General features: G+C 69.3%; 182 protein-coding genes, 2 tRNA genes and 4 pseudogenes (1 of these 188 running past the window's edge). 72 read left to right on the forward strand and 116 right to left on the reverse strand.

Features of this window, described 5'->3' with window-relative positions; translation table 11 throughout:
• Positions 1-1026: 1026 nt before the first annotated feature.
• A complete protein-coding gene (locus ABD901_RS00500; protein ID WP_345119966.1) occupies positions 1027-1917 on the forward strand; it encodes a replication-relaxation family protein in 891 nt (296 codons plus the stop codon).
• A 133-nt stretch (positions 1918-2050) separates the two neighbouring features.
• On the opposite strand, the gene ABD901_RS00505 is transcribed toward ABD901_RS00500, so the two are convergent.
• From ABD901_RS00505 to ABD901_RS00525, 5 genes are all read right to left on the reverse strand, one after another.
• On the reverse strand, positions 2051-2344 hold the full coding sequence (locus tag ABD901_RS00505; RefSeq protein ID WP_345119968.1) for a hypothetical protein: 294 nt from the start codon (positions 2342-2344) through the stop codon (positions 2051-2053).
• Positions 2341-3666: a class I adenylate-forming enzyme family protein gene (locus tag ABD901_RS00510; RefSeq protein ID WP_345119970.1), complete on the reverse strand. Its 1326-nt coding sequence runs from the start codon at positions 3664-3666 to the stop codon at positions 2341-2343. The genes ABD901_RS00505 and ABD901_RS00510 overlap by 4 nt, the downstream gene beginning before the upstream one ends.
• Positions 3667-4213: 547 nt before the next feature.
• Positions 4214-4825 (reverse strand): GNAT family N-acetyltransferase, encoded by a 612-nt coding sequence (locus ABD901_RS00515; RefSeq protein ID WP_345119972.1) that lies wholly within the window; start codon positions 4823-4825, stop codon positions 4214-4216.
• Positions 4822-6399, reverse strand: a complete 1578-nt coding sequence (locus tag ABD901_RS00520) for an APC family permease (RefSeq protein ID WP_345119974.1) — start codon at positions 6397-6399, stop codon at positions 4822-4824. The genes ABD901_RS00515 and ABD901_RS00520 overlap by 4 nt, the downstream gene beginning before the upstream one ends.
• Before the next feature lie 46 nt (positions 6400-6445).
• Positions 6446-7096 carry a GOLPH3/VPS74 family protein gene (locus ABD901_RS00525; protein WP_345119976.1) on the reverse strand — a complete coding sequence of 217 codons (651 nt, stop codon included), beginning with the start codon at positions 7094-7096 and terminating at the stop codon, positions 6446-6448.
• A 340-nt stretch (positions 7097-7436) separates the two neighbouring features.
• On the opposite strand from ABD901_RS00525, the gene ABD901_RS00530 reads away from it, so the two are divergent.
• A complete protein-coding gene (locus ABD901_RS00530) occupies positions 7437-8510 on the forward strand; it encodes an NAD-dependent epimerase/dehydratase family protein (protein WP_345119979.1) in 1074 nt (357 codons plus the stop codon).
• On the opposite strand, the gene ABD901_RS00535 is transcribed toward ABD901_RS00530, so the two are convergent.
• Together ABD901_RS00535 and ABD901_RS00540 are read right to left on the reverse strand one after the other, a co-directional pair.
• Positions 8437-8988 carry a GNAT family N-acetyltransferase gene (locus ABD901_RS00535; RefSeq protein ID WP_345119981.1) on the reverse strand — a complete coding sequence of 184 codons (552 nt, stop codon included), beginning with the start codon at positions 8986-8988 and terminating at the stop codon, positions 8437-8439. The two genes, ABD901_RS00530 and ABD901_RS00535, sit on opposite strands and share 74 nt — an antisense overlap.
• A complete protein-coding gene (locus ABD901_RS00540; protein WP_345119983.1) occupies positions 8985-10400 on the reverse strand; it encodes an NsdA family TPR-like regulatory protein in 1416 nt (471 codons plus the stop codon). Before ABD901_RS00540 ends, ABD901_RS00535 begins: the two co-directional genes overlap by 4 nt.
• Positions 10401-10578: 178 nt before the next feature.
• On the opposite strand from ABD901_RS00540, the gene ABD901_RS00545 reads away from it, so the two are divergent.
• The 5 genes from ABD901_RS00545 to ABD901_RS00565 are packed head-to-tail and all read left to right on the forward strand — an operon-like array spanning position 10579 to position 14812.
• Positions 10579-11409 (forward strand): class I SAM-dependent methyltransferase, encoded by an 831-nt coding sequence (locus ABD901_RS00545; RefSeq protein WP_345119985.1) that lies wholly within the window; start codon positions 10579-10581, stop codon positions 11407-11409.
• Positions 11406-12383, forward strand: a complete 978-nt coding sequence (locus tag ABD901_RS00550; protein ID WP_345119987.1) for a hypothetical protein — start codon at positions 11406-11408, stop codon at positions 12381-12383. Before ABD901_RS00545 ends, ABD901_RS00550 begins: the two co-directional genes overlap by 4 nt.
• Positions 12380-12925: a hypothetical protein gene (locus tag ABD901_RS00555; RefSeq protein ID WP_345119989.1), complete on the forward strand. Its 546-nt coding sequence runs from the start codon at positions 12380-12382 to the stop codon at positions 12923-12925. Before ABD901_RS00550 ends, ABD901_RS00555 begins: the two co-directional genes overlap by 4 nt.
• A gap of 4 nt (positions 12926-12929) precedes the next feature.
• Entirely contained in the window at positions 12930-14123 is a 1194-nt protein-coding gene (locus tag ABD901_RS00560) for an NUDIX domain-containing protein (RefSeq protein WP_345119991.1), read from the forward strand.
• 8 nt (positions 14124-14131) lie between these two features.
• The gene (locus tag ABD901_RS00565; protein WP_345119993.1) at positions 14132-14812 is read left to right on the forward strand and encodes a hypothetical protein; all 681 of its coding nucleotides are present in this window, start codon (positions 14132-14134) and stop codon (positions 14810-14812) included.
• A gap of 9 nt (positions 14813-14821) precedes the next feature.
• Here ABD901_RS00565 and ABD901_RS00570 read toward each other — a convergent pair.
• A protein-coding gene (locus tag ABD901_RS00570) for an IS3 family transposase (RefSeq protein ID WP_345121074.1) occupies positions 14822-15990 on the reverse strand; the annotation gives its coding sequence in 2 pieces (ribosomal slippage) (positions 14822-15703 and positions 15706-15990; 1167 coding nt in all).
• Positions 15991-16209: 219 nt separating this feature from the next.
• Positions 16210-17112 carry an HNH endonuclease gene (locus tag ABD901_RS00575; protein WP_345121076.1) on the reverse strand — a complete coding sequence of 301 codons (903 nt, stop codon included), beginning with the start codon at positions 17110-17112 and terminating at the stop codon, positions 16210-16212.
• A 1188-nt stretch (positions 17113-18300) separates the two neighbouring features.
• Here ABD901_RS00575 and ABD901_RS00580 point away from each other — a divergent pair.
• Positions 18301-20439 (forward strand): HelD family protein, encoded by a 2139-nt coding sequence (locus ABD901_RS00580; protein WP_345119995.1) that lies wholly within the window; start codon positions 18301-18303, stop codon positions 20437-20439.
• Positions 20440-20444: 5 nt separating this feature from the next.
• Here the strand turns inward: ABD901_RS00580 and ABD901_RS00585 are convergent, their stop codons facing one another.
• The 10 genes from ABD901_RS00585 to queC all read right to left on the reverse strand — a co-directional run bounded on the left by ABD901_RS00585 (position 20445) and on the right by queC (position 29209).
• The gene (locus tag ABD901_RS00585; protein ID WP_345119998.1) at positions 20445-20852 is read right to left on the reverse strand and encodes a hypothetical protein; all 408 of its coding nucleotides are present in this window, start codon (positions 20850-20852) and stop codon (positions 20445-20447) included.
• Between the two features lie 10 nt (positions 20853-20862).
• A complete protein-coding gene (locus ABD901_RS00590; protein WP_345120001.1) occupies positions 20863-21759 on the reverse strand; it encodes a ParA family protein in 897 nt (298 codons plus the stop codon).
• Positions 21760-22220: 461 nt separating this feature from the next.
• Positions 22221-23384, reverse strand: coding sequence for a DGQHR domain-containing protein DpdB (dbpB, locus tag ABD901_RS00595; RefSeq protein ID WP_345120003.1), 1164 nt, complete (start codon positions 23382-23384; stop codon positions 22221-22223).
• On the reverse strand, positions 23365-24615 hold the full coding sequence (gene dpdA / locus ABD901_RS00600) for a tRNA-guanine transglycosylase DpdA (RefSeq protein ID WP_345120005.1): 1251 nt from the start codon (positions 24613-24615) through the stop codon (positions 23365-23367). Before dpdA ends, dbpB (ABD901_RS00595) begins: the two co-directional genes overlap by 20 nt.
• Complete coding sequence (dbpB, locus tag ABD901_RS00605) at positions 24612-25754, reverse strand: DGQHR domain-containing protein DpdB (protein WP_345120007.1); 1143 nt, start codon at positions 25752-25754, stop codon at positions 24612-24614. The genes dpdA and dbpB (ABD901_RS00605) overlap by 4 nt, the downstream gene beginning before the upstream one ends.
• Complete coding sequence (locus ABD901_RS00610; protein WP_345120009.1) at positions 25754-26707, reverse strand: hypothetical protein; 954 nt, start codon at positions 26705-26707, stop codon at positions 25754-25756. Before ABD901_RS00610 ends, dbpB (ABD901_RS00605) begins: the two co-directional genes overlap by 1 nt.
• Positions 26707-27507, reverse strand: coding sequence for a GTP cyclohydrolase FolE2 (gene folE2 / locus ABD901_RS00615; RefSeq protein WP_345120011.1), 801 nt, complete (start codon positions 27505-27507; stop codon positions 26707-26709). The genes ABD901_RS00610 and folE2 overlap by 1 nt, the downstream gene beginning before the upstream one ends.
• A complete protein-coding gene (gene queD / locus ABD901_RS00620) occupies positions 27507-27863 on the reverse strand; it encodes a 6-carboxytetrahydropterin synthase QueD (RefSeq protein WP_345120013.1) in 357 nt (118 codons plus the stop codon). Before queD ends, folE2 begins: the two co-directional genes overlap by 1 nt.
• Positions 27863-28501, reverse strand: a complete 639-nt coding sequence (queE, locus tag ABD901_RS00625; RefSeq protein WP_345120015.1) for a 7-carboxy-7-deazaguanine synthase — start codon at positions 28499-28501, stop codon at positions 27863-27865. Before queE ends, queD begins: the two co-directional genes overlap by 1 nt.
• A gap of 6 nt (positions 28502-28507) precedes the next feature.
• Positions 28508-29209 (reverse strand): 7-cyano-7-deazaguanine synthase QueC, encoded by a 702-nt coding sequence (gene queC, locus ABD901_RS00630; RefSeq protein ID WP_345120017.1) that lies wholly within the window; start codon positions 29207-29209, stop codon positions 28508-28510.
• A 773-nt stretch (positions 29210-29982) separates the two neighbouring features.
• Here queC and dpdE point away from each other — a divergent pair.
• From dpdE to ABD901_RS00710, 15 genes are all read left to right on the forward strand, one after another.
• Complete coding sequence (dpdE, locus tag ABD901_RS00635; RefSeq protein ID WP_345120019.1) at positions 29983-33279, forward strand: protein DpdE; 3297 nt, start codon at positions 29983-29985, stop codon at positions 33277-33279.
• On the forward strand, positions 33266-35815 hold the full coding sequence (dpdF, locus tag ABD901_RS00640; RefSeq protein WP_345120021.1) for a protein DpdF: 2550 nt from the start codon (positions 33266-33268) through the stop codon (positions 35813-35815). The genes dpdE and dpdF overlap by 14 nt, the downstream gene beginning before the upstream one ends.
• Positions 35809-36711, forward strand: a complete 903-nt coding sequence (gene dpdG, locus ABD901_RS00645) for a protein DpdG (RefSeq protein ID WP_345120023.1) — start codon at positions 35809-35811, stop codon at positions 36709-36711. The genes dpdF and dpdG overlap by 7 nt, the downstream gene beginning before the upstream one ends.
• Entirely contained in the window at positions 36704-39775 is a 3072-nt protein-coding gene (gene dpdH / locus ABD901_RS00650; RefSeq protein WP_345120025.1) for a protein DpdH, read from the forward strand. The genes dpdG and dpdH overlap by 8 nt, the downstream gene beginning before the upstream one ends.
• Complete coding sequence (locus ABD901_RS00655; RefSeq protein ID WP_345120027.1) at positions 39768-40439, forward strand: hypothetical protein; 672 nt, start codon at positions 39768-39770, stop codon at positions 40437-40439. Before dpdH ends, ABD901_RS00655 begins: the two co-directional genes overlap by 8 nt.
• Entirely contained in the window at positions 40436-44854 is a 4419-nt protein-coding gene (gene dpdJ / locus ABD901_RS00660; RefSeq protein ID WP_345120029.1) for a protein DpdJ, read from the forward strand. The genes ABD901_RS00655 and dpdJ overlap by 4 nt, the downstream gene beginning before the upstream one ends.
• A complete protein-coding gene (dpdK, locus tag ABD901_RS00665) occupies positions 44851-45369 on the forward strand; it encodes a phospholipase D-like domain-containing protein DpdK (protein ID WP_345120031.1) in 519 nt (172 codons plus the stop codon). Before dpdJ ends, dpdK begins: the two co-directional genes overlap by 4 nt.
• An 8-nt stretch (positions 45370-45377) precedes the next feature.
• The gene (dpdD, locus tag ABD901_RS00670) at positions 45378-47378 is read left to right on the forward strand and encodes a protein DpdD (RefSeq protein WP_345120033.1); all 2001 of its coding nucleotides are present in this window, start codon (positions 45378-45380) and stop codon (positions 47376-47378) included.
• 172 nt (positions 47379-47550) lie between these two features.
• Entirely contained in the window at positions 47551-48063 is a 513-nt protein-coding gene (locus ABD901_RS00675) for a hypothetical protein (protein ID WP_345120035.1), read from the forward strand.
• Positions 48060-49574, forward strand: coding sequence for a DNA sulfur modification protein DndB (locus ABD901_RS00680; RefSeq protein ID WP_345120037.1), 1515 nt, complete (start codon positions 48060-48062; stop codon positions 49572-49574). The genes ABD901_RS00675 and ABD901_RS00680 overlap by 4 nt, the downstream gene beginning before the upstream one ends.
• 160 nt (positions 49575-49734) lie before the next feature.
• Complete coding sequence (locus ABD901_RS00685) at positions 49735-52158, forward strand: UvrD-helicase domain-containing protein (protein ID WP_345120039.1); 2424 nt, start codon at positions 49735-49737, stop codon at positions 52156-52158.
• Positions 52159-52171: 13 nt separating this feature from the next.
• Entirely contained in the window at positions 52172-53200 is a 1029-nt protein-coding gene (locus ABD901_RS00690) for a PD-(D/E)XK nuclease family protein (protein ID WP_345120041.1), read from the forward strand.
• A 672-nt stretch (positions 53201-53872) separates the two neighbouring features.
• Positions 53873-54142 (forward strand): hypothetical protein, encoded by a 270-nt coding sequence (locus ABD901_RS00700; protein WP_345120043.1) that lies wholly within the window; start codon positions 53873-53875, stop codon positions 54140-54142.
• 525 nt (positions 54143-54667) lie between these two features.
• On the forward strand, positions 54668-54925 hold the full coding sequence (locus ABD901_RS58935) for a tyrosine-type recombinase/integrase (protein ID WP_380137281.1): 258 nt from the start codon (positions 54668-54670) through the stop codon (positions 54923-54925).
• A 673-nt stretch (positions 54926-55598) separates the two neighbouring features.
• Positions 55599-57104 (forward strand): ADP-ribosylglycohydrolase family protein, encoded by a 1506-nt coding sequence (locus ABD901_RS00710; RefSeq protein WP_345121078.1) that lies wholly within the window; start codon positions 55599-55601, stop codon positions 57102-57104.
• A gap of 230 nt (positions 57105-57334) precedes the next feature.
• Here ABD901_RS00710 and ABD901_RS00715 read toward each other — a convergent pair whose 3' ends face one another.
• Positions 57335-58240: an ARPP-1 family domain-containing protein gene (locus ABD901_RS00715; RefSeq protein WP_345120047.1), complete on the reverse strand. Its 906-nt coding sequence runs from the start codon at positions 58238-58240 to the stop codon at positions 57335-57337.
• Between the two features lie 84 nt (positions 58241-58324).
• Between ABD901_RS00715 and ABD901_RS00720 the strand changes: the two genes are divergently transcribed.
• Positions 58325-59299 carry an NUDIX hydrolase gene (locus ABD901_RS00720; RefSeq protein WP_345120048.1) on the forward strand — a complete coding sequence of 325 codons (975 nt, stop codon included), beginning with the start codon at positions 58325-58327 and terminating at the stop codon, positions 59297-59299.
• 33 nt (positions 59300-59332) lie between these two features.
• Here the strand turns inward: ABD901_RS00720 and ABD901_RS00725 are convergent, their stop codons facing one another.
• The 8 genes from ABD901_RS00725 to ABD901_RS00765 all read right to left on the reverse strand — a co-directional run bounded on the left by ABD901_RS00725 (position 59333) and on the right by ABD901_RS00765 (position 74149).
• Entirely contained in the window at positions 59333-60190 is an 858-nt protein-coding gene (locus ABD901_RS00725) for a PHP domain-containing protein (RefSeq protein ID WP_345120050.1), read from the reverse strand.
• An 816-nt stretch (positions 60191-61006) separates the two neighbouring features.
• Positions 61007-63793, reverse strand: coding sequence for a phospholipase D-like domain-containing protein (locus tag ABD901_RS00735; protein ID WP_345120052.1), 2787 nt, complete (start codon positions 63791-63793; stop codon positions 61007-61009).
• Positions 63790-65529, reverse strand: coding sequence for a hypothetical protein (locus tag ABD901_RS00740; protein WP_345120054.1), 1740 nt, complete (start codon positions 65527-65529; stop codon positions 63790-63792). The genes ABD901_RS00735 and ABD901_RS00740 overlap by 4 nt, the downstream gene beginning before the upstream one ends.
• Entirely contained in the window at positions 65522-66184 is a 663-nt protein-coding gene (locus ABD901_RS00745; RefSeq protein ID WP_345120056.1) for a DUF6308 family protein, read from the reverse strand. Before ABD901_RS00745 ends, ABD901_RS00740 begins: the two co-directional genes overlap by 8 nt.
• Before the next feature lie 263 nt (positions 66185-66447).
• Positions 66448-69078 (reverse strand): pPIWI_RE module domain-containing protein, encoded by a 2631-nt coding sequence (locus ABD901_RS00750; RefSeq protein WP_345120058.1) that lies wholly within the window; start codon positions 69076-69078, stop codon positions 66448-66450.
• Positions 69079-72408, reverse strand: a complete 3330-nt coding sequence (locus ABD901_RS00755) for a pPIWI_RE_Z domain-containing protein (protein ID WP_345120060.1) — start codon at positions 72406-72408, stop codon at positions 69079-69081.
• Positions 72405-73514, reverse strand: coding sequence for a pPIWI_RE_Y domain-containing protein (locus ABD901_RS00760; protein ID WP_345120062.1), 1110 nt, complete (start codon positions 73512-73514; stop codon positions 72405-72407). The genes ABD901_RS00755 and ABD901_RS00760 overlap by 4 nt, the downstream gene beginning before the upstream one ends.
• Positions 73515-73837: 323 nt before the next feature.
• On the reverse strand, positions 73838-74149 hold the full coding sequence (locus tag ABD901_RS00765) for a hypothetical protein (RefSeq protein WP_345120064.1): 312 nt from the start codon (positions 74147-74149) through the stop codon (positions 73838-73840).
• A 147-nt stretch (positions 74150-74296) separates the two neighbouring features.
• On the opposite strand from ABD901_RS00765, the gene ABD901_RS00770 reads away from it, so the two are divergent.
• The 8 genes from ABD901_RS00770 (at position 74297) to ABD901_RS00805 (ending at position 87416) form a co-directional block, all read left to right on the forward strand.
• Positions 74297-75940, forward strand: coding sequence for a class I SAM-dependent methyltransferase (locus tag ABD901_RS00770; RefSeq protein WP_345120066.1), 1644 nt, complete (start codon positions 74297-74299; stop codon positions 75938-75940).
• Positions 75921-77549 (forward strand): class I SAM-dependent DNA methyltransferase, encoded by a 1629-nt coding sequence (locus ABD901_RS00775; protein ID WP_345120068.1) that lies wholly within the window; start codon positions 75921-75923, stop codon positions 77547-77549. The genes ABD901_RS00770 and ABD901_RS00775 overlap by 20 nt, the downstream gene beginning before the upstream one ends.
• Before the next feature lie 31 nt (positions 77550-77580).
• Positions 77581-78783 carry a restriction endonuclease subunit S gene (locus tag ABD901_RS00780; RefSeq protein WP_345120070.1) on the forward strand — a complete coding sequence of 401 codons (1203 nt, stop codon included), beginning with the start codon at positions 77581-77583 and terminating at the stop codon, positions 78781-78783.
• A 170-nt stretch (positions 78784-78953) separates the two neighbouring features.
• On the forward strand, positions 78954-82034 hold the full coding sequence (locus ABD901_RS00785) for a type I restriction endonuclease subunit R (RefSeq protein ID WP_345120072.1): 3081 nt from the start codon (positions 78954-78956) through the stop codon (positions 82032-82034).
• Between the two features lie 79 nt (positions 82035-82113).
• Positions 82114-82482: a DUF262 domain-containing protein gene (locus ABD901_RS00790; protein ID WP_345120074.1), complete on the forward strand. Its 369-nt coding sequence runs from the start codon at positions 82114-82116 to the stop codon at positions 82480-82482.
• 232 nt (positions 82483-82714) lie between these two features.
• Complete coding sequence (locus ABD901_RS00795; protein ID WP_345120077.1) at positions 82715-83986, forward strand: hypothetical protein; 1272 nt, start codon at positions 82715-82717, stop codon at positions 83984-83986.
• A 584-nt stretch (positions 83987-84570) separates the two neighbouring features.
• Positions 84571-87015, forward strand: coding sequence for an AAA family ATPase (locus ABD901_RS00800; protein ID WP_345120079.1), 2445 nt, complete (start codon positions 84571-84573; stop codon positions 87013-87015).
• Entirely contained in the window at positions 87012-87416 is a 405-nt protein-coding gene (locus ABD901_RS00805; RefSeq protein WP_345120081.1) for a hypothetical protein, read from the forward strand. The genes ABD901_RS00800 and ABD901_RS00805 overlap by 4 nt, the downstream gene beginning before the upstream one ends.
• Before the next feature lie 111 nt (positions 87417-87527).
• Here the strand turns inward: ABD901_RS00805 and ABD901_RS00810 are convergent, their stop codons facing one another.
• The gene (locus ABD901_RS00810) at positions 87528-87752 is read right to left on the reverse strand and encodes a hypothetical protein (RefSeq protein ID WP_345120083.1); all 225 of its coding nucleotides are present in this window, start codon (positions 87750-87752) and stop codon (positions 87528-87530) included.
• Positions 87753-88062: 310 nt separating this feature from the next.
• Here ABD901_RS00810 and ABD901_RS00815 point away from each other — a divergent pair, with 310 nt between their 5' ends.
• The 3 genes from ABD901_RS00815 (at position 88063) to ABD901_RS00825 (ending at position 91223) form a co-directional block, all read left to right on the forward strand.
• Entirely contained in the window at positions 88063-88605 is a 543-nt protein-coding gene (locus tag ABD901_RS00815; RefSeq protein ID WP_345120085.1) for a DUF4352 domain-containing protein, read from the forward strand.
• A gap of 323 nt (positions 88606-88928) precedes the next feature.
• Positions 88929-89771 carry a ribonuclease HI gene (locus tag ABD901_RS00820; RefSeq protein ID WP_345120087.1) on the forward strand — a complete coding sequence of 281 codons (843 nt, stop codon included), beginning with the start codon at positions 88929-88931 and terminating at the stop codon, positions 89769-89771.
• A 243-nt stretch (positions 89772-90014) separates the two neighbouring features.
• Positions 90015-91223: a hypothetical protein gene (locus tag ABD901_RS00825; RefSeq protein WP_345120089.1), complete on the forward strand. Its 1209-nt coding sequence runs from the start codon at positions 90015-90017 to the stop codon at positions 91221-91223.
• A gap of 1032 nt (positions 91224-92255) precedes the next feature.
• Here ABD901_RS00825 and ABD901_RS00830 read toward each other — a convergent pair.
• The 4 genes from ABD901_RS00830 to ABD901_RS00845 all read right to left on the reverse strand — a co-directional run bounded on the left by ABD901_RS00830 (position 92256) and on the right by ABD901_RS00845 (position 95078).
• Positions 92256-92447 (reverse strand): hypothetical protein, encoded by a 192-nt coding sequence (locus ABD901_RS00830; protein ID WP_380137292.1) that lies wholly within the window; start codon positions 92445-92447, stop codon positions 92256-92258.
• A 413-nt stretch (positions 92448-92860) separates the two neighbouring features.
• Positions 92861-93754, reverse strand: a complete 894-nt coding sequence (locus tag ABD901_RS00835; protein WP_345120091.1) for a hypothetical protein — start codon at positions 93752-93754, stop codon at positions 92861-92863.
• Positions 93755-93946: 192 nt separating this feature from the next.
• Positions 93947-94882, reverse strand: a complete 936-nt coding sequence (locus ABD901_RS00840) for an HNH endonuclease (RefSeq protein ID WP_345120093.1) — start codon at positions 94880-94882, stop codon at positions 93947-93949.
• A 123-nt stretch (positions 94883-95005) separates the two neighbouring features.
• Positions 95006-95078, reverse strand: a tRNA-Thr gene (locus tag ABD901_RS00845).
• Between the two features lie 214 nt (positions 95079-95292).
• Between ABD901_RS00845 and ABD901_RS00850 the strand changes: the two genes are divergently transcribed.
• On the forward strand, positions 95293-96384 hold the full coding sequence (locus ABD901_RS00850; RefSeq protein WP_345120095.1) for an ABC transporter ATP-binding protein: 1092 nt from the start codon (positions 95293-95295) through the stop codon (positions 96382-96384).
• A 58-nt stretch (positions 96385-96442) separates the two neighbouring features.
• On the opposite strand, the gene ABD901_RS00855 is transcribed toward ABD901_RS00850, so the two are convergent.
• Genes ABD901_RS00855 through cysS form a run of 3 tightly spaced genes read right to left on the reverse strand, consistent with a single transcriptional unit; the run spans position 96443 to position 101594 of the window.
• Complete coding sequence (locus tag ABD901_RS00855) at positions 96443-99052, reverse strand: Hsp70 family protein (RefSeq protein ID WP_345120097.1); 2610 nt, start codon at positions 99050-99052, stop codon at positions 96443-96445.
• Positions 99053-99081: 29 nt separating this feature from the next.
• Complete coding sequence (gene rlmB / locus ABD901_RS00860) at positions 99082-100182, reverse strand: 23S rRNA (guanosine(2251)-2'-O)-methyltransferase RlmB (RefSeq protein WP_345120099.1); 1101 nt, start codon at positions 100180-100182, stop codon at positions 99082-99084.
• Between the two features lie 5 nt (positions 100183-100187).
• A complete protein-coding gene (gene cysS, locus ABD901_RS00865) occupies positions 100188-101594 on the reverse strand; it encodes a cysteine--tRNA ligase (RefSeq protein ID WP_345120101.1) in 1407 nt (468 codons plus the stop codon).
• A 44-nt stretch (positions 101595-101638) separates the two neighbouring features.
• On the opposite strand from cysS, the gene ABD901_RS00870 reads away from it, so the two are divergent.
• Together ABD901_RS00870 and ABD901_RS00875 are read left to right on the forward strand one after the other, a co-directional pair.
• Complete coding sequence (locus ABD901_RS00870) at positions 101639-102271, forward strand: IclR family transcriptional regulator (protein WP_345120103.1); 633 nt, start codon at positions 101639-101641, stop codon at positions 102269-102271.
• 1 nt (position 102272) lies between these two features.
• Positions 102273-103187 (forward strand): endonuclease/exonuclease/phosphatase family protein, encoded by a 915-nt coding sequence (locus ABD901_RS00875; protein ID WP_345120105.1) that lies wholly within the window; start codon positions 102273-102275, stop codon positions 103185-103187.
• Here ABD901_RS00875 and ABD901_RS00880 read toward each other — a convergent pair.
• The gene (locus tag ABD901_RS00880; RefSeq protein ID WP_345120107.1) at positions 103184-104896 is read right to left on the reverse strand and encodes an ankyrin repeat domain-containing protein; all 1713 of its coding nucleotides are present in this window, start codon (positions 104894-104896) and stop codon (positions 103184-103186) included. The genes ABD901_RS00875 and ABD901_RS00880 overlap by 4 nt on opposite strands.
• Positions 104897-104918: 22 nt before the next feature.
• Positions 104919-104991, reverse strand: a tRNA-Arg gene (locus ABD901_RS00885).
• Between the two features lie 138 nt (positions 104992-105129).
• On the opposite strand from ABD901_RS00885, the gene ABD901_RS00890 reads away from it, so the two are divergent.
• The gene (locus ABD901_RS00890; protein WP_345120109.1) at positions 105130-106260 is read left to right on the forward strand and encodes a glycoside hydrolase family 12 protein; all 1131 of its coding nucleotides are present in this window, start codon (positions 105130-105132) and stop codon (positions 106258-106260) included.
• Positions 106261-106304: 44 nt separating this feature from the next.
• Here the strand turns inward: ABD901_RS00890 and ABD901_RS00895 are convergent, their stop codons facing one another.
• Positions 106305-106904, reverse strand: a complete 600-nt coding sequence (locus tag ABD901_RS00895; protein ID WP_380139857.1) for a TetR/AcrR family transcriptional regulator — start codon at positions 106902-106904, stop codon at positions 106305-106307.
• A 116-nt stretch (positions 106905-107020) separates the two neighbouring features.
• Between ABD901_RS00895 and ABD901_RS00900 the strand changes: the two genes are divergently transcribed.
• Positions 107021-107854 (forward strand): alpha/beta fold hydrolase, encoded by an 834-nt coding sequence (locus ABD901_RS00900; RefSeq protein WP_345120114.1) that lies wholly within the window; start codon positions 107021-107023, stop codon positions 107852-107854.
• On the opposite strand, the gene ABD901_RS00905 is transcribed toward ABD901_RS00900, so the two are convergent.
• Genes ABD901_RS00905 through ABD901_RS00920 form a run of 4 tightly spaced genes read right to left on the reverse strand, consistent with a single transcriptional unit; the run spans position 107855 to position 116008 of the window.
• Positions 107855-108496, reverse strand: coding sequence for an NAD(P)-dependent oxidoreductase (locus ABD901_RS00905; RefSeq protein ID WP_345120116.1), 642 nt, complete (start codon positions 108494-108496; stop codon positions 107855-107857).
• Between the two features lie 53 nt (positions 108497-108549).
• Complete coding sequence (locus tag ABD901_RS00910; RefSeq protein WP_345120118.1) at positions 108550-113379, reverse strand: DNA repair ATPase; 4830 nt, start codon at positions 113377-113379, stop codon at positions 108550-108552.
• Complete coding sequence (locus ABD901_RS00915) at positions 113376-115445, reverse strand: SPFH domain-containing protein (protein ID WP_345120121.1); 2070 nt, start codon at positions 115443-115445, stop codon at positions 113376-113378. The genes ABD901_RS00910 and ABD901_RS00915 overlap by 4 nt, the downstream gene beginning before the upstream one ends.
• Positions 115442-116008, reverse strand: a complete 567-nt coding sequence (locus ABD901_RS00920; protein ID WP_345120124.1) for a hypothetical protein — start codon at positions 116006-116008, stop codon at positions 115442-115444. Before ABD901_RS00920 ends, ABD901_RS00915 begins: the two co-directional genes overlap by 4 nt.
• A gap of 205 nt (positions 116009-116213) precedes the next feature.
• Between ABD901_RS00920 and ABD901_RS00925 the strand changes: the two genes are divergently transcribed.
• On the forward strand, positions 116214-116528 hold the full coding sequence (locus ABD901_RS00925) for a helix-turn-helix domain-containing protein (protein ID WP_345120126.1): 315 nt from the start codon (positions 116214-116216) through the stop codon (positions 116526-116528).
• A gap of 73 nt (positions 116529-116601) precedes the next feature.
• Here ABD901_RS00925 and ABD901_RS00930 read toward each other — a convergent pair whose 3' ends face one another.
• The gene (locus tag ABD901_RS00930) at positions 116602-117450 is read right to left on the reverse strand and encodes a helix-turn-helix transcriptional regulator (RefSeq protein WP_345120128.1); all 849 of its coding nucleotides are present in this window, start codon (positions 117448-117450) and stop codon (positions 116602-116604) included.
• Between the two features lie 138 nt (positions 117451-117588).
• Here ABD901_RS00930 and ABD901_RS00935 point away from each other — a divergent pair, with 138 nt between their 5' ends.
• Positions 117589-118368: an NAD(P)H-dependent oxidoreductase gene (locus ABD901_RS00935; protein ID WP_345120130.1), complete on the forward strand. Its 780-nt coding sequence runs from the start codon at positions 117589-117591 to the stop codon at positions 118366-118368.
• A gap of 8 nt (positions 118369-118376) precedes the next feature.
• Here the strand turns inward: ABD901_RS00935 and ABD901_RS00940 are convergent, their stop codons facing one another.
• The 4 genes from ABD901_RS00940 to ABD901_RS00955 all read right to left on the reverse strand — a co-directional run bounded on the left by ABD901_RS00940 (position 118377) and on the right by ABD901_RS00955 (position 124853).
• Positions 118377-119729 (reverse strand): sigma-70 family RNA polymerase sigma factor, encoded by a 1353-nt coding sequence (locus ABD901_RS00940; protein ID WP_345120132.1) that lies wholly within the window; start codon positions 119727-119729, stop codon positions 118377-118379.
• Between the two features lie 100 nt (positions 119730-119829).
• On the reverse strand, positions 119830-121212 hold the full coding sequence (locus tag ABD901_RS00945; protein WP_345120136.1) for a class II fumarate hydratase: 1383 nt from the start codon (positions 121210-121212) through the stop codon (positions 119830-119832).
• Between the two features lie 23 nt (positions 121213-121235).
• Positions 121236-124130 (reverse strand): AfsR/SARP family transcriptional regulator, encoded by a 2895-nt coding sequence (locus ABD901_RS00950; RefSeq protein WP_345120138.1) that lies wholly within the window; start codon positions 124128-124130, stop codon positions 121236-121238.
• A gap of 513 nt (positions 124131-124643) precedes the next feature.
• The gene (locus ABD901_RS00955) at positions 124644-124853 is read right to left on the reverse strand and encodes a hypothetical protein (protein WP_345120140.1); all 210 of its coding nucleotides are present in this window, start codon (positions 124851-124853) and stop codon (positions 124644-124646) included.
• Positions 124854-124978: 125 nt separating this feature from the next.
• Between ABD901_RS00955 and ABD901_RS00960 the strand changes: the two genes are divergently transcribed.
• On the forward strand, positions 124979-125344 hold the full coding sequence (locus tag ABD901_RS00960; RefSeq protein ID WP_345120141.1) for a hypothetical protein: 366 nt from the start codon (positions 124979-124981) through the stop codon (positions 125342-125344).
• Between the two features lie 44 nt (positions 125345-125388).
• Here ABD901_RS00960 and ABD901_RS00965 read toward each other — a convergent pair whose 3' ends face one another.
• Genes ABD901_RS00965 through ABD901_RS00975 form a run of 3 tightly spaced genes read right to left on the reverse strand, consistent with a single transcriptional unit; the run spans position 125389 to position 127992 of the window.
• The gene (locus ABD901_RS00965; RefSeq protein ID WP_345120143.1) at positions 125389-127020 is read right to left on the reverse strand and encodes a fumarate hydratase; all 1632 of its coding nucleotides are present in this window, start codon (positions 127018-127020) and stop codon (positions 125389-125391) included.
• 13 nt (positions 127021-127033) lie between these two features.
• On the reverse strand, positions 127034-127342 hold the full coding sequence (locus ABD901_RS00970) for an AzlD domain-containing protein (RefSeq protein ID WP_345120145.1): 309 nt from the start codon (positions 127340-127342) through the stop codon (positions 127034-127036).
• Positions 127339-127992, reverse strand: coding sequence for an AzlC family ABC transporter permease (locus ABD901_RS00975; protein ID WP_345120147.1), 654 nt, complete (start codon positions 127990-127992; stop codon positions 127339-127341). The genes ABD901_RS00970 and ABD901_RS00975 overlap by 4 nt, the downstream gene beginning before the upstream one ends.
• Before the next feature lie 114 nt (positions 127993-128106).
• Here ABD901_RS00975 and ABD901_RS00980 point away from each other — a divergent pair, with 114 nt between their 5' ends.
• Genes ABD901_RS00980 through ABD901_RS00990 form a run of 3 tightly spaced genes read left to right on the forward strand, consistent with a single transcriptional unit; the run spans position 128107 to position 130270 of the window.
• Positions 128107-128664, forward strand: a complete 558-nt coding sequence (locus ABD901_RS00980) for a helix-turn-helix domain-containing protein (protein WP_345120149.1) — start codon at positions 128107-128109, stop codon at positions 128662-128664.
• A gap of 7 nt (positions 128665-128671) precedes the next feature.
• Positions 128672-129526 (forward strand): phosphotransferase family protein, encoded by an 855-nt coding sequence (locus tag ABD901_RS00985; protein ID WP_345120151.1) that lies wholly within the window; start codon positions 128672-128674, stop codon positions 129524-129526.
• 33 nt (positions 129527-129559) lie between these two features.
• The gene (locus tag ABD901_RS00990) at positions 129560-130270 is read left to right on the forward strand and encodes a metallophosphoesterase (RefSeq protein WP_345120153.1); all 711 of its coding nucleotides are present in this window, start codon (positions 129560-129562) and stop codon (positions 130268-130270) included.
• A gap of 69 nt (positions 130271-130339) precedes the next feature.
• Here the strand turns inward: ABD901_RS00990 and ABD901_RS00995 are convergent, their stop codons facing one another.
• Positions 130340-131659, reverse strand: coding sequence for a PQQ-binding-like beta-propeller repeat protein (locus ABD901_RS00995; RefSeq protein ID WP_345120155.1), 1320 nt, complete (start codon positions 131657-131659; stop codon positions 130340-130342).
• A gap of 66 nt (positions 131660-131725) precedes the next feature.
• Positions 131726-132220: an Lrp/AsnC family transcriptional regulator gene (locus ABD901_RS01000; protein WP_345120157.1), complete on the reverse strand. Its 495-nt coding sequence runs from the start codon at positions 132218-132220 to the stop codon at positions 131726-131728.
• A gap of 93 nt (positions 132221-132313) precedes the next feature.
• On the opposite strand from ABD901_RS01000, the gene hppD reads away from it, so the two are divergent.
• The 4 genes from hppD (at position 132314) to hisC (ending at position 136340) form a co-directional block, all read left to right on the forward strand.
• The gene (gene hppD / locus ABD901_RS01005) at positions 132314-133471 is read left to right on the forward strand and encodes a 4-hydroxyphenylpyruvate dioxygenase (RefSeq protein ID WP_345120159.1); all 1158 of its coding nucleotides are present in this window, start codon (positions 132314-132316) and stop codon (positions 133469-133471) included.
• A gap of 214 nt (positions 133472-133685) precedes the next feature.
• Positions 133686-134207, forward strand: coding sequence for an RDD family protein (locus tag ABD901_RS01010; RefSeq protein WP_345120161.1), 522 nt, complete (start codon positions 133686-133688; stop codon positions 134205-134207).
• A gap of 61 nt (positions 134208-134268) precedes the next feature.
• The gene (locus ABD901_RS01015) at positions 134269-135306 is read left to right on the forward strand and encodes an RDD family protein (RefSeq protein WP_345120163.1); all 1038 of its coding nucleotides are present in this window, start codon (positions 134269-134271) and stop codon (positions 135304-135306) included.
• On the forward strand, positions 135303-136340 hold the full coding sequence (gene hisC, locus ABD901_RS01020; RefSeq protein ID WP_345120165.1) for a histidinol-phosphate transaminase: 1038 nt from the start codon (positions 135303-135305) through the stop codon (positions 136338-136340). The genes ABD901_RS01015 and hisC overlap by 4 nt, the downstream gene beginning before the upstream one ends.
• Positions 136341-136452: 112 nt before the next feature.
• On the opposite strand, the gene ABD901_RS01025 is transcribed toward hisC, so the two are convergent.
• The 3 genes from ABD901_RS01025 to ABD901_RS01035 all read right to left on the reverse strand — a co-directional run bounded on the left by ABD901_RS01025 (position 136453) and on the right by ABD901_RS01035 (position 140328).
• Positions 136453-137775, reverse strand: a complete 1323-nt coding sequence (locus ABD901_RS01025) for an outer membrane protein assembly factor BamB family protein (protein WP_345120167.1) — start codon at positions 137773-137775, stop codon at positions 136453-136455.
• A 257-nt stretch (positions 137776-138032) separates the two neighbouring features.
• Positions 138033-139244 carry a fumarylacetoacetase gene (gene fahA / locus ABD901_RS01030; RefSeq protein WP_345120169.1) on the reverse strand — a complete coding sequence of 404 codons (1212 nt, stop codon included), beginning with the start codon at positions 139242-139244 and terminating at the stop codon, positions 138033-138035.
• 223 nt (positions 139245-139467) lie between these two features.
• On the reverse strand, positions 139468-140328 hold the full coding sequence (locus tag ABD901_RS01035; protein ID WP_345120171.1) for a hypothetical protein: 861 nt from the start codon (positions 140326-140328) through the stop codon (positions 139468-139470).
• 78 nt (positions 140329-140406) lie between these two features.
• Here ABD901_RS01035 and ABD901_RS01040 point away from each other — a divergent pair, with 78 nt between their 5' ends.
• Positions 140407-141570: a homogentisate 1,2-dioxygenase gene (locus ABD901_RS01040; RefSeq protein WP_345120173.1), complete on the forward strand. Its 1164-nt coding sequence runs from the start codon at positions 140407-140409 to the stop codon at positions 141568-141570.
• Here the strand turns inward: ABD901_RS01040 and ABD901_RS01045 are convergent.
• Positions 141476-142117 (reverse strand): hypothetical protein, encoded by a 642-nt coding sequence (locus tag ABD901_RS01045; protein ID WP_345120175.1) that lies wholly within the window; start codon positions 142115-142117, stop codon positions 141476-141478. The two genes, ABD901_RS01040 and ABD901_RS01045, sit on opposite strands and share 95 nt — an antisense overlap.
• Before the next feature lie 254 nt (positions 142118-142371).
• On the opposite strand from ABD901_RS01045, the gene ABD901_RS01050 reads away from it, so the two are divergent.
• Positions 142372-144351 (forward strand): zinc ribbon domain-containing protein, encoded by a 1980-nt coding sequence (locus ABD901_RS01050; RefSeq protein ID WP_345120177.1) that lies wholly within the window; start codon positions 142372-142374, stop codon positions 144349-144351.
• Here the strand turns inward: ABD901_RS01050 and ABD901_RS01055 are convergent.
• Positions 144348-144725 carry a PPOX class F420-dependent oxidoreductase gene (locus ABD901_RS01055; protein ID WP_345120179.1) on the reverse strand — a complete coding sequence of 126 codons (378 nt, stop codon included), beginning with the start codon at positions 144723-144725 and terminating at the stop codon, positions 144348-144350. The two genes, ABD901_RS01050 and ABD901_RS01055, sit on opposite strands and share 4 nt — an antisense overlap.
• Positions 144726-145202, reverse strand: coding sequence for a 2-C-methyl-D-erythritol 2,4-cyclodiphosphate synthase (ispF, locus tag ABD901_RS01060; RefSeq protein ID WP_345121081.1), 477 nt, complete (start codon positions 145200-145202; stop codon positions 144726-144728).
• A gap of 102 nt (positions 145203-145304) precedes the next feature.
• Between ispF and ABD901_RS01065 the strand changes: the two genes are divergently transcribed.
• Complete coding sequence (locus ABD901_RS01065) at positions 145305-146036, forward strand: TVP38/TMEM64 family protein (RefSeq protein WP_345120181.1); 732 nt, start codon at positions 145305-145307, stop codon at positions 146034-146036.
• A 155-nt stretch (positions 146037-146191) separates the two neighbouring features.
• Here ABD901_RS01065 and ispD read toward each other — a convergent pair whose 3' ends face one another.
• Positions 146192-146875 (reverse strand): 2-C-methyl-D-erythritol 4-phosphate cytidylyltransferase, encoded by a 684-nt coding sequence (gene ispD, locus ABD901_RS01070; protein WP_345120183.1) that lies wholly within the window; start codon positions 146873-146875, stop codon positions 146192-146194.
• Between the two features lie 39 nt (positions 146876-146914).
• On the reverse strand, positions 146915-147400 hold the full coding sequence (locus ABD901_RS01075) for a CarD family transcriptional regulator (protein WP_345120185.1): 486 nt from the start codon (positions 147398-147400) through the stop codon (positions 146915-146917).
• Positions 147401-147764: 364 nt separating this feature from the next.
• Between ABD901_RS01075 and ABD901_RS01080 the strand changes: the two genes are divergently transcribed.
• Positions 147765-148523 (forward strand): hypothetical protein, encoded by a 759-nt coding sequence (locus ABD901_RS01080; protein ID WP_345120187.1) that lies wholly within the window; start codon positions 147765-147767, stop codon positions 148521-148523.
• On the opposite strand, the gene ABD901_RS01085 is transcribed toward ABD901_RS01080, so the two are convergent.
• A complete protein-coding gene (locus ABD901_RS01085) occupies positions 148506-149525 on the reverse strand; it encodes a type III polyketide synthase (protein WP_345121083.1) in 1020 nt (339 codons plus the stop codon). The two genes, ABD901_RS01080 and ABD901_RS01085, sit on opposite strands and share 18 nt — an antisense overlap.
• A gap of 20 nt (positions 149526-149545) precedes the next feature.
• The gene (locus tag ABD901_RS01090) at positions 149546-150256 is read right to left on the reverse strand and encodes a methyltransferase domain-containing protein (protein ID WP_345120189.1); all 711 of its coding nucleotides are present in this window, start codon (positions 150254-150256) and stop codon (positions 149546-149548) included.
• A 45-nt stretch (positions 150257-150301) separates the two neighbouring features.
• On the opposite strand from ABD901_RS01090, the gene ABD901_RS01095 reads away from it, so the two are divergent.
• The 3 genes from ABD901_RS01095 (at position 150302) to radA (ending at position 153422) form a co-directional block, all read left to right on the forward strand.
• Entirely contained in the window at positions 150302-151123 is an 822-nt protein-coding gene (locus ABD901_RS01095; RefSeq protein ID WP_345120191.1) for a UbiA family prenyltransferase, read from the forward strand.
• 85 nt (positions 151124-151208) lie between these two features.
• Positions 151209-151976, forward strand: a complete 768-nt coding sequence (locus ABD901_RS01100; RefSeq protein ID WP_345120193.1) for a hypothetical protein — start codon at positions 151209-151211, stop codon at positions 151974-151976.
• A gap of 9 nt (positions 151977-151985) precedes the next feature.
• Positions 151986-153422 carry a DNA repair protein RadA gene (radA, locus tag ABD901_RS01105; protein ID WP_425556644.1) on the forward strand — a complete coding sequence of 479 codons (1437 nt, stop codon included), beginning with the start codon at positions 151986-151988 and terminating at the stop codon, positions 153420-153422.
• Between the two features lie 23 nt (positions 153423-153445).
• On the opposite strand, the gene disA is transcribed toward radA, so the two are convergent.
• Complete coding sequence (gene disA / locus ABD901_RS01110) at positions 153446-154585, reverse strand: DNA integrity scanning diadenylate cyclase DisA (RefSeq protein ID WP_380137320.1); 1140 nt, start codon at positions 154583-154585, stop codon at positions 153446-153448.
• A gap of 200 nt (positions 154586-154785) precedes the next feature.
• Here disA and ABD901_RS01115 point away from each other — a divergent pair, with 200 nt between their 5' ends.
• The gene (locus ABD901_RS01115; protein WP_345120197.1) at positions 154786-155286 is read left to right on the forward strand and encodes a hypothetical protein; all 501 of its coding nucleotides are present in this window, start codon (positions 154786-154788) and stop codon (positions 155284-155286) included.
• On the opposite strand, the gene ABD901_RS01120 is transcribed toward ABD901_RS01115, so the two are convergent.
• The 3 genes from ABD901_RS01120 to ABD901_RS01130 are packed head-to-tail and all read right to left on the reverse strand — an operon-like array spanning position 155283 to position 157030.
• Positions 155283-155954 carry a hypothetical protein gene (locus ABD901_RS01120; RefSeq protein ID WP_345120199.1) on the reverse strand — a complete coding sequence of 224 codons (672 nt, stop codon included), beginning with the start codon at positions 155952-155954 and terminating at the stop codon, positions 155283-155285. The genes ABD901_RS01115 and ABD901_RS01120 overlap by 4 nt on opposite strands.
• 57 nt (positions 155955-156011) lie before the next feature.
• The gene (gene def, locus ABD901_RS01125; protein ID WP_345120201.1) at positions 156012-156524 is read right to left on the reverse strand and encodes a peptide deformylase; all 513 of its coding nucleotides are present in this window, start codon (positions 156522-156524) and stop codon (positions 156012-156014) included.
• Positions 156521-157030, reverse strand: a complete 510-nt coding sequence (locus tag ABD901_RS01130; RefSeq protein ID WP_345120203.1) for a glycine cleavage system transcriptional repressor — start codon at positions 157028-157030, stop codon at positions 156521-156523. The genes def and ABD901_RS01130 overlap by 4 nt, the downstream gene beginning before the upstream one ends.
• Positions 157031-157040: 10 nt before the next feature.
• On the opposite strand from ABD901_RS01130, the gene ABD901_RS01135 reads away from it, so the two are divergent.
• Both ABD901_RS01135 and ABD901_RS01140 read left to right on the forward strand, forming a co-directional pair.
• Entirely contained in the window at positions 157041-157934 is an 894-nt protein-coding gene (locus tag ABD901_RS01135; protein WP_345120205.1) for an HhH-GPD family protein, read from the forward strand.
• A 126-nt stretch (positions 157935-158060) separates the two neighbouring features.
• Positions 158061-158951, forward strand: a complete 891-nt coding sequence (locus tag ABD901_RS01140; RefSeq protein ID WP_345120207.1) for a polysaccharide deacetylase family protein — start codon at positions 158061-158063, stop codon at positions 158949-158951.
• A 554-nt stretch (positions 158952-159505) separates the two neighbouring features.
• Here the strand turns inward: ABD901_RS01140 and ABD901_RS01145 are convergent.
• From ABD901_RS01145 to ABD901_RS01155, 3 genes are all read right to left on the reverse strand, one after another.
• Positions 159506-160360 (reverse strand): hypothetical protein, encoded by an 855-nt coding sequence (locus tag ABD901_RS01145; RefSeq protein ID WP_345120209.1) that lies wholly within the window; start codon positions 160358-160360, stop codon positions 159506-159508.
• Between the two features lie 218 nt (positions 160361-160578).
• On the reverse strand, positions 160579-163116 hold the full coding sequence (locus tag ABD901_RS01150) for an ATP-dependent Clp protease ATP-binding subunit (protein ID WP_345120211.1): 2538 nt from the start codon (positions 163114-163116) through the stop codon (positions 160579-160581).
• A gap of 426 nt (positions 163117-163542) precedes the next feature.
• Positions 163543-163899: a histone-like nucleoid-structuring protein Lsr2 gene (locus ABD901_RS01155; RefSeq protein ID WP_345120213.1), complete on the reverse strand. Its 357-nt coding sequence runs from the start codon at positions 163897-163899 to the stop codon at positions 163543-163545.
• Positions 163900-164068: 169 nt separating this feature from the next.
• On the opposite strand from ABD901_RS01155, the gene ABD901_RS01160 reads away from it, so the two are divergent.
• Positions 164069-164866, forward strand: a complete 798-nt coding sequence (locus ABD901_RS01160; RefSeq protein WP_345120215.1) for a class I SAM-dependent methyltransferase — start codon at positions 164069-164071, stop codon at positions 164864-164866.
• On the opposite strand, the gene ABD901_RS01165 is transcribed toward ABD901_RS01160, so the two are convergent.
• The gene (locus ABD901_RS01165; RefSeq protein ID WP_345120217.1) at positions 164863-165624 is read right to left on the reverse strand and encodes a type III pantothenate kinase; all 762 of its coding nucleotides are present in this window, start codon (positions 165622-165624) and stop codon (positions 164863-164865) included. The two genes, ABD901_RS01160 and ABD901_RS01165, sit on opposite strands and share 4 nt — an antisense overlap.
• A 44-nt stretch (positions 165625-165668) precedes the next feature.
• Here ABD901_RS01165 and ABD901_RS01170 point away from each other — a divergent pair, with 44 nt between their 5' ends.
• The gene (locus ABD901_RS01170) at positions 165669-167543 is read left to right on the forward strand and encodes a hypothetical protein (RefSeq protein WP_345120219.1); all 1875 of its coding nucleotides are present in this window, start codon (positions 165669-165671) and stop codon (positions 167541-167543) included.
• Here ABD901_RS01170 and nadC read toward each other — a convergent pair.
• The 8 genes from nadC to ABD901_RS01210 all read right to left on the reverse strand — a co-directional run bounded on the left by nadC (position 167540) and on the right by ABD901_RS01210 (position 174935).
• A complete protein-coding gene (nadC, locus tag ABD901_RS01175) occupies positions 167540-168418 on the reverse strand; it encodes a carboxylating nicotinate-nucleotide diphosphorylase (protein WP_345120221.1) in 879 nt (292 codons plus the stop codon). The genes ABD901_RS01170 and nadC overlap by 4 nt on opposite strands.
• A 7-nt stretch (positions 168419-168425) precedes the next feature.
• On the reverse strand, positions 168426-170051 hold the full coding sequence (locus ABD901_RS01180) for an L-aspartate oxidase (protein ID WP_345120223.1): 1626 nt from the start codon (positions 170049-170051) through the stop codon (positions 168426-168428).
• 125 nt (positions 170052-170176) lie between these two features.
• Entirely contained in the window at positions 170177-171049 is an 873-nt protein-coding gene (locus ABD901_RS01185; protein ID WP_345120224.1) for a septum formation family protein, read from the reverse strand.
• A 43-nt stretch (positions 171050-171092) separates the two neighbouring features.
• Positions 171093-171998: a septum formation family protein gene (locus tag ABD901_RS01190; protein WP_345120225.1), complete on the reverse strand. Its 906-nt coding sequence runs from the start codon at positions 171996-171998 to the stop codon at positions 171093-171095.
• Positions 171999-172112: 114 nt separating this feature from the next.
• A complete protein-coding gene (gene panD, locus ABD901_RS01195; protein ID WP_345120227.1) occupies positions 172113-172535 on the reverse strand; it encodes an aspartate 1-decarboxylase in 423 nt (140 codons plus the stop codon).
• Positions 172532-173341 (reverse strand): pantoate--beta-alanine ligase, encoded by an 810-nt coding sequence (gene panC, locus ABD901_RS01200; RefSeq protein WP_345120229.1) that lies wholly within the window; start codon positions 173339-173341, stop codon positions 172532-172534. The genes panD and panC overlap by 4 nt, the downstream gene beginning before the upstream one ends.
• On the reverse strand, positions 173338-174225 hold the full coding sequence (locus tag ABD901_RS01205; RefSeq protein WP_345120231.1) for a Rossmann-like and DUF2520 domain-containing protein: 888 nt from the start codon (positions 174223-174225) through the stop codon (positions 173338-173340). Before ABD901_RS01205 ends, panC begins: the two co-directional genes overlap by 4 nt.
• A gap of 164 nt (positions 174226-174389) precedes the next feature.
• The gene (locus ABD901_RS01210; RefSeq protein ID WP_345121087.1) at positions 174390-174935 is read right to left on the reverse strand and encodes a TetR/AcrR family transcriptional regulator; all 546 of its coding nucleotides are present in this window, start codon (positions 174933-174935) and stop codon (positions 174390-174392) included.
• Between the two features lie 265 nt (positions 174936-175200).
• On the opposite strand from ABD901_RS01210, the gene ABD901_RS01215 reads away from it, so the two are divergent.
• Positions 175201-176493 (forward strand): D-arabinono-1,4-lactone oxidase, encoded by a 1293-nt coding sequence (locus ABD901_RS01215; protein WP_345120234.1) that lies wholly within the window; start codon positions 175201-175203, stop codon positions 176491-176493.
• Between the two features lie 95 nt (positions 176494-176588).
• Here ABD901_RS01215 and topA read toward each other — a convergent pair whose 3' ends face one another.
• From topA to ABD901_RS01245, 6 genes are all read right to left on the reverse strand, one after another.
• On the reverse strand, positions 176589-179432 hold the full coding sequence (gene topA / locus ABD901_RS01220) for a type I DNA topoisomerase (RefSeq protein ID WP_345120236.1): 2844 nt from the start codon (positions 179430-179432) through the stop codon (positions 176589-176591).
• A gap of 277 nt (positions 179433-179709) precedes the next feature.
• Positions 179710-180672 (reverse strand): hypothetical protein, encoded by a 963-nt coding sequence (locus ABD901_RS01225; RefSeq protein WP_345120238.1) that lies wholly within the window; start codon positions 180670-180672, stop codon positions 179710-179712.
• Positions 180663-181187: a hypothetical protein gene (locus ABD901_RS01230; protein WP_345120240.1), complete on the reverse strand. Its 525-nt coding sequence runs from the start codon at positions 181185-181187 to the stop codon at positions 180663-180665. The genes ABD901_RS01225 and ABD901_RS01230 overlap by 10 nt, the downstream gene beginning before the upstream one ends.
• Positions 181188-181277: 90 nt before the next feature.
• Positions 181278-183656, reverse strand: a complete 2379-nt coding sequence (locus tag ABD901_RS01235; protein ID WP_345120241.1) for a sodium-translocating pyrophosphatase — start codon at positions 183654-183656, stop codon at positions 181278-181280.
• Positions 183657-183865: 209 nt separating this feature from the next.
• Positions 183866-184342, reverse strand: a complete 477-nt coding sequence (locus ABD901_RS01240) for an ATP-binding protein (protein ID WP_345120243.1) — start codon at positions 184340-184342, stop codon at positions 183866-183868.
• A gap of 4 nt (positions 184343-184346) precedes the next feature.
• Positions 184347-184709 carry an STAS domain-containing protein gene (locus ABD901_RS01245; RefSeq protein ID WP_345120245.1) on the reverse strand — a complete coding sequence of 121 codons (363 nt, stop codon included), beginning with the start codon at positions 184707-184709 and terminating at the stop codon, positions 184347-184349.
• Here ABD901_RS01245 and ABD901_RS01250 point away from each other — a divergent pair.
• On the forward strand, positions 184671-187136 hold the full coding sequence (locus tag ABD901_RS01250; RefSeq protein WP_425556645.1) for a DEAD/DEAH box helicase: 2466 nt from the start codon (positions 184671-184673) through the stop codon (positions 187134-187136). The two genes, ABD901_RS01245 and ABD901_RS01250, sit on opposite strands and share 39 nt — an antisense overlap.
• A gap of 303 nt (positions 187137-187439) precedes the next feature.
• Here ABD901_RS01250 and ABD901_RS01255 read toward each other — a convergent pair whose 3' ends face one another.
• The 8 genes from ABD901_RS01255 to ssd all read right to left on the reverse strand — a co-directional run bounded on the left by ABD901_RS01255 (position 187440) and on the right by ssd (position 192970).
• Positions 187440-187838 (reverse strand): Rv3654c family TadE-like protein, encoded by a 399-nt coding sequence (locus ABD901_RS01255; RefSeq protein WP_345120247.1) that lies wholly within the window; start codon positions 187836-187838, stop codon positions 187440-187442.
• Positions 187835-188119 (reverse strand): TadE family type IV pilus minor pilin, encoded by a 285-nt coding sequence (locus ABD901_RS01260; protein WP_345120249.1) that lies wholly within the window; start codon positions 188117-188119, stop codon positions 187835-187837. The genes ABD901_RS01255 and ABD901_RS01260 overlap by 4 nt, the downstream gene beginning before the upstream one ends.
• Positions 188120-188508: 389 nt before the next feature.
• Positions 188509-188688 (reverse strand): DUF4244 domain-containing protein, encoded by a 180-nt coding sequence (locus ABD901_RS01265; RefSeq protein WP_345120251.1) that lies wholly within the window; start codon positions 188686-188688, stop codon positions 188509-188511.
• Positions 188689-188762: 74 nt separating this feature from the next.
• The gene (locus ABD901_RS01270; RefSeq protein ID WP_345120253.1) at positions 188763-189356 is read right to left on the reverse strand and encodes a type II secretion system F family protein; all 594 of its coding nucleotides are present in this window, start codon (positions 189354-189356) and stop codon (positions 188763-188765) included.
• 266 nt (positions 189357-189622) lie between these two features.
• Positions 189623-189829, reverse strand: coding sequence for a hypothetical protein (locus ABD901_RS01275; protein WP_345120255.1), 207 nt, complete (start codon positions 189827-189829; stop codon positions 189623-189625).
• Positions 189829-190647: a type II secretion system F family protein gene (locus tag ABD901_RS01280; protein ID WP_345120257.1), complete on the reverse strand. Its 819-nt coding sequence runs from the start codon at positions 190645-190647 to the stop codon at positions 189829-189831. Before ABD901_RS01280 ends, ABD901_RS01275 begins: the two co-directional genes overlap by 1 nt.
• Entirely contained in the window at positions 190644-191873 is a 1230-nt protein-coding gene (locus tag ABD901_RS01285; RefSeq protein ID WP_345120259.1) for a TadA family conjugal transfer-associated ATPase, read from the reverse strand. The genes ABD901_RS01280 and ABD901_RS01285 overlap by 4 nt, the downstream gene beginning before the upstream one ends.
• Positions 191870-192970, reverse strand: coding sequence for a septum site-determining protein Ssd (ssd, locus tag ABD901_RS01290; RefSeq protein WP_345120261.1), 1101 nt, complete (start codon positions 192968-192970; stop codon positions 191870-191872). The genes ABD901_RS01285 and ssd overlap by 4 nt, the downstream gene beginning before the upstream one ends.
• A gap of 650 nt (positions 192971-193620) precedes the next feature.
• On the opposite strand from ssd, the gene ABD901_RS01295 reads away from it, so the two are divergent.
• Positions 193621-194454 (forward strand): HAD family hydrolase, encoded by an 834-nt coding sequence (locus tag ABD901_RS01295; protein ID WP_345120264.1) that lies wholly within the window; start codon positions 193621-193623, stop codon positions 194452-194454.
• 290 nt (positions 194455-194744) lie between these two features.
• Here the strand turns inward: ABD901_RS01295 and ABD901_RS01300 are convergent, their stop codons facing one another.
• Entirely contained in the window at positions 194745-195485 is a 741-nt protein-coding gene (locus ABD901_RS01300; protein ID WP_345120266.1) for a Fic family protein, read from the reverse strand.
• A gap of 119 nt (positions 195486-195604) precedes the next feature.
• Between ABD901_RS01300 and acs the strand changes: the two genes are divergently transcribed.
• Positions 195605-197569, forward strand: coding sequence for an acetate--CoA ligase (acs, locus tag ABD901_RS01305; protein ID WP_345120268.1), 1965 nt, complete (start codon positions 195605-195607; stop codon positions 197567-197569).
• Between the two features lie 794 nt (positions 197570-198363).
• Here acs and ABD901_RS01310 read toward each other — a convergent pair.
• The 3 genes from ABD901_RS01310 to ABD901_RS01320 form a co-directional block, all read right to left on the reverse strand.
• Positions 198364-199737: a DUF1501 domain-containing protein gene (locus ABD901_RS01310; protein WP_345120270.1), complete on the reverse strand. Its 1374-nt coding sequence runs from the start codon at positions 199735-199737 to the stop codon at positions 198364-198366.
• Positions 199738-199759: 22 nt separating this feature from the next.
• Complete coding sequence (locus ABD901_RS01315; protein ID WP_345120272.1) at positions 199760-201724, reverse strand: DUF1800 domain-containing protein; 1965 nt, start codon at positions 201722-201724, stop codon at positions 199760-199762.
• A gap of 257 nt (positions 201725-201981) precedes the next feature.
• Positions 201982-203070 carry a C45 family autoproteolytic acyltransferase/hydrolase gene (locus ABD901_RS01320; protein ID WP_345120274.1) on the reverse strand — a complete coding sequence of 363 codons (1089 nt, stop codon included), beginning with the start codon at positions 203068-203070 and terminating at the stop codon, positions 201982-201984.
• Between the two features lie 61 nt (positions 203071-203131).
• Here ABD901_RS01320 and ABD901_RS01325 point away from each other — a divergent pair, with 61 nt between their 5' ends.
• Complete coding sequence (locus tag ABD901_RS01325) at positions 203132-204055, forward strand: alpha/beta fold hydrolase (protein WP_345120276.1); 924 nt, start codon at positions 203132-203134, stop codon at positions 204053-204055.
• Positions 204056-204199: 144 nt separating this feature from the next.
• Here ABD901_RS01325 and ABD901_RS01330 read toward each other — a convergent pair whose 3' ends face one another.
• From ABD901_RS01330 to ABD901_RS58940, 3 genes and pseudogenes are all read right to left on the reverse strand, one after another.
• On the reverse strand, positions 204200-204565 hold the full coding sequence (locus tag ABD901_RS01330) for a hypothetical protein (RefSeq protein WP_345120278.1): 366 nt from the start codon (positions 204563-204565) through the stop codon (positions 204200-204202).
• The gene (locus tag ABD901_RS01335) at positions 204562-208548 is read right to left on the reverse strand and encodes an SseB family protein (protein WP_425556655.1); all 3987 of its coding nucleotides are present in this window, start codon (positions 208546-208548) and stop codon (positions 204562-204564) included. Before ABD901_RS01335 ends, ABD901_RS01330 begins: the two co-directional genes overlap by 4 nt.
• A gap of 177 nt (positions 208549-208725) precedes the next feature.
• Positions 208726-209163, reverse strand: a pseudogene (locus ABD901_RS58940) (SseB family protein); the annotation flags it as partial.
• A 94-nt stretch (positions 209164-209257) separates the two neighbouring features.
• Between ABD901_RS58940 and mycP the strand changes: the two are divergent.
• Positions 209258-210514, forward strand: a complete 1257-nt coding sequence (gene mycP / locus ABD901_RS01345) for a type VII secretion-associated serine protease mycosin (protein ID WP_345120281.1) — start codon at positions 209258-209260, stop codon at positions 210512-210514.
• Positions 210515-210846: 332 nt separating this feature from the next.
• Here the strand turns inward: mycP and ABD901_RS01350 are convergent, their stop codons facing one another.
• Together ABD901_RS01350 and ABD901_RS01355 are read right to left on the reverse strand one after the other, a co-directional pair.
• The gene (locus ABD901_RS01350; protein WP_345120284.1) at positions 210847-211146 is read right to left on the reverse strand and encodes a WXG100 family type VII secretion target; all 300 of its coding nucleotides are present in this window, start codon (positions 211144-211146) and stop codon (positions 210847-210849) included.
• A gap of 12 nt (positions 211147-211158) precedes the next feature.
• On the reverse strand, positions 211159-211482 hold the full coding sequence (locus ABD901_RS01355; RefSeq protein ID WP_345120287.1) for a WXG100 family type VII secretion target: 324 nt from the start codon (positions 211480-211482) through the stop codon (positions 211159-211161).
• A 132-nt stretch (positions 211483-211614) separates the two neighbouring features.
• On the opposite strand from ABD901_RS01355, the gene ABD901_RS01360 reads away from it, so the two are divergent.
• Complete coding sequence (locus ABD901_RS01360) at positions 211615-212412, forward strand: DNA adenine methylase (protein ID WP_345120289.1); 798 nt, start codon at positions 211615-211617, stop codon at positions 212410-212412.
• Here the strand turns inward: ABD901_RS01360 and eccB are convergent.
• On the reverse strand, positions 212406-213752 hold the full coding sequence (eccB, locus tag ABD901_RS01365) for a type VII secretion protein EccB (RefSeq protein ID WP_345120291.1): 1347 nt from the start codon (positions 213750-213752) through the stop codon (positions 212406-212408). The two genes, ABD901_RS01360 and eccB, sit on opposite strands and share 7 nt — an antisense overlap.
• A gap of 114 nt (positions 213753-213866) precedes the next feature.
• On the opposite strand from eccB, the gene ABD901_RS01370 reads away from it, so the two are divergent.
• From ABD901_RS01370 to rarD, 3 genes and pseudogenes are all read left to right on the forward strand, one after another.
• Complete coding sequence (locus ABD901_RS01370) at positions 213867-216263, forward strand: type VII secretion protein EccE (RefSeq protein ID WP_345120294.1); 2397 nt, start codon at positions 213867-213869, stop codon at positions 216261-216263.
• A gap of 283 nt (positions 216264-216546) precedes the next feature.
• Positions 216547-216894: pseudogene (locus ABD901_RS01375) on the forward strand (phage holin family protein); the annotation flags it as partial.
• Between the two features lie 200 nt (positions 216895-217094).
• Positions 217095-218033 (forward strand): EamA family transporter RarD, encoded by a 939-nt coding sequence (gene rarD / locus ABD901_RS01380; RefSeq protein ID WP_345120296.1) that lies wholly within the window; start codon positions 217095-217097, stop codon positions 218031-218033.
• A 278-nt stretch (positions 218034-218311) separates the two neighbouring features.
• Here rarD and ABD901_RS58945 read toward each other — a convergent pair whose 3' ends face one another.
• From ABD901_RS58945 to ABD901_RS01440, 13 genes and pseudogenes are all read right to left on the reverse strand, one after another.
• The gene (locus ABD901_RS58945; protein WP_380140225.1) at positions 218312-219169 is read right to left on the reverse strand and encodes a hypothetical protein; all 858 of its coding nucleotides are present in this window, start codon (positions 219167-219169) and stop codon (positions 218312-218314) included.
• A 15-nt stretch (positions 219170-219184) separates the two neighbouring features.
• Positions 219185-219283: pseudogene (locus tag ABD901_RS58950) on the reverse strand (zf-HC2 domain-containing protein); the annotation flags it as partial.
• Complete coding sequence (locus ABD901_RS01390; protein WP_425556646.1) at positions 219280-219795, reverse strand: sigma-70 family RNA polymerase sigma factor; 516 nt, start codon at positions 219793-219795, stop codon at positions 219280-219282. The pseudogene ABD901_RS58950 and the gene ABD901_RS01390, both read right to left, overlap by 4 nt.
• 263 nt (positions 219796-220058) lie before the next feature.
• Positions 220059-220835: an IclR family transcriptional regulator gene (locus tag ABD901_RS01395; protein WP_345120298.1), complete on the reverse strand. Its 777-nt coding sequence runs from the start codon at positions 220833-220835 to the stop codon at positions 220059-220061.
• Between the two features lie 447 nt (positions 220836-221282).
• The gene (locus ABD901_RS01400; RefSeq protein WP_380137352.1) at positions 221283-222305 is read right to left on the reverse strand and encodes a polyprenyl synthetase family protein; all 1023 of its coding nucleotides are present in this window, start codon (positions 222303-222305) and stop codon (positions 221283-221285) included.
• Positions 222306-222417: 112 nt separating this feature from the next.
• Positions 222418-223953 carry an NADH-quinone oxidoreductase subunit NuoN gene (nuoN, locus tag ABD901_RS01405; RefSeq protein WP_345120300.1) on the reverse strand — a complete coding sequence of 512 codons (1536 nt, stop codon included), beginning with the start codon at positions 223951-223953 and terminating at the stop codon, positions 222418-222420.
• The gene (locus tag ABD901_RS01410) at positions 223950-225479 is read right to left on the reverse strand and encodes an NADH-quinone oxidoreductase subunit M (protein WP_345120302.1); all 1530 of its coding nucleotides are present in this window, start codon (positions 225477-225479) and stop codon (positions 223950-223952) included. The genes nuoN and ABD901_RS01410 overlap by 4 nt, the downstream gene beginning before the upstream one ends.
• Complete coding sequence (gene nuoL, locus ABD901_RS01415) at positions 225476-227389, reverse strand: NADH-quinone oxidoreductase subunit L (protein WP_345120304.1); 1914 nt, start codon at positions 227387-227389, stop codon at positions 225476-225478. Before nuoL ends, ABD901_RS01410 begins: the two co-directional genes overlap by 4 nt.
• A gap of 8 nt (positions 227390-227397) precedes the next feature.
• Entirely contained in the window at positions 227398-227697 is a 300-nt protein-coding gene (gene nuoK, locus ABD901_RS01420) for an NADH-quinone oxidoreductase subunit NuoK (protein WP_345120306.1), read from the reverse strand.
• Positions 227694-228461, reverse strand: a complete 768-nt coding sequence (locus ABD901_RS01425) for an NADH-quinone oxidoreductase subunit J (protein WP_345121097.1) — start codon at positions 228459-228461, stop codon at positions 227694-227696. Before ABD901_RS01425 ends, nuoK begins: the two co-directional genes overlap by 4 nt.
• A pseudogene (gene nuoI / locus ABD901_RS01430) lies at positions 228418-228970 on the reverse strand (NADH-quinone oxidoreductase subunit NuoI); the annotation flags it as partial. The pseudogene nuoI and the gene ABD901_RS01425, both read right to left, overlap by 44 nt.
• A 49-nt stretch (positions 228971-229019) precedes the next feature.
• Entirely contained in the window at positions 229020-230372 is a 1353-nt protein-coding gene (gene nuoH, locus ABD901_RS01435; RefSeq protein WP_345120308.1) for an NADH-quinone oxidoreductase subunit NuoH, read from the reverse strand.
• Positions 230369-230686, reverse strand: partial view of an NADH-quinone oxidoreductase subunit G gene (locus ABD901_RS01440; protein WP_345120310.1) — the final stretch only. Its footprint extends 2148 nt past the window's final position; 318 of the gene's 2466 nt are visible here — the last part of the coding sequence; its start codon lies beyond the right edge, outside the window; its stop codon occupies positions 230369-230371. Before ABD901_RS01440 ends, nuoH begins: the two co-directional genes overlap by 4 nt.

Consider the following 230686-nt stretch of genomic DNA (forward strand, 5'->3'; position numbering starts at 1 on the left):
GCACCGGGCACCGGGCACCGGGCACCGGGCACCGGGCACCGGGCACCGGGCACCGGGCACCGGGCACCGGGCACCGGGCACCGGGCACCGGGCACCGGGCACCGGGCACCGGGCACCGGGCACCGGGCACCGGGCAGAGTATCGTTCCGTGCGCCGGAAGTTGAACCCTCGAGCGGTCTGAACATCCCTCCGACCTGCTAATTTGCGACATGCCGCCGGATCGCGGCGAACACGTCGCAGACGTCGCGCCTTCCGATACCGGCCGCGGCGTGACCGGCCATCGCCCGAACCGGCCTCGACGTTCGACTCGCATCGAGGCGGTACCGATGCGCGGGAGTCTGAGCGCACCGAGTACCGATCCGCCGCTCACCGGTGAGCTGACCGGCGACGCGACGTCCAGGCAAACCGGCCACGCCAACGCGCCAACCGTCCGGTTCGCCAAGGGTCTGGGCGGCCTACCGGTCTTGGCACCGGGCGCGCCGTCCCGGTTCATCACCGCGGCCGTACGGCCCCTAGACCACACAAGTCGCAGGCCAAATCGATGCACGTGGAGCAGTTGGAACCCTAGGCCGCCGTCGGTTGCATGGTTGTCCCCGACGATGCTGAAGCCGCCCAAGCGCGATCAACCCAACGGCGCCAGACAACTGACTTGCCCAACCGGCCAACTGACCCAACCAAGCCGTTGCCCTGCCGGCAGCCCGTTGGCGCCAACGATACGGCCGATGGTTGGACGCCCAACTGCCACGCGATCATGGTGATCATCGGTCGACTTACCGACCAACGAGTTGGGCCCGAAGGGTCCCGGCCCGACCAACGAGTTGGGCTCGTTGGATTCCTGCCCAACCAACGAGTTGGGCCCGAACGGTCCCGGCCCGACCAACGAGTTGGGCTCGTTGGATTCCTGCCCAACCAACGAGTTGGGCCCGTTGGGTAGGCACCCGGCGACTGGTGACGAAAGTCGCCGATGGTTGGGCCATGTGTAGGTGAGAGGTCGTCACCAGGACGGCCGACTGTTCGGAGGCACCGATGACCGTCATCAACTCAGATCGCGTGCTCGCTGCACGGGCCTTCATCACCGACCGCGATGTGTGCCTGCTCGAGTGGCTGCATGATCACCAGGTCCTGACCATCGAGCAGATCACCGCGGCGCTGTACGACGCGCGCAAGACCGCGACGGACCGGCTGCTGCGGCTGTACCGGCTCGGTATCCTCGAGCGGTTCCAACACACCACGCCCGGCCGCCGCACCCTCTACTACGTGCTCGGCCTGCTTGGCGCGGAGATCGTCGCGGCGCTCCGCGGGGACCCGACGCCGCGAGCGGCGGAGGTCGTCGCGCGGCAGCGGCGGATCGCCATGAGCCCCCATCTGGCCCACTTGCGCGGCGTCAACCAGTTCTTCATCGACTTGATCGCCCATGCGCGCCACACGCCAGACGCCGGCGTGATGCGGTGGTGGTCAGAGCGGCAGTGTGCTGAACCGTTGCGGTTCGGCTCGGTGAGCATGCACCGGGTTCGCGCCGACGGCCACGGTATCTACGCCGAGGGCCAGCGGCGGATCGCGTTCTTCCTCGAGTACGACCGGGGCACTGAGTCGGTGCCCCTGCTGCTGGACAAGCTGAAGCGGTACGAGCAGTTGACCGCTCAGGGAGGACCGGCATGGCCGGTGCTGTTCTTCCTGCCGGACCGTGCCCGTGAACGCCAGCTGCACCAGCAGCTGGGTCGTGGGCTCGTCGCCACACCGGTTGCGACTGCCACCCGTGAAGCGCTGCGCACCGAGCGCTGTGTCGCTGACGGCATCTGGCTGCCTGTCGGCATGCAGGAACGGCCGTACCGACTAATCGAACTCGACACGTTCAGTGATCCAGCTGACGACGCGGCACTAGCTCGGCTTGACCGTCGTCCGTTCACACAACGCTGACAAGATCAGCCGATTGTGCGGTGCGCATTACTGTCGATCGGATGTCTGAACGGTCGCCGATGCTCTCTGGCGGCCGCCGGCACGTCGATGTACCGCCAGCGCCTGGTGTCGCTCGGTGCGTTGGGTGATCGTCCTAACGAACAGGCGCCAGCTCAGCTGGGCCGGCGCCCGGCACCGGAGCGTCAGCCGGTGCGCTGTTCCCGGTGGCGGCGGCGAGGTCCTGGCGGTCGGCACGGCAGCGCGACAGGTCGGCAAAGTGTCGCCAGAGGTCGGTGCTGTGATCGCGGAAGGCCGGCCGGTGGCAGGCCTCGCCATCGCAGCCGGGTACGTCGAGCGCGAACAGCAAGTCGGGCCGGGCGGCGAGCTTGCGGGCCAGTGCGGCGAGGTCGGCATCGGATGCGGCGGGCAGGATCGCGATTCTGGTCATGGGCTGCCTACCGGTGGGCGCGCGTTAGCGATCAGGATGTGATCGGCGGCCATGGGCGCACTGTGGGCGGCGCAGTGAGCCGCGACGCCGCCCGGGTTGAGCGGTTGCCTTGCGTCGGGACGGGGCCAAACCCGCAGCTGTGCACGGGCTCGGCCGTGCTCGTCGGGCACGACGTGGACGGTGACGGCGGCGACATCGGGGTGGGCCGCGGCGACGCGGCGTAGCACGCTGCCGCGCAGGCGCTGCCCGGTCGGGCTCAGGTAGTGCTCGGTGGGTTCGATGCGGTGCACGGTGAGGCTGTCGTTGCTGGTCAGGGTGCCGATGTCGCCGCTGGTCCGCCATGCCTGTGGCGGTGGGCATGGTTGGTCGGCGCGGTGTGCCACGGCGGTACAGCCGGTGCTGGTGGCCTCGATAAGTCCCGCGACGCCGGGCGGCGTCGGGCGGCCGGCGGGGTCGACGGTGCGGAACCGCATGCCGGGCAGTGCGGTCAACGCCGCGGGGACGGCACCGATCGTGGCGATGGCACCGTCGTAGGCGGGTGCGTGGTACCAGCTGGTGACTGTGACGTCAGCGGCGGCAGCGAATTTGGTCAAGTGGCCGACGGTCCCGGCGACGTCGGCGGGGACGACGACGCGTCGCAGCGCGCGGGTGGCCACGCCGAGCCGGCCGGGCGGCTGTTCGCGGTCATGCAGCAGGGCTTTGATCTGGCCGGGGGCAAGCACGGCCCAGCCGGCGCGGGTCTCGGCCGCGGTGTGCAGCCAGCTGTCAGGGTGGAAGTCGGGCTCGAGGACGACGGTGCCGGCGGCGAGGAGTTGCCGGATGACGATCTCGAAGATCGCGGCGGCATGCAGCGGCGCGGCGATCAACGCGGTGCCGCCGGCGCTGAGGCCCATCGCGTCACGCACGCGCGGTGTGGTGGGCGATTCGCCACCGGCTACCCAGATGTGCCGGCCGCCGTAGGCGGTGTGCAGGTGAGCACGCCACGGCCGACACCAGTGCGCCGCGCAGGCGCTGTGGCCGATCACCTCATCGAGGGCCTTGGCCCGGGTGCCGAGCGGGATGGGCAGCGGGACGGCGTCGCACAGCCACACCGCGAGCGCCTCGACGATCGTGCTGACCGTCGGCTGCGCCACGATCGGCACGATCCGAGCGGCGGGCGGCATGGCGGCCACCCGCCGGTAGGCGAGCGTCCACAATTGCCCGAACGTGACGGCCCGGTCTCGGTCATATACCGCGATCCGGTTCGCGTCGTCCTTGGCCAGCTGCCCGAACCGGTCGGCGATCGCCTGCGTGGCGGATGAAAGGGCGATTGCTGCGCTCATCGGCGACTCCAGCGTTCGAACGAGGAACGGGTGTTGTAACCGGGTCTTGCCGACCGGTCGCTGGCGGCGTGGTCCGAGCTCGCTGCTGGTGCGACCGCAAGGTTTGTGACCCAACGGTGTGGTCGTCGATGCTGGTCTGAGGTCTGCCACTCCGGGTGCAGTGCTGTTGCCGGGAGTAGGTCGAGGAAGACAGGCCGTCGCCGTGGGGGATGTAACGGCGTCAGTTGGTGCTGCTGTGCTGCCGAGGTCGTTCGATCGGCGTGGTTGCGGGACATCGCGTGGTCCTCGGTGTTGGCGAAACCTGGTGTGGTGGATTGCGTGGGTGGGCCGCCCGCGCCGTGCGGAGCTGCGAGGTGCACACGGCGCGGGCGACCCGGCGGGACCTGGGCGGCTTCCCATCCGAATCCCGGATTGGATGGTTGGCGCGCCGCCGCTGGCCCACCGATGAGGCGCCGTCGCGGGCGGACGCCTTGGGTTGGGCGCGTTCCGGACTCGCCCAAAGCCCTGGTCGCACCGATGCACGCCGGCCGGACGCCGGCCGTGGTGGCTAGCAACGATTGACGGGCGTAGGTGGGCGGTGCATCGGGTACAGCGCCACGTCGTCGCCGAGCGGGACCGGTCGCAGCAGCTGGAAGCCGTGCCTGCGGTAGAGCGCCACGTTGCGTTCCCCGGTGGCCTCCAGGTACGCGACCCGGCCGGCGGCGTCGAGCCGGGCGAGCCGATGCTGGAGCAGGCGGGAGCCGATGCCCTGCCCCTGGTGTTTCGGGGGTACGGCGAGGTAGGCGAGGTACTCGTGCGGCCCGACCGGGTGGTGGGCATCCATCGCAGCGTCCAGCGCCTCGAAGCGGTGGGTGCGTGGGTGGCAGCAGGTGGCCAGCCGCCGCGGGTAGTCGGGGATGGGCAGGCTGAACCGGGTCTGGTTCGCGGCCCAGATCGCCACGCCGCGGAACGCGTCGTACACCTCGATCCGGACGTTCGGCTGGGCAACGAACCCGTCCAGCACCAGCGCGAAGTACCCACCGTAGATCGCGGCGCGTTCATCCGGGTCCGGGACCAGCCACTCGGCCAGATCCCCATCGTGGAACGCCTCCGCCAAGGCGGCGGCGAGCAGGGCCTGATCCGCAGCCCCCGCGATCCACACCTCCGGCTGCCCGCTCACCGGCGCCACCCCCGTGCCGTCTGCCCAGCTCGGGCGGAGCCCTCCAGGCCAAGGGTGTCTACCGGGCCTGGCGGGGGCCCGGATGGGCCGAAGCCCTCGGCGTCCGGGCTGCCTTTGCCGATCGCGGCGTACGCGTCCGGGCGGGCCGCACGCAAGTAGAGCGCGCGGGCCACGCCGAGGAGCGCGACGACGACGAAACTGGCCGGCAGCGCGTACCGCCACACCGAGGTGGCCGGCATGCCGAGCAGCTCGTCGAAATGCTGGACGGTCAGGACCGAGATGCCCGTCAGCAGCACGAGCGCCAGCCCTGGTGCGATCGTTCCTGTCCAGATTCCCACGGGACTGTGGCGGCGGGTGACTGTGCCGAAGTACCGCAGCACCGCGCCCGAGGTGACGGTCATCAGCAGCAGGACGCCGAAGCCGCCGAGCACCGTGCCGCAGAAGAACAGAATCAGGAACGGGTCCCAGCCCTGCACCGCAAACAGCACCAGCACCGCCCCCGCGAGCATCGTCTGGGTGAGTGAGCCCCACACGGGCGCGTTGGCGCGGTTGAACCGGCCCAGCCACCGCGGCAGCACACCCTCGCGGCCGAGGGCGAAGGCGTAGCGGGCCGAGGTGTTGTGGAAGCTCAACAGGGCGGCGAACAGGCTGGTGCAGTACAGCAGGTGCCCGGCGTCCATCCACGCCTGACCGAGATACGGCTGGGCGAGGATGAACGGCAGCTCCGAGGTGTTGTCCTTGGCCAGGGCGATGACCTTGTCCGGTCCGGCGGCGTCGGCCATCGCCCACGAGCCGAACGCGTACACCAGCATCGCCACGACCAGGGTGATGTAGACCGCTCGGGGCACGGTCCTGCGGGCGTTGCGAGCCTCCTCCGAGTACACCGGGGCGGACTCGAACCCGACGAAACCGGCGATCGCCGTGCATGAAAGGATGCCGAACCCGGCGAACGACAACCCGGACCAGGACAGGCTGTCGAACGTGGTAACGCCACCGGCCGGGTGCGCGGCGTGCACGACGGCGAACACCAGCACCACCACGAGCTCGCAGGCCAGCAGGAACGCCAGGATCCAGCCCGACAGCTCGACTCGGAGCAGCCCAAGGATCGCCACCAGCACCCACGCGCCACCGGCGAGCAGCCACCAGGCGACGTCGATGTGGTGCGTGGCGAGAAATAGATGCAGGCCGGCACCGATGCCGCCGTACAGGCCGATCTGCATGGCGTTGTAGCCCTCCAGCGCCGCCATGGCCGCGGCGACGCCGGGGATGCGGCCAAGCCCGGCAGTGATGTAGCTGTAGAACGCGCCGGCGTTGACGATGCGCCGGGACATGGCCACATACCCGACCGAGAACAGCGCGAGGACGGCGGCGACGGCGACATAGGCCAGGGGCATCTGGATGACGCCGGTGACCGCCCAGCCGCCGGTGGCGCCGCCGAACACCACCGTTGCCGGCGCCACGGCGGCGAACGCCGCCGCGATCAATCGGCCCAGGCCGAGGCCGGTGCGTTCCAGTGAGGCCAGGACGTTGCTGGGCCGGCCTCGCTGTACCGGCGCCGGGAACGGTGCGGACATGCGTACTCCTTCATCACGTGGTTGGTGCAGTGCAGGGAGTGTTGGGTCAGCGGCCGGCCATGACGGCTGAACCGACGATCGCGGCGGTATGCGCGAACAGCTGGTGATACGGACGACCTGCGCTGGCGATCACCGCGTCGAGGTAGCTCTCGGTGCTTCGGCCGCTGCCCTCGAGGGCCCGGTGGTGCAGTCCAATCGCCTTCGCCAGGCCTGCCAGGACGGCGTCGGACTCGGTGAACGGTCGACCTTCCCGCAGGAACACGTGCAGCCGTGCGGCCGGCCATCCGGCGACATTCGGGTCCACCGGGCGGTAGGTGATCCGGGAGCGGCCCAGCAGTCTGCGGTCCCCGACCTTGACGACGAGCCGTTGCCGCAGCATCCGCTCAGCTACCGCCTCGTACGAGGTCTGCGTCAAATGCCGCAGCCAGACCTGCACTGGCAGCGGCTCCTCGCCGGTGAGCCGATCCAGCACCTGGTGCGTCAGCGCGTCCCGGGGCGGGTACGCAGTGATCGGCACGACGTTGTCGTGGTGGATCCCGATGCGCTCCTCCAGCAGCAGCTCGGCCAACAGGGCCGCGGCCAGACCGATCGCCACCACCCGATGTGGCGCCAGTGGCTGACCGGTGTGCTCGTTGTGACTCAACATCCAGAAGTCGGTCGCCGCGAGGGCCGGCGGCGGCCGGTACGCGTGCGTCATCGCAGCTCCAAACCGCTGCCGCGGGAATCGCCGAGCTCCCGCGGGGTCGAATGAGATGTGGTGTGGCGCCGAGGCGGGCGGGTTCTTGCGGACCGGCCCTCGGGAGGCTGAGGATCGGTTCGACGCCGCGCCCGCCCCGGGCCGGCTCAGATGGATCGCCGTGCCTCTGTCGGTTGAGGACGGGGTCGGCAACATTCGCAATCACCAGTCGACCAATTACGGACGGAACTGGGAATGATCGACGGCCGTGAACACTGGGAACGCTGGGAACGTCGCATGAACTCAGTGAACCCGGCTTGGAGCAGCTCGCGCGTGAGCGCAGGGCCAGCACAATGAGTCGGTGCGGGTACTGGTGCTTGGCGGCTCATGGTTCGTCGGCAGGGTCGTCGTCGAGGAAGCGGCCGGACGCGGTCACGATGTGACGGTGTTCAACCGGGGCGTCACTGCGGCACGGCTTCCCGCCGGCGTCCGTCGGGTCGTCGGTGACCGCGAGTCGGCGGCCGATGTCCGCTCGCTCGCCCGGTCCGGCCCTTGGGACGTGGTCGTCGACGTGAGCGGGAATGTTCCGGCCGTAGTCGGACAGTCCGCTCGCGTCCTCGCCGACGTCGCAGAACGCTCCGCATTCATATCGACGATCTCGGCATACCGGGAATGGCCGCACGCCCCCGTCGATGAGGACTCACCGCTATGGGACGCCGACCCGGACCACGATCCAGGCACGCGCCGCTGGGATCCGGATGCCTACGGTCCACTGAAGGTCGGCTGCGAGATTGCCTGGCACGAAGCAGTCGGGCCGCAGCGGCTGCTCGTGCTTCGGCCACACGTGGTGCTGGGCCGCTACGAGTACGTCGGACGGTTGCCGTGGTGGCTTAAACGGATGCGGCGAGGTGGACAGGTCTTGGCCCCTGCCCCGGATCGGGCGGTCCAGCCGGTCGATGTCAGGGACCTTGCGCAGTTCCTGCTCGATCGCATCGAACAAGGCGACGGGGGGTTCTTCAACGTCGCGCCTAGGCCGGAGGCGACCGCTTACAGCGCGATGCTGCACGCCTGCATGTCGGTCACCGCCGCATCCGCCGAACGCCCGGCCGAGCTGATCTGGGTCGACGAGGGTTGGCTCGTGAGCCAAGGGGTCGCGCAATGGACGGAATTGCCGCTGTGGCGCAACGCGGCGGCTCCATGGGCCATGAACGTCGAGCGCGCGCACGCTGCCGGTCTACAGTGCCGGCCGATCGCGGAGACGGTGGATGACACCTGGGCGTGGCTGCGCGACGGTGGGCGCGCCGTCGACCATGAGCGCTTCGCCGAACACGGCATCGCAGCGGAGAAGGAGGCGGCGATAGTCAGGCGGTGGCTTGCGCGGCTCGACCGTGTAGGCGAGGTGAGCTGGCCAGCGCCTTTGCGAACGCCCGATTGATCAGCGGGTCGCGTCCAGAGACATAGCGTGCCGTTGGCTCGTACCCACTGCTGATGAACAAGCTGAGAGCGGCCGTGTTGCGGACACCGGTTTCCAGGATGGCGCGGCGGGCGCCGCTCTTGATTGCCGTGCTTTCCAGAAAGCGGAGCAACGCATGGCCGACGCCTCGCCCACGCGCTACAGGAAGGAGATACGTCTTCTTGATCTCGACCGTGGCGGTCTTGCGGTCGTACCACCGGTAGCCACCACATCCCACCGGTAGGTCGCGCCTGTACGCCACGATGAAGATCCCGTTCGGCACGGCGTAGTCATCGTGCTCAAGGTCGACCGACTCGGCGAAGCCGTACCGGCCGAATTGTTCTTTATAGAAGGCGTCCAGCAGATGTGCGGCGTCGGGATGGTCGACCGTGCGCTCGACGAAGGTGATCTCACCGGCCGACTCGACGCAGGCGTCCGGTGTAGAGAGATCGCTCGTCATGCAGTCGATAATGCCCCATCGAACTGCGGTAGGAACTCCGCGACGACCGGCGAGCGTGATCTGCGCGCCAAAGCGGGTCGAAGTTGACGCAGGTAGTTGCGCCCGCGCGGAGATTGCACGAGCGGTAGTAGCCCGATTCCGATCCTCAGTGCGCCGACAGCCTCACTCAGGTCGCCGCGCCGCAGGTGTGCCTGCGCCAGGAAGGTCGTATGAAGCAGCCCTGAACGCGCGTATGCAGGGCCGGCTGCCTCCAGCGGCGAGGTCATGTCGGCCACCGATTCGGTGAGCAGCCCGATTCCTTCGGATAGCAGTCGGTTACGGCTGGCGGTGGTCTGTTCGGCGAGTACGACCAGGCCCTGGCCGGCCTCCGCAGCCAGTTGCATCGGGTTGAGGTAGTACAGGAACGACGGCCCGTCCTGCGCTCGGCTGCGATCCAGGAGCTCGGCGGCCTGATCGGCGCACCGCCGGAATCGGGCCAGATCACCGTCGGCGGCTGCAGCCGTCGCTTCCCGGCCGAGCAGTCGTGCCCGCAGGACCGGATCGGCGGTGCGGCATTCCGCAGCTGCGGCTTCGGCGAGCCGTACGGCTTGCGAGCCGTGCCCGGCGAACGCAGAAACGTAGCTGAGCATCCCGATTGCGTTCGCGGCCCGGTCCCTAGCGTCGAGCGCCCGACACACACCGATGCTGAGCAACAGATAGCGCTCGGCGGAGCCGTACCGGCTCGAGTCGAAATGCAGCCAGCCGAGGAGCTGCGCAAGATCGGCAACGATCGCCAGGAGCCTGCGGCCAGTCGCCAGGTTGTAGTTGGCGTACTCAACAAGGTCCATGACGTTGCGCAGCTCAGCGGTGACGTACCGAAGGCTCAGGGCGCCGCCGCCGTGCCGATCATCCAACCGACGCAATCCGGCGACATGCGCTTCGATCAGGTCGACCTGCTCGGCGAGCACATGCTCATGACCCGCCCGATTCCGCGCGACCAGGACCGCACCACGCAACTGATCCAGAACTGCGGCGGTGAGATCGGCACCCGAAGCCTCCTCGATGGGACTACGCGGTGTCGTGGAGGTCGTGGCCAGCTGACTGAGCTCTCGGACGAGGTCGTCGAGATGTGAGACGGAATCCAGTCCGGTCGCGGCCGATCGTCGACTCTGTGCCGGTCCATGGCTCGGCCACAGTTGTTCGACGGTGACGGTAAAGCCGAGCCGGTCGGTCAGTACCGCGGCGGCGACATCGGGGATCGGCGGACGAGGCCGGAACCCGCGCCGAACCCAGGAGTAGCCGGCCGTCGGGTCCAACCGCAGACGTTCCCGGCCCTGACTGGACAGACGCGCGTTGATCGCGTTCACGAGTTGGCGCGGTCCCCACTCGGCCAACCGCAGGAGGTCGGCCAGTGCGGCAGGGGTGTCACTCATTGGCGCCTCCCCATCCATCGCTTCAATCGCACGGTAGCCGAACAGCGACAGACACGGCGGACCCAATTCGCCGGCGCACTGAAGTTCACGACGTTCACGGGCTGGTGTCCACAGTTCTCAACATTCACCGTCCGCCACACTGCCCCGGTGCGCCGCCCACTGCTGGACTCGGTTGAGGATGAAGGGCGGCATCGATATGGCGAGGAGTCGAACCCTCGAACGACATCTGTCCGATGACGGATACGGGCTGATGATCCGAGCGCTCAACGAACTGCACTACGCAGGCGAGACCAGCTTCTACAGCACCGCCTCGTTGCGGCCGTGCGAGAAGCATTTGTTCGACCGGTATGGTCATGACGCGCGGATCTTGGATGTCGGATGCGGCGCCGGCCGAGTCACGAAGGCAATCACCGAACGCGGCGGCCGGATCACTGGCGTGGACATCAACCCAACCGCGATCGACGTCGCTCGCCAGACATGCCAAGACGCTGACTTCGTCTGCGCCAGCATGACCGACCTTCCATTGCCTGATGCGAGCTTCGACCAGGTGTGGTGCCTGCGCTTCTCGTTCAATGCCTTGCCAACGGTCGTTGAGCGGATAAACACCTTGGCGGAGCTGTGGCGAGTCTGCGCGCCGGGCGGCTCCATGTTCGTCGAGGTGTTCAACTGGCACCACCGGGGCCGGTTCGGGCTGGTCCGGATCGCGAACCTGCTCGACCAGTACGCGCGGGTTCTGCGCTGGCACGGCGAGGGCAAACAACGGTCAGCGCCGATCCCGGCGCGGGACATCCTCTACCTCGCCAACAAAGCCGAAGGCGCCGCGCCCGGTTTCGCTCACCTCACTACGGTCCGCGAGATGCAACAGCTCGGCGCTGCGGCCAAGCTGGACCGGTATGCCACGGTCATCAGCGAGGAGTCGCTGTTGGCGGGCACGCGAACACCAATACGACCACGCCACAGTGGCTACTCGATGTGGCTCGCGGCCACCAAGCCGGGTGGACTGTCATGAGGCTGCTACGTATAGGTGACCTCGCGGTCGAGCTGCACGTCGACCACCTCACCAGGCGCATCGTCGGCGACTTCGTAGGCTGCATCACGGACGAAACCGTCGGTTCGGCCTCCGGCTATCACTTCTTCGTGACTGCCGGCGATCGAGCCCGGCTCGTTCTCAACCTTGGCGGTAAGACCATGTCGCTCGTCCTTCCGGTTGGACGAGCCGTGCATGAACAGGCCACCACTGAGATCGGCTTGCTGCAAGCGCTCGCTCGGGGTATCGCCTTCATGGAGACCGCCAACCGCCAGGCCGAAACGTCGACCGTCCTGCTGCACGGCAGTGCCTTCGCGATCGCCGCCGACCATGCGATTGCCGTACTCGACGGTGGCCTCGGCCAAGGTAAGACCTCACTCGCGATGGGCCTCGCTGCGCGATACGGGCAGTTGATCGTGGACGAGTTCATGTTCGCGGCGATCTCTGGACCTCACGTCACCGTGCTGGCCGCACCACAGTTGCCGTGGCATGTCCGCCCGGATATGGCGACACACGTGTTGAACGGCAGGGACCACCGCCGGCTGTTGTTCGAGGCGGACCTTCACGAGATGGCTGGTACGGCAGCCGAGGCTGTCCCCTTGTGGCTAATCCTGCTCCCGGATCGGGCTTTACCGCCCGGGGAAACCCTGTACGTCCCACCGAATGCGGCGCGCGAGCTGCTGCGTTGCGCCGTCACCGACCATGCGCGCAAGCTCGCGAACCCCTGCCTTGATCATGTCTCGATCTTCGAGTCGCAGGAGCAAATTGCCACCGCGGATGGCACACCTCTACACGCCCGATCTACCGCGCCCGCGCGCGACACTGAACGCGTGCTCGACGCGCTCGTGACGGTCCCCGCGATTCGGGTCGGTATCGGTGGCCCGGCCGACCTGCCGGTCAGTGTCACCGCAGCCGGCAATCGCTTCACGGAACTGCTGGCATGGCACCAGGCTTGATCCTCCTGGCCGGTACCAGCGAGTCAGGCAAAAGCAGCGCCGGAAGCTACTTTGCGCAGGAACACCACGCCCACCGCATCAAGATTCGTACGCTCCTCGCGGACCTGACCAGCGGTCGACCAGCCACCCACGAGGGTGTGCCGATGCGTGAAGGCTTCGACCATCGGGAGTTCCTGACAGTCGTACGGCGGTTGCGCGAATCCGGCGATCCGCAGGTGCTGGTCATCGAGAGCTTCATCGATGCGGACCTCGCCGATGCGACAAGACGATCCTGGGTCGCGCCGGCTCGCATAGTCTTCATCACGGCGACTCACGCCAACCGCATCGCCAGACTGACCGCGAATGCCGGTATCAGCCCGGAGGAAGCCGCAGCCGCCATCGATCGCAAGGATGCCCGGAAACGAGTCGTTGAACAGTGGCAGCAATGGCGGTCGCTCGCGGACGACTGGATCGACAACGACGGCGACATTCCCGGCTTCCTGGCCGAACTCGACGCAGTCCTCATCAGGTTGAACGACCAACACGATCGAGTGAAGGGATGACGTGATGCGCCAGTACGCCTCCGCCGGGGCGATCGTCGTAACCACCGACCTGCGGCAGCCACGCACCCTCCTGCTGGACCAAGTTCGGGCCACCGGCGAGCGGCAGACGGTCGCGGCGAAAGGCCGATTGGAGCCCGGCGAGGCGCCGCTGGTTGCTGCCTTCCGCGAGGTCGCCGAGGAAGCCGGCCTCCACGACGTCATCTACGCGGGGTACCTCGGCCAGCAGGCATACCGCTTCACCGACAACGACGGCACGTCCGCCGCGAAGACCGTCGACTGGTTTCTCTTCGCTGCCGACGGGTCTACCGCGCTCGTCCGCGGCGAGGAGGGATTCACCGCCGCGCGCTGGATCGACCTCGACGCCGCCGGCGACGAGGCCAGCCACGCTGGATTCGCCGAATACCTCCGCCGCGCCGCGAACGTCGTCGCGTGGCGCCAACTTCGGCCGTTGCCGTTCAGCACCGTGCTGAACGAAGTGATCCGAGACGTCGCCGGCCAGGCCGCAGTGATATTCGCCGAGCAGCCAGGCGCGGGGATCGGTGTGTGCGGCTCAGCGGCTCGCGGCGACTACGTCGAAGGTTGGAGCGATATCGACCTGATCGGCTGGGGCTTAACCGAAGGCTCACCGCTCATCGCCGGGCTCGCGGACATGGTCGAGCAGATCAACGCTCGGCATGGTGTTCGCGTGTCGCTCCACGTTGCCGATGAGCACGGGCGCGATCTCCGGTCAGCGGGGCATGTGTACGACATGAAGCTGCGAGCAGCGCTGCACCGCGTCGGCACCGATATCCCCGTGATCGCCGGCACAAACCCTGGGACCGCCTTCGAGGCCGTCGACCTGCATTCCGGCCTGGAATTGCTGCACGAACATGCCACTCACGGCAACACCGAGTGGAACAGCGGGAACGATCGGGACCGGCGGCTGCTGTCGGTCGCGTGCAGCGCGGCCCGCGCCATCGTCGCCAACGAGGATCCGGATGGTTCGCTGCGCCTGCCAGACGTGGTCCGTGTACTGGACCGCGGCTGGCCGGGAAGCCAACTCGGCGCCCTGCTCGGCGAGTACGACGCGTTCCGACGCTTGGCTGCCGAGCCAGCCGATACTGCGGCGCAGCTCGCCAAGCGGGTACTCGAGGCCCTCGCCGAGATCATCATCTTCACCGGATCGCACCGCGGGGCAACCAATTCTCCGTCCAGGTGAGGTGCAGCATGCCGGCGGTATTCGTCGACGGCGTTGACGGCGCTGGAAAGACCACCATGATCCGAGAACTTGCGCAGTCCCTCCCAACGGTCCACATCGCCGACCCGCTCTGGCGTTACCTCCCCGCAGTCACGGTTCCCACCGACTTCGCCGCCTGGGTCACAAGCACCTCGGCGGCTGAGGTGGCCACCGCGCTCATCGACGCTTACATCCATCGGTTGGACGACATTCGGTGGCGCCTCGAATCGACCGGCCCCGACACGGTGGTCCTCGTTGACCGAGGACCACGGACGATCGCCGCGTCTGCCCTTGCCCACGTCACCACTCGTGACTCACCTGACACCACTCCGGACTTAGGTCCCGCACTCAAGCGTTTGCGGAACGCGCTTCGCGAGGTTGTGCACTCCGACGACTGCATCACGGTCGAACTACGAGTCACGCGCTATCAAGCCATCCTGCACCGCCTCAGCAACAACGAGCGCGCCGATCCACGGTACCTTCGCTACCTCAGCGCCTTTCTGCAGCAGTTCAAGGCTGAACCTCCATGGCCAGGCACCCGGGCGATCGCGCTCGATGCCACTGCGGATCTCGCGGCCAACGCAAGCTCCCTCCAGGCGAACCTCAGCGCTTGGATTGGCGGCGTTACGCGTGGCTCTTCTGGCGGATGGGCCTGCTGCACCGTTAGGTGACAGTTTCGGTCACGCGGCCTCATTGGCCGGTGGGGTCATGATGGTCTCGTACTCGATAGGGGTCAACCGGGCCAGGGATCGTTGGCGTCGGCGGCGGTGGTAGGTCCGTTCGATCCAGGTCACGATCGCCGTCCTCAGCTGCTGCCGCGTCGACCAAGCTCGGCGGTCGAGGACGTTGTTCTGCAGCAGGCCGAAGAACGATTCCATGGCGGCGTTGTCGCCAGCGGCGCCGACCCTGCCCATCGATCCGATCATGTGATGCTGGTGCAGGGCGCGGATGAACTTTCGGCTGCGAAATTGCGACCCGCGGTCGGTGTGCAGCACGCAGCCGGCCACGTCACCGCGCCGGGCGGCGGCGTTGTGCACCGCGTTGACGGCCAGCCTCGATTTCATGCGTGAGTCGATGGAGTAGCCGACGATCCGGTGGGACCACACGTCCTTGATCGCGCACAGGTAGAGCTTGCCCTCGCCGGTGCGGTGCTCGGTGATGTCGGCCAGCCACAACCGATTCGGCCCGTCGGCACTGAAAACGCGGCGCACGAGATCGTCGTGCACCGGCGGGCCGGCCTTGCCGCCCTTGCCCCGCCGCTTCTTCTTGCTGAACGCGCTCCACCAGCCCATGCCGGAGCAGATCTTCCATGCGGTGCGCTCGGTCATCGGTTGTCCGGCCGCGCGGGCCTCGTCGGCCAGGAACCGGTAGCCGAACTCCGGGTCATCGCGGTGGGCGTCGAACAACGCGTCGGCCCGGTACGCCTCGGCCAATTCAGCATCAGTGACCGGGTGGGCAAGCCACCGGTAGTAGGGCTGTCGAGCGATGTTCAGGACCCGGCACGTCACCGCGACGGGAATCCCGTCGGCGGCGAGCTCGTTCACGAGCGGGTAGAGCCTTTTCCCGGTAGGTTCGCCTGCGACAGATACGCCGCGGCCCGGCGCAGGACTTCGTTCTCTTGCTCCAGCAACTTGATCCGCTTACGGGCCTCACGCAGCTCGACAGACTCAGTCCTGCTCACCCCGGGCGCGGCGCCTTCGTCGATGTCGGCCTGACGCAGCCACTTGAACAACGTCATCGGGTGGACCCCGAAGTCCTTGGCGATCTGCTCGACCGTCACACCCGGATCACGGTCACGGGCGACCCGCACGACATCATCGCGGAACTCACGGGGGTAGGGCTTGGGCACAGCAACATCCTTCCAGCCCGCCATCACGGCAAGCCATCTCAGATGTCACCTATCGGTGCAGCAGACCCGGCCTCCGCTCGAGAATTGAAATCTGGCGATGGCCGCCGCCGGCTCGGCGGTAACCCACATAGAGGATTCCTAGGTAGGTTACATCGCCCTTCACGAGACGCCCTTGCGGTCCTCGACCGCACCCCTTGTTCAGCGCTGCGAGACGGTCCGTCAGGCGGCTGAGCGGAATTGCTCGTATCGTTCCTCGAGTCGGCTGCGATCGGGATGGTCGCGGCGGGAGCGTGGCAGGAAGATGACGGAGCCGTGCATCTCTTGCAGGCCGTGGCGGAGCATCGGCCCGTCGATCTCGGCGAGGATGTCCTCGCGGATCTCGACAACGCGATCGGGCCGGATGCCGAGGATGTTCGCGTCGTAGGCGGCGTGGTGGATTTTGCACATGGCCAGGCCGTTGGGCACGACCGGGTCGCCGTGCTCGTGGTAGTCGGGCAGGATGTGCGCGGCGTCGAGCAGCGTGGCGTGGGCGAGGTGGCAGAGCGCGCATCGGGACTCGTAGGCACGCAGCACCTTGGGCCGGAACATCACCTGGTGGAGCCGCTGCTTCGTAAGCCGACGGGTGTAGCGGCGCTCCAGCATGGCCTCGTCGCCGTCGCCAGCCCAGTGCGAGTACTCGCTGAGATCGACGGCGAACTCGTGGGAAGCCGGGTCCTCCTCGACCAGATACACCGGGTAAATGGCCTCGTAGACGCCGCGAGTCACGGGCGCGAAATAGGCCAGCGGCAACCGCCGCACCATCGCCTCGCGCAATGCGCGGTTGTCGGGATGGGCGGCGTCGGTGCCGCGCCACTTGTACCGCAGGCTGCCATCCGGACCGAATTGGTCCTCGTAGGGAGCCTCAGCGCCGGGCGGCGTGTAGGTGGTGCGGATGGTCAGCGCGGCGGACAGGATCGCGGGCTTGCGGATGCCAGGCTGGACGACCAGCCGCATTGGTGCGCCGTCGAACGTGAACGAGTTGATGACGTCTGACGGCGCGCCATCCGGGTGTTTCGCGCTGACCTGGTCCAGGTGGCGGAACATCGCCAGGCGAACGCGCGTTTCGACATCATCGGCTGGCATCACGGAACGTTTATAGCCGAATGATGATCGCCGGGGAAGCACTTACAGGCATCAGACGGGTGGCATCGGGCCCCACCAGAGCCGAATCCGGACGTCGTGCTCGAGGCCGGGATCGAGTTAGTGGTGGAGGCTGAGGAGCATCACCATGTCCCGTCCCGAACCGCCGCCGCTGCCACGCTGGTTGTGCTGGTCCGTTAGCGACAACTGCGGCTGGATCACGCACGCCCGTCACCTCGCCCGCCGCGCAACACCGGTGGAAGAAACGGCACCCGACTCTCGGCTCTCCGGGTCCACGTTCGAGCTGTGCACCGTGCTGGATCCCGCCGAGCCTTGCCCTATCCGCATCTGCTCGACGCCTTGCCGTCGTTCGAGGCGATCTGGACCGCTTGGCGCACACGCTTCGAGCCCCCGTGCGGTGATCCCGCAGCGGAGTTCGGTCGTTGGACCGACAGTCGTCGGCCCCGCCGGTATGGCTGCGCGCCGCCAGCAGCAACCTGACCCAACTCATGCTCATGCGGTACCACTTCGCCGACACCGCCGAAGCGAACAGAGCCATGCTGACTGTCTGGAACTCCCGCGTCCATTCGTTCAACGCCGCCGACGAATCGCAGGGGCCGAGGGCCCACCGTTCCGGGCGTTCCGGCGCGTGCATACTGCCGGACCTCGAGAGACGCTTCGACAACTCGGACCGGTGCGCGTCACCGACATGCCGTTCCGCGGCAGCCAACGCATGGGTGACCTGGTCGCCGCACCAGCATGATCGAGATCAAGACCGGACGCATGCAGGACGAGCAGCTGGCCTGGCCGGCACCGTGCTGCAAACCGTCAAAGCCGCCTTGCTCGCCGAGGCCGAGGGATACAACGCAGCGATGTCGCGGTCTACCTGGCCAGGTATAGCCTCGTCATCCGAACACCGCTGCAGGAAATAGGAAACTGGCCAACGACCTAACCGGTGGCCTGGCCAACCTCGCCGATGCACGCCACGCCCTGACCCACGACGACCCACCATGGCCTCCCAACGCCCGCGGCCCTCACCACCGAGGGCGCCTCGACCTGATGCACGAGCCCCTTTCGGATGGACTTTCCGGTATCAACGTCCAGGGGCTCCGGCCGCCGGGACGACCGGTACCGGGTCCGAGATCAGTACGGTGGGCGGACGGTCCGACGGCCATCAACACGAGGGCAGCTATGGCTTCAGCGGCGGAGATCGACGACGAACAGCAGCACTTCGACCGTGCCGCCGAGGCCCGCGAGCACGCCAAGTCGGCCGCCGGCGATGCCGCGAATGCCGCCGCCCACGCCGCGGCCGCCGCGCAGCTCGCCAAATACGCCAACCAGCACCAGGACGCGCTCGGCGCCACCGGCAGCGCCGTCGCGCACGGCCGGATCGACGAGGCCGGTGAGGACCCGCTCTACATCGGCAAACACCTGATCCGTGACCACCGGCGCCAAGAGATCCTGGTCATCGGCTGGCAGGCGCCGGCGGCTCAGCGCTACTACCGGGCAACGCACGCCGACCCACGTGGGCTGACCCGCAAACGGACCTTCCACTGCACAGGCAACACGATCGACGACTTCACCGACGTAGTCTTCACGGCGGCGGCACCGGACAGGCCGCAGGGGCCCGACGGGGCGCTGCTCCGCGCGCTCGCCGAGGGCCGCACCGGCAGCATGCGCGACATCGTCGCCACGATCCAGGCCGCGCAGTACGAGGTCATCGAGGCTCCCCTGGATACGGTCCTGGTCATCGAGGGCGGCCCGGGCACCGGCAAGACTGCCGTGGCGTTGCACCGGGTCTCTTGGCTGCTGGTCAATCACCCTGACCAGTTGCGCACCTCCGGGGTGCTCGTCGTCGGGCCGCACCCCACGTTCACCCGGTACATCAGCACCGTCCTGCCCGGCCTCGGCGAGCGGGACGTAGTGCAGCGGGACATCACACAGCTCGGCCCGCCAGTCAGCCGCGGCCGGCCCGAATCGGTGCCATTGAGTCGGATCAAGGGCCAAGCGCGCATGGCCGGGCTTCTCGCCCGCGCGCTGCAGCAGCGCCTCGGCCGGCCCGAGCCAGCCGAACGGCTGCAGATCGACGGCCGGTTTGTCACACTCCCCGGCGCGGACATCGGCGCGGTCGTCGCTGAACTGCGCGACGGACCCGGCCCCTACGCGCAGCGCCGCACGCAGTTGCGGGCCGTCCTTACCGGGCTGCTCGAGCGGCGCGGCGTCACAGCCGTGCCGGCCCGCCAGCGGTCCGTCGACAATCTGCTCGAGCGGCTCTGGCCCCAGTTGAGCCCGCCGGCGCTCCTGCGCGACCTGCTCGGCTCCCGAGATCGGCTGCGGGCGGCGGCCGGCGACGAGTTCACCGCCGCGGAGATCGCCCAACTGCGCCGGCGCGGTGCCGACCGGCTATCTGAACAGATCTGGAGCCGGGACGACCTGCCCCTCCTCGACGAGGCCGACTTCCTCATCAACGGAAGCCCGGCCGAGCGGTACGGGCATGTCGTCGTTGACGAGGCGCAGGACCTGTCGCCGATGCAGCTGCGGTCAATCGCCCGGCGGAGCGCCACCGGGTCGCTCACCGTGCTCGGCGACCTGGCCCAATCGACGGGGCCGTGGGCCCGCGACAGCTGGGACGACGTGACCGCGCATTTGCCGGGCACGCATCCTCGCACCATCGCGCAGCTGCGCTACGGCTACCGGGTGCCGCGGCAGGTGTACGAGTTCGCGGCGCTGCTCTTACCGATCGCCGCGCCGCTGACTGCGCCGACCGAGGTCGTCCGGGATGGGCCGCGGCCCGGCATCCACCGCGTCGAGGCGGCGGACCGGGCCGGGCGGGCGGTCGCCATCGCCCAGGCGCACGTGGCCGAGCGGCGGTTCGTCGGCATCATCTGCCCACCGACGTGCCGCCCCGACGTCGAGGCCGCCCTGGCGGCCAACGACGTTGCCTGGAGCAGCGCCGACCGCGGCGAACTCGGCAACGCGATCAACCTGGTCAGCCCGCAGGAGTCGAAGGGCCTCGAGTTCGACGCCGTTGTGGTCGTCGAGCCGGAGGACATCGTGGCCGGCGACGAGCACGGCCACCGGATGCTCTACGTCGCGTTCACCCGGACCGTCGGCCACCTCGACGTAGTCTGCGTCGGGGAGCCGCTGCCGATGCACGTCGCCGCACTTGCACCGGCCGGCGGCGAGCCGCCGGCACCAACCGTTCCCAGCTTGGGACCAGACGCCCTGGCGCGGCTTGCGGGCGAGGTCGCCGAGCGCGTGCGCCGGCAGAGTCCGTCGGACCAGTGGGACGAGGTGCTGCGCGAGGCGGCGAAGTTGCTGCGCGACTGAATAGGCTACGCCTGGCGCAGGATGGCGTCGTGGGCGAGGCGGTGGCCGACCTTATGCTCGACGATCAGGTCCCGGATCTGGAGGATCGTGTTGCTTGCCCGCACGTGAACGTTCAACTCCTTCGCCAGTTGCAGGAGCTGGGCCTTCTTCAGCTTGAGGTCGTCCAGGTAACGCGCCGCCGACTGCCGGTCGCCGAGGCTGCGCAGATCGGCGTCGACCTGTTCGGCATTGATCGCCAGTGCGACCGGCTCCGCCTTCCGCGCGGGACCGCCGCTGATGCGGGCGCCCTTCGGTACGACCATGAGCCGGGAGTTCCCGGCCAGGAGCGCGTCGTACTCGTCCTTCTTCAGCTTCTTCAGGAACTCCCCGATCTGCTGCAGCATGTCGTACGTGCGGTCGGTCGGCACGGTCACCCGACGCTCCTCAAATCCCGATCTTGGCTATGAATTCGCTGGTCAACTGCGTCAGGTCGTATTCGACGTTCTCGGTGGTGTGCGCAGCGAGCACGGCAGGGATGCCGAGCTCGCCGGTATCTGCGAAGACATTCTTACTTTCCCGCAGGCCCTGCTGAAACAGCGGTACCTCGGTCTGCCCGGTTCTCTCGATGTAGCCGCGCAGCTTCGTCATCAGCCCCGACCCCGCGTATTGGATCATGGTAAAAACCACGCCGAGGATCTCCGGATTGATGCTCGCGTCCGGGTCCGGCCCGGCGACCCCGTTGTACTGCTCGACCAACTGGGTCAGGCGGCGGCGCAGATATGTGATACCGAGCGTCGACAGGTAGTCGGCCTTCGCTGGAACCAGGATGTGCTCGCTCGCGACGACCGCCGTCCGGGTCACCATGTTGAAGTTGGGCGGACAGTCGATGAGCACCACGTCGTACTCGGCGAACTCGTCGTCGGCGAGCGCGTCGGCGAGCATCCGGTGGACCTTGAGGTAGTCGGGGTTGAACGTCTGGTACCGCGAGCCGCCCAGTCCCGCGGCGAGGTCGAGTTCGACGTCGACCAGACCGAGGTCGGACGCGATCAGGTCGAGTCGCCCGCCCCGATCGCCGAGCCGCGCGTTGATCCGCGGTGGCGTGGTCACCATGTCCCGCAGCGGCTTCTGCGACTGCGACCAGTTGAACGAGTCGTACCAGTGCAGAACCGTCTTTGCCGGGCGCAGTTGCGCATCCCACTCATCGGCCGCGTAGAACGAGAACGTCAGGCTCGCCTGCGGGTCGAGGTCGATGAGCAGCACCCGGCGGCCGCGATTGGCAAGGTCGGCCCCCAGGTTGGCTGTCACCGTCGTCTTGCCCACGCCGCCCTTGTAGTTGAGCACTGAGATGACGTTCACTCACCCACCCCGACAACGCCGCCAGTCCCGACAATGCTGAGAGCCTGTCACAGCCCGGCGGCGATCGACTCCTCCGAAGGCAGGAGGCTATTCCGGCCCGCCAGGGCCCCGCCAGCCGGAGTCCCATTCGCAACCTCGGCGACGAGGCGCGCCGAGCGATCGAGGAGCAGTTCCTCGGACGTACACGTCGGTCCTGCCGCAAGGGGCCCGGGACGCCGCCGAGGTAACGGCTGCGCTGGTACCCAGGCGGCGATAGACGCGCACACCTGCTGGACCCAAGTCCCGCCGGCTGACCTATGAGCAGCTGGCGCACGGATCCAGCGTGCCCGGCCTATGTGAGAACTACTGCGTCGGCGTGCCGGCCGTCGCCGCAGGATCCGAGATACCGCAGACATAGGGGCGTTCCGCAGAGGCTTGGCCCCAGCTCCGCTACTACTCGTGGTTTTTCAGCCACGCATTGAGGCACTCCGGTGGGCCCGGTAGCGGTTCTGTAGGAAGTCGGCGACTCGCTGGATATCACGTGGAGTGTTCTGGACATCGTTCCATTTCCGGACGACGCCATCGCCGAAGGTCCACTCCCCCTCGGTCCACCGGCAGTCGTCGGCAATCAGCTTGAGATCCGCGGCGAACTCCTCAGCGTCGGGGATACCCTCGTTCTCGTCGCGAGTGTGGCTGATGGCGTCCATCAGGTAGCCCATGCTGATGATGCCGGCGCCGTGCATGAGTCGAGACTTCCTGGGCGGCTTGTTCCAGGCTTCGGGGAAGGTCTGCTCGACCGCCGACCAGAAGTTGTACAGCAGCGTGAGCATCTCACCGGCGTTGGGCAGAGCCTGGTCGTTGCGGAACCGGTAGAGCGCGCCGTCGGACAGGCTGTTCTCGAGCATGCGCAGCACCGAGTTGTCTTTGATGTGACCGGTGGGGTTAGTGGGTGTCTGGATCATCCGGTGCAGTGGCGAGCGCACGGCGTCGAAATTGAGCCGCTCGAGCAGCGTCGCAGGGAGTTGGCGCACGCGCAGTGGCGTAGGCAGCGCGCCCGAGGCACCAGGTAGCAGCTCGTGGATCAGACCCTTCGGCAACGCCTTGGTGGAGTTGACCAGGATGAACTGGGAACGCTGGTCAGCGGTGTCGTTCGCGATGAAAGCACTGATGCTAATCGGGAACGCTTCGACGTTGGCCTCACGGATGGCGGCGCAGCGCTGCTGGCCGTCAACGATGAAGCCGGGACGATCATGCTCTGGGCCATTGGTGAGCGGGATGACGAGGGTTCCACTCTCGACGTAGTCGGGACCGGCCTCGTCGGCTGGTGCCGGCTCGAAGCGGACGCGGTTGTCGAAAGCGATCACAATCGCGTTGGGCAGCAGCGGGCTGGCGTCGGTCTCGATGTACCGGCGGATGGCGGCCACGTGTGCAAGTACCTCAGGCCGCTGATAGCCGTGGAGTTGGGTCTCTCCGTCACGGCGGATCCGCGAGACCGTGGCGATCTGGGGCACCAGCTTGCCGTCCATCGCAAAGGTGTAGAGACTGCGGCCTGGCCCCTGCTGGATCTTCAGCGCGGGCAGCCGCAGTTTCTTCGCGGTCGTGGACGAGGTGTCAGTCCCGGTCTTGGTCACGCGGAGTTCCCTCCTTGCTGGCACGCAGCCGCTGTTCGAACACGTACAGGTTGTGGAAGCCGCGCCGCTTGTTGCGTTCGGCTCCTCTGAAGATCACGATCTCGATGCCGAGCGCCTTACATAGGTCGCAGGAGCAGTCTCGCCAGGGTCGAGCCGTCAGAGTTTCACGATACTGGCTGCTGCGATCGGACCTACCGTCCCAAATGGCGCTGTAGTCAGCAAGCGCTTCAACGACCAACTCGACATCGACCTTGTCGTCGTCATATTGGCGCAGCAGTGACAACGCTGCCCGTTCGAGCTTCAATGCCTGGGCCTGGCTGACCTCGCCGGAGCGGATACGGGCTTTGAGCTTGGCGTTGCCGTCGACCTGGGGCACCCGTAATGCGACGTAGTTGCGGTCCGGGGCGTGGTAGTTGTCGCGATCGTCCTTGAAGGCTTGTCGGAACGGCGCGGTGCTATCGAAACTGGTGACGCCGTGCTTGGTGAATGTCGGAACGTCTTCGCATCGACTGATCCCGAGCAGGTGTAGTTGGGTGGTTGCGGCACGGACGTCGTCGACGCCGGCAAGGCAGGCAAGGATCTCGTGAGTCTTGAGTGGGACCATGCCGCCGAGTGCGATCCGCCTGTAGCCGATCCGTTGCAACGCGGCTACGGCATCGGCATAGGACCGCGGACTCCAGCCCTGTGCAACGCCGAGCGGTGTGAAGCCGACACGTCGGGCCTTGCATCGCTGCCAGAACTGTTCGGCAAGCTCGAGGGTGATCTCTTGCCGGCGACGCCATTCAGCGGCCCGCTCGTCATCGCGGGGCACCGTGGGCTCGTACTGGAAGATCACGTGGTCGACGGCGATGCCGTAGTGAAATCCGCATCCGTCGTAGAAATCGATGACGTCATCGACGCTGTAGGGCGGGTACTCCTCGGCAACGTAGGAGAACGCACCGCAGTCGCCCATGATCTTGAGGGGTGTGTGACCGTGATTGAGCCGGAAGAAGCGCTGGGCTCCCTCGCGGTAGAGGCGGTGTCGTTGCGCGACGGTGTACTTGCCGGCGCTGCCCGCTTGGCCGTCGACGATGGCTTTGGAAACCAGAATCCCGTCGAACGGTGCTTCGGTGAGGACCTCGTGGGCATACTGTTCGTCGCGCTGGCGCACCCGGAACGGGTCACGCTCTTCGGTGATGAAGTCGAAGCTTGGGTCAACCTGATCTTGGCTGTCCGGGAAGAAGAACTTCATGTCAGCTCCGCCCGCGCGTTGAGGTAGAGGCGGATCAGATGACTGGACAACTCTTGGATGTGGCGAGGCACGCTCTCGATCTCGTTCCAGCGCAAGCCCAGATCGTTCCACGTGCCGCTGGTCCAGCGGCAGTGGGGGGCGATGAGGGCGAGGTGTTGGCGGATAGTTTCGGGTGCGTTGGGCGTTCGCGGGTCAACGATCCCGAGTACTCGGTCCATCAGGCGGCCCATGGACCTAATACCAGCACTGTGCATGAGCCGGCTCTTGCTGGCCGGTTTGCCCCACGCATCCGGGAAGACGTCACGCACTGCCGCCCAGTAGGTGAACAACGCGTGCAAGATGCCGTCGAAGTCCGTCTCGTTGCGGCGCATGTCCCGGTATGGGAAGAGGCAACCTGATGACGATGTGAGGCTCTCGCTGATCATGTCCACCACGACGGTATCGGTGATGACGGCGCGGGATGCTCGATCCTTCGTCGTGGATGCCCGTTTGATCAGCCCGTACATGGGGGACGCTTTGTCGTTGTTGAGCACGTCGCACAGTGCCGACGGGGCCTTGCGCATGGCAAGGCGTGGTGGCAATGGGCTGTCGACCTCCGGCAGCAACTCCGTGACCAGGCCACGCGGCAACGGGCGGGTGTTGTTGACCCGCAGGAACTGGTCGCGCTGGAGGTTGACGCTATCGGCAACGAAGGCAGTTACGGGCACTGGGTAGTCGCGTCGCTGGGTGCGGGCCAGCGCGATGGCTCGTTGCTGGCCGTCGACGATCCAGGCCGGCTTGGGTTTGCCGGGCTGCGGCAGCGGGATGGTCAGGTTGCCGGCTGTGGCGAGCCCGTCGCCCGCGCCAGGTCCGCGGCTGGACCGGAACTTGGCACGGGATGACAACGCGAGGATGATCGGATTCGGAAAGATCGCATCGCCATTGTTGAGGTAGTCGATGATCTCTTCGATGTGCCGACGTACCTCGGGGCGCTGGTAGCCGATGAGGTTGCCCGCCTCATCCCGGCTGACCCGAGAGATGTCGGCAACGTCCAGGATCTCATCGGCCCGTAGGGCGAACAGGAACAGCGGATACCTGCCCGCTTGATCGATCTGCAGCGCTCGACGGGTGAGTTCCTTCATTGTGGCCGCAGCGGGCATCAACTCCTCACCTCGGCGGCAACCTCGGCGAAGAGCACTCCGAACCGGGCCTGCTCACAGGATTGTCCCGACTGGCGCAGCTGACGTAGCAGGCGTGTCGCCGATCCTGGTCCGGTGGTTAGGCGGCTGCGAATGTAGCTGCGGACGTCATCGTCGGTAAGCCGCCGCCCGCCGAGCCGGCGGCTGCGGTCCGGCGGTGCGTTTGATGTCTCTTGTTCAGCGAGCTTGCGCAGCGTTGCGCGAGACAGATCGTTCGTTGCGGCTGCCAGCAGGCGAGCGGCGGCTCGTACGTTCAGGGCTTGTAGGCTTCCGCCCACCACAGGCCGCAGGCTCGCGGTTACCGGCACGATCAGGTCTTCAATCTCAGCACAGCGGCCCGGCGGGCCGATGACCATCAACTGGTCCTGGTCATTGAGGCAGTCAACTGCCCGTCGTAGGTCATCGGCGCAGGCGCGCATGTACGCCTCCGAGAGCACCGCGATGATGACCGCGCCGGGCTCACGACGTGCCAGGTCGGTGAAGGACCGCGGCTGTGCCGGTTCTGGATCGCGCCATGCGGTGAGACGGTTCCACCACGCTCGCATCTCGGCAGGGGTAGAGCCGACCGAGTCTGGCTCTCCCGCGGCAAAGGTGGCAGTGTACGGTGCGATGGCGCTGTCGGCTGCTATGAAGCCGTAGCCTGCGGAGCAGATCCACAGCGAACCAGGGCCCGGCAGGTGCGTGGGGAGTTGTCGTGCAACGTTCCAGTGCTCGCCGGCGTACAACTTGCGGGCGAGCACACGGCTAACCGTCGTTGCGGACAGGCGTTCAGTCCAGGTGTTGAAGCGTTGATCGGGGCGCTGCTGGCGGAGATGGCCCAGACGCAAATCATCGGAGATCGCGCTGGTCTTACGGTTGGAGCACGTGACTATGACGTGGATCGGCGGGTAGACAACCGCATCGTCGCTAGCCATCACACTGGCCTGGCGGTTGTCACGCTCGACCAGCCCAGCCGCGCATAGGCCGCGTGGTTGTGGATGCTTTCATCGTTCATGACATACACACGAAACTCGGTGACACGGGAGTCGCCGCGGAGCGCTTGTGCGACGTTGCGGGCCATGTCCTCGACGAACACGGGGTTGTCATAGCCTGCCATCGTCACGTGACGTTCATCGGGACGCTTCAGCAGCGCGTAGACGGGCGATGAGGCAGCGGACTCGGCGACCTCGATGAGATCGTCGAACCACAGATGCACAGGCTCTGCCGGCCTCGCTTCGATCGTGATGTAGCCGCGCTGGTTGTGCGCACCGCGGTCGCTGATGGCCTTGCTGCACGGGCACACACTGGTGACCGGCACCCGCGTCTTCAGCGTCAGGGCAGAACCGATACCGGCGGCACGGGCGTCGAGCGCACATCCGTACTCGGTGAAGGACCGCATGCCGGTCACGGGGGCGGACCGTTCAAGAAAGTACGGAAAGTCGAGACGGACCTGCGCACTGGTGCTGCCCATGCGCACCCGCAGATCTTCAGCGAGACTTCGAACGGTGTCGGGGCCGAGCTGGTCTCGCCAGGCATGCAGAACCTCGACGAACCGGCTCAGGTGAGCGCCTTTGACATCGGCATCAAGACTCACCGACATGCCAACGGTGGCAACCGTCTCACGTTTAGTGCCTTGTCCGTCCGCGACAAGCAGGGGGTAGCGCAAGCCGTCGATCCCTACTTCGTCCAGCGCTATACCGCGCCCGTCCGGTAGACCCTGCACATCAGCGAGCACTACTGCTCCCCTCGGTACACACACCCCGACGTGCACGTTTCCCGCACCTCGACAGCCGACAACGGTAGTTGGTCGATCAGTCGATCCCAGATCCAGCGAGCAAGCACCTCGCTGGTGGGGTTTTTCAGGCCCGGCACCTCGTTGAGGTAGTAGTGGTCAAGCTGGTCGTGTAGCGGCTGGAACGCCTTCTTGATGTCACCAAAGTCCATCACCCACCCAGTGACCGGATCGACATCCCCGTCGACGTGGACCTCGACTCGGTAGGAGTGCCCGTGTAGGCGTGCGCACTTGTGTCCGGCAGGCACATTCGGCAGCTGATGCGCAGCTTCGAAGGTGAACTCGCGGAAGATCTCCATCAGGCAATTCCTATGTATTTATGTGTTTGAAGGCTCAACCGCCACTGCGGGTGGCTCAGGCAGTACTGCACTGCAGCCGCGGTGTTTGAAGCCTGGTCGGGTCCGTCCATCGGCTGCAACATGAAATGCTTGAAGTCGAGCCCTTCAAAGAACTCTGGCTCCGCACCGACCTGCGGGAAGACGAGCTTCAGGTCGTCGCCGTGGTTGAGGACCAGGTCGGCGCCGGCCTTCGGGCTAACGCACACCCAGTCGAGGCCGGTCGGGGCCGGTCGCGTCCCGTTGGTCTCGACCGCTACCTCGAAACCCTCAGCATGTAGTGCCTCGACGGCAGCATCGTCCAACTGCAGCAGCGGTTCACCGCCAGTGCAGACCACGTAGGGACGGCTTCGGCGATGCGGTTGCCCCTGCCACGCCTTCGCTACGGCCGCAGCAAGGTCTGCGGCAGAACGGAAACGGCCCCCGCCGGGGCCGTCCGTACCGACGAAGTCGGTATCGCAGAACTGACAGATCGCGCGATGCCGATCTTGCTCCCGGCCAGTCCACAGGTTGCAGCTGGTAAACCGGCAAAACACTGCCGGCCGCCCAGCGTGCGTGCCTTCGCCCTGCAACGTGTAGAAGATCTCCTTAACCCGGTACATCCGCGATCACGCCGCAGCAGTGAGAGCCGGGTCAGTAAGGCCCAACTCAGCGAATCCGCGTCCACGCAGCAAGCAGGAGTCGCAGGTGCCGCACGCGCGACCATCGACGGGGTCGTAGCAACTGTGGGTCAAAGCGTAGTCCACACCCAACGCCAGGCCGCGACGGATGGTCTCGGCCTTCGTCAGTTCGATCAGCGGCGTGTGGATCTTCAGCCGCTGCCGTCCCTCGACTCCGGCCTTGGTCGCAAGGTTGGCCATCTGCTCGTAAGCGGCGATGTACTCCGGGCGGCAGTCTGGGTAGCCGCTGTAGTCCAGCGCGTTGACACCGATGAAGACATCAGATGCGTCGAGCGTCTCAGCCCAGGCGAGTGCGAACGACAAAAAGATCGTGTTGCGTGCAGGGACGTAGGTGATTGGAATGTCTGCGCCCAACTCGTCCGCACTGGCGTGGTGCGGCACGGCGAGGGCATCGTCAGTGAGCGCTGAACCACCGAAGACCCGCAGGTCGATGTCTGCCACCACGTGGCGGGCCGCGCCGATCGCCTTGGCAACCCGGTCAGCGGCGTCGAGTTCAACGGTGTGCCGCTGGCCGTAGCGGAAGCTCAGTGCGTAGGTTTCGTACCCTTCGTGGACCGCAATGGCCAACACCGTCGCCGAGTCCAGTCCGCCGCTGAGTAGGACGACCGCCTTACGATTCGCCGTCGACATGTGCCGCCTTCCCTCCGCTCCTACCGAAACTGCACAACCGTGGTTTGGCAGGTAGTTGCAGTTTCGGGCGTTGATCGTTGTCAGCTTACCCATCCGAAAGCAGCAAGGGAAACCGGCGTGCGAGGCACAGCACACCCAGCATGCCCACCCTAAACCTGCACTACCCAGCGCAACGATGCACTCCGCTGACCGTAACGCGATCCACCGGGTCGACCGACGAGGGCGAAACTGCGTCCCTCCCGCACGGCGTCGCGCTGCAGTTTGAGCGAGGACTAACCTCAGCAGCCGCGTTGACGGCCCCCACGACAAGGAACCGAGCCGCATGGACACCATCGACGACGGTGCGCCCAGGACGCCGCAGACAGGCACCCGCCATGGCGGAGAACGACCGCCCTGAGGCACCGAACCGCTCGCGCCGACCGGCTGACACGAACGCGGCGACGCCGCGGCATCGACGACTGGAAGGCGTCCGCCAGCCCTCCAGGCCTATCGTCGGAATCCGGAACGATTCGTCCATTTAGACGACAGAGATCATCCTGCAGGCTCACCGGTTCGGTTCGTTTAGCGGTACAGAGGATCCCCGTCTGGCCAATACCGTCCTCGTATGCCCGCATCGTTGCCAGCATGTGTCAGTCGTCGGCCAGTCCATGGATTCCAGGTCGGTCCTTCGAAGTGGGATGGACTCAGCGGCGACGGTGATCTCTTGGCAGCTGTGGGCCAACTCAGGGCTGAGCCGGTGTCGTTCCAGCGTGTGACAGGCCGATAGAGCGACCGTGGCAAGCAAGAACAACGGGGACGCTCGACAGCACCCCGCGCGTGTGCCATCAGCGAACCCGTCGGGCTTCGCGCCTGGCCAGTTCGTGCAACACCCGCGCGTGCCGGGGATCGTCAAGATCGGCGCTCGAACCGGCGACCGACTGGAGGTCGAGGCGTTCGAGTCGGTTGCCGAGCCGGTGGCTGCGACCTGGTCGCTGCCCGCCGACCAGTGCCGGCTCGTCAGATTGCCGGTTGAGACGCGGGTGTACTGGCGGGATCTTGGAACCGGCACGTGGCATGCCGGCCGGGTGGTCGGCGGCGGGCCGGACGACTATGGCGTCCGTTTCCCCAATCGAAAGTTTGCCGCACTGATCCCGAGCGGCGAATTGTGGGTGCGCTGGCATCGACCGGTGCGCTCACCGATCGAGGTGCTGGCCACCGGGGCAAATGAATCGCCGTACTACCGTGACGCACGCCTGCCGATGCTGCGAAGCCTGCTGGCCCAGCGCGCCGCCGCGGCGAACTTCTCGGCGTTACTGTCCTCAGCCATCGAAATTTACCCACATCAAATTGATGCGGCCTTGACTGTGCTCACCGACCCGGTGCAGCGCTACCTGTTGGCCGACGAGGTGGGCCTCGGCAAGACGATCGAGGCCGGGCTCGTGATCCGGCAACACCTCATCGACCATCCCACCGCCCGGATCGCCATTCTGGCTCCGGACATTCTGCGCCGGCAATGGAGCAGCGAACTACGCTCCAAGTTCTTCACCGAGGACTTCCGGCAGGCGGAGATCCGGATCGGTCAGCACGAAACGCCGGAGTCGTGGGTCAACTACCACGGGTTCGACCTGGTCGTCATCGACGAGGTGCACAACCTTACCCGGACCGGCAATCCCCACGACGAGCCGTATCCGCAATTGGCCGCACTCGCCCGTGCCGTCCCTCGGCTGATTCTGCTGTCGGCGACCCCGGGCACTGCCCGTCCGGAACTGCACCTGAGCCTGCTGCACCTGCTCGATCACCACCTGTACCGGTGGGAGGATCTGCCACAGTTCCGGCAGCGCTTCGCCGACCGGCGTCGACTCGCCAACGCGGTGCACGGGCTTAACGCCAATCTGGAAATGCTCCTGCCGGATGTGCTGTCGGATATAGCGGAGTTGATCCCCGACGACGCCGCCTTCGCGCAACTCGCTCACGACCTCCGGCAGTTTCTCACTGAGGACGACGAACTGCACGACGAAGCCGACCGACCGCGATTGGCCGCCGCCATCGAAGTGCTGCGTGCACACATCAGCGAGACGTACCGGCTGCACCGGCGAATGATCCGGCACCGCCGGTCGCACGTCTTGCGAGCGCGCGACGAGGATCTACTACCGTTCGAGGTCAGAGGCCGCAGCCACCCCGCCGAGGTGGTCTTGGGCGGCCAGCGGGTCGACCTGGCTCACCAGGCGTTGCTGGGCTGGCAGCAAGGCGTGGCGCAATGGCTGCTCGATCATGACGATCGGCAGGCTCGGGAGTTCGGTCAGGTGTTGGCGGTACTGGCTAGCCGGGTCGACGAACTGTCCGACGACCTGCCCGACGCACTGCGCTGGCGGCTTGATGGGGACGCGGCCGCAGCCGACCGTGCCGGCCTCTCGGTGAGCGAGCGAAAACTGTTGCGGAACACGGCACCGCTGCCACTGGAACGCCAAACGTTGACCGAGCTGGTTAACACATTGGGCACGGCCACGCCGCGCCTCAACGGCCTGGCCCAGGCGATCAAAGGCGCGCGACGGCCTGTGGTGTTCTGCGGGTCGGGCCAAATGGCCGACAACCTCGCGGCGGTACTAGCCCGGCGCACGCGATGGACGGTGCTGCGACACACCCGATCCCGTCCTGCCGCCGAGGTCACGCAGGATTTGGATCACTGGCGAAATGGCGGGGCCATCCTGCTGGTCGACGACAGCGGCGAGGACGGGGTCAACCTGCAGGACGCTGATGTCGTCATCCACCTGCGACTGCCGTGGTCACCAAACCGGCTCGAACAGCGGCTGGGTCGGGTGGACCGGTTCGCCGGCTACTTCGGAGCACAGGGCGAGCCGGCAACTCAGTATTGCGACACCGGCGGTAGCGCCGATGAGTCGTTCTCGGCGGCGTGGTGTGAACTGTTGGTACGGGCGTTTGGCGCGTTCGACGGCTCGTTGTCGGCGCTGCAGGACATCCTTGACGAACTGCAGGCACAGGCTTGGGAGGTGGCCCTGCGCGACGGGCCCACCGCAATGACCGCGTTGGCCGACAAGATCTCCACGGCGCTCGGGCAGGAGCGCCGGGAGATCGAGGCGATGGATGCGCTTGAGTCGATCCACGACGCCACGTTGGGGCTGCGTATGGCCAGAAAAATCAACCAACTTGAGCAGCAATGGACGCGACACGAGGGCGCCCTTCGCGCATTGATCAACTCCAGCGGCGGTGGCCTGCGGTTGACGATCGAGCCTCCCACGGGACCGGTGGCCACGATCGGATTCGACCACCGAAATCCGCCGTTGATCTCCCCGGTGGTCCTGGCCCAGGAGGCTGTCGGACTTCCGCGCGAGAGCATGACTGGGACCTTTAACCGCAATGTCAGCCTGCGCGAGCGCGGTGTTCGACTGTTCCGCGTCGGCAACCCATTGATTGAACTGCTCGCTGCTGTGATGGCGATCGACGACCGGGGGCAGGCTTCCGCACTCTGGCGGCCCGGCCGGTCCGAGGAGTCGGTGTACTTCGGATTCGACGTCGTAGTGGAGGCCGATTTGGAGGCTGCGCTCACCCATCCCCAGACTGGCGCGGAGTCTCGCTACGCGATCAGGCGCCAGGCTGACCTGCTGCTGCCACCGTTCATCGATCGGGTATGGCTAGATGCAGCGGGCGCACAGGTCACCGACGAGGCCCTGCTGAGTTGGTTGAACGCTCCCTATTCCAATCAACGCGACGTCAACCTCAACCCCGATCGCATCACCCCACTGCTGGACAGTTTCGGCGGTGTTGAGCGCTTCGCCGCCGCCGCGCGGCTTGCCGAGGCCACCGCGCGAGACCTGGTCACGCAGGGCGAGCGTCTCCGCAAACGGACCGCCGCGGCGCACGATGATGGCAGCCGGACGCTGGCCATCCAACGGGCGCAAGCGCTAGCTCGACAGGCGGCCGGTCGATTGCTGTCAGACACCGAGGATTACGTCACCAATATTGAGTTGAGCGGACTGCTTATCGACGGCCTGCGCAGGCCGAAGGTCCGCGTGGTAGCGGCGGCGTGTGTCGCTGGCGGTGACCTGTGGGGGCTCGGTCATGTCCCTCGATAACTGGATGACCGCCCAGTCGATCTGGCGGGCATGGCCACATGGGCACGCCGATATCCCGGCTGACGGCACGTGCCGCCGGTTGCGCGATGCGCTGACTGGACTCGCCCGCGGCGCGGCACAGTGGCGGGACGTCGCTGCACTAACCCGCCAGGTGCTCCTGGAGCATCAGGCCCGGACCAATGTCCAGGAGGCGTTGATCGTGCCGCTGGATCCGACGCTGCCGGATGCCCGGCAGTGGGAGTCGGCGCGCTGCGCGACGCTACCCACCACGCGCGGGCTGCGGATCAGCGCCAAGCCGTGGGCGCCTTCGGACGATGAGACGGCCGAGGCCGACCTGCGCCAGGTCTACGCCGGCGAGTCACGCCGGGTCCTGACCGTACCAGCGGATCCGTTCTGGACCGAGGCGCTGGGACAGCAGTTCACCCACTACACCTCCCATGGGCAGCGCCAGGCCGCCCGTACCGTCGCCACGGCGCCGCCGGGCGCGACTGTCATCGCCTGCCTGCCGACGGGCCAGGGAAAGACCGAAGTCGCGTGGGCCAGCGTGTTACCCGCGACGCGACAGGGCGGCGTGGCGATCATGGTGGTGCCCACCGTGGTCCTCGCCCTCGACATGGAGCGGCGACTCCGCCAGCACTTGCATGACTGCGGTGACGCCGCGGGAGCTGCCCGCACATACGCCTACACCGGCGGACTGGACGACGCGACGAAGGAGGCGATCCGCCGCGATATCCGCGCCGCCGAACAACGCATCGTAATCGCTGCTCCCGAGGCGCTGATGACCGGTCTGAACAGCGCACTGGACGCTGCGGCGGCGGCCGGCCACCTGACCCATCTCGTCATCGACGAAGCGCACATCGTCGAACAGTGGGGCAACGATTTCCGGCCCGAGTTCCGGGCGATCGCCGCCAAGCGTCGCTCCTGGCTCGAGCAGGCGCCGCCCGGTCGGCAGGTGGTGACCGTGGCGATGAGTGCCACGCTCACCGCGACACAGGTGCAAACGCTCGCCAGTACCTTCGGTGGTCCCGGACCAGTGGAGTTGGTATGGGCATCGCACACCCGACCCGAACCGATATACCTGATTGACGAGTTCGGCGACCGGGATGACCGGGATGCGGCGGTACTGGAGGCAGTCGGCGCCCTACCCCGGCCGCTGATCCTCTACACCACGACCCGCGAGGACGCTGAACAGTGGTGCAACCGACTTGGCCAAGTGGGCTTCGGCCGCATTACCCGCCTGACCGGGGAGTCCACCGAACCGGAGCGCCGCGCGGTGATCGCGGGGTGGCGCGGCGAGGACACCACTGGAGCGCCGGCCGCCACACGGTTCGACATCGTCGTAGGCACCTCGGCGTTCGGGCTGGGCGTGGACATGCCCAGCGTACGGACCATCGTGCACGCCTGCTTGCCGGAGACCATCGATCGGTACTACCAGGAGGTGGGGCGCGGAGGCCGCGACGGCCGCCCATGCGTGGCGTACCTGGCAACGGCGCCCGGCGACCTGAACCTGGCCGAGCGGATCAATCGTATGGTCCTGATCGGCGACGACCGGGGCTGGCTGCGATGGCAAGCCATGCGCGCCAAGGCGCGGTGGCTGCCGGACAGCAGGCTGGAAATCGACCTGGTGCAACTGCCGCCGCACCTGCGTGACGAGTCAGCCCGGAACATCCAATGGAACGTCAGGCTGCTCAACCTGATGGAGCGGGCACAGCTAATCCGCCAGGAGGCACCCGCCCGCCGGTTGAATCAGAGCGAGGAAGCCTCGCCGACAAGCAGCCACCCGGTGGTGCGGGTCGTCGCCGAACTGGATGGCCGGCTCAACGACCCGGCGTACTTCGAGCAGGCCTTCAACGCCCAGCGGCAACTGGTACAGGAACAGCAGCGTAGCGCGCTGCGCCAACTGTCGAGGTTGGTAAACGGGGGTCGTTGCGTCGCTGACATCTTGGCCGAGTACTACGGCGTGCGTTGGGACGGCGGGTCGCTGCCGACCGCACGCTTCTGCCGCAGTTGCCCCTACTGCCGCCGAACCACACGAACCGCGGGCGCTAGCGGCCTACGCCGGCGCGGGGCAGAGCCGCGGCCCGACTGCGCTCATTGGCCCGAACCGCCTGACCCGCTCGCCGGGTACAGGGGCGGTAGTTCGATGCTGAGTATCGCGTGGTCGCAGCGTTCCCATTTCGACGATCTGGTGCCCGATCTGATCGAAGCACTAGCCCGTCGTGGTTACGTCGTGGTAGGCGGGCCGGGCTTGTCCCCTGCGGTGGTACGCCGGGCGCAGCGTCGAGCCGCACCGAACCCGATCGTCGTCGACGGCGACGCCAGCATGCTTGGCACATACGCGGGCCCGCTGCTTTGGCTGGTGAAGGACCCCCAGGCGCCGCTGTCATCGGCGCTGACCGAGCGGCTGACCGGTCCCGAACCGACCTATCTCGTACATCCGGTTGATCTGCTCGATCCGCACCGGCCTGATACGCCGCTGCGGTACATGAACAAGTCCGTTTCACTCGATATCTTGGTAAGGGATTCCGGATGGTAGCGCTGCTCAACGTCGAATCGTCGCTGCCGCGGCCGCTGTGGGCGCTGGTCCGCCACCTCGCCGGCCAACCCCGCAAGCGCCAGCGATTGGCCGAGGCCGAGGCCGTTCTCAGCCCTTCGGGCCTCCTCGCAGAGGTAGACAAGCAGCGGACGTTTGACCGAGCGGTGGGCACCGCCGAGGAATTCGGTCTGGTTGAACGCACCGAGGAAACCCTCGCGCTGTCCGCCGAGGCGCAGGCGGTTGATGGTGAGGACCTTGACGCTTTCTACGACCTCCTGCGCCATCGGGTGATCACCCGGGTCGGCGCCGAGACACTGGCGAACGACCCGTCGCAGACCCAAGGCAAAGACCTGCTGCGCTCGCTGTGCTGGTTTCTAACACTGGACAGCCAACTGACGCGGGTAACGGCAAGGACCTTTGGCAACGAGCAGCACAACGTGCTGGCCGAGGATCTCGGTAATCCGCTGCGGAACATGGCGCGATGGAATGGCTTCACCTACTGGGCACCCGCGCTAGGGTTTGCGGACGAGCCACTGCTGCCATACACCGGAGCACGAGCTCTGGTACCCGACTGCAGCCGATCGGTGCGACGCGAAGTGCGGCGGCAATGGCGACCGGGCACCGAGTTGAGCGCCCGCGACTTCATCGACGGGCTGCTGGAGGCGCTGCCGGTGCTGCCCGGCGGCCAGTTCAGCCGGGCGTTGGCCCTCAATCCGGGTCCGCTCGATGTGAGCGCCTCACTGTCCTTCGCGCTGCAACGGGGACGCGAAGAAAAATGGTTGAAGTTGCGCGCGCCATCGGATGCCGCTGGCGGTGTCCAGTTCAGCGACCCGAGCGCCGCCGGCGGAGTCGGCCGGTTCACCCACGTCGAGATCGGAGCGACAGACTATGTCTGACCTGCGGGAACGGGTCTGCTGGGAGGTCGCAACGGCGATCGCCACGTTGAGCACCGAAGCGGTCAGCCCGTCGACCTCGGTGTTCCTGGCCACCCACGTACCGCTGCGGATCCGCCGACGCGACCCGCAGTTGCGTACCGACGTGGTCGGCACGGCGGTTACCCAGGAAGAGGTCCTGCGCGATTTCCTGGGCCGTTCGCTGGGCAACGGCGTGCTCCTCATGCCGGTCATCGGCGAGTCAGGCACCGGTAAGTCGCAGTTGGTGCGTTGGGTGTTCGAACGCACCCGGCGGCAGCCAGCCGGCAATCGCGTGGTAATTCACGTGCCTAAGGCGAGCACCAGCCTGCGCGCCCTGGTGCGGATTCTGCTGGACCGCGAGGACATCGTTAGCGAGAAGCTGAACCAACTGCGCCGGCAGGTCGATGACCTGGCCAGTGGCATGGACGAGTCGGCGCTGCAGCGGCACCTGCTATTCGCGCTTGCCGAAGCGGTCGCCGCGGCCGACCCCGGCACCGACCGGAACCGCCGAGCGTTGGTCGGCCCCGCGAAGCTGGCGATGGTGCTGCGCGACGTCCACGTCGGCGGCTACCTGACGCAGGAAGGCGCGTTGATCCCCCGGCTGGCCACCAGCCTGCTGCACGATCGGGGTGACGGTGAATCGGACCGGCCAACGCAGTTCACCCCGGACGACTTGCCGCACATCGCCGACGTCGACGCCGCCGCCGCTGACGTGCGGGAACTGCTCACGCTGATCATGAGCCGGCCGCTGCTGCAAAAGGCCGCCGCCGACCTGATCACCGAAAACCTCTCCACCGCGGTACAGCAGGTGTTCAAACTCGGCGGCCGGCTGCAGGACGCCATGCTGACCATCCGCGAGGAGTACCACAAGCAGGGCAAAGAGATCGTTCTGCTGATCGAGGACTTCGCGGTGATTCAGGGACTGCAGCGCGACCTGCTCGAGGCGCTGATCGAGGCGGGGGTGCGCGACGGCCGGCAGGTGCTGGCCCCGGTTCGCACCCTGATGGCGGTCACCACCGGCTACTACGGCAACCTCGCCGAAACGGTGGTGACGCGGGTGCAGGCGGCCACCCCGTATGTCTACGATCTCGACGCCCGGTTCGACCCGGATCGCGAGGGTCCCGAATACACGACGGACTTCGTCGGCCGGTACCTCAACGCCGCTCGCATCGGCGCGGACAAACTGGACGAGGCCGGCGTCGCCGACAACGCTCTCGTACCCAACGCCTGCACCGATTGCGAGTTCCGCATTTCTTGCCACGAGGCATTCGGCGTCTCCGAGCTTGGCCACGGCCTATTTCCCTTCAATTGGCCAGCGTTGCGCCGCGCCGTCAGGAGCACCGCCGGCAAGGACGACAAGTTCAACCCGCGCCGGATCATCGGCCGGGTCATCCGGCCGGTGCTGGAGGACGCTGAGTCACTGGCCACCGGGCAGTTTCCTGGCCCGCGGTTCCGCGAGCACTTTCCGCTGGCTCATGGTGAGGCGCCGCTGTCGCCGACGGTCAAGGTGAACATCGAAGACCTCGATCCGGTGGACAGCGAACGGCGGGCGCTGCTACTGGAGTTTTGGGGCGACGCCCCGCCGGAACTGCTCAACTTGGAGCCGGGGATTCACGAAGCGTTCGCGATCAGAACGCTTTCCACCGCGCAGGCCGCTCACAATGCTCCGCCACTTGAACGCCCACCCGCCGAGCCGGGCGGTGCCACGCCGCGGGCCCCGCAACCGGCACCAGTCGCCGATCCGCGGGACAAGTGGACTGGCTCATTGCGGGCCATGGTCGAGGATGTTGCCGAGTGGGAGACGGGGCGCCGCCTGCTCCCACAGAACACCGCCGCGACGATCCGACGCATCATCAGTACGGCGGTGCTCAACCGGTGCGATTGGAGCACACCGCTGATGGCCGAGCCGAGCGCGGACGTCAAACGCGCGGCGTGGCCTGTCAAGTCGAGTGTCGTGTCCATTGAGGCCGCCGAGGCTGAGGCGCAGAACGCCGGAGCACCGATCCGCTTCGATCGCGATGCACGCACCGCGGTGTTCTTCCGCCAACTGCTCACCCTGGAACAAGGGGCCGATGACCCCGGTAACACCGCCGCGCTGCCTCAACTGGCCCGAATCGCCGATCGCCACCGAGGCGATCTCATCGGGGCAGTGCTGCGGAACCGGTCCGCGGAGGACGAGCACCTGATCGCGGGTCTGAGGGCGTCGCTGCTCGGAGCGTCCCTGGCCGGACTGGCCTGGCCCGGCATGAGCGACGCCGCGTTGATGACCGTGGCCTTCGACGACGGTGCGACGTGGAGCCTGTCCGACGCCGCACTACGCACCGCTCGCTGGGTAGAGGCCTACGAGAAGCACCGGACCCACCGACGCGCATTGGTGGTCGAACTCCGGAATCTGTTGGGAGTTGCGCAGGGCTCCACCGGCGCTGTCCGTGTTCTGGACGCCAGCCGGGCGCTGCCACTGGTGCGACAGGCAGCCGCACAGTGGGCCTGGGAACCGGATAGGGCTGCGGCGCCCTGGTACAAGGACGCCGCAGCCCTACTCCGCAATTTCGACACGTTGGTAGAAAACCAACTTAAGACGCTGCGGGAGCAGCGCGACCAACTCATCGGATGGCTACCGGCAGGTGTCAGCGTTGCCGACACGCTCAACGCCGTCGAGCAGGCGTTCCAGGAGGCGGCGAAGGTGGGACTGCTGCCCGGTGGCGAAATGCGGCAGACCTTTCCGGCCCTTCTGACGCAAATGAAGGCCGGCGACTGGCGAAGCGTTGAGCAACTGCGCCGCGACCTGGAACGAGTGGAGTCGGCCGAGGACGGCCAATGGCGACAGGCGTACATCACCGCGGCCGCCCGTAACCGTGGTGCCGACCTGGGACGATTGATCGAGTTTCTGCGCTCCTGCGACGCCTGGTTGACCACCGGTCTGGAAGACGCTCGCATGCGCACTGGCGGTCTGGGCGAGGACCTGGCCGAGCAGGTACGCCAGGTCCGCACCGAGTGGGAACAGATCGTGGCGAACCCGGAACTGGGAGGGGAATCCCATGAGTAACCAGTCCGTTCGGGACAAAGCCCTGCTGTTGGCCTCTGAGGCTCGCCGGATCGAAGTGGGTCAGCAGGAAACCGCCACCGCAGTGGCCGTGAGCACCCGGGTCAACACACTGCGGGACAAGCTGGAAGGGCTGCGGACCACGCTGCAGGCCGCGCGTCGCCTGAACGCGCACGGCGGGGACATCTCACTCGACAATGTCAATGAGGGCCTGGATCGCTTCCGTCAACGCGCCGGCGGCGGGCTGCCCTCCAAGCCAGCCCTCGACAGCGCGGCCCGCACCGTCGACGGGGTGGAATCTCGGCTACGGCAGGCATTGAGGGAGGCATGGCGGGCTTGGTGTGAGCAGCGCATGGCGGAACTGCGGCGGGACCGGTTGGTGATGCTCTCGGTCCGTGAGGCTGCTGCCGCCGAGCAAGCCCTGGCCGACCTGGACAAGCTGCGCCGCGGTGACGTGCGGGCGGCGGCCATCCAGCAGTTTGTGATCAGCCACCGAGAACTGCGTGCCGAACTCGACAACGCCCCGGATCCGGACCCGGAGGTGCTGGAGTTGCTGGAGCGTCTGCGGGTCGGGACCACGCTGGACAAGCTGACGCCAGCCGACCTGCAGTTGTTGTACGACCGGCAACTCGCCAGCACTGTCGAGGTCCGGCGGAGGGCGACGTGATCGACGATCGGCGGTTCCTGTCCGGGGTCATCGACGACCTGGAGGATCTGGAACTGCCGCTGCTCAGCTGGGGAGTGACCAGCGGAGTCATCGCCCGTGACGAGGTGCTGGCCGCGATCGAGGAGCGCCTGCTCGACTCTGACGCGCCTGACGTGCTCGCCGATGAGGTGCTGGAGGAGTTGGAACAACGCGGCCTGGTACTCGAGGTTCCCCGGTCCTCCCCTCGCAGTTACCGAACCCGGCTGGCTGAGACGGTGCGTCTCACGGCCGCGTTGCGTCAAATGTTCCCCACCGGTAACCGGACCGGCCGCTGGTGGGATCCGGCACCGCGGTTGGTCGCCGACTATCGCCTGCATGTGGCCCGGCGTCGCTATCCGCGTCGGGACATCCCAGCCGAGTCTGTGGTCGAGGCGCTGTCGTCGCTGGACGAGCACGGTCTGGACGAACGTCAGAAGGCCGTGGTCCGGGCGCTGCTCGGCGGACGTGAGCTGGCCCGGTTCCAGGTCGAGGCCAGTACCGCCGTCCGCCGCTACCTTGCCGCCGGTGTCGGCCGGGCGGTCATCGTCGGCGCGGGCACCGGCAGTGGCAAGACGTTGGCGTTCTACCTGCCGGCGCTGCTGGCGATGGCCGACCATGCCCACGCCGGCGGCAGCGGCGTGCACACCCTGGCGCTTTACCCGCGTAACGAACTGCTGCGCGACCAACTGCGCGAGGCGGTGGCGAACCTCGCCGCTGTGAACGAGGCGCAGCGCGCGCACGGTGGCCGGTCGCTACGCATCGGCGTCTTGTATGGCGACACCCTGCACCAGGCCGACGATCGGCGGCTGAGTCACGACCCCAGCGGAGCGTGGCGCCGGCGCGGCGGCGATGCCGTCTGCCCATACCTGAAATGCCCGACATGCCGTGGCAGCCTGGTCTGGGCTGAAGTTGACCGCACCGCAGCGACGCCACGAGAGCACCTACGCTGCGCCGACCAGCGCTGCGCCCAGCCGGTCATCACTCATCTGATCCTCACCCGGAACGGCCTGCACCGCGATCCACCGGACCTGCTGTTCACCACCACCGAGATGCTCAACCTCAGCAGCACTGACCCGCGACAGGCCCCGCTGCTGGGCTGGACCGGCCGGAAGGTGCCCAAGCTGGTACTACTGGACGAGGCGCACACGTACGGTGGAATGCACGGCGCCCAGGTCGCGCTGCTGCTCCGACGATGGCGCAGCGGCCTGGGCCGCCAGGCGGTCATCGTGGGCCTGAGCGCAACGCTGCGCGACGCCACCGACTTCCTCAGCGACCTCACCGGCATCGACCGTCATGACGTCGACTACCTCACGCCCAGGCCATCCGACCTGGAAGAAGAGGGCCGGGAGTACGCGATGGCGCTACGAGTCGACCCGGTGTCGCGGGTGAGCCCGCTGTCGACGACCATCCAGGCTGCGATGCTGCACGCGCGCACGCTCGACGTGCGTGGCGCCGAACTGCTACACGGGTCACGCGGGTTCGTGTTCACCGACGACCTAGACGTGACCAACCGCCTGTTCAATGACCTCGCCCATGCCGAGGGCGCCCGATTGCCGGGGCGGGGCCGACCGCAGGTACTGGCCGGGCTCCGTTCGGCCAACGGCGCCACTCACGACCAATACGTCGACGGCCAGTCCTGGGAGCTGGTGCACCGCATCGGACGGCACCTCGATCCGCAGGCGATGACGCACGGCTTGCGGGTAACCCGTACGTCTTCTCAGGACGGCGGAGTAGACCAGGACGCCGACCTGGTGGTGGCCACCGCGTCGCTCGAGGTCGGTGTGGACGACGACCGCGTCGGCCTGGTCATCCAGCACAAAGCCCCGCGCGACGCCGCGTCGTTTCTACAACGGCGGGGTCGGGCCGGTCGGCGCCGCCTCACCCGTCCCTGGACGGTAGTGACGCTGTCGGACTTCGGCCGTGACCGGCTCACCTACCAGGCATACGACCAACTGTTCGCGCCGGAACTGCCAGCCCGGCGGCTGCCGGTGGGCAACCGGTTCGTGGTGAAGATCCAGGCTGCCCTGGCGATGCTGGACTGGGTCAGCCGGCGAACGCAATGCGACGCCCGAAGGGTGATCCGGGCCCCGGAGCCGAAGGCGCGCGACCCGTATTCCGGCACCGAGGCGGTAATCAAGCAACTGCGGGTACTGCTGGAGGAGGCCAGCGTGCAGGCCGACCTGGCCAACTGGTTGCGCCGGTCGCTGGACATCTCTGTCGACGAGGTCACCGCGGTGCTGTGGGAGCCGCCGCGGGCATTGCTGCTCAGTGTCGTCCCGACCATCCTCCGCCGACTGGAGTCGGGGTGGCGCGCGTACACGCCTGAACCGGGAGCACGGGCCGGATCCCTGCTCCCGGAATTCGTGACCCGCACGTTGTTCGATCCGCTCAACGTGCCGGAGGTGTACTTCCGGCTGCCTTTCAACGCCGACGACCAATCCATGTCGATCGAGCGGGCTTTGCGCGAGGCGGTGCCCGGCCGGGTAAGCCGCCGGTACGGTTACCGCAACGCCGACGACCGCACCTGGCTGCCGCTTCCGGACCCGCAGGCCGCTGGGGCCCTCGAAATCTCGTCCTTCACGGCGCAGTACGACGACGAAGGTATGTGGGAGCCAGCCGGAGCGCCGGCGATGCGGGTAATGCGCCCACACCTGATCACGTTGGTGCAACCACCGCCGACCGTACTGGACCAATCCCAGGGCATCCCGGTGTGGGCATCGCAGTTCGTCCCGGACCACCTCTACACGGGCGCCATCCCCCGGCCTTCGAGTTGGCAGGATCGGGTTCTATCGGTGGCGTTCGCCACGAGCGCCGCGGGAAATCCGGTGCAGGTTCGGCGGATGACGACCGGCGCGGCGTGTACCACAGTTACAGGCAACGGCCGTGCCACAACGGTCACCAGCTCTGTGCGGTACCAGCACCGCGGCGAACCTGCCGCGCTGGGCTTCAGTCTCGACGTCGATGCGATCCGCTTCGTCGTGGCGCCGTTGGACCTGCGGAACGAGGCGGTCCTTAAGCATCTGCACTCACCGCAGTGGCGTTCGGCCGCGTTCAAGTCCGCCCTGGCGGTGGATCGGGAACTGGACGACGACGCCAATGCCTTCCAACGCAGGTGGCTGGCCCTGGTGTACACCACTGCCTATGCGTTGTGGCGCACCAGCAACGGCACCGCGGACGCAGAGCAGGCACATCGGGCGCTAGCCGGCGGCCGATGGGCAGCGCACATCGATCAAGTACTCAATGCCATCTACCGCGGCGATGGCAGCGCTACCCCCAGTCGCCTCGTCAACGATCTCGACGATGTGGCACGTCGACCGGCGGTGATCGCCGCCGTAGACCGGCACAGCCGCTTGCTCTGGAGCGACGACGTCGACACGCTAACCGCGGACCTGGCCCAACGCGCCTACCAGGACACCATTGCTGCCGCCATTCTGACCGCCGCGCAGCGGGCCTGCCCACACGCCCAGGACGGTGACCTCATCGTCGATGTCCTCCCGTCGGACGCCGCCGGCGGACCTGCAACGGTATGGCTGAGCGAGACAGCGATCGGCGGCCTCGGCGTCATCAGCCAACTCGTTCCCTATTACCAACAGGACCCACGCCGATTCTGGGCGCTTGTCGACAGCGCGCTGGCGCCCAGCGACTACGAATACCTGCACGACACGCTGACCCAGCTGCTGCGGCACGTGGTGGCAGACCCGCAGAGCGCAGCAGCACAAGCGATGACAGTGCTCCGCGATCCAACCTCCGCCGCAGATGCCGAACGTGCACTGGCCACGCTGCGCCAGGCCTGGACGGCCATCGACGGACACCCCCGCCAGCAGGCGGTGGCGACCCTGTCCACCCGGCTGCTGCGCCAGGGCACCGACGCCAGAACGGACCGGCTGACACTCGATCTGATGCACGCCTGGGACAGCGTGCAGGATCGGTTGGGGATTGAGGTCGACGCCGCTATCTTCGCCTATCTAATCGGTACGGGCGGCATCACCGTCACGGATATCGATGCCCGCCGCTTCGGCGCCGACCAGGTATACAGCCTGCTGTGGCCCCGCGGCGCGGAAGCCAGGGCACAGCAATTGGCCCACTACCAGCCGTACGCGCCACCGACACTGATCGACCGCTTGCTCATACGGGCAGCCCACACCGAGCGCATGCCGCACGTGGACGTCACCGAGTCGCAGTGGCGCGACCGGTACAGCACCGAGATCGCGGCCCACGGTGCGGTGCGACTAGTCGCACCAGTCGACCGGATGACCGACCTGACTGCCGCCATGCGCGCGGTGCCCACGATAGCCGTCGACCATGGGGCGCTGCGTGTATATGGCAACGTCCGTGCTATCGAGCGGGAGGCCGGACAGGTGCGCTGCACGGTCGAAATTCGGGAGTTCGCCCAATGAACGATGAGCGAATCGTCAGGACCAGCGGCAACACTGGGGTGCGGATCGACGGGATTCTGGCCACGGTCTTGCTCGCCGAGTTGATGACGCCCAGCCGCCACCTGTGGCTGGTGTCGCCATGGATCGGCGACGTGGACGTCATCGACAACCGTGCAGCCGCGTACGACAGTGTGTTCGTCGACCCGTCCAGCCGTGTCTATACCTTCGCCGAGGTGCTGGCCCACATTACGCATGGTGGTGGACGGCTCTCGGTGGTGACGCGACCTGACTCGTACAACGACGTTTTCGTCAACCGCCTGCTCCGGCAGGCGGCGCCGACGCGAGCGCAGGTGGTGCAGGCCGAGGATGTGCACGAGAAGACGCTGTGTGGCGATGACTGGCTGATGACCGGCTCGATGAACTTCACGTACCGTGGCATGAGCGTCAACGACGAGATCGTCAGCTATCGTGTCGACCCCGCGATGGCGAGTACCGCTCGGATCGACTTCGCTCGCCGCTTCGACAATGCCGGGTGAGGGCTCCGATGAATGCCGAAACCTTTCTGGACCTGTTCTTCGGTCCTGGCAACACAGCCTGGCCGGCACGGGACCCCAACTCCCCGGCCGCCACGTTTCTTACCGACTACGTCGCCCTGCTCGCCGCTGATAGCGATGCGCCGTACATCCTTCCACGCAACGAACCGGGCAATCCGCGCAAGCATGTCTACGTAATCCCCCGACTCAGTCGACAGGCGACTACCGTTCGAGAATGGCTCAGCGCGTTCGTCGTGCCTAGCCACGCGGCCTTCGTCAGCCGCCCTGAGGCGCTGCGAGCCGGTGACCCAATCGACGATGCGGTGGCCGAGTTCGTAAACCATCGCCGGGCGTACGTCCTGGAACATCCCCAGAACAGTTCCCGGGACGTGTGGGCGGCGCTCAGCCGGATGATTCGGACCATTCATCAGCGGCCAGGCAGCCACTGGAGCGAGCGGATGCCAGTAGGGCGCCTGCTGGCCGAGTTCGACCTGGCGATGGCCGCGGGCGACCACCGCGCCACTGGCGAACTGCTGGGCCAACTGGAGGGCACCGGCCTTAGCGGAACGAACCTCACGTATCTGTCCATTAAGCGGCTGGCCCGACTGGGCAACCACGGTGAGTTGCTACGGCTTCCCGCGCTACGCGACGTGGTCGCCACTCGGCCGCCAGTACCGGTACGTGAGGCGATCCTGGATGCGATCCACTCGACGCTGCTCGCAGAGCCACTGGGCAACAACGACATCGACGCCGCACGGCAGGCTCTGATCAGGGGCGGGGAACTGGTCCCAGCGCTCGCCGTGGGCCCGTTAACCGATTTCGGGGTCGAAGCGCTGACTGTCATCGCGCTGGCGGCCTACGCGGCTGCCGACGCCATGCTTCTGGCACAGTTCCGCGTTGACGAAGTGGCGTGGCGACGGCTCCATGCCGCACGGCCGCACTTGGCGGAGTTAATCGAGCCCTCGGCCGCTGCCGGCGATGAACCCGCTTCCCGAACTGTTGCTGCGGCTGCTGTTGACGGCGCTGCACACGAAACCATAGCCACGGGGGCGGAGCTTGCTACGTCACCTCTGGCGGCCCCTGTCGAGGCTCGTCCGGGATCCTGGGTGGAGCTGATCCAAGCGATCTCCAAGACCGCGGACGTCAGCGCAGTAGTTGCAGAGGAGGCCTGGCGGTCATGGGCGCCAGCGGCCGCCTCGGACACACAACTTGCCGAACTGCTCAACAGCCTCGGCGACGATGGCGCTGAACGTGCGTGGGCAATCGTCGGCGCCTTCGTCGACAGCGACGGTTACCGGCAGCCGGCCAGTCGCACTGCGCATGCGTTCCTGGTCAATGCGTTGAGCTACGGTCGGTTCCGATCCAGCGACATGGCGGGCATCGTGGCCCTGCTAGAGATCACCCTTCGGGGAGGACTGGCGGCCTCGCAATACAGAACGTTGCTCGATGACTTGGGCGCCGAGTGCGATCGGTGGGTAAGCATCGACAGAGCCTCGGTGGCCTTGGACATGTGCGACCTGATCGCCCGCGCTCCGAGCCCGGATCACGAGGCACGGCTGCGACTCGCCCAAGCCCTACTGGGACCGCTGGCTCTCCAACGTGGCCGGCTAGAGCCCGACCAGCTTGAACTGGCTCGAATAATTGACGCTGAATTCGGCCTTGGCCTCACCTGGACGCCGCTCGATGACCAGACGCCGGGCAGCGAGCCGACCAAGACAATGGCGCGGGAGGTGTTGCTCTACTCGCTGGACGAAGGAGCGCTGCGACGCGCCGCGAGTGTCCTTGAGAGGCTCATGCCAAGACTGAACGTGCAACTCAGTAGTGATCACGTCGGGAGTCGCCAACTGAAGCAGTGGGTAAGTCGAGCCGATATTGTCGTGATGGCCACCCGGTGCGCGACACATGCCGCCACAGGTTTCATCAAATCGGCTACACGTCCTGAAACGAAGATTTGTGAGGCCGAGGGCGCCGGTTCTGCATCACTTCTACGTGCTGTGAGCAGTGCGCTCTGAATTTGCCGTTGCGCCGGGACCGCGGCGTCCGAAGCAGTCATTCGCTGCGTTGCGGATGACTGTGCTGCGGCGCCGCTACGGCGTTAGCCTTTGCGGCCTACCACCATGAACGCGGTTATTCATCTGCAAGCCCAAGTCGATCGTCGCAACTGAACAGCACATAATCCGCGCGATGAAGATGGAGTCGTGGTTGACAGAGATACCTGCACCTCGCCGCGACGGCTATGCAGCGGAGCGAGCGATCCGTGATGCGTACGCGGCACGGCTTGAAGAGTTTCGACCGGACGAGAGGGTCTGGAAGACCGAGCACACCTACTACCCGAGTCTCCTTCGTGGCGACCTGCGAACGATCGACAAGCTGAATCGCATCCGCGTCTGGGAGTTCAAGCTCAAGATCGGCTATGACGGCCTGGGTCAGGTCTTGACCTACGTCGCGCTCGCACGCCAGGAACTGAAGTTCGCTCGTCCGGTCCTCGGCGTCCTAGCGGGATATGAGATCAACCCAGAGTTGCTCACAGCAATCGAAGTCCTCAATCTCGGCATCGAGGTCGTGATTCTTCCCGCGACAATGCGCCAGGCCGGGCGCGTGCCGGCCGATACACCGAGCACCGATATCCCTCTGATCCCACGAACGGTCACCGCCTCGCCGGCTAACGTGCCGGTAGCCCGAGAGGAAGACAATTGACCACCCCGCTCATTCCCCGCTCCAAGTATATCCCGACCACAGACATCCCACAGGACGTTGACTTCTCCGGCATGAGGATCGTGCGCTGCCAGACGGATCCGCAAGCGTTGGCGAGTTACTCAGCCAGTCGTTACGAGTTCCAGACTGAACTCGACAAGCGTCACATCATCCAGGGTGCGGTGCTGGCGCTGAAAGGTAGCCATCCACATTACCGGATCACCACGATGATGCATCCGAGTCTCAGCCAGTTCACGGAGATCGTTCGCTACGACCCATCCGACCCGCCGGTCGAGGACTTCGAGGCGATGGGTATGAACGAGGCACACGAGCAGACGCAGCAAGACTTTAAGGGCGCAAAGAAGGAGAACCTGGCGAACTTCCGCCAGTACATCCTGGAGGCCGTTCGGGGCGACCGCCGAGCCTACCTGCCGCCGATCAGTGGCTGGCAATCAAGTTCCGAGTTCGCCGATGCAATCTTCGTGGCTTTCGACGAGAGCAACCCCCGTGCGTTGTACGGCACCTTGTTTCTACCGAAGAAGCCGGTCATGCAGTCAGACGGGCAGACCCAGACCGCGGCGTTGTTCCAAGCCTCGAAGACAGGTCTTGCGATCAAGGCCGGTGCTCGGGACTCGTTCTGCGTCACGTTGGAGATCGAACTCAACGTGACGACGGAGCAGGCCGGCCAAAGCTTTGCCGACCGCAACGGTCGCGGGTCGAAAAAGAACAAGAACCTGGTCGCGCAACTGGACAACTCCTCCGCGTTGGCACAGTTGCGGCGGCGGGCGCTTGAAGGGACAATCTTCGCTGGACGACTCGCCGATGGCCGCACCGGCGGTGCCACCGAGACAGCTACGAAGGTGATCGTCGACCTGTCGACGATGGAGCAGATGCTGCTCAACGTGGTCTCCCGCGGCAGCCGCAAGCCCGAGCACATCAAGCACTACCACGTCGATGTCTTCCTGCCGTACTGCCGGGAGTTCATCATGCTCCTGCAAGATGTCTTCGGTCCGGAGTGGCTGCCCGACACCCCACGCGGGCAGGAACCGTTCCGGCGGATCTACATCCATGGTTGGGCGTTCGCTCTCAAGGCCCTGGCGCTTGCCTACTACGACTGCCGCAAGGACAAACTGAGCGCACTGGCTGGCGCAATCGCTGCCAATCCACGGGAAGAGCACGCGACCGTCGCAGAGGCGGAGCAAGCCTACCGCGAAAAAGCGGACGCCCTGGAATTCGAGAAGCCGCGCATCCCCTATTCAGAGTTCAACGACCGCATCCGCGTGATCGAGTGGCGACGGTACCGCAAGCACTGGATCGACATCACCGGGTACAAGGTTGACAGCCACGGCAAGAAGAAGACGCGCGTCATCAAGGATCCGTCCAGCCCCGATGGCACCCGGACCATTGTCGAGGGCAAAGCGGAGAACACCGCCGCGACGATCAACAGCGTCGTCAACAAGATCCTCTCCGACAACTGGAAAGAATTGACCTCGGAGGTCGACGCGCGCGTCTAGACAGCATCGAAGGGTTCGAGCCTTGTCCCCCTACTTATAGCTCGGGCCGAATGGGGGCGGAGCCCCTTCTCATGCCACCGGCCGTTTTGGAGCTCTGTCCCCATTTGACCCACAGACGGTGCCACCACGGCGCGCCGACCAGAAACGGAGAACTACCCTCGTGCTTGAACGACCACCCCTCGCCGCCGCCGTGTTCTTCGAACTGGTGGACGCAGTCCTGGCCAGCGAGAAGGTCGGCAGGCGTCCACTGGTGGCGGATGGACCCCAACAGCGGATCGTGACCGTGCAACCGGACGACCGTGTCATGCAGATTCTTGCCGGGCCTGGCTCCGGCAAGACTGAGATGCTCGTCTGGCGCATTCTCTACGAACTGCTGGTAATCGGCAGCCCCGCCGAGACTTTGCTCGTCACCACGTTCACCCGCAAGGCCGCTACCGAACTTGAGGTACGGCTGGTCGAGCGGTGTGACCTGCTGCTGGAGGAAGCTACTACGCGAGGTCTGAATATCGCGGACCCTCACGTACATGACGTTCGGCTCGGCACGCTGCATGCTCTGTGCGACGCGTTGATGCGTGAATTCGACACCAGCTACATGACGGCCGGCACGCGTCTGGTCGACGAGCACGAGACCACCGTGCGGATGGCTCGAGAGTTGCGCTTCAAGCTCGGACGTGCACGCGCACAGACAACCGATCCTCTCAATCTAGCCTGCAACACACCAGCTGTCTCTGCGCTCTTCCAGCCGCCGTGGGAGTCGGGCAACTGGCCGAGCACTGAAATTCAGCGGGTCGAACTTCTGCGCGCGGTTCTAGCGCAACACACCGAGACGTGGATTCCACGGTGCGCCGCGCGCAACGACCGCAACGGCATCGAGTACAGTTCCGGCGCGGCTACCGGCATCACCGAGGCGTTCAAAGCACTGCATCGCCGTTGGGTCAGTTATCTCGACGACAACGCAATCATGGATTTCACGACCATCCAGCAGCGGTTCCTAGAACGGCAACACACGGTTGTGCCCGAACTGCGGCACGTATTCGTCGATGAGTTCCAGGACACGAACCCGGTGCAGTTCGCGATCCATGTGGGGTGGCTTGCCGGTCCAAGTACCAGACTGACGGTCGTAGGCGACGACGACCAGAGCGTCTACCGATTCCGCGGCTCTGATATTGCCTGTTTCCAGGGCCTGGAAGCAGAGTGCCAGCGATCGGGGCTCAGCTTCCGCCAAGAGAAGCTGGAAGAGAATCATCGGAGCACTGCCACCATTGTCGAGTTCAGCGAGTCCTTCCGCCGTGGCAGCGTCCTGGCAGCACTCAGCATGCCGAAGAGCATCCGGCCGGCGAGCCAGGCCAACGTCGGCTCCCCAGTGCGGCTGCTCACCGGGCCATGGTCCTCACTAGCCCGCGTTTCCGCCGCCGAACTCGCTGCCATCCGCGGGTCCGAGGACGCTGCGCTGATGCCGGACGCCGCCGTACTCATGTTCTCTACCTCCGAGAAGTCACCGCGGAACGCCATGTCCCCGGGGCTGGAGATGCGCACCGCGCTGGAAGCCGCTGGCATGCGTGCCTTCAACGCCCGGAACAAGACAGCCGGCGGAGCCGGCAGCCCGGTTCACGACCTGCTTGCTCTCATCAGCTATCTCATCGATCCGGTGACCAGGACCGTCGTGCCGGGCAGTACCCGTGCTGTCGAGGTCTTCGCCACTGGTGACGCGTCCCGCCGCCCGTTCGCAATCTCAGCCGAACCCCAATTCGGTTCCCCCGCTCACGCAGGATTCCAGAAACGGTTCCGCAAAGCCAAGGGCGGAAGCCTCGCCACACCAGCCACCGACCGTGCCGGCATCCTGAACTTTGTGGACGAGGTCCGAGCACGGCTTGTCCAAGCTAGCTCCGCGCCAGTAGACCGCCGGCGACTGACCGTGGCCGCTTTCGTTGCGCGCCTGCTTAGTTTCGACTACTTCCGCAATTGCGGATACACCCCGCAATTGTTTCGGCAGGCGCTGTTCACCTCGCTCCTGGAAGCTAACGTTGCGCCGACGCGACGCACGATGAGCAGCCTCGACGATCCGATGCGGCCGACGGTCAACGCCAAGGGCAAGATCGAGTGGCCGAAGCAGTACTGGGACTTGCTGCGCGTCATGGGAACGATGCTTGAAGCAACCATGCTCGACGACGCGGAGGTTGACGCTTTCAGCGAGAACGCCATCGCGATGCTCACCTTCCACCAGGCCAAAGGCCTCGAGTTCGACCACGTCTACGTCGCCTCCACCGGCCGCGCGATCAACCCCGCAAATGTTCTGCGTACTCAACTGTTCTCGGGTGTGCCGGTGTCCTACTCAGTGACGAACGGGCAGGTCGACACCCGGGACGCCGAAGTACTGCGCCTGTCTGCTGCCGATCGGGAGCGGGAAGTCTACGTCGCGTTGACCCGCGCGCGTCGCGCGCTGACCGTCTTACACGACCCGACCCACCCGCGAAACGATGTCAGCCAACTCAACCCAGCGGTCGCCGCGATCTTCGATCAGATTCCCGCAGAACAACATCCTCTCGATGCGACTGTAACTGTTAAGAACTTTCTCCTTCGATGAGTGGAGCGCTTCAGTGACCGACCTGATCGAGGTCAGCTACACCGGGGATCTGTTGGCTCACCGGCGATGCAGGCGCGCATGGGCGTTCGAAAAGCACGTTGGTGTGCACCCCTACGAGCAGGTGCAAGCAATGGAAGGCTTCATGATTCATCACGCCATGCAGTGGCTGACTGACCGGCATCGCGCGACCGGCGCACATGCCGATGTCGCTTCGCTCACCGCGCAACTGAACTCGTATTTCCTCGTACTGTGGTCCCGCGGCATCCGCACCACGTTCGCGAGCAAGCAGGAAACGGTCGACCGCGTAACGCGCCACCTGTACGACGTGGAGGCCGACGCGCCGCACCCCGAAGTCCTGGCCGCCGTCGAAGGAGCACAGCACGAGGAATATCCGCTGCGCAGCGTACGCAAGGTAGTACCAGAACTGTACGGAGGGAAGTCCAAGATTCTGCTCACTGGCATCCTGGACGTTGTCATCCAGCAGAAGAACACGCTGACCTATCCATTGCAGTGGCGCTGGACCGATAAGGCGGCCATGTTGGGCGAGGTGATCGATGTCCCCGATCAGGCTGCGGTCGGCGACACGGAAATCTGGGACTATAAGGGCACCAGGCTGCGGCAAAACCGCTCACGCGACGACTACGTGCGCCAGGTTGTCACCTACGCCGGACTGCTGCAGGACCGCATTGGCCTGCCCCGCCGCTGCGTGTTGTTCTTCACCAACGAGAAGCCGGGCTCGGGACGTCGTTTGCTGTCCATTCCGATCGACCAAGAGGTCATTGACGCCAGTTTCGCATGGACGCTGGAGCAGGTCCGTGAACTGCGGAACACGGTGCTGCAGATTCAGCAGGATCCGCTGTCGATCGACGGCGGCGACCTGACGAAGCAGCACCTGCCGATGGCGCAACGCGTCGATCAAGATCTGAAGGCACAGTGCACTGCGTGCGGTCAGCGATTCGACTGCGACGCCTATCGGGCGTTTCTTACCGCGGGTGGAGCAGATCCCAATGACATAGACCGGCTTAACGTCAATAAGAACTGATCCGACGATGCAGGCGAAGCCGATAATTGTCCAAAACCAGACGAAAAAAGATGTTTTTGGGCAGCACCGCTTCTGAGGCCTGGTTTGCACTGCGCGTGTGGTAGCGCGTGAGCGCAGCGAGGACCCGTCGCGATCAACCAAGAGATCGCCGCTTCCCGCGTTCGCGAGCTCGCAACTCTCCGCCAGCTGGCGATCAACATGTCAACATGCGTTCATTTCTCGTCTGGTTCCGTCCGCGATCCCAGGTCACAGGATCGTTGGTGAGGCGGTCCGGCGCGGTTTGCTCTCGTTGCTGTCAGCTATTGCTGTCAATCGAGGCTCGACAGAGCGGTGGCTCGTCGCGAGTATGCCGCTGTCGCCCGCGCAGCCGACGTTCGCGGCGACGGTACTGGCCGGCGTAGGAGCGTTGGGCATTGTCGAGGCTTGGGCGGCGGAGTCCTTCATCGCCTCGTAGTACGAGACCTCGGCCGGATCGGCATCCTCATCGACCAGGCGCCCGAATGGTTCGGCCTCCCTGCTCAGAGGTGGCCGGTTGGCTCACCGCTCGCGCCAGAGATCACCGGTCGGGTCCCCGTCATGCATGAATCGCATCCTATCGGTGAGTACACAGAGTTCTATTAGTCCGCAAATAGCAACCTTGTGCGCCACGTTGCGACGCCCGAGTCTGTGTGCATGGCAACCTTTGAGCGCGTGTGGCGCAACATCCAGGCTCATGCCGGCGAGGAGTTCCGCACCAAGACAGGTCTCCCGTTTCGGTACACGGTGGTCGGAACGTCGATCGTGCCGGATCGCACCGGCTATCCGCTCCACGTGAGCCAGGTGCGGCGCGCTGTCGACCGATGGCCAGTCAGCGGGCCGGGGAAGCTCAACGACATCGTTCGCGGTCCGTCATATCTCTACGCCCTACTCGCCGACGAACGGATCATGGCCGGCAGCCGGTGATTCCCTTTCACGCCGGCCGATGTCGGCGCTTGCGCCGCCAGCAGGCCGAGCGCGAGCGGCGCATCTCGAACAGCCGGCCCCTCCCCAACCCGTCGCGGAGTCTCCCCGTATGCCGTCGGCCACTCTCCGGGGAGCTGGGCGGCGCCGGCCGTGCCAGGCTCGCCGAAGGCGACCGCGCAGCGGCTCGGCCTGGCGCGAGCGGCGCCGTTCTGCTCGGCTCGACCTGGCAGACGGTGCGGGGAGCGGAGCGACCTCCCCGGAGCCAGAGGTCCCGCCGGAGGCAAAGAGCGCAACTCCACGCGGAGGGCGAGGCCGCGGGAGCTACGGCTGGGACCACGACGGACGTCGCGGTAGCGCAAAGAATCAACGGCCTACCGCGATAAGGCGACCGGCTGGCCGACAGACCCGGCCAGCGCCGCGCGCCCAGCGCGGCGCCCTTGAAGCGCGCCGTTCCGCTTCCGGCAATCGTCGCGGCGGCATCGACCGCGCAGCGGTCGGCACAGGACGAGGAGCGACGCAAGCTCGGTGCTCGCTGGCCGGATCTCGGCTACGTGTTCACCACGCCGGTCGGGACACCGATCGACCCGAGGAACTGCACCCGGGTCGTGCAGGCGGGAGTGCGTGGCGGCAGGTCTTCCGGCAATCCGGCTGCATGACCTCCGGCACGGCTGCGTCTCGGTGCTCCTGGCCCTCGGAGTGCCGCCGCGCACCGTCATTGCGATCGTCGGGCACAGCACCTTGGAAATGACCATGAACGTCTACGGACACGTGACGCTCGGATGACCAGCGCGCGGCCCTCGATTAGTTCGGCGGCGTCGCCACCCTGCAGCTGTACGACGGTCAACCGCGGCATCAGGACGATCAGCCGAACGAGTGGCACCACGCTGGCCTCGCGTTCGGCGGCGGTCGGCTTCCGGTTGATGTACCAGGGGTAGGCATTCCACGGGTGATGTCAGACGGTGTGACACCGACCTCGGCGAAGGCGAGGCACTGCTGTTCGGCGGTCGGATCGTCGTTCTCCATGCAGAGGAAGCCCGAGCCGGTGCCCTCATGCGTCGCCGGACCCGGGTCACGCAGGATCGAGACCACCCAGGCGTCCACGCCGCCGGGCGCTGGCGCGACCTATGGCATCCAGCCGCGGCCGCCGAGCTCGCGCAGCTTGTCACCAGCTCATTGATCGGCCTGACGTGCGGGGAAAGCCGGCCGCGGTGCTGCTGCTCGCGGTACGCCGCGTCAGCCATCCGTCGCACCACGGCGCCTCCATTCCGAACTAACTACGCCACACATCGACTGTTGCCGAAGCTGTGGCCGGTGTTCAATGCGAAGCCGTGTCAACGTCCCCGCGTGATCCGTCACGGCCTTCTGGGATGAGGACACTAAATTCGCGCCGGGCTTCCGCGATGAGGCTCACCGTGACGCATGCGAGCCGGTGCCTTCCCGTGAAGTGCCCTGGCCGGTGTGCTGGGCCGGTGGCCGCTACGGTTCGGCAGGCGGCGGCTGTAGTGCGGTCCAGAGCGACCGGGCGGCTGGTGTTCTCGTTGGTGCCGCGTGCGGGGACGCGCTGGGCGTGCCGTACGAGTTTCAGCCGCCGCTTGCGGCCGGTCACCAGCCCGAGATGTGCGGCGGCGGGCTCGGCCCGTACGCCCCCGTTGAGTACAGCGACGACACCCAGATGGCGGTATGTATCGCGGAGGTGTCCGCTTCCGGGGCGGATCTGCGCAGCAGTGACAGTCTTGATCGGATCGCCGCCAACTTCCTGCGCTGGAGACGCGAGGGCGCCAGCGACATCGGGGCGCAGACCCGCCAGGTCCTCGGCGCGGTGTCGCACCCGGACGGAGCGGGGCTCGCCGCGGCGATGCGGGACGCGGCCACGGATCTGCACCGACGAACCGGCCGCAGCGCCGGTAACGGTTCGCTGATGCGCACCGCGCCGGTCGCGCTGGCCTACCTCGGCCGGCCGGACGCGCTCGCCGAAGCCGCCCGCGCGGTCAGTGAGCTGACCAACCACGACGTACTGGCCGGCGACGCGTGCGTGCTGTGGTGCTCCGGTATCCGCCGCGCGATCATCGATGCAACGTTCGACGGGGTACGCGAGGGCCTGGACCTGGTGCCCGCGCAACGCCGCGACCAATGGTCGAACTGGTTGACCGAGGCGGAGTCCAAGGCGCCGGAGCAGTTCCGTCCCAACGGGTTCGTAGTCCCCGCCCTGCAGGCCGCTTGGTCGGCGATCACGCACACCGCCGTTCCCGACCACGATCCCGCCCGCGGCAGTTTCGCCTGCCAGCATCTGCAACACGCCCTCACCGCAGCGGTATGCGCCGGCGACGACACCGACACGGTCGCGGCGATCGCCGGAGCGCTGCTCGGCGCCCGCTGGGGTAGTTCCGCGGTGCCCCTGGCCTGGCAGCGCGTCGTTCACGGCTGGCCGACGCTGCGCGCGGCGGACCTGATCCGCCTGGCCGTGCTGACGGCTCAAGGCGGCCAGACCGACTCCACCGGCTGGCCGGGCTGCGCCCGCGCGCCACGCCAGCCGGTCGGGCCGTTGCTGCTGGCGCACCCGCACGACCCCGGGGTGATCCTCGGCAACCTCCGCACCGACGCGGCCGCGGCACACGCCAGTGCGGTGGTCTCCCTGTGCCGGGTCGGCTGTGACGACTTCGGCGACGTGGCGGCCGCCAACCGGGTCTCGGCGTGGCTGGTCGACCAGCCCGGCGCCAACGCGCACCCGCACTTCGTCGTCGACCAGGCCGCCCGGTTGGTCGCCCAGCTCCGTGCAGAAGGCCGCGTTGTGCTGCTGCACTGTGCCGCCGGCCAGAGCCGCACGCCGGCGGTCGCCGCCCGCTACACCACCCTGACCACCGACACACCAGCACCGACCGCGCTGAGCGAACTGCGCCAGCTACTCGGCACACACGGCTGGACACTCAACCCGGAACTGCGGCAGGTCGTCGAGGAGCTGTAGCCGGGCCACGCTGCGGCTCCCGGCAGCCGGTTCGCTGTCGGTCGCGGCACGGTGGCTGTGCAAATCCTGTGGCGGTCGAGTCAACGCTGCTGCGCGTCTTCCAGCCCGGCCGGAAGAGGCATCGCGCCAGCGCGAGCTTCATCGATGTTACTTTGCTGGCAGAGATGGCGCCGGTCAGCGGCTCTTCTCGACGAGATGAGCTGACCAGCTCTGGGAGTGACCAGGCGCAGTCAGGCCGCAAGGACGAACTGGTGCTTGGCGTTGAGGACGGCCAGGTGCAGCAACCGGTCGTCGGTGGCGACACCGCGGGCCGACACGAGATCGTCGTCGGCGTGCACCGCCAAGGCCTCGCCAGCCGCGTCGGCCACGCGCAGCGGCGCGGCGGCTACCCGTTGCACGAACGCACGCGCCCGGGCTCCGAGGGTGGGCTTCGGCGGCGCGAGGCGGGCGTCGAGGGCGACTGCCGACAACAGCGCATCCCACTGCTCGGCCAGCGTCTGAGGGTCGTCGAAGACCTCCAACAGCACCGGGTGACCGGCCGCGCCGATGAGCACGCCCCGCTGCCCGAACATCGGCCGCACTGCGGCCAGGACGTGCACCAACTCGGCGTCGAGGCGCTTCTGCAACTGCACCAGCGACGACGTTTCCGAGCCACCCAGCTCGCGCTCGTACCGGTGCACCCGCTGCCACACGTCGCCCTGGTCGATCCCGGTGTCCGGTGCTTCGGTGGGCAGCGGCTCCACCCGAAGTCCGCGCAATGCGCCCCGCACCGCCAGCGGCGCGCGGTACCGGGCCAGCTGCTGGCCGTGGCCGCCCGACCAGCGGTGCTGCTCGACGCAGGCCACCTCGACATCTTCGCGCGTCTGCGCGTCGACGAACATGCTGCGAGTGACCACCCGGTGCTGCCATCCGCCGTCGAGCAGCGCACCCTCCAGCAGCAGGACCGGTGTGGTACCGGCGTTGGTGACGCGCAGCCGTCCGACCGTCGGGTCGTCCAGCTCGTCGATGCGGGCGTCGGCGGGCAGTGACGTGCGATAGGCGACCGGAGCGATCGGGGCGTCGGTCCAGATCGGGAAGACGGTCAGCGGCCCGGCCTGGGTCGGGGCGCCCAGGTGCAGAGCGGGCATCAGGTTCATCGACAACCTCCAGTTTGGTACTTATCTCGCAATGAGCGCTAAACTAGCAAGACTTTTCGCGGTAGGCAAGATAACCTTGGCGGCATGACGAACCGGCAACCCGCAGCCGCCGCCCAGGGCCCGCACTGGCGCGACAGCCAGGGCCGGCGGCTCATCGACTACCCCCGACCGTCGCTCACCGTCGACGTCGCGCTGCTGACGGTGGCACCAGACCCGGATCGCCTGTCGGTCCTGCTCGTGCGCCGCGATGAGCCCCTCGACGGCAAGCACTGGTCCTTGCCCGGCACGTTCGTCCACGAACGCGAGCGGCTGGCCGAGGCGGTGTTGCGGCTTCTGCGCGACAAATGCGCCATCGTCGGGCTCGAACCGCGCCAACTGCACGTCTTCGACGACCCCAACCGAGACCCGCGAGGCTGGGTCATCTCGGTCGCACACACCGGCTCCGTCCCCTACGACAGGATCAGCGAACAGGTCGCCCTGCGAGCCGACCTGCACCTCGCACCGGTCGCACCACCGAACGGACCGCACCTGCCGCTGCCCGACGGGCAGACCGCGCTGCCCGCCGACCACGAAGAGATCCTCGCCCGGGCCGTCGCCGACCTTCGCGGTCGCTACAACGGCGCCGCCGACCCCCTCTGGCTACTGGATGACCGATTCACGATCCGCCAACTGCAACGCATCCACGACGCGATCAACGGCCACATCAGCCACAAGGACGCCTTCCGTCGCTTCGCCGACGACAAGATCGAGCCCACCGAACACATCGACCGCAGCGGACCGGGCCGGCCCGCGCAACTGTACCGACGCAAGAACACCAGCACCGGCGCCACCAGTCACGCACCCACCGGCCAACCCAGCTACTCCCTACAGGACCTCCTCGCCGCAGTCGCGGAGTACGCCGAGACCGTCGACCGGGTCACCATCCACGGCTACGCGTCATGGGCGCGATCCACCGGCCGCCCCAGTGAAGCGCTGGTCCGGCGCCGACTCGCCGGCGAACTGGGCGGCTGGTCCGACATCGTCCGAGCCGCAACCAGCGCTCCACGTCCGCAGAGTTAGCCTCTCCGGCTCTCGCTGCTGTTGTGTGCAGCTCTACCGGACAGCGGCGGCGGTGATCGGAGCGGTTCCGCTGGCTGCGTTGACAATCTGCTCGAATACCTGCGGGTCGGTGGTGTTGGCGCCGATCCGCACGGTCTTCCGGGCGCCATGGAAGTCACTGGAACCGGTCACGACCAGACCGAACTCGAGAGCTGCTGCGCGTACCGCTTCCCGTGCGGCGTCGGCATGCTCGGGGTGATCAGCTTCGAGGCCAAAGAGTCCTTCCTTCGCCAGTTCGGCCAGGACCTCATGGGGTACCTCCCGGTCCTTGCGACGCGGATGGGCGAGGACCGCCACCCCACCCGCGTCACGGACCAGCCGCAACGCGACGAAGACATCCATGGCCTGCTTGGGCACGTAATACCGCTCGCCGAGCCACTGAGGCTCGAACGCCTCCTGCACCGATCCCACCCGGCCCCCGTCGACGAGCGCCTGAGCGATGTGTGGGCGACCGACCGTATCGCCGGCGGCGAGCTCGCGTACTTCGTCCCACGTGACATCGACGCCGCCGGCCCGCAACAGTTCGACCACGGCCTGTGCCCGGTGCGCCAGACCGTCGCGCACGCGGGTCATCTCGGCAGTGAGGGCCGCGTCTGTCGGATCGAACAGATACGCCAGCATGTGCATCCCCAACCGCTGCCCGCCATCGTTCCAGCGGCAAGACAACTCGGCACCTGGCACCAGCGTCCGGCCAACCGGCAGGGCGGCGGCCGCCTCCGCCCAACCGGTGGTCGTGTCGTGGTCGGTCAGCGCGACCACGTCCAGTGCGGCAGCAGCAGCCATCACCATCACCTCGGCCGGAGTTGCGGTACCGTCGCTGACCGTTGAATGGGCATGCAGGTCGATACGCATAGCCACGGACTGTACTGGGAAAACACCGTGACCGCGTCGGCCTATCGCACCAACTCAGCGAGGCATTTCGATCGTTCCCGGTCTCTTCGAGGGCAGCTGGGACTGTGCGTCACCCTCATGCGTCCTGGCCGTTGTCCTCCCGGACGGCTGACCCATGAAGTGGGGGATGTCGACCCGGAAACGATTCGATGATGCTCACGAAGGCGTTTCCGTCCGGCTCTGCTGCAGTCCTCACGGGAGCGTTGCGACGTGACGGAGACTGCATGCGACACCTCTCTGGTCAGCTCGGCCACCGCGCGCCACACCGCATCGGCCGAGGTCCGCGGGAGAAGGCTCTCCCGACCCAGGATCGGCTCTGACAAGTACCACGATGCCCGGTAGACAACTCCGACGTCGCCACCTCGACGTGTTCGCAGCTGCCGTCAGGGTCCGCCAACTTATGGACGAACAGGCCAACGGTCGGGTCGTCGGTCTTGATCACGAAGGGTTCGGAGCGGTGTTCTCCTGCTTGCGGATGGCGGTTCGGGCGAACTCCTCGGCGGCCGCGTCACCGACCTACGACAACGTGGTCGCGGTGTAGCTGATCGCCTTCGCCGGGTCGTACCGGTGGTGGTGCTCAGGATGTTCCGGCGTGGCGAGGGTGCCCACCAGGCGGGCCACCCGCTGCAAGGCGCCTCGGGTCTCCGCCTCGGCGCCCGTCCGTGTCCACCCATTGCGCGGTCGAGCCGGACGAGGGTAGTCAGCACCGCTTCGACGTCCACCGCGTTGCCAGGGCGGTGTGCCGGTACCAGCAGTGCCAGCGGCGCGCTGGGCTCGTCAAGAAGCTCGCCTGAGGCTGTTACGTCGCCAACCGACGATCTCCGTCTGAATCGCAAGTAGTCGCTCGTACCAGAGTGGCCACATGAGTTCAAGGTCGTCGAAGTCAACATCTTTGCCGTTGAGGAGGCTCACCCCCTGACCAACCCGAGCGTCCCAGAAACATACGTCTCTTCCCGTAGCGAACCGGATCCGGAAATAGTCCAAGCCCCAGCCGGCAACGTCGGCGTACGTAACGAGTCGAGCCAGGGCCGCCCGTGCAGCCTCGGTGGTGAGCCCAGCAACCGGCGACGCCAGTTCGAGGACGTGAACGTATTCCTCCCGAGCTTCACGCCCGCCGGGCGTGGAGCGTCTTACTTTCGTCTGCTCCCATCGCGCCGCCGTGGGTGGCAGATCCCACGGTGCGAGAACCTCCGTAGTCGCATCGTGATCCGTGGAGGGCGCAGCCAGCCAGCGAAGATTCGCTAGCAATGCGGCAGCCTGCGTCGGGTCCGGTGCGGCTGCGGCAACGACCCGGGACTCGAAGTTAAAGATCGGGTCAACCAGCAGATATTGGACCTGGTGCCGAAGCGCAATTGCAAGTTCCTCGTCCACGTCATACTCAGCAAGGTCGGACAGCGCGCCGACCACCGTCCGGCGCGTCTGGGTCTCGATCAGGATCTGATCCGCGGCGTGGCGTTCGTCGCCTTGCAGGGATGCGAGCAGTCCAGTTTCCGTGCCTGTCCCCCACAACAGAGTCCAGACGGCGAGCTGCGCCTCGACCGCGTAGCGCAGATCGACCGCGTGCTTCTGGAGCAGTTGCCGCAGCAGATGGTTGAAGATGACCGCGTTCTGCACTGCAATGATCGGGCCAAGCGCATCCTGGAACTGCGGATCACGCACTGCAGCTGCTAGACGGGCGACAAAGCGGTTGAAGGCTCGTCGCGTCCGAGCAGAGACGCTCAGACGGCGCCGGTCCAGCTCATCGGGAGGCTCGTCGTCGCCATCGCCGTGCTCCTGGGTCTCGGTGGCGGTCTGCGCGCTCTCGTGACCCAGTTCGACCTCGCCGACGACGTCGTCGCTGTCGGCTTCACCGTTGGTGACCAACTGTGTGCCGAAATCGCTGAGGCGTGCCGCGATTGACGCCAGAACGACCTGCACGTCGGTCGGCGGCAGCGACAATTTTCGGCCGAAGTGGTGGTAGCCGGCGTACCTGGGATGTCGACGTATCCGCTCCCAGTCGAGATCCACCCACCGAAGGGCGGGCTGCTCGTCACCATCGATTGGGTGGACTGGATCAGTCGGTCGTGCGACCTTCCATGCGCTGATCGGGTCGAAGATGAGTGTTTGTTCGAGCTGCTGCAGCAGCTCGAACAGTTCGCTGTCAGTGCCCGGTAGCGTCCCTGACTGAGCCAGCAACGTGTTCTGGCTGGCACGGCCCAGCCGGCCTTTCAGCGTCTCCGTGTGGTAGGGCCAGGTAGGCCTAGGCTCGTGCACCTGGCCGTCATGGACGACGCCGACCTCCAGCGGGCCGCCGCCTGCTACCTGATCAAGATCTGTTCCGTTGAGGTCGAGGCGAATGGTTTTACCATCGGCGTGCACGGCGAGCGGGGTCAGCGGTGTCCCGTCGGGTCCTATGAGAGTGAGCCCCGCCGTGTCGACCTGCCGGTCGAAGACCAGGGTGAGCGACCCGCGGGCGATCTCGCTCCAAAGCAGGACCGGCACATCAACTGGTGGCTGCGCTTCCGCGGTGGTGTCGTACGACAGATCGAGCGCGGCGATGTCGGCGATCGGGGAAAGAGTCAGCGGACGGTACACCGCGTCGAAGCCGCCTCGTGGGCGGGTCTCGATGACGCCGAGCTCAAGGTTGCCGCCGTTCGCCGTGAGCAGGAGTGCTGATCTGGACAGGTTCGCCGATCCGGTGAGCATCACCTCGCGATCCGCACCAACGGCATGAATGAATTTCGCGTGCAGAAACGTCCTAGGCGCGTCCGTCACCGTGGCCTGCAGGAACGACACGTCGAGTCGTGGCCGCGTCACCGCTGTACGCAGCGCCTCGATATCGACTGAGGTATCGCGGGTGAGCAAGACTCGTAGTCGACGCGGACGCAACCGGTCGAGCAGGCTGGCAAGCGCCTGTGCTTCGGGGTCGAAGAACGGGGCGTGCACAGTGAGGGTCTGTACGGGCCAGGTGACGGCCTCGGCGATTGCGTCGACCAGCGGTGTGTCGAGGTTGTGTCGCACCAGCGGCGCAGTCGAGGGCTGTTCGGCCAGCCACGGTGTCTCGGCCCATACCTGGTGCAGCAGTTCGACAGCGGGCGGGTCGATCCACTCACGGCTGATGATGCCATCGATGAGGAACCTGACGGCGGCGAACTGCCCAAGGTGTTCAGGTGCGCCGTCTGCGTACGCGTAGACGTGCCACAATTCGCCGGAGCTGGCGTAGCCGTCCTGGCTGAGGTTTCCAGAGCCGATCAGTAACAGGCCATCCGTCTTCGTGGTGAGGAGCGCCACCTTCGCATGTGCGGCTCGTGCGTTGCGGACGGGCGCGGCCAGGTAGGTTCGGTTGGCGTTCGCGAGGCGTTGCCCGGTCTCCGCTGCTCTGGTGAACGTCTCGGCCAGCCGGCGGTCGTCGGCGAGGATCAACCGCTGGGGTACCCGGCCCAGTTGCCGCAACAGGTGTGTCTCGAAGAAGCCCAGATTCGCGGAGTAGGTCAAGATGACTAGGCTTGTCCAGTCACCCTGAATCAGCTCGGGCACCGGCAATGCGGAACTCGGCTCGGCGCCGCCGCGACCGCGGCGATTCATTGCTGCTCCTGCTGCAGATAGGTCATCGCGGCACGCTCCAGCGCGCCGTTTGGCAGGTCGCCCCGCTCGAGCAGTTTCTTCCCCGCGGCGGTGAGCTTACGTTCGGGTTGTGCCAGGGATGTGACGAGGTTCAACTCATGGGCGGCCGTGCGCAACGCGACGAACCGGCTGTCGTTGAACCCGACGGGTGTCTCTTGGTTGAAGAACCGCAGCCTGTCGCCGACACGCCGGAAGCGGAACGTATCGTCGGGAAGCTTGGCCGACGCGACGCGTTCGTGCTGCGTGATCACGAAGTCAGAAAGAATCCAGCGGGCAACGGCGGCCAGGGTCTGGCCGGCCAACAGCTGCTTGTGTAGCAGGGCAAAGAACCTGGCCATTCCGATCCGCCGCGCGTCGCCTTCGCTGAGTAGGTCCGAATCTCTCTGGAGGTCCGCGATGCGGCCCGGCGTGCCGACACGGCGGTACAGCAGCAGCAAGACGGCGAGCATCGCCACGAGCGCTTCGCCGTCATCCACGGTGTTGCGGCACCAGTCGTACAACGCGTGTTCGTCGAGTGAGTCATGCCGGGGCCACACCTCGTCGACGCCCGGTGCTACATCAACGTGATCGGCGAGCCACTGGCCAAACTCCTGCGCCGGTGTCGCGGCGTTGATCCCGGGATCGGATAGGCCCAGCTGAGCGGCGAACTCGTTGGTGTCGAGCGCGTCCGTTACCAGCGCCCACACATCGTTGAGTGGAACGGTTACGAGCCCGTCGTCGGACAGTTCGAGACCGCTGCGAGCCAGCCATGCCCAGAGCCGGTTGAACGCGAAGGCGAAGTACTCGCGTGCCTGGTACAGCCGCCACCGCCGCGCGAACGCTACGGTTCCATTGTGGGGGGCGTAGCGGTCGTCGCCGAGTGCGCGGAAGTAGATCAGTTGCCGGAATCGGTCTTCGGTGAGGGCATCGGCTTGCGCCGTGCGGCAGACGTCAAGCAGGAAGCGGAGTGTGGCTCGTCGCTGTTCGGCCTGTTGGGGCTCACCGCCGTGTAGGAACAGGTCCTGCAGCAGCGGCACGTCGAGGGCGGCGGCACGTAGTTGGCACAGGCAGCCAGCTGCAGCGAACTCGACGAGGACCTCGCGCGGCACCGGCGCATCCAGCTGATGCAGGTGCTCGCGATAGAAGCGGGTGCCGCTGATGGCATTGCGGTAGGCGTCCGCGACTGCCCGCCCCTCAGGGGTGAGCGCGTCGAACGCGACCCCGTTGGCCGGGTCCGCGATCACAACGAGGCCGGTGGATTCCATGACGGAGCGGTAGTACAGTCCGTATCCGCCGAGAGGTTCCTTGATGTAGTCGAAGCCAGGATCGAATTCCTCGTCATGCTCAGCTGGCCCGGCGGTGCGCCGCGATCCGACGACGTTGCCGGTGAGGGTCGCGTGCTCGGGTGCTTCGCAGACTTGACAGGCGAACGCGAACAGCGCTTCCCGCGGCCGGTAGAAGTCCCGGAATGCCACCTTGGTGCGCGGCGACTCGCGCGCCCAGAACTCGTCGAGCACGAAGGCGTAGAACGACCAGTACCGCGGGTGGATCGTGAGCACGTTGATGCCCGGCGATAGCCGGGGAAGGATTCGGTCTGAGCTGACCGACCCCAGCCCGAGGTGGTCCTGGCCGGCGCGGGGCGGAAAGGCTTGGGCGCCCCAGACCGGTCCTGTATTCTCCCAGCCCCAGTTCTTGGCCAGCTCCCGCTTATCACTCATGCACGTCGCCCGTAGGTCCGCTCGTGTCGTCGTCACCCACGCCAGTGCACCCATGCCCAGCGTGACCGGCGCGGTGGCGCATCCAGATCACGACGTCGAGGATCCGCAATGCGCTGATCTCGTCGGACAGACCCGCCTCGTCACGAAGCTCCGCTAGCCGGTGCGCGAGCACGCCACCCTGCTCCCGAAGCTTGCAGTCCAGCCATGGCCAGAAGCCAGTCGACGTGCCGTAGGCGCAGCTCACGATCTCGTCGTACACAGGGATGACTCGCGGACGCTTACGAGCGAGCAACTTTCCCGCGGTAACCCAGCCCACCCCGTCGCACTCCTTCAAGAGGTGCCACGCCTTGTCTGCTGGGCTGTCATCGGCAACATGCTGACCGGCGCCGTCATCACCGAGGCAAACGTCAGTCGGAATCGTGCTCAATGCCGCGCTGATGGCCCGTCCAAGGCTCCCTTCAAGCAGGGCGAGAGAGACCGGCGGCGGCACCTGCACGTTGAGCATCTCGACCGCGATCAGATCATCCGCGGTGATGACGTCCCGAACCTTGGCATGATCCCCACCACCACTCAGCCGGTCGAAGCGGCCCCCTGTAAACGGCGGCACCTCGCACGACGGCAGCCCAACGGCGAAGTACCGCTGCAGGTCCGGCACGGATCGCGGATCATTCAGAATTCTCAGCAACCTCGCGAGAGAGATGCCCTGCCTATACACCATCTGTCCCCTACATGTTTGAGTCGTTAAAAGCTCCACGGCGGATCGCCTCGAGGTGACCTCGCTGGTGCTTAGGTCCTCGGACTTCCACCGTCGGTCGCTCTGGTGGTCTGCGGAACATCCGGGCTAAGTACCGCTACCTTCACCGCCTCACCAGCGGCCGAGCGAGGGGTAGGCGCGGGCGAGGCGGCGGCGCGCACGCGTCAACTGTCGAGCTCGTCGCCGCTCGCAAGGTCGGCGTCGTCGACCTCGGTCGGAATAAGGTATTCGCCTATCTGTTTGGCCAGGTGCAGCGGCCAAGGCAGTGTTGTGGGGCTGTTCACGTAGGGTGCGGCCCAGCGCAGTTCGTGCGCGAGCGTCGCCCAGTGCCGCGGATCGTCGCCGTGCTGGATACCCGCGACGGTCAACTCGATGAACTGCGGGTTCCACACGTCCGCCTTGGGGTTCGGTGGTTTGGTCTCTCCGGCGCGGTTGAGCCAGGGCGTGATCTTCGATGCTCCATGGATGGTGTTTCCCGCGGTGACCGGCTTGCTGCCGGTACTGCCGAACATCCTGTGACCGTCGATGGCCCAGACTCCTTGCGAGTGACCGGACTGCTCGTCGTTGACGGCATAGCACTCGGGCGTCTCGTTGTCCACGTCGGTACGGATCCGGACGTGTCGCAACCCCTGGAAGCGGCCGATGGGCGTTGACGTACCGGTGCCGAAGCCGAGCGTGTCCATGACGAGATTGGTGTTCGCGATGAAGCTCCAGCCGGCGCGGAGGTTCTGCGCGTGCGTGAGCAGCAGGGTGTCGGGGTATTCGCCGACGACCTCACGGATCGCCTGTTCCACGAAGCGGGTGATCTCCTGAGGAGCGCGGCGCTGGTTCGCGAAGACGTGCTGGCGTCCGATCGTGAGCAGTCCGCGGTGCAGTGGCGTCCATTCCACGTCAGGGGTGCGAACCATGATGGTGTGGCCGGTCGGGTCGATGAAGACCGCGACCGGGACCTGGCGGGTGGTGCCCCAGACGTCGCCTTCGTTCTGTCGGATTACCCAGAGGCCGAGGATCGCGGGCCGGCGCGCGATGGTACCGGGCTTGGGGTTGGGTAGCGGTGCCGCGCGGACGCCGAGCTGGCGGAGCAGGTCGTTGACGGCGCTGATGGCTCGCTGCCGGTTGGGGTCGGCGGGTTCGCTTCCGTCTTTGCGTGTCCGCGGCGGTCGGGTCGGCGTGACGACGGGGGTGAGGAACTGCGATAGTCGTCCGGTACGCAGCAGGCCGTGCCGGATCGCGAACTTCGGGTCCATGGCTCGTCGTGGTCCCTTGTACGTGTCCAGGCCACCGATCTCCACAATCGCGATCGTGGGATGTTCGGCCGCCGGTAGCGCTGTCTGGATGCGTTCGGCGCGATCAGTAACCGCCTGCTCCCTGCGCTGGGTGCGGCTTGTGACGTCCCGGTCGGGCTCGAGGTCAGCGGTGATCTCGGGGAGCGCCAGCAGCCGCAGGTGAACAGCGAGTTTGTCGGTGGCCACGATCCGAGGTGCGTCCCGCAGCTCCGCGAGGGTGGGCATCACTACGCCGAGGCGAGCGGTGAGCGCGTCGAGGGTGTGCTGCGTGGACTGCTCGCCGGTGAACAGTTCGATGTCGAGCCTGCCACCGGTGAGGTTGGCGGCTTCCGTGCACAGCCTCACCGGATCCGGGTCAGGCGTGTTGGTGCGCGTCGTGGTGTAGACGGGCGCGTTGGTCCTGGCCAGTGGAGGAGTCAGGGTCAGGTGGGGCGCAAGGATCTGTTCGGCCCAGTCCAGGACGGGCGCACGATCGGTCAGTGACAGGCCCGCGCTGACCTGTTCCCGCTTGAGCATGCCGGTGCGATACACGAGCGCAGCCGCGTCGCCGTCGCGGTGCAACCAATCGAGGGGGTTGGCCCGCAGCTGCCGCGGGTCGGGCAGGCGCGCGAGACACCCGGTTTCGGCGAGGAGGCGAGCCAGCTTGTCGTCCCAGCGGGCTCCCCAGTCGGGTTTGCCGTCAGCCCTGGTGCCAAGCCGGGCGAGCTCGATCTTGGCTTTGGTGAAATGGCGGGAGTTGGAAAGTCCGGGAAGGTAGGGCAGTGTCGGGGCCAGGAAGACGTTGTGCCCGTGCTGCATCGACAGCGATCCGAATTCTGGCATCCATCGCCGGGTTCCGACATGCAGGTACAGGTTGAGGTCGTTGCTGAATGGATGGGTCTGGGCCGTGATCCGGGTGGTGACGGAGAACGGCGCGCCGCTGTCGGTGCCGAATGGCGGCCAGGACATGATCTCCGCGCCGGTGTCGGTGGGGCAGCGCCGAAACTGTGCGATAAGTGTGTCGCCGTAAGGGCAGCCGGCAGTGGGCTGAGTGAGGATTGCGGCGGCTTCCATGGGGAGCAGCCGGAACGCTAGCGCTCGGCTGTCCTTGTCGGCAAGGTCGAGCGAGATCTCACGCCACACGAGGTCGTCAGCGCGGATCGCGGTGAGTGTCTGGTCGATCACTTGCTGCGGGGCCTCGTGGGCTCGGATCCAGGCGGCGATGACGGTGAACAGCGCCCGCGGCGGAACGGGGTGGTAGCTGTAGAGCCAGTCCTCGTCGCCGGCCTCAACGCTCACCTTGCGAGCCACGACGAGCAGGTCGGGCACCAGCGCGGTGAGGGCGCTGTTGAGGGCGGTGATGGCGATGCGTACCGGCTCACCGTTGGTGCGACGGGTGGCGGCAGCACTGAGTGCCCGCAGCGCCGGCTTCCAGGTCGCCGGGAAGCGCAGCAGTCGATAGGTGCGGCGCATCACGGTGTCGGCTGTGAGGCGGAACGCGCCGACCCGCATGTGGTCGTAGGTGGGCATTTACAGGTCTCCCATCAGGGACAGTGCTTGCCGCAGAGGTTGGTAGAGCGCCTTGACGAGGTGCCGGTCGTCGTCCGTGCACTCCGGTTGGAAGTAGGGGTCGAGCACCTCTCGCAGGCCGAGGAGCAGGCTCGTGCCAGCTACATCGGAAACGCCGTCGATACGCTGCGCCGTCCTCGGAGCGAAGGCAGCGTCGCAGAAGTACACCTTCGCGGCTTGGCCACCACGGACCAGGCGTCCGATGACTTGCCAGATGGTGACGAGTTGGGTCCAGGTCAGCGAACGGCGCTCGTCGTCGTCGAGCTGGCTGTACGCGACGCGGCTGTGCAGCAGCGCCCGCCAGCGTCGCTGCGCCGCCCGGCGGCGCTCCCTGCCGGCCTCGTCCAGCGCCTCCGGACCGGGTTCACCGGCCGAGCCCCGCGCACGTTCGGCGATCTGTCGTTGGGCGTACTGGTTGATGCGTTGGGTGACATAGGTGAGGTCATCGGGACGCGGATGGGGGCGGACGAGGAAGAACGCCGCCCCGATCGCTGCCACGCCGTCGTCGTTGAGGATGTTGTGACCTCGTTCGATGGCCAGCATCGGCGTGACCAGGATCCATGCTCCGGTCGCTGCGAACGTGGCCACGTCGGCACGCCGGATGCATTGCGGACCGTCCCAGTCGGTGGCGAACTCATCGTCGGGCACCAGGTAGCGCACGTTGTCACTCCAGGCGGTGCGCCGCCGGACGAGCGCCTCAGCGACGTACTTCGCTTCGCGGTAGCTGCCGACCAGCAGCATGATCCGTTGACGACCGTCCGGCAGGGCGGCGTGCTCCTTCTCCAGTAGGCTCCGTCCGGTCGGACCGGGCTTGGCCAGGGCGGTGACCATCTGCTGCAGTGCCACGTCGCGCTCCGGGCCCCACTTGCCGGACACCGAGATGGGCTTGTCGTTGGCAGTGAACGGCCGGAACTCCACCGTCGTCTTCGCGATCTGATCGAGGTCCTTCTGGTGGGGCCGGAGGATTCCGCCGACCTCGACATCGACGTGGTAGCGCGGCGACGTCCCGGCCCAGCTCGTACCGGACAGGAGCATGACGTTGGGACCGCTGCCGTCGGCTGGGAACAGGTTGGGCAGGTTAACCAGTAGCGAACGGCCGACCCCGGAGTACCGGAAGAACCGGAACTCCCCCATCTGCCCATCGCCGGACCGGCGATCGTGCTCGACGTACTGGAAGCCCAGCACGTTGCCCATCGGCGACTCGGGCACCACTGGGGTCAGGTCCCGCGGCGGTTGCCGCAGCTCCGCGACCGGAAGATCATGAAGGTCGAGATCGGCGGCCACCAGCGGCCACAGTCGCAGCATCTGATTGAGCCGGCTGGCGATGATCGCCACCATGAGCGCGAATTCCAGCCTACTGGCACTGGCGTCGATGTCCACTGGCGTGGCGCGGCGGCCGGACCCGAGATCGTGTTCGGTAAATCCTGTCAGCCAGTTACGAACGCGCGCCTGGCGCTGGTCCTCGTCGGTGTCGGCGATGACGGAGGCGGCCAGGCCGGCGAGTTCGTCGGCGACCGGGTCGCCAGTGCCGCCGGCCGGAGAGTCCACGAACGCATCGAAGATCCGGCGCAGCTCCAGATAGCACGCGTCACGGTCCCAGCCCTCACGTGGGCGCCGACCCGAAACGGGCGCGAAGCCGGCCCAATCCTCCGCCAACTGCTGGAACAACGTCCATTCGGTGAAGTAGTCGCCGTCGACCCACTTGCGCAGCACGCCACGAGGACGACGCCGGTCCAGCTGCAGCAGGTGGTAGGCGATGTCCGCGGCGGCCCGCGCGGCGTTGAGGGCAAGGTTGAAGACCCGAACATGGGAAAGTCGCGTGGGTGCCCGGTCCAGCGCGCGAAGCTGGGCCCCGAATCGGATGTCGATTTCGTCGATCCAGGCGTCGTCGCTGGAGCCCAGCAAGGTCTGCCCGGTGGCGAACATCGCGTCGAGGTTGGCCTGCACCTGATCGGCCTCATCGACCAGGATCAGGTCGCTGCGCCGCCAAGCCGCCTCCAGGTAGCGCAGCGTTTCGGCGTTGAGGTGGTTCGGCACCTTGGTGTACACCAGGCTCCACGGGGTGGCCACCCACACGGGTGCCTCGACGAGTCGGCGGGCCGGTTCGTGCCGCTGGCAGGCATGCCACACCGGGCACGCCAGTGCACGACCCGTCTGCCTGTCCGGCGATGCACGGTCCTGCGGGACCAAGGTCTCGCATGGCGCGTGACGCAGGTCGAGCGGCTGGGCGACCTCGCTGAGGGCATCCAGCATGCATGCGGTGCTCATCAGCTCGAAGACACCGGTTGAGGCCGGGACGATCCGCCCGTCCGTCGGCGGATGCAGCCGGTGCAGCCGCTCGACGTGACGTCGCCGGTTCGACTGTCCCATCGCCGGTGCAGCCGCCACGCTGTACCAGCCGAGTTGCTCGACCGTCCGCAACGATGAGGTGTTGTCCCCGACCACGATGGTCACCCGCAGTCCGTGGCGGGCGGCCCACACGGTCAGCACGGTGACGAGCGTCGACTTCCCGGCGCTCACCATGCCGACCAGGTGCAGCATGCGGTCGATGGTCAGCACGTCGCAGTCGCCGAAGGTGCTGTCCCGGCGACGTACTTGCAGGGTAACCCCGTCGACTCGGGCGACCCAGTCGTTGTTCCGACCAGCATGAAGGTCCTGCTCGTCCATAAACGCCGCCGTCTCCCGCAGGTCCGCCCAGGCAACCACGACCGGCTGACGGCCTCGGACCGTCAGGTCGTGCCCAGGCCCGCGGGCCGGCACCGGCATCCAGCCCGGCAGCCGCACGCCACGCTGGCTCCGTCCGGCAGCAAAGACGTAGTCGTTGGCCGGCTCGGCGCTTCGCAACGGATTAGTCGCGAACGGCAGCGGCTGAGTGAGAACCCGCTCGAAGGTGTCCCACCGCTGCGGGGCGACTCGGCAGGGGAGTCGCCGTGTCGTGCCATCAGCCGGATCAATCTCATAGCCACGGACGTGCTCCGGCAACGCGGCGTAGGCACGGAGCGCCTCGGCCCACTGGTACGGGCTGTGTGAACGCCACAGCAGGTGCCGAGCGTTGGCGATCCGTATCTGGGCCGAGTCTTCGGCGTCTGGCAGCACCTGCCACAACGTCGGGTAGCCGTCCAGCAACGCCCACGCCCCGTGGGCGGACTGGCCGCGCGCGACGGTCTCCAGCAGGTAGAGACTCAGCTCGGTGTCCAGAACCTGCGCGATCGACGGCTCGCCATCGGCAGGCTCGTGGTGCGCGGTGATGTCCTTGACCAGTTGGGCCCGCCACGCGCTGGTCTCCCTCACGACTCCTCCTTCAGGCGCCGCTTGACCTCGCCGCTGAACTCCCGCTCGGACATTGCCGTGACCCGCCCACCCGGACCCAGCGACGGCAGGGCACGGACGAGTTGGCGGAGGTACCCAGGACGGGCGCGGCACTGTTCATCGGCGATCACGATGAAGGCTCGGGACGCGTCCGACGGCGGGTGGAACGGACGCGCCGCCAAACGGGCCGCAAGCCGGGTCGGACTCGCCCACGCTTTGACATCCACCGCCCATACGTCGGTGGAGAAGACCGCCAGATCGCAGGCGTCGAATCGCGGCCACAGCTCAATCGGCACTCCCGCCGCACGGAGACTGTCGGCGATGCGCAGTTCGGCCCGCCCGGGTGCGGCGATGAACGTCCGCAGCTCACGACCGATCCAGAGCACACCCTCGACGGCCGGAAGCTCAGTCCACGGTTTCCCAGGGTCAGGGCAGGCCGGATCGACACACATCCGCTGCGGCATATCCTCCGCCGGCGTCCTCAGATTGCCGCAGCCGCCGCAGACCTGCGCCACTCCGCCGAGCAACGCCTCAGGCGGCGCCTCTCGGTACGCTGCCCGCAGCTGAGCCGACAGCAACGCCAGCTCCGGCCGGTGAAGCTGCTCAGCCAGATCCAGCTCGGACATGGCGGGCCGACGTATCAACAGCTCCCGGAACGCAACGTAGGCGTCCTCGCGATCGTTGGCCCGACATACGTCCATCACGTCACCGATCAGGGCGTTCTCGCGCAGCTCGCCTTCGACGTCGCCCCGGAGACGACCGAGCTCCTCGCACGCCACGCTTGGGTAGCCGAAAGCCAGCAACGCCTCGTCGACGTCCAACCGCGGAACGTCGAGCCCGATCGGCCAATCGGCCAACGGTCGGCGCGCCCAGCGCAGCAGATCCATCACGCTGCCTGGCGGGGTCACGCCCTGGACCTGGCACATCAGCGTCAGCCGGTCGAGCGCCCGCTGAAGATTGGACGGGTACGGCAGGCGGATCGGCTCACCGACCCGGCACAGGTCGGCATACTCGATCAGCCCGGCGGCAAGCTGGTGGACAAAGGTGATCTCCCAGTCTTCGGGCCACGGGTGTTGATCCGTGTCCATGAGCTCGTCCTCTTCTCGCGGCGAAACATCGACGTGCGACGGCGTTATCGTGCCTCTTGGGCACGACAGAAACGTCACGTATATGCGCCATTCGGGGTGATGTGATGCGTCTGGATCACATCACCCATCAACGTCGCGCCCCATATAACAACTGACGGCAGGCTCGGCAGCGACAAGAGCCAATGATAAGGATGATTGTCAGGTGCGACGCTTGCGATCTGATAACTGGAGTTATCAGATTGCAGCGTTGTTGCACGGCGGCGCCTTCGCTACGGTGATCAGGCGCGAGATCCGCAGGCGGAGAGGGGGCGACCACCATGCAGTCAGCAGTCACGTTGGCGCAGATCGCCCGATATGCGCAGGTGCGCCGCCCCAGCGTCAGCAACTGGCGGCGCCGACACGCTGACTTCCCGCCGCCGACTGGTGGGACGCGAGCGCAACCATTGTTCGACGCCGAACAAGTCGCCCAGTGGCTCGACCAACGACCAGCACTGGTCCGCGGCGCCGAACCAGCGACGTACGGCGACGTTTTCCGTGCAGGACTGCGCGCTGGCGACGCCGGCAACGGCGCGGAACTGGACGGGGACACCGTGGCGCACCTCGGTCTCGAACTCGTCGCGCTGCGGGTCGCTCACCAGGGGCCCCTGCCTACCGACCGGCGAGTCCTCGCGGACCTATGCACAGCGACCGAGACCGCGTACCCCGACCTCGCCGGACTGTTCGACCATGTACAAGCTGGAGACCACGACGTTCGTCCGCTTCTCGCCGATGTGGAGCGCTTGGTGTCCGAGGTCGGCGCGCCGGGTGCCGCCGAGGAGATCCTGGCGACGGCCCGCCGCCGCGGCTGGTCAGGCAGGCTTGGCGAAACCGCGCCCGAGATCTGCGACCTGGTTACGGGCATTGCCGGGGAGTTGCTTGGTAAGCCGTCCGACCCCGCCATCGCAGATCTCACGGCCGGACCTGGCCGCCTCCTGACGACGTTGTCGGCCGCCATCGGACCACGAGCGATCCATTACGCCGAAACAGATCCGGCCATGGCGAAGGTGCTGCGACTACGGCTGTTCTGCCACGGCCATCGCAACCTCGTGCCGCACCCGGACGGTGAGGCGACCACCGACTTCGCCGGTGCCGATGTCGCATTCGTAGACCCACCGTTTCAGCCGGGCGAGCATGAGCAACGCGATGAGCACCCACTGTCCTGGGCGGCGCGGGTGGTGGAGTGCCTCAGCGGCGATGGCATCGGCTTCGCGGTTGTACCCGAATGGACCCTGACCCGTGCCGCCATCGCACGCCGGCTGCCGGTCACCTGGACCCGGGAGCAGCTGATCCGGCGCGGGTGCGTCCGCGCGATCATTCAACTGCCACGGCACCTGCACCCATTCAACACCGGCGCCGACCTCGCGCTGCTGGTGCTGAACGCCGACGACGGCGACAGCACCCGGCAGGTGGTCATGTGCAACGCCGCAGCGATCCGGACGCGGTCAGACCAACCGTGGGTACAGCGGACCACAGACATGGTCTGCCGGCCGACGAGCGCCCGCGAGGCCGAACTATGCCGCACGTTCCCAGTCGCGAACCTCGTCGGCCGGCGCTCGCTGCTCCCGGCACACCTCCTGACGCCCGAGTCGACAGCGCCCGACGATTACCTCCTGGGAACGATCCGGGCACGAGAGTCGGCGATTTCGACATTCGCGACGAGCACCGACGGCCTGCCGGTTCTGCAACGGATCGCGGTTACGACCCGGACCGCCGGCACCAGTCGCCGAACCGTCGGCGAACTCCTGCGAGGTGGCCAGCTCATCCGCCTGCCCGGCCACCGCATCCCCGCTGGCGACCTCGGCGACAACGGCCAACGGGTCCTCGGCCGAGAAGAACTACTCGGGTTGGTACCGATTGGGCAGCGCCGTATCGACGTCGTGAACCTCGGCAAGTACAGCGCGGCGGCCATCACCGAACCTGGCGACGTGGTCATCATGGCTGGCGAGCGCCTGCAGGTCATGGTCGACGAGACCGGCGGCAGCGTGCTCCTCACCCCAGTCCAGGGCCTGCGCATCCCTGGCTATGTCAAACATTCTTCGGTGTACCGGGATGAGCCCCAACGAGCATGGATCGGCCCCCACGCACTGGCGGCCTTGCTCGGCGCGGCACGCAACGCAGCCCGAACCGGCACGCGTGTCCGCAGCACCAACCTGCAGCAGTTGGACATCCCGGTGCTGACTTCCGCCGAATACGATCACCTCGACGAAACGGCCTTGCTGTTGACGGAACTGGCCGAGCAGGCCCGCCGACAGGCGGCGGCATTGGACCTGGTAAGGCAGCAGCTCGCGACTAGCCTCGCCGCCGGAGCGTTGAGCCTGCGACTGAAACCAAGCACCACCACCCCGAACACCCGAGGAGACGACAGCCGTGCCACCACGCCAGCGTAAGAACGTCGAACCACAATCAGCCGATCTGAAAGACACCCTGTGGAAGGCGGCCGACAAGCTGCGCGGCAGCATGGACGCCGCCGAGTACAAGCACTTCGTCCTCGGCCTGATCTTCCTCAAGTACACCTCCGATGCCTTCGACGAACGTCGCACCCAGATCGAAGCCGAACTGGCGACCGAGGGCATCCCCGAGGCCAACCGTGCCAGCCTGTTGGAGGACCGGGACGAGTACACCGGTCGCGGCATCTTCTGGGTGCCGCCGGCCGCGCGCTGGGAGTCGTTAGCACACCGCGCCAAGACCGGCGCCGGCGAGACCAGCATCGGTCAACTGCTCGACAGCGCCATGAAGGCCGTCGGTGACGCCAACCCAGATCTGAAGGGCGCGCTCCCTCAGGGCCTCTTCAATGGCCGCGGCGTTGACGAGCGCCGCTTGGGCGAACTCGTCGACCTCATCCATAAACTCGGCTTCCTCAACCAGTTCAACCCCGACGGCACCCGCCGCAAGGCCCGAGACGTGCTCGGCGAGGTCTACGAGTACTGCCTGGAGAAGTTCGCGCTCGCCGAAGGCCGCCGCGGCGGCGAATACTTCACCCCGAAGAGCATTGTCAAGCTCATCGTCGAAATCCTCGAACCCCAGCCCGGCGAGCGCGTCTACGACCCCGCCTGCGGCTCGGGCGGCATGTTCGTCCAGGCCGAGAAGTTCATCGAAAGCCACGGCGGCAACGCCTTCGACATCTCCGTCTTCGGCCAGGAGCTCAACCAGAACACCTGGCGCCTGGCGAAGATGAACCTCGCCATCCACGGCATCGAAGCCAACCTCAGCACCCGCTGGGCCGACAGCTTCCACGAGGACCAGCACCCCGACCTACGCGCCGACGTGGTCATGGCTAATCCGCCGTTCAACATCTCCGACTGGGGCGGCGAGCGGCTGGTTATGGACCCCCGTTGGGAGTACGGCGTACCGCCGGTCGGCAACGCCAACTACGCGTGGCTTCAGCACATGGCTCATAAGCTCGCCCCCAAAAGTCGGGCCGGCATCGTGCTTGCCAATGGCTCTATGGCCAGCAAGCAATCCGGCGAGGGCGACATCCGACGCGCCATGATCGAAGGTGACCTGGTCGCCTGCATGGTCGCGCTGCCTGGTCAGCTCTTTCGATCCACCCAAATCCCGGCCTGCCTGTGGTTCCTCGCCCGTGACAAGAGTCCGCAAGGAGCGAAACGGCTCGTGGACCGTACCAACCAGGTCCTCTTTGTCGACGCCCGCAACATGGGCGTCATGGTTAACCGCACCGAGCGCGAGCTCACCGACGACGATATCCGCAAAATCAGAGCCACTTATCGCGCCTGGCGCGGCACCGACAAGACCATCGAGTACGCCGACATGCCCGGATTCTGCAAGTCAGCGAACCTGGACGAGATTCGTGAGCACGATTTTGTGCTTACTCCGGGACGGTACGTGGGAGCGGCCGAGGTCGAGTCCAACGATGACGAACCGATCGAGGAGAAGATCGCCCGTCTGGCCAAGGAACTCTACGCCGAGTTCGAGGAAGGCCGACGGCTGGAGCAGGCTGTTAAAACGAACCTGGAGAGACTGGGCTATGGTAACTAGCACAACCGGATCTAGTGCGCTACATATCCCAATGCTCCGTAATAGCCTACCCACCGGTTGGAGGTGGGCACGTCTCGACGATCTATGTGATGGTGTTTACGACTGTCCGCACTCAACACCCAAGCTCACCAACACTGGGCCATATGTTGTCCGCACTCAAGATATCGTCAGCGGCGTTTTCCGCACAGACCGAGCTGCGCGCGTCTCGGATGAAACATATCTAGAAAGAACCAGACGCGTGACCCCAACTCGAGGGGATTTGCTCTACAGTCGTGAAGGAACCTACTTCGGCATTGCAGCCGAGGTCCCACAGAGCACCCGCGTCTGCCTCGGCCAGAGAATGGTGTTGATTCGACCGAATTCCGAAACGCTTGACTTTCGGTTTCTGCGCCACTGGCTCAATTCACCTTTGATGGCCAGGCATATAAGCGGATTTAGGGACGGCTCTGTTGCGGAGCGACTCAACCTACCCACGATTCGGTCCCTGCCTGTCCTAGTTCCACCGATACTTGAGCAACACGCAATCGCTGAGGCACTGGGGACGCTGGACGACAAGATCGCAGTCAATGAGCGGATCGCCGCGACCTCGCGAGCACTAGGAATTGCCCAGTTTGACGCTGCCTGCGCGGCAGGATCGCGAAATGTGACAATTGGTTCCATCAGCTCGATGCTGCTCCGAGGCGGGGCACCAAGCTACACCGAGGATCCGGCGCAAACTACCGTGATCAACCAGAAGTGCATCCGCGGCGGCCGCGTTGACCTTGGCCCGGCACGTAAAACCGTCACTGCAAAAGTGCGATTGGACCGCATATTGCAGAAGGGCGACATGCTCGTGAATTCAACGGGCGTTGGAACACTCGGTCGGGTTGCCGTTTGGACACATGACATAACCGCCACGTGCGACTCGCACGTCACCATTGTGCGCCCCAATCCAGCCGCAATCCCTGTCATGGTTGGTGCGTACGCAATTCTGGCAGCCCAACCCGAGATTGAGCTACTCGGCGAAGGCAGTACGGGCCAGACGGAGCTGGGTCGAACGAAATTAGAGCAGCTTCCGGTTCAAGTCCCAGTCATTGAAGCTTGCGAAGCATTGGCCTCACAACTTTATAGGCTTGAGGAAAGGAGCAAGGCCGCCCTAGATGAAAATCAGACGCTCACCGAACTTCGGGACACTCTGCTCCCCCAGCTAATCTCGGGCGAGCTGCGGGTCGAGGAGAAGAACAGTTCGGCCTGAACGCGGTGTAATCTCTGCCCGCCCACATTCACGACTCCTGCCAGTCCTGCACCGCCTCGATAGAGGAGCCGGCGATGAATCCGTCAAATGATCCGATCTTTCCGCACGACGAGTCCGAGGCTCAGTGGGAGCTCGAGGTCAAAGAGCAGCTCGGCGACTGGTGGGTGCCGATGACCGGCGCCGAACTCGCGCCCACCCGCAAGGGCGACGGCGCTCGCCGGTTGTGGTCGGACTTGGTCTTGTACGACCGGCTTCGGGAGTCGATCGCCCGGGTCAATCCGCAGTTGCCTGCCGACGCCCTGGACGAAGTCGTCAACGAGTTCGAAAAGCGCACCTCGGCGGACGCGTTCACCGAGCGGTACCGAATCCACAGGCTCATCACACGCGGGGTGAAGGTCGCCTACGCCGATCCGGTCTCCGGCGAGAACCGGACGGACACCGCGTGGGTGATCGACTTCGTCGACCCATACACGAATGATCTCATCGCGGCAAATCAGGTAACCGTTAAGGACGATAAGCACAAGCGGCGCCTGGACTTGGTCACTTACGTGAACGGTCTGCCGTTGGCGGTGTTCGAGCTGAAGAAGGCCAGCGCCGCCGACGGCACGCGTGAAGCCTATGACCAGCTCATGACCTACCGGCGGGAGTTCGGCGCGACCGCGCTGGCGGTGCCGGTCTTCGCGGTTGCCACCGACGGCATTACCGCGCGGTTCGGCACGCTGTTCACGCCGTGGGAGCACATGGCGCCGTGGGATGTCGACGATGACGGCAAGCCGGTCGACGTCGCTGACGGCCGCGCGTTGGAGGTGCTGCTGGACGGCGCGTTCGAGCCACGCCGGTTCCTGGACCTGCTGACCAACTTCACCGCGTTCTCCCGGGAACGCGGCGGCGGCATCGACACCGTGCGGCTGGCGAAAGCACACCAGATGTACGCCGTGAACAAGGCGGTCGACAAGACGATCACCGCGGTCGGCGGCGACGGAAAGATCGGCGTGGTGTGGCATACCCAGGGCTCGGGCAAGAGCATGGAGATGGCGTACTACTCCGCCAAGGTGATGAAGGAACCGGCGCTGCGCAACCCGACGATCGTCGTGCTCACCGACCGGATCGACCTGGACAGCCAACTGTTTCTCACCTTCGCCGCCAGCGATCTGCTGCCGGAGACGCCGGTGCAGGCGGAGACAAAGGAACAGCTGATGCGGATGCTTGACCGCCCGTCGGGCGGGATCATCTTCACCACGCTACAGAAGTTCAACCGTTCCAAGGCGGACAGGGAAGCGCAGGTGGACTTTCCGCTGTTGTCCCGGCGCCGCAACGTGCTGGTAGTCGTCGACGAAGCGCACCGCAGCCATTACGACTTCCTCGACGGCTACGCGAAGAATCTGCACGACGCGCTGCCGCACGCAGCGTTCATCGCCTTCACCGGCACGCCGATCTCCAGTTCGGAGGCGAACACCCGCGCCGTCTTCGGTGACTACATCGACATCTACGACCTGACCCGTGCTGTCCGTGATGGTGCCACCGTCCGGGTGTACTACGAGAACCGGCACCTCCCGGTCCACCTGCCCGATGACGTCGACCCGATCGAGTTGGACGAGGAGGCCGAGGACCTCACGGTCGACCTCGACGAGGAGGAGGCCAAGCGCCTGCGGCGGAGGTTCGCGCAGTACGAGGATGTCGTCGGTCACGAGGACCGGCTGGCGAAGCTCGCGGCTGACATCGTCACGCACTGGGAAGAACGCCGCACCGAGATGGTCAAGCTGACCGGTAGGCCGGGTAAGGGAATGATCGTCTGTTACTCGCGGAAGATCGCCGCGAACCTGTACAAGGAAATCATCGCCCTGCGCCCGGACTGGGACAGGGACCCCGACGATGACGCCAGCGGCCTGATCAAGGTGGCCTACACCGGTTCCGCGAAGGACCAGGCGCCGATCGCCGAGCATGTCCGGTCGACGGGCGCGATCAAGAAGATCCAGCAACGCGCCACCGACGGCGACGACCCGTTGGAGCTGGTGATCGTGCAGTCGCTGTGGCTGACCGGCTTTGACTCGCCGCCGCTGCACACGATGTACCTGGACAAGCCCATGCGCGGCGCGGCGCTGATGCAGGCCCTGGCCCGGGTCAACCGGCGCTGGGGCGAGAAGCCCAGTGGCCTGGTGGTCGACTACCTCGGCATCGCCGACAGCCTCACCACTGCGCTGGCCGAATACACCAACACCGACTTCGACGAGAAGCCCATCGGCAAGGACATCAGCGCCGCCGTCGACATCGTGGTCGAGCTGCACGGGGTCATCGCCACGCAGTTGCACGGCATCAACTGGCGGGCCAAGCGTGACTCCGGACGCCATCGTGCCTTCTATCACGCGGCGCTCGACGTCGTGGACTACCTGCGCGCAGCTGAACCCGACCTCGAGGAGGGCCGGCCGACGCTCGCCGAGCGGTACACCGACGCGGCCCGCAAACTGGCCCGCGCGTTCAGCAACTGTCCGCGTGAAGAACGCCTCCGCCCACTGCGCGCTGACCTGGAGTTCTTCGAGGCGGTACGGCTGTATCTGGCCAAACTGCGTGCGGAGGAGCGCGCCGAGCGCGGCCTGGCCACGGCCGCGGACGTCGAGTTGGCCATCAGGCAGCTCACCGCGAGCGCGATCGCGGTCGATGAGGTCGTCGACATCTACGAGGCCGCGGGCATCCAGCGGCCGGACCTGTCGCATCTGGACGAGGACTTCATCCGCCGGCTTCGGGAGAGCCAGCGCCCGAACCTGGCCATCGAGGCGCTGCGCCGGGCTATCGAACGCGAGGTCCGCGCGGCCCACCCGCACAACGTGGTCGCCCAGGAAGGCTTCACCGAGAAGCTGCTGAAGACCATGCAGCGGTACACCTCAGGCGCCTTGACCGCGGCTGAAATCATCGCCGCGCTGGTCGACCTCGCCAAGGAGGTGTCCGCCGACCGCGGCAAGGCCGCCGAAATGGGCCTGACCGAGGACGAGTACGCCTTCTACACTGCCGTCGCGCAGAACCAGTCCGCGAAGGACCTCCTCGGAGACGCGGTACTTGGGCAGATCGCGAAGAGTCTCGTTGCAGCGCTTCAGGACCTGCCGGTCGACTGGTGGATCCGTGAACAGGCCCAGGCCCTGGTCCGCACCAGAATCAAGCGGCTGCTGGCCCTGCATGGTTATCCGCCCGACGCCAGCCCCGAGGCCGTCGAGCTCGTGTTGCGCCAGACCCGCACGTATGTGGAAGACCAGACGTAGTTCGACTTCGGACATGTATCGACGACTGACGGGACGAGCTAGGTAAGTCCAGACTCCGCAGTTACCACTTCACAGCCTCTTGCAGGAGGTACGGCAGGGCAAGCTGCAACTGCCGGACTTCCAGCGTGAGTACAAGTGGGGCGACGACCGGATCCGTTCGCTGCTGTCCACGCTGACATTGGGCCACCCGATGGGGGTGCTGATGATGCTGCTGACCGGCAACGATCGGGTGCGCTTCAAGCCCAAGGCGCTTGCGGGTGTGACCGCCGCCGAGACCGCCATACCCCAGCATCTGCTGCTCGATGGGCAGCAGCGTATGACGTCGCTGTTCCAGGCGCTCGGTCCGGGCGCTCGGTTCCGGGCGGCCGGTGGCGACCACCGACGCCCCGGCAAGCGGCTCTCCCGCTGGTACTACATGGACATCGCAAGGCGCTGGGTGACCCGGTGAACCGCGACGAGGCGATCGTCTCCGTGCCCGAGGACCGAGTGGTGCGTTCGGACTTCGGACGCACCATCGACCTGGACCTGCGCACGGCTGCGAACGAGCAGGCGGCCGGCATGTATCCGCTGTCCATCGCGTTCGACCGGGCCCGGTCCATGGAGTGGCTTCTGCAGTTCGCCGCTGCGGGCGCGGACCGGATGGTGGCGGTGCAACGGCTCACCGCCGAGATTCTCACCCGATGGGCGCGTACCTCATCCCGGCGATCGTCCTCGGCAAGGACACGACCAAAGAGGCCGTTTGCACGGTCTTCGAGAAGGTCAACTCGGGCGGGCTGCCACTCGACGTGTTCGAACTGCTGACCGCGACCTTCGCCGGCGACGCCGCGTACTTCGCCGAGCACGGCAACGACTTCCGCCTCAACGACGACTGGAAGACCACCAAGGCCCAGCTCGACCGTCACCTCGTGCTGCGGAGCCTGCGGTCCAGCGACTTCCTGCAGGCGGTCTGCCTGCTCACCACGTTGGAACGCCGTCAACAGGCCGACGCCGGCGGCGCAGCCGACCTCTCGGCGATCAGCGCCCGCCGTGCGGACATCCTCAAGCTGAACCTGAGCGACTATCTCAAATGGGCTCTCAAGATCCGTGAGGGTCTGGAATGGGCAGCGGGCTTCCTCTCGCGGGAGATGGTGTTCACCGACCGGGACCTGCCCTACCGCGCCCAACTCGTGCCGCTCGCGGTGTTGCGGGCCATCATGGGCGACTCGATCGTCGTCATCACCGTCAACCGACGCGTGCGTCAGTGGTACTGGTGCGGGGTGCTCGGGGAACTGTACGGCGGCGCCGCGGAGACGCGCTTCGCCCGTGACGTGGAGCAGGTGCCAGCCTGGGCGTCCGGCACCAGCACGATGGTCCCGGACACCGTCGCGCGAGCCGGGTTCCGCGAAAGCCGGCTGTTGTCACTCAAGACGCGCAACAGCTCCGCGTACAAGGGTCTCTACGCCCTGATGATCCGCAACGGGGCGTGCGACGGGAAGTACGCGAACGTGATTAGCCAAGCGACATTCGTCCCGCTCAAGATCGACATCCATCACGTGTTTCCGAAGGCGTGGTGCCTCAAGGCGGGCATCGCGTCGACCCGACGGGAGAGCATCGTCAACAAGACGCCCATCTCCTACGAGACCAACCGTTCGATCGGCGGGCGATCACCGGCGTTGTACCTCGCCAAGCTGGAGAAGGACACCGGGCTGCTGCCGGCCGAGTTGGACTCGATTCTCGCCGGCCACCACATCGACGCAGTGCCCCTGCGGAAGGTCGACTTCGACGCGTTCCTCACGCAGCGGATGGCGGCGATCGTGACCCTGATCGAGGAGGCGATGGGCCAGCACGTCGTCCGGGAACTGTCCAACCCCGACACCACTGGGGCCGTCGACGTCGAGGGGCCGGACAGCTTCGAGGTTGAGCTGGACGAACTCGAGGAAGTGGACGAGGACGCCGACGGCAAAGCTGCCTGACCCGTCCGTAGCGACTACGGCTGTGCATCAACGCTCCCCCGCGTCCCGCCCATGAGGAGTCAGGTGGACACCCTGGCGAGGAAATCCGCCAGAACAACGGTACTTTGACGCCGCGTGGTGACGCGGATGACGCCCAGACCGGCTAACTCGCACCGGTCCGCAAGCCCGGTGTCGCAGCGATTCGTTGATCTGCCAGCGGACGAAGCGGCTGCGCGCCTCCGCGGAACTGTCGCACCGAACCTGTGGACACCCGTGCTCGTCCGAGCGGGCGAACTCCTGGCTGGCAGGAACGGCGACGACAACCGATAACGATGGTTATCATTTCGAAAACTCCACCAACCCCGGATGCGATGGTCTGATGAGTAGACCTCCGCTGCTACCGCGAACGTCGGAGGCAGCGACGCACCCACCCATCCCCGGCTAACCACCGGGAACCTGGCGGGTGCGTCCGACTCACCGGGCCGTCGACCCGCAGCGACGCCACCAGCGCCGAGCGAATCACGTCGGCAGTTCGGCTGGCCGTCCGCGATGGCCAGCCGAACACCGAGCCGGCCCGGCATCTTCGCTTCCCTCGGAGATCGCCCGTGACCACCGAAAAGACCCTGTCCGAACTGCTCTTTGACCGAGTTACCGCCCCTTGCGTACCTGAGGGTGTCGCCCGGCTGGTGCTCGCCGCTTACACGAGCGAAGCAGCACTCCGCGCCGCCGCGAACGGTGCGTCCGACGAGTGGACCCTCGACCAGCCCCAACCCTCCAACCGCACCGAGCACCTCTATCTCTCCTCGATCGCGGTGGCCGGCTTCCGTGGCGTCGGGCCGAAAGCGACCCTGCCCCTGGACGCCCGATCCGGACTCACGCTGATTGTGGGACGCAACGGCTGCGGCAAGTCCAGCTTCGCCGAGGCGCTCGAACTCGCGCTCACCGGCGACAGCATCCGCTGGGCTGAACGCAACGGCGCGGTCTGGCGGGAAGGCTGGCGCAACCTGCACACCCCGGACCCGTGCAGCATCGAGATCTCGTTGCGAGCCGACGGGCAGGCCGACCCGATCCGGGTCGCCCGCCGCTGGCCGGATCCACGGGCAGGCTTGGACCAAGCGGTCTGCACCGTCGACCGGGGACGGCGGATCGCCGCGACCCCGGCCGAGCTCGGCTGGGACACGCCGCTGGGCACCTACCGGCCGTTCCTTACCGCCGCTGATTTCGGCCGGTTGCTGACCAGCCGTCCCAGCGAACTGCACGACGCGCTGCGCGCCATCCTCGGCCTGGACCCGCTCACCGAGACCGGTAAGCGACTCGCGGCGTTGGCCAAGGAGTACATGGAACGAGAGAAGTCGCTGCGGGACGACCGGACCAGGCTCTGCGCCGAACTCGCCACCAGCGGCGACGAGCGATGCCAGCAGGCGGCAGCCGTGCTCGCCGGTCGAAAGCTGGACGCCGCGGTCCTCGATGCAGTGGACGCTGTGCTGGCCTTGCCAACCGATGATGTGCCCGGTGGAGACGGAGACGCGTGTCGGCGGCTGCTGCAGGTGCAGCTCCCCGACGCCGCCGCGGTCGGCCGGCTTGCCGAAGAACTGCGGCAGGCCGGCGCAGCCGCCGTCGACCAGGCCACGGTGATCGCCGAGGCCTCCGACCGGGTCGCGCGCCTGCTGCAGTTGGCGCTCGCCCACCATGCAGAGACCGGCGACGCCACATGCCCGGTCTGCGAGACCGGCACGTTGGGCCCCGAGTGGCGGGCCGCCGCCACCGAAAGGGCGGCGGCGGCGCGCGAGCAGGCCGCGTCAGCGCGGGCCGCGACCGACCGCCTGGCGGATGCGCGCGCCGCCGCCCGCCGGTTGCTGACTTCGATCCCGATCCGGGAGGTACCTGCCCTCGACCTGACCCGGCTCCAGGCCGCCCAGGCCGCCTGGGCAGCGGTGCCGGATGATGCTGGACTGCTGGCCGACCACCTCGGCACGACGTTCCCGCCGCTGCTGGCGGCCCTGGAGGAGGCGCAGGGCGACGCCGTCGAGTGGCTTCGGCAGCGCCACGACACTTGGCGGCAGACCGCGGCCCGGCTGCAGGCCTGGCTGGATGCCGCCCGGGTCGTCTTCGCCGAGCAGTCGGTGACCCGCGAACTCAAGCAGGCGCAGGTCTGGCTGCGCGACGATCTCACCGACCTGTGCAACGCGCGACTTGCTCCGTTCGCTCTCAAGTCGCAAGAGATTTGGGCGCGGCTCCGCCAGCAGAGCAACGTCGCGCTCGACGCGATCCGCCTCGCTGGCTCGGGGACCGTTACGCAACGACGGGTGCAGTTCGATGTCAGCGTCGACGGCGCTGAGGGCGCGGCGGCGCTCGCCGTGATGAGCCAGGGTGAGCTGCAGGCCCTGGCCATGGCTGTGTTCCTGCCCCGAGCGTGCGGCGAGGAAAGCCCGTTCCGGTTCGTCGTCATCGACGACCCCGTCCAGAGCATGGACCCGTCCAAGGTGGATGGTCTGGCCCAGGTATTGGATGAACTGGCCGCCGACCGTCAGGTCGTCGTCTTCACCCACGACAACCGCCTGCCGGAGGCGGTCCGCCGCCTCGACATCGACGCGACCATCTGGGAGGTCCACCGGCGCAACGGCTCCGTCGTCACGGTGGAGCCTTCCACGGACCCGGTCGCTCGGCACCTCGATGACGCGTGGGCCATGGCCCGCACCGATGATCTGACCGAGCAGGTCCGCGGCCCGGTGGTGGCGGGGCTGTGCCGCTCGGCGGTCGAGGCCCGCTGCCAGGACCTGGTTCGTCGCCGCCGGATCGGTCGTGGCCAACCGCACGCCGACGTCGAGCGGCTTCTCGACGGACACGGCCCGATGCGTCTGCTTGCCCTGGCGCTCTTCGACGACCCGGACCGTGGCAGCGAGGTCTTCGCACGGCTGAACCGTCAGCTCGGCCCATGGGCTGCCGATGTTGTGCGCTCGGTCAAAGAGGGCACGCACGGCCGGTACCGCGGCGATCTCACCCGGATGATCAGCGACACCCGGCGACTGCTAAAGGAGGTGGCGACGTGAACCCGGACCCGCTCACATACCTCGATGCCAGCGACCGGCTGCTGGGCGGCTCGTCACGCGCCGCCGGGCCCGCCATGGGTGGCAGCGCGCGCGGCTGTGCGTGGCTGCTGCGGATCGCTCTGGAGTGCGCGATCGACGAGTACTGGCGACAAGCCAACCCGCCTGTGGAGGGCTGCCGCTCCCGGCGTGCCCAGTTTCTGTTGCTGCGCCGGTACGTCGGCGCCGTCACGGCTCGACGCGTGCGGTGCGCCTGGACCGAGCTGTCGCGTGCTGGGCACCACCACTGTTTCGACCTGGCGCCGTCGGCGGGCCAACTGGCCGCCCTCACCCAGGAGGTCGCCTCGCTAGTGTCGACCCTGGCGACCGCGACCGGCCCGTCCGAACAGAGGAGTACGACATGACAGGCGGTCGACGAGTTGACATAGGCAACGGTCGGGTGGAGGCCGCACGGCAATCGATGCCGGCTACGTGATAATCGCCTCGGCCGCGTCCGCCGCTCCGAGCTGGCTCGGTCAGCCGCTTGATGTCGCCCAGCCGGGATGTGCCATGGTCAGGTGCCCGCATGTCGCCGGGAATGGAACCGCGAGCTCGGCGGCTTGGGTCTCAGTTGCGTCGGCCAGCGTCGTGAGGGCTGCTTCGGTCGGTAGCGGCTGCGCATACACGTGACGCAGTACCGTCAACGCGAGTCCGATTCGGACCTGGGTGTTAGCTTCGCTCTTCGGCTCGTCGGCGAACATGGCCAGGCCACCACCTTGCGTCCGACGCTGTGCCGCTGTGCCTGGGCAAACTTTCCGCATCTTCGCCAGCGTCACCGTCGACGGCGTGTCCTTCCCTCACGCCCCCATGCAGTCACCTGAGCACAAGGCCGTGCCAACTGTCGCCGTGATAAATGGAGTTATCAAATCTCGCTGCCTCAAAGCTGACAAGCAGTCTTATCAAGGCAAGAAGTCGTTGCCTGCACCAGTTCTCGCTGTGATGGATCACGTCGCTGGCGGACCGGCGGCAAACCCCTGAGCGAAAGCGAGCACGTAGATGCGGAAGATCCATTTGGCGGGCCTGGCAGCTCTCACCGTCTTCTCGCTGGCCTGCGGCGCCGGCTCCGGTAACACGGGCTCGTCCGTGACTGGCGGCGACGGCAAGTCGGTCGAGGCGGCGGCCCCGCAGGAGAGCACGGCCGTTGCAAAGGTCGGCCAGACCGTCACCCTCACCCGCGATGGGCTCGGTGACAAGACGGTCGTTGACGTGACTGTGACGAACGCCCAGCAGAGCACCAAGGAGCCGGGCGACTACGGGAGCAAGCCCGAGCACGGTGTGTTCCTGGCGCTCGACGTGACGGTGGTCTGCAAGGAGGGCACGTACGACGCCAACCCGTTCAACTTCAAGTTCGTCGCCAAGGACGGCACTGTCTCGGAGGGTGCGTTCGCCTCCGGGTTCAAGCCGGCGCTGCACGCTACGGACCTGTCCGCCGGTCAGAAGGTCGCTGGAAAGATTGTCTTCGATGTGCCGCAGGCGGCCATTGCCGGCGGCCGCATCCAGATCGATGGCATCGGCCTCGACTACGACAAGCCGGCCGCGTACTGGGCCCTGTGAACCACCGCTGAGCCGCGCTACCGGTGATCGCACTGTCAGTGCGATCACCGCCTCCTCCTGGTCTTCATCACGGCGAGGACCAGCGCTCAAGGTTTGCGTAGCGTGTGGTCAGCAGGCCTGCGGGACAGGCACCTCCGTGCTCTGTCTCGTTCACCGCGCCCCCGCACGCTGGACGGGCGTCCTCCCAGAGCACATGGGTGCTTCATCGAGGAGGCCATCCAAGCGCGCATCCGCCGAGGATCGGTCCGGTTATCGCGGTGCTGCCAGTCCGCCCCCGAGGCAAGCTCATCGCTCCTTACCCGCCCGTGCTCACAGGAGACCCAATGCGACCGGACGAGTTCCTGAACGAACTGCACCTACTGCCTGTCGTCCTCCGCCAGCGCGCGGAAAGCCTCCAGCCGTACCTGAGGCTCAACCGTTGCCAGCCATGCCGGCAGATCAACGACGCGGTCCACCTCGCACTGATCGCCGCACGCTATGACGAACTCACCTCGGCGGCGCTGCAACTCGACGCCGCGGAGCAACTCGCTCAGGAACACGACAAGGGTCCAGCTGATGGCTGCCGGGCAAGCGGACGCCACGACGATGCAGGCCCCGGTCGCGGCGTGATCGCCCAGTGGTCACACGCAACCACCGACCTGACGGCCGCGACCGATGCGAGCTGGAAAGCCAGGAACGGAGGAATCGCCTACGTCATCAGCGACGGGCGCTTCGGCCTCCGCGGCCGGGGCAGCGACCATACTGACCCCACCGGCCCGTCACGCGTGCTGATCAACGAACTGCGTGCCGTCGAGTACCTGCTGTCCGGATTCACCACGCCGCCGAATCATCTCACCGTCCTCGTGGACAACACCACCGCGCTGTCCTACCTGCGTCGGTGGCAGCGAGGGGACACCTCCGCGATGCCGGCCGGATACGACCTTCGCCCACGCACGACCGGCGCCCCGCCAACACTCGTCCGCCTCGCCGCCCAGGTGACGCGCCTGCCCGGTGTGACGTTCCAACACGTCAAGGGACATACGGGTCATCCACTCAACGAAGCCGCCGATGCCCTATCATCTATGGCCCGCCGCCGGCTGCTCGAGCAGTTCGACCTGCATAGTCGGGCGCGGGACCTCGTCGACGCGTTCCTCCGCGACTGGCACGCCATCAAGGTCGCGGCCTGAGCCCGCGGCGATCGAAAATTCGGACGCCGGGTCGTGGATTTCATCCAGCCGGATATGCATCGGCGAGCGTCGGCTCAGCCGCCTGTTCGGCGAAGGGCACGCTGGTCGGCGCCGGAACCCCGTCCCGCGAGGGTTAGTGCGTCACCCGACTCGGCGGCTCCCGGCGCTACGGAACGCACGGCACAAGAGATAATCAGTCCATACCTCGCGGGGCTTTCCCTCCCGACACTTCAGGAGCCGACGATGGACGACGAGATTGAGCTGATCAGTGACGGCGATGGCCTGGCGGTCATCGGGAACCCGACGGCTGTCGAGCGCTTCCTCGACTCGGTGGGACTGCTGTCATTGTCGAAGGAGCTCGGATTGGACAGGCTCGGATCTGTCCTCGGCGCCGGGGCTGGAGTCATACAGGCAGCCTCCGAGATTGCCGCCAACTCAGGTCGGTACGTGAAGCTGACCAAGGAGTCCGCGCAGCTTGTCAATGAGTTCGGGCTGATGAAGACCAAGACGCGAGGCGTCAGCCATGCGATGTTGGGGAAACCGGGCTCGATTAGTAAGTGGCTCCAGATCGAGAACGGGCCAGGATCGCTTGTAACCAACCCGGCGCTTCTTTCTGGTGCCGCGGGGATCATGGCGCAGTTCGCGAGGCAGCATGAGATGAACGAGATCACCGAGCTTCTCACCACGATCGACGAGAAGCTCGACGACGTACGCCGCGCGCAGAGGGACGCCGTGCTGGCGAAGATGGACGGGGTCGCCTCCGCCATCAAGGAGGCCATGACCATCCGGGAGCATGTGGGCCGGGTCTCCGAGGTCGCGTGGTCGAAGGTGCAGGCCACGTCCGTGACGATCGCAGACACCCAGGCGTACGCGTTGCGTCAACTCGACGCACTCGCGGAGAAAATGGAGAGCAAGACCAAGGTCGGTGATCTCGCCAAGACGGCCAAGAAAATAGAGCGCGAGGTTGGGGTGTGGCTCGCTGTTCTGGCTCGTTGCTTCCAACTACAGGATGAGATTGCAGTCCTGGAACTCGACCGGGTGCTGGACGCATCTCCGGCTGATCTGAACGGGCATCGCCTCGCGCTGAGCGTTGCCCGGCAGGACCGGCGGGAACTCATCTTACGGAAGACCAAGTACCTGATGGACCGCATGGATGCGGCTGCTGGTACCGCCAACTCGAACGTGCTGCTGCACGCCACCACGTCCCGGGCTGTGGTGGACTCTATCAACCATGTCGGCATCGCCGTCGATGACTTCCACGGCCCACTCGGAATCGAGTCCGGTCGAGATTCATTGAAGGCGACCCGATGGTGGGACGCCGCTCGCGATCCGAGGCAGTTGAAGAACGCGGGCGCGGAGGCGGGGCGCATAGCGCTCGTAGGAGCATTCGGGGTGGGCCTGACGGCCGCGTCGGTCGTGGTGGCGAAGAAGGCGACGAAGAGCGGTGAATGAGCGTGGGTCATCAGCCGTGCGGGCTTCCCAGCCACTAGTTGAGTCCCTGCGTCTCTAAACCGCCTCATCTCAGGTGCAACACGTCTTTCAATAGAGAAGCCCGAATAGTCTGTATGGAATCGACGGACGCGGCTGGCGGGTCGGACCGGGAGGGCCGCCAAGAAGAGCCCCTGCACACGGCGGGCGGTGCCGGTGCATCTGACCGAGCGGCTGGTCGAAGACTCCTACGTCTCGCTCACGATCAGTGAAGCCGACTACCGCGACCTCGCCGCGAGAGTGGACGCGGCGTTCGACAAGCGATCCGTCGGACGCGACCAAGAGCTGGCCGACCTGACCTCGAACCCGGGCACGGCTGGAAGCGGAGAGCGACAAGCTGCTCGCCGTGCACTTCGCCGACGCCATCGACCTGCGGACGTTGAAGCGACACCAAGACCGCGTCAGAGCGGGGCTAGCGGACATCGACCGCCGCCTTGCGGCGCACGACGAGCACCACATCGGCGGGCGCGCGTTCCACGCAGTCTGCGGCTGCTCACTGACGGGCGTGGCCCGAACCCACCCAAACCTGCCGCAACGTCGCGTGATGCGGCACCGGCACCTCCAAGCCGAACCGTTCCGCGACGTACTGGCGGATCAGCCCGGTCCCGCGTCGTCATGGAGATCCGGGACCGGTGCCCGGTCTCGGCGTGCACCGCCCGGATCGCCTCCGCCACACGCTCGTCAACGCTCGGATGCCCACCGCTGGCGCGGACCAGCCGCCGGTCGATCAGCCCCGCCGTCACGTCTCGGCGCCACGCCGGCGCCATCCGCTTGCTCACGCGCCCAACCCGAGCAACGTGGTCAGCGGCCCGATCGTGCGTAACTCCGCGAACCTTCGCCCGGCGCCGCTCGCCCCAGCGTCGTGGACGCCGGGTCATAGCCCGTGCGTGGCTCACCTAGCTCGGCCCGCAGCATGCCCCGGTCTCGACCTCCCAGCAGATAAGCCTCGCGCAGCAGCACTAAGAACTCCTAACAGAATGATCAAGCTACGAGTCGTCAGTAGCAGATGATCGCGCAGGCCAGGCTCATGAACGCTTCGTGCATGTCGTCGCGGACTTCCCACCGCACCCGCAGCCGACGGAACCAGTGCAGCAGTGCCACGGTCTGCTCGACCACCCACCGATGCAACGGCAGAGTGCCGTGCTCATCGACGTGCTGCAGGAGCGTGCGGCCGGGCACGTACTCCATCGCCAGCCAGGACGTTCGGCGTAGGGATCAGCGTCCAAGAAGCGGGCGACCCGGTTGGTCCCAATCACCGTGCGGGCGATGAGCGCCTCGCGCTCGAAACGGGCTCTCGTGCTCGCGTCGAGGCGGTCGCCGCGGATGACCTTGACCGCCACCGGCGAGCCCGCCGGAGAATACGCGAGAAAGACTTCTCCCATGCCGCCAGCACCGAGTCGCCGAGCCACCGCAAAGCGACCGATTTGGGCCGGACTGTCATCCACGGGTCCTTACCTCGCCTTTCGCCTGGGCGACTCGTTGACTCACTGGCGACAGTCTGCCCGATTCACGCCCCTTGTTACGCCCCCGCAACAGTAAGTGCCCTGCCTCGCCTCGGAGTTACCGCATCTCATCAGTGCCGGGCGTGGCTTCGCGCTGCCTCACTCGGTCTTGGCGTAAATGAGCTCGCGATATGCCCGTACGACTGCCTCTACCTGGCCGGCCAGCAGCTCAGTCTGTTCCCCAGCGCCAATCGCGTGGGACGCGTCGTCGCGCAGCACCTCGTCGACGGCGCGCAGACGATCAGCGACACGTCGTTCAGCGATGAAGGCCTCGCCCACTTCAGCCGCCGCACGAAGTTGGGCACTCTTCATCTCCACCTCAGCGTCGAGCTCAGCCAGTAGCTTCCTTGCCTGAGCCTGTTTCGCGACAAGATCGCGGAATACGGAGCTGAAGGACGGCAGAGCAGCCTTGTCCTGCACCGTAAGCGAGGCCAGCGCCTTCCGAACCGCCTGACGACGTTCGAGCCGCTGTGCAAGGTCCCACAGCCCGTCCGTGAGCAGCGGGCCGACCTCTTGCTCGTCGATCAATCCCCGTAGCTCCGGCCATGTCGACGCGGCGCGTTCCGCTGTGGGCAGAATATGGAGAAATGTTCCGCCCTCCTTACTCGCATCGAGAAACACGTGGTCGCCGGGGTGCCGGCGCGCATATCTGGCATCAACGAACGCCGACGCGGAGGAAGGCGGCAGCGCACCACCGATAGCGATCGCAAATGCGACCACGAAGAGCACCAAGACCCAAGTCCAAGAGCCCATGCACGATGCTACGACCGCGCTCAGCAGGGCCAACGCGGCCAACGGCTTCGACCGCGCGGCGAGAGCGTTCAGTTCACCCCGGAAGCGGTCCGCTACAACGCGATTGGCATCTACTTCCACTACCCCGGCCCATTCCCGCCGGGCACACTTCCGCGACGTGTCCAGCGGCCAGCGGGCCACGATGACCTTCGTCCGGTCGGTCGCCACATAGAGCCGGGGTTTGACCTTGCGCAGAGCCACCGACACATCCCTCGTTCGTCTCCGCACAGACCGTATGCCGATACCACCTGGATCGCATCGGATTACGAGCCGGGATATCGATCAACCGGCGGAGCGCCGCCCAACGAACGTCCGAACTCGGCCGAAGCTGGTTGGTATACGGGCGGCTGGTCGGCCCTCGAGGCATGCATGACAGTCGCTTTCGGCGCGCCATCAAGCAGTCTTGAACACCGTGTCGACGTGCCACGCGAGGAACTCTCGATGCGGGCGGTCAGCTTTCCGCTCCGGAAGCACGATCTGCATGCCACTTCGGGAGTAGAACTCCTCGCCGTTGCCGAAGTCGTCACGCAGTCGAGGGCTGACCAGCAGTCGGTGCTTCGGATCGACGCTGAGATAGCCGCGGTCGAACATGATGTGCACATCGGAGCGCAGCAGCAGGCCGTTGTCGAGCCGGTGTTCCCCGCCTTTCGGCAGCGGCAGGATGTGTGCCGCCTGCAGCACCGGCCGGATCTTCGCACCAGTGATCGCGCAGCGGTGCTGGTAGGCGTCGAGCACGACGCCCTTGAACGCCTGCTGGCCGAGCCGCTGCGGTTGTAGCCGAGGATCGCCGTACACGGGTCCAGCGCGGTGCCACGGTGCGCCGAGATCGATCTCCACGTCGGTGCCGATCAGCCGGTGGAAGAGGTCCACGAAGTAGCCGGCATAGGCGCGCTCGGCGAGGTCATAGCCCTTGCCTTGCACGACGTTCGAAGCGAAGTCCGGCGGCGGCCCGGCGACAAGGTCAGCGTCGAAGAAGCGCGTATCCCGAATGAAAACGCACCCGATGACCGGGTCGTCGCGCGGCGAGATCGGCTCATTCCGGTAGCGACTGATAGCCTCGCGCATCTGTTGCTCGCTGGCAGCACCGTTGCCTTCGCCAAGCAGCTCCCACGCCTCGGAGATCGGCAAGCGTGCGAACCCGCTGAAGAAGCCGCCGCCGACGACGCGGTTGTGCGGATGGTGAGTCTTGAAGAAGAACGGTTCACCGACCTGGAGCGCGCGGAAGCCCTGAGCGCTCGCCGGCCGCCAGAAGTTGACCTCCTGTAGCTGCGGCCGGTCGGCGAGGAACTGGTACCAATTGCCGTCTGTCACCCCGACATAGGCCTTCACGACCAGATAGTTTGCCGCATGGAACCGGTTCGTCCGAGCACGGAAGCGCACAGCGCCCCATGCGGCGAGCCCAGAAGATCACGGCCTGACCCCGAACGGGCAGGTCAGAGGCTTGGTCGGGAGAGCCGACGGGGGGACTTGAACCCCCAACCTTCCGATTACAAGTCGGGTGCGCTGCCAGTTGCGCCACGTCGGCCGGAGAACTGATCGTAGCTGGTCTGGCCACAGGCGCGCTCGGCGGATACGGCTCGCAAAACCTCCCAAAACAGTGCTAAATCGGGCTCATCCCTTGGCATGAGGCGTGGGAGCGCTTACTGTTGCCGGTACTCCGCGCCGGCACCGCCGCTGGGCGGGGCGTACTTCTACTCGGATCGTCCGGCACGTTCCTGCCGGTGGAAGGTGGCTACCCCATGGCTACGGTCACGTACGCGAAGGCCTCCCGGATTTACCCGGGGACCCCGCGGCCCGCAGTTGACCAGCTTGACCTCGAGATCGGTGACGGCGAGTTCCTCGTGCTCGTCGGGCCGTCCGGGTGTGGCAAGTCGACGTCGCTGCGGATGCTCGCTGGGCTTGAGGATGTCGACAGCGGTGACATTCTCATCAACGACCGCAACGTTACGCACCTGCCGCCCAAGGCGCGCGACATCGCGATGGTGTTCCAGAACTACGCGCTGTACCCGCACATGACGGTGTACGAGAACATGGCGTTCGCGCTCAAGCTGCGTAAGACGCCGAAGCACGACATCGACCGTCGGGTGAAGGAAGCGGCCGCGATGCTGCAGCTCGAGGACTACCTCGGGCGGAAGCCGAAGGCGCTCTCCGGTGGTCAGCGTCAGCGTGTTGCCATGGGGCGCGCCATCGTGCGTGAGCCGCAGGTCTTCCTCATGGATGAGCCGCTGTCGAACCTCGACGCGAAGCTGCGTGTGCAGACGCGTTCGCAGATCGCGACGCTGCAGGCCAAGCTCGGCATCACCACCGTGTACGTGACCCACGACCAGGTCGAGGCCATGACGATGGGGCACCGGGTGGCCGTGCTCCTCGACGGCGTGCTGCAGCAGGTCGACTCGCCGCGTGCGCTGTACGACCGGCCGGCGAACGTGTTCGTCGCCGGGTTCATGGGGTCGCCGGCCATGAACATCAAGACCGTGCCGCTGACCGAGCAGGGTGGGCGCTTCGGCGACGTCATCCTGCCGCTGACCCGCGAGCAGATCACGGCCGCGCAGTCGGACGGGGCCAACGGGCGCGTCACCGTCGGGTTCCGGCCCGAGGACACGGACCTGGTCGGGCCGAACGACGGTGGCATCCCGATCGTCGTTGACCTGGTCGAGGAGCTCGGCTCCGACGCCTACGTGCACGGCACCGTGGCCCTCGAGGGCCAGGACGAGCGCTTCGTCGTGCGCGCCGACCCGCGTCGCACGCCGCGGCTGACCGAGATCGTGTACGTCCGGCCGCACGCCAACACGCACCACGCGTTCAACGCCGCGTCCGGTCTTCGGATCTGACCCAAGCAAAACCCGAGCAAAAAAGGCGGCGCCCCGGGTGGGGCGCCGCCTCTTGCTATCAGGCGAAAGACCAGACCTGCAGCTTCGCGCCGGCGATGCAGGCGATCTTCGTGGCGTTCCACGAGCAGCTGGAACTCGAAACCTTGGGCAGGGTACCCAGGGCGACCCGCGAGCCGTCCGAAGACGTGACGCCGACCAGAGCGAGGTCCGCGGCGTACTGCGACGGGGCCTTGGCGAAGAACAGCAGACTGCCATTGGTCACCCGGACCCCGTACGCGTCCTGGTCCTCAGGCTTGAGCAGCTGAGTGCCGTCCTCGCTGTACAACCGGCTGGAATCGCCGCTCGAAACCGCCGTGGCCAGGATCTGCTTGCCCACGGGGACGAGCAGGGCGGTGTTCTTGGCGTCGCGGTGCCACAGCTCCTTCTTGTCGGCGACCGAGAGCATGTGCAGCGTGGTGTCGGAGCCGTCGGAGGCGGCCGAGTCGAGCACGCAGAACCGGCCGGCGCCGCAAGTGGCGATGGACGAGATGCGGTGCTTGTCGTCGCCGGCGTAGAGCTGGTCCGGCTCGCCCTCCTTGCTCAGGTCGTACGCCTTGACCGTGTACTTGTAGCTGGTGCCGTAGACGAACAGCTTGTCGTCGGACATCGCGTACTCGGCGTAACTGTCGCTGGTGTCGTTCCAGCTGCGCACGATCTTGCCGCCGTTCGTGGCGTCGCGGAGGTTGATCTTGCCGCCGTCGATCGAGATGTACTTCGTGCGGGACTTGGTGTCGCGGTTGGTGGGGCCGCCGCCGAAATCGGCCGGGCCACGCAGGTCGGTGGCGTTGACCGGGCCGCGGATGTCCGTCGACTTCTTGTCGTCGTCGACCGACCACTTCCACGTGCCGTCCCACGCGTAGGCATTGGTCTTCTTGCTGGCGCCGGAGTGCACGACCCAGACCGAGTCGAGGAACAGGACACGGTCGTCGGTGGCGAACTCCAGCTGCGCGCGCTCTTTGCCGTTGGAGGTGTTCAGCAGCCGAAGTGTTGGTTTCGCGGTACCGCCGGATCCGATCAGAATCAGCCCGTTCGCGTTCGGCAGGAGTTGCCAGCGGTAGGCGTCGGTGTCGAGGTCGTACGACCACGCCTTCTTCTTGTCGTCGAGGTCGTACGCGACCAGGTGGAACTTCTTGTCGGCGATCCAGCTCGCGTAGGTGCGCGAGCCCAGCGTCGCGGTGACGGGGTAGGTGATCGAGGCGTCCTCGCCGGCCAACGAGAGCTCACCGGCGCTCGACACCGTCTTGAAGTTCACGGCGTTGATCTTGTCGCGGAAGAAGAACCAGTACCCACCCCCGGCGACTAGGGCGAGCACCACGACCGCAGCAACGGCCCCGACAAGCAGCCCGGTCCGACGCCGCCGTACGGGAGCCGGCGGCGGCACGGAAATCGGGGGCGCCGAAACGGGCGCGCCGCCAAAACCGCCCGAAACCGGAGAAATTGGCGCAGTCGGGGGTGAAACTGGCACCCCTGAAACCGGAACAGGCGGATGAGCCGCCGCCGGATAAGCCGCTGTCGGAGGCGCGACGGGAACCGACTCGGTGACGTAACCGACCGGCACGAGCTCGGCCAGAGCGCCTTCAGCCACAGGCAGTTCGGGCTGCTCGAGTACCGTCGGCGCAATCCCCAACTCCGCATGCAGGAGCCGCGCCGCCAAGGGCAGCCGCGACGACCCGCCAACCAGGAACATCCCGGCCAGCTGGTCGGGGCGCAGCCCGGCGGAGTGCACGACGTTGGCCGTCTGCCACACGGCCCGCCGAATGAGCGGCTCGGTAACCCGCTCCAGCTCCTCGCGGGTCAGATGGAGAGCCTGGTCGCGCCCGGGCAAGGTGATGGGGGCGACCGTGGTCCGCGACAGCATCTCCTTGGCCCCGCGCACGTCCTCCCAGAACAACCGCCGATCGCGGCGCTGCGAGGTGGACTGCGGGCGCTGGATGACGGCCCACACGTCGGGCGCGGTCGGCTGGATGACGGTCCCGAGGTGCTCGATGATCGCGGCGTCCACGTCGAGCCCGCCGAGGTCCTCCACACCGCCGGAGGCCACGACGGTGAAGCGGCCGTTGTCGTTGCGCACGACAGCGACGTCCAAGGTGCCGCCGCCGAAGTCGAAGACGGCGAGCGCGGAACCGACGGCGACCGGGCGGCGCAGGACGTCGGCGAAGTAGCGGGCGGCGGCGACGGGCTCGGGGACGAGCCGGACGGGAGGCCAGCCGGCCCGGCGAGCCGCCTCGGCGAGGGTCTCGCGGCGGCGGGCGCCCCAGGCCGCAGGGTGTGTGAGCACCGCGGCCGGCAGGAACCCGACCGCCTCCACGGCGGCGCGGGCCACAGCGGCCAGGATCGCGGCCAGCAGGTCGACGGTGGCGATCTCACGGTCGCCGAGCAGCACGGCAAGCTCGTCGATACGCCGCTTCGGGTTGGGCTCGAAGCGCGACGGGTCGAGCCCGGCCATGCGGTGCGCGTCCCGGCCGACGTGCAGCCGGCCGTGCTCGTCGACGTACACGCCGGAGGGCATGATCGGTGCGCCGTCGACGAGCAGCGGGCGGGTGCGGCCGTCGGGGTGACGAATCACCGCAACGGTGTTGGACGTGCCGAGATCGACCCCGATGGCGAAGCCCTGCTGAGGCTGAGTCACCGGCCCATACTAGGGTCGACCTTCAAGATCTACGCCGTGCGACGACGCGCCACCTCGGCGAGGGTCACGGCGGCGGCCACGGAGGCGTTCAGCGACTCCACTTCGGAGATCATCGGGATGCCGACGCGCAGGTCACAGGTCTGCCCGACCAGCCGGGACAGGCCGCGGCCCTCCGAGCCGACCACGACGACCAGGGGGCCGACGGCGGCCTCCAGCTCGTACAGCGACGTCTCCCCGTCGGCGTCGAGCCCGGCGACGATGAAGCCTTCTTCCTGACACTGCTTCAGCGAGCGGGTCAGGTTGGTCACCTGCGACACCTTGACCCGTGCCGCTGCACCCGCACTGGTACGCCAGGCAGTGGCCGTGATCGCCGCGGAGCGCCGCTCGGTGAGGAAGACCCCGTGCGCGCCGAACGCCGCCGCGGAGCGGATGATCGCGCCCAGGTTGCGCGGGTCGGTGATCCCGTCCAGCGCGATGAGCAGCGGCGCCGGGCTCTCCAGCGACGCGGCGAGCAGGTCCGCGAACGGCTCGTACGCATACGGCGGCACCTGCAGGCCCAGGCCCTGGTGCAGCACGCCGCCGGTCATGCGGTCCAGCTCGTTGCGGCTCACCTCGAGGATCGCGATGCCCCGCTCGGCGGCGCTGCGCACCGCCTCCTTGACGCGCTCGTCCATGTCGATGCCCAGCGCGACGTAGAGCGCCGTGGCCGGCACGTGCGTGCGCAGCGCCTCGACGACGGGGTTACGCCCGACGAGCAGCTCCGGGCCTTCCTTGGGCTGCGCGGACTTGCGGCCCGGCGAGACCCGAGGCGTCGACCTCGACGGCGCCGCCGCGCCGGCCTTCTTCTTCACGCCGAAGGGGCCCTTGCCGGCGGTGCGCTTGGTGCCGGGCTGGCCGATCTTGGGGGCGCGCCCCTCGGCCGCCGCGGCCCGGCGCTCCTTGTCCTGCTTCCAGGCGGTGCGCTGCGGCAGCTCCTCGTCGCCGGAGTACCCCTTGTGCCAGGGCCGCTCGTCGGCGGGCAGGGTGCGGCCGCGCCCGGCCAATGACTGGCGGTTCTTGCCGCCGGAGCCCTTCGCGGCGCCCTTCTTCGAGACGACCCGCTTGCCGCGGCGTTCGGAGTTTCCTGGCATCTTGTTCAGTGCTCCAACGTCCATCGTGGACCGGCCGCGGTGTCCTCCACCACGACGCCGGCCTGCTTGAGCTGGTCGCGCACCGAGTCGGCGGCCGCCCAGTCCTTCCGGGTGCGCGCCGCGGCGCGCTGCTCGAGGGCGAGCGCGACCAGCGAGTCGACCACCTTGGTCAGATCGCCGGCCTCGCTCGAACGCCACTGCGGGTGCAGCGGGTCGACGCCGAGCACGTCGAGCATGGCCCGCACGTCCGCGAGCGCGGTGCGGATCGCGGGCGCGTCGGCGGCGGTGAGCGCCGCGTTGGCGTCGCGCACGGCGTCGTGCACGACGGCGACAGCCCGCGACGTGTTGAGGTCGTCGTCCAGCGCCTCGGCGAAGGCCGCCGGCACCTCGCCGAGCTCGCCTTCCCCAACAAGTTCCGCCGCGCGCAGGACGAAGTTCTCCAGCCGCTGGTACGCCGTGGCGTTCTCCGCCAGCGACTCCGGCGAGTAGTCGATCACCGAGCGGTAGTGCGGCGCGAGGAGGTAGTAGCGGACCTCGACGGGCCGCACGCCGGACTCGACCAGCGCCTCGAGCGTCACGACGTTGCCCACCGACTTGGCCATCTTGGTCCCGCCGAGGTTGAGCAGGGCGTGGTGCACCCAGAAGCGGGCGAAGCCGTGCCCGGCCGCGCGGGACTGCGCGATCTCGTTCTCGTGGTGCGGGAACTGCAGGTCGAGGCCGCCGCCGTGGATGTCGAACTCGGTGCCGAGGTAGCGCCAGCACATGGCGGAGCACTCGATGTGCCAGCCGGGCCGGCCGCGCCCCCACGGCGAGGGCCAGGTGGCGTCGGCGGGTTCGTCGTCCTTCGCGCCCTTCCACAGCGCGAAGTCGCGCGGGTCGCGCTTGGCCCGCGCGGGCCCGTCGGCGGCCGGCTCCATCGCGTCGGGCTTCTGCCCGGACAGCGCGCCGTACTCCGGGTAGGACCGCACGTCGAAGTAGACGTCGCCGCTGCCGTCGACGGCCGGGTAGGCGTGCCCGTCGTCGATGAGCTGCTTGATCAGCTCGTGCATCTCCGGGATGTGCCCGGTGGCGCGCGGCTCGTAGGTCGGCGGCAACACGCCGAGACGCTCGTAGGTCGCCGAGAGGAGCCGCTCGTTGGCGTAGGCGATCGACCAGAACGGCTGCCCGGCCTCGATCGCCTTCTGCAGCACCTTGTCGTCGATGTCGGTGATGTTGCGGATGAACGTCACCGCGTAGCCGGACTTGAGGAACCATCGGCGCAGCACGTCGTAGTTGACGCCGGAGCGCAGGTGCCCGATGTGCGGGCCGGCCTGCACGGTGAGCCCACAGAGGTAGATGCCGACCTGCCCGGGAGTCTTCGGGACGAAGTCCCGGACCGATCGGGAGGCGGTGTCATACAGACGTAGGGTCACACGTGCAAGAGTAGCCGCCGCGGCATCTCCTTTAGCCTGTGCGGGTGGCAACCGAGACGGCGCAGACCCTGGATCGCGGCCTTCGCCTGCTGCACCTGGTCGCCGACTCGCCCGCCGGGCTGACCATGACCGAGGCCGCCGCCCACCTGGGCGTCGGCCGCGCGGTCATATACCGCCTGGCCGCGACGCTGTCCGAGCACGGCATGGTCCGCCGCGACCGGTCCGGGCGCCTGCGCCTGGGCGCGGGCGTGCTGCACCTGGCCCGCCGCGCCCAGCCGCTCGTCGCCGACGCCGCCCTGCCGGCCCTGCGCCGCCTGGCCGAGACGGTGGGCGCCACCGCGCACCTGACCATCGCCGACGGGGGCGAGGCCTTCGCCCTCGCGGTCGTGGAGCCGAGCTGGACGCAATTCCACGTGGCGTACCGCAGCGGATCCCGCCACCCACTGGAGGCCGGCGCCGCGGGCAAGGCGATCCTGGCCGGGCGCCGCGGCGACTACGCCGCCGTCACGACCACCGGCGAACTGCAACAGGGCGCGCACGGCGTCGCGGCCGCCATCGGCGGGGTCGAGGGCCTGGAGGCGAGCGTAGGGGTGGTCGCCCTGACCGAGCTCGACCCGGCCTCCGTCCCGCGCGAGGTCACCTCCGCCGCCGCCGCGATCGCGAAGGCCCTGTCCTAGCGTGCGCAGATACGTTGCGATCGCCGTGCCCCTGCTGGTCGCGGCCCTGCTCGCGGGCCACCGCCTGGTGCCCGACTCCCCCGGGAACCTCGGCAGCCTGCTCGAGGCGTTCCTGCCGTGGCTGGGCCTGGCGGTGCCGGTCCTCTTCGAGCTCGCCGTGTGGCGGCGCAGCGTCCCGGCCATGATCGCCGCGCTGGTGCCGGCCGTGGCGTGGGCGGCCGTGTTCGGCGCGCAGGCGCTGCCGGCGGGCGACGGCCCGGCGGACCTCGTCGTGGTCCAGCACAACGTCAGCGACGAAAATGCCGATCCCGCCGGTACCGCACGAGCGCTCGCATCCGCCCGCCCCGACCTCATCGGGCTGGAGGAGGTCACGCCCGAGGCGCTGCCGTCCTACGACGGTGCGCTCGCCGGCGGGTACCCGTTCCATGCCGTGTACGGGACGGTGGGGCTCTGGTCGCGGTACCACATCATCGAATCGGGACCGATCGACATCAAGCCGTCGGGGCTCGAGGCCGACTGGCGGCGCGGCCTGCGCGCAGTCGTGGCCGCGCCGGGCGGCGAGGTGGTGGTATTCGTCGCGCACCTGCCGTCGGTGCGGCCAGGCCTGCGCGGCTTCAACACCTCGCGCCGCGACGACAGCGCGCGTAAGCTCGGCGCCTTCGTCGCGGCCGAGCCGGCGCGCCGCGTGGTGGTGATCGGCGACCTCAACGCCACCGTCGACGACCGCGGCCTGCGCCCCCTCACCTCGCGGCTGACCTGGTCGCGCTCCGGGTTCGCGTGGAGCTTCCCGGCCCGGGCGCCGGTGGCGCGCATCGACCAGATCATGGCCCGCGGCGCCACGGTCGCCGGCGTGCGGACGCTACCGAAGACCGGCAGCGACCACCTGCCGATCACCGCCCGGATCGCCTTCGCCTAACGCCCCGGCCAGTGGTCGCGCAGGAACGCCAGCTCCGGGCGGTTGGTCGACAGCGGCATCCGCCCCCAGGGACCATCCGCCCGGGCGCGCGGATCGGCACCGGCGGCGACCAGGGCGCGCACGAGATCGACCGGCCCAACTTCGACCGCGGTGTGCAGCGGGGTCTCGCCGCGCTCGTCCCGCGCATCCAGGCGCAGCCCGACGGCGAGCAGGCGCGGCAGGAGGTCGGCGCCAAGCAGCCAGGGCAGCAGATGCAGCAGCGTGCGACCCTGCTCGTCGCGCACATGCGGGTCGAGGCCGCGATCCAGCGCCGCCGCCACGGCCGGCCCGTCACCGCGGCGGACCAGGGCGAGCAGGTCGGCGCGCAGGACGCGCATCGGCCGCGGCATGCGCACCGCCGGGTCGCGCCAGCCGTCGCGGGCCGCGACGCAGCCCTGCAACTGGCCGCCGAGCGCCTTGAGCAGCTTCTCGCGGGTGATCGACATCTGCGTGTGCGCCAGGACGACGGCACCGTCGCGCATGACCACCTCGTGGGTGGCCTGGTCGCAGTGCACGCGGACGCGCTCACGCAGCACCGGCGGGGCCGGTGGCGGCAGGGGCGGCGCCTCGGGGAACAACGCCGCGCGCACGAGCGGATGCGCGCCGTCCGGGTCGGTGAGCTCCGCCGGGCGCCGGGCCAGCTCGTGCGGGATCCGCGGCACCCGCGCCAGCTCGACGCCGAACTCGGCGACCTCGGCCCGGCGGCGCTCCTCGTCGGCCTCCCCGTAGGGCGCGCCGACGACGAGCCGCACCCGCGGCCGGTCCGTGTCGAGGCCGTCAAGCACCAGGCAGCGACCGCGCACGTCGATGCGGGCCAGGCCGCAGTCCTCGTCGACGTCGGCCACCCACTCCGGCCCGTCCCACGCGGCCTCGTCCCACGGCGCCGTGCGGCGGCGCTCGGCGTGGAACGCGCGGACCCGGCGCGCCGCGTCGGCCAGCGTCGTGTGCACGGGCCGCAGCCAGGCCAGCGACCGGCGCACCGCCTCGCCGCGCACCCGGTTGCGCTCGCCGATGGCCAGGTGCGGGTCAAACGCCGCCGGGTCGATCCGCTCGCGCCCCCACCGCGGGTCGAACAGCAGCACCTCGAGCCGGAACCCGGCCGCGCCCCAGGCCGCCGCGGGCCGGCCGCCGTCGTCGAGCCGCACGGCCCGCTCGACCAGCCCCTCCGCCCCTTGGCCGCCCACGAGCGCCTCGGGCAGCCGCTCACCCGCGCGGGTGAAGAACGGCAGCCGATCCACGCCTCCGCATCGGTTCAAAGCTTCTGCTGTACACCGGGAATCCCAGCGATCCCGGAGCAACACGAACGCGTCGTCCCGCCGGCCGGTCGACGTCCCGTCGAGGCGCTCGAAGCGCAGCGTGATGCGCTGCGGCCGGTCCCACCACACCGGCGGCCGCGCGACCAGGGCGTGCCCGTCGGGGAAGAACCCGAGCGGGTAGTGGCGCGCGACCTCCAGCAGCCCGTCCCGGCGCCGCGGCATCCGCCAGCGCAGCAGGTCGGGCACGAGGTGGCGCAGGTCGTCCTCGACCCGGTCGGCGACCTCGGCGCCGTGCACCCGCCGCAGCGCCCGCAGGTCCACCTCGACGTCGACGCCCGCCACCGCGCACGCGCCGCGCCAGTCGCCGGCGAGCCGCCGCGCGGCCGCCCGCTCGAGCATCCAGCCCGGAACCACGAGCGCCCCCTGTTGTCGAGGGCAGTGCCGGCCGGATTCGAACCGGCGTCCTCCCGATCCGCAGTCGGATGCGACGACCTCTGCGCTACGGCCCTGCCGCGCTGGAGTGTATCTTTCACGCCCCACAACGCCTGACCGCTTTTCTGCGCCGTCACGCGTTGACCCTCTCCGAGCCCCCGGTCTAGCTTCCCGTGTCGAAGCGCATCGATACCTCGGAGAAAGGGCGTTCGATCATGCGCAGACGGACTCTCGCCCTCTGCACCGGCGCCGCGATCGCGGTCGCCGCGGTCGGGGCGAACATCGTCACCGCACTCCCGGCGTCGGCCGCCACCGGCTGCCGGGTCTCGTACGCGATCGCCTCGCAATGGCCGGGCGGCTTCGGCGCGAACGTGACGATCACCAACCTCGGCGACCCGATCAGCGCCTGGACGCTGACCTGGTCGTACACGGCCGGCCAGCAGGTCACGCAGGCCTGGAACGCCACGGTGACGCAGAGCGGCGCCCAGGTGACCGCGAAGAACGCCGGGTACAACGGCTCGGTCGCCACCAACGGCACGGCGTCGTTCGGCTTCAACGGCTCATGGAACAACAGCAGCAACCCGGTCCCGTCGTCGTTTGTGCTCAATGGAACGGCGTGCACCGGCACGGTGACGAACTCACCGACCCCGACCCGTTCCGTTACCCCGTCACCCACGTCGTCCTCCGCGAATGGCGTCCCGTCAGACGCCGTGTGGGTGGCCACGGGCGCCTGGGACCAGTGGACGAACAACGGGTACACCATCATCAACGACGTCTGGGGCGGCGGCGCCGGCCCGCAGACGATCTGGGCCCGCACCGGCACCAACTGGGGCGTGGTCGCCGAGCACCCGCGCACCAGCGGCGTGAAGTCCTACCCGCACACCGGCAAGACCTTGAACCGCACGCTGAGCTCCCTGTCGTCGGTCCGCAGCTCCTTCAACGTCACCGTCCCCGCCGACGGCGACTACGAGACCGCGTACGACATCTGGGCGAACAACAACGCGTACGAGGTCATGATCTGGACCAACCAGCACGGCGCGGTCGGCCCGATCGCCGAGTCCTACGACTCCAACGGCGCGGTACCGAGCGCCCGCAATGTCACCGTGGGCGGCCACACCTGGAACGTGTACCGCGGCTCGAACGGCGCGAACGCGGTCTTCTCGTTCGTCCGCACCGCGAACACCACGTCGGGCACGGTGGACGTCCTGGCCGTCATGAACTGGCTGCGCACCAACGCCTGGTGGGGCGACGTGACGGTCGGCCAGATCCAGTTCGGCTTCGAACTGAGCGGCACGGCGGGCCGCTCGAACTTCACCGACAACAGCTTCTCGCTCGACTACGCCTGACCCGATGCTCGGGCGGCCGCCCCCGCCACGGCGGCCGCCCGACCCTACACCGCCTGACCTTCGCGGCGGCGGATCGCGGCGTCGATGAGCACCTCGGCGGCCTGCCGTGCCTGCCTCGCGGCGTCGTTCGTCCCGGAGATGGCCGCCGTCGTCTGCGCCCCTTCGGCGAGGATCGCCAGCTGCGGCGCCAGCGAGGCGGGCGCCCCGGTCTCGGCGACGATCTCGGTCAGGCGCGCCTGGAAGTTCGCTTTGTGCGCGCGCACGATCTCCGCGACCCGTGGTGCGGTCGCGCCCAGTTCGCCGAACGAGTTGATGAACATGCACCCGCGGAAGTCGTCCTGGTCGAACCAGCGGGCCAGCATGTCGTAGATCGCGAGCAGGCTCTGCCGGGGATCGCGTGCGGCGGTCGCGTCCGCGACCAGTGCGTTCCACATGTCGTGCCGGCGGAGCAGGACCTGTTCGACGATGGACTCCTTGGAGGGAAACAGGCGGTAGAGCCGCTTGAGCGAGACACCGGACTCGCTGCGCAGGGTGTCCATGCCGACGGCCTGGATGCCGAGCGTGTAGTACAGCCGGTCCGCCGTCTCCAGCACCTTTGCCCGGACGGCGTCGTCGTCCAGCGCGTGGACCTCTGCGCTCACTATTCCCCTCTTCGCCGGATCCAGCGGTGACACCTCTCACGGTGCGCCGAGAACGGTCGTTATCTAGGCTACCTCATGAATGGAGAACGGCCGTTCTCCAAGATCTTCCGGAGGCAGAGATGCCGTTCATCACCGTCGGTACCGAGAACAGCACCAGCATCGACCTCTACTACGAGGACCACGGAGAAGGTCAGCCGGTCGTCCTCATCCACGGGTACCCGCTCGACGGGCACTCGTGGGAGAAGCAGAGCGCCGCGCTGCTCAAGGCCGGCTACCGCGTCATCACCTACGATCGCCGCGGGTTCGGCCGGTCGAGCCAGCCCACCACCGGCTACGACTACGACACCTTCGCCGCTGACCTGAAGGTCGTGCTCGACACGCTCGACCTCACCGACGTCGTCCTCGTCGGCTTCTCGATGGGCACCGGCGAGGTCGCTCGCTACCTGGGCAACCACGGGTCGCGGCGGATCGCCAAGGCCGCGTTCCTGGCGTCCCTGGAGCCGTTCCTGCTCAAGACCGACGACAACCCGACGGGTGTGCCGCAGGAGATCTTCGACGGCATTCTCGCCGCCGTGACGGCCGACCGGTACGCCTACTTCACGGACTTCTACAAGAACTTCTACAACACCGACGAGAACCTCGGCACCCGGCTGTCCGAGGAGGCGCTGCGCAACAGCTGGAACGTCGCCGCCGGTGCGTCCTGGTTCGCCTCCTCCGCGGCCGTGCCGACCTGGGTGACGGACTTCCGGAGCGACATCCCGAAGGTCGACGTGCCCACGCTCATCCTGCACGGCACGGCGGACAACATCCTGCCGATCGACGCGACGGCCCGCCCCTTCCACAAGCTGTTGCCGGAGGCCGAATACGTCGAGATCACCGGAGCGCCGCACGGCCTGCTGTGGACGCACGCGGAAGAGGTCAACGAGGCCCTGCTCGCCTTCCTCGCGAAGTAGTCAGTAGGCGACGCTGATCCGGCTCCGGGGGTGCCCGGCCGTCTCGAGCTCGTCGACGAACGCGACGGCGTAGTCCTCGGCACTGATGCGGCTGTTGCCTTCGGCGTCGGTCAGCATCGCGTCGCCGTCGACGCGGAAGGTTCCGGTGCGTTCGCCGGGCGCGATGCTCGCGGCCGGGGAGATGTAGGTCCACTCCAGGTCGTCGACCTCACCCAGATTGGCGAGCAGGTCGGCGTGTGCCTGGGATTCGCCCTTGAGTTCGGCCGGGAAGCCGGGCGAGTCCTGCAGGGCCATGCCCGGCGCCACCTGGAGTGAGCCGGCGCCGCCGACGATGACGACACGGCGCACACCGCCGGCGCGGGCGCCGTCGAGCAACGCGTCGTACATGGCGGAGAACGGCGCGCGCGGGTCCGAGCCGTCGCGCGGGGGCACCACTGCCAACGCCACCGCGTCGGCGCCCTCGACCAGGTCGGCGACCCTTTCGGGCGACGTGGCGTCCGCCGCCACCGCGGTCAGCAGCGGGCTGTCGACGGGGGCGTCTCCGGAGCGGGAGACCGCCACGACCTCATGGCCATGGCGTACGGCCTCGGCCGCGATTGGGCTGCCGACCATGCCGGTGGCGCCGAACAACACGATCTTCATGGGACGTGCCCTTCCCGGGCGGCTGGCCGGCAAACCCTCCGCACGGAGCAGATCTACCCCAGGCGACCAGAAGGTGCCGCGGCGGCGCGGTCGATGGCGGCCTGCACCGCGCCGACGCGGTCGGCGAGCAGGCCGACCGCGCCGACCGCCCGGCTCATCGGGTCGTCGTCGGAGCCGCCGAGCGCCCGTGCCCGCAGGTACGCGGACTTGACCTCCGCCCAGCGCGCCGCCTGCTCGGGCGTCATGCGGCCGCGTAGCTCGGCCAGCTTGAGCAGGTTCGCCTCGGCGCCGGCGGTGAGCGTCTGCGCCTCGCCGAGGTAGTGGTCGTCGATGGCGGCCTCCAGCTCGGCGTCGTTCATGACCGGCACGACCCGCTCGGCGAGCTTGTTCATGTTGCGGTACGACCCCTGCAGCAGGAACGGCGGCTCGGTGCGCGACGCGTCGGCCTGCGCCGCGGACGCGATGTAGGCGCGGTTGTTCGCCAGCACCACCTCCTGCACCCGCAGCAGCTTGCGCAGCACGGCCAGCATCTGGTCCACCTCGACCGCCGAGTACGGATGGGCGAGCTGGTCGGGGCGCACGGTGTCGTCGCCGCGGGCGAGGCGGACCAGCAGCTCGACGTCGCCGCGGTCGCGGGTGGACAGCGCAGCCAGCACCGGGTTGGAGGTCAGCGCGTTCTCGATGTAGCTGAGCGCGAACAGCTCGTCCTTGCCGCTCAGCACGTCGCCGAGGTTCCAGACGTCGGCGCGGTTGGCCAGCATGTCCGGGATCCGGAAGCGCCGGCCCGACTCGGTGTACGGGTTGCCGGCCATGCACACGGCGAACCGCTTGCCGCGCAGGTCGTACGTGCGGGTCCGGCCGTTCCAGACGCCCTCCATGCGGCGCTGGGCGTCGCACAGGGAGATGAACTTCTGCAGCAGCTCCGGCGACGTGTGCTGGATGTCGTCGAGGTACAGCAGGACGTTGCTGCCCATCTCGAGCGCAAAGTTGATCTTCTCGACCTCCTGGCGGGCGGTCGCGTTCGGCGCCTCCGCCGGGTCGACCGACGTGACCAGGTGGCCGAGCGACGGGCCGTTCACCTTGACGAACACCAGACCCAGGCGGCTGGCGACGTACTCCATCAACGTCGTCTTGCCGTATCCGGGCGGCGAGATGAGCAGCAGCAGGCCCATCTGATCGGCCCGCTTCGCATCCCCGACCGCGCCCAGCTGGCGGGCCAGGTTGTCGCCGATGAGCGGCAGGTACACCTCGTCGAGCAGCCGGTTGCGCACGAACGCGCTCATCACCTTCGGCTTGTACTCGTCCAGGCGCAGCCGCTGCCGTTCGCGGGCGGCCAGTTCGTTGCGGTGCCGCTGGTACTCGCGGAAGGCCGGGACCCGCTCGAGCCGGAACCGGCGGGTGCGGGCGAGCACCTCGTCGAGGCGGAGCTCCATCCGGCGGCCGGCGATCCGCGGATGGGTGCCGAGCAGGCCCTCGACGGTCGCGGTGAGCGCGGCGGACGAGTCGTAGCGCGGCAGGTCGGCACCGCAGACCACGATCGCCACCGCCTCCTCCACGTCGGCATCGCCTCCGGCGAAGGACGACAGCCACGCGTGGACGAGCTGACGGCGGGCGTCGAGATCCCCGTCGAGCGCGCGCAGGTCCTCGGCCAGCTCCCGGGCGGCGTTGCCGCCAAGGGCGCGCCAGAAGCGGTCGACCAACGTCCGCGCCCCGGCGCTGGTGACGAACCCGGACGGTGCGCCGCTGAGCTCCTCGAACAGGTACTCGCCGGCCAGGTCGGACGACCCGATCGCCGCCTGCAGCTCGGCGCACAGCTGCGCCACCGCATCCGAGGGGCCGAACGCGGTCCGGGCCCGGGCCAGCGACTGCGCCCGCCGGGTCCAGGCCGCCTTGGCCGCGTCGTCGGCGCCGAACGCCCAGAACAGTTGCGCCGCCACCCGGTCGGCAGGCGGGTAGCGCAGCAGGCCGGCGCCGGCGTACAACCGTGTCAGCGCCTCGAGCAGCAGCGCCGCGTCGTGGTCGTGGACCCCCCGCTCGTAGCCCTCGTCGTACCGTTCGTCGGCGAGGCGCCGCACATCGGTCGATCCGGTCGAGAGCGCAAGGCAGGCGAGGTGCTCCGCGCGGTACACCTCGGGCGTCTCCGACACGAGCAGCTGTCCCCAGAACGGGCGCGCCGCCGTGATCTCCGGGTCGTCGACCGGCGCGCGATAGTCGGTCGCCGTCACGGTGAACGCCAGCTCGTCGCCGTGCGGGACGAGCGTGAGGTCGATCGCCTGGGTGTTGACGGCGAACTGATGCCGGCCGAGGCGGATGACGTCGGCCGAGCCGCCGAACAGGTCGAGCCGGTCGCGCAGCATCCGGCCGGCCTCGAGCCGGGCGGTCTTGATCCGGCCCTCGAGCTCCTCGGCGCGGACCTGGTCGCCCAGTTCGCGCAGGTCGTCGGCGACCGCGCGCAGCTTCGCGACCATCGGGTCGGCGGCGAAGTAGGTGTTGACCTGGTCGGGCGAGGTCATCGCGGCGACGCGGCGCTCGATGCTGCCGAGGATCCGCCCCGCGGACTCCACGAGCCGGTCGGTGCGGCGGGCCCGCTCGTCGAGCAGCGCCTGCTTGCGGGACGAGAACGCCTCGTAGACGTCGGTGCGCTGGTCGCCGAGCTGGGCGAGGAAGTCGTCGAACTCGCCGAACCGGGACTCGAGGGTCTCCAGCTGCAGCATGAGCCGGCCCAGCTGCTCGTCGCACCGCTCCGGCGTGTCGGCGACGGCGAGCGCGCCGGTGATCGCCTGGCCGAGCAGCGCGAACTCGGCCGCGAACTCGGCCCGGCCCTCGACGGCGAGCAGCTCGCGGCGGCGGGCGTCGAGGGTGGCGCGGGCGCGGTTGACGCCGCCGAGGACCTCGCCGATCCGGGTCAGGATGCCGACGCGGACGGTGGCGTCGGCGATCTCGAGCGAGCCGACCACCTCCGTGACGATCTGCAGCCCATCGGCCTGCGCGGCCAGCCGTTCGCCCACCGGCGCGGCCTCGGCCACGGTACGCACGGCCTCGGCATCGGCGACGAGGCGCTGCACGTCCGCGTGGTAGCCGGCGAAGGCGTCGTCGCGCTGCAGGAACGTCACCGCCCGCTTGGCCGCCGCGACGAGCTCCTCGCCGAGGCGCTGCTGCAGCGCGGCGATCCGGTCGGTGTCGACATAGCGCAGCTCGCGCAGCGGCACGAGGGAGCCCTGCGCGTTGCGGAGGTCGGCGAGGCGGCGCACCCAGGCGTCGGTGTCGACGGGCGACTCGCCCTGGGAGCGGCGGATGAGCGACTCGATCCGCCCGGCCGCCTCCCCGAGGGTGGTGGCCGCCTGCTCGGTGAGCGCCTGCACCCGTTCGAACTCGGCGAGGACCTGCTCGGCGGTGTTGCGCAGCTCGGCGAGCGGGCTGCGCAGGTCGCCGAGGTCGGGCTCGCCGAGCCAGTGGTAGTGGTCGAACGCGCGGACGCACGCGGCGATGATCGCCTCGAAGACCGCCGTGGCCGGGGCCATCTCGGCGATCATGCGGGCCACCGACAGGCAGTCGGAGATGCCGCGGACCAGGTCGGCGTTGCCCACCCGGTCCAGCGGCCCGGTGCCGATCGGCTGTGCCGCGGCGTAGGTGTCGGACAGGTACGGCGTCTGCCACACCTGCATGGTGTGGACCCGGGTCGGCTCCTCGGACACGGCCCGGAAGACCACCAGCGTCCCGTCGTCGAACAGGGAGTACCCGTGTCCGACGAGCGGGTTCGCGACCGCCTTGCGGATGACGTTGTACGGCAGCAGCAGCGACCGCCCGTCGGCGCGGGCGTGGAAGACGTAGAGCACGTCCTCGCCGTTGGTCGAGCGGATGACGCGCTCGAACTCGAGGTCGGCCACGTCGGTGTCGAAGGTGCGCGCGACGCCGGTGGCCAGGTAGTAGCCGCCCGGGAAGATCAGGCCCTGGTCCTCCGGCAGCCGCTGGCAGCCCTGGCCGATCCCGTCGAGCCGGACGACGGCCTTCGTCCTGGTGTTGAAGACCAGGTACCGGAAGTCCGTCTCCTTGTACGGCCGGATGCGCAGCAGGACCAGCGGGCCGATGCGCGCGTAGCTGACATCGGCGTCGGCGAGGCTCTGCAGCGGCTCGTCGACCGGCTCGCGGTAGACGCCCTCGCCCGTCTCGGTGTTGTTCTCGACCTTGACGGTGAGGTCGCCGCCGACGGTCTCGACGAACACCACGTCCTCGATGGAGATGTGCGGGTGCCGGCCGAGGACGTGGCGCTCCCGGCCGACCGGCGTCCACTCGAAGTCGTGCGACGGCGGGAACACGTGGTCGCGTTCGCCGCGGTTGTCCACATAGGACACCTTACCGGCGGTGTCGACGGTCCAGCGCAGCACCTTGATGTCGTCGGTGCGCGGACCGGTCTGGAAGACCGCGAGGAGCTTGCCGTCGAGCCGGCGCAGCTGCAGCAGGCGGGTGTCGCGGTAGTACTTGTACACCTCGCCGAAGTCGCGCAGCAGCTGCGGGTCGCGCAGGAGCCCGGGCAGGTCGTCCTTGGCCGGTTCGTCGAACCGGAACGCGTCGCCGTCGCGGCTGAACCGGTGCAGCGAGAACACATCGTCGACGGTCGTCTCGGGCTTGAGGCCGATGAAGACGTTGTACCCGAACAGCATCAGCCCGCCGACCGGCACGATGTCCCGCGGGACGCAGTTGTGCTCCGTGCGGATGCGCTCGGTGCCGAGCAGGCGCAGCTCGGTGCCGCCGAACACCTCGGTCCGCCGCGTGTTGAGCGCCTCGGCCCGGCGGGTCAGCTCGGCCGCCTGCCCGGCGAGCCTGTCGCGCAGCACCTCGTAGGTGCCGGCGTCCAGGCTCGCCGTTGCTGTTTCGACGGTCACCGTGCCGCCAGGGCCGCGACCGGCCGATCGGCAATACCGAGCTGGTTGGCCGCCTCGAGCAGCTCACGCAGCTTGTCCCGATCGGCGCCGCCGCGCTGGATCTGCTGTACCAGGAAGGCCGACAGCGTCAGGTTGGACACGTCCGCGGTACTGATCGACCCGATCAGCCGCCCGAGATCCCCGACCAGGTCCCCGCCGCCGCCCAGGTACGAGGAACCAACGGTCTGCACGACATCGGAGTGCTGCACGAACCCGTCGACGCTCTTGCCCAGCGTGATCGACCCGAGCAGCTTGTCGAAGAAGACGGTGTCCCCGCCGACGATGTCGATGTTCGCCTTCGCAAGGCCCGCGGCCAGCACGTGCGCCTGCTGCTCGGCGACCTGCCGGTGCACGTCGATGCCGGCGAGCCGGATCTCCTTCTCCATCTCCAGGCGCAGGCGGTACTCCTCGTGGCCGCGCGACGCCTCGTCCAGCGCGGCGAGCGCGGCGGCCTTCTCGGTGAGACCCTCCGCCTCGCCCTTGAGCTTGTCGCGCAACGCGTCGGCGAGGGCGGTCGCCTTCTCCCGCTCGACCGCGGCCTCGGCGAGCCCGGCCTTCTCGATCGTCTCGGCGTTGGCGACGGCCTTCTCCCGCTCGACGGCCGCCTCGGCCCGGCCCACCTTCTCGATCGCCTCGGCGTTGCGCTCGCGGACCTGCACGTCGGCCAGGCCGGCCGCGGCCGCCTCGGCCTGCACGCCCTCGGCCAGCCGGATCTTGGCGCGGGCCTCCAGCTCGGCGGTCTGCTGCCGGGCCTCGGCGAGCGTCAGCTCCTCGCGGGCCCTGAACTTCGCGGCCTGCTCGGCGGCCTCGGCCGCCTTGATCCCCTTGACCAGGTTCTCCTGCGCTTCGGCCTCGGCCTGGATGACGACCGCCTGGCGGGTGCGCTCGGCCTCCTCGACGACGCGGAGCCGCTTGATCTGCTCCTCCTGCTCGGCGACGGTCCGGTCGACCGCGATCCGCTCCCGGATGACCTCGGCGATGGCCCGCTTCTCGGCCTCGACCTCCTTGTCCTTGGAGATCGTGCTGAGCTCGGTCTCCCGCTGGCGGGCGATGACCTCGAGCATGCGGTCCTTCTCGATACGCTCCGACTCGATCGCGATGACCCGCTCGCGGTTCTTCTCGGCGACGGCGATCTCCCGCCGCTTGTTCTCGTGCTGGACGCCGACCTGCTCGTCGGTGCGGATCTCGGCGGTCTGCGACTTGAGCCGCTCCTCGGCGCGCACGCGGGCGGTCTCCGCCTCCTCGCGCGCCTGCATCGTGGCGACCTCGCGCTCCTGCTTGATCTCCGCCTCGGCCTGCCGGCGCTCCAGCTCGAGGATCGCCTCGCGCGCGTCGACGTCCTGGCGCTTGATCTCCTTCTCCTCGTTGCGCCGGAACTCGTTGGTCCGCACATGCTCGATCGCGGTCAGCTCGGTGATCTTCCTGATGCCCTGCGCGTCGAGGATGTTGGCACTGTCGAGGCTGCCCAGCGGCGTCTGCTCGAGGAAGTCGATCGCGGCGTCCTCGAGGCTGTAGCCGTTGAGATCGGTGCCGATCACCTGGAGGATCTGATCGCGGAACTCGTTGCGCTTGGTGTACAGGTCGACGAAGTCCAGCTGCTTGCCGACGGTCTTGAGCGCCTCGGAGAACTTCGCGTTGAACAGCTCCTGCAGCGTCTCCTGATCGCTGGCGCGGACGGTACCGATCGCCTGTGCGACCTTGATGACATCCTCGACGGTCTTGTTGACCCGCACGAAGAACGTGATCCGGATGTCGGCACGAATATTGTCGCGACAGATCAGCCCTTCCCGCCCGGACCGCTCGATCTCGATCGTCTTCACCGAGATGTCCATGACCTCGGCCTTGTGCAGGACCGGCAGGACAACGGCCCCGGTGAACGTGACGTCGACCTTACGAACCTTGGAAACGATCAGCGCCTTACCCTGTTCGATCTTGCGAAACAGCCGCGTAACGGCCAACAGCGCACCGACCACGATGAGCACGGCCACGCCGAGCAACACGAGAAAGCCAGTGGTAAGAACGGTCATGAAAGCTCCCTCAATCCGGGGGTGGGAACGATCCAGAAGAACTCGCCGTCTCGGTCGTACTCGTAGATCACCGCCGTGCTGCCCGCGGTGAAGGTGTCGGCTCCGGTCTGCCGGACCTGCACGATCGCGCTGGACCCGTCGGCGGCGGTAACCTCGGCCTGCCCGAACGCCTCGGTGACGGTCCCGGTGCGGATCACGCAGGTGCGCCCGACGAAGGCGGTGCGGGAATCCCCGCTCGTCGCCGGGAAAAGCCTCCGCAGCGGTACCACGAGCAGCCGCGCGGCCAGCCAGGCGACGACGAGCGCAACCACCAGCACGACCACGCCCAGCAGCGCACCGTCGACGAGGGTCGCCCCGGCCAAGCTGACGAACCACCCGACCAGCACGACCACCGAAAGCCCGACCGCGACCGGCACGCCACTCAGCCCGACATCGACAACATCGAGCCCGTCGGCGTCCGCGCCACCGAACAGCACGACCAGCCAGTACGCAATGACCACGACGAGCAGGAACGTGAACAGGACGGTAGGGAACTCGAGCACCGCATCGAGAAAATCACCCATCGGCCCGCTTCATCCCCCATCGCTCGCCTGGGGCGATGGTGACAGCCGCCGTCAAGACCCACTGCCCCCGGCAGCCATCTTGGGTGATAGCGCCGTTGAGCCAGCAGCCGACGGTTGGTGCCGCGACGAAGCATCGACACACCCGTTTAGCTCGAGCTATAGATACGGTGTCGTTGGCGTTCGAGTGGAAGCGGAGGGAGGACTCATGACCGAGTTCCACGACTGGCAAGACATTCGCGCCGAGCTGGACGACGGCGACACCGAGGCGCTCGCCGAGGAACGTGCGCGCACCGAAGCGTGGGTCAGCGCCTTCCACCTCGCCGAGGAGCGGAAGCGGCTGGGGTTGACCCAGCGCCAAGTCGCCGACCTCATGGGTGTGACGCCCGGCCGGGTGAGCCAGATCGAAAACGGCGACCTGGACGTCAACGAGGTTGCCACCTTGAGCCGATACGCGCAGGCGCTCGGTGCGCGGATGCGGATCATCTTCGACTACGGCAACGACCTCCGCCAGATCGCCTGATCTTCGCGCGGCCGGCCACGCGCCCCAAGCCGTTCCGACATGGAGAAGGCCGGCCGCCGTGCGGTGGCCGCCCTTACTCGCGGACCTGGGCGTTCACGGTGGGATGCGGGTCGCCGCTGTCCGCGCCCAGGCCCGCCAGCAGGCGCAGCCCGTCGTCGGCGGGGCTGCCGGGGGCCGCGGACAGCACGATCAGCTCCAGGCCCGATTCGTCCGGCAGCGCGAAATTCTCCTGGTGCAGTTCCAGCAGTCCGACCAGCGGGTGCCGGTACGCCTTGCGTCCGTGGGTGCGGGCGTGCACGTCCGCGCGGGCCCAGAGGCGGCGGAAGCGCTCGCTGCCCATCGCCAGCTCGCCGATCAGCGAGGCCAGGCGGGGGTCGTCGGGGTACTTGCCGGCGGCCAGGCGCAGGTGCCCGACCACCTCGAGGGTGCATTTCTCCCAGTCCGCGTACAGGCCGCGGTCGGCCTCCTCGAGGAAGATGTGCCGGGCGGTGTTCAGGCCCGGCATCGGCCGGCCGTAGAGGAGCCCGGCGAGGCGGTTCCCGGCGAGCACGTCCATGCGGTGGTCCAGGATCATCGCGGGCGCGTCGGCGACCAGGTCGAGGACGCGCAGCAGCTCCGGCCGGACCCGCCCGGCCGGCGCCTTCGCACGGCGGCGGCGCTGACGGGCGAGCCGGTACAGGTGCCCGCGTTCGGTCTCGTCGAGGCCGAGGACGCCGGCGAGCGCGTCGAGGACCTGCTCGGAGGGCTGGGTCGCGCGGCCCTGCTCCAGGCGTACGTAGTAGTCGACGCTGACTCCGGACAGGTGCGCGACCTCTTCGCGGCGCAGGCCCTCGACCCGGCGGCGCCGGTCGGTGGGGATGCCGACGGCCGACGGGTCGACCCGGGACCGCCTGGTCCGCAGGAAGCCCGCAAGATCGTCCATGCCTCCAGTATGGCCGCGGTGGCGGCCGTGAAGGTGGTCCTGCCGTTACCAGGAAGTCCCGTCCGATGGAAGCGGCGCCCCTGAACGCCGGGCGCCGCGGCGCCCAGGATCGAAGGCACCCGATCCTAAGGAGTTCCCATGAAGACGCTGATCGTCTACGCCCACCCGGAGCCGAAGTCGCTCAACGGCTCGCTGCGGGACCTCGCGGTGTCCACATTGGAGACTGCGGGGCATGAGGTGCGGGTGAGCGATCTGTACGCGATGCGCTGGAAGGCGGCCGTGGACGCCGCGGACTACGGCCCCGACGCCTCGAGTCCGCTGCGGGTTCCGCGGGACTCGGGGCGGGCCTTCGACGCCGGGACGCTCACCCCGGACGTCCGCGCCGAGCAGGAGAAGCTGCTCTGGGCCGACACGATCATCTTGCAGTTCCCGCTGTGGTGGTACACGATGCCCGCCATCCTCAAGGGCTGGGTGGACCGGGTGTTCACCTATCACTTCGCGTACGGCGTCGGCGAGCACAGCGACACCAGGTACGGCGAGCGGTTCGGCGAAGGCACCCTCGCCGGCAGGAAGGCTCTGCTGTCGGTGACCGTCGGCGGCCCGGAGTCGCACTACGGCGCTCGCGGGATCAACGGCCCGATCGACGACCTGCTCTTCCCGATCCACCACGGCATCCTCTACTACCCGGGCATCGAGGCGCTGCCGCCGTTCGTGCTGTACGGCACCGACCGGATCACCGCCGAGGACTACCCGGACGTCGCCAAGGCCTGGCAGGAGCGCCTGCTCACCCTGGAGTCGACCGAGCCGATCGCGTTCCGGCGGCAGAACTTCGGTGACTACGAGATCCCCTCGCTGCGCCTGAAGGAGGGACTGGAGGTCGCGGGCCGCACGGGTTTCGGCCTCCACGTGCGCGGCTGATACCCCGGCTACGACAGTGGGGGGCGGAGGCGGAACGTGCTGTCGGTGCGGAACTTCGCGGTGCCGTCCGACTGGCGTACCCACAGCTGCTCGCCCTCGCGGTGGATGAAGTACCCGCGATAGTTCGACGACTCCAGCAAAAGGTCTCCGGTGGGGCAGAACGTAGCGTCGCCGCGGAACAGATCGCTGCTCTCGCGGTGGCTCAGGCGCAGGCGCCAGGACGAATGGCGCAGGTACTGGCCGTCGGGTGCCCGGAACGAGTAGCAGCCAGCGTTGGCCAGGCCCGGCACCGCCTCGAACGTTGCCCGGCGCCGCGCGAGTGCGCTGTCGGCGGTGAGGAGCACGCCGAACTGCCCGTCGGTGCCGAGGTAGTGGCCGGGATCGGCGGCGAGCTCCAACGACACCGGGCCGAGATGCAGTGACGAAGACGGCGCGGCCGAGGGAGGGGCCGCAGCAGGAGAGGAAGGAGCCGCAGCGGGAGAGGCCGCGAGCGGTGGCGGCGGCTGCTCGTCGTGCGGCCAGGCCACGACGGCGGTGACCGCGACCCCGGCGACGAGCGCGCCCGCGGCGAGCTTCGCGACCGGCACACCGGACAGCCATCCGGCCTTCGCGGCGCCACCCGCGACCGTCTTGGGCACACTCGAGGCGGCGCCGCCGAAGCCGCAAACGCCGGCGAGCACAGCGGGAACGGGCAGCAGCCCGAAGCCGGTCAGCAGGCGCTCGGTGTCGACCATGCCCTCGGCGGCCCGGGCGCAGGCCACGCAGGAGCGGGTGTGCCGGCCGATCCGCTTGCGCCACAACGGGCTCGGGATGCCGTCCCAGTCGGCGACCACGGTGTCCAGCCAGGGGCAGCGCGGGCGCGCGTCCAGGGCGGCCACGAGCACGCGGGCCTGCTCGAGGCGGTTGCGCATCCGCTGGACCCGCACGCCGGCGTGCGCGACGCTGACCTGCAGCGCGGCGGCGAGCTCGGCGCGGGTCAGCTCCTCGCCGATCTCCAGCCACCACAGGGACCACAGCACGCGCTCGTCCGGGTCCAGCCAGCCGACCGCCCGGCCGACCTGCCGGCGCTGGCCGGACAGCTCGATGCGCAGCGCGGTGAGGTCCTCGAAGTCGCCGGGGTCCGGCAGGTCGTCCAGCGGCGCCCGGCGGCGGGTGGCGGCACTCTCGCGTCGCAGGTATGTGCTGGCCTGCCGGACGGCGATCCGGGCCAGCCAGACCCGGAGGCTGTCCGGGTCGCGCAGCGACGGCAGCTGGCGCAGCGCCCGCAGCATGGACTCCTGGACCACGTCGTCGACGGCGCCCTGGTGCCCGGCGAGCGCGCGGCGCACGATCGTGTACACCAGCGGCAGGTGCGCCGCCACGAGTTCACCGAGCGTTGCTCGGCTGGTCTTCGTCGTTCCCAAATACCATCACCGGCCCGGGTGCCAATCTCGGCCCACCGCGGGGATGCTGTCAAGCAACCTATGGACGCGCCATGCGGTGCAGATCAAGGGCCTCGTCCAGCTGGGCCTCGGTCAGGGTGCCCCGTTCGACGTGGCCGCGCTCGAGGACCACCTCGCGGATGGTGCGGCCCGTGGCCAGGGCCCGCTTGGCGATCGCGGCGGCCTCCTCGTAGCCGAGGTACCGGTTCAGCGGCGTGACGATCGACGGGGATCCGGCGGCGTACGACGCCAGGATCTCCTCGTTCGCCGCAAGGCCCGCAATGCAGCGCTGCGCGAAGAGGCGCGACACGTTCGCGAGCAGGCGGATCGACTCAAGCAGGTTGTGCGCGATCACCGGGAGCATCACGTTGAGCTCGAAGTCGCCCTGCGTGCCGGCGAAGGCGACCGTCGCGTCGTTGCCGATGACCTGCGCGACGACCTGGCGCACCGCTTCGGGGATGACCGGGTTGACCTTGCCGGGCATGATCGACGAGCCGGGCTGGAGGTCGGGGATCGCCAGCTCGCGCAGGCCCGCGCGAGGGCCGGAGCCCATCCAGCGGATGTCGTTGGCGATCTTGTACAGCCCGGCGGCGATCGTGCGGACTGTGCCCGACGCCTCGACGAGAGCGTCGCGGGCGCCCTGGGCCTCGAAGTGGTTGCGGGCCTCGGTCAGCGGCAGGCCCGTCGCCTCGGCCAGGCGGGCGATCGCGGCGGCGGCGAAACCGGGCGGGGTGTTGAGGCCGGTGCCCACCGCCGTGCCGCCCAGGGGAAGCTCGGCCACGCGCGGCAGGACGGCGGCGATGCGCTCGACGCCGTAGCGGACCTGTGCGGCGTACCCGGAAAATTCCTGCCCCAGGGTGACCGGGGTGGCGTCCATGAGGTGCGTGCGGCCGGCCTTGACGACCTCCGCGAACTCGTCGGCCTTGAGCGCCAGGGCGTCGCCGAGCTCGGTCAGCGCCGGCGTCAGGGCAAACGCCAGCTCGCTCGCGGCCGCGACGTGGATCGCCGACGGGAAGACGTCGTTGGAGGACTGCGAGGCGTTCACGTGGTCGTTGGGGTGGACCGGGCGGCCCAGCGACTGCGCGGCCAGCGAGGCGACGACCTCGTTGACGTTCATGTTCGTCGACGTGCCGGAGCCGGTCTGGAAGACGTCGATGGGGAACTGGTCGGCGAACTCGCCGCCGGCCAGGCGCTCGGCGGCGGACGTGATCGCGGTGGCCACGTCCGGGTCGAGGACGCCGAGGTCGGCGTTCGCCGCTGCGGCGGCCGCCTTGATCCGGCCCAGGGCGATGATCAGCGGGGCCGGTAGGCGCAGGCCGGAGATCGGGAAGTTCTCCACCGCCCGCTGGGTCTGTGCCCGCCACAGCGCGTCGGCGGGGACGCGCACCTCGCCCATGGTGTCGTGCTCAACGCGGTACTCCATACAGGCAATACTGCCCCGTGGCGTCAGCGCGTGAGGGCACTCAGGTCACGGGCCCCCAGCGATGTGAACAGCGCCACCGCCTCGTCCATGCGGCCGAGGCCCGCCAGGGCGCGCGCCTGCTCGTAGCGGTCGCCGATGCGGGAAGCCTTGGCGTAGGCCTCCTTGCTGAGCCAGGCGGCCTCGTCCTCGCGGCCGGCGGCGCGCAGCGTCAGGGCCAGGTCGTTGGCGGTCAGGCACTGGCCGGAGACGTCGGCGACCCGCTCCATCTGGTCGCGGGCGGCGCGCTGGCAGGTGATCGCGTCGGCGATGCGGCCGTGCAGGCGGTAGGCGGTGCCGAGCTTGCTCAGCGTCTCCGCGGCGCCGTACTGGTTGACCGAGTCACGCTTGAGGGCGAGCGCGCGGCGCAGCAGGGCGGTGGCGACGGTGAGGTGGCCCATGTGCAGGTGCACCAGGCCGAGCTCACCCATCATGATGGCGACGGTGCGCAGGCTGCCGATGCGGCGGGCGACCTCGAGGCCGCGGCGGTTGGCGGCGAGCGCCTGCGCGTAGTTGCCGGCCTGCGTGTGCACGAGACCGATCGTGCTCTCCAGCTTGAACTGCAGGCTTGGGGGTACCGAATCCAATCGCACTTCTGCGGCGGCCTCGGCCGACGCGATGGCCTCCGAATACTGTCCCAGCCGGCTGTGCAGCATCGCCAGGTTGGTCAGGGCCGTGCCCACCAGGCGCGGCAGGTTCTCGCGCTCGGCGATGCGGATGACGGCCTGCAGCGTCGCGAGGGCGTCGGTGAGGCGGCCCATCCGGAAGTACACGGCGGCGAGGTAGTTGCGCGACTCGGCCTCGAGCTCGGCGTCGGGCAGGGCGACGGCGGCCTCGATGGCGCGCTCGTAGAGGTCCAGCTGGCGCTCGCTGAAGCCGAACCCGAACAGGAACGGCGACACCGCGCGGGTCAGCATGCACGTGTGCCGGTGCCGGCCGGCCTCGGCGGCGAGGCGCGCGACGCTGAGGACGTTGGGCAGTTCGCGCTCGAGCCAGCGGCGCGCGTCGGTCGGCGCGTCGAACTCCAGCGCGGTCGGCGGCGGGCTGTCCAACCGCAGCAGCGAGCGGGCGTCGGAGAGCTCCATGAACTTCGTCGCGGCGACCACGCTGTACAGATAGTGATCGAGCAGTCGCCCGACGGCGTCGGTGTCGCCGTGCGCGAGCTGGGCGGCGTAGTCGCGTAGCAGGTCGTGCAGGCGGTACCGGCCGGCCGCCGGAGCCTCGACCAGGTGCACGTCGACGAGGTCCTCCAGCAGCGCCTCGGTCTCCGGCACCGGCAGTCCGGCCAGCGCCGCGGCCGCCGCGGGTTCGAAGTCGCCCGACGGGTGCAGTCCGAGAAGCGCAAAAAGCCTCTGCAGCGGTACCGCTAAATGCTGGAACGACAACGTGAACGCCGCCGCCACCGTGCGGCCGTCGACGGCGAGCTCCGGCAGGCGCCGGTTGGCGATGCGCAGCCGCGCCGCGAGGTCCGCGACCGTCCAGCTCGGGCGGTGCTGGAGCCGGGCGCCGGCGAGGCGGACCGCCAGCGGCAGCCGCCCGCACAGCTCGGCGACCTCGACGGTGCACGCCGGGTCGGCGTAGGCGCGCTCGCCGACGGTGCGCCGCAGCAGTTCCACGGCGTCGTCGATGGGCAGCACGTCCAGGGAGACGGTCTGCGCGCCGTCGAGGCCGCCGAGGCGCCGGCGGCTGGTGATGACGACGCCGGTGTGCGCGGTGCCGGGCAGCATCGGCAGCACCTGCGCGGTGTCGAAGGCGTTGTCGAGCAGCACGAGCACCTGCCGGTCGGCGAGCTCGGTGCGCCACAGCACGGCGCGGTCGTCCAGCCCGGGCGGCACGCGCTCGGCCGGCACGCCCAGCTGGCGCAGCAGCGCGCCGAGGGCCTCCCCGGGGTCCAGCGGCGCGCGCTCGCTGTGCCCGCGCAGGTCGAGGTAGAGCTGGCCGTCGGGGTACCGCTCGGAGGCGGCGTGCGCGACCCGCACGGCCAGGGTCGTCTTGCCGGTGCCGGGCATCCCGTCGATCGCGATGATCTCCGGCCGCTCGTCGCGCAACGCGTCGACGAGCCGGCGCACCAGCTCGGCCCGGCCGGCGAAGTCGGCGACGTCGCGGGGCAGGCAGCGGGCGGCCCGGCGGCCAAGCGTGCGGGGCGCCTGCGGCAGCAGCAGCTCGGCGTCGCCGTTGAGGATGCGCCGGTGCAGCTCGACGAGGTCGGCGCCGGGCTCGATGCCGAGCTCCTCGGCCAGTAGCGCGCGGCCGCGGCGGAACACGGCGAGGGCGTCGGCGCGCCGGCCGGTGCGGGCCAGCGCGGTCATGAGGTGGCCGCGGAACTGCTCGTGGTGCGGGAAGCGCTCGACGAGGTCGGCGACCTCGGCCAGGATCTCCTCGGCGAGGTCCAGCTGCAGCTCGAGGTCGAGGCACAGCGCCATCGCCGCGGTCCACTGCTCCTCCAGGTGCGCGGCGGCGGCGCGGACCATGTCGGAGTCGACGTCGGTGAGCGGCCGGCCGCGCCACAGCGCGAGCGCGGCGCGCAGGTCGTCGCGGCCACCGGCGAGGTCGCCGTCCGCCGCGGCGGCGCGCCCCCGCTCGACCCGGGCGGCGAAGAGGGCGGCGTCGAGGTCTTCGGGGCCGACCTTGATGCGGTACCCCGCGGGCTCCGTCACCACCAGGTCCTCGGGCAGCCCAGCCTTGCGCAGCACCTGCCGCAGCCGGGAGACGCAGCTGTGCACCTGCGCCCGAGCGGTGGGCGGCGGGTTGGTGTCCCACAGGGCGGCGATCACCTGCTGGACCGGCACCAGCTGTCCTTCGCGCAGCAGCAGGAGGGCAAGCAGGACCCGCTCGCGGGGCGCCGCGACCGTGATTTCGGTAACCGGTGTGCGAATCTGCACCGGCCCCAAGATCGAAAATCGGGTCGAATCGCGCATAACCACCCTCTGTGCGGCCGCCGCCTCCCCTCGAAGGTGCCCGCCCGAATACCTGATGGTAGTCAGATGAGAGCGACGAAAGAGCAGGGGCGGCGACTCTTTTCACGGGACCGCATGCGCGTGCCGGAATGCGTCCAGAGTTTGCGATGGGTTACTCAAGACCTGCGCAAGCCTTACTCAGGTAAGGCTGCGCCATTGCTCTGGACGAACGGGGATATTTCGGTCGTAAGTGCGAAACATTTGATGCGGGGCTGCGCCCAACGACGTGTGCGGCCCCGAAATCTCTCTTCCCGTTCACTGCGTGGATACGCATCGTAACCGCGTCACCGCGAACGCGCGCCTATGAAATTCCCTCACCGCCTCGCCGCGCTCACCGCATTCGCGGCGGCGCCTGCGTCTGATTCCGCCGGTTTTTCCGATATCTCCGGCTCCCGCGGTTTTCACGGTTTCTCCGGAACCGGTGCTCGATGCCCGCTTTCACCAGTGCCCGCGGAACCACTTCCGCCAGCACAGGGGAATGACCAGGAGGGCGGCCACCCAGGCGAGCGCGGCCACATGCAGCGCGAGGGCCAGGCCGGCCGCCACCACCGCCGCGGCCATGAACGCCCACGAGACGAGCACACCGGCGACGCCGTCGCGCCGGGAGGCGTAGTCCTGCAGCCAAGCACGCCAACCCCGCCCGACCACGTAGTGCATGCTACCGGTGACACACCGCAAACCACTCATGGCACGTTCTCGGGAGCAAAGTCGATCTCCGCGTCCGTAACGTTCTGGGCAACAGCGAAACGTTATTGATTGAGGAGATAAAGCAAATGAGCGACGTCGACTACGGGCAGTACGAGGCCGGCCAGGAAAGCGGCGAGCTGGACCAGCTGCACCAGGCCGAGGGTTCGGAGGCCGACTACAACAGCCAGTTCGGTGTGTACGAGGCCGACCACTCCGCCGCCGAGTCCACCGACTTCTCCCAGGGCCACCACGTCGAATTCGACCAGGGCCCGGCCGTGCACTACGAGTCGGACGACTACACCAACTACTCCCACGACGCGTCGGTCGACGACCACGTCTTCGCCGCCGAAGGCAGCGAGAGCTCGCACCAGGCCGAGTTCTCCGAGCTCGACGCCCTCAAGGAGCGCTTCGAGAACTCCTACGCCGAAGGCACCGAATACCGCGCGAACTAATGCGTCGATGCAAAGGCCGGCCACTTTCGTGGCCGGCCTTTCGTTTATGAGCGGCGGCCGACCGTCAGGACGGGCTTCGTGACCTCGGCGAAGAAATCGTTGCCCTTGTCGTCCACCACGATGAACGCCGGGAAGTCGACGACGTCGATCTTCCAGACGGCCTCCATGCCCAGCTCCGGGTACTCGATGACCTCGACGTGTTTGATGCAGTCCTGCGCCAGGCGCGCCGCCGGGCCGCCGATCGAGCCGAGGTAGAAGCCGCCGTGTGCGCGGCAGGCCTCGGTGACCTGCTTCGAGCGGTTGCCCTTGGCCAGCATGACGAGGGAGCCACCCGCGGCCTGGAACTTCTCGACGTACGCGTCCATGCGGCCGGCCGTGGTCGGGCCGAAGGAGCCCGAGGCGTAGCCCTCCGGGGTCTTCGCCGGGCCTGCGTAGTAGACGGCGTGGTCGCGCAGGTACGACGGCATCGGCTCGCCCGCGTCGAGGCGCTCGGCGATCTTCGCGTGGGCGATGTCGCGGGCCACGACCAGCGGGCCGGTCAGCGACAGGCGGGTCTTGACCGGCAGCGCCGACAGCTGTGCGCGGATCTCGGACATCGGGCGGTTCAGGTCGACGGCGACCACGTCCTCGTCGAGGTGCTCGTCGGTGACGTCGGGCAGGAAGCGGGCCGGGTCGCGCTCGAGCTGCTCCAGCCAGACGCCCTGGTCGTTGATCTTCGCGACGGCCTGGCGGTCGGCGGAGCAGGACACGGCGATCGCGACCGGGCAGGAGGCGCCGTGGCGCGGGAGGCGCACGACGCGGACGTCGTGGCAGAAGTACCGGCCGCCGAACTGGGCGCCGATGCCGAACTCGCGGGTCAGCTGGAGCACCTCGGCCTCGAGCTCGAGGTCGCGGAAGCCGTGGCCGACCGGGGAGCCGGCGGTGGGCAGGGTGTCGAGGTACTTCGCCGAGGCGAGCTTCGCCGTCTTGAGCGCGTGCTCCGCCGAGGTGCCGCCGATGACGATCGCGAGGTGGTAGGGCGGGCAGGCCGCCGTACCGATGAGACGCAGCTTCTCCTCGAGGAACTGCATCATCCGGGTGGGGTTCAGCAGGGCCTTCGTCTCCTGGTACAGGTAGCTCTTGTTGGCCGAGCCGCCGCCCTTGGCCATGAAGAGGAACTTGTAGGCGTCGTCGCCCTCGGCGTACAACTCGATCTGCGCCGGCAGGTTGGATCCGGTGTTCTTCTCGTCCCACATGGTCAGCGGGGCCAGCTGCGAGTAGCGCAGGTTGAGCCGCGTGTACGCGTCGTAGACGCCCCGCGCGATGGCGGCCTCGTCGTTGCCGTCGGTCAGGACGAACCGGCCCCGCTTGCCCATGACGATCGCGGTGCCGGTGTCCTGGCACATCGGCAGCACGCCGCCGGCCGCGATGTTGGCGTTGCGCAGCAGGTCGAGGGCCACGAACCGGTCGTTCGGCGAGGCCTGCGGGTCGTCGATGATCGAGCGCAGCTGGGTCAGGTGCGCGGGCCGCAGGAAGTGCGCGATGTCGTGCATGGCCTCGTCGGTCAGGAGGGTCAGCGCCTCCGGCTCGATCGTCAGGAACCGCCCGTCGCGCCCGATCCCGTCGCTGGTGACCAGGCGGTATTCGGTGGTATCGGGACCGAGCGGCAGCAGCGGCGAGAACGCGAATTCGGGCATGGCCTCGACTGTATTACTCGACTCCGGCGACCCTCAGCAGGGCGGCCGTGACCGCGGCGGCCACCACAACGACCACGAACGGCGCCTTGCGCCAGGCGAGGACCGCGCCCACCGCGACGCCGGCCGGGCGGGCGATGCCGACGAAATGCGTGCCGTCGAGCAGGGCCGCGGTGCCGATGAGCGCCGCGAGCAGGGCGACGGCGGCCAACGTGAGGTACCGCCGGACCTCCTCCGACACCGAGATCCGGTCGCGCAGGACGGGCCCGGCGAAACGGAACGCGTAGGTGCCGACGGCCAGCGCGATGATGGCGATCCAGCTCATGACCTTCTCCTGGCCGGTGACCTTCTCTTTACGGGCAGCGCGAACGCGAGCGCGAGCAGCGCGACGAGGACGGGCAGCCCGGCGGGCAGGAACGGCGTCGTGACCAGGGCGAGCGCCGCACCGGCGACGGCGACGCGCATCGAGGGCCGGTCCTTCAGCGACGGCAGCGTCAGCGCGAGCAGCGCGGCCGGAAACGCGGCGTCGATGCCGAACGTGTTCGGGTCGCCCAGGGCCGAGCCCGCGATCGCCCCGACCCCCGCCGAGACGTTCCAGGTCAGGAACAGGCAGACGCCGGTCAGCCAGTACGCCCGGCGGCGCCGCCCGGGCTCCTGCTGCGCGAGCGCGAACGCGACCGACTCGTCGGTCATCAGGTGGCTGCCGACCAGGCGCGCCGGCCGCCCGTCGCCGAGCACCTCGTTGCCGATCGCCAGCCCGAACGGCAGGTGCCGAGCGTTGAGCAGCAGCCCGGCGACGATGATCGCGACGGCGGAGGCTCCGGCACCGGCCAGCCCGACGGCGAGGAACTGGGCTCCCCCGGCGTACACGAACGCGTTCATGACGACGATCTTCCCCAACGGCACCCCGGCGGCGGAGGCGATGGCACCGAACGACAGCCCGACGACCACGCCGGCGAGGCACAGCGCCGTCACGTCCCGGACGACAGGATCTGTTCGAAGAATCGAACGCATAGTTCGGTATGCTGGACTGGTCCTCGTTGTTCGTCAAGCCGAATGACTCGTTCGACACACCGAACGGATGGCCGCATGGACCCGAGCAAGCCGCCGATCGACCTCATCGCCGCCGCGCTGCGCCGCGAGCGCGAGCGCGAGAAGCTGTCGCTGAGCGAGGTCGCCAAGCGCGCCGGGATCGCGAAGTCCACGCTGAGCCAGCTCGAGTCGGGCGCGGGCAACCCGAACATCGAGACGTTGTGGGCCCTGGCGGTCGCCCTGAATGTCCCGTTCAGCCGCTTGGTGGAGCCCCCGCCCACGGCCCCGCGGGTGATCCGGGCCGGCGACGGCCCGACGATCAAGTCCGAGCAGGCCGACTTCGTGGGCACGTTGCTGGCCACGTGCCCGCCCGGGGTCCGCCGCGACATCTACCTCATGCGCGCTGAGCCCGTGGGCGCCCGCAAGGCCGACGCCCATCTCCCCGGCACGATCGAGCACGTGGTGATGATCAGCGGCCGCCTGCGCGTCGGCCCCGAGGACACCCCCGTCGACCTGGACGTCCACGACTACGCCTCGTTCGCCGGCGACGTGGCCCACGGCTATGAGGCCCTAGCCGTGCGTACGTCGTTCGCCTTGATCATGGAACACCGCTGACCGTCCGATGGACCTCGCCGGCTACGTGGCCGTCATCAACGAGCGACACGAACTGCCCGGTGACGCTGCCGTCGAACTGCGCCGGGGACAGTTCCACGACGTGGTGCTGACCGCGACGACCGCCTACCGCTTCCCACGGCATGAGGCGGCCCGCGCGCTACTGCCCGGCCGCGCGGCCGTGCTGGCGATCTTGGCCGCGCGCGACCTCGGGTTCGCGGTGCCGGCACCGTTGGCGCCGCCGGACGCCGATGAGCCGGTCGGCAGGTGCTTTCTGGCCACCACCCGAGTTCCCGGCGAGCCCCTGCCCGCGGGCAGTACCCACGACGGTGTTGGCGCCGGCCTCGGCCAGGCCCTTGCCGCCCTGGCCGAGGCCACCGAGTGTGTGGGCAACCTGGTCGGGGCGCCCGAACCGCACCGGTGGGCCGACTTCGCCGCCGGCGTCGAGCGGGAACTGTTCCCCCTGATGTCCGCGCCGGGACGCCGCCGGGCGCGGAAGGAACTCGATGGGGTCCTGGCACTCCCGGCACCTGTGACGCCGGTGCTGGTCCACGGCGATCTGGGCGGGGGCAACCTGTTGTGGGATGCGGGTCCGCCACTGCGACTGGCGGGCGTCGTCGACTGGGACGGGCTCTTCGTCGGCAGTCCCGCCAACGACGTGGCCTCCGTCGCCGCAACGTACGGCTGGGAGATCGCCGCCCAGGCTGCCCGCAGCGCGGCCTACGCCGGCGAGATCCTCAGCCAGGCCCGGCAGATCCGGGCAACCTTCGCCCTGCAGCAGGCGTTGCCGGCCCTGCGAAGCGGCGACATCGCGAGGCTCGACGACGGGCTACAGGCCTACCGCGCACGCCGGATTGGACGTTGAGCCGCATGATCGCCCGCGGCTAGCGTCCCAAGCATGACGCTCATCGCGCACGTCAGCGACACCCACCTCGACGGCACCCAGCGCAGCGCCGACCGCGTCGCACGGGTCGTCGACCACCTGGCCGGTCAGCACCGCCCGGTCGACGCCGTCCTGCTCACCGGGGACCTGGCCGACCACGCCGAGCCCGACGAGTACGCCGCGCTGAAGGTCTTCGAGCGCCTCAACGTCCCCCTGCTGCATCTCCCCGGCAACCACGACCGCCGTGAGCCGTTCCTGGCCGCCGGCCTCGGCCCGCTCAACCGCGCGGTAAGAGTCGGCGACGTGCTGCTCGCGCTGGTCGACTCGACGATCCCCGGGCGCGACGACGGCCTGGTCGAGGATGCCACGCTCGAGTGGCTGGACGAGGTGCTCGCCGGCGACACCCCGGCGTTCGTGTGCTTCCATCACCCCCCGGTCGAGATCACCCAGCCGTACGCAGACAGCCTGCGGCAGTTCGGCGAGGAACGGCTCGCGGCGGTGCTGCGAAAGCACCCGAACGTCGTGGCGATCCTCTGCGGGCACTTCCACCTCGGGACCGCGACGACGTTCGCCGAGGTGCCCGTGTTCATCGCGCCCGCCGTGGCCTCGACGCTCCTCATGCCGTGGGAGCGCGCGGGCGGGGACCTCGACCGCAACGGGCCGCCGGCGTTCCTCTACCACCACTACACGGGCGGGCGGCTGATCACTCACTACCGCGTCGTCTAGCGCCGCGGCGGCGTTCCGATATCCACCACGCTACCCGACCCCGCCTAACCGATCATGCCGCCCGACACGCTATGTGAACGGCAGGTAGCCGATCGTACGGCCGCGGCCGACCATCAGGCCGTGCTCGCCGATGCCGATGACATCGGCGGTGGTTTTCGCGTCCAAGAGCACGCGGCCGCTCGACGGTTCGTACGCGTACAGCTTCCCCTCGTGTGAGTCGCGCACGAGCACGGCGTAGCGGGAGACGGCCACGTCGGCCTTCGGCGGGACCGTCTGCTGCCACAGGCGGCCGCCGCGCTCGAAGCCGACGACCGCGAGGGTCTTGCCGCCCTCGGTGCGCACCAGACCGTAGTCACTGTCGGCCGCCACGATCTCGTCGCCCTCGGCGCCGGCCCACATCTCGTGGCCGTCGCGCGGGGACAGGAATACCTCGCGGTTGTCGCCGCGGGTCGCCACCAGGACGGTGTCGGAGCCGGACGGGTCGCGCCGCTGCTCGCAGCCCGCGCCGGAGGCGGTGCGCAGGTCGTACCCGTCCTTCTTCCACAGCGACTTGCCGGTGCTCGGGTCGCGCGCCTCCAGGCTGTACCGGCAGCTGCCGTCCTTCGGCGTGGCGGTGGACACCAGCACATGCCCGCCGGCGACCACGACCCGCGCGGTGTTCGACGGCTGCTCCTCGCGCAGCAGCTTGCCGTGCTCGGTGTCCACGACCCGCACCTTCTGCTCGACCGGGAACCCGAGCATCGTCGGGATCTTGTTCGGCATCGCGCTGATCGCGTCGCGGTAGGCCTCCGCCATGACCTGGGTGCCGAGCAGGTCGCTGTTGGCGCCGTTGAGCACGCGGCCGATGCCGGGCAGGGTCAGCTTCCACACCTGGGCGCCGTCGCGCGGGGAGCGCGCGGCGAGCGTGCAGTCCGACAGGCCGCCGCACGCGATGGTCAGGACCGTTCCGCGGTACGTCCACGCGCCCACGACGTCCTTGTCCTTCCAACGCTCGCTGCCGCTGCCGGGGTCGAGCGCGGTGAGCCCCTGACCTCGGCGGCCGTAGATCGCCACGGCGTTGACGCCGTCGCCGGCCACGCCGGCCCAGTCGGCCTCCTTCTGCCACAGCACGGTGCCGGTGCTCAGCGAGCGCGCCTCGATGGTGCCGCGCATGACGATGACCGTGGTGTCCCCGGCGACGATCGCCGCCGACGGCTGGCCGCCGACCCGCTCGGTCCACGTCGTGTCGGGGGTGGACAGCTTGCTCGTGCTGTCGGCGACCTTCTCCCACCAGTTCGTGACGTTGGGTAGCGGGTTCCAGCCGGTGACGAGGATGCCGGTGATGATCAGCGCGAGCACGCCGATCGCGCCGAGCGCCGTCTCGAAGTTGCGGACCGCTCCCCTAGCCACGGGCGCAGCGTATCGCTGCCGGATGATACGACGACGGATGGCCGCTTTTGCCCGTGTCGCGCGGATTCACTCGATCGACGTAACGACGGCCGCGCGGACTAGGGGCAGCACGCGGTACCGGATCTGCTCGGCCAGCGCGATGATCGTCGAGGACCGCACGATCCCCTCGTGGCTCATGACCCGGTCGATGACCCGCTGCAGGTCGGCGTTGGAGCGCGCCACGATCCGGCACAGCAGGTCGCCCGAGCCGGTGATGGTGTGCACCTCGAGCACCTCGGGGATCTCGGACAGGTGCGCGGCGACCGGGTCGTGGCCGAAGCGCTGGCGGATCTCCAGCGTCACGAACGCGGTCACCCCGTAGCCGAGCGCGGCCGGGTCGATGTCCGGGCCGAGGCTACGGATCACGCCGCGGGCCGCGAGCCGGTCGAGGCGGGCCTGGACGGTGCCGCGGGCCACCCGCAACCGCCGCGAGCACTCGAGCACCCCGATCCGCGGCTCGGCGTCCAGCAACGCGAGCAGCCGTGCATCGAGTGCGTCGATTTCACTGGTCAATTTGCTCACCGGTACACCCTAAGGCCGGGCCCGAACGTGCAACTTGACCATGCCGTTGACCGTTCCTTGCCCAGCCTCGGAAAAAGCGGGAAGGCTGGAGTCATGACCCGCGCCATCGAAGACCTCAGCGAGCTCATCGGGGCCGTTGAGCACGACGTCTCACACGACCCCTTCCCGCTCACCGGCCTCGATCACGTCCGGTTCTACGTCGGCAACGCCAAGCAGGCGGCGCACTACTACGCCACCGCCTTCGGCATGACGCTGGTCGCCTATCGCGGGCCCGAGCAGGGCTACCGCGACCACGCCGAGTACGTGCTCAAGGCCGGCTCCGCGGTGTTCGTGCTCGCCGGCGGGGTGCACCGGCAGGCCGCGGCGACGCAGCACTACGAGCGCCACGGCGACGGCATCGCCGACATCGCCCTCGAGGTGCCCGACGTCGACACCGCGTACGCCTACGCCGTGCGGCAGGGCGCGACGAGCGTCGAGGAGCCGCACGACGAGGAGGACGAGCACGGCGTCGTGCGCCGGGCCGCGATCGCGACCTACGGCGAGACCCGCCACACGCTGATCGACCGCTCCCGGTACACCGGCCCGTTCCTGCCCGGCTTCGTGGGCCGCCGGCCGATCGTGGCCCCGCCGGCCCGCCGCTACTTCCAGGCCGTCGACCACGTCGTGGGCAACGTCGAGCTCGGCCGGATGGACGAGTGGGTCGAGTTCTACCGCCGCGTGATGGGCTTCACGAACATGGCGGAGTTCGTCGGCGACGACATCGCCACCGAGTACTCGGCGCTCATGAGCAAGGTCGTGGCCAGCGGCACGCGCAAGGTCAAGTTCCCGCTGAACGAGCCCGCCGTATCGCGCAAGAAGTCGCAGATCGACGAATACCTGGAGTTCTACGGCGGCCCGGGCGCGCAGCACATCGCGCTGGCCACCAACGACATCCTGCGCACCGTCGACGAGATGCGCGCCGCCGGTGTCGAGTTCCTGACCACGCCGGACTCCTATTACGAGGATCCCGAGCTGCGCGCCCGCATCGGCCAGGTGCGCGCCCCGATCGACGAGCTCAAGGCCCGGGGCATCCTCGTCGACCGCGACGAGGACGGCTACCTGCTGCAGATCTTCACCAAGCCGGTGCAGGACCGCCCGACGGTCTTCTTCGAGCTCATCGAGCGGCATGGCTCGCTCGGCTTCGGTAAGGGCAACTTCAAGGCGCTCTTCGAGGCGATCGAGCGGGAGCAGGAACTTCGCGGAAACCTGTAACACTGTCCGGGTGACGAATCCGGGTCAGCCACAACAACCCGGTGGTGTCCCGAACTACGGGCCGCCCCCCGGTTATCCCCAAGGTTATCCACAGAACGTGCCCCAGCCGGCGGGTTATCCACAGCCCGCCGGCCAGGCACAGCCTGGCTATCCCCAGCCAGGCCAACCCATGCCGGGTTATCCACAGTACGGTTATCCACAGGGTGGGTACACCGTGCCGCCACCCATCGTGCCGCTCGCCCCCAACGGCATGCCGCTCGCCGGCTTCGGCGATCGCTTCGTGGCCTACCTCATCGACTGGGCCGTGACGCTCGGCGTGGCCATCCTGCTGCTCATCCCGACCGTGATCGGCATGATCGCCTACTTCGCGACCGTGTCGGAGAGCGACCTGAACAACAGCAACCCGTTCGTCGCCATCGGGCCGGTCCTGCTGATCGAGCTCGGCTATGTGCTGCTCGTCGGCGCGTGGGTCTACGTGTACCACGTGGAGATGTTCAACCGCACCGGCATCACCTGGGGCAAGCGGACGATGAAGCTGCAGATCCTCCGCCTCAACGACCCGGCGACGCCGGTCGACCGCGGTGTGCTGGCCAAGCGCTGGGCGGTGCAGTATCTGGTGGGGGTCGTCGTCCCGTTCTGGACCTACATCAACGGGCTCTGGCAGCTCTGGGACAAGCCCTACCAGCAGTGCCTGCACGACAAGGCGGCGGGCACCATAGTGGTGAAGGCCGGATAGTTGTGAAGGCCGGATAGTGCGAAGGTTCGGATGAGTTGAACGGCATGAAGGCGGAGGCGGCGTGACAGCGCCTGGGTGGTACAAGGACCCTGCTGACCAGGACGTCCAGCGGTACTGGGACGGCGAGGGCTGGATCGGCGAGCCGGTGCCGGCGTCGCAGCCGGCTCCGTCGCAGCCGCCGGCCGTACCGCCGCCGCCCCCACCCGCCCCGAAGCCGACACCGGCACGGACGCCGGCCGCGGAGCCGGCGCCCGCGCCGACCTCCGGGCCGCCGGTGTCGGCGCCGCCGGTCGTGACCACGCCGGGCGTGCCGCTGCCGCAGGGCGCCGTGGTGCTGCCGCCGGGCACGCCGATCCCGCCCGGCGGGTTCCCGCCGGGGCAGCTGCCGCCGGGCGCGATCGTCCTGCCGCCCGGCACGCCGCTGCCGCCCGGGCTGCGGCCGCAGGGCACAGTGCCCGCCGGCGCGGTCCAGGTGCTGCTGCCGCCGCAGAGCCTGCCGAGCCGCGACAGCGTCCGCCCGCACGGCTACGCCCTCGCGTCGCTGGGCTCCCGGCTGCTGGCCCGGCTCGTCGACATCCTCGTGGTCGCGGTGCTGGCCGGCGCGGTCACCGGCTGGTTCATCTACCAGTACGTGCGCGACGTCGGCCCGACCCTGGTCACGATGTACCGCCAGCAGCTGGCCGGCCAGCCAATCGCCGACGCGACCACGTCGGAGCGCTCCGCATGGCTGCAGGTCGTGATCCTGGTGCTCACCGCGGCCCTGTGGTTCGCCTACGAGGTCCCGTCGATCGCCGGCAGCGGCCAGACGCTCGGCAAACGCCTGCTGAAGATCAAGGTCGTGGGCCTCAAGGAGGACCAGCCGATCGGCTTCCGCCGCGCGATCCGCCGCTGGAACCCGCTCGGCATCTGGGTGCTGCTGTGGAGCTGCTGCGGCATCGGCCTCGTGATGCAGTTCATCGTCGGCATGACGCCGATCTTCGACTGGCCGCTGCATCGCGGCATCTACGACCGCTCGGCCGACACCGTCGTGGTGCGCGCCGAACGCCCCACCACACCGTTGCCCTCTACCGAAACCCCGAACGCCGGAGACCAGCCATGAGCCTCACCCGCCCGGACCTCGACGCCCTACCTGCCTACGTCCCGGGCCGCACCGTGCCCGGCGCGATCAAGCTGGCCAGCAACGAGGTGCCGTACGGCCCGCTGCCCGGCGTCGTGGAGGCGGTCACCGCGGCGGTCTCGGGCGTGCACCGGTACCCCGACATGGGCGTCACCGAGCTGCGCGGGCGCATCGCCGAGCGCCTCGGCGTCGAGGCCGAGCGGATCGCGACCGGCTGCGGCTCGGTCGCGCTCTTCGAGCACCTGTTCCGCGTCACCTGCATGCCCGGCGATGAGGCCGTCTACGCGTGGCGGTCCTTCGAGGCCTACCCGATCATCGGCGCCACCACCGCGGCCACCAGCGTCCGCGTTCCCAACACCGCCGAGCACGGCCACGACCTCGAGGCGATGGCCGCCGCGATCACCGACCGCACCCGCCTCGTCATCGTGTGCAACCCGAACAACCCGACCGGCACCGCGGTGCGCCGCGCCGAGCTCGACGCGTTCCTCGACAAGGTGCCGGGCAACGTCCTGGTCGCCCTCGACGAGGCCTACCGCGAGTTCGTCACCGACGACGACGTGCCGGACGGCCTGGTGGCGTATGGCGACCGCCCCAACGTCGTCGTCCTGCGCACCCTGTCGAAGGCGTGGGGCCTGGCCGGCCTGCGGGTCGGCTACCTCATCGGCGCGCCCGAGGTGGTCGCCGCCGTGCGCAAGGTGATCACGCCGTTCTCGACCTCGCTCCCCGCGCAGGCCGCCGCGCTGGCCGCGCTCAACGCCGAGGACGAGATGCGCCGCCGGGTCGACCTGGTCGTCGCCGAGCGGTCGCGGGTGGTCGAGGCGGTCCGCAAGGTGTACCCGGACGTGCCCGAGACCCAGGCCAACTTCTTCTGGCTGCCGCTCGGCGACCGCTCCGCCGAGTTCGCCGCCGCCTGCGAGCAGGCGGGCGTGATCGTGCGCGCCTTCCAGGGCGACGGCGTCCGGGTGACGATCGGCACCCCCGAGGAGAACGACGCCTTCCTGAGCGTGATCCTGTAATCCTCTAGCTCGCTGCGCTCGCGGCGGGGGAGCTTCGCTCCACCCACACCCCCTCAACCCCGCAGCGGCGCGCCCGGACAACAAGGTCGACGGATCGGCTGGCCCTGCGGGGTCAGCCGATGCCGACCAGCACGACGGTGTCCTGGCTGAAGTAGTACCGGTCGTCGATCTCCGACTCCTTGGTGGTCTGCAGCCGCTCGATCACCAGGTATCCGGCGTGCAGGTAGTACAGGCTGTAGACGAACCGGTCCGCGGGCCGGATGCGCAGCTCGGTGCTCGACGTGACCGCGCCGGTCTCGAGGTTGAGCACCAGCAGCTGGTACTCGTTGTTGATCACGTAGACGTTGCGCTGGTCCCCGCCGATGAGCCGCCCGGCGACCTCCGACATCCACAGCCGCTTGCCGGTCGTGCGCGAGAACGCCCAGATGTACCCGCCGGTCATCTGCTGCGCGATCACGTCCCCGACCGCGATGGTCGTGTCCTTGTCCGCGACCGGCTCGGGCTTGATGGTGTGATCCGCCGCCAGCGACCAGTACGCGGGCGTGATCGTGCCCAGTCCCGAGGCCGCGTCGGTGTACGTCACGACGTCCCCGGTCGGCGCCGCCTTGAACATCACGCACCCGGAATGACCCAGCTGGCAGGAGGTCGGCTCGATGAACCAGTTGGTGACGTTGTCGGTCCCGATCGAGGCCCCCGGCGGCCGCCAGGTGTTCAGCAGCACCCCGCTGGCCGAGTCGTAGATCTCCAGCGTGGCCGGCTTCGCGCACGTGTTCTTCACGAAGTACGTGTCCGGGCCGGTCCAGTCGTTGGTCCGGCACCCCGGCTCGGAGGTGAACGACCGCGTCCACCGGATGTCCCCGTTGACCGGATCGATCCCCTCGACGACGTCCTTACCGGTCGCGATCACCACGGGCTGCTTGTCCACGGCGGAGGCGGACACGAACAGGTCCTCCGGCGACCACATGGTCTTCGCCCCGGTCCGGCGCCCCTTGAACGACTCCCCGTCGGCCGGGTCGATCTTCGCCTGCCAGACGATGTCGCCCTTCTCGGCGTCGAGCGCCACGATCTCGCCGTCCGACCACTTCGTGATCACCACGGACATCCCGACGCCGCTGGCCGGCTTCTCCACCTCGACGATGGACACGACCTCGGCCGGCCACCGCCGGTACGACCAGTGCGGCGTGTTCATCCGCTGCGCCGTGACGGGCGTGTCCGCAAACACCCGCCGCTGCTCGGTGTAGACCCGCAGCCGCCCTTCGACGATCAGCGGCGCCGAGGGCAGCTCGGCATACTGGATCGACTTGATCGGCTCCGGCGAGGGCACCGGCTTGTCGGCCCGGCTGACGGTCTCCGCCGGCTTGAGCGTGCGATACGCCGTGACGCCCATGGCGGCGACCACCACGAGGACGAGCAGCCCGGTAAGCACGAAGCGCACCGGCCGCGACCAGCTACGCGGCGAAACCAGCCGTCGCAGCCCCGCCCGACCCGTCCCCATAACCACCTCCGCGGGGCACCATACCCGGCGCATGTCGCACTCCGCTCACGGCGACGGTCGATCGGCAGAAGACTCACACCCGCCTCCCACCGTCCCGTGACACACCCTTCACGCCCCTGGGCCGTGGCCAGGCGTCCCGGTCGTGCCCCTGCTCCCCTCTTCCACCTCGTCACCCCAACGTGTCACCCGGCCACACGTCACTCGGGCTTCGTGACGGTGCCGGCCACCTCCCCGAAGCCGATCCGCGAGCCGTCCGGCCCGGGTGCGGTCGCGGTGATCGCGACCGTGTCGCCGTCCAGCAGGAAGGTGCGGGTGGTGCCGTCGTCGAGCTGGATCGGCCGGGCGCCGTTCCACGTCCGTTCGATGAACGAGCCCGTCTGGTCGGGCTCGGGCCCGGAGACGGTCCCCGAGGCATACAGGTCGCCGGTCCGCGCCCAGGCGCCGTTCACGGTCAGGTGGGCCAGCTGCTGGGCCGGCGTCCAGTACATGCCGGCGAACGGCGGGCGCGAGACCGTCGTGCCGTTCCAGCGCACCTCGATGTCGATCTCGTAGCCGTGATGGTCGGCCGCGCGCAGGTATGGCAGCACGGGTGGCTGCTGCTCGGGGCCCGGCGCGCGGGCGGCGTCCAGGGCGTCGAGGGGCACGACCCAGGGCGAGATCGACGTGCGGAAGGACTTGCCCAGGAACGGCCCCAGCGGCACGTACTCCCAGGCCTGCAGATCCCGCGCCGACCAGTCGTTGACGAGCACGGCGCCGAAGACGTGCGCGCGGAAGTCGTCGATCGGGACCGGCCCGTCGGACGGCACGCCCACCACGAAGCCGACCTCGGCCTCGATGTCCAGGCGGGCGGACGGCCCGTACGCCGGGGCGGGCTCGTCGGGCGCCTTGCGCTGCCCGGACGGCCGCGGGACGTCGGTGCCGGAGACGACCACGGTGCCGGCGCGCCCGTGGTATCCGACCGGGAGGTGCCGCCAGTTGGGCAGCAGGGCCTCCGCGTCGGGGCGGAACAGCCGGCCGAGGTTGGTCGCGTGCTCCAGCGACGAGTAGAAGTCGACGTAGTCGGCCACCTCGAACGGCAGCTCGAGCCGCACGTCGCCGACCGACAGCAGCAGCGGCTCGACGGCTTCGCGGTGCCGTCCCGAGCCGAGCAGCTCGGTGAGCCGCTCACGGACCCGCGCCCACACGGGCCGGCCGGCGCTCATGAACCGGTTGAGGTTGCTCTGCCCGAGGAACGCCCCGCCCGCGTCGAGCAGGCCCCGGCCCTCGGCTGCGGCCAGGTTGAGGATCCGGTCGCCGATGCGCACGCCGGTCCAGCGGAACCGGTCCTGCCCGAACGCGCAATACGGCAGGTTGTGGATCCCGAACGGATCGTCATCGGCCAGCTCGAGCCAGCTCGCCTCCGTGCTCACGAGCTCACCTCCGGATCCGCCCGGTCCACCGGAATCGCGACAACGTCGACAGGATGCCCCAACGGGAGCGGCGAGACCGCCCGGGGAGCGCCGACCCGGCGCCCCGACAGGAACGACGGGGCGGGCTCGCAAGCACTGGCGGGCCGTTCCAACCGCAGCCACCGCACCGATCGCAGCGGCGCCGCGAGCCTCGGAGCGCCGCCGCGGCGGGTCTCTGCGGGGCTCATGACATCACCGTCGCTGCCGGTGGGCGGGGACGCTCCAGCAGGCCCAGGGTGGTCAGGTCGGTGACCGGGTCCTGGACGCTGCAGCTGCCGAAGCCGACCCACAGCGGCCGCTCGCGGTCCAGTGACGAGCGGGCCTGGTCGGCGAGCGGGTAGGCGTCGGTGGCGGCCAGGATGCCGGCCAGGTCGGCGGGCTCGGCGCCGTCGGCGGCCGACAGGACGGCGACCAGGATGTTGAGGAAGCCGTGGTGGACCAGGCCGGTCTCGGCGTCGGTGTGGCGGATCGCGTGGTGCAGGCCGGCGGTGAGCTTGAACGGCAGGTCGCGGTCGCGGCAGGCGCAGATGACGGCGGCGAGCTCCACCGGCGTCGGGAACAGCTCCGCGGCGAGGCCGCCGGTGCGGAACTTGGCGGCGGCGGGCAGGCCCTCGGCGCGCAGCGCCGCGACGGCGTCGAGCGCGGACATGAGGCCCCAGGCGAGCGGCACCTCGAAGTACCACTGCCAGGGCTCGTCGCTCTTCCTCATGAGCGCCGCCAGCCGCTCGATGCCGGGCAGCGGGTCCTCGCCCCGCTTCGCCACCGGGCTCTCGATCTGGCGGGTGCCGGCGGGCAGGTCGCCGAGCGCGGACTCGATCGCCCCCGGCGCGCCGATCAGGCCGACGCCGGTGCCGGGCGGTGCGAGCGCGCGGAAGGCGTCGCAGTCGGAGACGGGGATGAGCAACGGGCCGATGAGCGGGGCGAACCAGCTCTCGCGGTGGGCGGCGTGGGCCGGCACCGCATCCTCGAGGTCCGCGCTCCCGGGCGGGAACACGGCGGCGTCGTCGACCAACGCGGTCAGCAGGGGTCGCACTGCGTTTGACACGGCTTCCGAATCTAGTGGACGCTTTACAGGGCGGACAACTTTGTCCGTTATCCGGACACTCCGTCTGGGAGGGCCGTGATGCCGTATTACCGCCGCGTCGGCGAAGTCTCGCCGAAGCGCCATACCCAGTTTCGCCAGCCGGACGGCTCGCTGTTCGCGGAAGAGCTGATGGGGCAGGAGGGTTTTTCGAGCGATTCGTCCCTGCTCTACCACCGCCATCGGCCGACGGCGATCGTCTCGGCGGTGCCCTTCGACCCGCCGGCCTGGTCGCGGGTGCCGAACCTGCCGCTCAAGCCGCGCCACCTGCAGACCGCCAAGATCGGCGGCGCGAAGGCGGACCCGGTGCTCGGCCGGCAGCATCTGCTCGCCAACGACGACGTGCGCATCTCCTACGTGGAGGCGACCGAGCCCTCGCCGCTCTACCGCAACGCCGTCGGCGACGAGTGCCTCTACGTCTCGGCCGGGGCCGTCACGCTCGAGTCGACCTTCGGCGTGCTGGAGCTCACCGAGGGCGACTACGCGATCATCCCGACGTCGGTGATCCACCGGCTCGTGCCGAAGGACGGGCCGGTGAAGCTGCTGGCTATCGAAGCGACTGGACACATCGGACCCCCGCGGCGCTATCTCTCCGTGCGTGGACAGTTCCTGGAGCACGCGCCCTATTGCGAACGGGATCTGCGTGGCCCCTCGGCGCCCATACTCGCGGAGGGGTACGACATTTCCGTGCTGGTGCAGCATCGGCGGGGCTGGACCGAGCACATTTACGCAAATCACCCGTTTGACGTCGTCGGGTGGGACGGCTGCCTCTACCCGTGGGCGTTCTCGATCCACGACTTCGAGCCGATCACCGGGCGCGTGCACCAGCCGCCGCCGGTGCACCAGACGTTCGAGGGCCCGAACTTCGTGATCTGCTCGTTCGTGCCGCGCAAGGTGGACTACCACCCGCTGGCGATCCCCGTGCCGTACAACCACCACAACACCGACTCCGACGAGGTGCTGTTCTACACGGGCGGCAGCTACGAGGCCCGGCGCGGCTCCGGCATCGAGCTGGGCTCGATCTCGCTGCACCCGAGCGGCTTCACCCACGGCCCGCAGCCCGGCGCCGTCGAGCGCGCGATCGGCGTCGAGGCGTTCGACGAGCTGGCGGTCATGGTCGACACGTTCCGGCCGCTCGACCTGTGCGAGCCGGCGCTCTCGATCGAGGACACCGGCTACGCATGGACGTGGGCGCGCAACGCCTAACAGTTGAGTCGCAATTGGTCGAGGCGGTGGTTGTAGATCGCTGCGACCGTGCGGATTGCGTCGTTGATCGCGTTGTCGGGTCGTCGGCATTGGCGCGCAGGATCTGCCAGTCTCTGAGCTGGGCGATGACGTGTTCGATGGCGGCACGGCGTCGGCGGTGCAGCCGACCGGTGTGGTCCCGGATGATCCGGCCGGTCTTGTCGCGGGCTGGGGTGATGCCGGGTAATGACCGGTCAGCACCGTCAGACAGCACCTGGCGTGGCGGGTCGGCGAGCAGTTCCGGGTGATGCCGGGCGACGATGATGTCGTTGCGGTTGCCGGGCCACGCGGGCGAGACCGCGATGATTCGCCGGTCGCAGCGGCGGGCCACGACCTGGATGCTGACGCTGCGCCGGTAGTTCTTGCTCACCGCGGTGCGGGACTGGTCGTGCAACGGGATCAGGGTGCCGTCGAGCAGCCACGTGCAGCGTCTGCCGCGAGCGTCGTGGTGTGCGATGAGCAGGGCGGCGAGCCGGCCGGTCAGGTCGCGGACCACCCGCACGATCATGGACTGGCTGATCCGGAACACGGCGACGAGAGCGCGGGTGGTCAGATTGGTGCGCAACGCCGCTGCGGTGATCAGGACCCGGTCGGCGAGCGGAAGCCGCCAGGGCCTACCGCGCGGCTGGCGGGTGGAGAGCCGGACGGTGCGGCTGGCCAGCACCCCAGACCAGGTGAGATCGTCACCGCCTGTTCCTGTCGGACCCTGCCGATACAGTGCCCGGCAGGAGCCGATCAGGTGCCGGTTGGGAGGTGGAGACGGTGAGCGTCACCGATCTTGCGCCTGCTCGCCGGACACGCGGTAAGTCCAGGACGAAGAACTGGCGGCGCGAGCAGGATGCGCCGATCGCGGTGATCCGCCTCGAACTGGATGCCAGCGACCCACGGGCGTTGCGTCGCGTCCAGGCGATGTTCGGGGCGGCGTTCCGGTTGCATCGGGCGCTGCAGGCCCAGGCCCGGTCGCGGGTGGACGCCTACTGGGCCGCAGAGCACCTCCGCGAGGTTGACGCCAAGCAGGCGCGGGCCCGGTTCGGGTTGTCCCGCACAGCCCTCGAAACCGCCGCCTACCGGCACGTCGAGAACGCCGGCTGGATGCGTCACCACCTCACCAAAGCCCTCGCCATGCATCTGGCCGATGCGGTGTGGCAAGCCTGCGATCGGCACCTCTTCCCCGACCGGTCCGGCCATCGCCTGGGCCGGCCCCGCGTTGGCCGCTGGTTTGCGTTCACCCGGGTTGCGGGCCGGGCCCGTTCGCACACGAAACCGCGTACGTGGGAGACGTTCCGGCTCGTCGGCTCGCTGGACGGGCACACTGCCACGTATCCGCCGCGGCGGCCGGAGTCCGTGATTACCCAGCCCGCCGGGATGCCGGCGCCGGCGCGGCCGGCGAGCGGTTGGTGGGCGTACGACGGTCCGCTCGCCGTGGTCTTCACCGGCCTGCCCGCCGGTGACCTGGTTCTGCCCGTCCGGCTCCCGCAGGGTGCGGGCCAGTGGCCGCGCCTGCAGCATTTCCTCGCCGACCCCACGGTGTGGCACAAGATCGACCTTGTGCGGGTCGAGGACCAGCGCGCTCCCGGCGGGTGGCGGTACTACGCGCACCTGATGATCCTCGCTGCGGGCTGGACCAGCCCCATCGTGGCCGCTGACCGCGCGGCCGCGCCCCAGGATCGGGTTGGCGGAGTGGACGGCAACGTCTCCAACCTCGCGGTCGTGTCCATGCCCGCCGACCCGCACGACGGCGGCGGACTCGCCGCCGAACACGTGACCGTCACCGCCGATCAGCGCGCCCGAGCCGAGCAGGCCGCGGTGACGGCCCGCCGCAGGCAACGTGCCCTCGATCGGTCCCGCCGCTGCAGCAACGCGGCTCAGTACACGCTGGGCCGCCGCCAGGCCCGGCGGGCGGAACGGCGCCAGCAGGCAGGACTGCCCGAACGCACCGTCGAGGTACCCATCGGCCCAAGGATCAGCAACACCGCGGGCCGCCCCAATCGCGCATACCAGCACGACGAGTTGAGCACCGCGTACCGCCGTACCCGTGCTCAGCACGCCGAGGACTCCCGCGCCGCCTCGCAGGCCAAACATCACCGCGCACGCGACCTCGCCCGCAAGACTGTGCACATCCACGGCCCGCACCTGGTCGTCGAACACGTGGACATCCGCGTGTGGGCCCGGCGGTGGGGTAAGAGCATCGCCATGTTCAGTCCCGGCATGCTCATCGCCGCTCTGGACCGCGAAGCCAAGGCTGCGGGCGGTCGGCTGCTACGCGCCGGCACCCGGCAGACGGCGTTGTCGCAGCAGTGCCCGTGTGGACACCGCGCGAAGAGACCCCTCGCGCAACGCACCCACCACTGCGCTGTGTGCGGGCTGGTCGGGGACCGCGATCTGGTGGCTGCGGCGATGGCCGCCTGCGTCCGCCTGACCGACCCGGACGATCCGCGCACCGCACGAATCGATGAGACTCTCGCCGCCGCACTGCGGCAGCGAGCAGCAGGGCAGCAAGAGGCCCTGGCCCGGTCAACCGCACCCGCTCCCGCCTCAGCGCCCGCTGGGGCGGCGGTAGGGGCGGCAGCCACCCACATGGTGGCCTCTGCCGGGCGAACGACCCTCGCAACCGGATGTGCCACCCCCGATGAGACCCCCAGCCCAAGGCACGGGACCACGCGGACCCACACACCCGCCGAGCGGAAACCAGCCCCACAGGCTGGCGGTCAGAGCCGTAAGCCATTACGACTCAACTCTTAGTGCTGGATGACCTTCGTCGCCGTCACCCGGCAGACCACCCGGACGTTGTCGGGGTTCGGTTCGGTCCAGGGCTCGCCGCCGTACGACCGGCTGAGCTCGTCGATCAGTTCCGGACCCCCGTCCTCGGTGAGCGTGACGGTCCCGCGCACCTCGACGTAGCGGTAGGGGTTCGCCGGGTCGTACACGCAGATCGACACCCGCGGGTCGCGCTCCATGTTCCGGGTCTTGCGCCGCCCGCGAATCGTCGAGAAGACGACATCCCCGCCGTCATACTTGCCCCAGATCACACTGCTCTGCGGCGCGCCGTCGGGGTTGACCGTGCTGAGCACCAGGAAGGCCCGGCGGTCGAGCAGTTCACGAAGCGTGTCGTTCATCTATCCCTCTTTCGCGATCGGGTAGATCAACGCTACGGCGGTGGCGGCGAGGCCCTCGCCCCGGCCGGTAAATCCGAGGCCGTCGGTGGTGGTGCCGGACAGCCGCACGATGGCCCCGATCGCGTCGTGCAGCGTGCGCTCGGCCTCGGCGCGGCGCTTACCCACCTTCGGTTTCACCCCGATGACCTGCACGGACACGTTGCCGATCTCGAATCCGGAGGCGCGCACCTTCCGCGCCGTCTCGCGCAGGAGGGTGACGCCCGAGGCGCCCGCCCACTCGGGCCGGCCGGTGCCGAAGTTCGCCCCGAGATCACCCAGGCCGGCGGCGGACAGCAGCGCGTCGCAGATCGCGTGCGCGGCGACGTCGCCGTCGGAGTGCCCGGCGAGCCCGTCGACACCGTCCCATCTCAGCCCGGCGACCCAGCACTCGCGGCCGGCTTCGAAGGCGTGCACGTCGGTGCCGTTCCCGATCAACATCACGTCCGGAGGGTACGACGATTGGTGCACAACCGTGAACTTAACGTTTCCACAGCGTCTCCGGGCTCGGCAGGGTGGCTTCTCGGGCCTAGGCTGGGACGGGTGCGCAGCGACCTGACGACCCCGACGAGCCACAAGCCGTGGTGGCGCACCGGAGCCGCTCTTCGCTTCGGTCTGCTGGCCCTGCTCGTGGTGACGCTGTCCGTGGTGATCATCGTCGTTCACCCCAACCGTGCCTCGCTGGTCCACGCGATCGGCCCGGACCACCCGATGGCCCCCATCATCGCCGTCGCCGGCTCGGCGGTGCTGACCACCGCCCTTGCGCCCCGCACGCTGCTGGCCGGCGTCGGAGGGGTGCTCTTCGGCTTCGTGGGCGGTGCGATGTACATCATGCTGGGCATCACGCTCGGCGCCGTCATCGCCCACACGATCGGGCGGCTGCTCGGCCGCGACTTCATGGCCCGCCACCTCAGCGGCCGCCTGCTCACGATGGAGCAGGCCATCGCCAAACGCGGGGTGATGGCGATCGTGATTTCGCGGATGATTCCGCTGATGCCGTTCGGGATCTCGAACTACGTCTTCGGCACGACGAGCGTGAAGATGCGCCCGTTCCTGACGGGGACAATCGTCGGCGCGCTGCCGGCCACCCTGGCGTACTCCGCGCTGGGCGCCGCCACGGCCGCAGGCTCCACGCTCGGCATGTCGATCGCCGGTGCGGTGACCGTCACGCTCGGTGTCGGCGGCTCGATCGGCAGCATCCTGCTCTGGCGCCGTCGGCCGCGTAAGTCGTGCGCCGGCGCCACCGGAGCGGCCGGGGCGGCCGCCGCGGCCTGACCCGGCCCGGAAGGGCAGAAAAAGCCTCCAGCGCACCCCAGCGGTGCGCTACCGCACTCGACGGGTGCGCAAAAGGCCGAAATCACCGCCGCAGCATGAGACCCTCATGCGCGGCAAGCCGGACATAGGCGAAATATCCGAAATACGGAAGCCGATCAGAGCAGCAGCTCGGCCACGGCCAGGTCAAAGGGCCGTGTGATCTTCATGGCCGCTTCGGCGCCCGGCACGGTGTACACCGCAATCCCGATCCGCTCAGCGAGCCCAGCGTCGTCCGTGTGCTCGTCCACGGCCGCCTCATGGGCCTTGACCAGCACATCTCGCCGGAAGCCCTGCGGCGTCTGGACCGCACGCAGCGATGACCGCTCCACGGTGTCCACCACGACACCTGAATCGGAGACCCGCTTGATGGTGTCGACCACCGGTAGAACGGGTATGACCGCGCCGTGCCCCCCACGGACCGCTTCGGCGACCGACTCCACCAACTCCGGTGGCGTCAGCGCCCGCGCGGCGTCATGGACGAGCACGATCTCGTACTCCAGCGGCACCACGGCCAGCGCCGCGGCGACGGAGGCCTGCCTGGTCGCGCCGCCGGCGACCACAGTCACGGGCGCGACGGGCTCGAGAAGTGCGGCGACGTCGGCGACGGCGTCGGCCGGCGCGGCGACAACGATGCAGCCGACGCTCGGCGCGAGCGCCAGCCGGCGCACTGCATGCACGAGCAGCGGCTCGCCGCCAAGGAGGCGAAGTGCCTTGGGGCCGCCGGGTCCGAGTCGAACCCCCATACCGGCCGCAGGCACGAGGACCGCGACGTCACCACGCACAAAAGCGTGCGCCGTCACGTCGCGGTCCTCGATCGAAGGGATAGCCAGGCTGGAATGTCAGGCCTCGGTCAGCACCTTGTCGAGCAGCGTCTCCGCCTCGTCCTTGGTGCTCTTCTCGGCGAGCGCCACCTCGCCGACAAGGATGTCCCGCGCCTTGGCGAGCATGCGCTTCTCGCCGGCCGACAGACCGCGCTCACGGTCGCGACGCCACAGGTCGCGCACGACCTCAGCGACCTTGAGCGGATTGCCGGAGGCCAGCTTCTCCAGATTCGCCTTGTAACGCCGCGACCAGTTGGTCGGCTCCTCGGTGTGCGGAGCGCGGAGGACGTCGAAGACCTTCGTCAGGCCTTCTTCGCCGACCACCTCGCGCACGCCGACGATCTCGGCGTTTTCGGCGGGCACCCGCACCGTCAGGTCACCCTGAGCGACCCTGAGGACGAGATACTGCTTCTCCTCGCCCTTGATGACGCGAGTCTCGATTGCCTCGATGAGTGCGGCCCCGTGGTGGGGGTAGACAACGGTCTCGCCGACACTGAAAACCATAGGTTCGAAACCCCTTTCGCTGTGTCTAGGGTAACACGGTCACGCGCTGTCGTCCCACCCCAGAGAGCAGCATTCGCGCAGGTCAGAACACATGTGAGTCCCCTTTCTCCCGCTTGACAGGAATCGTGGAACCTGCTGTGTAGCGGATCAACAACCCGGAGCACCCACAAATGGCCTGCCAGTCGGACATATCCGATTGACTACGGCAAGTGTCTCCCCGCACGCGGGGGACGTCCAGCACCGACACTCTCCGTAACGTGACCAGCGGCGGAGCGTAGATGATACGCACACTTCTCAATGGAGTCACCACTGGCGCGCAGCGGTCGCGTGAGGGAAAGTTGAGGCAGGTGCGAGGAGAACAGCGATGGGCACGCTGCGCGGCGACAACGGCGGTGGTGAGCGACCACAAGAGGGTGGTGGCCTGCCCGACCTCCCGCCTGAGTGGGGAACGATCATCATCCCCGACGATGCCGGCGCGCTCGATGACGAAGGATCTTCGATCCGCCGGCAATTCCGTCGTGCCGCAATGCGCCGCCGCTGGCGCCGCCGGCTGCACCTGCGGCCGGAGCCACTGCGCCGTACCACCGACGATTCACCCGGTCTCGCCGTCCCGCTGCTGATCATGTCGATCGCCGTCATCGCAACGCTGGTGAGCCTGTTCGCCGTCGCGTGGCCGGGGCATAGCCCGAAGACCAACCCGCAGGTCGGATCGCCGACCACGGCGCAAGTCAGCATCTCGCTGGAGACCGTCAGCCTGCAGCGCACCGACGGCACCGTGGTCTCGCTCAAGGAGCTCTCCCCCGCGGTCATCCTGCTCGTCGAGGGCTGCAGCTGCGAGCAGCTGATCCGCAGCACCACGGACACGGTCGCGATCACCTCGGCCAACACCAAGGTCCTCGTCGTGGCCTCCCGCCCGCCCACGCTGCCGAGCGGGCTCAACGAGAAGGTCACCGTCAGCGCCCTCGCCGACCCCAACAACGCGGTGCGCGCCTCGGTGCCGGCGCTGACCAACGACCGCACCAGCACCGCCGTCCTGGTCGACTCGCGGGCGCACACCGTCAAGGTGGTCAAGTCGGTGACCACCCCCGAGGACTTCAAGGCCGACCTAGCGCGCCTGCAGTAGCACCCCGTAGAGGGTCAGGCCGGGGCCGAAGGCGAGCGCCACCGTCGTGCGCGGCGGGCCCGCGGCGCGGCGGCGCAGGGCGTCGAGAATCAGCAGTACCGTCGGCGAGGAACAGTTGCCGTGCGCCGCGAGGGTGCCGCGGGACTCGGCCAGCGCCGTCTCCGGCAGCGCCAGGCGGTCGCGCACCACGTCGAGGATGCGCGGCCCGCCGGGGTGCACCGCCCACCCGTCGACGTCACGCAGGGTGAGCCCGCGCGGCGCGAGCAGCCGCCCGACGAGGTCGGCGACGTACACCGACAGCACGTCGGGCACCTTCGGCGACAGGCCCATGCGAAACCCGAGGTCGGTGACGTCCCACGTCATGAGGTCGGCGGTCGCCGTGTCGGTCACCGCGGCGATGTCGGACACCGCGTCGCCGGCGCCGCCTGGCACGAGTACCACCGCCGCGGCCGCATCCGAGAACAGCGCGTGCGCGACGATCTGCTGCGGGTCGTCGCTGCGCGGCTGCACGTGCAGGCTCGTCAGCTCGAGGCACAGCAGCACCGCCGGCCGGCCACGCGACACGACGAAGTCGGAGGCGGCGCCGAGCCCGGGCAGCGCGGCGTAGCAGCCCATGTGCCCGATGAACAGCCGCTGCACGTCGTTGGCCATGCCGAGGTCCCGCGCGAGCAGGATGTCCAGGCCGGGCGTGGCGTAGCCGGTGCAGGAGCAGACCACGAACAGCCCGATCTCGTCGGGCCGCAGTCCGGCGGCGTTGAGCGCGCCCGCGACCGCGTCCTTGCCCAGCGGGAGGGCCTCGGTGAGGTACCGCTGCATGCGCTTGGCCGTCGACCAGCTCGACGCGTCCTCGATCAGCGGGTTCACCGCCCCGTGCCGCGTGACCACGCCCGAGTTGGCGAAGATCCGCTTCGCCAGCCCCCGGCGGGGCCCGTCGTAGTGCCGCCGGAAATAGCCGTCCCAAACCTCTTCCTGGCTCATCTGCCCCGGAAACGTCACGTGCATTCCCGCGATGGCGGCACCCGTCACTGACTCCCCTTCCTGCCGCGCCCCTGGTAGAGGATCGCGGTTGTGAACGTCGGCACGATCGGCACCGCGTTGCGGCGGGTCACCAGCCAGCGGGCCAGCGCGGGCAGCGCCGGCCGGATGCCGCGCACGTCCAGGCGCACCCCGTGCTGCGCGCATTCGTCCCGCAGCCGGCGCGGGTCGACGAGCAGCGCCGGATCGTGGATGCCGCGCACGGCCGGCACCACCGCCTCGGCCAGGCGCACGGCCACGAGCCGCGACAGCGCGGTGTCGGCGAGCGTGTCGAGCACCAGCCAGCCGCCCGGGCGCAGGATCCGGCACGCCTCCGCAACCACCCGCGGGCGGTCGGGCACGTGCTCCAGCAGCTCACCCGCGCTCACCACGTCGGCGCTGCCGTCGGCGAACGGCAGCTGCCGCACGTCGGCGCGGACGGGCGTGACGCCGTGCGCGGCGGACTGTTCCAGGCCGGAGACGATGATGTCGACGCCGACGTGGACGTACCCCTTGCCGGCGATGTGCGGCGCGAGCAGTCCGCCGCCGCAGCCCAGGTCGACCAGGACGGCGCCGGGCCGCTCGGCGGGCGGGATGAGCCGCGCGCGGGCGCGAGCCAGCCAGTGCAGCATCGACAGCGGGCTGCCGGGGCGCCACCATTCCCCGGCCAGGTCGTCGTACTGACCGGGATCGTTGCGGGCACGCCGCGCCGAGCGCATGAGACGAGACTGACATGGAAGCTCTTCGGCGGCCACACTTGCCGAATGTCGGTTGCGATCTCGTTGGTTCGAGCGAGCCACCCCGAACCGGCGGCCGGCGTCACTGCCGTCGCCGCCCTGCTGTCGATCGGGCTCGGCCGGCCCGCGCTCGGCGTCGCCGCGGCCGCCGCGACGGTCCTGGCCAGTCAGCTGTCGATCGGTTGGGTCAACGACGCCCTCGACGCATCCCGCGACGCCGCCGCCGGGCGCACCGACAAGCCGGTCGCCGCCGGCAAGGTGTCCCGGCGGCTTGTCTTCGTCCTGGGCGCCGTGGCGGCGGCCGCGTGCGTGCCGCTGGGCTTCCTCTCCGGCCCGCGCGCCGGCCTCGTCGCCGCGCTGGCGCTCGTCTCGGCACTGCTCTACGACTGGCCGCTCAAGTCGACGCCGGTCTCGGTGCTGCCCTACGCCGTGTCGTTCACCTGCCTGCCCGCGTTCGTGGTGCTCGGCGCCGGCCGGACGCCGCCGCTGTGGCTGCTCGCCGCCGGCGGCCTGCTCGGCGCGGGCGCGCACTTCGTCAACACGCTGCCCGACCTGGACGACGACGCGCGGACGGGGGTCCGCGGCCTGCCGCACCTCCTCGGCCGGCGGGGGTCGCTGGCCTCCGCCGCGGTCCTGCTGCTCGCCGCGACCGCGGCGCTCGCGTTCGGTCCACCGGGGCCGCCGCCGGTGCTGTTCTGGCCGGCCCTCGCGGCCGCGCTCATCGCCCTTTCCTGGGGTTGGTACCGCATGAGCCGCGACCCCGCGTCCCGGGCGCCCTTCCTGTCCGTCATCGCGGTCGCGCTGATCGATGTGGTCTTTCTGCTGATCAGCGGCCTCAATCTGGACTGAGTCACCAATGCCAGGGTGGGCGTAATCGGCCGATCAACGGCATCTAGGCTGTAGTGCGGCCACCCCTTGACTTGGAGGACCCACGGTGACGCGTTCGACTCCGGCCACGCCGTTGACTGGCCGCCGCACGGTGCTGCGCGCCGCACTGCTGGCATCGGCCGCACTCGGCGTCGGCCTGCTCTCCGCCTGCGGTGCCGGGCAGATCACCGGCACCGACACCCAGGTGCCCGCCGTTCCCGGGATCAGCGCCAACAGCGAGGACGGCAACATCGCGCTGCGCGACGCCGTGGTGGCCTACGCCGACACCTACAAGACCGGCTCCACCGTGCCGCTCAACGTCCGGTTCTTCAACAACGCCACGCAGGCCGTGAAGCTCACCAGCGCGACCAGCGCCAACGGCTCGATCGTCCTCGTCGGCGCCGCGAAGGCGTCGCCCGCGGCCGCCGCGCCGCCGTCCCCCACCGCGACCAGCGCCTCGCCCACCCCGACCGGCACCAAGAAGCCCGCCGGCAACGCCTCCGGCTCGCCGTCGGCCGCGGCCTCGACCTCGGCCGCGTCCGCGACGCCGGCCGCGCTGGCGCCGACCTCGGCCGGCTCGTCGAACATCTCCGTCCCGATCCCGGTCAACGGCGTGGTGCTGCTGAGCCCGGCGAACGGGACGTACCTCGCGGTCGACCAGCTCACCGGCCCGCCGCTGCTGTCCGGCGGCGCGCTGACCAACGTGGTCTTCACCTTCACCTACGCCGACGGCAAGACCACCACGATCACCCTCAAGAACCTGCCGATGACCGTGCCGCTCACCCCGCTGCCGAAGCCGTCCTCGGTCGTGCACGGCGAGAACGTCGGCGAGTGACCCCGGTTTTTGTCGTACCCCTCCGCTAGCTTCGGGGGCGTGACAAAGACCAAGGGCGCGAGCTTCGAATGCGACGTCTGCGGGCACCGGCCGCCCAAATGGATGGGCCGGTGCCCCGAGTGCGGTGAGTGGGGAGCCATCCTCGAGCTCGCCGGCGGCGTCGCCGCCAGCGGCCCGGCTGCCCTGCGCGCCGTGCCGTCCCGCGCCCCGCTCGAGCCGGCCCGCCCGATCGCCGAGATCAGCGCCGCGCCGGCCAAGGCCCGTCCGACCGGCGTCGGCGAGTTCGACCGGGTCCTCGGCGGCGGCATCGTCCCCGGCGGCGTGGTCCTGCTCGCCGGCGAGCCCGGTGTGGGCAAGTCCACTCTGCTGCTCGACGTCGCACAGCAGTGGGCGATGCAGGGCGAAAGCCCGTCGCTCGTGGTCAGCGGCGAGGAGTCGACGAGCCAGGTCCGGCTGCGGGCCGAACGCATCGGCGCCCTGCACGAGCGGCTCTATCTCGCCTCCGAGACCGACCTGTCCGCGGTCCTGGGCCACCTCGACGCCGTCAAGCCCGGCCTGCTGATCCTCGACTCCGTCCAGACCATCTCCGCACCCGGCGTCGACGGCGTCGCGGGCGGCGTCACCCAGGTCCGCGCGGTCACCGCCGCCCTCGTCGCCGTCGCCAAGGAGCGCGGCCTCGCCACCGTCCTCGTGGGCCACGTCACCAAGGACGGCAACGTCGCCGGCCCGCGCGTCCTGGAGCACCTCGTCGACGTGGTCCTCAACTTCGAGGGCGACAAGCACTCCTCGCTGCGCATGGTCCGCGGCCTCAAGAACCGCTTCGGCGCCGCCGACGAGGTCGGCTGCTTCGAGATGCACGAGGGCGGCATCACCAGCCTCCCCGACCCGAGCGGCCTGTTCCTGACCCGCTACGCCGACGCCGTCTCCGGCACCTGCGTCTGCGTGGCCATGGAGGGCCGCCGCGCCCTCGTCACCGAGGTGCAGACGCTGATCGGCGCCCAGATGCCCGGCTCGCCGCGCCGCACCGTGAGCGGCCTCGACTCCGCGCGGCTGGCCATGGTCCTCGCGGTGCTGCAGCGCCGCGCGGGCATCCAGCTGCACGACCGGGAGGTCTACGCGGCCACGGTCGGCGGCCTGCGGGTCACCGAGCCGGCCGCCGATATGGCGCTGGCCCTGGCCGCGGCCTCCGCGGCGCACGAGCTGCCGATGCCGCCGGACCTGGTCGCACTGGGCGAGGTCGGCCTCACCGGCGAGGTGCGGCGGGTCGGGGCGGTGCCTCGGCGGCTTGCCGAGGCGGCGCGGTTGGGGTTCCGGTTCGCGCTGGTGCCGCCGGGGTGTGGACCGGCGGCGACCGGGGTCACGCCGCCGGGGATGCGGGTGCTGGAGGTCAACGATGTGCGGACGGCGCTGCACTATGCCGTGAAGGCGACGGCCGAGGACGTGTGAGCGCCCAGGGCCTGGGACAGGGCCTAGACGTAGCGCTCCAGGATTGAGGCCTCGGCCAGGCGCGAGAGGCCCTCGCGGACGCCCCTTGCCCTTGCGTCGCCCACGCCCTCCACGGCCTGCAGGTCCTCCACCGTGGCGCCGAGCAGGCGCTGCAGGCTGCCGAAGTGCTCGACCAGGCGGTCCACCACCAGGACCGGGATCCGCGGGACCTTCGCCAGCAGGCGGAAGCCGCGCGGGGAGACCGCGGCGTCAAGGGCGTCGCTCGCTCCCGGATAGCCCAGGGACTTGGCCACGGCGACCAGGTCGATGAGCTCCGTCGCCGAGAGGGCGTTGAGATCCTCCAGGGCGTCGTCCGACGATCGCGTGCGGCGGCCCGTCGGGAGGTAGTCGCGGATGACCAGGGTGCGATCGGCCTCCACGCCGGCCATGAGCTCCTCCAGCTGGAGGGCGAGCAGCCGGCCGTCGGTGCCGAGCTCCACCACGTAGCCCGCGATCTCGTCGGCGATCCTGCGGACCATCTCCAGGCGCTGCACGACCGCCACGGAGTCGCGGACCGTGACCAGATCCTCGATCTCCAGCGCCGACAGGGTGCCGCTGACCTCGTCCAGGCGCAGCTTGTAGCGCTCCAGCGTGGCCAGGGCCTGGTTGGCCTTGGACAGGATGGCGGCGGAGTCGTCCAGGACGTGGCGCTGGCCGTTGACGTACAGGCCGATGATGCGCATCGACTGGCTGACCGAGATGACCGGGTAGCCGGTCTGCTTGGCCACGCGTTCGGCGGTGCGGTGGCGGGTGCCGGACTCCTCGGACGGGATCGTCGGGTCGGGCATCAGGTGCACCGCGGCGCGGACGATTCTCGTGCCGTCGCTGGACAGCACGACGGCGCCGTCCATTTTGCACAGCTCGCGCAGGCGGGTGGCGGAGAACTCCACGTCCAGGGGGAAGCCGCCGGTGCAGATCTGCTCGACGACGCGGTCGTGGCCGAGCACGATGAGGGCGCCGGTGCGGCCGCGCAGGATGCGCTCCAGGCCGTCGCGCAGGACGGTGCCCGGGGCCATCAGGGCCAGGGTGGCGCGCAGCGGGTCGGCGCCGGGCAGGGCGGCGGCCCAGCCCCCGATGAGGCCGGTGTTGGCGCCGCCCCTGCCGGGCTCGCGGTCAATCGGCACCTGCACAGTCTACGGATGGTCGGACCTTCGGTGCTGGTGCGGTATCGACCCAGCCCGTAGAGTGGGCGGATGCCGTCCGCCAATGGATGGTCGTTGATTCCTGAGGGGTCCAGCCGGTGGCCGGTCCGGAGCGGATCGAATGGCGACGGAGCTTTCCGTCCCGATCGCTGGGAACCCTGACGTGGTACGTCCTGTCCGCCGTGCTGCTGGTCATTTTCGTGCGCGCGCTGTTCGGTGACGAACCCGGCACGCTCGACGCCGGCGGGCACAACCCGCTCGCCGACCTTCCGATGTGGACGGCCGGGCTGGCGGCGGCCGGTGCGGTGCCGATCGCGCTGTCGGTCGTGCGGCGGCCGCGGGTCGGGGCGAACCACTTCGCGTTGACGGTGCGGCCCAGCTGGGTGCGCACGCTCGTGCTGCCCTGGTCGCGCGTCGGCGAGGTGACGGCGGTCGAGGTCGGCGGCGAACCGTTCCTCGCGATCCGCCTGGACGAGGGCCTCGACCGCACCGGCAGCGACCCGGGGTGGCTCGACCGGACGGTACTGCGGGAGATGTCCAAGCTCAGCGAGCGCAGTGTCCGGCGGGTCAGCCTGGCGGTGCGCCTGCGGGACTTCAACGGCAGCCCGGAGGGGCAGCTGGCCGCCCTGGCCGCGTTTGCGCCGGATCAGGTGCTGATCGCGAACAACCTGGGCAAACGCTAGGTCAGCTGGATCTGGACCGGGCTGCTGATCTTCGTATCGAGGCGGGCGACGAGCTCGTACTTGCCGGCCGGCGGCGCGGTCCGGTTGCTGCAGCCGTTCTTGCTGACCTTGCCGTCCCAGGTGTTCTCGAACGACACCTCGATGTTGGGCTTCAGAATCGACATCTCGCTGCCCTTGGGCGCGTTGCACGCGTCGGAGGACCACATCTTCTCGGTGCCGGCCTGGAGGTACAACTCCTGCATGTCGGCGCCGGTGTCCCTTGAGCAGTCGTGGTTCGTGATGTTCTTGATCTTGAGGCGGAACCTCAGGGCGACGCCCCGGACCTGCATGACCTGGTCGGCCACGGCGACCAGCGACAGGTCGGCGTCGGCGCAGGGCGGCACGGTCGAGGTGTTGCTGGCGGCCGCGGACGACGTGACGGCGAGCGGCGGGGCGGAGGACGTCGAGGCATCGCCGACGATCGGCCGCTGGAAGGTGGTCGACGGCGCCGCCGCCGCCGACGTCGGTGCGCCGGCCGAGGCGGCCATCCGGGTGCGTTGCTCGTCGGCGGGGTCGCTACCGCCGCACGACGTCCACAGCAGGAGCGTCGCCACCAGGACCACGCCGCCGACGATCGCTCGGCGCCGCCAGTAGGTACCGGCAGGTAGCGGGCCAACGGTCAGCTTCATGATGCCACTCACCGTAACGGCGGAACGGCTCGTGACCGCGGCGGCGCGCCGTGTGCATCACTCGAGATAGACCTTTCGGGCGTACACGGCGTGTGCGCCCGCGACCCGGTCGAGGAACAGCAGCCCGGCGCAGTGGTCGATCTCGTGCTGCAGCGCCCGGGCCTCGAACGCGTCGGTGGTGATCTCGATTTCTTCGGTACCCCCGGGCGCGAAGCCGGCCACGACCAGCCGGTTGGCCCGCTTGACGTCCCCGGTGAGGTCCGGCACCGACATGCAGCCCTCGCGGCCCTTCTGCCACTGCGAGGCCTCCACGATCCGCGCGTTGCACAGCACCAGCTGCCCGTGCACCGTGCGCGCCTTCGGATGGCCGGTGACGTCGACGGCGAAGACCTGCGCGCCCACGCCGACCTGCGGCGCGGCCAGCCCGACGCAGCCCGGCGAGACCCGCATGGTCGCCACGAGGTCCTCGGCGAGCTGCAGAATCTCCGGCGCGGTCGGGTCGACCGGCTCGCTCGGCGTGCCCAGCACCTCGGCGGGGGCGCGGACGACCGTGCGAACGGCGCCCGTCACAGGAGGTCCGCGTCGGCCGGGCGCAGCGTGACCTCGACGCCGAGGCGCTGCGCCACCGAGCGCAAAGCGGCCCCGAGCGCGTCGGGGTCGGCCACGTCGACCTCGGCGACGACGACGTACAGACTGCCGGACAGCCGCGTCGTCAGGTCGGTGATGTTGCCGCCGGACTCCGCGACGGCCCGTGCCACGGTCGCGACGATGCCGAGCCGGTCGGCGCCGTGCAGCGCGAGCACGTGGTGGCTGCCGGACGGCTCGTACGCCGGCTCCTCGACAACCCCACGGACCGTCACCAGCAGCGTCCGGTCGGCGGTCAGCGGCTCCAGCGCCGCGTCGATCTCCTCGGCGCTCGGCGGCCCGGCGCACACCAGCGTCATCGCGAAGTGCCCGCGCAGGCGGGTCATGGTCGAGTCGGTCAGGTTGAGCCCGAGCCGGGCGAGGATCTCGGCGACGTCGGCGATGATGCCCGGGCGGTCGTGGCCGATGACCGTGACGGCGTACTCGTTCACCGTCTTATCCTTGCGTATCGCCTCCAACGACAACACACAGATAGCCATCGCAGCCACCGTCACACGGTGGTACGACGCCAACGCCCGCGATCTGGCCTGGCGCCGGCCCGGCGCCTCGCCGTGGGGCGTGCTCGTCTCCGAGGTGATGCTGCAGCAGACCCAGGTGTCGCGGGTCGAGCCTGCGTGGCAGACGTGGATGGAGCGCTGGCCGACGCCGGCGCACCTGGCCGCCGACCCGCCCGGCGAGGCCATCCGCGCCTGGGACCGCCTCGGCTACCCGCGCCGCGCGCTGCGCCTGCACGCCTGCGCCACGGCCATCGTCGAGCGCCACGACGGCGAGGTGCCCGACGACGTGGAGGCGCTGCTCGCGCTGCCCGGCATCGGCACCTACACGGCCCGCGCCGTCGCCGCGTTCGCCTTCCGCCAGCGCCACCCCGTCGTCGACACGAACGTGCGCCGCGTCGTGGCCCGCGCCGTGGCCGGCGAGGCCGACGGCGGCGCGAACACGACCCCGGCCGACCTGCGCGCGGTCGAGGTCCTGCTGCCCGAGGACGAGGAGGCCGCGGCCCGCGCATCGGTGGCCTTCATGGAACTCGGCGCCGTCGTGTGCACGGCCCGCGCCCCGCGCTGCGAGGAGTGCCCGCTCACTGCGGTTTGTGCCTGGCGACTGGCCGGATCGCCGCCGCCGGACGGGCCGGCTCGGCGTTCCCAGCGGTACCACGGGACGGACCGATATGTTCGCGGCCTGCTCATGGCCGTCCTGCGCGCCAGCGACACCCCCGTCCCGGCCGAGCGCCTCGACGCCGTCTGGCCGGACGCCGACCAGCGCCACCGCGCACTGGCCGGACTGCTCGCCGACGGCCTGGTTCGCCGGCGTGAAGAGACGTACGCCCTGCCCGGGTAGGTTGCAGGACAGACGGGTGGCGTTATTCACCGGGACGGATACCCGCAACGGGTACCCCGATGACGGATTCAGCTCGCTAATGTCATTTCCGTGCTTGTTACCGGTAGGACCCGTCGCGTCGCGGCAATGATCGGCGCGTGCGTAGCGCTGGCGGTCGCGATCGCCGGCTGCGACGACAAGGCGGCACCCAGCCACGCCCAATCGCACGGCGCCGCCCCCGCGACATCCGCCTCCGCCCCCGGCGCCGACCCGTCGGCCGACGCCCCCGGCGACCTCGGCTCGCCGCAGCCGTCCGACACCGGCACCGCCACCGGCAAGCCGACCCCGTCGAGCACTGGTTCTTCCGCGCCCCCGCCCGGCAGCACGTATGCCGGCCGCCTGCCGAAGTTCGGCGCGCCCCCCACGCCGCACCCCATCACCTTCCCCGAGGGCGGCAGCGGCGCCCCGTACTTCGCCCGCATCCCCACCGACCAGCCGGTGGCGTTCCTGACCATCGACGACGGCTGGGTCAAGCGCCCCGAGGCCCTGGAGCTGCTGCGCGAGTCCGGCGTGAAGGTCACGCTGTTCTTGACCATCAACGCCATCAAGGACAACCCCGACTACTTCAAGCAACTGCGCGACGCCGGCGCCGACATCCAGGCGCACACGCTCACGCACCCGGAGCTGAAGGGCAAGTCCTACGACTTCCAGCGCCGCGAGATCTGCGGCTCCGCAGACCAGCTCGCCACGCTGTACGGCCAGCGCCCGACCCTCTTCCGCCCACCGTTCGGCGACAAGGACGCAACCACGCTGAAGGTCGCCCACGACTGCGGCCTGCAGGCCGGCTTCTTCTGGAAGGAGACGGTCGACAAGGGCATCGTGCGCTACCAGGAGGGCAAGACCGTCAAGCAGGGCGACATCATCCTGATGCACTTCCGCGACCGCTTCGTGGACGACTTCATCGCCGCTCTGCAGGCCATCTCGGCAGCCGGCCTGACCCCGGCCCTGCTCACCGACTACATGCCCGCGAAGCATTAGCCACGCCCCGACTACGCTCCGCATTCGGCACAAGATCGAGTTTTTTGCCGGATGGTAGCGTCAAGTTGATACCGGCCAGCCAACGCCCACGTTGCACTGCGCCGCCTCGCACCACACCGGCAAGCCGCCACTGGCCCCAGCGGCAAGGCCACCTCGAGCACGGCCCAGCCCGCTCGCACGCCTCCACGCGCGCGCGTGGACGGAGCTTGGGGGACAATTCGGACACTGGACCGCCGCGCAGCGACACAGGATCGCCGCGCGGTGCGGTGGCCAGGGCGAGTCGTCGGCGGCCGCACGACGGCGCGGATCGCGCGGGCAGTCGACAGCCGTCACCTGTCGTGCTCCGAATCACCCACGCCGCGTTGCTCAATGCGTCCCAGGCAACGGCCGCAGCGCGAGGGCGAGGGGCCGCAGCGCGGCGAGGGCGAGGGGCGGCGGCAAGCCGGCCACGACGAGGCGGCCGCGGTCAAGGCGCAGGCGAAAGCGGCGAAGGCGAAGGCGGATGCGACGAGGCGAAGGCGGGCGAGGCGAAGGCGGGCGAGGCTGAGGCCGGGCTACATGGCGGAGCGGTAGGCGGACAGCAGTGCGGCGATCTCGTCGGCCGGTAGCGGGAGCTCGCGGGCCAGGGCGGGGCGCCAGGCGTCGGGGATGGTGTACCAGCCGGGGCGGCGGGCCAGCGGCTGCACGAACGGGGGCACCGCGGCCAGGTCCTCGGTGATGTCGAGGCGATCGGCGAGGCGGGCGTCCACGGGCGGCAGCTGCGTCAGGCGGCGGAGCAGGTCGCGGTCGGTCGCGGGTAGGGCGGCGAGCACGGCCGGCAGCAGGTAGTCGAGCAGGGGCTCGTCCATCCGCGCCAGGCCCCGCAGGCGGTCGCGGCGCTCCGTCGCGGGGTACTGGGCCAGCCAGGCGCCGGCCAGGGCGACCAGCGACGGCCAGCCGTGGGTGAGCAGGTGGAGGTCGGGGGCGATCTCGTCGGCGCTCTCGGCGTCGGCCAGAGCGCCGGACAGGACCTGGTAGGTCTCGTCCTCGGCGAAGGCCAGGTCCCTGGCGGTGATCCGGGTGGCGGGGGCGATGCCGGGGTCCGACGTTGCGGCGGCCACGACCGCGCGGCGGGAGGAGAGGCGGGACAGGGCGGGGGCGTCGGCGGGCGTTACGCCGTCGATGGCCAGGGGGCCCGCGACCGGCTCCCACTCGCGCGGGCCGTCCTCGGCGAGGTCGATCACGACGCCGGTGTGGGTGGCTGCCCAGGCGTCCAGCAGGGTGCTCTTGCCGGCGCCCGGGCCGGCTATCAGGAGGACCAGGCCCTCGGCGGCGTCCAGGCGGGACAGGAGGCCGGGGCGCGGGATCGGGCGGGGCGGCGTGCGGCCGGAGCGGCGTCCGGAGCCGAACGCTGGCTGGCCCTTACCCACGCCGGGCAACATACCCGCTCGTTTGGGAGCAAACGAAGTGGGGCCGATGAAAAGAGTGAGGCGAGGAAGAAAGCGGCCGGAATAGGTGCAAAGGCGCACCGCCGAAAGCGGCCGAGACAGGCGCGATACCGCCCAGCCCGCCACCAGGGGCGGGGCGAACAGAGAGAAGCCCCCCGTCCCGGCAAACGGGACGGGGGGCCTGACTCGTGGTTCGGGTGTTACTGGGACGGCTCCTCGGCGCCGCCGCCACCCGCCAGCTCGGCCGGGACGGCGTCCGGAACGGCGTCCGGGCGGTCCGCGCCGTTGAAGACCAGTTTGGCCTTCTCGAACTGGGCGGGGTCGCCTTCGCAGTCGATGACGACGATCTGGCCGGGGCGCAGTTCGTTGAACAGGATGCGCTCGGACAGGGCGTCTTCGATCTCCCGCTGGATGGTCCGGCGTAGTGGCCGGGCGCCCAGGACGGGGTCGTAGCCCTTGTTGGCCAGGAACTTCTTGGCGTTGTCGGTGAGCTCGAGGCCCATGTCCTTGTTGCGGAGCTGGGTTTCGATCCGGGCGATCATGAGGTCGACGATGCCGAGGATCTGGTCCTGCAGGAGCTGGTGGAAGACGATGGTGTCGTCGATGCGGTTGAGGAACTCGGGCCGGAAGTGCTGCTTGAGTTCGTCGTTGACCTTCTGCTTCATCCGCTCGTAGTTCGACTCGGTGTCTTCGGAGGCTTGGAAGCCCAGGGAGACGGCCTTGGCGACGTCGCGGGTGCCGAGGTTGGTGGTCAGGATGATGACCGTGTTCTTGAAGTCCACGATCCGGCCCTGACCGTCGGTCAGCCGGCCGTCCTCCAGGATCTGCAGGAGGGTGTTGAACACGTCCGGGTGGGCCTTCTCGATCTCGTCGAACAGGACCACGGAGAACGGCCGCCGGCGGACCTTCTCGGTCAGCTGGCCGCCCTCGTCGTAGCCGACGTACCCGGGCGGGGCGCCGACCAGCCGCGACACGGTGTAGCGGTCGTGGAACTCGGACATGTCCAGCTGGATGAGCGCGTCCTCGGACCCGAACAGGAACTCCGCGAGGGCCTTGGACAGCTCGGTCTTGCCGACACCGGAGGGGCCGGCGAAGATGAACGACCCCGACGGCCGCTTCGGGTCCTTGAGCCCGGCGCGGGTGCGGCGGATCGCCTTGGACACGGCCCTGACCGCGTCTTCCTGGCCGACGAGACGCTTGTGCAGCTCGTCCTCCATGCGCAGCAGCCGGGCGGTCTCCTCCTCGGTCAGCTTGTACACCGGAATCCCGGTCCAGTTCGCCAGGACCTCAGCGATCTGCTCGTCGTCGACCTCGGACACGACGTCGAGGTCGCCGGCCTTCCATTCCTTCTCCCGCTGGGCCTTCTGCCCCAGCAGCTGCTTCTCCTTGTCCCGCAGCTGCGCGGCCCGTTCGAAGTCCTGCGCGTCGATCGCGGACTCCTTGTCCCGGCGCACCTGCGCGATCCGCTCGTCGAAGTCACGCAGGTCCGGCGGCGCCGTCATCCGACGGATCCGCATCCGGGCCCCGGCCTCGTCGATCAGGTCGATCGCCTTGTCCGGCAGATACCGGTCCGAAATGTACCGGTCGGCCAGGGTCGCCGCCGCGACCAGGGCGGCGTCGGTGATCGTCACCCGGTGGTGCGCCTCGTACCGGTCCCGCAGCCCCTTCAGGATCTCGATCGTGTGCGCCAGGGAGGGCTCGCCGACCTGGATCGGCTGGAACCGCCGCTCCAGGGCGGCGTCCTTTTCGAGGTGCTTGCGGTACTCGTCCAGGGTGGTCGCGCCGATGGTCTGCAGCTCACCCCGGGCCAGCATCGGCTTCAAAATGCTGGCGGCGTCGATCGCGCCCTCAGCGGCGCCCGCACCGACAAGGGTGTGGATCTCGTCGATGAACAGGATGATGTCGCCGCGGGTGCGGATCTCCTTGAGGACCTTCTTCAGCCGTTCCTCGAAGTCGCCGCGGTAGCGGGAGCCGGCGACCAACGCACCCAGATCCAGGGTGTACAGCTGCTTGTCCTTCAGCGTCTCCGGGACCTCACCCTTGACAATCCGCTGCGACAGACCCTCCACCACGGCGGTCTTGCCCACACCGGGCTCGCCGATCAGGACCGGGTTGTTCTTCGTGCGGCGGGACAGCACCTGCATGACCCGCTCGATCTCCTTCTCCCGGCCGATCACGGGGTCGAGCTTGCCCTCCCGCGCCGCCTGGGTCAGGTTACGACCGAACTGGTCCAGGACCAGACTCGTAGAGGGAGCAGCCTCACCAGGCGCACCGGTCCCAGCCGCGGCAGGCTCCTTACCCTGGTAGCCGGACAGCAGCTGGATCACCTGCTGCCGGACCCGGTTCAGATCAGCACCGAGCTTCACCAGGACCTGCGCCGCAACGCCCTCACCCTCCCGGATCAACCCCAGAAGAATGTGCTCAGTACCGATGTAGTTGTGCCCGAGCTGCAGCGCCTCCCGCAACGACAACTCGAGAACCTTCTTGGCGCGTGGCGTGAACGGAATATGCCCGCTCGGCGCCTGCTGCCCCTGGCCGATGATCTCCTCGACCTGCTGGCGAACACCCTCCAGCGAAATCCCGAGGCTCTCAAGCGCCTTGGCCGCCACGCCCTCACCCTCATGGATGAGGCCGAGCAGGATGTGCTCGGTGCCGATGTAGTTGTGGTTGAGCATCCGGGCTTCCTCCTGCGCCAGGACGACAACCCGTCGTGCTCGGTCGGTGAACCGCTCGAACATCCCTGCTCCTCACGTGCCGTGTCCGTCGCCGCCGCTTCTGCGCGGAACCCCCGTGTGTGGGGCTGCCACGCCGAAGCTCTGTCGGACGCCAACGTGACCGTGCCATCACTCTATCGCCGCGGGCCTACACCTTGCGGGGTGTGCGGCGTTGCCGCACCCCACATTCGAGACGTGGAACCCGCGATCTGACGTTGCCTACCCCCCGGGAACCGCGTGTACCCGGTGCTTTCGCCCAACGTTGGCACCCGCCGGGCTGTTCCTGCTCTCCGGCTCGTACGCCAAGAGCGAAATCCGGCCTCCAAACGCTGGACACCCACCGTAACTGAACCGCTACGGTGGGTGTCTGGAGTCTCTGGAATCGTGTATGAGCGAGCAAAACGTGCGCTAAGTACCGTTCGCGGGACCGGACGAAACGGTCAACGGGAACTAACGACCCGCTTCGGCGTTATAGCGCTCGACGATTTCCTGCTTGATCCGGCCGCGGTCGGACACCTTGATGCCCTTGTTCTGTGCCCATTCCCGAATCGCCTTGTTCTGCTCGCGATCGGCGGCGGCGCCACCACGGCCGCGAGCGCTGGCCGCACGCCCGCCGACAACGACGCCACCCCGCCCGACCTTGGTGCCGGCGGACAGGAAGGGTCCGAACGCATCGCGCAGCTTCGTTGCGTTCTTCTTGGACAGGTCGATCTCGTACTGCACGCCGTCGAGCGCGAACTTCACGGTCTCGTCGGCGTCTCCGCCGTCGAGGTCGTCGACCAGCACGTGGATGGTCCGCTTGGCCACTGTCGTATTCCCTTCAAGGAAGTCCGCCCCGCGATGTGCGAATGCAAAGATATCGCAGTAAGGCCACGCTCCGTCAACGGTACGCCGAAACTACGCCGCCCGCACCAGCAGAAAAAGAGGATTTCGGGCGCGGCAAAAGGCAGCACGCTCGACCTGATCACACATAGCAATGCGACCGACACGGATCTGTACGCGCACATTGCACGGGCCGGTACGCAATTCGCGATGCGCGTACCGTCAAGGCATGGACTTCGCGAAACACGCGTCTTCGTTCGGGCCCGCGGCCGAGCTCTACGACCGAACCCGTCCGCGCTATCCGCAGGAGGCCCTGCGCTGGGCGCTCGGCGACCAGACGCGCGACATTGTCGACCTCGGTGCCGGCACCGGCATTCTGACGCGCCTGCTCACCGAACTCGGTCACCACGTCATCGCTGTCGAGCCCGACGACGAAATGCGACGGCGCATCGCCGGGGATGCCCGATCCGGCAGTGCGACATCAATTCCGGTCGAGGACGCAAGCCAGGACGCGGTGACCGCGGGGCAGGCATATCACTGGTTTGCGGGCGAGCCCGCACACACCGAGATCGCCCGCGTGCTGCGCCCGGGCGGATTGTTCGTCCCGATCTGGAACGTGCGCGACGAGTCGGAGCCGTGGGTCGCTGAGCTCTCCGACGTGTTCGACGGCCACCGGGCACGCTCTGTCATCGACGAGCGTCTTCTGACACCCGACCAGTTCGGGCCCGCATTCGCCCCGGCGGAGCTGCGCCTATTCCACTGGAGCACGCCGCACACAGCCGACTCGCTGGTCGACCTGATCCGTTCGCGCTCCTATTACCTCGTCTCCGACGCCGACAACCGCACGGCGTTGGAGCGGCGGGTCCGCGAGCTGGCCGAGGAGAGGTTCGGTGAGGGAGCGCGCTTCGAGCTGCCCTACGTCACCTATGCGTATCGCGCGGCCAAGCTCTAGGTGTTGCGCTCGAAGATCAGCCGCAGGCCGATCAGGGTGAGCATCGGCTCGTGATGGGTGACGCTCTGGCACTCGCCGATCACGATCGGCGCGAGGCCGCCGGTGGCGACGACGGCCTTGACGCCGCCGCCGAGCTCCGCGGTCACCCCGCGCACGACGCCGTCGACCTGGCCCGCGAAGCCGTACACCACGCCCGACTGCAGGCACTCGACGGTGTTCTTGCCGATCACCCGCGGCGGCTTGACCAGCTCGACCTTGCGGAGCTGGGCGGCCCGGTCGGCCAGCGCGTCCACGGAGATCTCGATGCCCGGGGCGAGGACGCCGCCCAGGAACTCGCCCCGGGCGGACACCACGTCGAAGTTGGTGGACGTGCCGAAGTCCACGACGATCGAGGGGCCGCCGAAGAGGGTGTACGCCGCGAGCGTGTTCGCCACCCGGTCGGTGCCGACCTCCTTCGGGTTGTCGATGGCCAGCTGCACGCCGGTGCGCACGCCGGGCTCGACGATGACGGTGGGCACGCTGCCGTAGTACCGCTGCAGCATCGTGCGCAGCGAGCGCAACGCGGCGGGGACGGTCGAGCACGCCGCGATGCCGGTCAGCGACACGGCGTCGGTGGCCAGCAGGCCACGGTAGAGCAGGCCGAGCTCGTCCGCGGTGGCGCGGGAGTCGGTCTTGATCCGCCACGAGTGGACGATCTTCTCACCCTCGAACGTGGCGAGCACCGTGTTGGTGTTCCCGATGTCGATGCACAGCAGCACCCCGGAAGCCTAACCAACGACCGTTCAATTACGATCGCCTGCCAATGATCCACAACGCCCGCACGCTGCTCGCGCTCCTGCCGGTGGGCACGCTGGTGTTCACAACCGTCGCGCTGCGCCCACGGATCGCGCCGGACGGCCGCCTGGCCGTGATCCGCGGCTCCATCGCCGTCGCGGTCGCCACGGTGCTCGCCACCGAGCTGCTGTCGCTGTGCAACGCGATCTCGGCCGGCCCGGTGATCGCCCTGTGGTGCGCCGCGGCGGCCGCGACGGGGTGGTGGGCCTGGCGCGACAAGCCGGACAAATCAGCTTTTAACATAAAATTTCCGAAGTGGTACATCGCGCCGATCGCGCTGCTCGTCGTCGCCGAACTCGTCCTGGCCCTGGCCAGCGCGCCGAACAACTACGACTCCAACAGCTACCACCTGCCGAAGATCGAGCACTGGATCGCCAACGGCAACCTCGGCAACTTCCCCACCGCGCAGATCCAGCAGCTCATCCTGGTCCCGGGCGCCGAGTACCTCCTGCTGCACCTGCGCCTGCTGACGGGCGGCGACGGCACGTTCAACCTGCTGCAGTGGGCCGCCGGCCTCCTCGGCGCGGCGGCCGCCGCCCGCTGCGCCGCCCAGCTCGGCGCCGGCCGCGCGGGCCAGTGGATCACCGCAGCCGTGTTCCTCACGGCCCCAGCGGTCGTCCTGGAGTCCACCAGCACCCAGAACGACCTCGTCGTGACGGCCTGGGTCCTCTGCGCCGCCACGATCGCCCTGGACGGCCGCGCCCGCCCCGCCACGACCGCCGACGTCCTCGCCCTCGCCGGCGCCGCGGGCCTGGTGATGGTGACCAAGTCCACCGGCCTCATGGCACTGGTCCCGGTCCTCGCCTACTGGGCGATCTGCCAGCTGCGGCAGCACAAGCTCAAGCGGATGTTGTACGGCGGATGCCTGGTCGCCGCCGCCTGCGCCCTGCTCGCCGGCCCGCCGCTGCTGCGCGTCCACGAGGCGTTCGGCTCCCCGCTCGGACCCCGCGACTACCGCGAGGGGCTGTCGACGACCCGCCACGACCCGCCGGCGCTGCTGGTCAACGGGCTGCGCCTGGGCGCCTCCACGCTGCTCACCCCGATGCGCCCGGTCAACGCCGCGGTCGGCGGCGCCGTCCTCGAGGTCGCCGACCTGGTCGGCGTGGACCCGAACGACCCCGGCATCACCCAATGGCGCAGCATCTTCCCCGGCGACCGGTGGAAGCCCGACGAGGACCGCTCGCCGTACCCGATGCAGTCCGCCCTCGTCCTGCTCGGCACCGCGGCGGGCCTGTGCTGGCGCCGGACCCGCGGCTACGCGCTGGCGGTGGTGGGCGCCATGCTGCTGACCCCGGCGATCCTGAAGTGGCAGGACTGGGGCAACCGGCTGATCCTGCCCGCCTTCGCGGTGGCGACGCCGCTGGCCGGCTACGCGCTGGAACGGGCGCTGAAATCCCGGGTGCTCGGCGCCCTCGTCGTGCTGGCCCTCGTCACCGGCACCGTGCACGGCTACGCCGCCGTCTTCTACGGCCAGCCCCGGCGCCTGGTCGGCCAGGGCTCGGTCTTCACCCTGGACGGCTGGCAGGAGCGGTTCGTGCGCATGCCCGACCAGGCCGCCGCATACCGCACCGCGATCGACCAGGTGCGCGCGAGCGGCGCCGACCGGGTCGGGCTGGTGCTGGAGGGGGACCTCTGGGAGTACCCCCTCCAGCTGGAACTGCGCGACAAGCACCTGGTGGAGCTCTACTCCGAGGTCGACCGCCTGCCCGCCGGGAACGTCCACTCTGTCGATGCGGTGATCTGCGTGTCGAGCCAGAACTGGTGCCGGGCCGTCGTGCCGGCCGACTGGACCTACACCCAGATCGACGACTTCGTCACGACGGCCTTCCCACCGAGGAGTTAGTGCAGGCGCAGGTCCATGGCGATGTCCAGGATCGGCGAGGAGTGCGTGAGGCCGCCGACGGACAGGTAGTCGACGCCCGTCGCCGCGTACTCGGCGGCCGTGGCCAGCGTCAGGTTGCCGGTCGCCTCGAGCTCCGCCCGGTCGCCGACCGCGCTGACGACCTCGCGCAGCAGCTCCGGGCGCATGTTGTCCAGCAGCAGGAACGTCGCGCCGACGGTGACCGCCTCGACGGCCTCGCCGACCGTGGTGACCTCCACCTGCACCGGCACGTCCGGGAACGCCTGGCGAACGCGTTCGTAGGCGGCGCTGATCCCGCCGGCCGCCAGCTTGTGGTTGTCCTTGATCATGGCGACGTCGTAGAGGCCCATGCGCTTGTTGGTGCCGCCGCCGGCGCGCACCGCGTACTTCTCGAGGACCCGCAGGCCGGGCGTGGTCTTGCGGGTGTCCAGGACGAGCGCCTTGGTCCCCTCGAGCAGGTCGGCCCAGCGGCGGGTGTGCGTGGCGACGCCGGACATGCGGCACAGCAGGTTGAGCGCGGAGCGCTCGGCGGTCAGCAGCGCCCGGGTGGGCCCACTCACCGTGGCCAGCACGTCACCGCGCGCCACCCGCTCTCCGTCGCGCTTCCTGACCTCCGCGACGGTACCGCTGTATGCCGCCTCGAACACCGCAACCGCCACCCACAGCCCGGCGACCACGCCGTCGGCCCGGGCCACGAGCTCGGCCTCGTCGGTCTGGTCGGCGGGGATGGTCGCCACGCTGGTCACGTCCAGGCCCTCGGGGCCCAGGTCCTCGGCCAGGGTGCGGTAGACGATCTCTTCCACGGCCGCCGGGTCGAGCCCGACCTTGCGCAGCTCGGCCTCGGTCTGGATCCTCACTGGTCTCTCACGCGTCCTCCCAGGTTTCGGTGAGCGCGCCGGCGTCGTCGAAGGCGGCGAGGAAGTGCCCCCGGTACACGTCGCTGGCGTCGGGAAAGTCCTCGCGCCAGTGGCAGCCCCGGGTCTCGTGCCGCTGCGTTGCGGCGGCGACCAGGGCACTGGCGACGGTGAGCAGGTTGGTCGCCTCCCAGGCGGCCACGTTGGCGGCGGCCCGGTCGAGCGAGAGCTTGTTGAGCGCCTGGGCGGCCTGCTCGAGCGAGTCGGCGCTGCGCAGCACCGAGGCGTGCGCCGACATCGCGGCCTGCAGGTGCGGGCGGATCGCCGGGTCGGCGGACCAGACGGGCCGGTCGGACTCGGCGGGCTCGGCCTGCGGCGGCAGGTGGCGGGCGATGTCCTCGGCGATGCGGCGGGAGAAGACGAGCCCCTCCAGCAGCGAGTTGGACGCCAGGCGGTTGGCGCCGTGCACGCCGGTGCAGGCGACCTCGCCGCACGCGTACAGCCCCGGGATCGAGGTGCGCCCGTGCAGGTCGGTGCGCACGCCGCCGGAGGCGTAGTGCGCGGCCGGCGACACCGGGATGAGGTCGGCGGCCGGGTCGACGCCGGCGGACCGGCAGGAGGCGACGATGGTCGGGAAACGGGCCTCGAGGAACTCGCGGCCGAGGTGGCGGGCGTCGAGCCACACGTTGTTGGTGCCCTCGGCGCGCATGACCCGGTAGATGCCCTTGGCCACGACGTCGCGCGGCGCCAGCTCGGCGAGCTCGTGCCTGCCGAGCATGAAGCGGTTGCCGTCGCCGTCGCGCAGGTAGGCGCCCTCGCCGCGCAGCGCCTCGCTGACCAGCGGCTGCTGGGAGTCGCGGTTGCCCAGCGCCAGCGCGGTCGGGTGGAACTGGACGAACTCGATGTCGGTGACCCGCGCGCCGGCCCGCAGCGCGAGCGCGACGCCGTCGCCGGTGGAGACGATCGGGTTGGTGGTGGCGGCGAAGATCTGGCCCATGCCGCCGGTGGCGAGCACGACCGCGCGGGCCATGACGGCGCCGACGCCGTCCTCGGCGCCCTCGCCGAGCACGTGCAGGGTGACACCGCAGGCCCGGCCGTCGGCGTCGGTGAGCAGGTCGAGGACGAGGGCGTGCTCGATGAGCCGGATCCACGGGTCGCGGTGCACGGCGGCGTGCAGGGCCCGCTGCACCTCGGCGCCGGTGGCGTCGCCGCCGGCGTGGATGATCCGGTTGGCGTGGTGGCCGCCCTCGCGGGTCAGCATGAGCGAGCCGTCGGTGTTGCGGTCGAACTCGGCGCCCCAGCGGATGAGCTCGCGCACCCGGGTGGGGCCCTCGCGCACCAGCACGTCGACGGCGGCCGGGTCGCACAGCCCGACGCCGGCCACGAGCGTGTCCTGTGCGTGCGCCTCCGGCGTGTCGAGCGGGTCGAGCACCGCGGCGATGCCGCCCTGCGCCCACCGAGTCGACCCGTCGTCGATGTTGACCTTGGTGACGACGGTGACGTGCAGCCCGGCCTCGCGCAGGTGGAGTGCGGCGGTCAGCCCGGCAACTCCCGATCCGATGACGACAACATCGGTCGGCTCCGCCCACCCGGGCTGTGGCCCGGCAAGGCGGCGCGGCACGATTGGCCCGTTCAAGCCCTGAGTCATCCCTACAGTCAACATCACTCGTCCGGATGACGGGTGGTGATGTCCATCGCCCTGCCGTAGGCGAGCGCGAACAGCGCGTTAGGGCAACCGGCGGGCCCGGCCTGCCAACCTGGTCACACGGCCAGCGGCAGCGGCCCCTTGCCCAGGCCCTTCACGGTGGCCTTCAGCGGCTTGGGGCTCATGAGGTAGCAGGCGAAGGTCTGGTCGCTGCCCAGCCAGTCCGACGCGGTCTTCGGCCCGACCGAGCCGGGCGTCAGGTCGTCGCGGGCGCCGTTGTCGGGCAGGGCGAGGTACTGCAGGCCGACGGTCGTGCACCCCTTCACCGTCGCCGACTTCACCGCCGCCTCGTCGAAGGGCGCCTCGGCCGGGGTGATGATGTACACGCCGGTGTACTCCCCGTCGTGGGTCTGGTCGCAGCCGACGTAGCGCAACTGCTGCCCGTCCCGCTGCACGCAGGCGATCGACAGCGGCGAGCCGGGGGTGAGCGCGCCCTTGAGCGACCCGGTGTGCGGCGCGAACTGCTCGCCGGTCGGCCCGGTCACCTCGGCCACGCCGCAGCCGAAGAAGCCGTCGGTGGCCGGCTTGATCCAGGAGGCGACGATCTGCACCTTCGACTCGTGCCACGCGCCGCCGAGGAAGATCGGCCCGGTGACGAGGCAGGCGCGGCGCGCCTGGGCGTAGAGCAGCGCCTGCGCGATCTTGACGTCCTCGCCCTTGGCGGCGTCGAGGCGGTGCAGCAGGTCCTTGCTGACCTGCCCGACGTGGAAGAGCTCGACGGTGTGCGGTCCGGCGCAGTCGACCGGCTGGCCGTCCCAGGGCAGCGCCGCCTTGGCGCCGGCGGCGTCGACCTTGTAGCAGCTGCCCTCCTTGGGCGCACCGGCCGGCGGGGTGGTGGGGATGTCGCGCCCCTGCCCGCGCTCGTACATCCAGTACAGCCCGCCGCCGAGCAGCGCCAGGACCGCGACGTAGATGGCCACCCGCTTCATGAGGAAGCAGTCTGCGTTACCGGCCGGTAACTGTCCAGTCGGTCTAGAAGGCGGCGGTGCCGATGCCCTTGAGCGAGCGCGTCACCGTCTTCTTGTCGAAGAGCATCGCGTAGCAGCGGGACGAGCGGTTGCCGCGGTTCCAGTTCTCCTCATCGACCGTCCAGAAGCCGATGCCGACCTGCTGGTGGCTGGTCAGCTGCGTCGTGCTCAGGCCGAGGTACTTCGCGCCGAGGGCCTCGCAGCCGGGGCGCATCGCGGTCTTGCGCTCGTCGGAGGTGCTCGGGAAGGGCCGGTCCGCCGACGTGTACGTCCCGACGTACTCCATGTTGTGCGCGCTCGTGCAGGGCGTCGGCGTGTAGTCCAGCCACGTCTTGCCGTCGGTGTCGTAGACCTCCATCGCGCAGGTGAGCGCGATCGGCTTGTCACCGATGAGCGCGTTCTTGAGGCTGCTGGAGCGGTTGACCGGCTTGTCGCCGTCGCTGACCACCTCGGCCAGGTCGCAGCGCAGGTAGCGCGCGCCGGCGGCCCACTGGGTCGAGGACGGGACCAGGACGATCAGCTCGAGGCGGCCGTCGTGGAAGTCGCCGCCGAGGAACTTCTCGGCCTCGCTGTCGCACTTCGTCCACGCGTCGCGCAGCTTGTCGCCCTTGGGCGGGGCGCCGCCGCCGGCCGCCGAGCCGGTGAGCTCGCCGACGTAGAAGGTCTCGCTGGCGTGCGCGGTGGTGCAGTTGTCGACCGGCTTGAACGAGAACACCGTGGTCGTGTCCGTCGCGAAGTAGTCGACGGAGGTGGTGTAGCAGGCGCCGGCGGGCGGGGACGGGACCTTGGCCGCGGCGAGCATCCCCCAGTCGTCGGTGAGGTCGCCGTCGGTGCCTGCGGGCGCGCCGCAGCCGGCCAGGAGGGCCAGGGTGGCCAGCGGCACCAGTGCCGCGATCAGCTTGCGCGCCATCCTCGTCCGTCCTCCGCGTGTGGGTTGAGCAGCATGCCCGCCCGATCCAGGGACAACCGGGAACTGGCAGTCTGCCCAACCTTAGACGCGGTTGGCAACACACGAATCAGACCGCTAGCCGCGCACGAGGTCACCTCGAACGGGTGATCCCGCCATGCCGGGCACCGCGCCGGCCGGGTCGTGGCCGAGCTCGATGACGCGGTTGTCGGCGTCGACGTGCACGACCCGCGGCTGGTATGTGCGGGCGGTGGCGTCGTCGAGCTGGGCATACGAGATGAGGATGACCAGATCGCCCGGGTGCACGAGGTGCGCGGCGGCACCGTTGATGCCGATGACGCCCGAGCCGCGCGGCCCGGCGATCACGTAGGTCTCCAGGCGCGCCCCGTTGGTGACGTCCACGATCGCGACCTGCTCGCCGGCCAGCAGGTCGGCGGCGTCCATGAGGTCCTCGTCCACTGTCACGGATCCGACATAGTGCAGATCGGCCTGGGTCACGGTGGCCCGGTGGATCTTGGACTTGAGCATCGTGCGGATCAAGAGTTGCTCGCTTCCGTGTTGTCGATCAGTCGGGTCCCGCCCACCCAGGCGGCGGTCAGCCAGCGGCCCTCGCCCCAGGCGAGGTAGTCGACCTTGACCTCCGGCACCTTGGCGTATTCGGCCATGCCGGCGTCCACGCTGCCGGTGGCGGCGCAGGCCGCGAGCGCCCGGTGCAGCACCAGCGCCTGCTCGCGCTCGACCGGGGACAGGTAGCGGTTGCGGCTGCTCAGGGCCAGGCCGTCGGGCTCGCGCACGGTCGGCACGCCGCGCACGTCGATCGGCAGGTCGAAGTCGCGGACCATGGCCCGGATCATGCTCAGCTGCTGGTAGTCCTTCTCGCCGAAGTAGGCGGCGTCGGGGCGGGTCAGCGCGAAGAGCTTGTTGACCACGGTGAGCACGCCGTGGAAGAAGCCGGGCCGGCTCGCCCCCTCGAACACGTCGGCACCCGGGCCGGGGTCGACCCGCACGACCGGGTCGCCGCCCGGGTACATCACCTCGCGGGTCGGGGCGAAGACCAGGTCGACGCCGCACGCGCGGGCGAGGGCGAGGTCGGCCTCCATCGTGCGCGGGTAGCGGTCGAAGTCCTCGGCCGGGCCGAACTGCAGCGGGTTGACGAAGATCGTGAGCACGACGGCGTCCACGTCGGCGCGGGCCCGGCGCAGCAGGGCCTCGTGCCCGGCGTGCAGCGCGCCCATCGTCATCACCACGCCGACCTCACCAGTCGTATCGGCACCGGTCGTATCGGCCCGGACCGACAGCTCGGCCCGCGCCGCGCGCAACTCGTCGCGGGTGGTGACCACCTTCATGCAGCACGCTCCTTGGCTTGCGCGTCACGCAGGACGTCCAGCAGGGGCTCGGCGTCGATCGGGCGCAGGCGCCCGGCGGCGATGACCCGGTCGGCGGTGCGCCGGGCGAGCGCCAGATACGGCGGCACCGAGCCGGGCGCCACCGCGTCGAGGGCCTGCAGGTGCTTGGCCACCGTGCCGGCGTCGCCGCGCGAGACCGGGCCGGTGATGGCGGCGTCGCCGAGGCGCAGGGTGTTGTCCAGCGCGGCGCCCAGCAGCGGGGCGAGCACGCGCTCGGGCTCGTGGACGCCGGCGTCGCGCAGCCGGTCCATCGCCTCGCTGACGAGGGTGGCGAGGTGGTTGGCGCCGTGCGCGAGCGCGGCGTGGTACAGCGCGCGGCGCTCCTCGGCGATCCACTCCACGACGCCGCCCAGGTCGCCGACGAGCGTCTCGGCCGTCGCGCGCAGGTCGTCGGGTGCGGTCACGCCGAAGGAGATGCCGGCGAGGCGGTCGAGGTCGGCCTCGGTGCCGGTGAAGGTCATGGCCGGGTGCAGCGCGAGGGGGCGGGCGCCGGCGGCGGCGACCGGAGCGAGGACGGCCAGGCCGTGCGCGCCGGAGGTGTGGGCGACGATCTGGCCCGGGCGCAGCGCACCGGTGTCGGCCAGGCCCGCGACCAGGCCGGCGAGGACGTCGTCGGGAACGGCCAGCAGCACGAGGTCCGCGGCGGCGGCCACTTCGTCGGCGGGCAGCAGGCGCGCGCCCGGCAACAGGCGCTCGGCGCGGGACTTGGAGGCGGCGGAGACGGCGACCGTGGCGACCACGGCGTGCCCGGCCCGCTCGAGCGCGGCGCCCAGCACGGCACCCACTCGCCCGGCACCGATGATGCCGATGTTTTGCCTGTTCATCTGACGGATCCAGTCCTCGTTGTGGGGTACCGGTCGATCAGAATTATGCGCCGCAGCGGGCAAAGCGGACAGGCGATGTGGGATTCTCAACATCGCGGTTTCGCCCGCTTTGTCCCGCTGTCTGCCTCCGCCGTCAGCGGAGGCGGCACGGCCGTCCCGGCCGTCTACAGGCGGTGGTGCAGGTACTCCTTGATCAGCGCCTTGGCCTCCCCGAGCACGACCGGGTCGCCCTCCGGTGAGCGCCGGAACGCGAGCTTGATCAGTGCGTCGGCGGTCTCGACCGCGATCGCCAGCACGAACTGCAGGCGCTCGGCGTCGAGGATGCCGAAGCGCTCGATCAGCAGCCTGGACAGCTGCGAGACGATGACGTCGTTGTTGTCCCGCTCATCGTCGAGCAGGTGGATGTCCACGACGTCGCCGAAGTGCAGGGTGCGGAACCCCGGCACGGTGCGGTGCATGTCGATGTACTCGTCGATCGCCGCGTCGACGGCGTCCCACCAGTGCGCGATGCCCTCGCCGGCCAGCCGGGCGCCGAGGCGCTCCAGGTAGCCCTCCAGGCTGCGCAGCGTGAGCGCCTGCACGATCGCCCGCTTGTCCGGGAAGAACTGGTACACCGATCCGATCGCCACCCCCGCCCGCTCCGCCAGCAGGGTCGTGGTGAGCCCGTCATAGCCCACCTCGTCGACGAGTTCGGCGCAGGCGTCGAGCATCCGCCCGACCCGCGCCACGCTTCGCCCCTGCACCGGCACCCGGCGCAGCGGTTTTGTACCGGCGCCGGCCACAGTCTGTGTCGCCACCCGGTCTTCCCCCCTTATCTCGTCGGATCTGGCGGGAACTCCCGCTCAGGTCCGCCTTTGAAACCTACTCACGTCAACGACCGGGCACGATCGACGGACAGCTCATTTCACCCTTGTGATTGACCGGAGAGTGGCCGGGTCATTGACTGGGGGCATACGTGAAGGGTACTCAGGTTTCGTGACATCTCCGTGGTCCAACTGGGCCGGCAATCAGACCGCGAACGCCGCCCGCGTCGCGCACCCGTCCAGCGCCGCTGAGCTGGGCGAAGTCCTCCGCGCCGCGGCCGGGGACGGCCTGCGGGTCAAGGCGGTCGGCAGCGGGCACTCGTTCACGCCCACGGCTGCGACCGAAGGCGTGCGGGTCGAGCTCGACCGGATGGCGTCCCTGGTGCGGGTGGACGGCGACCTGGTCACCGTCCAGGCGGGCATGCCGCTGTCGGTGCTCAACGCGACGCTCGCCGCCAACGGCCTGGCCATGCCCAACCTCGGGGACATCGACGCGCAGACGATCTCGGGCGCGCTGTCGACCGGCACCCACGGCACCGGCGCCGGCTTCGGCTGCCTGTCCACCTTCATCGAGGCGCTCACGCTGGTCACCGCCGACGGCACGGAGCTGTCCTGCTCCGCGACGCAGAACCCGGAGCTCTTCGCCGCCGCGCGGGTCAACATCGGCGCGCTGGGCGTGCTGAGCACCGTGACGCTGCGCTGCGCGCCCGCGTTCGTGCTGCGCGCCGACGAGCGCCCGGCCTCCCTCGCCGACGTGTGGTCCGGCCTGCCCGAGCACGTCGGGGCCAACGACCACTTCGAGTTCTACTGGTTCCCCTACACCGACCGGGTCCAGATGAAACGGAACAACCGGGTGCCCGCGGTGGATGCCCCGCTGGCCGGATGGCGCCGTTGGCTCGACGACGACTTCCTGTCCAACACGGTCTTCGGCGCCGCGTGCAGGATCGGCCGGGCATTTCCGGCGGCGGTACCCCCGATCAGCCGCGTTTCGGCGCGAGCGCTCTCGGCCCGCACCTACACCGCGCCCTCCCACGAGGTGTTCTGCACGCCCCGGCGGGTCCGTTTCGTCGAGATGGAGTACGGCCTGCCCCGCGAGGCGCTGCGCGAGGCGTTCGACGGGCTGCGCTCGGTGGTCGCCGGGCTGCCGTACAAGATCCAGTTCCCGGTGGAGGTGCGCTTCACGGCCGCCGACGACATCTGGCTGTCGCACGGCCACGGGCGCGACAACGCCTACATCGCCATCCACCAGTACGTCGGCGCGCCGTTCGAGGAGTACTTCCGCCGCTTCGAGGCGGTCACCACGCCCCTCGGCGGGCGGCCGCACTGGGGCAAGATGCACTTCCGCACCGCCGAGTCGCTGGCGCAGGCCTACCCGCACCACGCCGACTTCGTCGCCCTGCGCGACAAGCTGGACCCGAACCGGCTGTTCGCCAACGCGTACACGGAACGGGTCCTCGGCGCCTGAGCGTCATCTCGCCCGCGGGTCCTTGGCACCACGGACGCCGGGATTCCTCGTGGGAAGAACGGTCGTGCGTTGCACGGACCCGAGCCATGCAATGGCTACTCCTCGGTGGGTGGTGCCTTCCGCGCGGACGTGGCCTTCTTCGGGGCGGCCTTCTTCGCCGGCGCGGCCTTCTTGGCCGCGGTCGTCGTCTTCGCCGCCGTGGTGGTCTTCTTCGCCGCGGTGGTCTTCTTGGTACCGGTGGTCCTCTTCGCCGCCGTGGCCTTCTTCTCCGGCGCCGCCTTCTTCGCGGCCGTGCCCGCTTTTCTGGGCGCAGCCTTCTTCGGCGCCGGACCCTTGGCCCGCTTCTCGGCCAGCATCTCGCTGGCCTCCTCGAGCGAGAGGGTCTCGACGCTCTGGCTGCGCCGCAGCGAGGCGTTGAACTCGCCGTCGGTCACGTAGGGCCCGAAGCGGCCGTCCTTGATGACCAGCGGCTTCTCGGTCGCCGGGTCGTTGCCCATCTCGCGCAGCGGCGGCTTGGCGGCCGCCGTCTTGCGCGTCTTCGGCGCGGCCAGCAGCGTGAGCGCCTGGTCGAGGCCGATCGTGAAGAGCTGGTCCTCGTTCTCCAGCGAGCGGGTGTCGGCGCCGCGCTTGATGTAGGGCCCGTAGCGGCCGGAGTAGGCGATGATGTCCTCGCCTTCGGCGTCCTTGCCGATCGTGCGCGGCAGCGTGAGCAGGGTCAGCGCCTGCTCGAGGGTCAGCCCGTCGGGACTCTGGGTCTTGAGCAGCGACGCGGTCTTGTCGCCGCTGGACACGTAGGGCCCGTAGCGGCCGGACTTCACCACCACCGGCTCGCCGGTCTCCGGGTGCTCGCCCAGCTTGAGCTCGCCGCCGCCGCTGCTGAGCGCGAAGAGCTCGTCGACCTTGTCCGGGGTGAGCTCGTCCGGGGCCAGGCCCTCGGGGATCGTGGCGCGGTCGGCCTCCTCGCCCTCGGGGGCGCCCGGCACGAAGCGCTGCAGATACGGGCCGTACTTGCCGACGCGGACAACGACGTCGCGGCCGGCGTCGTCGCGGAACAGCTGGATCGAGTTGATGCCGCGCGCGTCGATCTCGCCGAGGCGCTCGGTCACCATCCGCTGCAGGCCGCCCTGCCGGGCCACCGAGCCCTCGTCGCCGGTGTCGCCGCCGAAGTAGAAGGGGTGCAGGAAGTTCACGGCGCTCTCGTCGCCGTTGGCGATCTCGTCGAGCACGTTCTCCATCGAGGCGGTGAAGTCGTAGTCGACCAGCCGCGGGAAGTGCTGCTCGAGCAGGCCGATGACGGCGAACGCGAGGAAGGAGGGGATCAGCGCCTGGCCGCGCTTGAACACGTAGCCGCGGTTGTTGATCGTCTCCATGATCGAGGCGTAGGTCGAAGGGCGGCCGATGCCGAGCTCTTCCATCGCCTTGACCAGCGAGGCCTCGGTGTACCGCGACGGGGGCTGGGTCGTGTGCCCGGTGGGCACCAGCTCCTGCTCGGTGAGCGGCTGGCCCTTGACCAGCACCGGCAGGCGCCGCTCGGCGTCGTCGGCCTCGGCGGACTCGTCGTCGCTGGACTCGACGTAGGCGCGCAGGAAGCCCGGGTCGGTGATCGTCTTGCCGGTGGCGGCGAAGTCGACCGACTCCTGCTGGGCGGTGACCGCGTTGATGCGCACCGAGGTCGAGTTGCCGACCGCGTCGTTCATCTGCGAGGCGATCGTGCGCTGCCAGATGAGCTCGTAGAGGCGCCGCTCGTCGGCATTGAGCTCGTTGGCGACGTCGCCGGGCGTGCGGAAGGCGTCGCCGGCCGGGCGGATCGCCTCGTGCGCCTCCTGGGCGTTCTTGACCTTGCCCGTGTAGCGCCGCGGCTGGGGCGGCACCTGACCCGCGCCGTAGAGGTCGTGGATCTGCTGGCGGGCCGCCGCGATCGCCGCCTCGGAGAGGTTCACCGAGTCGGTACGCATATAGGTGATGTAGCCGCTCTCGTAGAGCCGCTGCGCGACGCGCATGGTGTTCGCCGAGGACAGCCGCAGCTTGCGGGCGGCCTCCTGCTGCAGCGTCGAGGTGATGAACGGCGGGTAGGGCTTGCGGCGGTAGGGCTTCTCCTCGACCCGGGTGACCGTGAACGGCCGGCCGTCCAGCCGCGCGGCGAGGCCGCGGGCGCCCTGCTCGTCGAGGTGGATGACGCCGGCGCCGGGGCGGACCTTGCCGGTCTCCGGGTCGAAGTCGCGGCCGGTGGCCACCCGGTCGCCGTCGATCGCGATCAGCGTCGCGTTGAACGGGCGCGGGTCGTTCTCGGCCAGCAGCTTGGCCAGGATGTCCCAGTACTCGGCCGAGCGGAACTTCATCCGCTGCCGCTCCCGCTCGACCACGATGCGGGTCGCCACGGACTGCACGCGGCCGGCGGACAGGCCGCGCTGCACCTTCTTCCACAGCACCGTCGAGACGTCGTAGCCGTAGAGGCGGTCCAGGATGCGCCTGGCCTCCTGGGCGTCGACCAGGGCGCGGTTGATCTCGCGCGGGTTGGCGACGGCGGCCTGGATCGCCGGGCGGGTGATCTCGTGGAAGACCATCCGCCGGACCGGGACCTTCGGCTTGAGGGTCTCGAGCAGGTGCCAGGCGATGGCCTCGCCCTCGCGGTCCTCATCTGTTGCGAGGTAGACCTCGCTGGCCTGCTTGAGCAGGTCCTTGAGGCGCGTGATCTGGCGGCGGCGGTCGGCCGAGATGATATAGACCGGGGTGAAATCGTTGTCGATGTCGACGCCGAGGTACGCCCAGGGCTTGCTCTTCAGCGCGTCGGGCATGTCCTTCTTGCCCACGGGCAGATCCCGGACATGGCCGAAACTCGCCTCGACGAGATAATTCGGGCCCAGATAGCCCGAAATCGTCTTGGCCTTCGCCGGCGACTCCACGATCACCAGCCGCTTTGTGTTGGCGGAGTTCGGCACAGTTCTCCCCGGTGCGGACGGACAGGCGTCAAACGTAACGCGCGCATTCGCGCCGAGTTGCGCAATGGGGCGCTCCCGGCGGTCGGCACACGACACGCCGATCGGCGCCACGGTACACCCATGCACAACCCCGACCTGCCCGATCTTGCGAGCGTGTCGCATCGGCTGTCGCTTTTGCGGCGATTTGTCGGCAGCGCGACGGGCTGGTTTCTCGCAAATCACATCCCCGGCGCGGCCTGGCCACCCTACCCGGGGTAGCCCGGCGACTACCCGCGTCCTAGGCGGGCCAGGCGCCCGTCGGAGCGTCCGCCGGAGGCTCACCCACGAGCTCGGCGAGGCGGGTGATGCGCCGAGGTCCCACGATGCGGTACGCGGGGGCGCCCGTTTCGGCCCCGACGAGTATCGCCGGCAAACCGGCCGCCTCGAGCGCGTCTCCGACCGCGATCCAATTGTCGGCGACCCTCCGGTCGAGCACCTCCTCCTCGAAATCCTCCGCCGGTGGCGGCGGGGGTGGGGGTGGGGGCTCGCTCACCGCGTCCAGCACGACGGTGGGCAGGGCACCGACCCCGGAATCGGGCCACTCGTCGGCCGCGTCGTCGCCGAAGTAGTCCTCGGCATCGGCGAACTCGTCGGGACCCGGATCGAAGGCTGTGATTTTGCTCTCGCTTTTGCGTTTCCGCACGTTGGGCCGTTCCGGCCGGGGCGGGCGCGGCGGTGCGGGCGCCGGCACGGGGACCGAGAGGTCGGCCCACTCGACGGCCTCGGCGGCCGGCGCGACCGGCTCGGCCTCCTCGTCGCCCTCTGGCGGGGGCGCGAGGGGCCGCGGCGCGAGGCGCAGGAGGAAGGCGCGCTGGCCGTCGTAGCCGCCGGCGGCGGCCACCCACAGCCGCAGCGCCCGGCCGTCGAGCGTCAGCCCGCGCGGCGCGATCTTGATCCCGTCCGCGTCGAGCCAGCGCAGCGCCAGCGGGGCCAGGGCCGCCGAGTACGCGGTGCGCAGCTGCCAGCGGTCCTCCTCGCCGGTCGGCTCGCAGCTCACGACCAGGCCGCGCCCCTCGAGCTCGGCGCGCAGCACCGCACAGCGCCACCGCTCCTCGACCACGATCGACACCCGGCCGGTGCCGCCCATCCGGCCGACCTGGCCGGCGCCGGCCAGCAGGCCCTCCAGGTCGATCGGCGCGGGTGCGCGGGCCTCGACCCCGAATAGCGACAGTTGCCGGCCGCGGGCCGGCGTCACCGGCACTCGGGCACCTCGTCGAAGGCCTGCTGGAGGTCGGCCGGGCCGGTGTGGGCCGGGTCGATCGCGCTGCGCTCGTACTCGGCCTTGAGCGTGTCGAACGCCGAGTGCACCGACGAGTAGAACCCCTTGGCGTCGTCCGTGGGCAGCCCGGACACGGTCCGCTTGGCGTTGCCGTAGGCGTCGCGGGCCTTCGACAGCGACGCCGTGAACTGCTCGGCGATCTTCTTGCCGTCCTCGACCGCGGGCACGCCGGCCCCGTCGACGCCGGCCCGGGCCTTCTCGCTCGCCGACTCCGCGCCTGTGAGCAGCTCGACGATCTTGGTCTTGCTCTGCGCCGGCGTCTTGGCCGCCTGCAGCTGCTGCTGGGTCTTCTCGGTCAGGTCGGCGATCTCCGAGCGCCACGGGGCCAGCGCCGTGCACACCGCCTTCGCCCACTGCTTCGGCTCGACCCCGTCCGCGCCGCACCCGGCCGCGGCGCACAGCAGGAGGGCGGCGGCGAGGAGGCGGGCGGCGCGCATGGTGTGCAGCCTAAAACCGATCGTCTGTTCGAGAAAACACGACGCTCCGGCCGAATCCGGCCGGAGCGTCGTCTGGAGCGGTCGATGCCGTTACGCGGTGACCTTCTCCGGGGCGTTCTCCTGCGCACCGGCGCCGTTGCCGTCACCGGCGTCGACGGCGACGGGCTTGCGCTTGCTGACCACCACGGCCGCGGCGATGATCAGCACCGCGGCGATCGAGATGACGTAGCGCAGCGCGTGGTTGCCGGAGCCGACGGTGAGCGTGACAACACCGGGGGCGATCAGCAGCGCGACCAGGTTCATGACCTTGATCAGCGGGTTGATGGCCGGGCCGGCGGTGTCCTTGAACGGGTCGCCGACGGTGTCGCCGATGACCGTCGCGGCGTGCGCGGGCGAGCCCTTGCCGCCGTGGTGGCCGTCCTCGACCAGCTTCTTCGCGTTGTCCCACGCCCCACCGGAGTTGGACAGGAACACCGCCATGAGCGTGCCCGTGCCGATCGCGCCGGCCAGGTAGGCGGCCAGCGGGCCGACGCCGAGGCCGAAGCCGACGGCGATCGGCGCCATCACCGCGAGCAGGCCCGGGGTGACGAGCTCGCGCTGGGCGTCGCGGGTGCAGATGTCGACGACCTTGCCGTACTCCGGGCGCTGCGTGCCGTCCATGATGCCCGGGAACTCCCGGAACTGCCGCCGGACCTCGAACACCACCGAGCCGGCCGAGCGGGCGACGGCGTTGATGGCGAGGCCGGAGAACAGGAACACGACCGCGGCGCCGATGAGCAGGCCGACCAGGTTGCCCGGGTTGGCCACGTTGAGCAGGATCGCGGTGGCCGCGTCGTCCGCCGCCTTGCCGGCGTCGCCGAGCGCGGTCTTCATCGTGTCGGTGTACGAGCCGAACAGCGCCGTGGCGGCGAGCACCGCCGTGGCGATCGCGATGCCCTTGGTGATCGCCTTGGTGGTGTTGCCGACCGCGTCGAGCTCGGTCAGCGTGCGGGCGCCGCGCTCGTCGATGTCGCCGGACATCTCGGCGATGCCCTGGGCGTTGTCGCTGATCGGGCCGAAGGTGTCCATGGCCACGATGACGCCGACCGTGGTGAGCAGGCCGGTGCCGGCCATGGCGACCGCGAACAGCGACAGGGTGATCGAGCCGCCGCCGAGCAGGAAGGCGCCGTAGACGCCCGCGCCGATGACGATGGCGGAGTAGACCGCCGACTCGAAGCCGACGCTGACGCCGGCCAGCACGACCGTTGCGGGGCCGGTCAGCGCGCTCTTGCCGATGTCCCGGACCGGGCGCCGCTCGGTCTCCGTGAAGTACCCGGTGAGCGCCTGGATGATCGCGGCGAGCGCGATGCCGATGACGACGGCGATGATCGCGGTGACGTGCGGGCCGAACGGCGGCGCGTCGCCGCCCTTGAGCGCCTGGATCGCCTTGAGCCCGGCGGTGTCGCCGGTCAGGTCGGTCCAGGTCTTCGGCAGGTAGGCCACGGCGGCGGCGCTGACGAGCACGGCCGAGACGATCGCGGAGATGTAGAACGCCCGGTTGATGGCGACGAGACCGTTGCGGTCGGACTTGCGCAGGCGGGTGAGCACGACGCCGATGAAGGCGATGATCACGCCGATCGTCGACACGATCAGCGGGAAGACCAGGCCCTGCTCGCCGAAGGCGGCCCGGCCCAGGATCAGCGCCGCGACCAGCGTGACGGCGTAGGACTCGAACAGGTCGGCCGCCATGCCGGCGCAGTCGCCGACGTTGTCGCCCACGTTGTCGGCGATGGTCGCCGCGTTGCGCGGGTCGTCCTCCGGGATGCCCTGCTCGACCTTGCCGACCAGGTCGGCGCCGACGTCGGCGGCCTTGGTGAAGATGCCGCCGCCGACCCGCATGAACATCGCGAGCAGCGCCGCGCCGAAGCCGAAGCCCTCGAGGACCGTCGGCGCGTCGTTCTTGAAGATGAGCACCACCAGGGACGCGCCGATCAGGCCCAGACCCACGGTGAGGAAGCCGACCACGCCACCGGTGCGGAACGCGATCTGCATCGCCTTCTCGCGGCCGCCGTCCTCCCGGGCCGCTGCCGCGACGCGCAGGTTGGCGCGGGTGGCCAGCGCCATGCCGGCGCCACCGATAAAGGCCGAGAAGACCGCGCCGACGATGAAGAACGCCGACCGGCCGATCTTGATCAAGGTTTCGTGATCCCCGGCATCGTTCACCGGGAGCAGGAACAGCAGCACCACCGCGATGACGACGAAGATGCTGAGGGTCTTGAACTGGCGCGTGAGGTACGCGGTCGCGCCCTCCTGCACCGCCCCGGCGATCTCCTGCATCTTGGGTGTACCCCGACCGGTCGCGAGTACCGCCCGGACCAGTGCCGCGGCGAAGCCCAGCGCCACGCAGGCGAGGACGAGCGCGACGACGACATAGGTCAGGTTGCTCCCGGAAAGGGAAGTCTCGCCGCTTGCGACGAGTGATCCGGACATTCGTTGTCCTCCTGTACCGACACATGACAGCGCCGCGAGCGGTCAGGCCGGCGGCGGTTCTCCACGCGGGGAGCCGTGCTGGACGACCGAGGTACCCAGTGACCAGGGACGTCATACACGATCGCCGTACTCTAGCCGCCTGGCGTGTCCGTGGTCACACCGACTTGCGTGTTTGAACAAATCGCACTCTGTCGATTCATTCACGCCGGTCAGTCGCCTGGCCGCTCCAGGGGCCAGGACATTCTTACCTCGGTGCCGACACCTTCGGATAATTCGGACACGTTCAGGTCGTCGACGAGGCCTGCGAGCAGCGCCAACCCCATGCGGGCGGCGACCGCCTCCTCCGCCAGCAGGTCCGGCGGGGTGGTCAGCGGCAGCGCCGGGTCCGACAGCAGGACCACGGCATCGTCCTGCGGCGCGCGGGTCACCATCGCGCCGTTGGCCGCCCGGTCGACGACCCGGACGGTGAACCGGTCGCCGTCGGCCATCGCCACGTCGACCAGGTCGTCAAGGCCGTGCGAGCGGTGCAGGGCGACGGCCCGCGAGCAGGCCTCCCCGATCGCGAGCCGGACCTCCTCGAGCAACTCCTCGGCGACGCCCGCACGCCGCGCCACGGCCACGCCGACGAGGCGGGCCGTGCGCACATGTGCCGGCGCCGGCGAGAAGGAAAGTCGTACCGTGGGCATGGACCTACGCCGGGGATTCGGCGCTCGCGCCGCCGGCTGCGGTCGCGGCGGCCACGGTGTCGTACAGCGAGAACACCCGGTCCAGCGCGGTGATCCGGAAGATCTTGAGCAGTCGCTCGTGCGCGCACACCAGCCCGAACGAGCCGTTGACCGCACGCAGCCGCTTGAGCGCGCCGACCAGCACGCCCAGACCGGTCGAGTCCAGAAACTCCACCCGGCTCAGGTCGACGACCACGTGCCGCGCACCGGCCTCGACCAGATCGACGAGCTTCTCTCGCAGGCGCGGGGCGGTGTAGACATCCACCTCACCGCCGACCTCGAGCACCGTATGGTCGCCGGAGTCGTATGTCGACAACGACAGTTCCATGCGGACCTCCTCCTCTGGCGGCCAAAATGTGCAAGCCCTCCACGGGCATCTAACCATCGACGCCCGGCCCAGGCGACGCTCCACCCCCTTTCCCATATCCAGTCGGCGTGTATCACGGCCACGCATTCGAACACGTGTTTTAGAGTGCTGGACGTGCTGCTCCACACCGAAACGCTCCCCCGCCGCGACGGGGTCGTCGTCCCCTGGCCGGAGTGGGTGCCCGCCCCGGTCCGCACGGCGTTCGGCTTCACTCCCTGGCGGCACCAGGCCGATGCCGCCACGGCAGCCTGGCAGGGCACCCACACCGTGGTCGCAACCGGCACCGGCTCCGGCAAGTCCCTGGCCTACCAGCTGCCCGCACTCTCCCGTCTCCTGACGGACGAGAAGGCCACGGTGCTGTACATCTCGCCGACGAAGGCCCTGGCCGCCGACCAGCTGCGCACCCTCAAGGACCTGGCGCTACCCGGCCTCTACCCGGCCACCTTCGACGGCGACACCTCCCGCGAGGAGCGCGAGTGGGTCCGCCGCCACGCCCGCGTGGTGCTCACCAACCCGGACATGCTCCACCACGGCATCCTGCCCGGCCACGCGAGCTGGTCCCGCTTCCTGCGGGGCCTGACGTACGTCGTGGTCGACGAGTGCCACGCCTACCGCGGCCTCTTCGGCTCCCACGTCGCACACATCCTGCGCCGCCTGCGCCGCATCGCCGCCCGCTACCGCGCCACCCCGTGCTTCGTCCTCGCCTCCGCCACGGCGGGCGACCCGGCCGGCTCCGGCGAGCGCCTCACCGGCCTGCCGATGACGGCGTTCACCGACGACGCCTCCCCGCGCGGCCCGGTGACGTTCAAGCTCTGGGAGCCGCCGCTGATCACCCCCGACGGCCCCCGCCGATCGGCGCTCACCGATACCGCCACCCTCCTGGCCGACTCGGTCGCCCGGGGCGTGCGCACGCTGGCGTTCGTCCGCTCCCGCAAGGGCGCCGAGCTGGTCGCCACCATGGCCCGGCACAACCTCGACGTCGCCGCGCCCGGCCTGGGCTCCCGCGTGGCCGCGTACCGCGCCGGCTACCTGCGCGAGGACCGCCGCGCCCTGGAGCAGGACCTCCTGGATGGCACCCTGCTCGGCCTCGCCTCGACCAACGCCCTCGAGCTGGGCGTCGACCTGACCGGCCTGGACGCCGTCGTCATGTCCGGCTACCCCGGCACCCTGGCCTCCATGTGGCAGCAGGCCGGCCGCGCGGGCCGGGCGGGCCGGGCCGCCACCTGCGTGCTGGTCGCCCGCGACGACCCGCTGGACACCTACCTGGTCCACCACCCCGAGGCCCTGTTCGGCCGCCCGGTCGAGGCGACGGTCTTCGACCCCGCCAACCCGCACGTCCTGGCACCCCAGCTCTGCTGCGCCGCCGCCGACCTCCCGCTCACCCCCGCCGACCTCCCGCTGTTCCCGCCCGGCACCGAGGCCGTTCTCGATGCCCTGGTCGCCGCCGGGATGCTGCGCAAGCGCCCCGCCGGCTGGTACTGGACCGAGCGCGACCGCCCCGACGTCGACATCCGCGGCGCCGGCGGCGGCCCGATCGCCGTCGTCGAGTCCGCCACCGGCCGCCTCCTGGGCACCGTCGACACCGGCTCGGCGCACCACCAGGTGCACACCGGCGCCGTGTACCTCCACCAGGGCGTCACCTACGTCGTCGACGAGCTCGACCTGTCCGACAACAGCGCCCTGGTGCACGCCGAGGACCCCGACTGGAGCACCCACCCGCGCGACGTCACCTCGATGGTGATCCTCTCGGTCCGCGAGTCCCGCACCGCCGGCCCGATCACGCTCTCGCTGGGCGAGGTCGAGGTCACCAACCAGGTCGTCTCCTACCAGCGCCGCCGCCTGGTCTCCGGCGAGGTCATCGACACCGTCCCGCTGGACCTGCCGGAGCGCATCCTGCGCACCGTGGCCGTCTGGTGGACGATCGACCCGGACGCCCTCGACGACCTGGGAATCCCCGAGATCGAGTGGCCCGGCGCCCTGCACGCCGCCGAGCACGCCGCAATCGGCCTCCTCCCGTTGGTCGCCACCTGCGACCGCTGGGACATCGGCGGCCTCTCAACCGCAGTGCACGCCGACACGGGCCTGCCCACAATCTTCGTGTACGACGGCCACCCCGGCGGCGCCGGCTTCGCAGAACGCGCCTACCAAACCGCCGCAACCTGGCTGAGCGCCACACACGAGGCCATCCGCTCCTGCCGCTGCGAGTCGGGCTGCCCGTCGTGCGTGCAGTCCCCGAAGTGCGGCAACGGCAACAACCCCTTGAACAAGCCCGAGGCCGCCCGCCTCCTCTCCCTGGTCCTCTCCCACCTGTCGCCGACGGCCTCCCCTCCCGCGGCACCTCCAAGTCCGCGACCACCGGCTGCGACGGCGCTGCCGGTGACCGCTTGATCCCAGCGTCTCTGGTCTGCTTTGGTCTGCGCATCCGCCTTGGCCTGCGCATCCGCCTTAGCCTGCGCATCCGCCTTGGCCTGCGCATGCGCTTTGGTCTGCGCGCCCGCGAGGGACCCGGCATTCGCTGGATCCGGGCCCCTCGCGGCGTGCCCGACTTGGCTGCTCACCCCTCCCTCGTTTTGGCCCCGCTCCCGCCACTGGACCCATGTCTCGTCATGCGTGCCGCCGTGAGCGGCTATGCCGCTGCGGGGCGGCCAGGCAGGCCCGGCTCGCTGACTGGCGATGTCGCTCTGCGGACGGTCAGGCCGCCATGACCGGCCCGGCTCGCGCGCTGGCCGCGGTGGCCAGCCCCGTGCGGGCGCGAACCTCGACGGTCACCGTGACCACGGGACCGGCGACCGTGCAGCCGACGAGCCGCCCGCCGTTCGCCTCCACCAGCCGCCCGGCCGCCGCGCAGGCCGCCCGCGCCCCCTGCACCGCCGACAGCGCACCCGCGAGCGCCCCTGCATCGGCGGCATTGCGCGCCTCGTGCCGGGCGACGATCACCCCGCCGGCGATCACGAACCCGAGCGCGAGCAGCAACGCGGCCAGCCCGACGGCGAGCATCACGATCGACGCCGACCCTCGGTCACCGCTCCGCCGCCCGGCAACCCGGCGCCTCCGAACCGAACAGCTCAGCCGGGCGGCCCAGTGCCTCACGACCCGCCGGTGGCTTGGGGCTCGACCATGGCCACCGCCCGCTCCTCGACCGTGAAGCCCGAGGGCATCGGCGCGGGCACCCGCATGCGCACGATGACCCGCACCAGGTCGCCGTCGTGTTCGACCGCCACCTCGGTGCCGTCCCCGAAGTCCGGCACCGGCTCCCCCCGCGCAACGGCCCGCACCGCCGCCCCGGCCGCGTCGACGCAGCTGATCTTGGCGCCGAGCGCCGTGATCGCGACGATGCAGGTCACGAGGAAGACGATGACGACGGGCGTCATGAGCGCCACCTCGAGCGCCGCCGACCCGCGATCCCGACCGCCCCGCCGGTGCCTCGGCACCTGGTCGACACCCGCCCTGTGTCTTCGGACGTCATCGCCGCGGCGTTCGAGCGCATCATTTCCCTCACCAGCGCCACCTTTGTGCTGTTCAAGGGCGCGATTGTGCTGTTCAAGGGCGCGATTGTGCTGTTCAAGGGCTCGATCGCCCCCGACCGCCGGTCCATCGCGCCGCTTGCGTCGCGGCCGCGCCACGACGCACCCGCTGCGCCTGCGAGAACCGCCACCGCGGTGCCGTCGAATCTCCCGCCCTGCGCCCAACTCGAGCCCCTGACCGACGGCCGATTCGGCTGCGGACGCCGGGGCCGGGAGCGCGACCCTCCCCCGGGCAGTCATGCCAGGTTCCGCATCACGAGGCGGGTGAAGGCATCGCGCACCTGGTCGGAGCTGACGACGGCGATCAGGACCCCGGCGAGGATGACGCCGACGACCATCGTCGCCGCGTACTCGAGGCTGATCGAGCCCTCCTCCCCGCGACGCAGGGCAAGGAGGCGGGCCTTAATGGTGTACATGCGAAATATCTCCTTTTTCCGATTTATCAGAGCGCGGCAGCGCGTCCTGAAGGACGGCGACCACGACAGGTTTCTCAGAGCGCGGCGAGCGCGTCCTGAAGGACGGCGACCACGACCGGTACGACCCCGGCCAGGACGAATGCGGGCAGGAAGCACAGACCGACCGGCAGCACGGCGAGCACACCGACCCGGCGGACAGCGGCCTCGGCGGCCGCGGCCTTGGCCACGCGCAGGTCCGCGGCCTGCCGATCGAGGGTCCGGGTGAGTGCGGTGCCGTGCTCGGCACTACGCGCGGCGGCCCGGGCGAACCGCGCCCCACCCGGCAGGTCGGCCAGGTGCGCCCACGCGTCCTCGGGCGCGGCCCCGAGCCGTAGCGCCCGCCCGGTGCGGGCCAGCCGGAGCCCGACCGGCCCGCCGAGCACCTCCCCGACCGCGAGCGCGGCCCGGTCCGGTGGCGAGCCGGCCCGAAGCGCCGCCGCGAGCAGGTCCGCCGCGAACGGCAGGTCGGCCCGGGCCGCCGCCCGCTCCCGCCGGACCCCGGGCGGCTCGAGCCGCCCCAGCACCAGTCCGCACCCGACGGCAAGCACGCACCCGACGACCAGCCCGGTGACGCCGCCGATCGCGAGCGCCACGCTCAGCCCGGCCAGCAGCGCCAACGGCCACCGCACCCACCGGCTCAGCGCCCGATCCCGCCGCCCCTCATCGCGACGCTCACCCGCGGCATTGCGACCCTCGTCCGGCCTCGTACCCGAAGCACCACGGCCCGCGTCCCGGCCGCGACCGCCGCTCGCCGACCCCGATGCCGCACTGGGCAGCGCAAGGACATCGCCGTATCGCCGTGCCTGCGCGCCCCGGCCGCCGGTCGGCACCAGGGCACCGCCGCGCGTCCGGACGTCGTCGCCGCCGGCACCCACGGCCCCGCGAGGCGGGGTCATCACGACACCTCCGCGGTGGCGGTCCAGGACTCGCCGCCGTCGGTCAGGGCCAGGCTCAGCCCGACCGTCACCGCCAGCGGCAGGCGCAGGCCGGGGAGCAGGAAGCGGACCTGGGCGACGGCCATGTACCGGGTCAGGCCCGCGGACGACCGTTCGACGCCCACGCCGGCCGAGACCGACACCGGTGGTCGCTGCCACGTGGTCATCAGCGCACCTCCGCAGTGGCCGCCCGGACCATGCCGCTGGTCCACAGGAACCCGCCGCACTGCAGCGCGACCGCCGTGACGGCGCAGGCGGCGCCGAGCGGGGTGTGCAGCAGGTGTTGTACCGGATGCGTGCCCAAAGCGGCGCCCACCCACAGGCCGGCGGCGGGCAGCGCCAGCAGGACCACGGCCGTGGCCTGCGCCGAGGACAGCTGGGCTGCCACCCCGCCGCGCAGCGCCTGGCCGGAGCGCAGGTCGGCGTCGACGCGATCGAGGAGATCGGCGAGCGGAACGCCGAGGCTCTCGCTCAGCCGGTACGCCGCATCGAGCCTCGCCCGCGCCACCTCCGCCGCGGCCTCGGCCCGGCGAGTCCGACCGGCGGCGGCGGTCTCGCGCCGCGCGGCCGAGCCGTCGGGGATGGTTCCTGCGCGCAGCTCCTCCGTGGTCGCATCGACGGCGTCGAGCAGCGTTGTGACGATCCGTTCGGCCTCACGGCGTACCAGATGACGGCGAAACGCGACGAGGGCCATCAGGGCGTAGATGCCGGCGACGACCGCCGCGACGACGCCGGCGGCCAGCAACGCCGTTCCGGTCGCGAGGCTGGCGACGGCGGCGATCGCCGTGGCGGGGCGGTGCAGCAGGGCGCGCTCCGACCGGCGGGCGAGGACTCCCGCGCGGTTGGGGCGGCTCGGCGGCGGGGCGGCCGCGGCGCGGGTCACGCGGGCCAGGCGGGCGGCGGCGCGGCGGCCGCGCAGCCAGTACGCCATCCAGCCAAGGACGAGCGCCGCCCCGGCGGCGAGTGCGAGGTCGATGGGGTTCATGACCAGCCCTTCCCCGGCGTGTACCGCCACCGCCCGTCCGGCCGGGGCGGCTCCACGCCGCGCTTGGTGAGCAGTTCGTCGAGGTCGGCGGCGCCCGGGCCCGGCCCGTTGCCGCGCCGCCACGCGGTCACCACGCCGGCGGTGCGCCGCTGCGGGTCGAGCGAGATCACGCAGATCTCGGTGAGCTCCCGCCGGCCGGCGGGGTCGCGGTGCAGGTGGAGGACGACGCGCAGGGCGGAGGCGACCATGGCGTGCAGGGCCGCCTGCGGCACGCCGCCCAGGAGGCCGAGCGTCTCCAGCCGCGCCGGCACGTCGGCCGGCGAGTTGGCGTGCAGGGTCGCCGCGCCGCCCTCGTGGCCGGTGTTGAGCGCGCCGAGCAGGTCGACGATCTCCGCGCCGCGGCACTCGCCGACGACGAGCCGGTCGGGGCGCATCCGCAGCGCCTGGCGGACCAGCTCGCGCAGCGTCACGGCGCCGGCGCCCTCGACGTTGGCGAGCCTGGTCTGCAGTGTCACCACGTGCGGGTGCACGGGTCTCAGCTCGGCGGCGTCCTCCACGATGATCAGCCGCTCGCCGGGCGGGACGGTCGACAGCAACGTGGCCAGGACCGTGGTCTTGCCGCTGCCGGTACCGCCCGTCACCAGATACGGCAGCCGCGCCGTCACCACCGCCTTGAGCAGCTGCGCGGCGCCCGGGTCGACGGTGCCGCACGCGACCAGCTCGTCGACGGTGAACGCGGTGCGCCGGAAGGTCCTCAGCGACAGGTAGGGGCCGCCGAGCCCGACCGGCGGCAGGACCGCGTGCATGCGGGTGCCGTCGGGCAGGCGCACGTCCACGAACGGGCTCGCGTCGTCGAGGCGGCGTCCGGCGGTCGAGGCGAGGCGCTGCGCAAGCTTGCGCACCGCGGCCGGGTCGCCCAGCGAGCCCATCACCCGGCGCAGGCCGCCCGGGCCGCGGTCGACCCAGACGTACACGCCGTTGACGAGCACGTCCGTCACGTCCGGGTCGGCCAGCAGCGGCGCCAGCGGGCCGGCGCCGATCATCTGGCCGGTCAGCTCGTCGGTGACCTCGCGCAGCGTGTGCTCGCCGAGCAGGGCGGCGCCGGGCTGGGCCCGCACCGCGGCCGCCACGGCGCCCGGTGTCGCGTCGAGGCCGTCGACGGCCAGGCGGGCGCGGACCCGCTCGGCCAGACCGGGCTCGCCGACAGTGCGCTGAAGTGCCCTCATGCCGTCGCTCCCCGGCCGAGGCCGACGTCGCCGAGGATCCGGCGGCACAGGGCGGCGAGCGGGCCGCGCCCGCCCGCGGCCGGCGGCCGTCCCCGCTCGAGGCGGCGCGGCAGGCCGCGCTCGGCGCGCACCGAGCCGGCGATCGGCAGGCCCAGCGTGCGCGAGATCTGGCGGGCTCGCAGCCGGCCGGGCGCCGGCCCGCGCACCACCACCTGCAGCGCGTTGGTGTGCGGCGCGAGCGTCGCGGCGACCCGGCCGGCGGCCACGCAGGCGCGCAGCTCGGCCGGCACGACCAGCAGCACCCGGTCGGCGGCGCGCAGCGCGAGGACGGCGGCGTCGTCGAGGCGGCGGGGCAGGTCGGCGACGACCAGGTCGCGGCCTCGGCGACCGGCATCCAGTGCGGTGGCCATCGCCTCGTGCGGCAGGCGTGCGGGCGCGGCCCGGTCGCAGGAGAGCACGGCCACGCCGCCGCGGCGGGGCAGGGCGCCGACCAGCGCGGGCGGGTCGACGGCGCCGCTGGTGGACTGCAGGGCCGGCCAGCGCAGGCCGGTGACGTCCTCCCAGCCGAGGACGAGGTCGGCACCGCCGCCGAGGGGATCGGCGTCCACGAGCAGGGAGCTGAGGCCGACGGTACCAGCGGTGACGGCCAGCCCGGCGGCCAGCACGGTCGCCCCGGCGCCTCCGCGCCCGCCCACCACGGCGAGCACCCGGCCGCGCACGGCGGTCGTGACGACGGCGGACAGGCGCAGGAACTCGTCGACGAGGTGGTCCACGCCGTCGGGGAAGCGCACGACCTGGTCGGCGCCGATGGCGTCGGCGAGCACGGCGAGCCGATCCATCCCATGTATGCGGCCGACGAGCATCACGTTGCGGCGCTCCGGCAGCCGGGCGCGGGCGCAGGCGGGCGCGGCCTCGTCGCCGATGAGCACCAGCGGGGCGCGGGGATATCGATGGCGGGCCGCATCGGGGCCGGATGCCACATCGAGCTCGAGGGCGAGCCGGGCGGCGAGGTCGACGACCTGGTCGAGCAGCGCGGGATCGTCGGATACGAGCAATGGTCGGTGCACTGAAGGCTCCACGGTCGCAGCGGACGGCATAACTGCGCACACCCTGGCTCCATCGCGCGGTCGTCTGCTGGCCGTCGGGGCCGAATCTGTGGATAACTCGGTGCTTGTGGATAACTCCCACGGACGAAGTCGATCTGCTATGTAAACCCCGACAAATCGCCTCAGGGCGGGCATGGTCCGGCGGCGGTACCGAATGAAAAAAGTTTGGCCGTGCACCCGAAACCGTGAACGCTCAACAAAGCACCGGGCGTCAATGCTGGGATAGAGACGACAGTCGGCGGCCACTGTCCAAAAGGCCATGTGGCTGAAATCCGGCAACCTGCGCGGAAACGACCTCTACAGAGGGGACGACCCCCGCCGGGGGGTGACGGGGGTCGCCGGGGGTTCGGCTCCGGGGGGGTCGAGCCGAACCCGCTCAGCGGTCACGGGGGGTGCAACCGCCGAGGGTCAATAACGGGTCTCAGTCAAGCCGACATGAAACCGCGTCGCAAACATAAGCATGCCTGAGTCGACCGCCATACGTCGAGTAGGACCGGCCCGCAACACGCCCAGAACGCCAATCAATATTTCACTCTGGGGTAACTCAGGCGTGACTGCCTGCGAGCCGAGCGTGATCCAGTCGGCCTTTGGACGGTCTTTGGTCAACTTCGGACTCCACGGCGCCCCCCGCAACGCTACACTTGCCCGCCGTGGGGCGTAGCGCCGCGTTTTTCGATCTGGACAAAACGGTGATCGCCAAGTCAAGCGCCTTGGCCTTCGGTCGACCGTTCTATCGCGACGGGCTGATCAGCCGCCGCGATGTCATCAAAGGCGCCTACGCGCAGCTGATTTTCCGGGTGGGCGGCGGCTCCGACGAGCAGACCATGGCCAAGACCAGGGATTACCTGGCCGCGCTGGTCAAAGGTTGGCGCGCCGAGCAGGTCCGCCAGATCGTGCGCGAAACGCTGGACGAGCTGATCAACCCGTATATCTATGCGGAGGCCGCGGCCCTGATCGAGGAGCACCGGGCGGCCGGCCGCGATGTGGTGCTCGTCTCGACCTCGGGCGACGAGATGGTCCGACCTATCGGCGAACAGCTCGGCATCACCGACATCATCGCCACCCGAATGAACATCGGCGACGACGGCTGCTACACCGGCGAGATCGACTTCTACGCGGCCGGGCCCAACAAGGTCATCGCGGTCAAGGAGCTCGCGACCGAGCGGGACTACGACCTCTCGGCCTGCTACGCGTACTCCGACTCGGTGACCGACGCGGGGCTGCTCAGCCTGGTCGGGCACCCGACTGCGGTCAACCCCGACCGCGGGCTGCGCCGCGTGGCGGTCGAGCGGGGCTGGCCGATGCTGGACTTCCGCCACCCGATCCCGTTGAGCCGGCGGCTGCGCGAGCGGCCGGCCGTCCCGGTCGCTGCGGCGGCGATCGGCCTCGGCGCTGCGGTCGCGATCGGCCTCGCCATCTACAGCAAGCACCGCCGGGCCCGCGCCGCGCAGATCGCCGCGGCCGCAACCGCCTGACGCACACGCACAGTCGTCACGCGAACCCCATCAGTCACTTTCTGCAAGGTGGGGGTTCCGATCGTGGCAGCGGCGGCGTAGAAATGAAGAGCGAGGTCAGGCGGGGTACAACGGCCGGATCTCGTGCACGGCCTCCGGGCACCCACGAGCGACCAGCCGCGGTAGGCGCGTTACAGCGGATCCGCAAGGACCGCTGCAAACGGACTTGAGGTGCACGCCTGGTAACCCGGACGGACGTGTGTGACGGCGCCTCCTCCCATCGAGGCGCCGTCCACTGTGTCCGGGGCCGTTCAGCCCGCGCTGACCTTGTCGCAGATCTCGACGAGTTCCTCCGCGGCGCGCTCGGCCGCCGCCGCATAGTGGCGCAGCCAGGACCGCAGGCCGTCGGGCGTGCCTGTGGCGAAGGCATTGGCGGAGCCGACGTACTCGGGCTCGCGCGCCCGGTGCCCCACGTCCATCGCGAGCAGGCCCCGCGGATCGAGCCCGCCGGCCACCAGGGTCAGCCGGGCCGCGGACCGCGCCACCACGCCGTTCGGACCGGCGAATGCCTTCAGGGCCAGCAATTCCCCGTGTACCACAGCAGCCTGCAACAACACCGGAGCACTCGTGTCGCCGGTGACCAGCGCGGCCAGCCCGTCCAGGCGGGGCACCGCGTCCGGGTCGACCGGCCGGCCGAGCTCTGCGGGGCCGACGACGTCGCGCGCGATGAGCGTGTGCAGCTTGGCCAGCGCCTGGCGGGGCGCGCGAGTCCAGGTGGCCGTCAGTCCGTCCAGGGCGGCCGTGGCACGGAGCGCGCCCTGCACGACGGGGTCGGTGACGACGCCGGCGCGCACGCCCTCCAGGTCGAAGCCGTGCGTGTCGAGCGCGGCGCTGGCGACCGAGGTGCGCAGCGCCACCTCCGCGGCGACCGGGCCGCCCGAGCGGCGCAGGGCGCGATGGCGCATGGCGGCGTCGACGGCCGCCCGGGCCTGTTGCATGGCGGGCGCGACGTCGGCGAGTTCGAGCAGCGGTGCGAGTGGGTCCGATGGCACCCCCAGACGGTATCGTGCCACTACTGTGAACAAAGTTTAGAAAAGAGGCGCTTCTTTTCTGTCGTACCCCCGAACTAGCCTGCTTGCGAGAGCTGGACCACATCGAGGAGCCATCACCGATGAGCGAGACCTTGGAAAACCTTCTCAACGAAACACGGCAGTTCCCGCCGCCTGCCGAGTTCGCCGCCGCCGCCAATCTCACCGAGGGGGCTTATGCCGAGGCTCGGGCCGACCGCCTGGCGTTCTGGGAGCAGCAGGCGCGCCGGCTGAGCTGGGCCAAGGAGTGGGACCAGGTGCTGGACTGGTCCAATCCGCCGTTCGCGAAGTGGTTCGTGGGCGGTCAGCTCAACGTGGCGTACAACTGCCTGGACCGCCACATCGAGGCCGGCCGCGGCGACAAGGTCGCGATCCACTTCGAGGGCGAGCCCGGCGACACCCGCACGATCACCTACGCCGACCTGCACCGCTCCGTCTGCCAGGCCGCCAACGCGCTCACCGACCTCGGCGTCGTCGCCGGCGACCGCGTCGCGATCTACATGCCGATGGTCCCGGAGGCGGCGGTCGCGATGCTGGCCTGCGCCCGCATCGGCGCCACGCACTCGGTGGTCTTCGGCGGCTTTTCGGCCGACGCGCTCAGCGGCCGCATCATCGACGCGAGCGCCAAGGTCGTCATCACCGCCGACGGCGGCTTCCGCCGCGGCAAGCCCAGCGGACTCAAGTCGATCGTCGACGAGGCCGTGACCAAGACCCCCAGCATCGAGAAGGTGCTGGTCGTGCGTCGCACCGGCCAGGAGGTCGACTGGGACGGCGAGCGCGACCTGTGGTGGCACGAGGTCGTCGAGACCGCCTCCGCCGAGCACACCGCGCAGCCGTTCGACGCCGAGCACCCGCTGTTCATCCTCTACACGTCCGGCACGACGGCGAAGCCCAAGGGCATCCTGCACACCACGGGCGGCTACCTGACGCAGGCGAGCTTCACGCACCACGCCGTGTTCGACCTCAAGCCCGACAGCGACATCTACTGGTGCACGGCCGACATCGGCTGGGTCACCGGGCACAGCTACATCGTCTACGGGCCGCTGTCCAACGGGGCCACCCAGGTCATGTACGAGGGCACGCCCGACACCCCGCACCGCGGGCGGTTCTGGGAGATCGTGCAGAAGTACGGCGTGACGATCCTCTACACCGCACCGACCGCGATCCGCACGTTCATGAAGTGGGGCGACGACATCCCCGCGGGCTTCGACATGTCGTCGCTGCGCCTGCTGGGCTCGGTGGGTGAGCCGATCAACCCCGAGGCCTGGATGTGGTATCGCGAGCACATCGGCGGCGACCGCTGCCCCATCGTCGACACCTGGTGGCAGACCGAGACCGGCGCGATCATGATCTCCCCGCTGCCCGGCGTCACCGCCACCAAGCCCGGCAGCGCGATGCGCCCGCTGCCCGGCATCAGCGCCGACGTGGTCGACGACCAGGCCGGCTCGGTGCCCAACGGCGGCGGCGGTTACCTCGTCCTGCGCGAGCCTTGGCCGTCGATGCTGCGCACCATCTGGGGCGACGACCAGCGCTTCATCGAGACCTACTGGTCGCGCTTCGACGGCATGTACTTCGCCGGCGACGGCGCCAAGAAGGACGACGACGGCGACCTGTGGCTCCTCGGCCGCGTCGACGACGTCATGCTGGTCTCCGGCCACAACATCTCCACCACGGAGGTCGAGTCGGCCCTGGTCAGCCACCCGAAGGTCGCCGAGGCCGCGGTCGTGGGCGCCACCGACCCGACCACGGGCCAGGCGATCGTCGCCTTCACCATCCCGCGCGGCGGCGTCGACACCGACGGCGAAGCGGGCGAGGCCCTGATCCAGGAGCTGCGCAACCACGTCGCGAAGACCCTCGGCCCGATCGCAAAGCCCCGCCAGATCATGCTCGTCGCGGAGCTCCCGAAGACCCGCTCCGGCAAGATCATGCGCCGCCTGCTGCGCGACGTCGCCGAGAACCGCAGCCTGGGCGACGTCACCACGCTGCAGGACTCGACGGTGATGGACCTCATCGCGTCGGGCCTGCAGTCCGGCAAGTCCGAGGACTGACCCTCGCAGGCGCGGGATCCGGCCACCGGCCGGATCCCGCGCTCCGCGCCCGCCGCCGCGCTCCGCGCCCGCCGCCGCGCTCCGCGCCCGCCGCCGCGCTCCGCGCCCGCCGCCGCGCTCCGCGCCCGCCGCCGCGCCTTGCCGTCGTTTAGTCAGCCCGCGGCCGCTGCCAATTCGTCGTGCCGTGGCCGTGCCGCGCCGCCGCTGCCGTGGGTCCAAGGCGCACTCGCTGCCGTGCACCACGCCGATGCCCGAATCCGCGGCGGTGATCGTGCGCCATTCGGCCGCTTGCCGCGCGGCTTCGGGGGATCAGTGAGGACAAGCGGCGCAAGCCACAAATTGCCCAAAGCACCAAAAAGGAAGTCGGCGAGAAAGCAATGGGAGCGCTCGTCGGAGGCGCATCACCGGCAACTGGCGGGGGGCCAGCCGAACGGGTGCCGGTGCCGACCTGGCGCGCATACCTGCGGAGTGCGGCTGCGCATTGCCGGGGCGCATTCGAAGACCATCGGGGCCTGCGCGACATTATCTCTCCACGATCATGCGAATTTCGCCCCGCTACGAGATGGTTTTTCATGATCGTGGAGACAAGATGTACCGGAGGCGGTGTTTTCTCTCCACGTTGATGAAAAGCGGGGCCCGGGCAGGCCGAAAACAGCGTGATCGTGGAAAGGAAATGCCGCCCGAAGGGCTGAGCGGGCCAGGTGAGATCGCGTGGTGCGGGAAATGTCCCAATTGGGAGCGTAAAAGGGGGCGGCCCCCGGGACCGGGGCCGCCCCTGGTACGCGTAGGTGGAGCTACGCGTAGATCTTCACTGGGGTGTAGGTCTGGCGCGGGAAGATCTGACCGACCTCGGCGTCGGTCAGGCCGAACCGGCCCTGTGCTACTGATCCAAACACTGAGAACATGTTGTTCATTTCCGGCACGTCGCCGTTGATCAGGGTGTCGAGGCCGTTCCAGGTGCCGAGGAGCTTGCCGGCGAGCTTCTTGCCGGACAGGACCACGACGCCGCCGCCGTGGCCGTGGTCGGTGCCGCCGCCGTTCTCGGCTACGCGGCGGCCGAACTCGCTCGAGACCATGATGGTGACGTTCGAGGCGAGGTCGGGGCCGAGGTCGTCGAAGAAAGCGGCCATACCTGAGGCTAGCTCGCCGAAGTGCTGTGCGACGTAGCCGCCGCGGGTGCCCTGGTTCTCGTGGGTGTCCCAGCCGCCCATGCCGACGGTGGCGATGCGCACGTTGGCGCCGCCCTTGATCAGTTGGGCGAGCTCGCGGAAGGCATTGCCGACGCCGGTGTACTTCACGCTGTTCGCCGGGGTGTAGCCCTCCTGCGCGAGCTTGCTCGCGAGGGTGAGGGCGTCGATGCCGGCCTTGACCGGGGCCTCGATCGGGTGGTTGACGCCGGTGAACAGGGCCTTGATCGCGTCGACCGTCGGCTGCTTGAACTTGCCGTCGCCGTTGACGTTGAGGGACGCGACGCTGTTGAGGGCGAGCGCGCCGCCGCCGCCGACGAGGGAGCGCGGCAGCGTGGAGCCGATGCCGATCGCGCGGAAGGCGGTGCCGGGGCCGAGCTTGTCGGCGAGGTTGGTGAGCCAGCCCATGCCGCCGGTCTCGGCCGGCAGGCCGCCGAGCTGGCAGATGTCGGTGGCCGCGAAGTGGCTGCGGTCCAGGCGCCGGTCGCTCACCGCCGGGATGAAGGCCAGCTGGCCCGCGTCCAGGTACTTCTTGAGCGGCGCGAACGACTCGTTGAGGCCGAAGCCGCGGTCGAGCGCGAGCGACGTGTTGGTCGGCAGCGTGAAGCTCGGCCGGACCCGGGTGAGCACCGCGTCGTCCATCGGGGCGAAGAGCGACAGCGCGTCGGCGCCGCCGTAGAGGAACACGTGGATGAGCGTGCCCGTCGGGGAGGCGGCGAACGAGGCCTGCGTGGTGAGGAACTGGCTGGTCGCCAGCGCCGTCGTGGTGGCCGCCGCGCCGACGACGAAGCGACGGCGGGTCACGCCCCGGCCGTCCTCCTGCGCATCCTCTTCGCGCGCGAGGTCGAGGTACCGATTCCGGACGCTCTTCTGCTCTTCCTGCACCGCGACCGCCTCGGCCCGAAGCGAGGCCTCGAACCGGTTCGGGCCGAGCCGCAGCAGGTCGGGGCACTCCGGGTGGAGCGACTTCTGCTTCCGCACTGGCTTCTCCATGGTGTGCCGCCTACCGGAGGTGGTGGTGGGGGGTGGCGAAGATCGCGCGCGCGACCGCGGCGATGCCGCCGTTGAACGTGGCGTCCACCGGGGTGGTGGCGGTCATCGTCGGGCTGACGATGTGCAGGATCGCGGTCTTGCGATCGTTGTCGAGGGTGACGTTGATGAGCTTCTTGCTCAGCGCGTCCAGGTAGGCGCCCGCGGTGGCCGGCGGGTTGGCGATGAGCGCCTCGGGCTTGGTCCAGGTGAACTGGCGCCGGCCGCCGGTGATCGCGGTGTACGCGTCGTTCCACTGGTTGACCATGGTCCCGGCGGAGGTCCAGGCGACGTACACGTCCGGGTACCCGTTCGGCGTCGGCAGCTCCATCGGCGCGTGCCCGAACTCCTCGAGCTTGCGCATGATGTCGCCGAGGCCCTGCACCATCGGGCTGACGTTCGTGTTGTTCGACGTGAACCCGGCCGGCGCGTCCGCGCCGATCTCGAGCGCCCGGTAGGTGGCGGTGAGGTACTCGCCGGGGCGGCGCACCTTCTGTCCGACGGACTCCCAGAACTCGGTCCGCGACAGCATCGTCATGAGTACCGCGGGAATGTTGCTCTTCTTGTCGACGTACGTCTTGGCCATGGCGTCGACAAGAGTCTTCGGCGGGACGTCGGAGACGAACCGGGTCGCCAGGTTCTGCGCCATGTAGCGCGCCGTGTTCGGGTGCAGCGCGATGTAGCGGAAGTACGCCTCCTGCACCGCCTCGCCGCCCGCGGCGTCGCCGTTCGGGTGCGAGAAGCCCATGATCTTCACCGGGCCGACGTAGTGCTGCTCGGGCCGGTACACGTACTGGTTGTCGCGGATGCTCCGGCCCGTCTGCAGCATCGCCGCCTGGCGCACGTCGGCCTCGTTGTAGCCGTTGAAGGCGCCGACGGTGTAGAGCTCGAGGTTCTCGCGGGCCAGGTTCTCGTTGATCTGGTCCTTCGTCGACTCCTGCTGGTCGAGGTAGCGCAGCAGGGCCGGGTGGCGGTTCGCGGCGACGAACATGTCGACGTAGTTGCCCAGCGCGTGCTTGCGGATGACGTCGCGCTCGAAGGACGCCCGGACCAGCTCGTTGCCGTCGTGGAACGCCGCGACGTGCAGGTAGTCGTCGAAGAAGTCGACCATCATCTCGAACAGCTGGCGATCGGAGAACAGCTGCTTGGCGATGGCGTACTTGACGTTCTGGTCGTCGGCGTGGATGCCCTTCTTGTCCAGGTCGTCGCGCTGCGCCTTGAGCTGGTCGTACGTCATCGCCCAGGTGACGAGCTCGGCGTCGGCCTTCTGCTCGCCGCGGGTCAGCGGGATCGTCTCCGGCTTCATCTGCTTGTCGATCCAGCCGTTGATGCCCAGCTTGGTGATGTCGCTGACGACCTTGGCGTTCGGCCCGAACGTGAGCCGGCTCGCGAGGTGGCGGACCGGGTCCTTCTTCGGCAGCACGGTGTTGGCCTTGACGACCGCGTTCTTGGCGGCGTCGGCGGGGGTGCCGAACGAGGAGCCCGATGTCGGGGTGTTCTTGCGGATGCCCAGGCCGGCGTTGCCGTTCATGAGGCTCTGGTTCTGGTCGACGTACGCCGGGGCGGCGGTGTCGGCGGCGGCCGACTCGGCGGCGGCGGCTCCCTCGGGCTGGGTGCCCTTGCCGAAGAACTGCGTGACGGCGTACGCGCCGCCGCCGATCAGCGCGGCCGCGCCGCCGCCGATGGCGACCATCGCGGCGCGGCGGCGCCAGTTCGACGGCTCGTCGTCGTACTCGTCGTCCTCGTCGAGGTCCGGCAGGGGGCCGCCGCGGCCGCGACTCGCGCTCGGGTCGTAGAAGTGCGGACCGGAGCCGCCACGGTCGGCGGGCATCGAGCCGGTGCCGCGCGGGCCGGCGGAGCGGCGGTCGTATCGACCGGTCTGGTCCTCGTACCCGGACTCGTAGTACGAGTCGCCGTACGGGTCGTAACGCTCGTTCATCTACAGGTCCCGATCAGACGATGGGGGGAGCGCGTGTCGAAATCGGAAGGTAGTGGCTGCTCAGAAGCCGTTCAACCCACGACTGAAGCGCCCTGATCGGGACTTAAGACAAGCTCGGTGACCCAAGGTCACAAGATCCTTAATGCGTGCCTCGGAAGTGGCAGTGAGCTGCTGAAACGCATGTAACAAACCCACAGCGAAACCGATATCAGCACAGCTATATTTAAGGTTGGTTTGTAACTTCTCGCACGTCCGGTTCAGCCGGTTCTGTCGAGCCACACGTCGTGGTAACCCGCGCCCGTGCACGGCGGGCCGGCGGCGATCGACATGCGGCGTTCGTCCAGGTCGAGCAAGACCGAGTAGAGCGACTCGGCTCGATCCGCCTCCGGCAGGTCCGGCTCGTCGTGGCGGCAGATCGACTGTGGGTGGCCGCCGTGATCGCGCAGCACGCGCCGCAGGAGCGCCTCGTCGATCGGGCCGGCGCCGAGCAGCCGGCGCGCCCGGGCGGCGCGGAAGAACGACGAGCCGCCGAAGCTCTTGAGCGTGTCGATCGCGGAGAGCGCGGTCTCGAAGTGGTTCGCGTGCGTGATGACCCCGTCGACCGGGTGCAGGAAGCCGGCGTCGCCGGGCGCAATCTCGAGATCGATCGCCTCGCCCGGGGTACCGGCGGCAAAGGCCTGACCCACGAGCAGGTTGATGCTCGCACCGCGCGGCGGTGCGCAGGCGGCCTTGATCGCGGCGCCGAGGTGGCGCGCGTCGAGCGCGGCGCGCAGCAGCACGTGGTACGGCACACCGCCGTCGCGGCAGTCACGCTCCGTGCCCAGCATGTTGACGCAGACGCCCAGCCCGGCGCCGTTGAGCCCGGTCTTGGCGAGCATGCCGGCCTCGGTCAGCGCCAGGACCCGGCCGCCGAGCTCGTCGTGAGTGGCCAGCAGCAGCGCGTAGGGGCGCTGGTCGGGGTGCCAGTCCCAGTTCTGCGCGAGCAGTGTGTGCCCGGTGACGCTGCGCTCACCCAGCACGGCGATGGCGGTGCACTCGTGCGGATACGCTCCGTAAATCAGCTCGGTGCGCCCGTTCAGCGCATAGATCTCGTCCGTGTGCACGCCGGCACCCTCGGCAACGCCGTCGAGCATCTCGGCGACGCGTGGGGCATGCCGGTGTGACGCCTCGCGAAACAGCGCGCCGTAGCCACGTGATCGCTCGGCGTCAATGCCGGCAACGGCGGCGAAGCGGGCCATGTAGCTCGCCGTGTTCGCCCTGATGAGATCGGCGGCGGCCACACCGTACGCAATGCCGCACTCACGAGGTGTACCGGAGACAGAAATCAGCGGCAGGGGCAAATCCATGGCGAGAACGTAACCGTCCGCCTGGCGGGATTTCGACCCTCTTGGCCCTACGCTGAGCGACATGAACCCCTCGGTTGACGACACGTGCGTCATGATCGACGGGCCGTGGTCGCACCGATTCGTCAGCGCCAACGGCACGCGCTTCCACGTGGTGGAGGCGGGCACCGGGCCGCTGGTGCTGTTCCTGCACGGATTCCCCGAGTTCTGGTACGCGTGGCACAACCAGCTACACTCCGTAGCCGAAGCCGGCTTCCGCGCGGTCGCCGTGGACCTGCGCGGCTACGGCGCGAGCGACAAGCCACCGCGCGGTTACGACGGGTACACGATGGCGGGCGACGTCGCCGGCCTCATCCGCGCGCTCGGCGAGCGCAGTGCGATCCTGGTCGGCGCCGGCTACGGCGGCATGATCGCGTGGGCGACCGCCGCGTTCCACCCGAAGATGGTCCGCCGCCTGGTCGTGCTCGGCGCCGCGCACCCGCTGCGGCTGCGCGCCGGCCTGGCCACCGACCCGCGCGGCCAGCTCGCCGCGGCCAAGCCCGTGCTGCGCTTCCAGGTGCCGCGCTTCGAACACGTGCTGACCAAGCACGACGCCGCGCTCGTCGGCGACTACCTGCGCCGCTGGGGCGCGCCGGACTGGACCGCGCGAGAGTCATATCGCGACTACGAAGCGTGCTGCCGCGAGGCGATGCAGATCCCGCAGGCCGCGTTCTGCGCGATGGAGACCTACCGATGGGCCGTTCGCTCGGCGCTGCGGCTGCAGGGGTACCGCTTCGTGAAGCTCCTGCAACAGCCCGTGACGGCCCCGACGCTGCAGCTGCACGGCGCACTCGACCCCGCCGTGCTGCCACGCACCGCGCAGGGTTCCGGACGCTACGTGCTCGCCGAGTACGAATGGCGCCTGTTGCCCAACGCCGCGCATTTCCCGCATCTCGAACAACCCGACCTGATCACGGGCGAAATCGTCAGATGGGCAAAAGCCGGATAATGCATGACTCGGGTCCATGCAACTGACGACCGTTGTTCCCACCAGCGCCGGGTCTGGGGCGATCTACGCGAAGCTCATCGAGCCAGGCTTGGCGAAGCGGTCGGCGCTGGGGCGCCTCCCTGCCAGGTCCGTGGTGCCAAGACCTCAGACGCGGTACTCGCGCAGCTCGCTGACCTCGGCCTTGGGCGCCCAGCCCTGATACACGCCGTAGTCGAACTCCTCGAGCCCGAGCTCGGCGGCGACCGGCGCACGCCCGCCCGTGTACTCGACGCGCAGCCAGCCGTCGTGCTCGCCCAGCACGATGAACGGCTGGTCGCGCCAGAAGCAGGTGGTCCGCACGTACACGAGGTCGTCGACGTCGCCGCGGTGCACGATCCGGCGGTGCCGGCCGGGGCGCACCTCGTCGAAGCCGTCGCTCGCGTCCGGGCGGTAGAGGCGCACGTCGTCGCCGTCGGGGCTGGCCTCGTACTCGGCGCCGCGCCAGCGGGCCGCGTAGCCGTCGCGGATCACGAGCCGACCCTCCGCCACGCCGGGCCGTCCGCGTCGAGGCGGGCGATAAGCTCCTGCTGGCCGTCGCGCCGCACGCGCCACAGCTCGGCGTTGTGCGGCAGCCGCGCGCTGTCGACCTTGAACTCGGCGATGACGTCGCCGGTCTCGCTCGGCGCGAAGCCGTTGCCGCGGAACGGCGGCCGCTCGATGACCCAGCCCTCCATGGCGCGCATCGCCTCGTGCGACGGCCCGCCGTAGGGGATTCGGTACAGGTCGCCGCGGTAGGAGATCCAGCGCAGGACGTAGGCCTCGTCGGCGTCCGGCTTGAACGAAGACCCGGCGTAGCCGAGCCCGAGCGCGTTGTACAGCTGGTCGGGCGTGCGCAGATGCTGGACCTCACCGGCACGGTGCACGAACCCGGACACCCGGTCGTAGTTGCGCTCGAGGTAGTGCGAGAGCTGCTCCGGCGAGATCGGCTTCTGCATGACCTGCTCGCGCCCGGCGCCCGGCGGCTCGTACGCGGGCCGCCGCTCCGGCTCGGGCGCGGGCTTGGACGCCTCGACAGCCGGCTGGTCGTCCGGATCGTCCACGCCGAGCCCGAGCTCGGTCGCCCACGTGGCCAGCTGCACGACCTCGGTCCCCGGCAGCACGGCACCCGCCGGCGACTCGGGGTTGATCGCGAACGCCAGCTGGTCGCCGGGCGGCCAGTGCCGGATCAGCCGCGTGAACTTGATCAAGCTCCCCTGCGCGTCGGCGCCCAGCCGCTCCTGCATGCGCTCCTGCGACGTGAACACCACCAGGTGCGGCAGCCCGTTCATGTGCTCGGTGCGCATGTTGGCCGGCTCGACCGGCCCGTCGCCGGTCCAGAACGGAATGATCACCTTGGCCAGCAGCAGCGTCGAGAGGAACCGGTCGGTGCTGTTGGCCTGCACGGCCTCGAACAGGTCCTGCTCAACCGTGTTCGCGGGCCGGAAGTCCGGATCCGCCTTGGCCGCCCTGGCCGCCGGCGTCACGACTTCGGCATCGACGATCTCGTCATGCAGCCGGACGGGCGGCGCGTCGTCGACGATCTCCGGCTCGTACACCGGCTCGTGCGTGGGCTCCCGCGTCGGCTCGACGTGGTACATGGTCGTCGGCTCGTCGGCCAGGCTGCTCCACGAGAACGCCGGCTCCCCCACCCGCGTCGGCTCGTCATCGGCCGTGGCCGACGCGTCCGGAACGGCATCCTGCTGGAAGTCCGGCCGCTCGGCGGCCCCGTCCTCGAAGAACGTCCGCAGCGACGGCGACGGCTCCTCGTCGGCCCGCACGGCTTCGCGCCCCGGCCCGACGAGGAAGAACGACCCGGTGTTCTCCTTCTCGTCGCCCGCGCTCTCGTGCGGCTGCGCGAGCTCGTCGACACCCGAGGCGAACGAGACCTGCACCGGCTCGCCGGCTTCGGGCTCGGAGCGCAGATCGGCCAGCGCCGCGTACGGGTCCCGAATCGGCGGATCGTCGGCCCGCGACTCCGTGAACGCGCTGAACGACCGCGCCCCCGGTTCGTCGTCGAAGAACGGCCGCGGCTCCTCGGCCGCACCTCCGCCTTCACCGGGCGCCCCGAAGAACGACGGCGTCGCGCCCGGCTCGTTCCCGCCGCCGGCAAACCCACCGTCGGACCCGAACTCATCGCGCCCGACCTCGGCCCGGCCAGCGTCACTCTGCCCGAACCCAACGTCGGCGCGCCCGACTTCGGCACGGCCAATGTCGCTGCGCCCGACTTCGGCACGGCCGACTTCGGCGCGCCCGCTGAAGAACGACGACGGCTCACTCTGCGGCTCTTCGGCACCCGGCCACGGCGACCGCGTTGGTTCGCTGGCCGACCACGTGGACGACGCCGGCTCCTGCCGCGCCTCCTCGCCGCCCGACCACGCCGACCGCTGCTGATCCGCGCCCGACCAGCTCGACTGCGTCGGATCCGGCCGCTGATCCGTGCCCGACCAGGTCGGCTGCGTCGGCTCCGATCGCTGATCCGTGCCCGACCAACCCGGCCGCGCCGGCTCGGACCGCTGCTGATCGGTGCTCGACCAGGCCGCCTGCACCGGCTCCTGCCGCTGCTGGTCCGGGCCCGGCCAGGCCGACCGTTCCTGGTCAGCGCCGGCCCAGCCCGAAGGCGTCGGCTCCGACCGCGTCGCGGAGTCCGCCGACTGGCGCGACTCGAACGACCCGCGCTCGGCGGCCCACGACGACGGCGTGTCCGAAACGTCGGAGAAGAACGGATGATCATCGAGGTCGCTGCCCCCGAAACCGGCGCTGCGCGCCCCGGCGGCAACTTCCCCGAACGCCCCGCCCGATGCGCCCGGCGCGGCCTCGGCCGTCGGCGCCTCGCTCACTTCGGGCGCCTCGGTGTCGAGCCGGCCGAACCCGGGCCGGTCGAGCACCGGCCGGTCGAACGGCAGCGGCGCGGGCGGCTCGGCCGGACGCCACGGCTGCCCGGCGCCCTCCTGCCCACGCACGGCCTCTTCCCGGCCCGCCTCGACCTCGTCACCGCCACGGAAGGAGTCACCACCGCGGAAGGAGTCGTCGCCGCGGAACGTGTCGCCTCCACCGCGAGTCGCGAGCCCGGACCGGCCGGGGCGCACGTCCGCCGAGCCCGCCCACCCGGACGGGCTCGGCTGCGGCTCCTCCACGGCCGGCGGGCCGCTCGCGAAGCTCCCTGGATCGATCAGCCCCGGCCGTTGCGCCAACGGTTCACTCGAAAGGGGACGCTGCGGCAACGGCTCGCCGGACCGCGGACGCGGCTGCAGCCCCTCGCCCGAGCGGAACGCGCCCGGCTCCTCGGCGCCGGGCCGCGACGGCAGTGGTCCACCCGGCCGGTACGCCGCGGGCGGCTCCGCCTCGGGCCGCGCCGTCTGCGGCTGTCGCGTCGGCAGCGGCGGCCCCGAGGCCAGCGGCAGGTCCGGCGGCGGCTGCCACGCGGCCGGAATGACCGGTTCGGCGTGCTCGGTGTAGATCTCGCCCAGGCTGCGCGCCGGATCCCGCCGCGGCCAGTACCGCCGCGGATCCCCGCCGGCGTCGTCGCGCCCCGGCTCCTGACCCGCACCCGGACGCTGCGGAAGCCCGGACTCGCCGCCGAGCGGGCGCTGCGGAAGGCCGGGCTCGCCGCCACGCGGGCGCTGCGGGAGGCCGGGGTCAGCGCCGAGCGGGCGCTGTGGGAGGCCGGGCTCGCCGCCGAGCGGGCGCTGTGGGAGGCCGGGCTCGCCGCCGACGGGGCGAGACGGCAGTCCGGACGCGCCGCTCGTCGGGCGCATCGACAGGCCCGACTCGCCACCACTCACCGGCCGCGAGGGCAGGCCAGACGCGCCGCCGCCAATCGGCCGCGACGGAAGGCCGGACTCACCCGGCCGCGGGGGCAGCCCGGGCTCGCCGCCGGCGACCGGGCGCGAGGGCAGGCCGGACTCGCCGCCCGCGGGCCGCGTCGGGAGGCCGGACGGGGGCGCGCCGCCGTTCTGCGGGCGCGTGGGCAGGTCGGTGCGGGCGGACGGCCCGCGGTCGAGGCCGGAGAAGAGCTCGCGCTCGCCGGGCACGTCCAGCGACTTGCGGTCGGAGTCGTCGAACAGGGCGCGGGAGGCGGCGCCGGGGAACGAGGCGCGGCCGCGCACGGCACCGGCGCCCGAGGTCGGCGCGCCCGATGTCGGGGTGCCGTTGTCCTGCGGCTGAGCTCCTGGCGTACCACTGGGGAAGGAAGAACGGCCCGAGGACCGCTCGAAGTGAATCGGGCGATCCGCCCGAGTCGGCAGAAATGCGCCCGGCGGCGCCACGTCCGGCATCGGGACCTCGCGGCGCGGCACGGCGGGCGGCGCGGGCGGGGCCGACGGCGGCGGGACGGGCGAGGGCGTTGCCGGATATGAACCGGCCTGCCCCGGATACAGCGGCGGGCTCGCGGGCGGCGGCACAGCGGGCGGCGCGGGCGCGGGCGCGACCGGCGGGCTCGCGGCGGCGACGTTCTGCCCGGACTGGTCGGCGCGCATCCGCTGGCGCTCGATCGGCGTCGGCGCGGGCTGGTTGGGCACGGTACGCAGCGGTACCTGCGCCACGGCCCGAGTCCGGGCGGACGCCTGCTCGATGCGGGCCCGCGCGCCCAGCGTGCGGCCCGGAAGGCGGACGTCGCCGCGGCTGATCTGCGTCACGAACCACGAAGGCAGGTAGCCCTCGATCGGCAGGCCGGGGTTGACCGCCAGCCACCAATCGACGTTGGGCCAGATCCCGGCGAGGTCGCGGAACGGCACCCGGCGATGCGTGCCCGGGTGGCCCGCCAGGCACTCCTGCAGCGCCGACGGCGAGGTGAAGGCCAGCACGTGCGTGCGACCTTCGGTGGTCCAGGTCCCCCAGCCACCTTCGCCGTTGGGCGAGCTGTCGGGCGAGATCGGCAGCAGGACGTCCGCGCGCGCCAGGATGCGAAAGTACTGCTCCTGGTCGTTTGCGCGCAGCGCGTCACGCATGGCGACCTCGGCCTCGGTGGCCGGCTCCCACTCGCTCACGGCCACCCCCTCTTCGGGCTCGGAAACCGCCGCGTCGCCGAAACCTAACCTATACGGCCAGGGCAATTCGAGGGGTGCGACGCGGGCAAGCGCTCCGGCCAGCATAGCGATCGAAGCCCCATGCCTCACAGCGCTGTCTCATTCGCGGCACCCATCGGGTCGTTCGACGGGACAGTCCATCGACACCCTCCGTTCTAACATGAAACGCATGCCGCATCGAAGCGCGATGTCCGCTTTGGCGGTTTTACTAGCTCTTGCGGGTTTCCTCACCCCGGATCCGGCCGTGGCAACGGCCCCGGCAGGCTGCCCGGGCACCGTCCGCCGCCCACCTCCGGCCCCGTCGGGCACGCCATGGCCCCAGCAGTGGTACGACCAATCGCAGCTGAACGCCCTGGCAGACGGCCACGGCATCGTGGTGGCGGTGATCGACTCCGGCGTGGACGCACGACACCCGCAGCTGCAAGGCGCCGTGCAACCCGGCCCCGACCAACTGGACGGCGGCAACTCGGTGCTCGACTGCGTCGGCCACGGAACGGGCGTCGCGGGCATCATCGCCGCCCGCGCCGTCGCCGGCTCCCCTTTTCGTGGCCTGGCCCCCGCTGCGACGATCCTGGCCCTGCGCGTCAGCGAGCAGACCGAGGCCGAGGACGGCTCCCTGTCGGGCCGCCGCGGCACCCCCGCGGGCCTGGCGGCCGCCATCCGCGATGCAGTGGCGCACCACGCCGGCGTGATCAACCTTTCCCTGGTCACGTACCGCGACGACGAGATCGTCCGCGACGCGGTCCGCTACGCCGTGGACAACGACGTGGTCGTGATCGCCGCCGTCGGCAACGGCGCCGAGCAGGGCAACAAGACCCCATACCCCGCCGCGTACGACGGCGTGCTCGGCGTCGGTTCCGTCTCCCCGGACACCCAGCGCGTCACGACATCGCAGATCGGCCCGTACGTCGACCTCGTCGCCCCCGGCGCCCAGATTGTGACAACGGCAACACCGGACGGCCTCCAGCTCGTCGACGGCACCAGCTTCGCCACCCCGTTCGTGTCAGCCACGGCGGCTCTGCTGCGCCAGTACCGCCCGGATCTCTCCGCCGCCCAGGTCGCCGCCCAGCTGACCGCCACGGCAGACGGCGGCCACGCGGGCCCCGGCTACGGCGCCGGCGTCCTCAACCCGTACCGCGCCCTCACCGAGTACACGGGCGCCTCCCCTCGACCGGCCGCCCAGCCTCTTGCCCAGCCCGCCCGCGCCTCGTCCGCCGCACACATGGCAGCTCGCAACCAGACGCTCTTGTTGGCGTTTGCCGGCCTGCTGACGGTCGCGATCGGGTTCTTGATCGCCGTGGTGGTTCCCCGCGGCCGTCGCCGTGGGTGGCGCCCCGGCCTGCGGGAGCTTCCGCCTTCACAGCCGCCGACGCCCGACCGCACCGAACCAGCTTTCAGCCCGTCACCGAGGCGCTGACTCAAGCCCGTCGCGGCTGTCCACTGACTCCGCGTCCGGTCGCCCGGCCAAATGCTGACATATCCGATTTGTCGGGCGTCTGGTCCTGACGAACCCGTGCCCGACAAACCTGTGCCCGATAGATCGGATCCGTTCGAGGCGCATCCGTGGCTCAGCTTCGCGCCGCTGTACCGGTCTACGCCCGAGACACAGCGGCGCCCACCCCGCAGCCGAGCGGAGTGGGCGCGCCGCGGCTCTGCGGGGTGGGCGCCGCTGAACGAGCCGCTCGCCCAGCCGTTGCCGGGGAGCCAGCCGCTCAGCCGTTCCCCCGCGAAGCTGAACGACCCGGCCGCTCAGCCGTTCCCTGGGAACAGGTGCGTGTTGCGGACCTCCGTCTCGCGATACCGCTGCATGGACTCCTCGACCCCCACCCGGATGTCGCGCAGCATCTGGGCCAGGTCGGCACCCGCACGCTCCCAGTTGGCCTGCCGCAGCGAATACGCGTCCTTGGCGTCGCCGTGCCAGTTGGCGGTGAGGCGGCGGCCCAGCTGCGACGCCTCGTCGAGGCGGGAGTGCAGCGTGTTGAGCGCCGACTGCAGGGACTGGCTCGCGTGCTCCAGCGCGCCGAAATCGACTACCAGCGTGTCGTCCACGAATCCTCCGGGTCAGCCGAGAGCGGAAAGGTCGGTGCGGGTCGTGCGGCCGATCGTGGTCGCCGCCTCGGCGTCGGTCGCGCCGTAGTTCTGGCCCGCGCTGCGCAGACCCTCCGCCGTCTCCAGCAGATTTCGATTGAGCACGGCCTGGTCGTTGTTGAATGCGGCCTTCACCGCCTCGAACGAACGCCCGCCGGCGCCCTGCCAGCCGCCGCGGGTCACTTCCAGCTCGCGCATCAACGTGTTGAGCATGCTCTGCAGCTCCCCGTTGACCTGCTCGAACCGCTGGGCCGCGGCATTGAGCTCGGCCTGTTGGGCCTGTGTCGTCTGAGCCACCGGCGATCGCCCCGTTTCTCGTTAGTGGACTTTGACGTGGTCAGCCGACGCTATCGACACCCCCCGATCGCCCACCAGACCCAATCCTTCGCTGTGGATAACTTCCGGCATTTCGCCTTTATGATGTGCGGCATGGCGGAGGGCCGGTCGTTCATCAAGTGGGCCGGCGGAAAGACGCGCTACGCCGCGCAGCTCGTCGCCGCCGCGCCGGCGTACACGGGCCGCTACTGGGAGCCGTTCATGGGCAGCGCCGCCGTGTTCTTCGAGCTGCGGCCGGCCAAGGCAGTGCTCTCCGACGCCAATCCGGAGCTGGTCGCCTGTTTCCAGGCGGTGGCCGCCGATCCGGAGGCGGTGATGGCGCGCCTCGACGCGATGCCCAACACGCCGGAGGAGTTCGCGCTGGTCAGGCGGCAGGACCCGGGCGCGCTGGACGACATCGGGCGCGCCGCGCGCGTCATCTACCTCAACAAGACCGCGTTCCGGGGCCTGTGGCGGGTCAACCGTCGCGGCGGGTTCAACGTGCCGTATGGAGCGTATGACAGGCCGTACTATCGCCGGGAAACGCTGCTGGAGGCCTCCAACGCACTCGCGTGCGCCGATGTCCGCCTGTGTGACTTCGCCGATGCGCTGCGCGAGGCGGCGGCCGGCGACTGGGTCTTCCTCGACCCGCCCTACCTGCCCGAGGGCGGGTTCGCGGACTTCAAGCGGTACACCGCGGGCCAATTCCGCGACGCCGACCACGAACGGCTGGCGGCGCAGATGCGTGAGGCTTCGGATCGCGGGGTACTGCTGACCATGACCAACAGTGACACCGACGCCACACGGAGCATCTACGCCGGGTTCACCATGACCCGCATGGCGACCCGCCGCGACATCAACCTGCGCGCGGCGGCACGGGCGAGCTCCGACCTGGTCGTCACCAACTACTGAGCGGGCTGGACGGCCGCGGCCGCGTCGAGCGCAGGCCCCGCAGGCAGCAGCGCGACCACCTGGCTGGGCACCGCGATCGGCTCCTGCCCGCCGTACCCGAGTGCCGACAACGCCTCGGCCGCCGGCACGGCATGCCGCCGCCCGAGGTCGGTGACCAGCGTGATCACGCCCGTTTCGGTCCGCACCAAGGCACCACTTCCCGGCGGTACCACAACCCGATCCGCCAACACCGCCCCGTCCGCCGTCGCCGAGGCGGTCCGCAGCGCGTGCGACAGGTCGGGCGCGGTGGAGCCGACCGTGACGGCATCGCCGGTACACACCTGGTCGGCCCGCCCGTCGAGCAGCTCCGGCGGCGCGGCCGGCAACGCACCGTCCCCGCCCGGGTCCGGCGCGAACGCCTTGACCGTGCGCCCCTGCACCAGCGCGGAGAACTCCGCGGGCGCGAGCGGCAGCAGCGTCCCACCGCCCTGCACGGCCGCGGTCTCGGGCGCCGCGAGCAGCAGCGCGGCCTGCATCGGCGTGACCGACGCGAGCCCGTCCGCCGTGACCAGGAACGCGTCGGTGCGGGAGCCGGACGTCACGCCGTACAACTGCCCGATCCGGCCGCCGGGAACCTGCCGCCCGCGGTCGGCCACGACGGGCGTGACCAGGTCGGTCCCGGACGGCACCGCGTGCAGTAGCGCCTGCGCCACGGCCACCTGCGCCCGGGCCGACCAGACCAGCGCGGGCAGCGCCGCCCCCGGCTGCCGGATGAGGTGCTTGTGCCCGTGCCAGACCAGATACGTCTGCTGCTGCACCCCGGTCACCAGCAGGCCTTTTTCTCCCAGGGGTGTACCCCCTGAGGGCCCACCCCCGACGAACAGCACCGACCCGCCGTCGTTCGAGCAGACCGTCCACGCCCCTTTCCGCAGCCCGGACGCGGGCGGCAACGAGCTGGGCGCCCCCGCAATCCCGAGCGTCTCGCCCCTCGGCGCACCGGCCAGCGCCGAGCGCGAAACGACAACGGTCGGCGCGCCGGCGGAGTTGAGAACGAGCAGCGCAGAGGCCTGATTCAGGACGGGGTGGAGCACGTCGTCGCGGTACACAAAAAGCGCACCCGACTCCTGCTCCACAATGATCGCCTTGTCATTTCGCCATTTGCCAGAACTCCCAGGCCGCAGCGCCCCGATCGCGGCCGCACCACCAACACCCAGCGCGGCGATCAACAGCCCGACGAGCGTGGCTCCGCCAACCCGCCGAAAGGGCGGCTGAGCAGGATCGGTGTCTCGCATCACCAGTGCCGAGACCACCCGCTGAACCATGAACTGGTACGAATGCAGCTGGTCCTGCCGCGACGCCATCGGCCCCCCAAAACTGTCGTACCGGCGCCCTACGATAAGCCAGTCATTCCATCGGCGGGGGGCGATATGGCAATGCGGACGCGCATAGTCCTGGCGCAGGCAGCGATAGCACTCATGGCCGCTGCCTGGCTGGCCGGCCCGCCCTGGCCGATCATCGCAGCGCCCGTTGCGTCAGCCTTGGCGCTCCTCGCGGTCGGCCGGATCCGCGGCCGCCCGCTGTCGCGCTGGCTCGGCGAGGGCGCTCGCTACTTCGGCCGCCGTCGCGCCATACCTGCGGGCACCGCACCGGCGGTGCTGCTGGCTCTCGTCCGCCCCGGCGCCACGACGTCCTCGGTCGACGTGGACGGCGCCGACGTCGGCGTCCTGGAGGACACCGACGGCCTGGCCGCGATCGTGCGTGTGGGCGACGTCTCGGCCCTTCTCGGCACCACCCTGCCTCCGCTGCCACCGCTGAGCGCCCTGCTACCGACCCCGGCCCGCGACGTGCCCGAGGTGCGCGTCCAACTGCTCGTCAGCGCCGTCAACGCCCCGCCGCCGTCGACAACCCCGTCAGCGACGTCGTATCGGCAGCTCACCGAGGGCCGCGTGCTGGCACACCAGCGCGTGCTGATCGCCGTGCGGGCGCGCCGGGCCGGCGGCTACCGCCGCGAGGACCTGGAGCAGTCGCTGATCGTCGCGGTCCGCCGCGTCACGCGCCTCCTGACGAAGTCCGGCCTGCCAGCGCTACCCCTGTCGGCCGCCTCGGCCGTGACCGCCTTGACGGAGGCCGCCCAGCACGACGGCACTCAACCGTTGCGCGAGACGTGGACCGGCCTACGTCTGGGCGGCCTCCACCAGTCGGTGTTCCGCGTGCGCCGCTGGCCGGCGTCGCCCCACGACCCGCTGATGACCCGCCTGCTGTCGCTGCCGAGCTCGGTGACGACTGTCTCGCTCACCGCCCAGTCCACGGACGCAACCGCGCCCATGGAGGGCGACGCCCACTCAGAGGCCACCGCATACTGGCAGGCCACCGCACTCTCGGAGGCCACCGCACACTCGCCAGCCACCGCACACTCGCCGGCCACTGCGCTCTCGCAGGCCACCGCGCTGCCGGAGGCCATCGCCCACTCGCAGGCCACCGCGCACTCGCAGGCCACCGCGCTTTCGGAGGCCACTGCGTCCGGTTTCGCGCCTACAGGCGCCGCCATGTTCCCCCACGCCCCGCCCCCGTCCCGACCGATCCCACGCCAACACGCCGGCCGGCCCGACAGGGTCCATCCGCAGGCGGGCGAGGACGAGGACTGGTTCGACGCCTACCTCAGGGGCGACGTGGACGGGGACCCCGGCGAGAACGGCTACGAGCGGGCCTCCACCGGGCACGTAGAGCACACGGGAGCCGGGCCGTACGAGCGGCTCGACCCCCACCCGCTCGATCCGCGGCCGGGCGATGTGGGGCCGGCCGCGAGGCGGTCGGGTGGTGCACGGTCGAGCGATGCACAGCCGGGCGATTCGGGGCCGGACGGCGCACGGCTGGGCAATGTGCGGCCGGGCGGCGCACGGCCGGGCGATATGCAGTCGGGCGATATGCGGTCGATCGATGTGCGGCCGTTCGGCCCCCGCGCGGGTGGTGCGCCAGTGCAGGCCGAGCTTGTGGTGCGGCTGGCGGCTCCCTCGATCGTGGCGCTCGCTCAGGCGACGGCGGCACTGCGCCGGCTCGTCGAGAGCGTCGACGCGAAGGTCACCCGGCTCGACGGCGCACAGCTCGACGGGCTGGCCGCCACGCTGCCGTTGGGTGGCGGCGCACCGGGCGACGACGCCGTGCTCGCCGGCCTGGTCGCCGGGCGCGACGGGATGACGCTCGGCGGCGGCCGGCCGATGACCGCGACGCCCGCGCGCTTGGCCGCCGTGGAGCCGGTCGTCGGCGGTGCGGGTGTGGTGCTGGGCCTCAACCGCGACGGGGAGCCGGTCGCGGTCCGCCTCTTCCGCGCCGAGCCGACCAGGGTCGCCCTGATCGGCGGGCCACGCTGCGTCCAGCTGGTGATCCTGCGCGCCCTGGCCACGGGCGCCCGGGTGGTGGTCCAGTCGGCCCGCCCGCGCGCGTGGGAGCCGTTCCAGCGCGCTCTGGGCGGGACGGAGCCGATGGCGATCGTCTCGCCGGGACCGATGGCCGACCCGCCGCCGGCCAGCGCCAGCCGGCCCCAGCTGCTGGTCGTCGACGTCGGCCCGGTGTCGGGCCGGTCGGTACCGGTGCCGGAGAGCGCCTGGCGCACGGTTCTGTTCCTGCGCGACGACCTCGCCGCGTCCGACATCGACCTGCTGACCCGCTCCGACCTGGCCCTGCTCCAGCCGCTGTCGGCGCACGAGGCCGCCCTGGCGGGCGACGCGCTCGGGCTGGGCGACTCGCGCGAGTGGCTGACCCGCATCGGCCCGGAGATGCTCGGCGTCGTCGTCAACCGGCAGACCGTGCGCTGGGCGCAGCTCGCGACGACGCCGCTGGAGCTGCAGCTGACGGGAGGTCCCGCCCGCAACTGATGACGAAGCTGTACGCCTCGCTCGCCCAGGCCCTTCCCTACCTTCTGCCCGAATCCGGTGCGTATTTCTGAAATGTCGGCCATCGCCGGACCGTGCTTGGGCGTTTGGGCGCATTGGTGCGGTTGCGTGACCGGTTGCGAGCCCTGCGTGATGCGACGGGCGTGAGGGGTGAGGGCGGGGTCCTACGGGTGGACGATCGGGCGACTGCGGGGTGGGCGATCGGCGGAAGAAGGGGTGATAGCGGGCTGTTCCGGGCTGGCGGGGACGTGGCACGATCACCCGCATGGGAATCCTCATCCGGCTCGCCGTGAGTGCGTTCACGGTCTGGCTGGCCACGTTGGTGATCCCCGGCATCACCGTTGATGGCGATACCGGCCATCAGGTGCTCGCGGTCGTTGCGGTGGCGGCGATCTTCGGCATCGTCAACGCGGTGCTGCGGCCGATCATCAAGACGATCGGGTGCTGGGCGTACATCTTGACGCTCGGGCTCGTCTCGCTCGTCGTCAACGGGGCGCTGCTGCTGCTCACCAGCAAGATTGCCGAGGCGCTCGATCTGTCGTTCCGGGTGGAGCACTTCTGGCCCTCGGCGATCCTCGGGGCGCTGTTCATCGGTGTCGTCAGCTGGCTTCTCAACTTCTTCGTCCCGGACCGGGGGGACAAGAACCGCAAGCAGGAGTACGACCGGCGCCAGCCGCCGCCGCCTCGGCAGCAGTACGGGGGCGGGTACCAGCAGCAGCAGCAGAACTACCGCGACTACCGGTGACGAACGCCATTGCGTGAGGGGTGGGCGAACGCCTGCCCCTTACCGCCGTGAGGCATACGGTGTACGGCGTGGATCCGCTGCGCCGTGGTTATCTCTCCGCGTTCTCCGCCAACGTGCTGTGGGGCGTGTTCCCGCTGTACTTTCATGCGCTTCGGCCCGCCGGCGCGGTCGAGGTGCTCGCGCACCGGATTGTGTGGTCGCTCGTGAGCGTTGCGCTGCTGCTCGCGGTGCTGCGGCGGTGGAAGCGGTTCGGCGAACTGCTGCGTAACGGGCGGCTGGTCGCGGGGATCTCGATCGCCGCGGTGTTCATCGCCGTGAACTGGGGCGTCTACATCTTCGCCGTGAACACCGACCGGGTGGTCGAGGCGTCCCTGGGGTACTTCATCAGCCCCCTCTTCGTCATCCTGCTCGGCGTCCTCGTGTTGCGGGAGCGGCTGCGGGCCGCGCAGTGGGTCGCGCTCGGGATCGGGGCGGTCGCCGTCGTCGTACTGAGCATCGACTACGGGCGGCTGCCGTGGATCGCGCTGACGCTCGCCGGGTCGTTCGGGTGCTACTCGCTGATCAAGAAGCGGCTCGGGCTGCCGGCGGCCGAAGGGCTGCTGCTCGAGTCGGGGGTGCTCACGTTGCCGGCGCTCGCGTACCTCGGGTGGCTGACCGCGAGCGGGGACTCGACCTTCGGGACGGTTTCGGGGGTGCACACGCTCATGCTCGCCGGCAGCGGGGTGCTCACCGCCGTGCCGCTGCTGCTGTTCGCCGAGGCCGCCAACCGGGTGCCGCTGTCGGGGCTCGGGATCATGCAGTACCTGACGCCGACGCTGCAGCTGATCATCGGGGTGGCGTTGTTCAGCGAGCCGCTGCCGCCGGTGCGGCTGGCCGGCTTCGCGATCGTGTGGTGTGCGCTGGCGATCTTCACGTGGGACGCGTTCCGGGCGGCGCGGCAGAACCGGCAGAGCGCGGCTGCGCAGCGGCCCGCGCGGCGGGACCCGGCCGCCGTCGAACCGGTGTAGACCGACCCGAGACACGACCAGCGGCCCGGGCAGACCGGCAGCCGTGCGGCCGCCCCAGCGACGCGGGCCTCCAAGTGCAAGTGACACGGGCGGCCGTCCAAGCAACGCGGGCCTATAAGCAACGCGGCCCCCCAAGCGACGCCGGCCGACCGAGCGAAGCGGGCCGACCAAGCGAGCCGTCCAAGCGACGCGGAAGCGACACAGCAAGGCGGCCACCGCCCGAGAGCGGTGGCCGCCTGGTCGCCGTGTGTGTGAGTAGAGGCGACCGATATGCGGGGTTATGTCGCAAGCGTCAGCAGCGTTGTGCCGTCGCCCTTGCGGATCTCGATGTGGTCGATGTTCGAGCGCGGGATGTCGCTGTGCGCCGTCAGCTGCAACTCGTCGCCGGAGCGGGCCGTCCAGGTGTCGATCTCCTCGGGCTCGCCCGACTTGGGGATGACGACCAGCTTGTAGGTCCACTTCGCGTACTCGTCGCCCTTGCCCTCCTTGTACGCGCAGCGCATCTTCACGACCGTGCCGTCCGAGGCCGACGTCAAGGCGAGCGACGCCTGCACCGGGACCGTCGCGGCGACCTCGCGCATGGCCTCGAAGTCGGGCTGGCCGATGCCGATGGAACGCACGCCGATGACCGCGATCACGCCCAGGAACGCCGCCACGAGCGCCGTGCCGGCCGTGCGCCAGGCGCGACGGCGGCGTTCGACGCGGCGGGCGTTGCGGGCCCGGTCGAGCACGCGCGGCAGCAACGGGTCGACCGGCGAACCGTTGACGTGCTCCGAGCCGGCCGCCCCCGCGATGGTCGGGCCGGCCCAGCGGCCGGCAGCACTCCGATCCCCCGCGGCCGGGTCACGGCCGCTCAGGCCGGCGAGGTCGCGAGCGTCCCGGCCGACGCGGTCGGGAGCGTCCCGGCCGACGCGGTCGGGAGCGTCCCGGCCGTTCAGGGCGGCAAGGTCGCGGCCGAACGGGGCACCGGCGACCGGGTCGTCGGAGACCAGGTCGTCGAGGTCCGTGGGTACCGCGGTCGGGCCGGCCCAGCGGGGCCGTGATGCTTCGGGCGGGTCGGACGCCAGGGCAATCTGCGCGGCGATCTCCGGGTCCAGTCTGCCGAGCAGGCCCGGCAGGTCGGAGAACTCCGCCACCTCCGCACGGCACTCCGCACAATCGGCGAGATGCCGCTCGTATGCCTCGCGCTCGGGCGGCGACAACGCCCCAAGCACGTAGACAGCCGAGTCATGGAGGTGTTCACACCTCATTGCGTCACCCCCAACTCCTCTAGGACGACTTTCAGCGAACGCAGTGCGTAATAGGTCCGCGACTTGACCGTGCCGGCCGGCACGCCCAAGCGCTCCGCCGCCTCGGCGACCGAGCGGCCCTGGTAGAAGCACTCCACCAGAACCTCGCGGTGCGGTCGGGAGAGGCGGGTCAGCGCCTCGGCGATGACCCAGGACTCCACCGCGCGCTCGGTCTCGTCGACCACCGCCGGTGTCTCCGGCATCTGGTCGGTGAAGACCTCGCCCACCCGCGCGGAGCGTCGCCGCCACGCGTCGATGGCGAGGTTCCGGGCGGTGGTGAAGAGCCAGGCACGGACCGAGCCACGGGCCGGGTCGAGCGCCTCCGGGTGTTGCCAGGCCCGGAGCAGGGTCTCCTGCACCAGGTCCTCGGCCCTTTGGCGGTCGCCGCCGGTCAGTCGCAGGGTGTGTGCGAACAGCGCGTCTCCGTGCTCCGCATGGAGCGCCTTCAGCAGGTCAGCATCGTCTCTACTCACGCCTCGCTATGTTTCCGATCCCTTCCACCAGCTTCTACGCACTAATACGCAGAGAGGTTCAGCCGGAGGGCACATGTCGCTGATGCGACACGTCCCACACCGATGTTCCTACTCCGCGAGCACGCTCGCCAACTGCCGGAGGGAGCCGCCACAGTCGAGCTCGAAAGGCAGTGAAGGGTAGGGGACCTACTCCGCGAGCACGGCCAAGTGGCGGCGGGGTTCGGTGCAATCATGACAAAAGGGCGGTGACGGGGCAGGGGTCGTTACTCCGCGAGCACGGTCGCCAGGTGGTGTGCGGTGGCGAGCAGACGCGTCCGGACGACCTTGGCCGAGGACATGAGCTCGGCCGGCGGCAGCGCGCAGGCCAGCACGACGCGCCGGTCCGGGTCGCGGTCGTTCACGACCATCACGGCGGCGCACGCCAGGCCCTGGCGGAACTGGCCGATCTCGATCTGCATGCCGCGGCGCTCGCCGGCGGCCAGGTCGGAGTCGAGGGCCTCCGGCGACGTGAGGGTCGCCGAGGTGTAGGCGCGCATCCCGTACTCCTTGAGGAACCGCCACCGCTGGTCCGGGCTCATCGTGGCCAGCAGCGCCTTGCCCAGCGCCGTGGCGTGCGCGGCCTCGTCGTAGCCGGGCACCAGGTCGTCCAGCGGCGGCGTGCGCGGCCCCTCGGCCATCGCGGTTATCGCCACCCGGCCGCCGACGAAGCGGCCCAGGTAGTGGCTGTACCCGGTCTCGGCCGCGGCCCGCCGCAGCCGCTCGATGACGGCGCTCGGTCCGCGGAAGGCAAGCACCAGCTCCCGATAGCGATCGGCGATCTCGAGGCCGACCACGTAGGTGCCGTTCTCCCGGCGGATCACGTAACCCTCGTAGGCGAGCGTCCGCACAAGGTGGTACGTAGTAGCGACGGTGAAGTCGCATCGCCGGGCGATCTGCTTTACGGTCAGGCCTCGCGGCGACTGACCGACCGCCTCCAACACTCGTAGGGCCCTCGACACACTCCGGATGAGATCCGAGGGTTCGGCTTGTGGATCCCGCACCGCCGCCCTCCCCAGCCGCAGCAGTAACTGGAGTCACACCATATGAAATCGGAGAGGGTCGAGGGAACAATCTGATCATTTGTGGCGCGAGGTGGGGGGATTCGGGACGTCAGCACATAGCGATGAATGCACCATAGTGGACACCCTGATCGTGAAGTAGTGGGTGCGACACGCCCAGTGAGCTGAGTAATGGCTACATGTAGACCGGTGAGTCTGTGTAAGTAATGACGCCGCTAGTGAGTAGTTGTCGCCAAACTGTGCAAAGCCCGCTCCGGGCCGTCATCGTGTGGTCGCGACTTGTCGTCGGCCCGGGTACCCGGCCACCTGGCGTTGAGCAACGTGCACTCCGCGCGCAAAAATTGGCACATGGGGTACCAAATGATGAAAAAACGGACCGACGCCGTCAGCAATGCACATTGACCGGCGTCGGTTCCGGGGCTAAAGCGGTCAGTTCGTCCGATCGGCGATGAAGTCGCACAGCGCGTCGAGCGCCAGGCGGGCCGGCACCTCGGGCAGGGCGGACAGCGAGGACCGGGCGGCGTCGGCGTAGCCGCGGACCGTCTCGCGGGCCTGCTTGAGGGCCGCCGACTCGCGCAGCAGGCCGAGGGCCTCGGCGTGCAGGGCGTCGTCGGTGACCGGGCCGGCGGAGAGGATCTCGCGCAGGCGCACGGCCGCGGCGTCGTCGTCGGAGGAGGCCAGCGCGTAGAGGACCGGCAGCGTGGGCACGCCCTCGCGCAGGTCGGTGCCGGGCGTCTTGCCGGACTGGAGCTCGTCACTGGCGATGTCGATGAGGTCGTCGGAGAGCTGGAAGGCGATGCCGAAGGTCTCGGCGAACGTCGCCAGCGCCTCGACCTGCTCCGGGGTGCAGCCGCCGAACATCGCGCCGAAGCGCGCGCTGGTGGAGATCAGCGAGCCGGTCTTGTGCTGCAGCACGCGCAGGTAGTGCTGGATCGCGTCCTCGCCGTCGAGCGGGCCGGCGGTCTCGTCGATCTGGCCGTGCACGAGCCGGGAGAAGGTGCTCGCCTGGATCTTGACCGCGTCCACGCCGAGCTCCGCGGCCAGGTCGGCGGCCCGGGAGAAGAGGTAGTCGCCGACCAGGATGGCCAGCGCGTTGCCCCACCGGGAGTTGGCGCTGGGCGCGCCGCGGCGGACCGGGGCCTCGTCCATGACGTCGTCGTGATACAGCGTGGCCAGGTGGGTCAGCTCCACCACGGCGCCGGCGATGACCACCTCACGGCCGGTCGGGTCGCCGAACTGGGCGGCCAGGCCCACCAGCATCGGGCGGATGCGCTTGCCGCCCGCGTCGACCAAGTGCCGGGCCGCCTCGGTGACCAGCGGGTTGGCACTGTGCACGGAGTCGATCAGCACCGCCTCGACGTCCCGGAGGATCGCGGACACGCTGCTCTCCAGCTCCGGGTCGGCAAGGGTCAGCCCGACCGAGGCACTCGACTGCACGGTTCCCGTACTCACCACAGCTCCAACGATGCCATACGAACTTCCGGTTGCTGATACAGGGACGTCCCCGCGTGGAGATCCACGGGGGGACGTCACTGTCTGCACTGCCAAAACGCTAGTGGTAACGCTAGCCGAGGAAACTTCCGGCCTTCTGTGTCAGGTCGAGCAGCGCGCCCGGCGCGACGCCCAGAACCAGCGTCGCGACCGTGCCGATGACCAGCGCGGCCGCCGTCATGGCGCCCGGGATGGACACGGCCGGCGTGGTCTCGCCCGGCTCGGACAGCCACATCATGACGACGACCCGCAGGTAAGGGAAGGCGAGGATGGCGGAACTCACCACGCCGGCGATCACCAGCCAGGTCTGGTCGCCGTCGATCGCGGCCGCGAACACGCCCACCTTGGCGGTGAAGCCGCTGGTCAGCGGGATGCCGGCGAAGGCAAGCAGGATGAAGGTGAACAGGGAGGCGTACAGCGGTGAGCGCCGCCCCAGTCCGGCCCAGCGCGACAGATGGGTGGCCTCGCCGTCGGCGTCGCGCACCAGCGTGACCACGCCGAAGGCGGCGAGCACGGTGAAGCCGTACGCCACCAGGTAGAACATCGAGCTCGACAGGCCCTTCTCGTTCAGCGAGATCACGCCGATGAGCAGGTAGCCCGCGTTCGCGATCGACGAGTAGGCCAGCAGGCGCTTGATGTCGGTCTGGGTGACCGCCAGGATCGCGCCGATGATCATGGTGAGCACGGCGATGGTGCCGAGCACCGGCTGGATCGTCGTCTTGGTGCCCTCGAAGCCCACGTAGGCCAGGCGCAGCAGCCCGCCGAACGCGGCGACCTTGGTGCACGCCGCCATGAGCGCGGTGACCGGCGTGGGCGCACCCTGGTACACGTCGGGCGTCCACACGTGGAACGGCACCGCCGCCGCCTTGAACAGCAGGCCGATCGCCAGCATCGCCAGGCCGACGTAGAGCAGGATCTCGTCCTTGCCGCCGGCGTGGATCGCGGCGGAGATCGAGTGGAAGTCGACCTGGCCGGCGTAGCCGTAGACCAGCGCGATGCCGAAGAGGAAGAACGCCGAGGCGAACGAGCCGAGCAGGAAGTACTTCATCGCGGCCTCCTGCGACAGCAGCCGCCGGCGGCGAGCCAGGGCGCACAGCAAGTACAGCGGCAGCGAGAAGACCTCGAGCGCGACGAACATCGTCAGCAGGTCGTTGGCGGTGATGAACAGCAGCATGCCGGCCAGGGCGAACATCGCCAGCGGGAAGACCTCGGTCGCGCCGCCGATGCGGGCCGCCTGCTCGCGGTCCCGGTCGGTGTTGGCGGTGACCGCGGCCTGCGCCACGAACGCGCCGCCCGGCTCGAGTTGCCGCTCGCCGATGAGCAGCACCGACACGATGCCGAGCACGATGATCGCGCCGGACAGGAACAGGCCCGGCTTGTCGATCGCCACGGCGGTCGAGGCGGTGATCACCGGGTTGTCACCCTGGCGGATCACCATGATCAGCGCGGCGACGAGGCCGGCGAGCGCCAGCGTGAGCTGGACGCTGTGCCGCACTCGCTTGGGCACGAAGCCCTCGACGAGCACCCCGACGCAGGCGATGCCGAAGAGGATCAGCATCGGGGCGAGCGCCGCATAGTCCAGATGCGGCAGTTGGAGTCTGTCGTTCACTTGCCGGCCTCCACGGTACCCACGGTGGGCTTCGGGTCGGTCTTGCCGACGTCCTGCATGGTCGCCTTCACCGCCGGGTTGATCACGTCGGTCAACGGCTTGGGGTAGAAGCCGAGCAGCAGGATCAGTGCGATGAGCGGGGCGACCACCACGGCCTCCCGCACCGACAGGTCGCGGCCCATGGCCTTGATCTCGGCCAGCTTCGGGTTCGGGGTGCCCTGCGTGGTGCGCTGGATCATCCAGAGCACGTATCCGGCGGCGAGGATGATGCCGGCGGTGGCGACGATCGCGACCGTCTTGTTCACCGTGAACGTGCCGATGAGGACCAGGAACTCGGAGACGAAGGGCGAGGTGCCCGGCAGCGCCAGCGAGGCGAGGCCGGCGATGAAGAACACGCCGGCGAGCACCGGCATGAGCTTGCCCGCGCCGCCGAAGTCGGTCACCAGGGCGCTGCCCCGGCGGGCCACCAGCATGCCGACGACCAGGAACAGCAGGCCGGTCGCGAGGCCGTGGTTGACCATGTAGAGGACCGCGCCGGTGCCGGCCTGCGTGGTGAAGGCGAACACGCCGATGCCGATGAAGCCGAAGTGCGCGATCGAGGTGTACGACACCAGCCGCTTGAGGTCGTTCTGCCCGATGGCCACCAGCGCGCCGTAGATGATCCCGACGAGCGCGAGCGTGAGCCCGAGCCAGGCGAAGTCCTTGGAGGCGTTCGGGAAGAGCGGGAGGCAGTACCGCAGGATGCCGAAGGTGCCGACCTTGTCCAGGACGCCGACGAGCAGCGCCGCGGCACCGGCCGGAGCCGCGCCACCGGCGTCGGGCAGCCAGGTGTGGAACGGGAAGAACGGCGCCTTGATCGCGAACGCGACGAAGAACCCGAGGAACAGCCACCGCTCGGTGTTGACCGAGAAGTCGGCGTTGACCAGGGTCTGCCAGTCGAACGTCTGGCCGCCGAGCACCCACAGCCCGATCAGCGCGGCGAGCATGAACAGGCCGCCGAGCAGCGAGTAGAGGAAGAACTTCACCGCCGCGTACTGCTTGTGCTGCCCGCCGTAGGAGCCGATCAGGAAGTACATCGGCACGAGCATGACCTCGAAGAACACGTAGAACAGGAACACGTCCTGCGCGGCGAAGACGCCGATCATCGTGCACTCGAGCGCGAGCAGCAGCGCGAAGTATGCCGAGACGGACCGCTTGCTGTGCTCCGCGTCGTGCCAGGAGGCCAGGATGACCAGCGGCACGAGCAGGGCGATCAGCGCGATCATGACGAGGGCGATGCCGTCGACGGCGAAGGTGAACTTGGCGCCCCACTGCGGGATCCAGGTCCAGGAGTCGCGCAGCTGGAAGCGGGCGCCGTCGGGCTTGAACTGGGTCCACAGGCCCACGCCGAGCGCGAGGACCAGGACCGACCAGCCCAGCGCGACGCGCTTGGCCAGCTCGGGCTTGTCCTTCGGCAGCAGCGCGACCCCCGCCGCGCCGACGAGCGGCGCGGCCGTGAGGACGGTCAGGTAGGGGAAGTGACTCATCCGAACCTCACCGCGAGCGTGGCGGCCACCACGAGCACCGCACCTCCGAGGATTGACAGGGCGTAGGAGCGCACGAACCCGGTCTGGGCCCGTCGCATGCGGCTCGATCCGCCGCCGACGCCCGCCGCGAGGCCGTTGACCAGCCCGTCGATGCCGCGGTTGTCGAGGTAGACCAGGGCGCGGGTCAGGTAGCGGCCCGGGGCCTCGAACACGATCTCGTTGAACGAGTCGGTGTAGAGGTTGTTGCGGGCGGCCGTGACCACCGGCCCGGCGGGCTCCTCCACCAGGGCGGTGCCCTTGTTGAACAGGGCGATCGCGAGGCCCGCGCCGGCGAACGTCAGCACGATCGACAGCGTCGTGATCAGCCAGTGCGCGATGACCGGCTCGTGCTCGACGTGCTCGGCGCCGTACACCGGGGTCAGCCAGTCCGGAATCGACGTCGACAGCAGCCAGCCGGCGAAGACCGAGCCGACCGCCAGCAGGATGAGCGGGATCGTCATCACCGCGGGCGACTCGTGCGGGTGCTTGATGTCCTCGGTCCAGCGCTGCGGGCCGTGGAAGGTCAGCCAGAACAGCCGCGTCATGTAGAACGCGGTCAGGCCGGCGCCCAGCAGGGCCGCGCCGCCGAAGAGCCACGCGGTCCAGCCCTCGCGCTCGAAGGCCGCGGCGATGATCGGCTCCTTGGAGAAGAAGCCGGAGAAGCCGGGGAAGCCGATGATCGCGAGCCAGCCCAGGCCGAACGTGACCCAGGTGATCGGCATGTACTTGCGCAGGTTGCCGAAGCGGCGGATGTCGGTCTGGTCGTTCATGCCGTGCATGACCGAGCCGGCGCCGAGGAACATGCCGGCCTTGAAGAAGCCGTGCGCGAGCAGGTGGATCAGGGCGAGCGCGTAGGCCGCGCCGCCGAGCCCGACGCCCAGGAACATGTACCCGATCTGGCTCACCGTCGACCAGGCCAGGACCCGCTTGATGTCGTCCTTGGCGCAGCCGATGATGCAGCCGATCAGCAGCGTCAGCGCACCGACGGCGACCACCACGGTCTGCGCGTTCGGCGAGGCGTCGAAGATCGGGTGCGAGCGGGCGATGAGGTACACGCCCGCGGTCACCATCGTGGCCGCGTGGATGAGGGCGGAGACCGGGGTCGGGCCCTCCATCGCGTCGGGGAGCCAGGCCTGCAGCGGGAACTGGCCGGACTTGCCGGCCGCGCCGAGCAGCAGCAGGAGGGCGATGGCGAGCACCACGCCGCTGCTGAGGCCCTTGACGTTGTTGAAGACGTCGGCGTAGTTCACGGTGCCGAGGTAGGCGAACATCAGGAAGATCGCGATCGCGAAGCCCGCGTCACCGACGCGGTTCATCAGGAACGCCTTCTTCCCGGCGGTCGCTGCGCTCGGGCGCAGGTACCAGAAGGAGATCAGCAGGTAGGAGGCGAGACCGACGCCCTCCCAGCCGAAGTACAGCATCACGTAGTTGTTGCCGAGGACCAGCAACAGCATCGCCGCGATGAAGAGGTTGAAGTACCCGAAGAAGCGCCGCCGGCCCGGGTCGTGCTCCATGTAGCCCACCGCGTAGAGGTGGATCAGCGAGCCGACACCGGTGATGAGCAGGACGAAGATCGCCGACAGCGGGTCGAAGAGCAGGCCCAGGTCGACGTGGAAGCTCCCGACGCCGATGTAGTCCCAGAGCTTGATCTCGACGCCGTCGCGGTTCTCCATGCCTCGCAGCGCGAAGAAGTACGTCAGGCCGAGCACGAACGACGCGGCGACGCTGAGCACGCCGAGCCAGTGACCCCAGCGGTCGGCCCGCTTGCCGAGCAGCAGCAGCACTGCCGCGCTGGCCAGCGGGATGGTCGGGAGCAGCCAGAACGTTCCCAGCCAGCCCGACGCCGCCGAGTAGGCGATTGTATCCACCACCCGCTCCTTTAGTACTTCAGCAGGTTCGCGTCGTCGACGCTGGCCGAGCGCCGAGTCCGGAAGATCGACATGATGATCGCCAGGCCGACGACGACCTCGGCCGCCGCCACGACCATGACGAAGAACGCCATGATCTGCCCGTCGAGCGTGCCGTTGATCCGGCTGAACGTGACCAGCGCGAGGTTGGCCGAGTTCAGCATCAACTCGATGCACATGAACAGCACGATCGCGTTCCGGCGGATGAGCACGCCCATCGCGCCGATCGTGAACAGGATCGCCGCGAGGACGATGTAGTACGTCGGAGTCACTTCTCGGTCCCCTTCGGTGCGACGTCCGCGGACGTCAACTCCCGGGTCGGCAGGATCTTGGAGATGCTGCGGTCGGAGGGCGTCCCGTCGGGCAGGCGAGCCGGCGTCGCCACCGAGTCGGAGCCGGCGAAGACGCCCGGGCCCGGCTTCGGGGCCGGGTAGTTGCCCGGGCGGAAGCGCGCCAGCATGCGCTCCGGCTGGCTGATCTTGTCTTCCTTGCGCTTCTCGGCGTGCGCCAGGATCATCGCGCCGACGGCGGCGGTGATCAGCAGCGCCGAGGTGACCTCGAAGACCCAGACGTACTTGGTGAACAGCAGCCGGGACAGGCCGATCACGTTGCCGGCCGCGTTGGCCTCGGCCAGGCCCTTCGGCTCGACGCCGCCCAGCGCCCGGTACAGCCCGATGCCCAGCAGCAGCGCCAGGCCCAGGCCGAGCACGCTGGCCGCCATCCGCTGCCCGCGCAGGGTCTCGATCAGCGAGTCGGACGAGTCGCGACCGACGAGCATCAGCACGAACAGGAACAGCATCATGATCGCGCCGGTGTACACGATGATCTGCACCATGCCGATGAACGGCCCGGCCTGCAGGACGTAGAAGACACCGAGGGCGAGCATGGTGATGATCAGCGACAGGGCGGAGTGCACCGCGTTTCGGGCCCAGACCATGCCGATGGCGCCGAGCACGGCGAGCGGGCCGAGGATCCAGAAGGTGACGGCCTCGCCGCCCTTCACCTCGCCGGCCGCGGCCAGCGTCTGCAGCGCCAGGGTGCTGGTCACGACTTGACCCCCTTGTACCGCTCGGCACCGGCCGAGGTGCCCGGGTTCTCCAGCGCGCCGACGTAGTAGTCCTTCTCGGTGTCGCCCAGGCGCATGTCATGCGGCGGGCGCTCCATCCCCGGCAGCAGCGGCGCGAGCAGCTGCTCCTTCGTGAAGATCAGGTCGCGGCGGTTGTCGCGGGCCAGCTCGTACTCGTTGCTCATGGTCAGCGAGCGGGTCGGGCAGGCCTCGATGCACAGCCCGCAGAAGATGCAGCGGGCGTAGTTGATCTGGTACGTCTGGGCGTAGCGCTCACCGGGCGAGAAGCGCTCGTCGTCGGTGTTGTCAGCGCCCTCGACGTAGATCGCGTCCGCCGGGCAGGCCCACGCGCACAGCTCGCAGCCGATGCACTTCTCGAGCCCGTCCGGCCAGCGGTTGAGAATGTGCCGGCCGTGGTACCGCGGAGCGGGCGGCTTGCGCTGCTCCGGGTACTCCTCGGTGACCACCTTCTTGAACATGTGCGAGAAGGTGACCCCGAACCCCTTGAGGGTTCCACCAATAGACACGTCAGTTCTCCTTGCCGGTCGGGACGGTTTCCCGCTCGACGATCACGCGCTTGGCCCGCGGGCTGGGCGGCACCTCGAGGTTCAACGGCGGCAGCGGGAAGCCCTTGTCGCCGCCCACGCGGCCGCCCGGGTCCACCGGCGACTGCTCGGCCAGCGGCGCGCGGCGCGCCCGCTGCAGCCCGACGAGGACCAGCACCAGCACGACCAGCGCGGCGATGCCGACGATCACCCCGGTGCGCGCGCCCGTGCTCAGCTCCTCGTGGGTCTGCAGCAGCCGGATGCCGGACAGGGCGAGGATCCAGACCAGGTTGGCCGGGATGAGCACCTTCCAGCCGAAGCGCATGAACTGGTCGTAGCGCAGCCGGGGCAGCGTGCCGCGGAGCCAGACGAAGACGAACAGCAGCAGCAGCACCTTGATGGTGAACCACAGCACCGGCCACCACCCGTGGTTTGCGCCGTCCCACAGCGAGATCGGCCACGGTGCGCGCCAGCCGCCGAGGAACAGCGTGGTGCACAGGCCCGAGACGGTGACCATGTTGACGTACTCGGCGAGGAAGAACAGCGCGAACTTCAGCGACGAGTACTCGGTGTGGAAGCCGCCGACGAGCTCGGACTCGGCCTCGGGCAGGTCGAACGGCGCGCGGTTGGTCTCGCCGACCGCCGAGGTGAAGTAGATCAGGAAGCTCGGGATCAGCAGGATGGCGTACCACGCGGGCAGGTCCCAGTGCATGCCGAAGACGTTCGCGGTGCCGTTGCCGGCCTGCGCCTCGACGATCTGCGAGGTCGACATCGTGCCCGACACCAGGAAGACCGAGACGATCGACAGGCCCATCGCGACCTCGTAGGAGATCATCTGGGCGCTCGAGCGCAGGCCACCGAGCAGCGGGTACGTCGACCCGGAGGCCCAGCCGCCCAGCACCACGCCGTAGATGCCCATCGAGGAGCAGGCGAGCACCAGCAGTACCGCCACGGGAATGTCGGTGAGCTGCAGCGGGGTGTGCGTGCCGAAGACCGACACCGAAGGGCCGAACGGGATCACCGAGAACGCGGTGAACGCGGTGACCGTGGAGACGACCGGCGCGAAGAAGAAGACCACCTTGTCCGCCAGGCGCGGCATGATGTCTTCCTTGAAGGCGAGCTTCAGGCCGTCGGCCAGCGACTGCAGCAGGCCGAAGGGGCCGTTGCGGTTGGGGCCGGGGCGGACCTGCATCCGGGCCACGACCCGGCGCTCGTACCAGATGGCAAAGAGCGTCATGACGACCAGGAACGCGAAGATCACGATGACCTTCGCGAGCACCAGCCACCAGGGGTCCTTGCCGAACTGGTCCAGGTTGCCGTAGGCGAGAGGCGTCATTTTGCGCTACCCCCAGTGGAGATCTCGACCAGCGCGCCCTCGGTGACGCCGAGCGTGCGGCGCAGGCTCGAGCCCGGTGAGTTCGTCGGGATCCATACCACCCCGTCGACCATGTCGGTGACGAGCGCCGGCAGGGTGATCCCACCCCGCTCGGTGCCGACCGTCACCGCGTCCCCGTCGACCACGCCCAGGTCGGCCGCGGTGCTCTTGGAGATCCGGACCACGGCCGGGCGGGCGGTGCCGGCCAGGTGGCCGTCCCCGTCCTGCAACGAGCCGCTGTCGATCAGGTGGTGCCAGGAGGCGAGGATCGCCTG

The organism is Dactylosporangium darangshiense, assembly GCF_039537565.1.
Lineage (GTDB): Bacteria > Actinomycetota > Actinomycetes > Mycobacteriales > Micromonosporaceae > Dactylosporangium > Dactylosporangium darangshiense.

Coding starts and splice junctions, on each gene's coding strand:
- ABD901_RS00500 (WP_345119966.1), top strand. CDS start 1,027: ATGACCGTCATCAACTCAGATCGCGTGCTCGCTGCACGGGCCTTCATC.
- ABD901_RS00505 (WP_345119968.1), bottom strand. CDS start 2,344: ATGACCAGAATCGCGATCCTGCCCGCCGCATCCGATGCCGACCTCGCC.
- ABD901_RS00510 (WP_345119970.1), bottom strand. CDS start 3,666: ATGAGCGCAGCAATCGCCCTTTCATCCGCCACGCAGGCGATCGCCGAC.
- ABD901_RS00520 (WP_345119974.1), bottom strand. CDS start 6,399: ATGTCCGCACCGTTCCCGGCGCCGGTACAGCGAGGCCGGCCCAGCAAC.
- ABD901_RS00525 (WP_345119976.1), bottom strand. CDS start 7,096: ATGACGCACGCGTACCGGCCGCCGCCGGCCCTCGCGGCGACCGACTTC.
- ABD901_RS00535 (WP_345119981.1), bottom strand. CDS start 8,988: ATGACGAGCGATCTCTCTACACCGGACGCCTGCGTCGAGTCGGCCGGT.
- ABD901_RS00540 (WP_345119983.1), bottom strand. CDS start 10,400: ATGAGTGACACCCCTGCCGCACTGGCCGACCTCCTGCGGTTGGCCGAG.
- ABD901_RS00545 (WP_345119985.1), top strand. CDS start 10,579: ATGAAGGGCGGCATCGATATGGCGAGGAGTCGAACCCTCGAACGACAT.
- ABD901_RS00550 (WP_345119987.1), top strand. CDS start 11,406: ATGAGGCTGCTACGTATAGGTGACCTCGCGGTCGAGCTGCACGTCGAC.
- ABD901_RS00560 (WP_345119991.1), top strand. CDS start 12,930: ATGCGCCAGTACGCCTCCGCCGGGGCGATCGTCGTAACCACCGACCTG.
- ABD901_RS00565 (WP_345119993.1), top strand. CDS start 14,132: ATGCCGGCGGTATTCGTCGACGGCGTTGACGGCGCTGGAAAGACCACC.
- ABD901_RS00575 (WP_345121076.1), bottom strand. CDS start 17,112: ATGCCAGCCGATGATGTCGAAACGCGCGTTCGCCTGGCGATGTTCCGC.
- ABD901_RS00580 (WP_345119995.1), top strand. CDS start 18,301: ATGGCTTCAGCGGCGGAGATCGACGACGAACAGCAGCACTTCGACCGT.
- dpdA (WP_345120005.1), bottom strand. CDS start 24,615: ATGAAGTTCTTCTTCCCGGACAGCCAAGATCAGGTTGACCCAAGCTTC.
- dbpB (WP_345120007.1), bottom strand. CDS start 25,754: ATGCCCGCTGCGGCCACAATGAAGGAACTCACCCGTCGAGCGCTGCAG.
- ABD901_RS00610 (WP_345120009.1), bottom strand. CDS start 26,707: ATGGCTAGCGACGATGCGGTTGTCTACCCGCCGATCCACGTCATAGTC.
- queD (WP_345120013.1), bottom strand. CDS start 27,863: ATGGAGATCTTCCGCGAGTTCACCTTCGAAGCTGCGCATCAGCTGCCG.
- queE (WP_345120015.1), bottom strand. CDS start 28,501: ATGTACCGGGTTAAGGAGATCTTCTACACGTTGCAGGGCGAAGGCACG.
- queC (WP_345120017.1), bottom strand. CDS start 29,209: ATGTCGACGGCGAATCGTAAGGCGGTCGTCCTACTCAGCGGCGGACTG.
- dpdF (WP_345120021.1), top strand. CDS start 33,266: ATGTCCCTCGATAACTGGATGACCGCCCAGTCGATCTGGCGGGCATGG.
- dpdG (WP_345120023.1), top strand. CDS start 35,809: ATGGTAGCGCTGCTCAACGTCGAATCGTCGCTGCCGCGGCCGCTGTGG.
- dpdH (WP_345120025.1), top strand. CDS start 36,704: ATGTCTGACCTGCGGGAACGGGTCTGCTGGGAGGTCGCAACGGCGATC.
- ABD901_RS00655 (WP_345120027.1), top strand. CDS start 39,768: ATGAGTAACCAGTCCGTTCGGGACAAAGCCCTGCTGTTGGCCTCTGAG.
- dpdK (WP_345120031.1), top strand. CDS start 44,851: ATGAACGATGAGCGAATCGTCAGGACCAGCGGCAACACTGGGGTGCGG.
- dpdD (WP_345120033.1), top strand. CDS start 45,378: ATGAATGCCGAAACCTTTCTGGACCTGTTCTTCGGTCCTGGCAACACA.
- ABD901_RS00675 (WP_345120035.1), top strand. CDS start 47,551: ATGAAGATGGAGTCGTGGTTGACAGAGATACCTGCACCTCGCCGCGAC.
- ABD901_RS00700 (WP_345120043.1), top strand. CDS start 53,873: ATGGCAACCTTTGAGCGCGTGTGGCGCAACATCCAGGCTCATGCCGGC.
- ABD901_RS00715 (WP_345120047.1), bottom strand. CDS start 58,240: ATGAACCTGATGCCCGCTCTGCACCTGGGCGCCCCGACCCAGGCCGGG.
- ABD901_RS00720 (WP_345120048.1), top strand. CDS start 58,325: ATGACGAACCGGCAACCCGCAGCCGCCGCCCAGGGCCCGCACTGGCGC.
- ABD901_RS00725 (WP_345120050.1), bottom strand. CDS start 60,190: ATGCGTATCGACCTGCATGCCCATTCAACGGTCAGCGACGGTACCGCA.
- ABD901_RS00735 (WP_345120052.1), bottom strand. CDS start 63,793: ATGAATCGCCGCGGTCGCGGCGGCGCCGAGCCGAGTTCCGCATTGCCG.
- ABD901_RS00740 (WP_345120054.1), bottom strand. CDS start 65,529: ATGAGTGATAAGCGGGAGCTGGCCAAGAACTGGGGCTGGGAGAATACA.
- ABD901_RS00750 (WP_345120058.1), bottom strand. CDS start 69,078: ATGCCCACCTACGACCACATGCGGGTCGGCGCGTTCCGCCTCACAGCC.
- ABD901_RS00760 (WP_345120062.1), bottom strand. CDS start 73,514: ATGGACACGGATCAACACCCGTGGCCCGAAGACTGGGAGATCACCTTT.
- ABD901_RS00780 (WP_345120070.1), top strand. CDS start 77,581: ATGCTCCGTAATAGCCTACCCACCGGTTGGAGGTGGGCACGTCTCGAC.
- ABD901_RS00785 (WP_345120072.1), top strand. CDS start 78,954: ATGACCGGCGCCGAACTCGCGCCCACCCGCAAGGGCGACGGCGCTCGC.
- ABD901_RS00795 (WP_345120077.1), top strand. CDS start 82,715: ATGGGCGCGTACCTCATCCCGGCGATCGTCCTCGGCAAGGACACGACC.
- ABD901_RS00810 (WP_345120083.1), bottom strand. CDS start 87,752: ATGTTCGCCGACGAGCCGAAGAGCGAAGCTAACACCCAGGTCCGAATC.
- ABD901_RS00820 (WP_345120087.1), top strand. CDS start 88,929: ATGCGACCGGACGAGTTCCTGAACGAACTGCACCTACTGCCTGTCGTC.
- ABD901_RS00825 (WP_345120089.1), top strand. CDS start 90,015: ATGGACGACGAGATTGAGCTGATCAGTGACGGCGATGGCCTGGCGGTC.
- ABD901_RS00830 (WP_380137292.1), bottom strand. CDS start 92,447: ATGGAGTACGTGCCCGGCCGCACGCTCCTGCAGCACGTCGATGAGCAC.
- ABD901_RS00850 (WP_345120095.1), top strand. CDS start 95,293: ATGGCTACGGTCACGTACGCGAAGGCCTCCCGGATTTACCCGGGGACC.
- rlmB (WP_345120099.1), bottom strand. CDS start 100,182: ATGCCAGGAAACTCCGAACGCCGCGGCAAGCGGGTCGTCTCGAAGAAG.
- ABD901_RS00890 (WP_345120109.1), top strand. CDS start 105,130: ATGCGCAGACGGACTCTCGCCCTCTGCACCGGCGCCGCGATCGCGGTC.
- ABD901_RS00900 (WP_345120114.1), top strand. CDS start 107,021: ATGCCGTTCATCACCGTCGGTACCGAGAACAGCACCAGCATCGACCTC.
- ABD901_RS00905 (WP_345120116.1), bottom strand. CDS start 108,496: ATGAAGATCGTGTTGTTCGGCGCCACCGGCATGGTCGGCAGCCCAATC.
- ABD901_RS00915 (WP_345120121.1), bottom strand. CDS start 115,445: ATGACCGTTCTTACCACTGGCTTTCTCGTGTTGCTCGGCGTGGCCGTG.
- ABD901_RS00920 (WP_345120124.1), bottom strand. CDS start 116,008: ATGGGTGATTTTCTCGATGCGGTGCTCGAGTTCCCTACCGTCCTGTTC.
- ABD901_RS00925 (WP_345120126.1), top strand. CDS start 116,214: ATGACCGAGTTCCACGACTGGCAAGACATTCGCGCCGAGCTGGACGAC.
- ABD901_RS00930 (WP_345120128.1), bottom strand. CDS start 117,450: ATGGACGATCTTGCGGGCTTCCTGCGGACCAGGCGGTCCCGGGTCGAC.
- ABD901_RS00935 (WP_345120130.1), top strand. CDS start 117,589: ATGAAGACGCTGATCGTCTACGCCCACCCGGAGCCGAAGTCGCTCAAC.
- ABD901_RS00945 (WP_345120136.1), bottom strand. CDS start 121,212: ATGGAGTACCGCGTTGAGCACGACACCATGGGCGAGGTGCGCGTCCCC.
- ABD901_RS00960 (WP_345120141.1), top strand. CDS start 124,979: ATGAGCGACGTCGACTACGGGCAGTACGAGGCCGGCCAGGAAAGCGGC.
- ABD901_RS00965 (WP_345120143.1), bottom strand. CDS start 127,020: ATGCCCGAATTCGCGTTCTCGCCGCTGCTGCCGCTCGGTCCCGATACC.
- ABD901_RS00970 (WP_345120145.1), bottom strand. CDS start 127,342: ATGAGCTGGATCGCCATCATCGCGCTGGCCGTCGGCACCTACGCGTTC.
- ABD901_RS00980 (WP_345120149.1), top strand. CDS start 128,107: ATGGACCCGAGCAAGCCGCCGATCGACCTCATCGCCGCCGCGCTGCGC.
- ABD901_RS00985 (WP_345120151.1), top strand. CDS start 128,672: ATGGACCTCGCCGGCTACGTGGCCGTCATCAACGAGCGACACGAACTG.
- ABD901_RS00990 (WP_345120153.1), top strand. CDS start 129,560: ATGACGCTCATCGCGCACGTCAGCGACACCCACCTCGACGGCACCCAG.
- hppD (WP_345120159.1), top strand. CDS start 132,314: ATGACCCGCGCCATCGAAGACCTCAGCGAGCTCATCGGGGCCGTTGAG.
- hisC (WP_345120165.1), top strand. CDS start 135,303: ATGAGCCTCACCCGCCCGGACCTCGACGCCCTACCTGCCTACGTCCCG.
- ABD901_RS01040 (WP_345120173.1), top strand. CDS start 140,407: ATGCCGTATTACCGCCGCGTCGGCGAAGTCTCGCCGAAGCGCCATACC.
- ABD901_RS01045 (WP_345120175.1), bottom strand. CDS start 142,117: ATGATCGTGCGGGTGGTCCGCGACCTGACCGGCCGGCTCGCCGCCCTG.
- ABD901_RS01055 (WP_345120179.1), bottom strand. CDS start 144,725: ATGAACGACACGCTTCGTGAACTGCTCGACCGCCGGGCCTTCCTGGTG.
- ispF (WP_345121081.1), bottom strand. CDS start 145,202: ATGTTGATCGGGAACGGCACCGACGTGCACGCCTTCGAAGCCGGCCGC.
- ABD901_RS01075 (WP_345120185.1), bottom strand. CDS start 147,400: ATGGTTTTCAGTGTCGGCGAGACCGTTGTCTACCCCCACCACGGGGCC.
- ABD901_RS01080 (WP_345120187.1), top strand. CDS start 147,765: ATGGGCACGCTGCGCGGCGACAACGGCGGTGGTGAGCGACCACAAGAG.
- ABD901_RS01085 (WP_345121083.1), bottom strand. CDS start 149,525: ATGCACGTGACGTTTCCGGGGCAGATGAGCCAGGAAGAGGTTTGGGAC.
- ABD901_RS01090 (WP_345120189.1), bottom strand. CDS start 150,256: ATGCGCTCGGCGCGGCGTGCCCGCAACGATCCCGGTCAGTACGACGAC.
- ABD901_RS01095 (WP_345120191.1), top strand. CDS start 150,302: ATGTCGGTTGCGATCTCGTTGGTTCGAGCGAGCCACCCCGAACCGGCG.
- ABD901_RS01120 (WP_345120199.1), bottom strand. CDS start 155,954: ATGAAGCTGACCGTTGGCCCGCTACCTGCCGGTACCTACTGGCGGCGC.
- ABD901_RS01140 (WP_345120207.1), top strand. CDS start 158,061: ATGATCGGCGCGTGCGTAGCGCTGGCGGTCGCGATCGCCGGCTGCGAC.
- ABD901_RS01150 (WP_345120211.1), bottom strand. CDS start 163,116: ATGTTCGAGCGGTTCACCGACCGAGCACGACGGGTTGTCGTCCTGGCG.
- ABD901_RS01160 (WP_345120215.1), top strand. CDS start 164,069: ATGCGACCGACACGGATCTGTACGCGCACATTGCACGGGCCGGTACGC.
- ABD901_RS01170 (WP_345120219.1), top strand. CDS start 165,669: ATGATCCACAACGCCCGCACGCTGCTCGCGCTCCTGCCGGTGGGCACG.
- ABD901_RS01185 (WP_345120224.1), bottom strand. CDS start 171,049: ATGAAGCGGGTGGCCATCTACGTCGCGGTCCTGGCGCTGCTCGGCGGC.
- ABD901_RS01190 (WP_345120225.1), bottom strand. CDS start 171,998: ATGGCGCGCAAGCTGATCGCGGCACTGGTGCCGCTGGCCACCCTGGCC.
- panC (WP_345120229.1), bottom strand. CDS start 173,341: ATGAAGGTGGTCACCACCCGCGACGAGTTGCGCGCGGCGCGGGCCGAG.
- ABD901_RS01205 (WP_345120231.1), bottom strand. CDS start 174,225: ATGAACAGGCAAAACATCGGCATCATCGGTGCCGGGCGAGTGGGTGCC.
- ABD901_RS01210 (WP_345121087.1), bottom strand. CDS start 174,935: ATGCTCGACGCCTGCGCCGAACTCGTCGACGAGGTGGGCTATGACGGG.
- ABD901_RS01230 (WP_345120240.1), bottom strand. CDS start 181,187: ATGCGCGCCGCCCGCCTCCTCGCCGCCGCCCTCCTGCTGTGCGCCGCG.
- ABD901_RS01235 (WP_345120241.1), bottom strand. CDS start 183,656: ATGTCCGGATCACTCGTCGCAAGCGGCGAGACTTCCCTTTCCGGGAGC.
- ABD901_RS01240 (WP_345120243.1), bottom strand. CDS start 184,342: ATGCCCACGGTACGACTTTCCTTCTCGCCGGCGCCGGCACATGTGCGC.
- ABD901_RS01250 (WP_425556645.1), top strand. CDS start 184,671: ATGGTCGCCGGAGTCGTATGTCGACAACGACAGTTCCATGCGGACCTC.
- ABD901_RS01245 (WP_345120245.1), bottom strand. CDS start 184,709: ATGGAACTGTCGTTGTCGACATACGACTCCGGCGACCATACGGTGCTC.
- ABD901_RS01260 (WP_345120249.1), bottom strand. CDS start 188,119: ATGACGCCCGTCGTCATCGTCTTCCTCGTGACCTGCATCGTCGCGATC.
- ABD901_RS01265 (WP_345120251.1), bottom strand. CDS start 188,688: ATGTACACCATTAAGGCCCGCCTCCTTGCCCTGCGTCGCGGGGAGGAG.
- ABD901_RS01275 (WP_345120255.1), bottom strand. CDS start 189,829: ATGACCACGTGGCAGCGACCACCGGTGTCGGTCTCGGCCGGCGTGGGC.
- ABD901_RS01280 (WP_345120257.1), bottom strand. CDS start 190,647: ATGAACCCCATCGACCTCGCACTCGCCGCCGGGGCGGCGCTCGTCCTT.
- ABD901_RS01285 (WP_345120259.1), bottom strand. CDS start 191,873: ATGAGGGCACTTCAGCGCACTGTCGGCGAGCCCGGTCTGGCCGAGCGG.
- ssd (WP_345120261.1), bottom strand. CDS start 192,970: ATGCCGTCCGCTGCGACCGTGGAGCCTTCAGTGCACCGACCATTGCTC.
- acs (WP_345120268.1), top strand. CDS start 195,605: ATGAGCGAGACCTTGGAAAACCTTCTCAACGAAACACGGCAGTTCCCG.
- ABD901_RS01315 (WP_345120272.1), bottom strand. CDS start 201,724: ATGAACGAGCGTTACGACCCGTACGGCGACTCGTACTACGAGTCCGGG.
- ABD901_RS01320 (WP_345120274.1), bottom strand. CDS start 203,070: ATGGATTTGCCCCTGCCGCTGATTTCTGTCTCCGGTACACCTCGTGAG.
- ABD901_RS01325 (WP_345120276.1), top strand. CDS start 203,132: ATGAACCCCTCGGTTGACGACACGTGCGTCATGATCGACGGGCCGTGG.
- ABD901_RS01335 (WP_425556655.1), bottom strand. CDS start 208,548: ATGCGCGCCGACCAGTCCGGGCAGAACGTCGCCGCCGCGAGCCCGCCG.
- mycP (WP_345120281.1), top strand. CDS start 209,258: ATGAAACGCATGCCGCATCGAAGCGCGATGTCCGCTTTGGCGGTTTTA.
- ABD901_RS01360 (WP_345120289.1), top strand. CDS start 211,615: ATGGCGGAGGGCCGGTCGTTCATCAAGTGGGCCGGCGGAAAGACGCGC.
- eccB (WP_345120291.1), bottom strand. CDS start 213,752: ATGGCGTCGCGGCAGGACCAGCTGCATTCGTACCAGTTCATGGTTCAG.
- ABD901_RS01370 (WP_345120294.1), top strand. CDS start 213,867: ATGGCCGCTGCCTGGCTGGCCGGCCCGCCCTGGCCGATCATCGCAGCG.
- ABD901_RS01410 (WP_345120302.1), bottom strand. CDS start 225,479: ATGAGTCACTTCCCCTACCTGACCGTCCTCACGGCCGCGCCGCTCGTC.
- nuoH (WP_345120308.1), bottom strand. CDS start 230,372: ATGACGCCTCTCGCCTACGGCAACCTGGACCAGTTCGGCAAGGACCCC.